The sequence below is a fragment of the Streptomyces sp. SUK 48 genome, from assembly GCF_009650765.1.
Lineage (GTDB): Bacteria > Actinomycetota > Actinomycetes > Streptomycetales > Streptomycetaceae > Streptomyces.
Genome location: NZ_CP045740.1, coordinates 5,756,405 through 5,981,113, shown reverse-complemented (window position 1 = coordinate 5,981,113; position 224,709 = coordinate 5,756,405). Strand labels below are relative to the sequence as shown.

Sequence of the window (224,709 nt, the reverse complement as noted above, 5' to 3'; positions counted from 1 at the left end):
GAGGTGCTCGCGCGGGCCGTCGTCACGGATGAACTGGCCGTAGCCCTTGCGGGCCAGCAGCTTGATCAGCAGCGGGGTGCCGACCAGGGTGAGGAAGAGGCCAATGACACCCGAGAACAGGATCTGGTTCATCATCGGGCGGCAACCTCACCCTCGGCACCGGTCTCCAGCAGCGCCGCGGCGACACCTTCGAGCCCCACCGAACGGGACGCCTTCACGAGGACGACGTCCCCCGGGCGCAACTCGCTGCGCAACAGGTCGATCGCCGCCTGTGCGTCGGACACGTGCACCGACTCCTCACCCCACGAACCCTCGTTATATGCGCCCAGTTGCAGCCAGGAGGCTTCGATCCCCCCGACGGCGACGAGCTTGCTGACGTTGAGCCGGACGGCGAGCCGTCCGACGGCGTCGTGCTCGGCGAGCGCCTCGTCCCCCAGCTCGGCCATCTTGCCGAGCACCGCCCACGTACGCCGCCCGTTGCCCATGGCCGCGAGTGCCCGGAGGGCGGCCCGCATGGACTCGGGGTTGGCGTTGTAGGCGTCGTTGACGATGGTCACGCCGTCCGGGCGCTCGGTGACCTCCATGCGCCAGCGGGAGAGGGAGCCCGCACCGGAGAGCGCGGTGGCGATCTCTTCCGCGGACATGCCCAGCTCATGGGCGACGGCGGCCGCGGCGAGCGCGTTCGACACGTGATGCTCACCGTACAGGCGCATGGTCACATCAGATGCACCGGAGGGTGTGTGAAGCCTGAAGGCGGGCTGTCCGGTGTCCGTGAGTCGTACATTCTCGGCACGTACGTCCGCTTCGGCCGACTCTCCGAAGAGAATCACCTTCGCCTTGGTACGCGGTGCCATGGCACGCACCAGCGGGTCGTCCGCGTTGAGCACGGCCGCGCCGTCCTCGGGCAGCCCCTCGATGATCTCGCCCTTGGCCTGGGCGATCTGCTCGCGGCCGCCGAACTCGCCGATGTGGGCGGAGCCGACGTTGAGGACGACACCGATCCGCGGCGGGGTGAGGCCGGTGAGGTAGCGGATGTGGCCGATGCCCCGGGCGCCCATCTCCAGGACCAGGAAACGGGTTTCCTCGGTCGCGGTGAGGGCGGTCAGCGGCAGCCCGATCTCGTTGTTGAACGAGCCCGGCGTGAACACCGTCGGCGCCTTGCCGCTCAGCACCTGGGCGATGAGGTCCTTGGTGCTGGTCTTGCCTGCCGAGCCGGTCAGGGCGACGAGGGTCGCGCCGAGCCGGGCGACGACGTGCCGGGCGAGGGCGCCGAGGGCGCTCTGGACGTCCTCGACCACGATCGCGGGCACCCCGACCGGGCGCGAGGCCAGCACGGCGACCGCGCCCGCCTCGACGACCTGCGGCGCGAAGTCGTGGCCGTCCACGCGCTCGCCGACGAACGCGGCGAACAGGCTGCCGGGCACCACCTCCCGGGAGTCCCGGACGACCGGTCCGGTGACCTGCACGGACGGATCCGGTATGTCGTGCGTCTGCCCGCCGACGACAGCTGCGATCTCGGCGAGGGAGAGGGCGATCACAAGTTCATCCCTGGGTCTTCTGGATAGCTTCGCGAAGCACCTGGCGGTCGTCGAAGGGACGGACCACACCGGCGATGTCCTGGCCCTGCTCGTGGCCCTTGCCCGCGACCAGCACGGTGTCGCCGGCCTGGGCGCGGCCCACGGCGGCGGCGATGGCGGCGGCCCGCTCCTCGAAGAGCAGCACCTCGCCGCGTTCGTGCGCGGGCACGGAGGCCGCGCCCTGGAGCATGGTCGCGAGGATCGCGAGCGGGTCCTCGGAGCGGGGGTTGTCCGACGTCAGTACGGCCGTGTCGGCGAGCCGGGCCGCGGCGGCGCCCATCGGGGCGCGCTTGGTCAGGTCGCGGTCGCCGCCGCAGCCCAGGACGATGTGCAGCCGGCCCTTGGTGACCTTGCGCAGCGCCTTGAGCACCGACTCGACCGCGTCGGTCTTGTGGGCGTAGTCCACGACCGCGAGGTAGGGCTGTCCGGCGTCGACACGCTCCAGGCGGCCGGGGACGCCCGGGACGGCGGCGATGCCGTCGGCGGCGGTCTGCGCGTCGAGCCCGGCCGCGGCGAGGGCGACCACGGCGGCGAGGGTGTTCGCCACGTTGAAGGGGCCGGCCAGCGGCGACCTGGCCTGCACCCGCTCGCCGTTCGGGCCGAGCACGGTGAACGTCGAGTCCAGCGGGCCGACCTGGACGTGCTCGGCGCGCCAGTCGGCGTCCGGGTGGCCCTCGGCGGAGAAGGTGACGACGGGGACGGTGGCCTCGTCGACGAGGCGGCGGCCGTACTCGTCGTCCACGTTGACGACGCCGAGTCTGCTGCGCTTCGGCGTGAAGAGCTGCGCCTTGGCCCGGAAGTAGTCCTCCATGCCGGAGTGGAACTCCATGTGTTCCGGGCTGAGGTTGGTGAAGACCGCGATGTCGAAGACGCAGCCGTCGACCCGGCCGAGGACCAGGGCGTGGCTGGAGACCTCCATGGCGACCGCCTCGGTGCCGCGTTCGCGCATGACGGCGAACAGGGCCTGGAGATCGGTGGCTTCGGGGGTGGTGCGCTCGGACTTGATGCGCTCGTCGCCGATGCGCATCTCGACGGTGCCGATCAGTCCGGTGGCCTTCACGGTCCGCAGGCCGCCCTCGACCAGGTAGGCCGTGGTGGTCTTGCCGGAGGTGCCGGTGATGCCGATCTGGAGCAGGTCGCGCCCCGGGTGGCCGTAGATGGTGGCGGCCAGTTCGCCCATCAGGGCCCGCGGGTCGGGCACCACCAGGACCGGCAGTCCGGTCGCGGCGGCACGCTCGGCGCCGGTCGGGTCGGTGAGCACGGCGGTCGCGCCGAGGCCGGCGGCCTGGGTGACGAAGTCGGCGCCGTGCAGGCGGGCGCCCGGCAGGGCGGCGTACAGGTCGCCGGGGCGGACGGCGCGCGAGTCGTGGGTGATCCCGGTGATCTCGGCGGTGGCGTCCGGGGCGGCGGCACCCAGCTGATCGGCCAGCTCCGCGAGGGGTGTGGCGGAGACGTGGACCGGTCGCGGCGGTCCCGGATATGTCACGGAAGCGCCCTTCTGGGTGGTTTGGGACTGATCAGCGTGTGGCACGGCGGTGAGCGTACCGGGCGTACCCGCCTCGGAGCGAAGCGAGGGCGCGGAGGGCCGGTGGTTCCCGGGTCCTGGGGTGATCGTTGTCACTGGCTGGATCCTGTGCTTTCGGTGCTGGTCAGGGCTTGTACTCGACCGGCAGGTTCGCGGCCGGCGCGCCGGTGGGCGGGACCTGGAGGGTCTTCAGGGCGAACTCCATGACCTTCTTGTAGATGGGCCCGCAGATCTGGCCGCCGAAGTAGCCGCCGGAGGTGGCGTTCTGGATGGCGCAGTAGACCGTGATGCGGGGCTTGTCCGCGGGGGCGAATCCGGCGAAGGACGAGGTGTAGCCGCGGTATCTGCCGGTGGCCGGATCCACTCGGTTGGCGGTGCCGGTCTTGCCGGCGACGTTGTAGCCGGGGATGCGCGCGGAGATGCCGGTGCCCTGTTCGTCGTCGACCACGGACTCCAGCATCTCGGCGACCGACTTGGCGGTCTTCGCGCTGACGACCCTGTTCTCCTCGGGCTTGGCCGCGGGGGTGAACCGCCCGTCCGGTCCCTTGGTGCCGCGGATCAGGCTCGGCTGGACCCGGACGCCGCCGTTGGCGATGGTCGAGTACACGGACGCGGCCTGGAGGGCGTTGATGGAGAAGCCCTGGCCGAAAGGGATCGTGTACTGCTGCGAGGTGGACCACTTCTGCGCGGGCGCCAGGATGCCCGGGGTCTCGCCCGGGAAGTGCAGCCCGGTGTAGCTGCCGATGCCGAACTTGCGCAGGTAGGAGTAGAGGACCTGGTTGGCCTGCGGCTGGGTCTTGCCGAGCTGGCCGGTGGCCAGGATGGTGCCGATGTTGCTGGACTTGGCGAGCACGCCGTTGAGCGTGAGGTCCCAGGTGGCGTGGTCGACGTCGTCCTGGAAGAGCCGGTCGCCGCGGTGCAGCCGGTTGGGTACGACGACATGGGTGAGCGGGGTCGCCGCGTTCTCCTGGAGGACGGCCGCCATGGACATCACCTTGGCGGTGGAGCCGGGCTCGTAGGCGTCCTGGACGGCCGCGTTGCCGAGGGCGTCCGGGTCCGCCTTGGAGAGGTCGTTGGGGTCAAACCCCGGCGCGTCGGCCATGGCGAGGATCTGGCCGGTGCGGGTGTCCTGGACGACGACGTAGCCGCGGTCGGCCTTGGACTTCTTCACCTGGTCGGTGATGGCGTTCTGGGCCGCCCACTGGATGTCCCGGTCGATGGTCAGCTCGACGTCGGAGCCGGGCACGGCGGGCGTCTCGGCGGAGCCCGCGGTGGGCACCTCGCGGCCGCCGGACTGGGCGTAGCGGATCTTGCCGTTCTTCCCGGCGAGCTGCTTCTCCAGCATCTGCTCGATGCCGCCGCCGCCCTTGCCTTCGGCGTTCACCCAGCCCAGTATCGCGGCGGCGAGGTCGCCGTTGGGGTACACGCGCTGGCTGCTGGGGTCGGCGAAGACACCGGCCAGGACGTTGGCGGAGCCGGCCTTCTGGGCGAGGGCCGACCTCAGGTCCTTGATCTGCTTCCAGACCTGGGGGGTCTGCCGGGTGGCGAGCCGCGTGTAGCGGGAGTTCTTGTCGGCGGGCCGCAGCTTCTTCACCAAGGCGGCCTGGTCCTGGCCGAGGATCGGCGCGAGGAGGGCGGCGGCCCGCTCGGGTCCGTCGGCGATCTTCAGCTGCTTGGCGCTGAACATCGTCGGGTCGGCCGTGATGTCGTAGGCGTCCTCGCTGACGGCGAGGGCCACGCCGTCGCGGTCGGTGATACCGCCCCGCTCGGCGGCCAGCGTATGGACGACGTACCGGTTGACCTCGGCCTTCGCGGCGTACGCGCTGGCCTCCACGGCCTGTACCTGGAGCAGTCGTACGACGAAGACGGCCAGCACCAGGCCGAGGGCGAGGCCCACCAGGCGCAGCCGGGGCCGGGGGCTGCCGAGCCGCAGTGGGCGCTGGGCGGGCACCCGGCCCGCGCCCGGGCGCCGGGCCGGGCGGGCGCCGGGCCCTGACTGCCGGCGTACGGCGCCCTGCGGCCGGGCCGGCTTCGCGGGGCGGGGCACGCGACGGCGCGGGGGTTCCCTGTCGGACACTTCCGTCACCTGCCGGGGGTCGGGGTGGGAGCGGACTGGGGGGTGGTGGCGGCCGGGGCCGCGGGGGTGGCACCGCCGGGCGGTACCGGGCTCTGCGCCCCGGCCGCCGGGGCGGGGGTGGCCGGGAGGCCGGGCGGCGGGGTGAGCTCCAGGGACTCGGGGGCGGGCGGGCCCTCGAACACGGCCGGTGCGGGGGAGGCGGCGCCGGGTACGCCCTTGACCGTGCCGTTCGGGTCGAGGAAGGCGGGGTCGCCGCCCGGGACCATGCCGAGTTCGTGGGCCCGGCGCTCCAGGGCGTCGGGAGACGAGTAGGCGTCGATGTCCCGCTGGAGGGCCTGTTCCTCGTCGGTGAGGTTCTGGGTCCGCTTCTGGAGGTCGGCGAGTTTGAACGAACCCTCGCTCAGAGCGGAGTTCAGCACCAGCAGCCCGATGAGGCCGCCGCCGAGGAGCAGGACGACGAGGAGGACGAACGGAGTGCGGGCGGCCTTGGCGCGGCCGGCCGGGAAGAGCCGGGCGAGCCGCGCGGCCCGCCCCTTCAGTTCGGGTTTCCTAGGCACCGCTCCCCCAGTGGGTTCCGGGGACCGGGGTCCCGGGGACCAGCCCACCCGTCCGGCTCACTCGGCGTCCTCCCTGATGCGCTCGGCGCCCCGCAGCCTGGCGGGGGCGGCCCGGCGGTTCTCGGCGATCTCTTCCTCGGTGGGAAGTTCGGCACCGCGGGTGAGCAGCTTGAGCCGCGGCTGGTAGCGCTCGGGCACCACCGGCAGTCCGGGCGGCGCGGTGTTGGCCGCACCCGCCGCGAACACCTGTTTGACCAGTCGGTCCTCCAGCGAGTGGTACGACAGCACGGCGACCCGCCCGCCGACGGCGAGGGCCTTCACCGCGGCCGGGATCGCCCGCTCCAGGACCGAGAGTTCGCCGTTGACCTCGATGCGCAGCGCCTGGAAGGTGCGCTTGGCCGGGTTGCCGCCGGTGCGCTTGGCGGCCTGCGGCAGCGCGTCGCGGATCAGTTCCACCAGCCGGGCGCTGTTGTCGAAGGGCTCCTTCTCGCGCTCGCGCACGATCGCCCCGACGATCCGCTTGGCCTGCTTCTCCTCGCCGTACGCGCGCAGGATGCGCACCAGTTCGCCCGCCGGGTAGGTGTTGAGGACCTCGGCGGCGCTCATCCCGGTCGTCTGGTCCATGCGCATGTCGAGCGGCGCGTCCTGGGCGTAGGCGAAGCCGCGGTCGGCCTCGTCCAGCTGCATGGAGGACACGCCGAGGTCGAACAGGACGCCCTGGACACGCGGGACGCCCAGCCGCCGAAGGACGTCGGGCAGTTCGTCGTAGACGGCGTGCACCAGGGTGGCCCGCTCGCCGAAGGGCGCGAGGCGCTCCCCCGACAGGCGCAGCGCCTCCTTGTCCCGGTCGAGGCCGATCAGGCGGGCCTCGGGGAACCGGGCCAGCAGCGCCTCGCTGTGCCCGCCCAGGCCCAGGGTGCAGTCGACGACCACCGCTCCCGGGCGCTCCAGGGCGGGTGCCAGCAGGTCCAGGCACCGCTGGAGCATCACCGGGACGTGTCGACTCTGGCTCAAGGGGGCCTCTCATTCCGGCGAGGCGCCGTGCGCACCGCGGGCCCCGCCAGCTCGTGAACAGGGGGGCGGCCGGCGCCGGAAGCGTCAGCCGACCGGGGAGCGGGAGGAGGCCGAGCCGTACGTACGCGCCGCGCACGCGGGGAGACGGATCCGGGCGGGTGCCGGGTCTCCGGGGGTTTCACCAGCAGGGAGAAGCACGCCTCCCGCTTCGCGTCACTTTAGTCCACGGTGTCGCACGGTCAATCAACCGGCCTGCGCGTCGCGCACCGCCTCCGCACGGACGCCGTCTTTCGAATGGATTCACCCTTCCGGCCCTGGTTTGCCGTCCGTATGGGGTAGCTCACAACAAGCCACGATGACGTTCTTTGTCCGCTCTCACACCAGGCCACGCCCACGGGTGACCAGTAACGTCATGAGTATGTCGACTTCCGCAGCAGTTCCCACTGGATCCGAAGGCGCCATAAGTGGCCGTGGCGCCGTGACCGACCGCCTGGTGAAGGCCAACCAGCGGTACGCCGCCGAGTTCACCGATCCGGGCATGGACGCCCGTCCCGTGCTCAAGGTCGCCGTCGTGGCGTGCATGGACGCCCGTCTCGACCTGCACGCCGCGCTCGGCCTGGAGCTGGGTGACTGTCACACCATCCGCAACGCGGGCGGCGTCGTCACCGACGACGTCATCCGCTCCCTGACCATCAGCCAGCGGGCGCTGGGCACCCGCAGCGTGGTGCTCATCCACCACACGGGCTGCGGCATGGAGACCATCACCGAGGAGTTCCGGCACGACCTGGAGATGGAGGTCGGCCAGCGCCCGGCGTGGGCGGTGGAGTCCTTCCGCGACGTCGACCAGGACGTACGGCAGTCGATGCAGCGGGTGCGCACCTCGCCGTTCCTGCTGAGCACCGAGGACGTGCGCGGCTTCGTCTTCGACGTGCGCACCGGCGCGCTGCGCGAGGTGGACCCGGCCTGACCGGCGCCCCGGTCGCCCGGGGCATTTTCCGTACCGGCTTCCGCCCCGACGCGACACCCGCCGAAACATACCGAAAGCCTGGTCGAAAGGGCCGTACGACCGACATCGTGCGGGCAGTTGTCCACAGGCGGTGACACGAATCGGTAACGGCAGCGAGAATGCGGTGTGCGACATCGCGCGGAACCATTTCCGCGTGGTGTCCGTGTTTCGGGGTGGGCCGGCCGTGATCAAGCGTGCCGGCCCGGGAAGAACGGGCCGAGGAGGGCCGGGTGACGACCTATGACGGTCGAGAGAACCTCAGCGATCTGAGCGCCACGGTGGAACGGGTGCGCGGCTCGGTGGAAGGCGTGATCGAGGGCAAGCCCGAGGTCGTGCGGATCGCGCTGACCGTGCTGCTCGCCGAGGGCCATCTGCTGATCGAGGACGTTCCCGGCGTGGGCAAGACGATGCTCGCCAAGGCGCTGGCGCGGTCCATCGACTGCTCGGTGCGGCGCATCCAGTTCACGCCCGACCTGCTGCCCTCGGACATCACCGGTGTCTCCATCTGGGACCAGCAGCGCCGCGACTTCGAGTTCAAGCCGGGCGCGGTCTTCGCGCAGATCGTGATCGGCGACGAGATCAACCGCGCCTCGCCCAAGACCCAGTCGGCGCTGCTGGAGTCCATGGAGGAGCGCCAGGTCACCATCGACGGACAGTCCTATGAACTGCCCAGTCCTTTCATGGTGGTGGCCACGCAGAACCCGGTCGAGATGGAGGGCACCTACCCGCTGCCCGAGGCCCAGCGCGACCGCTTCATGGCCCGGGTCTCCGTCGGCTACCCGAGCATGGCGGCCGAGCTCCAGATGCTGGACGTACACGGCGGGGCCAACCCGCTGGACGACCTCCAGCCGGTGGCGCACGCGCACGAGATCGTGAAGCTGATCGACGTGGTGCGCGGGGTGTACGTCGCCGAACCGGTGCGCCGGTACGCGGTGGAGCTGGTCGCCGCCACCCGCGTCCACCCCGACCTCAGACTCGGGGCCTCGCCGCGGGCCACGCTGCATCTGCTGCGCGCCGCGAAGGCGTCCGCCGCCCTGGCCGGCCGGGACTACGTGCTGCCGGACGACCTCCAGGAACTCGCCGTGGCCGTCCTCGCGCACCGGCTGCTGCCCACCGCCCAGGCCCAGCTCAACCGCCGCGGCGCGGAGCAGGTGGTGCAGGAGATCCTCCAGCGCACCCCGGTGCCCGCGGCCCCGGGCCCGCGCGGCGGACTCGACGGCATCGGCCGCGGCGTGCCCGCCTATCCCCAGCAGCCCCCGCGAGGTCTGTGATGAGCGCCGGGGGGACGGAGCGGGCGGCGGCCGAGCGCGCGGAGGCGGGCGGCGTCCGTACCGCGCTGGCCGGTCTGACCACCCGCGGCCGCTCCTTCCTGGCGGCCGGGATCGCCGCCGCGATCTGCGCCTACGTGCTCGGCCAGAGCGAACTGCTGCGCGTCGGCCTGCTGCTGGCCGCGCTGCCGCTGACCTGCGCGACCGTGCTCCACCACACCCGCTACCGGGTGTCCGGCACCCGTGCGCTGTCCCCCGCGCGCGTCCCGGCCGGCGGCGAGGCCCGGGTCCGGCTGCGGATGGAGAACATCTCCCGGCTGCCCACCGGGGTGCTGATGCTCCAGGACCGGGTGCCCTATGTGCTCGGGCCCCGGCCCCGGTTCGTGCTGGACCGGATGGAGCCGGGCGGCCGGCGCGAGGTGTCCTACCGGGTCCGCTCGGACCTGCGCGGCCGCTATCCGCTCGGCCCGCTCCAGCTGCGGCTCATCGACCCCTTCGGGATGTGCGAACTGACCCGCTCCTTCGCGGAGTCCGACACCCTCACCGTCATCCCCCGGGTGACCCCGCTGGCCCCGGCCCGGTTCGCCGGCGAGGCCAGGGGCTACGGCGACGGACACCGGCGCGCCCTGGCCCTGGCGGGCGAGGACGACGTCATCCCGCGCGGCTACCGGTACGGCGACGATCTGCGCCGCGTGCACTGGCGCTCCACCGCCCGCTACGGCGAGCTGATGGTGCGCCGCGAGGAACAGCCCCGGCGCGCCCGCTGCACCGTCCTGCTGGACACCCGCGCCGGCGCCTACGAGGGCGCGGGCCCCGACTCGGCCTTCGAGTGGGCCGTCTCCGGCGCCGCCTCCACGCTGGTGCACCTGCTCGAACGGGGCTTCTCGGTACGGCTGCTGACCGACACCGGCAGCGCGGTGCCCGGCGAGAGCGCCGACGGGTTCGCGGGCGGCGGCCAGGAGTCCGCGGACACGGCCGGACTGATCCTGGACACCCTCGCGGTGATCGACCACTCCGGCGGCGAGGACCTCTCCCGGGCCCACGACGCGCTGCGCGGCGGCGGCGAGGGCCTGCTGATCGCCTTCCTCGGCGACCTGGACGAGGAGCAGGCCACCACGGTCGCCGGGATGAGCCGGCGCGGCGGCGCCGTCGCCTTCGTCCTGGACCCGGCCGCCTGGACCCGCGACCCGTCCGGGCCCCCGCGCCCCGAGGAGCAGCACACGGACCGGCTGCACCTGCTGCGCGACGCGGGCTGGACGGTGGTGCGTGTACCGCGCGGCGCCGCCCTCGACGAGCTGTGGCGCCGGGCGGACCGTGAGCGCTCGGGCCTGGCCGCGGTGGCGGGGAGGTACGGACGTGAGCGGGCGGGCGCGCTTGGCGTTGTGCGCGGCGGCGGCCACCTTGATGGCCTCGTGCGCGCTGCTGCCGCTGGTGAACGGGCCGTCCTGGCTGCTGGAGCTGGTGCCGCTGGTGGCCGTGCAGAGCGGGGTGGGCGCGGCGGCGCGCCGGGTGCCGCTCGGCCGGCCGCTGACCGTGCTGGCGCAGGCGGTGGCCACGCTGCTCCTGCTCACCCTGGTCTTCGCCCGCGGGCACGCGATCGCCGGGGTGATCCCCGGCCCCGACACCTTCTCGTACCTCGCCGAACTGCTGCGGCAGGGCGGGCAGGACGTGAGCCACTACGCGATACCGGCACCGCTCACCGACGGCATCCGGCTGCTGCTGGTCGGCGGAGTGCTGCTGATCGGCCTGCTGGTGGACACCCTCGCGGTGACCTTCCGCAGTGCCGCGCCCGCCGGGCTGCCGCTGCTCGCGCTGTACTCGGTGGCCGCCGGGCTGTCCCAGGGCGGCCCGGACTGGCTGTGGTTCCTGGTGGCGGCGGGCGGCTATCTGATGCTGCTGCTCGCCGAGGGCCGGGACCGGCTCGCCCAGTGGGGCCGCGTCTTCGGCACCGCGTCCCGCGCCGAGGGCGGTCCCCCGGACGGGGGCACGGTCGCCCCGGTGCGCACCGGGCGGCGGATCGGCGCGGTCGCCCTCGGGGTGGCCCTGCTGGTACCGCTCGTGCTGCCCGCGATGCAGGGCGGACTGCTGGCGGCCGACGGCGCGGGCGTGGGCGCGGGCCCCGGCCGCGGCGGCACCATCTCCGCGGTCAACCCGCTGGTGTCGCTGCGCGACAGCCTGAACACCACCGACGACCGCACGGTGCTGTCCGTGCGCACCAGCAGCCCCGACATCTCGGACCTGTATCTGCGCATCGTCTCCCTGGACGAGTTCGACGGCACCACCTGGAAACCGGCGCAGCGGCACATCGTGGGCGTGCCGAGCACGTTCCCGGCGCCGTCCGGGCTGAGCCCCGACGTCCGGCGGGACACGCTGCGGACCACCGTCAAGGCGGCGGACTGGTACGCGCAGGACTGGCTGCCGATGCCCTATCCGCCGAGCAAGGTGCGGATCGGCGGCAGCTGGCGGTACGAACCGGTGGGCATGACCCTGGTGGGCGACCACGGGCAGACCACGCGCGGCACGACGTACCAGGTGACCAGCCTGGACGTGCGGCCGACGGCGGGGCAGCTGGCGACCGCGCCCGAACCGCCGGCCGCGCTGCGGCGTGCGTACACCGAGGTGCCGGGCACGCTGCCGAAGGTGGTGGCGCGGACCGCCCGGCAGGTCACCGCGGGCGCGAAGAACCACTACGAGGAGGCCGTACGGCTCCAGGACTGGTTCTCCACCGACGGCGGCTTCCAGTACGACACCCAGGTGGCGGTGGGCAGCGGCCCGGACGCCATAGCGAACTTCCTGGAGAAGAAGCAGGGGTTCTGCGTCCACTTCTCCTTCGCGATGGCGGCGATGGCCCGCACCCTGGGCATCCCGGCCCGGGTCGCGGTGGGCTTCGCGCCCGGCACCGCGCAGGCGGACGGTTCGGTGGCGGTGAGCCTGAAGGACGCGCACGCATGGCCCGAGCTGTACTTCCAGGGCGTGGGCTGGACCCGGTTCGAGCCGACGCCGACGCGGGGCGTGGTGCCGTCGTACACCCAGTCGGTGACGCCCGGGACCTCGCAGCCGGACCAGTCGCTGCCGGACAGGAACGGCTCCTCGAAGCCGTCGGCGGCCCCGTCGGCCGGTGCGCGCTGCGCGGGCGGTCCGGGGGCGTGCGACACGCCGTCGGCGGCGGCGGTCCCGGCCGGGGGCGGCAGCGGTCCGGGCCCGTGGTGGTTCGCGCTGACCGCGCTGGCCGTGCTGGTGGTGCTGGCCGTCCCGCTCTCACCGCTGCTGTGGCGGGCCCGGACGCGGTCGGTGCGGCTCGGCGGGCATGCCCGGACCGGTGAGGGGGCGGCGGCGCACACGCTGGCCGCGTGGCGGGAGCTGACCGACAGCGCCTGGGATCTAGGCATCCCGCCGGACGAGTCGCAGACCCCGCGGAGCGCGGCCGACCGGATCATCCGCCTGGGCCGTCTCGACGGTCCGGCCGGCGCCGCGGTCCACCGCGTCGCCGGCGCCCTGGAACGGGTCCTGTACGCCCCCCGGCCGCAGCCCGCCCCCGGGGTGGCCGAGGACGTGCGCCAGGCCACGGCGGCCCTCTACGGCAGGGCCCCCCGCACGGCCCGCCTGCGGGCCCGCCTCCTGCCCCGCTCGGCGGTCCGGCTGCTGTGGGCGGCCTCGGCCCGCTGGTCGACGCTCCGCGCCCGGGCGACGGCGGCCCGGCCGGTGATACGCCGCCCGCGTTCCTCGGAGCGCTAGCCAGACGCACACCCGCGCCTCGTGCCCCGCAAGGGGCGCGGGGAACCGCGCGAGCAGCCACCACGGCGAGTCGGCGCGGAGCCGGGGGTATAGCCCGAGGGGTGACCACCGGTACCGGTGGTCACCCCTCGGAAAAGCTTCAGACAGCCCGGCCGAACCAGCGGAGCGCTACCGCCCCTGTTCGTCCCGCCGTCTCTGCCATCGTTCCTCGATGCGATCCATCACGGACCGCTTGGCCCGCACCGGGCGCCGTACCGCGCCCGCGGGTTGTTCCCCCGGCTTGGGCGCCTTGCGCCAGCCCGTGACCGCGAGTACCGCGCAGCCGAGCATGACGAGAAAACCTACGACGCTGACCCAGATCAACTGGGCGACCATTCCGGCCATGAGGAGCGCGATACCGACGAGGAAGCCCGCGACCGCCTGGTAGACCCGCCGCCGGGTGTACGTACGCAGCCCGCTTCCCTCAAGCGCTGACGCGAACTTGGGATCTTCGGCGTACAGCGCTCGCTCCATTTGCTCGAGCATGCGCTGCTCGTGCTCCGAGAGCGGCACGGAGTCCTCCTCATCGTGCGGTCGCCGGGGCGACCCGGGGGGTCCCTTCAGGATAGGCAGGGAATCGCCCCCGTGAAACCCGCCCCTCTGCGCCAATTGACCAACCGGGGTCCCGTCATGGCCGTCCCGGCTCGCCGATGCTTCCATTCCCCGGCGGCCGACCCGTCATGCCGGGTGGTGTACCTCGATCATACGGCGCAAACCCCTCGATCGGGGGTCTTGTGCTGTACTCCATCCGCCGCCGATGCCCTGATCAGCGGCGGGTCGGCCGCGCGCTCAGACCTCGGTGGCGCCCGGCGTCTCGCCGAGCACGTGCAGCTGGGTGGCCACGGAGTGGAACGCGGGCAGCTCGGCCGCGGCCGCCTCCAGGCGCAGCAGCGCGTCCAGCGCGGCGGGCTCGGTGTCCACCAGGACGCCGGGCACCAGGTCGGCGAAGACCCGCACGCCGTGCACCGCGCCGACCCGCAGGCCCACACCCTCGACCAGCGCGGTCAGCTGCTCGGCGGTGAAGCGGCGCGGCATCGGGTCGCCGGGGCCCCAGCGGCCGTCGGGGTCCTGGAGGGCCTGCCGGGCGTCGGTGAAGTGGCCGGCGAGGGCGCGGGCGAGCACGGCGCCGCCGAGGCCCGCGGCCAGCACGCTGAGGACGCCCTCGGGGCGCAGGGCCGCGACCGCGTTGCGCATGCCCTCGGCCGGGTCGTCCATGTACTCCAGGACGCCGTGGCACAGCACCGCGTCGTAGCCGCCGCGCTCGACCACCTCGAACAGGCCGTGGGCGTCGCCCTGGACGCCCCTGACCCGGTCGGCGACGCCGGCCTCGGCGGCGCGGCGCTCCAGCGCGAACAGCGCGTTGGGGCTGGGGTCGACCACGGTCACCCGGTGGCCGGCCCGGGCGAGGGGCACCGCGAAGTTGCCGCTGCCGCCCCCGGTGTCGAGGACGTCCAGCGCGTCCCGTCCCGTCGCCTTGACCCGCCGGTCGAGAGCGTCCTGAAGGACCTCCGAGACCACGGCGGTACGCAGCGAGGCGCGGGTGCCGGAGCGGTCGGAGCGCAGCGAGGCCGTATGCGGCTGGTGAGGGGAGACGGGCGGGCGCATCGGGTCCGGCACGGCAGTTGGCTCCTCGGCAGGGCTGGACGTCTTTCCGGCGTCTCCACCCTATTGCCTTCGGCGCTCCACCTGGTCATCGCGGGGCCGCGCCCGGCGTCCGTCTCGCTCGGCGGACGCCGGGCGCACCACCCGTGGTCAGCCCGCATCCGATAGGTCACCGCGGACCCCGGGGCCGCCGGGTTCCCCGGTGTCCGGGCGGGGCCGGGGCAGGACCGGCTGGAGGACGAGCATCCGCTCCACGAGGCGCAGGAACATGGCCGCGTCCCGGACGAGGTCGTCGGCGTCCCGCCGGTTCGCGGCGCCCCGGATGCCGGCCTCGGCGCGGGCCCGGCGGGCGGCGCCGGAGGCGAAGAGGGCGCTCCACTCGGCCAGTTCGGGGGCGATCTCGGGCAGCACCTCCCAGGCGCTGCGGATCCGGGCGCGGCGGCGCGGGGAGGTCTCGGGGCGGCCGCGGGCGGCGAGCACGGCGGCGGCGGTGCGCAGGGCGGCGAGGTGGGCCGTGGCATAGCGTTCGTTCGGCGCTTCCAGGGCGGCGGCCTCGGTCAGTCCGGCGCGGGCCTGGGCGAGCAGGTCGAGGGCGGCGGGCGGGGCCGTGGACTGCCGGACCACGGGGTGCACATCGCTCGCGGGGCCGGTCGCCAAGGGGACGGCGCTGGTCAGTGAGGGGGCAGGGCCGAGGGCGCGGCGCCGGGGGGCGGCGGTCGCGGACGAGTGGGCCATGACGAACCTCCTGTCGTCTGGGTGACGGCACGAATGCCGTATGCCCCCATCGTGAGGTATGCCACTGACAATCCGATCTGACCTGGACTTTTGCTTCGGGCGAAGGTGGGGCATATTTTGTACTGACCAGTCAGTTCAAAATACCGAACCGCAGGGGGGCTTGTGGACGGCGCGCACGTCACGGCCGAGGGCCTCGGGCTCAAGGGACCACGGGGGTGGGCCTTTCGGGGCGTCACCCTCGACGCGGAACCCGGCTCGCTGATCGCGATCGAGGGACCGTCCGGCTCCGGCCGGACGTGTCTGCTGCTCGCACTCACCGGACGGATGAAGTCCACCGAGGGAGTAGCCACTGTCGGCGGATCCACACTTCCCCGGCACCTGGCGGCCGTGCGCCGCTTCGGCGCGCTCGCCAATGTGGCCGGGGTGACGGACCTGGAACCCGCCCTGACCGTCGGCGAGCACCTGCGCGAACGCGCCCTGCTCCAGCACCGGTTCGGCGACTCCCTGCGCGAGCTGCTGCACCCGCGGGCCGGGCGCTCGCACGAGGCGCGGCTGCGCGTGGACGAGGCGCTCGCCGCGGCCGGACTCGACCTGGAGTCGCTGCCCAAGGGCTCCCGGACGGCAGTACGCGACCTGGAACGGGTGCAGGAGCTGCGTCTGTCGGTCGCCCTGGCGCTCATCGGCCGGCCCCGGCTGCTGGGCGTGGACGACCTCGACACCAAGCTGTCGGAGGCCGAACGCGCCGAGGTGTGGGACCTGTTGGGGGCCCTGGCGCGCGCGGGCACGACGGTCCTGGCGGTGTGCCGTACCGCCCCCGAGGGCTGCGTCACCGTGTCCACGAGCCGGATCGACGAGGACGCCGCGGGCCGGCGGGCCGAGCGCCGCACCGAGGAGGACGCCGATGCGCTCGCCTAGGCTCGCCGCCCTCGAACTGCGGCGCTTCGGGCGCGGCAGGCTGCCGCGCGCCGCCCTCGTCGCCCTGCTCGTGCTGCCGCTGCTCTACGGCGGCCTGTACCTGTGGTCCTTCTGGAACCCGTACGGCCGCCTGGACCGCATCCCGGTGGCCCTGGTCAACGACGACAAGGGCGCCACCGCGGGCGGCAAGAAGATCACCGCGGGCGACGACCTCGAGTCCCGGCTGCGCGACAGCAAGACCTTCGACTGGCACGAGGTGAGCGACGCCGAGGCCCGCAAGGGCGTGGAGAACGGCACGTACTACCTGTCGCTCACCATGCCGAGCGACTTCAGCGAGCGCATCGCCTCCAGCTCCGGCGCCGACCCGGAGACCGGCGCCCTCCAGGTGCGCAGCAACGACGCGAACAACTACATCGTCGGGCAGATCTCCCGCACGGTCTTCAACGAGGTGCGCTCGGCGGCGTCCAGCAAGGCGTCGCGGTCCTTCCTGGACAAGATCTTCATCTCGTTCTCCGACATCCACGACAAGACGACCACGGCCGCCAAGGGTGCCGACAAGCTGAACTCCGGCCTGGGGAAGGCCGAGAAGGGGTCCAAGGACCTCGCCGACGGGCTCACGGACGCCAAGAGCGGCAGCGGGAAACTCGTCAAGGGCATCAAGAAGCTGGACACCGGCTCCGGCGACCTCCAGGAGGGCTCCCGGCAGGTCGCCGACGGCACCCAGGCGCTCGCCGACAAGGTCGACGGCGTCTACGCCGAGGCCGGTCCGTTCCTGAAGGACAACGAGAAGACCATCGGGGACACCGCGCGCCTGGTCGCCGACTCGGCCAAGACGGTCCAGGACAACCTCGACGTCCTGGTGAAACACGCGCCCCTGGCCGCGAAGGCCGCGCATCTGTCCGCCACCGCCCTCGCGGACATCTACAAGGAGCGCTGCGAGAGCGCCACCGTCCCCGATCCGGCCTGCCCGCAGCTGAAGAAGGCCGAGCAGGCCGCCGCGGAGGTGGCCGGTGTCGCGGACGACCTGAACACCCTGATCGCCGACCAGAACGGCGACCTCGCGACCATGCGGGACAACCTGGGCACCCTGCGCACGCAGGCGACCGCCCTCCAGAAGAGCGCGCCCCACCTGTACGAGGACGTCAGCGACGCCGTCAAGAAGATCGACAAGCTGAACGCCGGCGCGCAGAAGGTCGCCGACGGCGCCAAGAAGCTGCACACCGGCCTGGCCACCGCCAAGACCGGTGCCACCACCCTGGACGCGGGCATCGGCACCGCCAAGACCGGCGCCCAGACCCTCGACGGCGGCCTGTACAAGCTGTCCGACGGCTCCGAGAAGCTCGCCGGCGGGCTGCACGACGGCGCCAAGAAGATCCCCGACTACGACAAGCACGACCGCGACCAGCGCACCGGCGTCATGGCCGACCCGGTCCAGCTGGCCTCCCACGATCTGCACAAGGCGCCCAACTACGGCACCGGTTTCGCCCCGTACTTCATCCCGCTGTCCCTGTGGGTGGGCGCGATGGTGGCCTACATGCTGATCGCGCCGCTCAACCGGCGTGCCCTGGCGGCCGGTTCACCGCCGTGGCGGATCGCGTTCGCCGGCTGGCTTCCGGTGGTCGCGCTGGGCGTGCTCCAGGTGAGCGCGCTGATGGCCGTACTGCACTGGGCGATCGGGCTCCAGATGCTGCACGTGGCCGGCACGATCGGCTTCCTGTTCCTGGTCACCACGTGCTTCGCGGCGATCGTGCAGTGGCTCAACGCCCGCTTCGGCGCGGCCGGCCGGATCCTGGTCCTCGCCCTGCTGATGCTCCAGCTGACCTCGGCGGGCGGCACGTATCCGGTGCAGACCAGCCCGGGCTTCTTCAACGCCATCCACCCGTATCTGCCGATGAGTTACGTCGTGTCGGCGCTGCGCCGGCTGATCACCGGCGGCGGGCTGGGCCCGGTGTGGCAGGCGTGCGCGGTGCTGACCGCGTTCACCGTGGGCGCCCTCGCGCTGACCGCGCTCGCGGCCCGCAAGCGGCAGGTGTGGACGCTGGACCGGCTGCACCCGGAGCTGACCCTGTGAGCCCCGGACCGGCCCGGCCGGCCCGGGTACCTGTGAGAATCGGTGCCATGGAAAGCAGCAGCGCCAGGGCCGGCGGCAGCACGCGCCGGGAGGCGACCCGGCAGAGGCTCTACGAGGCGGCCGTCACGCTCATCGCCGAGCAGGGTTTCTCCGCGACCACCGTGGACGAGATCGCCGAGCGCGCGGGGGTCGCCAAGGGCACCGTCTACTACAACTTCGCGAGCAAGTCGGTCCTCTTCGAGGAGCTGCTGCGGCACGGGGTCGGCCTGCTCACCGCCTCTCTGCGGGAGGCCGCGGAACAGTCCGCGCACGAGGGCGGCAGCCGGGTGGACGCGCTGGACGCGATGGTCCGCGCCGGACTGGTCTTCATCGACCGCTACCCGGCCTTCACCCAGCTGTACGTGGCCGAGCTGTGGCGCACCAACCGGGCCTGGCAGTCCACGCTGATGGTGGTGCGCCAGGAGGCCGTGGCCGTGGTCGAGGGCGTGCTGCGCGAGGGAGTGGCGGGCGGCGAGTTCAGCGAGGAGATCGACGTCCAGCTGACGGCGGCGGCGCTGGTCGGCATGGTCCTGGTGGCCGCGCTCGACTGGAAGTCCTTCCAGCCGCAGCGCTCCCTGGACGATGTGCACGCGGCCCTGTCCCGGCTGCTCCAGGGCCGGGTCAGCGGCCGGGTCTGAGGCCACCGGGGCGGCGGCGCGCCGCCGGAAGGCGCCGGTCCCTTGGACCGGCGCCTTCGCGTTCCCCCGTACCCCTCCCCCGTGATCCCCCCTGATCCCCCGTAACCCCCGTACTCCCCCTGGGCCACGGCCAGGCGGCGGGCACCGTTCCGCCGCCCCGTGCCGGCGGTACCGGGCCGCGCCCCCTTGCCGAGCTCCACTCTTCCGTGCCGGCCCCGTCCGGCCCATCCGTGCGCCTACTCATCCGGCGGCCTAGGTACGGATACTCAGACCTGCGCGCACCTGCCCAGGACGGTCGCCCCCCGGCCTCGCTACCATCGCCTGCGTGTCCGTACTCCCGCTCGTCTTCACCAGTGGCTGGGCCAGCGGCATCAACGCCTACGCGGTGGTGCTCCTGCTCGGCCTGTTCGGCGTGACCGGGGTGAGCGACGACGTCCCCCAGGCCCTCCAGCGGCCCGAGGTGCTGATCATCGCGGGCGTGCTGTTCCTGTGCGAGGCGGCCGCCGACAAGGTGCCCTACGTCGACTCGGTGTGGGACTCCGTGCACACCGTGATCCGGCCCGCCGCGGGCGCCTGGGTGGGCGCGCTGCTCGCCGGGCACAGCGGCTCGTACTCGGAGGTGACGGCCGCGCTGATCGGCGGTTCGACGGCGCTGGCCAGCCACTCGGTCAAGGCCGGGACGCGGATGGCGGTCAACGCCTCGCCGGAGCCGTTCAGCAATATCGCGCTGAGCATCGGCGAGGACCTGGGCGTCGGCGCGCTGGTCTCCTTCGCGCTCTTCCATCCGCAGGCGGCGGCGGTCATCGCGGCGGTGCTGCTGGTCGCGGGGCTGGCCACGCTGTTCTTCCTGGTCTCCCGCATCCGGCGCTTCCTGCGCCGCCGCGCACAGCGCCGCGAGGAACGCCGGCTGGCCTCACGGGTGCCCTGAGCCGGTCCGCGGGTGTCCTGAGCCGGCCTCTCCGGCACCCCGAGTCGGCCTCACGGGTGCCCTGAGCTGCGCGGGGGCCCGCCCCGGGATCGCGTTGTCGGTGGTGGTCGCTAGAGTCGCGGACATGGCACGGATCGCGGTGATGGGCGCCGGTATGGGCGCGATGGCGGCGGCCGCCCGGCTGGCCGTCGCGGGCCACCGGGTGGTGGTGTACGAGCGCACGGACACCTACGGCGGCGGGGTGCGCCGGCTGACGCGGGACGGGTTCGGCTTCGACACCGGCCCGGGGCTGCTGACCCTGCCCGCCGTCTACCGCGATCTGTTCGTCAAGACCGGCAAGGAGCCGCTGGAGGACCGCGTCGAGCTGGTCCAGGTCGACCCGTCCGCGCGGCACCTCTTCGCGGACGGCACCGAGGCCGCCCTGCCGAACGCCTCCCGCGCGGGCGTCGTCGCGGCACTGGACGAAGCGCTGGGCGGCGGCGCGGGCGGCCGCTGGGGCGACTTCCTGGTGCGGGCCCGCGAGGCATGGGACCGCACCCGCCGGCCGCTGCTGGAGGAGCCCCTGTGGCCCGACTGGCAGGTACTGAGGGACAAGGAGCCGTATCCGGCGGTCCCGCACAAGCGGCTGCTGCGCACCCGGCGGGCGAGCACCCTGGCCGAGATCGGCGCCTGGGAGCTGCGCGACCCCCGGCTTACGGCACTGCTCGCCGGATACGCCCTGGCCTACGGCGTCGACCCGGCCGCCGCCCCCGCGAGCGCGGCCGTGCTGCCGTACATGGAGCACGCCTTCGGCACCTGGTATGTGCGCGGCGGCATCCGGGAGCTGGCACGCGCGGTGTACGAGCGGTGCCTGGCCCGGCGGGTGGAGTTCGTCTTCGGGGCCGAGATCAGCCGGGTGTTGCTCCAGGACGGCCGGGCGGCCGGGGTCGAGCTGGCCGACGGGACCGTGGCCGAGGCGGACTTCGTGGTCGGGGCGCAGCCCTGGCGGCTGGGCGGCCTGGTGGCGGGGACGCCGTACGGACCGGGGGCGGTCGCACCGGAGCCGGAGGACCGGTTCCCGGGGCGGATGGTGGTCTGCCTGGCCCTGCGCGGCGCCCGCGAGCCGGGAGCCGCGCACCGCACGGTGGTGCACTCGGCCGACAGCGAGGGCGAACTGGACCTGTTCCGGCACGGCACCCCGCCGGGGCTGCCGACGGTCCGCGTCGACCGCCCGGACGACCCCGCGCTGCGTCCCGACGACGCGCACGAGTCGATGGTGCTGACGGCGACGGTCCCGGCGGCGACGAGGTACGACTGGGGCGCGCCGGGTGTCGCCGACGCGTTCGCCGAGCGCATGATCACCGCGGCCGAGCGCGCGGTGCCGGAGCTGCGGGAGCGGATCCTGTGGCGCGAGCTGCGCACTCCCCTGGAAACCGCGCGGGAGACGGGCGCCACCGGAGGCGCGGTCCCGCCGCCCGCGCTGGCCGCCCCCCGGGGCGCGCTGCACCCGGCCAACGCCACGGGGACACCGGGCCTGTTCGCCGTGGGCGGCTGGTCCCACCCGGGCGGCGGGCTGCCGCACGCGGGCATGTCGGGCGCGCTGGTGTCCGGACTGATCGTGGAGGGACCGGACTTCAGGGGCTCGCAGTGACCCGGGCATGAGCCGGAACCGGCCCGGGGCCCGAGCCCGGGCAGCGACCCGGGCCGCACCCGGCGCCCGGGCCGCGCTGCGGCCGGCGTCCGCGGCTCAGTAGCGGTACTGCTGCTCGTCGTACCCGGCGCCCGGCTGCTGCTGGCCGTTGCCCTGCCCCTGCCCCTGCCCCTGCCCCTGCCCCTGGTGGGGATACGGCTGCTCCTGCGGGAGTTCGCCGTCATGGCCCTCGTCGGTGCGCTGCTGCGGCACCCACACCCCGCCGGCCGGGGTCTCCCCGTAACCGCCGGTGGCGTACGGGTCCTGGGGGTAACCCTGCTGGCCGCCGTACTGCTGGCCGTACCCGGGGTCGTAGCCGCCACCGTAGGACTGGCTGCCGATGTAGGGGTCGGAGTAGTTGGCGTAGCCCTGCTGGGGGCGGCCTCGTAGCCGTACCCCTGCTGCTGCCCGTAGCCGGAGTAGTCGTAGGACTGGTCCCGCTGGGGGGCGGTGTGGGTGGCGGTGTCGCCGTAGACGCCGTAGTTGCCGGTGTCCTCGGGCAGGGGCAGCGGCTCGTAGACGGAGCCGGGCTCGGCGGCCGGGGGGCGCGCGGGCGAGAAGACGTCGTCGCGGTCGTAGTCGTCGTACGCGTCCGGGGCGGAGCCGTCCTGGGCGTACGGGTCCTGACCGGGGGCCAGGTCGTCGTCCGGGCCGGCCGACGCGGGCGCGGGGGCCTGCGGCGCCGGGGTGTTGCGGCCGCGGCGGCGCTTGCTGCCGCCGGTCGGCGCGGCGTCCGCCTCGGGCCGCCGGACCGCCCAGCCGGCCGCGAAGCCGCGGCGGAAGGAGAGCGTGACGAGGGTCTGCCCGATGGCGAAGGCGATCGCGCCCCCGCCGATCACGAGGACGGACGGCATCATGACGCCGACCACCACCCCGAGGAAACCGGCGAAGGCGAGCAGCCGCCAGCGCAGGCGCGCCTTGTACTGCAGCAGCACCTCGCCGAGCAACCACAGCGCGACGCCGCCGAACGCGATGTAGAGGACCGTCCAGCCCATGTACGCCCCTCTCCCAATGGCCGTTACGCAGTGTGTCCCACCACCACGCGGCAGGTCTAGGCCCGCGGGGGGTGGTGCAGGCCCAGGTTCTCGTAGATCTCCAGGGTCGCCGTGGAGCTGTTGAGCGTGATGAAGTGCAGTCCGGGCACGCCTTCGGACAGCAGCCGCGCGCAGAACTCCGTGGCGAAGTCGATACCGATGGAGCGTACCGCCGCCGGATCGTCCTTCGCCGCGAGGATCCGCTCTTTCAGGACGTCAGGGAACCGGGCGTTGCTGAGCTTGGGCAGCCGCTCCAGCATCCGCACGCTGGTGACCGGCAGGATCTCCGGGATGACCGGGGTGTCGCAACCCGCCTCCACCACCCGGTCGCGCAGCCGCAGATAGGACTCGGGCTGGAAGAACATCTGGGTGATGGCGTAGTCGGCGCCCGCGCGGCACTTGTCCACGAAGTGGGCGACATCGGTGTCCCAGTCCGCGGAGCGCGGGTGCATCTCCGGGAAGGCGGCGACGCCCACGCAGAAGTCGCCCGACTCCTTGATGAGGCGCACCAGTTCGGCCGCGTAGGTCAGGCCCTTGGGATGGGCCACCCACGCGCCCATGGGGTCGCCGGGCGGGTCGCCGCGCACGGCGAGGATGTTGCGGATGCCGGCGTCGGCGTACTGGCCGATGATGTTGCGCAGTTCGGCGATGGAGTGGTCGACCGCGGTGAGGTGGGCGACCGGGGTGAGCGTGGTGTCGGCGACGATCTGCTGCGTCTCCTTGACGGTGCCCGCGCGGGTCGAACCGCCGGCGCCGTAGGTCACGGAGACGAAGTCGGGGGCGACCGCCTCGACCCTGCGCAGCGCGGTCCACAGGTTCCGCTCGCCCTTGGGGGTCTTCGGCGCCGAGAACTCGAAGGAGTACGTGGTCTTGCCGCCGGCGAGCATGTCACGCACGGTGCGCGCGCGATCAGTCCTGGTGGATGCGGTTCCGAGGGCCATACCCGCAGGTTAGCCAGGGGACGGCGGTCCCCCAACCGAACTCCGGAAATTTGCCCGAATTGTCGACTTACCGTCCACCCCTTGGGACGCGTCCGTGAGACGGGGCCCCTCAGGAACGCCGCAGCCGCCGGGCGAACTCGGCCGCGGCGGCGCCCGGGTCGTCGGCCTCGGTGAGCGCGCGCACCACGACCACCCGGGAGGCCCCGGCCGCCAGGACCTCGTCCAGGTTGCCGAGGTCGATGCCGCCGATGGCGAACCAGGGGCGCTCGGTGCCGAGCGCGGCCGTGTACCGGACCAGGTCGAGGCCCGGGGCGGGACGGCCGGGCTTGGTGGGGGTGGGCCAGCAGGGCCCGGTGCAGAAGTAGTCCACGCCCTCCTGGACGGCGGCCGCGGCGGCCTCGTCCTCGGCGTGGGTGGAACGGCCGATCAGCACGTCGTCGCCGAGGATCGCGCGGGCCGCGGGGACCGGCAGGTCGCCCTGGCCGAGGTGGAGCACATCGGCTCCGGCGGCGTGCGCGACATCGGCCCGGTCGTTGACCGCGAGCAGCCGGCCGTGCCGGGCGCACGCCTCGGCGAAGACCTCCAGGCAGGCCAGTTCCTCGGCGGCCTCCATGCCCTTGTCGCGCAGCTGCACGATGTCGACACCGCCGGCCAGTACCGCGTCCAGGAACTCGGGCAGGTCGCCTTGGCGCCTGCGGGCGTCCGTGCACAGGTACAGCCGGGCGTCGGCGAACTCGGCGCGGGCGGTGTCGGACATGCGTGGGCCCCCGGGGGTCGGTGTGGGTGCTGGGCGGGCGGTGGCGTACGGCGCGCGGGGCGTCGTACGCCACCCCCTCAGATGGTCGGGCTCAGACGGCGAGCGCCTGGGCGCGGCGCTTCACCTCCGTGCCGCGATTCTCGCTGAGGGCCTGCGCGGGCGTGCCGGGCAGGGTCGGGTCGGGGGTGAAGAGCCATTCGATCATCTCTTCGGCCGTGAAGCCGTCGTCCCGCAGGAGCGTCAGGGTCCCGGTCAGGCCCTTGACGATCTTGTCCCCGTCGATGAAGGCGGCGGGGACGTGCAGCGCGCGGTTCTCGCCTCGGCGTACGGCGATGATCTGGCCGTCCTTGACCAGCTGCCGCACACGCGTCACCTCGACGCCGAACTGTTCGGCGATGTCGGGGAGGGTGAGCCAGGCGGGGACGAGAGCGTCGATCTTCGTGTCAATCTCGGTCACGGGTACAGGGTAGGCGGTCGGCCGGGAGTGTGGCGTGATGCCGGTGGCCGAATGCCGCTCCGTCCTGGCCCTCGCGCGGTTCCCCGCACCTCTTCCGGGCCGCTAATCCGTGCTGGCGTCCTTCAAGGGGCGGGCCGGGTCCGCCAGTGCCTCCGGGTCCAGGGCACGGCCCGCCTCGATCAGCTTGCGGCCCTGGGCGAGATCGCGCGGCCGGCCCACGGCCAGCAGGGCGGCCAGGCGGCCCTCGCGCAGCCAGCACACCGTCCAGGCGGGGCCCGCGGGGTCGCCGCGCCAGACCAGCCGGTCGGCGGCGGCGTGGTGGCCGGCGTACTGGACGAAGCGGCCGAACTGCTCGGACCAGAAGTACGGCACCGGGTCGTAGACGGCGGTGGTCTCGCCGAGGATGCCGGCGGCGACGGTGCGCGGGCCCTGGAGGGCGTTGTCCCAGTGGTGCACGAGGAGGCGCTCGCCGTAGCGGGCCGACGGGAAGGACGCGCAGTCGCCGACGGCGTACACGTCGGGCGCGGAGGTGTGCAGCCGGGCGTCGGTGACGACCTCGCCCGCCGCGCCCAGCTCGATGCCGGAGCCGTCCAGCCAGCCGGTGGCGGGGCGGGCGCCGATGCCGACGACGACCGCGCCCGCGGGCAGCCGGGTGCCGTCGGCGAGCACCACCGCGCCGGGCTCGACGCGCTCCACCCGCGCGCCGGTGCGCAGTTCGGCGCCGCTGTCGGCGTACCAGCCGGCCATGGGGGCGGCGACCTCGGCGGGCAGCACCCCGGCGAGCGGCCGGTCGGCGGCCTCGACGACGGTCACCGCGCAGCCGGCCTCGCGGGCGGCCGTGGCGAACTCGGCGCCGATCCAGCCGGCGCCGGCGACCACGATGTCGTGCTGCCGGGCGAGCACCGGGCGCAGCCGTTCGGCGTCGTCCAGGGTGCGCAGCAGATGGACACCGGGGACGCCCTCGGTGCCGGGCAGGGTGACCGGTTCGGCGCCGGTGGCGAGCACCAGGACGTCGTACGGCACCGGGCCCGCCTCGGTGTCCAGTTCATGGTCGGCGGGGCGGGCGCCCAGGACCTCGCAGCCGAGCCTGAGGCAGACGCCGAGCGCGTCGAAGTCGAGGTCGAAGGCGGAGCCCTCGGCCTTGCCGAGCAGCACGGCCTTGGACAGCGGCGGCCGGTCGTAGGGCTGGTGCGGTTCGGCGCCGATGACGGTCACCTCGCCCGCGAAACCCCGCTCCCGCAGCGCGACCGCGGTCTGCACCCCGGCCATGCCCGCGCCGACGACGACCACGCGCCGGACCCCTGCCGTGCCCTCCTGGGCTGTCTGCTCGCTCACCCGGTCACCATAGACAGATGACGATCAGTCGGTCAGGGGGCGTGCGTCGTGACCTGTTCCACGACGCTGGTGCCGGAGCCGGGCCCCGACTCCCATTCCCAGCTCTCCTCCAGGCGCACCCGGCCGTCGGGCAACTCCACGACCGTGGACACGCAGTGGCCGCAGGCCGTGCTGCCGTCGGTGCGCAGCTGCACGTACCGGAAGTCCAGGCGGTCGCCCGCGCGGGTGCCGACCAGATGACCGCGGACGATGTCGCCGCCCCGGTACTCGGCCCAGATCGCGCCGTCCCGCTCGTGGTAGGCGAAGCGGGTGCGGGTGCCGACCTGACCTGCGCACTGGTCGGCGACGGGGGCGAGGAGCAGTCCGTCCAGTGACGGGGCCATGGCCAAGGGCTCCCTTACGGGTGGCGAGGGGGGCGGGCTAGGGTGGCCACCGTACAAGCACTCGCGGGAGCCCGGACGCACCGGGCTGAGAGGGAGGCTGGCGGCCTCCGACCGTACGAACCTGATCCGGGTCATGCCGGCGAAGGGAGGGGCTGGACGCCCATGTCCACACGTACGCCCGAAACCTCGGGCAGCTTCGACGTCCTGGTCGTCGGGGGCGGGATCATCGGGCTGGTGACGGCCTGGCGCGCGGCGCGCCGGGGGCTCGCGACGGCCCTGGTGGACCCGGCTCCGGGCGGCGGGGCCGCACAGGTCGCGGCCGGGATGCTGGCCGCGGTCACCGAACTGCACTACGGCGAGGAGACGCTGCTCGCCCTCAACCTGGAGTCGGCGCGCCGCTACCCCGGCTTCGTGGCCGAGCTGACCGAGGCGAGCGGCCGGGACCTCGGCTACCGGCGCTGCGGCACCCTCGCGGTCGCGCTGGACGCCGACGACCGCGCCCATCTGCGCGAACTGCACGCCCTCCAGCAGCGCTGCGGCCTGGAAGCGGAGTGGCTGTCGGGCCGGGAGTGCCGCCGTCTGGAGCCGATGCTGGCGCCCGGGGTGCGCGGCGGGCTGCGGGTCGACGGCGACCACCAGATCGATCCGCGCAGGCTGGCCGCGGCGCTGGTGACCGCGTGCGAGCGGGCCGGGGTGGTGTTCCACCGGGTGTGGGCGCGGCGGCTGGACGTCGTACGGGAGCGGGCCGTCGGGATCACCGCGGCGGACGGTACGGCGCTCACCGCCGGGCAGGTGGTGCTCGCGGGCGGCAGCCTCAGCGGGCGGCTCGCGGGGGTGCCCCCGGAGGTGGTGGTGCCGGTGCGGCCGGTGAAGGGGCAGGTGCTGCGGCTGACGGTGCCCGCGCGGTACGCGCCGTTCCTCAGCCGCACGGTGCGGGCCGTGGTCCGGGGCGGGCAGGTGTACCTGGTGCCCCGGGAGAACGGCGAGCTGGTCGTCGGCGCCACCAGCGAGGAGCTGGGCTGGGACACGACGGTCACCGCGGGCGGGGTGTACGAGCTGCTGCGCGACGCCCACGAGCTGGTGCCGGGCATCACCGAACTGCCGCTCACCGAGACCCGGGCCGGGCTGCGGCCCGGGTCCCCCGACAACGCGCCGCTGCTCGGGCCGTCCGGGCTCGACGGGCTGCTGCTGGCGACCGGGCACCACCGCAACGGGGTGCTGCTCACGCCGGTCACCGGGGATGTGATGGGGCAGTTGCTGGCGGGGGGCCCGCTGCCCGAGGAAGCCCGTCCGTTCACGCCGGAGCGCTTCGGCGCGCCGCGCGCCCAGCAGCTGGAGCAGACCGTATGAGCGCCGAGTCGTCCACCATCACCGTCTCCGTCAACGGGCAGCGCCGCGAGATCGCGCCGGGGACCGCGCTCGACGCCGTCGTACGGTCCCTCGTGCGGGCCCCCGCCGGGGTGGCGGCCGCCGTCAACGAGACGGTCGTACCGCGCACGCGGTGGGCCGGGACCGCGCTCGCCGAGGGCGACCGGGTCGAGGTGCTCACCGCGGTGCAGGGAGGCTGAGCCATGAGCGACGACCGGCTTGTCATCGGGGGTACGGCCTTCGGGTCGCGGTTGATCATGGGTACCGGCGGGGCGCCCAGCCTCGACGTGCTGGAGCGGGCGCTGGTGGCGTCCGGGACGGAGCTGACGACGGTCGCGATGCGGCGGGTCGATCCGTCCGTGCACGGCTCGGTGCTGTCCGTGCTGGAGAAGCTCGGCATCCGGGTGCTGCCGAACACGGCGGGGTGCTTCACCGCGGGGGAGGCCGTGCTCACGGCGCGGCTGGCGCGGGAGGCGCTCGGGACCTCGCTGGTGAAGCTGGAGGTCATCGCCGACGAGCGGACGCTGCTGCCGGACCCGGTGGAACTGCTGGAGGCGGCGGAGACGCTGGTGGACGACGGGTTCACGGTGCTGCCGTACACCAACGACGATCCCGTGCTCGCGCGGAAGCTGGAGGAGGTGGGGTGCGCGGCGGTGATGCCGCTGGGCTCGCCGATCGGATCGGGGCTCGGCATCCGCAACCCGCACAACTTCCAGCTGATCGTGGAGCGGGCCGGGGTGCCGGTGATCCTGGACGCGGGGGCCGGGACGGCGTCGGACGTGGCACTGGCGATGGAGCTGGGGTGTGCGGGGGTGATGCTGGCGTCGGCGGTGACGCGGGCGCGGGAGCCGGAGCTCATGGCGGAGGCGATGCGGTACGCCGTGACCGGGGGACGGCTGGCGCGGCTGGCGGGGCGGATCCCTCGCCGGTACTGGGCCGAGGCGTCGTCTCCCGCGGAGGGCCTGGCCGTGCTCGACCCCGAGCGTCCCGCCTTCTGAGCCCGCGTCCGCCCACCGCCTTCGTCTCCCACCCGCGCACCACCCGAAACCGTCGGCGGGGAGGCCGGACCTCCCCGTGGTGCGCCATCGCCGTCGGTGGCCCTCCGCGCGGCGGAATACGGCGTCCCCGCGTAAGAAGCGTCACAGGTCGGCTTCAGTGCCCAGGTGGGGACGGCGGAGGGGCGGGGGATGTCCGTGGGGGCTCGTAGACTCGGCCGTGTGGATATGACCCTTCAGGACGCCCTCGTCGGGCACGTGCTCGACGGTCGGTATCGCGTGGACGCGCGGATCGCGGCCGGCGGGATGGCGACGGTGTACCGGGCGCTGGACATGCGCCTGGACCGGGTGCTCGCGCTGAAGGTGATGCATCCCGCGCTGGCGGCCGACGGCGTCTTCGTGGAGCGGTTCATCCGCGAGGCGAAGTCCGCGGCCCGGCTCGACCATCCGAACGTGGTGCAGGTCTTCGACCAGGGCACCGACGGCTCGTATGTGTACATGGCGATGGAGTACGTCGCCGGGTGCACCCTGCGTGACGTGCTGCGCGAGCGCGGCGCGCTGCGGCCGCGGGCCGCGCTGGACATCCTGGAACCGGTGCTCGCCGCCCTCGGCGCCGCCCACCGGGCCGGTTTCGTGCACCGCGACATGAAGCCCGAGAACGTGCTGATAGGCGACGACGGACGGGTCAAGGTCGCCGATTTCGGCCTGGTCCGCTCCGTGGACACGGTGACCAGTACGACCGGCTCCGTGCTCGGCACCGTCGCCTACCTCGCCCCCGAGCAGATCGACCAGGGCAGCGCCGACCCCCGGGTCGACGTGTACGCCTGCGGTGTCGTGCTCTACGAGATGCTGACCGGCGCCAAGCCGCACTCCGGGGACTCCCCCGCGCAGGTGCTCTACCGGCACATCAACGAGGACGTGCCGCCGCCCTCCGCGCTGGCGCCGGACCTGGCCCCGCAGCTGGACGAGCTGGTCGCCTCGGCCACCGCCCGCGACCCCGAGGTGCGCCCGTACGACGCGGTGGCGCTGCTCGCCGAGGCCCGCGAGGCCCGCGCCGCGCTGGCCGAGGAGCAGCTGGACGCCGTACCGCCCCAGGCCAGGACGGTGGAGCACGAGAACGCGGAGAACCGTACGAGCGTGATCCCGCGCGCGCTCACCGTGCCCCGGCCGCTCCCCGTCGGCGAGGACGGCGACGACGGTGTCAGCCGCACCACCCGCTTCCAGGCCCCGCCCGCGGTGCCCCCGCGCCGGTCCCGGCGGCTCGTGCTCTCCATCGCCGTCGCCGTGCTCCTGGTGCTCGGCGCCGGCACCGGGTTCTGGTACATCAACTCCGGCCAGTTCACCAAGGTCCCGCCGCTGCTGACGAAGACCGAGGCGCAGGCCCGGCACCGGCTCCAGGACGCCGGACTGGACGTCGGCAAGGTGAGGCGGGCCTACGACGACACCGTCGAGCGCGGCACCGTGATCAGCACCGACCCGGCGCCCGGGGCGCGGATCCGGGACCATGACGCGGTGACGCTGACCGTCTCGCTCGGCCCCGAGACGGTCAAGGTGCCGGACCTGGCCGGCCTGCCGCTCGCCGAGGCCCGGAAGAAGCTCAAGGGCGCCGGTCTGGAGCCGGGCATGGTCACCCGGGAGTTCAGCGACGACATCGACGCGGGCGAAGTGATCTCCACGGCCCCCAGGACGGGCACCGAGCGGCACGCGGGCTCGGCGATCGCGCTGACCGTCAGCAAGGGCAGCCCGATCGACGTCCCGGACGTCACCGGCGACGACCCGGCCGACGCGCGGCAGGAGCTGACGGGCGCCGGACTCAAGGTGAAGATCGCGAGCGAGCAGGTCAACTCCGAGTACGACAAGGGCAAGGTGGCCCGGCAGAGCCCCGGCGACGGCAAGCAGGCCGCCTCGGGCGACACGGTGACGCTCACCCTGTCCAAGGGCCCGCAGATGATCGAGGTCCCGGACGTGACCGGCGACAGCGTGGACGACGCCCACCAGGCACTGGAGGACGCCGGATTCCAGGTCAGCGAGGACCGCGGCATCCTCGGGCTGTTCGGCGACACCGTGCGGAAGCAGTCCGTCGAGGGCGGGAAGACCGCGCCCAAGGGGTCCACGATCACGATCACCATCAGGTGAGGCCGTGCGGACGCCGGGGCCGGTGACCGGGTTCACCCCCGGCGCCGGTCCGGGCGCCCCCGCGGACATGACACCCTGAACAGGTGAGTTCCGTTTCCGCGTCCCGCTCCCTCCCCCGCAATCCCGTCGGCGGCCATGTGCCGGTGGCCGGCGGTCTGCACTCCGTGGGGCTGTCGTACGCCCGTGAGCTGAAGGCGGAGACCGTCCAGGTCTTCGTGGCCAACCCGCGCGGCTGGGCCACCCCCGCCGGGAACCCGAAGCAGGACGAGGCGTTCCGCGCGGCCTGCGCCGAGGAGTCGGTCCCGGCGTACGTGCACGCCCCCTACCTGATCAACTTCGGCTCGCACACCGAGGCGACCGTCGAGAAGTCGGTGGAGTCGCTGCGGCACTCGCTGCGCCGCGGCCGGGAGATCGGCGCGCTCGGCGTGGTGGTGCACACCGGCAGCGCGACCGGCGGACGGGCCCGCGAGGTGGCCCTGAAGCAGGTACGGGAGCACCTGCTGCCGCTGCTGGACGAGCTGACCCATGACGACGACCCGTTCCTGCTGCTGGAGTCCACCGCGGGCCAGGGCGCCTCGCTGTGCTCGCGGACCTGGGACTTCGGGCCGTACTTCGACGCGCTGGACGCCCACCCCAGGCTGGGCGTGTGCCTGGACACCTGCCACATCTTCGCCGCCGGGCACGATCTGACCGGCCCGGCCGGCATGAACCAGACGCTCGACCTGCTGGTGGAGACCGTCGGCGAGGGGCGGCTGAAGCTGATCCACGCCAACGACTCCAAGGACGTGGTCGGCGCGCACAAGGACCGGCACGAGAACATCGGCTCCGGCCACATCGGCGAGGAGCCCTTCCGCGCCCTGATGAACCACCCGGCGACCGCGGGCGTCCCGCTGGTCATCGAGACCCCCGGCGGCAAGGAGGGTCACGCGGCGGACGTGGCCCGGCTCAAGCGCCTCAGGGACGGCTGACGCGAGCCCCCGGGGCCGTCGGGCGGCGAGCCTCGGGGGCCGCCGCCCGGGTCCTCACAGCTCGGGCCCCTCCCCCGGCTCCTCCTGGTAGGAGTAGCGCTGTTCCTTCCAGGGATCGCCCACGTTGTGGTACCCGCGCTCCTCCCAGAACCCGCGCCGGTCGGCCGTCATGTACTCCACGCCCCGCACCCACTTGGGCCCCTTCCAGGCGTACAGATGGGGCACGATCAGCCGGACCGGGAAGCCGTGCTCGGCGGTCAGCAGCTCGCCGTCCTTGTGGGTGGCGAAGAGGGCGCGGTCGGAGAGGAAGTCGGCGAGGCGCAGGTTGGAGCTGAAGCCGTACTCCGCCCAGACCATCACATGGGTGACGTCCGGGGCCGGCGGGGCCAGGTCCACGATCGCGGCGGCCGGGACTCCGCCCCACTCCGCGCCGAGCATGCTGAACTTGGTCACACAGTGCAGATCGGCCACCACGGTGGCGTACGGCAGGGCCGTGAACTCCTCGTGGTTCCAGCCGTGCTTGTCGCCGTCGGCGGTGGCGCCGAAGACCCGGAAGTCCCAGCGCTCGGGCCGGAACTTGGGGACGGGTCCGTAGTGCGTGACCGGCCAGCCGCGCTGGAGTCGCTGCCCCGGCGGAAGCTCGGACCCTGCCGCTGCTCCAGACTCTCGCTCCACCGGATGACCCATGTAACCATCCTGACAGACCTCGGGCAGTGCCCTTGACCGCCCCTCCTCGAAACGGGCAAAGGCCACCAAACCTCAGCAGACTTACTAAGTACGCACTTACTGGACGATCTTCGCGTCCGGTGCAATCATGCGGCCCACACCTCCCCCGATTCCGTGCGGGAGACATCCGTGTGGAAGGAGCCGCTGCGATGCAGGGCGACCCCGACGTCATCGAACTGCTCAACGAGCAGCTGACCGCCGAGCTGACGGCGATCAACCAGTACTTCCTGCACTCCAAGATCCAGGACCACCGGGGGTGGGCCAAGCTCGCGGAGTACACCCGGCGCGAGTCCTTCGACGAGATGCGGCACGCGGAGATCCTGACCGACCGCATCCTGCTGCTCGACGGGCTGCCGAACTACCAGCGGCTCTCCCACATCGAGGTGGGGCAGACGGTGACCGAGATGTTCCGGGCCGACCGGCAGATCGAGGTCGAGGCGATCGACCGGCTGCGCCGGGGCGTGCAGGTCATGCGCGACAAGGACGACATCACGTCCGCGAACATCTTCGAGGCGATCCTGGCCGACGAGGAGCACCACATCGACTACCTGGACACCCAGCTGGAGCTGGTCGACAAGCTGGGCGAGGCGCTGTACATCTCGACCGTGATCGAGCAGAACCAGCCGGACCCCTCGGGACCGGGCACCGGCAGCTTCTAGCGGGGCCTCAGGCGGCGTCGTCCAGCCGGTCGAGCGTCGCCGGGGCGCGCTGTTCGATCAGCTCGCGGCGGGGGCAGGCACCCCGGCCGAGCAGGGCCTGGATGCGGCGTACACAGCGGCCGCAGTCCGTGCCGGCCTTGCACGCGGAGGCGATCTGGCGCGGGGTGGCGGCGCCGTCCTCCGCGTGCTGCTGGACCTGGGCCTCGGTGATGCCGAAGCAACTGCACACGTACACGCGGACTCACCTCCCGACGGGATCGCCGTAACTCTGCCATCCCGTTCCCGGTGAGGCAAACCTAACCTTACCCGCCGCTTCGCGACCGCAAAAGGGCGAGGGGCGCGGATCCCCTGTGATCCGCGCCCCAGCCCGCCTGCTGCGAAGGCATCGCCTACTGGTCCCGGTACATCTCCGCGACCAGGAAGGCCAGGTCGAGGGACTGGCTGCGGTTGAGCCGCGGGTCGCAGGCCGTCTCGTAGCGCTGGTGCAGGTCGTCCACGAAGATCTCGTCGCCGCCGCCCACGCACTCGGTGACGTCGTCGCCGGTCAGCTCCACATGGATGCCGCCCGGGTGGGTGCCGAGGCCCTTGTGCACCTCGAAGAAGCCCTTGACCTCGTCGAGCACGTCGTCGAAGCGGCGGGTCTTGTGCCCGGAGGCCGCCTCGAAGGTGTTGCCGTGCATCGGGTCGGTCACCCACGCCACCGTGGCGCCGGACGCCGTGACCTTCTCCACCAGCTCGGGCAGATGGTCGCGGATCTTGTCGGCGCCCATGCGGACGATGAAGGTCAGCCGGCCCGGCTCCCGCTCGGGGTCGAGGCGGTCGATGTACCTCAGCGCCTCCTCGGCCGTGGTGCTCGGGCCGAGCTTGATGCCGATCGGGTTGTTGATCTTCGAGGCGAACTCGATGTGCGCGTGGTCCAGCTGGCGGGTGCGCTCACCGATCCACACCATGTGCCCGGAGACGTCGTACAGCTTGCCGGTGCGGGAGTCGACCCGGGTCAGGGCGGACTCGTAGTCCAGCAGCAGCGCCTCGTGCGAGGAGAAGAACTCGACGGTCTTGAACTCCTCCGGGTCGGTGCCGCAGGCCCGCATGAAGTTCAGCGCGTTGTCGATCTCCCGGGCCAGCTGCTCGTAGCGCTGGCCGGAGGGGGAGGTCTTCACGAAGTCCTGGTTCCAGGCGTGCACCTGGCGCAGGTCGGCGTACCCGCCGGTGGTGAAGGCGCGCACCAGGTTCAGCGTGGACGCGGAGGCGTGGTACATCCGCTTGAGCCGCTCGGGGTCCGGGATGCGGGCGGCCTCGGTGAAGTCGAAGCCGTTGACGGAGTCGCCCCGGTAGGTCGGCAGCGTCACCCCGTCACGGGTCTCGGTCGGCTTGGAGCGGGGCTTGGAGTACTGGCCGGCGATGCGGCCGACCTTCACCACGGGCACGGAGGCCGCGTAGGTGAGGACGGCGCCCATCTGGAGCAGCGTCTTGAGCTTCTGCCGGATCTGGTCGGCGGACACGGCGTCGAACGCCTCGGCGCAGTCGCCGCCCTGGAGGAGGAACGCCTCTCCCTTGGCGACGGCCGCCATCCGGGCGCGCAGCTGGTCGCACTCGCCCGCGAAAACAAGCGGCGGATACGACTCGAGGTCCGCGATCACTGCGCGCAGAGCCTCGGTGTCGGGGTACTCGGGCTGCTGCGCCGCGGGCAGGTCTCGCCAGGTGTTGCCAGCGCTCGCGCTGGTCTTAGCGTTCACGGTCACCTCGTACACATTACGGGGTCCTGTCCGGTGTTCCACGAGTCGCCCGGAAAATGAGACGCGATGCCTGATGGGTGGACGGGCCGGGGTGAGGTAGGGTCTCTCGCATGTTCGCGCTTTCCGACCAGAACTGGTGGTGGACCGCTTCTCCGGCGGCCCACTGAATCGCGCGCACCCAGACTTCGCGAAGGCCGCCCGAGGGGCGGCCTTCGGTGTTTTCCGGGGTCGTTCCTCTCCTTTCCCTGATCGAGTAGGAGACCGACCCGTGGACCTCGAGGACCTGTTGTCCGACCCCCGCCCCTTCGCCCTGCTGCGCCGCCGGGTGCCCGGTCGCGCCGAGCACCCGGTGGAGGTGCTGATCGGTCCCGTCGCCGACCGGGACCGGCTCGCCGAGCTGCCGGACGAGGGGCTCGCCCTGGTGCCGTTCCGGCAGATCCGCGAGCGCGGCTTCGACGTCCGCGACGACGGCACCCCGCTCCTGGTGCTGACGCCCGAGGAGTCGTACGAGATCCCGCTGGACGAGGCGCTGCGCCGGCTCCCGGCGCACGAGGTGCGGGTCGAGGGCGGCGGCTTCGACGTCGGCGACGAGGAGTACGCCCGGATCGTCGGCCGGGTCCTCGAGGAGGAGATCGGCGGGGGCGAGGGCGCGAACTTCGTGATCCGGCGGACGTACGAGGGCGAGATCCCCGGGTTCGGCCGGGCGGACGCGCTGGCGCTGTTCCGGCGGCTGCTGGAGGGCGAGCGCGGGGCGTACTGGACGTTCGTGGTGCACACCGGGGACCGGACGCTGGTCGGGGCGAGTCCCGAGGTGCATGTGCGGATGTCGGGCGGCACGGTCGTGATGAACCCGATCAGCGGGACCTACCGCTATCCCGCCGAGGGGCCGACCCCGGAGCACCTCCTGGACTTCCTCGCCGACGGCAAGGAGATCGAGGAGCTGTCGATGGTGGTCGACGAGGAGCTGAAGATGATGTGCACCGTCGGCGACATGGGCGGGGTCGTCGTCGGGCCGCGGCTGAAGGAGATGGCGCATCTCGCGCACACCGAGTACGAGCTGCGCGGCAAGTCCTCGCTGGACGCCCGGGACGTGCTGCGGGAGACCATGTTCGCGGCGACGGTCACCGGCTCGCCGGTGCAGAACGCGTGCCGGGTGATCGAGCGGCACGAGGTCGGGGGGCGCGGGTACTACGCCGGTGCGCTGGCCCTGCTCGGGCGGGACGCGGGCGGCGCGCAGACCCTGGACTCGCCCATCCTGATCCGCACCGCCGACATCGGCGCGGACGGGCGGCTGCGGGTGCCGGTCGGGGCCACGCTGGTGCGCGGCTCGCGGCCGGCGGGCGAGGTCGCCGAGACCCACGCCAAGGCGGCGGGCGTGCTCGCGGCCCTCGGGGTGCGCCCCGGGCGGCCGCGCGCCGAGCGGGAGCTGCCCCGGCTGGCCGACGATCCCCGGGTGCGGGCCGCGCTGGACGGGCGGCGGGCCTTCCTCGCCCCGTTCTGGCTGCGGATGCAGCGGCCGACCGCCGAGCCGCGCGGGCACGCCTTGGTGGTCGACGGCGAGGACACCTTCACCGCGATGCTCGCCCATCTGCTGCGCGCGACGGGCCTGGAGGTGACGGTGCGGCGCTACGACGAGGCGGGGCTGCGGGCCGCGGTGCGCGCGCACGAGGGCCCGGTGGTGCTCGGCCCCGGCCCCGGGGACCCCTCGGACCTGGCCGATCCGAAGATGCGGTTCCTGCGGGAGCTGGCCCGGACCGTCCTGCGGGAGCACCGGCACGGAGTGCTGGGCGTGTGCCTGGGCCATGAACTGCTCGCGGCGGAGCTGGGGCTGGAGATCGTCCGCAAGGACATGCCGTACCAGGGGGCGCAGACGGAGATCGAACTGTTCGGGCGCCCCGAGACCGTCGGCTTCTACAACAGCTTCACCGCCCGCTGCGACGAGGACGCGGCACGGGAACTGGCGGCGCACGGGATCGAGGTGAGCCGGGCGGCGAACGGCGAGGTGCACGCCGTACGGGGGCCCGGGTTCGCCGGGGTGCAGTTCCACCCGGAGTCGGTGCTGACGCTCGACGGGGTGGCGATCGTCGGGGAGTTGACGGACCGGCTGCGCGGCGCGAGCGCGTTCTGAAGCGGCCGGCCGCAGGGCTGCGCTGCCGGCCGGAGGGCTGTGGGAGGGCTGTGGGCCGGGTGTCCGGCCCACAGCCCGGTGCGTCCGTCCGGCCTCAGCCGAAGAACACCCCGACCTCGTCGTACAGCTTCGGGTCGACCGTCTTCAGCTTGGCGGTCGCCTCGGCGAGGGGCACGCGCACGACGTCCGTGCCGCGCAGGGCGACCATCTTGCCGAAGTCGCCGTCGCGCACGCAGTCCACGGCGTGCAGCCCGAAGCGGGTGGCGAGCCAGCGGTCGAAGGCGCTGGGGGTGCCGCCGCGCTGGATGTGCCCGAGGACGGTGGTGCGGGCCTCGTTGCCGGTGCGCTTCTCGATCTCCTTGGCCAGCCACTCGCCGACCCCGGACAGCCGCACATGCCCGAAGGAGTCCAGCGTCTGGTCCTTGAGCACCATCTCGCCGTCCTTGGGCATCGCGCCCTCGGCGACCACCACGATCGGGGCGTACGACGCCTTGAAGCGCGAGGTGATCCAGGCGCACACCTGGTCGAGGTCGAAGCGCTGCTCGGGGATGAGGATGACGTTGGCGCCGCCGGCGAGGCCCGAGTGCAGGGCGATCCAGCCGGCGTGCCGTCCCATCACCTCGCAGACCAGCACCCGCATATGGGACTCGGCGGTGGTGTGCAGCCGGTCGATGGCCTCGGTCGCGATATTGACGGCGGTGTCGAAGCCGAAGGTGTAGTCGGTGGCGGACAGGTCGTTGTCGATGGTCTTGGGCACGCCGACGCACGGCACGCCGTACTCACCGGACAGCCGGGCGGCCACCCCGAGGGTGTCCTCGCCGCCGATCGCGATCAGCGCCTCGACCTCCTGCTTGGCGAGGTTGTCCTTGATCCGGCGGATGCCGCCCTCGATCTTGAGGGGGTTGGTCCTGGAGGAGCCGAGGATGGTGCCGCCGCGGGGCAGGATGCCGCGCACGGCGGGGATGTCGAGGCGGACGGAGCGCCCTTCGAGGGGGCCCCGCCAGCCGTCCCGGAAACCGACGAACTCGTAGTCGTAACTCTGCACGCCCTTGCGCACGATGCCCCGGATGACGGCGTTGAGCCCGGGGCAGTCGCCGCCTCCGGTCAGTACTCCGACCCGCATGGAAATGTCCCTTCACCCGCAGTGCCTGACGCTTTGTCACGCTAATGGTGATGCGCGTCACATCGGGAGAGGCGGTACGGGTGAATCGGGGGTATTTCCACGGAAGTCGGGGCACGCCCGCGGGAGCCGGGGCCGGTGCGGCGGGTGTGCCGGGTGCTACTCCTCGTCGAGGCCGCGCTCGATCGCGTACCTCACCAGCTCGACACGGTTGTGGAGTTGGAGCTTGCCGAGGGTGTTCTGGACGTGGTTCTGCACGGTGCGGTGGGAGATGACGAGGCGTTCGGCGATCTGCTTGTAGCTCAGGCCCTTGGCGACCAGCCGCAGCACCTCCGTCTCCCGCTCGGTCAGCCGGGGCGCGCCCGGGGCGTCGGTGTCGGGCGCGGGCACCGGTTCGGCGGCCAGGCGCCGGTACTCACCGAGGACCAGTCCGGCCAGGCCCGGGGTGAACACCGCGTCGCCGACGGCCGTACGGCGCACCGCGTCCAGCAGTTCGCCGGTGGAGGCGGACTTCAGCAGATAGCCGGTCGCGCCGGACTTCACCGCCTCCAGGACGTCGGCGTGCTCACCGCTCGCGGACAGCACCAGGACGCGCAACGCCGGGTTGTGCGCGACCAGTTCCTTGCACACCTGGACGCCGGGCTTGGCGGGCAGGTTGAGGTCCAGGACCAGCACGTCGGGGGCGGCGGCCTTGGCGCGGCGCACGGCCTGTTCGCCGTCGCCCGCGGTGGCGACCACCTCGAAGCCGGACTCGCCCAGGTCCCGGGCGACCGCGTCACGCCACATGGGGTGATCGTCCACCACCATGACCCTGACCGGGTCCTGCCGCTGTGTCATCGCCGCTCCGCCTTCTTCCCCCGCGCCGTCACGGCGCCCTTCGGTATCTTCAGTTCGACCTCGGTGCCCTGGCCGGGCACCGAGATCAGCTCGGCGCTGCCGCCGAGGTCGCGCAGTCGGCCCCGGATGGACTGGGCGACGCCGAGCCGGCCCTCGCCCTCGGCCTCGGCGAGCCGGCCCTCGGGGATGCCGGGGCCGTCGTCCCGGACGGTGACGAGGATGTCCGCCGGTTCGTCCTCGACCAGGATCCAGGCCCGCGCGGCGTCACCGGCGTGCCTGCGCACATTGTCCAGGGCGGCGCCGACGGCCGCGGCCAGCTCCCGGGCGGCGGCCGGCGGCAGCGGCACCGGGGCGCCGGGCTCGGCCAGGCTCACCCCGTCGCGGGCGAACGGCGCGAGGAGGGTGCGCAGATCGACCGGCCCGGCACCGTCCGGCCCTGCGCCGTACGGGTCTTCGCCGTACGCCGGGCCCGGCGTCGCCCCGACGGGTACGGCGGTGTCCTCGGCGGTCCGGGCGACCGGCAGCAGGCCGCCGGCGACCAGGGTGCGCAGGGCCACCTCCTGCTCCCCGGCCAGCCGGCCCAGTTCGGCCGCCTCGCCGCCGAGGGCGGTGCCGCGCCGCTTCACCATCGCCAGGATCTGGAGCACGCTGTCGTGGATGTCCCGGGCCAGCCGCTCCCGCTCCCGGGTCGCGGCCTGGATCTCCAGGGCGCGGGCGAGGGTGCGTTCGGAGGCGCGGGCCACCTCCACGACGTAGCCGATGCCGATGGAGGCCACCCAGACGAGGATCAGGCTGTGCAGGGTGTCCCGCGCGAGCTGGCCGCGCTCGACCAGGTTGGCGACGGCCACCGCCGTGGAGGCGACGGCGGCCCAGCGCCAGCCGCCCTTGACCGCGAAGGCGAGGACGGCGCCGCCGGTCCATATCGTCGGCAGGGTGGGGCCGCCCGCGATCCGCTGATGGCTGTCGGCGAAGGCGGTGAGCAGCACGCCGGCGAGGGCGATGGTCAGGTCGGCGGCGAGGAAGCCCCTGGTGCAGGTGGCCGCGCCGCGCACCCTCGGCAGGGTGGCGAGGGTCCAGACGGTGAGCACGGCGTCGTAGCCGATCGCGATCCACGGACGGGTGAACTGGTCGTACGAGGTGACGCACAGACCGAGCGCGTACAGCATGGTCAGCACGCGGTACCCGGCGAGCGCGCGCCACAGCGGCAGCTCCACCGACATCCTCAGCACGCGCTCGCGCCCGGCCATCCCCCGCCTCCCGTGAACCCCGCGAACCCCGTGAACCCGTGAACCCGTGCGGCTACTTGCTCTCCGCTTCCTCGGCCTTCTCGGCTGCCTTGGCCTTCTCGGCTTCCTTCTCCGCCTTGTCGGCCTCCTTGGCCGCCTTCGCCGCCTCCGCGATCTGCCGCTTTGCGGCGGTCGCGTACATGTCGACGTACTCCTGGCCGGAGAGCTTCATGATCTCGTACATGACCTCGTCGGTCAGCGCGCGCAGGACGAAGCGGTCGTGCTCCATGCCCTGGTAGCGGCTGAAGTCGAGGGGCTTGCCGATGCGGATGCCGGGCCGCATCAGCTTCGGCATCACCTGGCCGGGCGGCTGGATCTTCTCGGTGTCGATCATCGCCACCGGGATCACCGGGGCACCGGTCGCGAGCGCCACCCGGGCGAGGCCCCCGGGCTTGCCCCGGTAGAGCCGGCCGTCGGGCGAGCGGGTGCCCTCCGGGTAGATGCCGAACAGTTCGCCGCGCTCCAGCACCTCGATGCCGCTCTTGATCGCGGCCTCGCCGGCGCCGCGAGCGCCGGAGCGGTCCACCGGGAGCTGGCCGACGCCCTTGAAGAAGGCGGCGGTGAGCCGGCCCTTCACCCCGGGTGTGGTGAAGTACTCGGCCTTCGCGATGAAGGTGACCTTGCGGTCCAGCATCGTCGGCAGGAAGAACGAGTCGGAGAAGGACAGGTGGTTGCTGGCCAGGATGGCCGCCCCCTCGGCCGGAATGTTCTCCAGGCCCTCCACCCAGGGCCTGAAGGCGAGCTTCAGCGGCCCTCCGATGGCGACCTTCATCGTGCCGTACAACACCCGTGTGCCTCCCGTTTCCGTCGAACAGACCTTAACCCCCTGGACCGTCAAAGCACCCGACGGCCCTGGTCGGTGTCCGTGCGGTCGCGTACGGTGAAGCACATCCGCGTGTTCTCTCTTAACGCCCCGGCCGGACGGACGGCGGGGCCCTTCCCCAGGAACAGGAGCGTCGAAGGTGCCGGTTCTCCCTGGAGCCGAGCCGTACCGCCACTCCGGCGGCGAGGTGGGCGTCCTCTTCTGTCACGGCTTCACCGGCTCGCCGCAGTCGCTGCGTCCCTGGGCGGAGCACCACGCCGCGCACGGCCTGACGGTGTCGCTGCCCCTGCTGCCGGGACACGGCACGCGCTGGGAGGACATGCAGCTCACGGGCTGGCAGGACTGGTACGCGGAGGTGGACCGCGAGCTGCGGCTGCTCTCCGAGCGCTGTTCCCAGGTGTTCGTCGCGGGCCTGTCGATGGGCGGCGCCCTCGCGCTGCGGCTGGCGGCCCTGCACGGCGAGCGGATCAGCGGTGTGGTCGTCGTCAACCCGGCGAACAAGGTCCACGGCCTGTCCGCGTACGCCCTGCCCGTGGCCCGGCACCTGGTGCGGTCCACCCAGGGCATCGCCAGCGACATCGCCAAGGACGGCGTGGCCGAGACGGGTTACGACCGGGTGCCGCTGCACGCGGCGCACTCGCTGCGCCGGTTCCTGCGCCGGCTGGACGGCGAGCTGCCCCGGATCGACCAGCCGCTGCTCCTGCTGCGCAGCGCCCAGGACCATGTCGTACCGGCGGCCGACTCGGCCCGGGTGCTGGAGCGGATCTCGTCCGCCGATGTCCGGGAGATCGTGCTGGAACACAGCTACCACGTCGCGACGTTGGATGTGGACGCGGACCGGATCTTCGAGGAGAGCCTCGGTTTCATCGGCCGGCTCGCACCGATTCCGGGCAAGGAAGGGACGGCCGCAGTTGGCTGAGCACGACCCGGGTCCCGAGGGCCGCGAGGACCGGGAGGACCGGCAGGACCGGGAGCCGGAGGAGAGCGGGCTGCGTTTCGACGAGGACGCCGCCTGGCGGGCCATCGTGGCCGGGTACGGCGAGGAGCCGCCGGACCCGCCGGGCAGCAAGCCCTTCAAGCCGGTCGAGGACCTGGCGCTGCTGGAGAAGGACGCGCTGCTGGAGAAGCTGGAGAAGGACGCCGCGGCGCACGAGAGCGACGACGGCGAGAAGGGCGACGGCGAGAAGGGCGACGGCAAGAAGAAGGAAGAGCCGCGGCCCGCCCGGCCGCTGGGCAGCTCCATCTCCTTCGCGCCCGGCGTCGGCCCCCGCGACCACCGTGCGCCGCAGGCGTCCGAGGACGACTTCGACGAGGACGACGAGGGCCACTTCGTGCCGCCCGAGCCGCCGCCGCTGGACACCGGTGACGCCACGTCGAGGTTCGCCTGGCTCGGCGTGGTCGGCGGTCCAATCCTGCTGCTGGTGGCCGTGCTGCTCGGCTGGGACATGACCTGGTGGCTGACGACCCTCGGCATCGGCGGTTTCCTCGGCGGCTTCGCGACACTGGTGGCGCGGATGCGCACGGACGAGGACGACGACGACGATCCGGGCCGGGGGGCCGTGGTCTAGGGTCCTTCGTTCGGATCAGGCCGGATCAGGTCGCCGGGATCACGCCGGGCCGGACGGCTGGCCGGCCTGGCCCGGTTCGCTCCGCTGTGATGCGGCGGGGACGCGCAGGGCGGCCAGGACCGGGAGGTGGTCCGTGGCGGCGGCCAGGTCGGCGCCGGTGACGCCCGGCAGGTCCGCCGGGACCCCGCAGCCGAGCACCTCGATGCCCTTGGTGGCGAACACCGCGTCGATACGGCGCGCCGGAGCGGTGCGCGTCCAGGTCTCCTCGCCGCCCCAGGGGGCCACCGCACGGCCGTCCTGGAGAGCGCCGGCCAGCAGCCGGAAGGTGCGGCCCCCGGGCCCCTCGTTCAGATCGCCGCCCACGAGGGCGTGTTCCACGCCGAGGCCGTCGAGCCGGTCGAGGAGCAGCCCGCCCTGGGCGTACCGCTCGGCGCCGTCGAGGCTGAGATGGCAGCTGATCACCCCGAGCCGGGCACCGCCGAAGCGGACCACCGCGGTGGCGAGACCGCGCCGGTGCCGGCCGGGGGTGAGGGGCAGCAGGACGTCCTCGGTGCGCTCCACGGTGGCGCGCAGCGAGCACAGGATCGCGGGCCCCGCGCTGGTGCCGCCGCCGCTGAGGACGACGAGACCGCAGGCCCCGGCGAGCCGCGCGAGCTTCTTGCGCCAGCGGAAGAACCGGGGCGCCTCCTGGAGGAGGACCAGGTCGGGGGCGCAGGCGGTGATCACCCGGGCGAGGGCGTCGGTGTCGTCGCGCAGGGAGCGGATGTTGTAGCTCAGCACGCGGACGACGGCTGAACCATCGGGCTCTGTGTGGGAGTTGGGGAGCGGCGCCATGTGGATCAATGTACGCCCAGGAGGACAGGACGCGGGGGCGGGTGCCCGGCGGCCGGTCCGTGGTGACCGGCCGCGCCCCGAGGCGGGCACGGCCACCCCCGCTCACCCGTGGTCGCTACATGATCGGGTCGGGCTCGCGGGCCAGGTCAGCCGCGCCGACCATGCCCGCCTTGTTGCCGAGCTGCGCCGCGATCACATCGGCGACGGGCCGCCAGTTCCCGCCCACCAGCCACCGCTTGTACGACTTACGGATCGGGTCGAGGACCAGCTCGCCCTCGTCGGAGAGACCGCCGCCGACGATGAAGGCGGACGGGTCGAAGAGCGAGGCCAGGTCGGCGAGGCCGGCGCCGGCCCAGCGGGCCAGCTCGCGGTAGGAGTCGACGGCCACCGGGTCGCCCTGCCGGGCGGCCATGGAGATGTGCTTGCCCTCGATGCCGTCCGGGGTGCCGTCGCCGAGCGAGAGCAGCACCTCCGCGTTCTCGGGGGTGGCGTTGGCGCGCTGCTTGGCGTACCGGACCAGGGCGCGCCCGGAGGCGTACTGCTCCCAGCAGCCCTGCGAGCCGCAGCCGCACAGCAGGCCGTCCGGGACCATCCGGATGTGGCCGAACTCGGCGGCCACGCCAAAGTGGCCGCGGCGCAGCTTGTTGCCGATGATGATGCCGCCGCCGAGGCCGGTGCCGAGGGTGATGCAGATGACGTTGCGGTGGCCCTTGCCTGCGCCGAACTTGTACTCGCCCCAGGCGGCGGCGTTGGCGTCGTTCTCGACCACGACGGGCAGGCCGGTGCGGGCCTCGACCTTTTCCTTGAGCGGCTCGTTGCGCCAGTCGATGTTGGGCGCGAAGTAGACGGTGGAGCGCTGCCGGTTGACGTAACCGGCCGCACCGATGCCCACGCCGACGATCTCGTGCCCGGCACGCGCGCCCTCCACCGCGGAGGCGATGGCGTCCACGATGGCCTCGGGCGTGGTGGGGGTCGGCACCTTGAAGGTCGAGAGGATGTTGCCTTCCTCGTCGACCACGCCGGCCGCGATCTTTGTGCCGCCGATGTCGACGCCGATGGTGAGTCCCATGAATCCCTCAGTTCGGTCGAGCCCCGCTACGGCCAACCGTACCCGAGGCCCTTGCGGGCGAGGGCTTCAGTCCAGGTCGATGCGCTCCCCGGAGCCGGTCCCCTCGCCCCGGTCGCGGCCCTTGTCCCCCTTGCCGCCGTCGCCCTCGCGCTCCGTGCGCCACTCGTCCGCGACGTCGTCCGGGCGGCCGGTCCAGCGCCGCTCCTGGGACTGGACGGCGGAGCGGTAGGCGGCGAGCAGTTCGCTGCCGGCGGCGGCGAGGTGGTCGAAGACGCCGGGGTTGCGCTCCATGACGGGCTCGACGGCGGCCTTCGCCTGCTGGACGACCTGCTTGACCATCTGCTGGGCGGCGGGTCCGGCGAGGGCGCCGAGGGGTGACTGGGGGCCGGTCAGCCGGTCGGCCACCGAGTCCACGAGCTTCCTCAGTTCCTCGGCGGCGGAACCGGGGGGCGCGCCGTGGTCGGTGCGGCGGCGGGCCTTCTCGGCCTCCAGGTCCTCGCCGCAGGCCGTGGCCCAGGCGTCGGCGTCGCTCACCCGCGGCTCCTCGTGCGGTTCGGCGGGGCGCTCTTCGCTCATGGCGGACTCCTGACTGCGGTACGCCCTTACCTGTACGACGTTACCCGAACCGCTGTGCCCCGTTCACCGTGCGGCGGCGGGCCACAGGCCGGGGTCGGGGGCGAAGCGCACCCGCAGCTCGCCCTCGCGCAGCCCGGCGCCCGAGACGGTGCAGCGGCGCAGGGCGGAGGGCAGGGGCACGATCCGCCGGAAGGCGCTCGCGGTGATCACGAGTTCGTCGCCGCGCCGGATCAGGTCGAGCTCCTCCCGTATGGCGCCGGGCAGCGGGATGTGCCAGACCAGCACCCCGTCCTCGGCGATCCGGTCGGCGACGGTCCACTCGACGGGCCGGTCGGTGTCGTCGACGGCGGGAACGGCGAGGGCCGCGAGGTCGTCCGGACCGTGCGGGTCGCGGCCGAGGTGCGGCACGGGGTGCACGGCGAGCTCCCCCTCGCCCTCCCATTCCCGGAGCACCTTGCGCTGCTGGGCGGCCAGACCGGCGAGCCAGGTGTCGGGGGTGGTGTCGGGCAGGACCCGGTTGGCGACGAGCGCCTCGGTGCGCAGGCCGCGCAGGGCGAGGCCGAGGCGGGCGGTGCGCAGGGCGTCCACGGCGGCGGGGGCGGGCTCGGCGACCAGGCGTACGGCGGTGTCGCGGTCGGTGAGCACGGCCTCCACGGCGGCCAGCTCCACGTCCCAGCGCCCCGCCGTCTCGTACAGCCAGTCGGCGGGCATGGGGACACCGGCGAGCCGGCCGAGCACGGGGCGCAGGGCGCGGGCGGCCTGGCGCTCGGGGGGCAGCAGGCGGCGCAGGTAGCGGCGCAGTTCCTCGGGGAGGGCGAGCAGCGCGAGGGCTCCCGGGAGCGGCGGCAGGTCCACGACGAGGAGGTCGTACCGCTCGCAGAGCGCGGCGTCGCGCAGCGCGCGCAGGAACGTCAGCTCCTCGGCGCCGGGCAGCGGGGTGACCTCTTCGGCGTCCAGGCGGGAGGCGCCGAGCAGATCGAGGACGCCGGCGGCGCGCTGCTGGAACTCGGCGAGGTCCTGGCGGAAGCCGGCGGCGGCGTCGGGGCGCCAGGCGGTGAGCCGGGGCGCGATCTCCACGGGCCGGGCCCCGGTCGGCGTCCCCAGCACCGCGCCGGGGGTGTCCGCACGCTCCGCGCTCAGCAACAAGGTCCGGCCGCCCTCGCGGGCGGCGCGCAGCGCGGTGGCGGCGGCGACGGTCGTCCGCCCGCTGCCACCGGGCCCCGTGATCAGGATGGTCCGCATAGGTCCGAACGGTAACGGACGCTCCGCGGGGGGTGGCGCGGTACGGGGACCGGCGGCCCCTCCGGGCCCACCACCCCGGCCGACCGAGTCGGGCGGGCTGGTGGTCGAAGCGGCGCCGGCGGCGTCAGGGGGTCTCGACGCGCTTCTTCAGGCCCGCCAGGGCGCGGTCGATGATGACCTTCTCCGCCTTGCGCTTGATCATGCCGAGCATGGGGATCTTGACGTCGACGGTGAGCCGGTACGTGACCTCCGTGCCGCCCGGACCGGCCGGCGCCAGCAGGTAGGACCCGTCGAGCGAGCGCAGCATCTGGGACTTGACCAGCGTCCAGGAGACCTCGTTGTCGCCGGCCCAGGTGTACGCCAGCGTCTGGTCGTCCTTGATCGCACCGGCGTCCATGACGAGCCGTACCTCCTGGGCACGCCCCCGCTCGTCGGTCTTGAGGACCTCCGCCTCCTTCACCTCACCGGTCCAGTCCGGGTAGCGGGCGAAGTCGGCGATCACCGCCATGACGTCGGCCGGAGCCGCCTCGATCGTGATGCTCGAACTGGTGTGTTCCGCCATCGCCGTGGCTCCTCCAGATGCGGACCGAAGAGACTCTTGCCGTGCGCGGTCTGCGCACGTGTGTGCAGCGTGAAGGCTACCGCGCGCCCGCGTCGGCCCCGTCCTCGCCCCGTCACCACTCAAGGGCCCACGGCCGCCCGCTGCTCGCGAAGTGCCCCACGTTCACGCACTCCGTCGCCCCGATCCGCATCCTGCGCGCCAGCGGCTGGTGCACATGTCCGAAGAGCGAATACCGGGGCCGGGTACGCCGGATGGCGTCCAGCAGCGCCCGGCTCCCCCGCTCGAAGCGGCGCGCGACGGTGTCGTAGACCAGCTCCGGCACCTCCGGCGGGATGTGCGTGCACAGCACGTCGACCTCGCCGACCGCCTCGATCTTCGCGGCGTACTCCTCGTCGGAGATCTCGTACGGCGTCCGCATGGGCGTGCGCAGCCCCCCGCCGACGAAGCCGAACGTCCAGCCGCCGATCTCCACCCGCCGCGCGTCGAGGACGGTGGTGCCGGGACCGGCGTATTCCGGCCACAGCTGCGGCATGTCGACATTGCCGTAGGTGGCGTACGTCGGGGTGGGGAACGCCGCGAAGAGTTCGGCGTACTGCTTGCGCACCGCCTTCTCGATGGCGGTGAAGCGGTCGCCCTCGATCCCGCCCCACAGCTCGGCGCCGAACGCGCGGGCCTCCTCGAAGCGCCGGGCGGTGCGCAGCGCCACGATGCGGTCGGCGTTCTCCTCGCCGAACAGGTCGGGGAAGATGCCGCGCGAGTGGTCGGCGTAGTCGAGGAAGAGCACCAGGTCACCCAGGCAGATCAGGGCATCGGCACCCTCGCCGGCCCGCGCCAGGTCCCGGGCGTTGCCGTGCACATCGCTGACCACATGGACGCGGTGGCGGCTGCTTCGAGGGGGTGTGGGTGCCATGGCGATCAAGCGTAGGCGTGTGTGTCGCAGGTGAACAGTCCTGGTCGTGGCCTGCGGTTACTCGCCGGTCGGAGAGGCCGTGGACTACTGTGCGCGAAGGAAAGCCAACCTGTGTGACGCAGCGAACATCTGGCCGGGAACCCCTGTCGGGAACCGCATACCGACGGGTAACGTCCGGGCAGTCCAGTCGTGCTCTGGGTTTCAGCCACCGGTAGCCCCGAGCACCACCCGAGCCTTGGACCGCACCGTCGCAGCACACAACGTCGTGGCGCCGGCGCCCTATGAGGAGCAGCAGTCTTGCGCGAGTTCAGCCTTCCGGCCTTGTACGAGGTCCCTGCGGACGGAAACCTGACCGACATCGTCCGCAGAAACGCCGCGCAGCATCCCGACGTCGCCGTGATCGCCCGCAAGTCCGGCGGCATCTGGCAGGACGTGACGGCCCGGGAGTTCCTCGCCGAGGTGCACACCGCGGCCAAGGGGCTCATCGCCGCCGGGGTGCAGCCGGGCGACCGGGTGGGCCTGATGTCCCGGACGCGCTACGAGTGGACGCTCCTCGACTTCGCCATCTGGAGCGCGGGCGCGGTGACCGTGCCGGTGTACGAGACCAGCTCGCCCGAGCAGGTGCAGTGGATCCTCTCCGACTCGGGCGCGACCGCCTGCGTCGTGGAGCTGGACGCGCACGCGGCCGCCGTGGAGGCCGTCCGCGACACGCTGCCCGCGCTGAAGAACGTCTGGCAGATCGAGGCCGGCGCCATCGAGGAGCTGGAGCGGCTCGGCCAGGACGTGTCCGAGGAGACGGTGGACGAGCGTTCCTCGCTCGCCTGCGCCGACGACCCGGCCACCATCGTCTACACCAGTGGCACCACCGGCCGTCCCAAGGGCTGTGTGCTCACCCACCGCAGCTTCTTCGCGGAGTGCGGCAACATCGTGGAGCGGCTGCGCCCGCTGTTCCGTACCGGCGAGTGCTCGGTGCTGCTCTTCCTGCCGCTGGCCCATGTCTTCGGCCGCCTGGTGCAGATCGCGCCGATGATGGCGCCCATCAAACTGGGCTGCGTCCCGGACATCAAACACCTCACCGATGAACTGGCCGCGTTCCGGCCGACGTTGATCCTCGGTGTGCCGCGCGTCTTCGAGAAGGTCTACAACTCCGCGCGGGCCAAGGCGCAGGCGGACGGCAAGGGCGGCGTCTTCGACAAGGCGGCCGACACGGCGATCGCGTACAGCAAGGCCCAGGACACCCCGGGCGGGCCGTCGTTGGGGCTGAGGATCAAGCACAAGGTCTTCGACAAGCTGGTCTACGGCAAGCTGCGCGCGGTCCTCGGCGGGCGGGGCGAGTACGCCATCTCCGGGGGCGCCCCGCTGGGCGAACGCCTCGGCCACTTCTTCCGGGGCATCGGCTTCACGGTGCTGGAGGGGTACGGCCTCACCGAGTCCTGCGCGGCGACCGCGTTCAACCCGTGGGACCGGCAGAAGATCGGCACGGTGGGCCAGCCGCTGCCCGGCTCGGTGGTGCGGATAGCGGACGACGGCGAGGTGCTGCTGCACGGCGAGCACCTGTTCAAGGAGTACTGGAACAACCCGGCCGCGACGGCGGAGGCGCTGGCCGACGGGTGGTTCCACACCGGGGACATCGGCACCCTGGACGAGGACGGCTATCTGCGGATCACCGGCCGCAAGAAGGAGATCATCGTCACGGCGGGCGGCAAGAACGTGGCGCCCGCCGTGATCGAGGACCGTATCCGCGCGCACGCGCTGGTCGCGGAGTGCATGGTGGTCGGCGACGGGCGGCCGTTCGTCGGCGCGCTGATCACCCTGGACGACGAGTTCCTGGCGCGCTGGGCCGCCGAGCACGGCAAGCCGGCCGGTTCCACGGCGGCGTCCCTGCGCGACGACCCGGACCTGAACGCCGCGATCCAGGAGGCCGTGAACGACGGCAACGCGGCGGTGTCCAAGGCTGAGTCGGTGCGCAAGTTCCGCGTCCTCGCCGCCCAGTTCACGGAGGACTCGGGCCACCTCACCCCGTCGCTGAAGCTCAAGCGGAACGTGGTGGCGAAGGACTACGCGGACGACATCGAGGCGATCTACGCGAAGTAGGCCGCCTCGCGCCAAGCGGCTCACCCGGTACGGGAGTCGGCTTACCCGGTACGGGAGTCGACGGCCTGCCGGCTCGCGGCCGGCAGACGGTCAGAGCAGCTCCTTCAGCCGCTCCGCCAGCAGGTCCCAGCGCCACTTCTCCTCCACCCACCGGCGGCCCCGCTCCCCCATCCGGCGGCGCAGTTCGGGGTCGCCGAGCAGGGTGACGATGCGGTCGGCGGCGTCGAAGGGTTCGCCGCCGCGGACCACCCAGCCGGTCTCGCCGTCCAGGACCGCGTCCGGGGCGCCGCCCGAGTCGCCCGCGACGACCGGCAGACCGGTCGCGGACGCCTCCAGGTAGACGATGCCGAGGCCCTCCACGTCGAGCCCGCCGCGGCGGGTGCGGCAGGGCATGGCGAAGACGTCGCCCGCGCCGTAGTGGGCGGGCAGCTCGGACCAGGGGACGGCGCCGGTGAAGCGGACCGAGGCGTCGACGCCCGTCTCCCGGGCGAGGCGGCGCAGGTCCTGCTCGTAGGGGCCGCCGCCGACGATCAGCAGCACCGCGTCCGGCTCGGCGGCGAGAATCCGGGGCATGGCCCGGATCAGCGTGTCCTGGCCCTTGCGCGGCACCAGCCGGGAGACGCACACGACGACCGGGCGGTCGGCGAGGCCGAGCCGGGCGCGCACCTCGTCGCCGCCGGAGCCCGGGTGGAAGGTCTTCTCATCGACGCCGGGCGGCAGCTGCACCATCCGCCCGGCCGCCTCGGCGGTGAGCGCGCCGGCGATCCGGGAGCGGGTGTACTCGCCCAGGTAGGTGATCGTGTCCGTGCCCTCGCCGATCCGGCGCAGCAGCTGCCGGGCCGCGGGCAGCTGGGCCCAGCCGGCCTCGTGCCCGTGGGTGGTGGCCACCAGGCGCTCGGCACCGGCCCGGCGCAGCGCGGGGGCCATCAGGCCGAGCGGCGCCGCCGCCCCGAACCACACCGAGGTGCAGCCGTGCTCGCGCAGCAGCCCGGTGGCGCGCCGAGTCGCCCCGGGGGTGGGCAGCAGCATGGTCGTACGGTCACGTACGACGGTGAAGGGCTGCTCGGCGTCGAAGGCGGCCGCCGCCTCGACGCCCTCCCGGCTCCGCTTCCAGGTGGAGGCGTAGACGACCAGCCGGCCGGGGTCCAGGCGCAGCGCCATGTTGTGCAGGAACGCCTGGATGCCACCCGGGCGGGGCGGGAAGTCGTTGGTCACGATCAGGGTCTTGTGCATCGCCGCCGACCCTACCGAATCGGCCGTCCGGCGCCGGGCGACGACCGCCGCGTTGGCACGGTCCGGGGCGCTCGGGACATCATGGTCCCCCGGCACGGGACTCGAAACGGAATCGAACGGCAGGGGAACACGTGGAGACCAAGGACGCCCGGCGCTCGCCGGCGTACCTGCTCGCGACCTGGTGCGTCACCCGTGCGGTGCTGCTGCTCTTCGTCCTCGGGGTGTACGTCTTCCCCGGCCCGGACGTCACCACCGATGTGTCGGTGATCTACCGCAACTGGTACGAGGTGCTGCGCCAGGGCACGTTCCCGCTGGACGACGTCACCTGGCAGTACCCGCCGGCCGCCGCGCTGGCGATCCTGGCACCCGGCCTGCTGCCGTTCCTGTCCTACCCGCACGCCTTCTTCGTGCTGGCGTTCCTCGCCGACCTGGTGGTCCTGGCGCTGCTGCTGCGCTCGGCCCGGCGGCCCGGCCGCTCCCGGCGCGGGGCCTGGGTGTGGGTGGTGGGCGTACCGCTGCTCGGGCCGACGGTGTACGCGCGCTACGACGTGATGGTGACCGCGGTGGCCGTGGCCGCGCTGCTCGCGGGGGCCCGGCATCCCCGGGTGATGGGCGCGCTGACGGCGTTCGGGGCGCTGCTGAAGGTGTGGCCGGCGCTGCTGCTGGCGGGTGCGGTGCGGCGCCGCGCGTGGGGGTCGGCGGCGGTGACCGGGGCGGCGCTCGCGGCGGGGTTCGCCCTGTGGATGCCGGGCGCGTTCACCTTCCTGACCTTCCAGCGGGAGCGGGGTACGGAGGTGGAGTCGCTGGGCGCCCTGGTCTTCCATGTGGCCCGGCACTTCGGCTGGAGCGGGCAGGTGCTGCTGAACTACGGCTCGATCGAGTTCCTGGGCCCGTACGTGCCCGAGGTGAGCGCGGCGGCGCTGGCCCTGTCGGCGGGCGCGTTCGGCTGGCTGCTGCTGTGGCGTCTGAGGGCCCGCCGCTTCCCGCCGCACACCCTGACGGACGCGGCGCTGACCGCCGTCCTCCTGTTCACCACCACGAGCCGGGTGATCAGCCCCCAGTACCTGGTCTGGCTGATCGGCCTGGCCGCCGTCTGCCTCACCCACCGCGCCTCCCGGATGACCGTGCCCGCCCTCCTCGTCCTGGCGGCTTCCCTCCTGACCGTCCTGGAGTTCCCCGTCGGCTTCGTGCACGTGGTCACCAGCGACTGGTACGGCATCACCCTCCTGCTCCTGCGCAACGCCCTGCTGGCCACCGCCACCCTGCTCGCCGCCCACCGCCTGTGGCGCACGACCACCTCTCCGCCGACCACCCCCCTCCACCCCTTCCCCGCCCGTCAGGAGACCCCGGTCTCCCCCTGAGCCCGCGCGTCCTCAGCGCAGTTCCGTCCTGACGTAGCTCTGCCAGCGGGTGGTGAAGGCGGCCGGAGTCAGGCCGAGGACGTCGTGCAGGGCGGATGCGACGGCGCCGGGGCGGGTGGTGCGGGTGCCCACCGCGCGGTAGAAGGCGGCCAGGCGGGCCGGGCTCCACTGGGCGGCGATCATGCGGCAGGCCAGCCAGCCGCTCTCGTAGGCCCGGGCCAGCTCGGTGGGGTCGCTGGTGAAGCCGAAGTCCTTGTCGGTGGGGAGCGCGGCCGGCACCTGGCCGTCACCGACGGCGCGGGCCAGTTCCGGGGCCGCCTCGGCCGGGGTGCGGTCGGTGCCCAGGTAGCCGATCCAGTCGGCGTAGCCCTCGGAGAGCCAGAGGGGGGTGGCCGCGGTGGTGTGGGCGCGGGTCGCCACATGGGTGGTCTCGTGGGTGAGGACGACCTGTTTGCCCATCGCGCCGAGGACGGCGTACGCGTCCGGGTTGATCACCACCCGGTCGGCCGGCGTCTGCCCCGCGCCGCCCGCCTCCCCGGTGGTCACGGCGGCGATCCCCCGGTAGTTCGCGGCGGGCGAGCCGAGCAGACCCGCCATCCCCTGAAGGGACTTGGGCACCAGGACGACCACCCGGCGGGTCCAGTCCGTGCCCCACTCCCTGGACACCGCCGGGACCGCCTCGTCGGCCATCCGGGCGTACATGCGCAGATCGTCCGCCGACTGCCCGGTGCCGAGCACGAGACTGTGCGCCCCGGGTACGGCGGTCACCGTGCCCTGGTCCCACAGCTGCTGCCCGGACGTGCCGGCGGGCCGGTCGGCGCTGACGTACCAGGTGCCGGAGGCGGTGCGGGCCAGGGTGAGGGTGCGCCGGGTGTCGACGGGGGCCCGGTCGTACCCGGCGACCCTGTAGCTGAGCTCGGCGTCCGCGGTGGCCCCCGCCGCGGTGCGGCGCAGGGTGGTGATCCGGTACGCCCAGGAGGCCAGCGGCAGGGCGCGCAGCCTGGTGTACTCGGTGCCCGCGCCCGTCGCGCCGTACGCGCCCGCGTCATGCCGCAGCAGCGCCGCCGAGCGCAGGTCGAGGAGGTGCTGTACCTCGCTCTTCGCGGAGTCGGCCGCCGTCCGCCCGGCGCACCCGGTCAGGGACAGCAGCAGACACAGGGCCGCCGCCCCGACGCTTCTCACCCGCCTGCCACCGGCCATCACACGATCGTACGGCGCGCCGCGGGGGCGTCAGGGCCGGGTCACCGAGGAGATCGGCATCATCCCCACCGGGTCGTAGCGCACCGCGGCCCCCGGATGGGGCGCGTGGATGACCTGGCCGTGGCCGACGTACATGGCCACATGGCTGGCGTCGGAGCGGTAGACGATCAGGTCGCCGGGGCGGGCCTCGGAGAGCGGGACGCGCCGCCCGGCGAACCGCTGCTCCTGGGAGGTGCGGGGCAGCTGGATGCCGGCGTGCGCGTACGACCACTGCATCAGGCCCGAACAGTCGAAGCCGGAGGGCCCGTTGGCGCCCCACACATAAGGGCGGCCGAGCGCGGAGCGGGCGGCGGCCAGGGCCGCGGCGGCACGCGCGCCGGGGGCGCCGGCCAGGCCGGTCAGGTCGGGCAGGCCGAGCCGGTCGGGGCCGGCCGAGCGGGAGGACCGGTCGTAGGCGGCGCGGTCGGCCGCGGACAGCGAGTTCAGCAGCTGCCGGGCCCGGGCGAGCTTGGCCTCCACCGTCCGCTTGTGCGCGGCGACCGCCCGGCGGCTGCGGTCCAGCGCGTCGAGCTCGCCGGCCGCCTCCGCCCGCTCCTGCTCCAGCTCGCGCAGGGCGGAGCGCAACTCCCGCAGCCGGCCCGCTTCCTGGGCGCTGATCCGGTCCAGGGTGGCGGCCTTGTCGAGGTAGTCGTCCGGGTCGTCGGAGAACAGCAGCGCGACGGCCGGGTCGATGCCGCCCGAGCGGTACTGCGCCCCGGCCAGCGAACCCAGCTCCTCGCGCAGCGCGTTGACGTCCTGCTGGCGGCGGGCGACCCGGTCCTGCGTGTGGCGGACCTCGCGGCGCAGCGCGTCGGTGCGCTCCTGGGCCTGGTCGTACGCCTGGGTCGCCTGCTCGGCCTGGGTGTAGAGCCGGTCCACCTCGGCGCGGGCGTCACGATGCGGCGCGGCGTGCGCCGGTACCGCGCCGAGGGCCGCGGCGGCGGCCGACAGGGCGCACAGGGCTGCTGCACCCCGGTCGAATCCGGCCGGTGCGCGACGCTGACCGGACGGTGCAAGGCGGCGATGGGACCCCACGGGTTGCCGAACCCCTTCCACTGGCTGACACGGACGGCGTTCCCCGGCGCCTGGGGACGGGGAGGCCCCGGCGCCGGGGAAACGCGGCAGACAGTAGCCGTGTGGAAGGGGCGCGGCCAAAGACCGCGACGGCAACAAAGAGTGACGCCCCGCCGCTGACGCAGGTCAACGGCGGGGCGTGGAGTCAGTTTGCGTCCCGCGGATTCGCCCGATCGGGCGCCCTCCCCGGGTGCGTCGGAGGTTTAGACGCGGACGCCGAACTGGAAGGGCATGTCGGCCATCGCCTCGTAGCGCACGACGGCACCGGTGTGCGGGGCGTGCAGCACCTGGCCGTTGCCCGCGTACAGGCCGACGTGGTGGATGTCGCCGTAGAAGAACACCAGGTCGCCGACCTGGAGGTCGCTCTGGCTGTAGATCCGGGTGCCGATGTTGGCCTGCTCCTCGGAGGTGCGCGGGATGGAGACGCCGGCCTGCGCGTAGGCGTAGGAGGTCAGACCCGAGCAGTCGAAGGAGGAGGGGCCGGTGGCACCGTAGACGTACGGCTTGCCGATCTCGCCCTGGGCGGCGGCGAAGGCGGCACCGGCCCTGCCGGAGGCGGGCGGGGTGTCGCCGAGGTTCACCCGCTGGCTGGAGGAGCGGTCGGCACGCTGCTGCTGGGCGGCGAGGTCGGCCTTCTCCTTGGCGGTGAGGCTGTTGAGGATCTTCTGGGCCGCGGCGAGCTTGCCCTGGACTTCCTTCTTCTTGTTGCCCAGTTCGGTGCGGGTGTCCGCGAGGTCCTTGAGCTTCTCGGTGGCCTCGGAGCGCTCCTGGGCGAGCTCGCGCTGCTTGCTCTGGATCTTGCGCAGCGCGTCGACCTGCTGGCTGCTCAGCTGGTCGAGGGTGGACGCCTTGTCGAGGAAGTCGTCCGGGTTGGAGGAGAGGAAGAGCTGGACCGAGGGGTCGATACCGCCGGAGCGGTACTGGGCCGTGGCCAGCGAACCCAGGCCGTCGCGCAGCTTGTTGAGGTCTTCCTGACCCCGCGCGACGTTGTCCTGGATCGTGGAGATCTCCTTCTGGAGCTTCTGCTGCTTCTCCTTGGCGCCGTTGTACTTCTCGGTGGCCTGCTCGGCCTGCTCGTACAGCGTGTCGACCTTGGACTTGACCTGGTCCTTGCTGAGCTTCTCGCTCGGCGCGGCGTTCGCGGCGTTCGCGCTGAGCACGACGGCGGCGGCTGCTGCGGTGGTCAGCACGGTCACGCGTGCACGGCTCTGCTGCTTGGGTCGACGGTGGGACGCCACGGAGGACGAACTCCTTCTTGTGAGTGTTCACCCGTTCGGAGGTTCGAGCCCCGACCCTAGTGACCATGTTGTAATCATTCAAATCCTCACGGCAAAAATTCCCGCGCCGCAATGCATTCTTTGCACACAATCCACGAGCAGTGATGGCGGATTGACCGTACGTCGCGTGACGGGGCGGCCAATTCGGGCATTACCTACGCCGGTTGGGCCTTCAGGACAGTCGCTTCAGAAGTACCGCAGAGGCCACGGGACGGGCACCCGCGCGCGCCACGCCGTCGGCCACCTCCCGGTCGGTGGAGGCGACGATGACCGGCCGGCCCGGCGGCTCCGCGCGCACCAGCTGGCGGATCAGCTCATCCGCCGTGACACCCGGCTTGGAGAACAGCACCCGCACCCCGCGCGGCGGCGCGAGCAGCACCGGAGCGGCCAGCTCGGCGCCGTCGAAGACGCAGGTCACCTCGGCGCCGGTCTGCGCGGCGAGCGCGGACAACTGGCCCAGCAGCCGCAGCCGCTGCTTCTCCAGCGGCATCTGCGGATAGCCGGTCTTGGTCACGTTGTAGCCGTCGACGACCAGATGCGCCTGCGGCAGCGCGAGCAACTGGTCGAGGATCGCCGGGTCGTGCTCGGACAGGGCGCGCGCCGCGATGTCCTTGGGCGTCATCCGGCCCGGCTCCACCGCGTCGACGGTCTCGGCCGGGCGCACGGACACCGGCGGCAGCGCCAGCTCGCGGCGCAGGCCCTGGGTGGCGTCCAGCAGGGTGTCGAGCAGCAGCCGTACCCGCATGTCCTCCACGCTGCGCCCCTCGCGGGCGGCCTTGCGGGTGGCCTCCAGGGCCGCCTCCGCCTCGCCGAGCCGCGCCTTGAGCCGCCGGGACTCGCTCTCCGCGGCCGACGCCCGGGTGCCCGCCTCGGCGCGTACGGCGTCCATCTCGCCCTGCGCCTTGCGCAGCGCGGCCTCGCCCCGGCGCACATCGCTCTGCGCCGAGCGCAGCTTGCGGTGCAGCGACTCCAGGTCCCGCTTCGTCGACTCCAGCTCCGTGCGCAGCCGTTCGGTCTCGGTCCTGGTCTGCTCGCGGGCGCGGTCCAGTTCGGCGCGCAGCCGCTCCAGTTCGGCGCGGCTCTCCTCGTCGGCCCGCTCGGCGTCGGCGCGCTGGGCCTCCTCGCCGGCCGCGGTGACCAGCTTCACCCAGCCCGCGGGACGCAGCACATAGGCCGCCGCCGCCACATCGAGCGGGTCGACGGCCGCGGGCGCCGAGCCGGCCTCCAGGGCGCCGGCCAACTCCGGCTGCGCGTCCCGGAACTTCTCGCCGATCCGCTGCCGGAACAGCGTGTCGGTCTCCAGCGCCGCGGCCATCGCGTTCCCGGCGAACTTCGCGCGACGATTCGGGGCGAACCGGGCGTACTGCCGCAGCTGTGCGGGCAGTTCGGCCACGGTCAGCCTGCCGAAACACTCCGAGACGATCGCGACGACCCGGCGCCGCACCCCGTCGGGCAGCGGACGGTCAAGCACCTCGGCGGTGCCGTCGCCCGGCCCCCCGCCTTCGCTCTGAACCATCCGTCACACCCCACTACCTTGCCGAAGAAATGCCTCTTCGGGCCCCGGCCCCGTCAGGAGTCGGTGCCCGGCCTGTCCACGAGTTCCACCTGGTCCACCGCGTTGCACCAGCGGCAGCGCACCGATTCGATCGTCTCATCGACCACCTCGCGCTCCTCCACCGTCGGCTCGCCCGCGAGATCGAGGTGGACGTACTCCACGACCTTCGAGGAGCGCGTGACGTCGAAGCGGGTGAGGTTGCCGCACAGGGTGCAGCGCCATCGCGTCGTGGCGGTCGGCTGGGGAACCGTCATCGTGCCCTTCTCAGGTCGGTCGGACCGCGCCGGCGGGCCGACGCGTATGGCTCGTAACCCTACGGCCTGGCGGCCTCTCGCCGCCCGTCCATCCGAGGCGGCGAGGCGCTCTGTCAGCTTGCGTCCGGTTACGTCATGCTCTGTGTTCATGATCAGCGAGTGGAGCGCGGCGGCCGGCAGGACCTTCAGGGCACTGCGGGGCGCGTCGATGACGTACGGCCTGATCGCCCTGTGCTGTCTGATCTTCGCACTGGGACCGGCCTCCGGGATCGTCCCCGGGTACGGCACCGGGTATGTGCTCCAGGACGCGCAGCGGGTGTACTTCCGGACCTGGGGGGTGGTCCCGGCCGAGCTGTTCGCCGGACCCCTGACGCACGCGCTGACCCCGGTCACGGCGCTGTTCGTGCACGGCAACTGGGTGCATCTGCTCGGCAACATGCTCTTCCTCCTCGTCTTCGGCGTGCTGACCGAGGAGCGGATGGGCCGGGTGGAGTTCACCCTCTTCTACGTCGGCTGCGGCTATCTGGCCCTGCTGGGGTACGCCGTCGCCAACGACACCTCCGAGCAGTCGCTGGTGGGCGCCTCGGGGGCGATCTCGGCGGTGCTCGGGGCGTTTCTCTTCCTGTTCCCGCGAGCCCGGGTCACCAGTCTCCTGCCGTTCCTCTTCTTCCTGCCGCTGCGCTTTCCCGCGTGGGTCGTGCTGCCGTTCTGGGTGACGCTCCAGTGGCTGGCGGCGGGGCGCTCGGTGCAGGGGCCCGGGGTGGCGTATCTGGCGCACCTGGTGGGGTTCGGGGCGGGGTTCGTCTACGCGTGGGTGCGCTTCGGACGTGGGGATAGAGTGAAATGCGCACCTGAACCGGCCCCCGAGGGAGAGAACCAGCCGTGATCACCGCGATCGTCCTCATCAAGACCAGCGTGGACCGGATTCCCGAGATCGCCGGGCAGATCGCCTCGCTGGAGTCGGTGAGCGAGGTCTTCTCCGTCACCGGTACGTACGACCTGATCGCCATGGTGCGGGTGCGGGAGCACGAGGACCTGGCCGATGTGATCCCCGGCCGGATCAGCAAGATCCCCGGTGTCGAGGCGACGGACACGCATGTGGCGTTCCGGACGTACTCGCAGCACGACCTGGAGGCGGCGTTCGCGATCGGTCTGGACTCCTGACCGTCCGCCGAAGGCCGCCCCGCCGGCCGTCCGCCCCCGTCACGCCACCGGCACGCAGCGCCCCTCCTCCGTACGGTACGTCCACTTCGCACCCTCGGTCACCAGCTGCCGCACGGCCGTGACGAAGCGGTCCACATGCTCGTCCGGGGTGCCCGCGCCGAAGCTCGCGCGGATGGCGTTCAGGGACGGGGCGCCGCACTCCGCGGGGGTCTCGGGGGCGGTGCCCAGCAGGGTGCGCAGCAGCGGGTGGGCGCAGAAGAGGCCGTCGCGGACGCCGATGCCGTACTCGGCGGAGAGCGCGGCCGCGAAGTGGGAGCTGTTCCAGCCGTCCACCACGAAGGAGAGCACGCCGACCCGCGGGGCGTCGTCCCCGAACAGGGACAACACCCTGACCTGCGGGATCTCGGCGAGGCCCGCGCGCACCCGGTCGATCAGGTACTGCTCGCGGGCGACCAGCGCGTCCCAGCCGGCCTCGGTGAGGGCCTGGCAGGCGGAGGCGACGGCGTAGGCGCCGATGACGTTCGGGGAGCCCGCCTCGTGCCGGGCGGCGCTCTCGTGCCACTCCACCTCCACTCCCCCGTCCGCGCGCCGGGCGACCGTGCGGCTGGCGCCGCCGCCCGCGAGGTAGGGCTCGGCGTCCCGCAGCCAGTCCGCGCGCCCGGCCAGCACGCCCGCGCCGAACGGGGCGTACAGCTTGTGCCCGGAGAAGGCGACCCAGTCGACGTCCAGGCCGGCGAGGGAGACCGGGTGGTGCGGGGCCAGCTGGGCGGCGTCCAGGACGATCCGGGCACCGTGGGCGTGCGCGGCGGCGGCCAGCTCGCGCACCGGCCACAGCTCCCCGGTGACATTGGAGGCACCGGTGACACAGACGAGGGCCGGGCCGTACGGGTCCCGGTCGGCGAGGGCCCGCTCCAGCGTCTCGACGGCCCCCCGCGGGCTGCGCGGCGCGTCCAGGTAGGTGACCTGGTCGTCCCGCCAGGGCAGCAGCGAGGCGTGGTGCTCGGTCTCGAAGACGAAGACCTGGCAACCGGCCGGGACCGCCCGGGCCAGCAGGTTCAGCGAGTCCGTGGTCGAGCGGGTGAAGACCACCTGGTCGTCGGCGCGGCAGCCGAGGAACTCCGCGACCGTGCGGCGCGCCTTCTCGAACAGGTCGGTGGAGAACTGGGAGAGGTACCCGGCGCCCCGGTGGACGCTGCCGTAGTACGGCGCGTAGGCGGCGACGTCGTCCCAGACGCGCTGGAGGGCGGGGGCGCTGGCCGCGTAGTCGAGGGCCGCGTAGGCGATGGTGCCGCCGGTGACGAGCGGAACGGTGACATCACGTCCCAGAACGGGCAGCGGGGTGGAAATCGACGGGTCGACGGCAACGGTGGAGACGGACATGGGGGACTCCCGTGAGAACGCACGCCGAAGGAGGCGTACGGAAGAAAGGTGAAAGGGGTGCGCGGAGGCGGGGCTCGGCGGCCCTAACGCATTCGCTTGCTCACGGGAGGCTCCCTCGCGGTGACCAGGACCCCTGGCCCGGCGCCGTCAACAGCGCCCGAGGGGTCCGCGCTTGCCGTAGACCTCGCTGCCTACGACCTGGTCCTCACCCGGGGCACCCCGCCACGGACGGAGGGTTGCCGGACAGTCGGCCGGGGCCTCATGACTGTCACTCATGACCTGACAGGGAACGTACGCGAAAAGATCGATGCCCCGCAACCCGTGTCCGGATCGCGGGACGATCAACTATCGGGCGAGAGCGCTCAGGCGTTGCTGGCGGCCACCCAGCGCTCCAGGGTCCGCTTCGCCGCGCCCGAGTCGATGGACTCGGCCGCCCTCGCCATCCCCGCGCGCAGCTGCTCCGTGAGCGGGGCGTCGGCCGGCTCCAGGGCCACGAGGGCCGCCGCCGAGTTCAGCAGCACCGCGTCCCGTACGGCCCCCCGCTCGCCGTCCAGCACCCGGCGGGCCACCTCCGCGTTGTAGGCCGCGTCCGCGCCGCGCAGGGCCTCCACGGGGACCAGCTCGATGCCGACGTCCCGCGGGTCGAAGAGCTCCTCGGACACCTTGCCGTCGCGCACCACCCACACCCGGGAGGTGGCGGTGACGGTCAGCTCGTCCAGGCCGTCGTCGCCGCGGAAGACCAGCGCGGAGTTGCCGCGCTCGGCGAAGACCCCGGCCACCACGGGCGCCATCCGCGGATCGGCGACGCCCACCGCCTGGGCGCGCACCTTCGCCGGGTTGGTCAGCGGGCCGAGCACATTGAAGGTCGTACGGATGCCCAACTGGCCGCGAGCGGCGGCGACATGGCGCAGCGAGGGGTGGAACTTCACCGCGAAGCAGATGGTGATGCCGGCCTCCTCGGCGACCTCGGCGACCCGCTTCGGGGTCAGCTGGAGGTTGATGCCCAGCTTCTCCAGGACGTCGGAGGAGCCGGAGGCTGAGGAGGCGGCGCGGTTGCCGTGCTTGACGACCTTGGCGCCGGTGCCCGCGACCACGATCGAGGACATGGTGGAGATGTTCACCGTCTTGGCGCCGTCGCCGCCGGTGCCGACGATGTCCACGGCCGGGCCCGGCACCTCGATCACGTTCGCGTGCTCGTACATGGTGCGCACGAGACCGGAGATCTCCTCGACGGTCTCGCCCTTGGCGCGCAGCGCCACCATGAACCCGGCGATCTGGGCGTCGGTCGCCTCGCCCCGCATGATCAGGTCCATCGCCCAGGCGGTGTCGTCCGCGGACAGGTTCTGGCCGGTCAGCAGGCCGTTCAACAGGGCGGGCCAGGAGCGGGCCGCCGCGGTGTCGCCTCCAGCGGGGGTCACAGCGCTCATCAGCCGCTCCTAGGGAAAAGTCGTGCTCGGTGGTGCTCAGGCGTGCTCGGTGGTTCGGTGGTTCGGTGGGAGAACCCGTACCCACCTTATCGACCCCCCGGCACGGGGAAGGGCCCCGTCCGGCTCGCGGACGGGGCCCTTCTGTGGCGTGGCGACGCGGGGATCAGTGGTGGCCGTGGCCGCTCGTGATCTCCTTGTACTCCTCGGAGGTCGGCTTCGGGATCTGGTTGTCCTCGCCGTAGTAGGCGTTGGACAGCTTCGCCCGGAGCTTCTCGGACGCCGTCACCTTGCGCTCGACACCGTTCTCGTCGACCGCGGGGCCGATCTCGGCCGGCGCGTACTGCGTGTGCGTGGTGAGCGTGTGCAGCTGCTCCTGGCTGAGCGGCTCGTGCACCTCGATGAACTCACCGTGCGGCAGCCGCTTGATGATGCCGGTCTCGCGACCGTGCAGCACCTTGTCGCGGTCGCGGCGCTGGAGGCCGAGGCAGATCCGCTTGGTGGCGATGAACGCGATGACCGGACCGACGAAGAAGAAGATCCGCACGAACCAGGTCACGGCGTTGATCGACAGGTGGAAGTGGGTGGCCCACAGGTCGTTGCCACCACCGACCAGCGTGATCATGTACATCGTCACCCAGGCGACACCGAGACCCGTACGGGTCGGGGCGTTGCGCGGGCGGTCCAGGATGTGGTGCTCGCTCTTGTCGCCGGTGATCCAGGACTCGATGAACGGGTAGGCCGCCATCGCGCCCAGCACCACACCGAAGAGGACCAGCGGGATGAACACGCCCAGGACCAGGGTGTGGCCCCAGAAGTTGATCTCCCAGCCCGGCATGAAGCGGATCAGACCCTCGGCGAAGCCCATGTACCAGTCGGGCTGGGCGCCGGTGGAGACCTGGTCGACCCGGTAGGGGCCGATGGCCCAGATCGGGTTGATCTGCGCGACCGCGGCGATGGCCGCGATGACACCGAAGACCAGGAAGAAGAAGCCTCCGGCCTTGGCCATGTAGACCGGCAGCAGCGGCATGCCGACGACGTTGTTGTTGGTCTTGCCCGGACCCGCGAACTGCGTGTGCTTGTGGTAGAAGACCAGGATCAGGTGCGCCACCATCAGGCCGAGCATGATGCCCGGCAGCAGCAGGATGTGGATCGAGTAGAACCGGGCGACGAAGTCGTGGCCGGGGAACTGACCGCCGAAGAGGAAGTACGAGATGTACGTGCCGACGATCGGCATGGACAGGATCGCACCCTCGGTGAAGCGCACACCGGTGCCGGAGAGCAGGTCGTCCGGGAGCGAGTAACCGGTGAAACCGGTGAACATGCCGAGGACGAACAGCAGGAAGCCGAACAGCCAGTTGATCTCACGCGGCTTGCGGAACGCGCCGGTGAAGAACACGCGCATCATGTGCACGAACATGCCGGCGAGGAAGATCAGCGCGGCCCAGTGGTGGATCTGCCGGACGAGCAGACCACCGCGCACGTCGAAGGAGATGTGCAGGGTCGAGTTGAACGCCTCCGACATCATCTGCCCCTGGAGCGGGACATAGCTGCCGTGGTACACGACCTCGTTCATCGACGGGTGGAAGAACAGTGTCAGATAGACACCCGTCAGGATGATGATGAGGAAGCTGTACATGCACACTTCGCCCAGCATGAACGACCAGTGGTCGGGGAAGATCTTGCGCATGTTGGCCTTGGCCAGGGAGTAGATCCCGAGCCGGCCGTCGGCCCAGTCGGCGATGCGCTCGCCGGCCGGTGCCTTCCCGCGTGCGCGGGAGGTGTCGTTCGCTGCAGTACTCATCCGCGCTCCCAGAATGCAGGACCGACGGGCTCCTCGAAGTCGCCGAGCGCCTGGAGGTAACCCTCACTGTCCACACCGATGCGCAGCTGCGGCAGGGCGTGGCCGGCGGGGCCGAAGATCACTCGGGCGCCGTCGGAGAGGTCGAAGGTGGACTGGTGGCACGGGCACAGCACGTGGTGCGTCTGCTGCTCGTACAGCGAGATCGGGCACCCGACGTGGGTGCAGATCTTGGAGAACGCGACGACGCCCTCGTGCGACCAGTCGAGCTCGCGCTTGTCCTTGATGTTGTCCGGCTGGAGCCGGACGATCATCAGCGCGGCCTTGGCCATCTCGTTCTGGAACTCCTCGTCCGTCTCCTCCAGGCCGTCCGGCTTGGCGAAGGTGAGGGAGCCCACCGCGATGTCCTCGGGACGCAGCGGCTGGTTGGTGTTCATGTTGACCAGACGCTTGCCCTTGGCCCACAGGGTGTGCCGCAGCGAGGTGCCGGGCAGCGGGCCGAGGTCGCGCAGCAGCATGACGCCGGAGAGCGGCACCAGGGCCAGCGCGCCGAACATCGTGTTGCGGATCAGCTTGCGGCGGCCGAGCGCCGACTCCTTGGCGCCCTGGCGGAAGTCCGCGTGGACCTTCGCCCGGACCTCGGGAGTGGCCGCGATCGCGTGCCGCTCGTCGGCGACCTCGACGTCGGACATCAGGGTGCGGGCCCAGTGGACCGCGCCCGCGCCGATGCAGAACAGCGCCAGGCCCAGGGTCAGGCCCAGCGCGAAGTTAAGCGCGCTGATGTGCCCGATCGGGAACACGAAGATGCTCTTGTCGTGCGGGATCGTCACGTACGAGACGATGAAGCCGACGGTGGCCAGCATCGAGATCGTGAACAGCAGGGCGACCATACGCTCGGACCGCCTGGCGGCCCGCTCGTCGATGTCCTGGATGCGGTGCTCGTGGGGCGGCAGCCCCGGGTCGGTGAACGGGTTCTCCTCGTCCGCGACCGCTACCGCGCCATGCGCGTGGTCCTGCTCAGCGGGCAGGTTCTCTTCTGGAATGTCTTGGCTACTCATGACTTCTTGGCCTTTGCGGTCCGAGCGGCGACCCAGACGGCGACGGCGATCAGCACGCCGAGACCGAAGATCCAGGCGAACAGGCCCTCACTGACCGGCCCGAGGCCGCCCAGCTCCAGACCGCCCGGGTTCGTCGTCTCGCTGCTGTCGACCGCGTGCAGGTACGCGATGATGTCCTTCTTGTTCTGCGAGGACAGCGTGGTGTCCGGGAAGGACGGCATGTTCTGCGGGCCGGTCTGCATGGCCTCGTAGATGTGCTTCGGGTCGACGCCCTCCAACGTGGGGGCGAACTTGCCCTTGGTGAGGGCACCGCCCTTGCCGGTGAAGTTGTGGCACTGCGCGCAGTTGGTGCGGAACAGTTCGCCACCCTTGGCGATGTCCGCGCCGTCCGGACCGTACTGCTGCTTGGTCGGCACCACCGGACCGGCGCCCAGCGACGCGATGTACGCGGCGAGCTGGTCGATCTGGGGCTGGGTGTACACGGTCTTCTTGCGCGGGACCTGGGCGCCCTGCGAGGTCGCGGCCGGCATACGGCCGGTGCCGACCTGGAAGTCGACGGCCGCGGCGCCCACGCCGACCAGGCTCGGACCGTCGGAGGAGCCCTGCCCACCGGTGCCGTGGCAGCTGGCGCAGCCGACCTCGAAGAGCTTCTTACCCTCCTTGATGGTCAAGGACTGGGAGCCTGCGTCGGCCTGCGCCTTGCCCGCGGGCGCGAACGCGGTGTACAGCCCCCCCGTGGCCGCCAGCGCGAGGAGTAGGACGACGACCGCCGCCAGCGGATGGCGTCGTCGTGCGGAGAGCTTTTTCACGGATTACCCCGGTGTCAGGATCTTCTGCGTCGGTGCTTCTGGACTTAGCGGGAGCGGTCCCGGCTACTTGATCAAATAGATCGTGGCGAAGAGGCCGATCCAGACGACATCCACGAAGTGCCAGTAGTAGGACACGACGATGGCGGCCGTCGCCTGCTCGTGGGTGAACCTCTTGGCCATGTAGGTGCGGCCGAGGACCAGCAGGAAGGCGATGAGACCGCCCGTCACATGCAGGCCGTGGAAGCCGGTGGTCAGGTAGAACACCGAGCCGTACGGATCGGAGGAGAGCGAGAGGCCGTCCTCCTTCACCAGGCTCGTGTACTCGTAGATCTGACCGCCGATGAAGATCGCACCCATGATGAAGGTGAGGATGAACCAGCCACGGAGCTTCTTCACATCGCCCCGCTCGGCCGCGAACACGCCGAGCTGACAGGTGAGCGACGAGAGCACCAGGATCGTGGTGTTCGTCGCGGAGAAAGGCACATTGAGGCTTGAAGCCATGTGCTTCCAGTGAGCCGGTCCGGTCACCGACCGGAGGGTGAAGTACATCGCGAAGAGGGCCGCGAAGAACATCAGCTCGGAACTCAGCCAGATGATGGTTCCGACGCTGGTGAGGTTCGGCCGGTTGACCGACGGGTGCGCGTGCCCGGTTTCTACTGTCGTTGCTGTCGCCACGACCGACATTATGTCGGTCGCTTATCTCGCCCTCACTCCGGGGGGTGCCGTTCGGAGTGTTGCTGCCCTCCGAACCGGTGTTGACGTGGTGTTCATGGGAGTAACATCCGCCCAAACGGCCCCGTCCGTCCTGTCCGTACGACGCCGACGTCGACCCGGAGGAACAATGCAGCCGACCGCCACCGTGCTGGTCTACAGCGACGACTCCAACACCCGCGAGCAAGTACGGCTGGCCACCGGGCGGCGTCCCGCCCCGGATGTGCCGTACGTGGAGTTCCTGGAGTGCGCCACCCCCGCGGCCGTGCTGCGCGAACTGGACCGGGGGGGCATCGATGTGTGCGTGCTCGACGGCGAGGCCGTCCCGATGGGCGGCATGGGGGTGTGCCGGCAGATCAAGGACGAGGTGTTCCGCTGCCCGCCCGTGCTGCTGCTCATCGGCCGGCCCCAGGACGCCTGGCTGGCCACCTGGAGCCGTGCGGACGCCGCGGTGACCCTGCCGGTGGACCCGGTGGAGTTCGCCGCCTCGCTGGCCGCCCTGCTGCGTCAGCGGCGGCTCGTGAGCGCCTAGCGTGAGGGGGCGCGGGACCGTGCCGGCGCACGGCTCGCGCCCCGTCGAGACGCTGCTCACACGGCCGCTGGCTGGAGGCGGACGGTGTCCGCGGAGGACTGGCCGTTGGTCTGGGTGCCCGTCAGCGCGGAGCCCGTACGCCACTTCTTCCAGGCGATGTTCCAGTCGCCGAAGCCGTTGCCGAACGGCTCCATCGGCTGTCCCTTGGAGTTGACGACGCGGACGACGTCACCCTCGTGGACGGTGTCGAAGAACCACTTCGCGTTGGCGGTGCTCATGCCGGTGCAGCCGTGGCTGACGTTGGCGTAGCCCTGTGAGCCGACCGACCAGGGCGCCGCGTGCACATATTCACCGGACCAGGTGACGCGGGTGGCGTAGTACACCGGCAGGTCGTAGTTGTCCCGGCTGCCCTCGGCGATGCCGACGGTGGTACCGCGCATGCGTACGAAGTACTGCTTCTCCAGGACCACCTTGACGCCGTTGCGGGTCTCGAAGCCGGGCTTGCCGGTGGTGACCGGGATGGAATTGATCACGGCACCGTTCCTGAACACCGTCATCTCGTGCGTGGAGGCGTCCGTGAGGGCCTCGACGCGGTCGCCCGTGGTGAGCTTCACCGGGGCCGTCCTGCCGCCCCACAGCCGGTCGCCGATCTTCACGCCGTCCAGGTTGCTGTGCACCAGGATCTGGGCGTGGGCGGGCCAGTAGTCCTTGGGCCGGTAGTGCAGCTCCTTGCCGCTCACCCAGTACCAGGAGCCGGGCACGGCGGGCACGGAGTCCACCCGCAGACCGCGCTCCACCACGGCCCGCTGCGCGGGGTCCTTGACCTCCTCGCTGAGCTGGGCGGTGATGATCTGCCCGACGCCGTACTCGCCCGCCTTCGGCCCGAAGGCGACGCCCAGCTGCTTCTTGGCGGTCGGCTGGGTGGTGTCGAAGCTGAGGACCTTGCGGCCGGGTGCCCCGTCCCCGTCCTCGGTGCTCACCGTGACCGTGTAGTGGGCGCTCGCGGCCAGCGGGGAGGTGCTGTGCCAGCGACTGCCGTCGGCGGTGAGTTCGCCCGCCACAAAGCGTCCTGTGGAGTCCTGGGCGGTCACGTCGGTGATGCGGCCCTCGTCCTTGACGCTGACCTCCAGGGGCTTGTCCGGGTCGGCCCGCTTGCCCACCTCGGTGGGGGCGTTGAAGGAGATCAGGCCCGCTGCGTCATACGGCGTAGCGGCCAGGGGATCGCCGTCCGAACCGCAGGCGGTGATGCCCGCGCCCAGGGCGGTCACCAGCACGACACAGCTGACGACGGTACGGGTCCGCGGAATGTGGTTCATACGATCACGCTATGAGATGGAGACCCTACTGGCGCGGCACGTAACCCATACGAGGGAATGACACTCCGGCATCCGAGCGACGCCCGGTCGGGACCGGAAAAGGCCGGGAGCCCGGACCCTCCTGACGGAGGGTCCGGGCTCCCGGGGTGGTGCTCGGGTCGTGCTTACTGGGTGCGGTTCTCACCGTGGTAGTACTCGAACACCCAGCCGAACAGACCGATCACGATGAACGGCGCCGAGAAGTAGATCAGCCACCAGCCGACCGCGATGCTGAGGAAGGCGATCGCACCGCCGAAGCCCAGCATGAGCGGCTGCCAGCTGTGCGGGCTGAAGAAGCCCAGCTCGCCCGCGTCGTCCGCGACATCGGCCTCCTTGTCGTCCTGCGCACCGGCGTCCACCCGGCGGGCGGTGAAGCCCAGGTAGAAGCCGATCATGATCGACAGGCCGAAGGCCAGGAAGAGCGCCGTGGTACCGGCCGGCTCCTTCGACCACACGCCGTACACGACGGCCATGATCAGGATGAAGAAGCTCAGCCAGATGAACATCCGGCCCTGGATCTTCACTTGCCGGCCTCCTTGCTGTCCGCGACGGCAGGCGCGTGACCGGCGTACTCGAGCTGCTCGAGCGCGGCGATCTCGGGGTGGTGCAGGTCGAACGCCGGGGATTCACTGCGGATCCGCGGCAGGGTGGTGAAGTTGTGCCGCGGCGGCGGGCAGGAGGTCGCCCACTCCAGCGAACGGCCGTAGCCCCACGGGTCGTCCACGCCGACCGGCTTGCCGTACTTGGCCGTCTTCCAGATGTTGTAGAGGAACGGCAGGATCGACAGGCCGAGCACGAACGAACCGATGGTGGACACCGTGTTCAGCGCGGTGAAGCCGTCGGCGGCCAGGTAGTCGGCGTACCGGCGCGGCATCCCCTCGGCGCCCAGCCAGTGCTGGACGAGGAAGGTGGTGTGGAAGCCGATGAACAGCGTCCAGAAGGTGATCTTGCCGAGGCGCTCGTCCAGCATCTTGCCGGTGAACTTCGGCCACCAGAAGTGGAAGCCGGAGAACATCGCGAACACGACCGTACCGAAGACCACGTAGTGGAAGTGGGCCACCACGAAGTACGAGTCCGAGACGTGGAAGTCCATCGGGGGCGCCGCCAGGATGACACCGGTCAGACCACCGAACGTGAAGGTGATCAGGAAGCCGGTCGCCCAGAGCATCGGCGTCTCGAAGGACAGCGAGCCCTTCCACATGGTGCCGATCCAGTTGAAGAACTTCACACCGGTCGGTACCGCGATCAGGAAGGTCATGAAGGAGAAGAACGGCAGCAGCACACCGCCGGTGACGTACATGTGGTGCGCCCACACCGTCACGGACAGACCCGCGATGGAGATCGTCGCGGCGATCAGGCCCATGTAGCCGAACATCGGCTTACGGGAGAAGACCGGGATGACCTCGGAGATGATGCCGAAGAACGGCAGGGCGATGATGTACACCTCTGGATGGCCGAAGAACCAGAAGAGGTGTTGCCACAGCAACGCGCCGCCATTTGCCGCGTCGAAGACATGCGCACCGAATTTACGGTCCGCCTCCAGGGCGAACAGCGCGGCGGCCAGCACCGGGAAGGCCAGCAGGACCAGCACACCGGTCAGCAGCACGTTCCACACGAAGATCGGCATGCGGAACATCGTCATGCCCGGAGCGCGCATGCAGATGATCGTGGTGATGAAGTTGACCGAGCCGAGGATGGTGCCGAAGCCGGACATGGCCAGACCCATGATCCACATGTCGGCGCCGGCGCCCGGCGAGCGGACCGCGTCCGACAGCGGGGAGTAGGCGAACCAGCCGAAGTCGGCCGCGCCCTCGGGGGTGAGGAAGCCACCCACCGCGATCATCGAGCCGAACAGGTACAGCCAGTAGGCGAACATGTTCAGCCGCGGGAACGCCACGTCGGGCGCGCCGATCTGCAGCGGCATGATCCAGTTCGCGAAGCCCGCGAAGAGCGGCGTCGCGAACATCAGCAGCATGATCGTGCCGTGCATCGTGAACGCCTGGTTGAACTGCTCGTTCGTCATGATCTGCAGGCCCGGACGGGCCAGCTCGGCACGCATGAGCAGCGCCATGACGCCGCCGATCAGGAAGAACGCGAACGACGTGACGAGGTACATCGTCCCGATCGTCTTGTGGTCGGTGGTCGTCAGCCACTTCACCACGGAATTGCCGGGCTGCTTGCGCCGAACCGGCAGCTCGTCCACGTACGAGCCTTCAGCGGCCGCGGCACCCTGGGGTTCGTTGAGGATGCTCACAGGTTGTTCGTCTCCCGGTTCTTCTCGTGGCTCGTCTGCGCGATGCCGGCGGGAATGTAACCGGTCTGCCCCTTCTTGGCGAGGTCCTTGAGGTGCTGCTCGTACGCCGCCGGGGAGACGACCTTCACGTTGAACAGCATCCGGGAGTGGTCGACGCCGCAGAGCTCGGCGCACTTGCCGAGGAAGGTGCCCTCCTTGTTGGGGGTCACCTGGAAGGCGTTGGTGTGGCCCGGGATGACGTCCTGCTTCATGAGGAACGGCACCACCCAGAAGGAGTGGATGACGTCACGCGAGGTCAGGACGAAGCGGACCGTCTTGCCCTTGGGGAGCCAGAGCGTCGGACCAGGGTTGCCGGTCTGCGGGTTGCGCGTGCCCGGGGTGCCGACGTCGTAGACGCCGCCGGCGTTCGCCGGGAAGGCGGTCTTGAACCGGTCGGGGATCGCGGACAGGTTGGTGTCCGTCTTCGCGTCACCCGAGACACCGGGGACGTTCTCGATGTAGTTGAAGCCCCAGCTCCACTGGAAGCCGACCACGTTGACCGTGAGGTCGGGCTTCTTGTCGAGGCTCATGAGCTTCGTCTCGTCCCGGGCCGTGAAGTAGAACAGCACCGAGATGATGATGATCGGGACCACCGTGTACAGGGCCTCGATCGGCATGTTGTACCGGGTCTGCGGAGGTACCTCGACCTTGGTGCGGCTGCGCCGGTGGAACATGGCGCTCCACAGGATCAGGCCCCACACCAGCACGCCGACGGCGAGCGCGGCAGCCCAGGAGCCCTGCCACAGGGAGAGGATCCGCGGAGCCTCTTCCGTGGTCGGGGTGGGCATGCCAAGGCGGGGGAAGTCCTTGTATGTGCAACCGGTTGCGGTCGCCAGGACCAGGCCCGCGGTCAATGCCTGCAGCAGCTTCCGCCGCATCGGGCGCCGCGGCGAGCGGTCGGAGCCGTTGGGACTCACGTAGCGCCTTCCCGAGAGTCTCGCCCGCGCGGTCGGCTGCGGCCTTCTCGCTGGTCGGTCGCCGCCCTGCGTCGGGCAGGGGTTTGGATGTTTATGCGGACCAAACCCTAGCCGACGCCCTCCGGGGGTTCGCGGGGAGGGGGGCATACGCGTCGCGCCTCACTCAGTTGGGGTGTGGATGGGTGCCCAATAGCTCGGGTTGTGGGGGTTTGGGGGGCGGGTGCGGATGCGTGGCCGGGTCCCGCGCCACGCGGCGGAACCGCCGGCTGCACAGCCCGCGCCCCACAGGTCCGCACAGGTCACCGGCGTTCTACCGTGGAGTCGTGGCCTACTTCGACGCGGCTTCCGCCGCCCCTCTCCATCCCGTCGCCCGTCAGGCGCTGTTGGCTTCCCTGGACGACGGCTGGGCCGATCCCGCGCGGCTGTACCGGGAGGGGCGCAAGGCACGGATGCTGCTGGACGCGGCGCGGGAGGCGGCGGCCGAGGCGGTGGGGTGCCGGGCGGACGAGCTGGTCTTCACCCCGTCGGGGACGCGGGCCGTACATACGGGTGTCGCGGGGGCGTTGGCCGGAAGGCGGCGGGTGGGACGCCACCTGATCGTGTCAGCGGTCGAACACTCTTCTGTCCTCCATTCGGCGGAGGTGTGCGAGGCGGAGGGCGGCTCGGTGACCCGGGTGCCGGTGCACCGGACGGGCGCCGTGTCCCCCTCGGGCTACGCGGCCGCGCTGCGCGGCGACACCGCCCTCGCCGTGCTCCAGTCGGCCAACCACGAGGTGGGCACCGCCCAGCCGGTGGCCGAGGTCGCCGAGGTCTGCCAGGCGGCCGGGGTGCCGCTGCTGGTGGACGCCGCGCAGTCGCTGGGCTGGGGGCCCGTCGAGGGCGGCTGGTCGCTGCTCGCGGCCAGCGCGCACAAGTGGGGCGGCCCTTCGGGGGTCGGGCTGCTCGTGGTGCGCAAGGGCGTGCGGTTCGCCGCCCAGGGTCCGGCGGACGAACGGGAGTCGGGGCGCGCGCCGGGGTTCGAGAACATCCCGGCCGTCGTGGCGGCGGTCGCGTCGCTGCGCGCGGTACGGGCCGAGGCGGCCCAGGAGGCGGTACGGCTGCGGGAGCTGACGGAGCGCATCCGGGCCCGGGTGCCCCTGCTGGTGCCCGAGGTGGAGGTGGTGGGCGACCCGGAGCGGCGGCTGCCGGGGATCGTCACCTTCTCGTGTCTCTATGTCGACGGGGAGACACTGCTGCACGAGCTGGACCGCGAGGGCTTCGCCGTCTCCTCCGGGTCCTCCTGCACCAGCGGCACCCTGACCCCGAGCCATGTCCTGAAGGCCATGGGCGTGCTCAGCGAGGGCAACGTCCGGGTGTCGCTGCCGCCGGGCACGGCCCGGGAGGACGTGGAGCGCTTCCTGGCCGTGCTGCCGGGGGTCGTCGCCGGGGTACGGGACAAGCTGGGCGCCCCCGCGGCGGCCGCCGGCCCGGCGACCGGGCCGGCCGTCCTCGTCGTGGACGCCCTCGGCAAGCGCTGCCCCGTCCCGGTCATCGAGCTGGCCAAGGTGTTCCCCGGCGTCCCCGTGGGCGGCACCGTCCGCGTCCTGTCGGACGACGAGGCGGCCCGCCTGGACATCCCGGCGTGGTGCGAGATGCGGGGACAGGAGTACGTGGGCGAGGAACCGGCGGACGGCGGAACGGCGTACCTGGTCCGCCGGCTCGGCTGACCGGCGCCCTCGGCGCAGGCACTGCCGTCGGCGCAGGTGCCGCCCCCGGCGCAAAGCGCGGCCCTCGGCACGGATGCTGCCGTCAGCGCAGGTACTGACGGACCTCCTCGCCCGCCTCGTCGCCGTACGCCTTCACGAACCGCTCCATGAAGTGGCCGCGGCGCAGCTGGTACTCCTGCGTGCCCACGGTCTCGATGACCAGCGTCGCGAGCATGCAGCCCACCTGCGCCGCCCGCTCCAGCGAGACGCCCCAGGCCAGGCCGGACAGGAAGCCCGCGCGGAAGGCGTCGCCGACACCCGTGGGGTCGGCCTTGCGCTCCTCCTCCGCGCAGCCGACCTCGATCGGGTCCGCGCCGGCCCGCTCGATGCGCACACCGCGCGAGCCGAGCGTGGTCACCCGGTGGCCGACCTTGGCGAGGATCTCCTCGTCGGTGAGGCCGGTCTTGGTCTGGATGAGGCCCTTCTCGTACTCGTTCGAGAAGAGGTAGGTGGCGCCCTCCAGCAGGATCCGGATCTCCTCGCCCTCCATGCGGGCGATCTGCTGCGAGAAGTCGGCGGCGAACGGGATCGAGCGGGACCGGCACTCCTCCGTGTGGCGGAGCATCGCCTCGGGGTCGTCGGCGCCGATCAGCACCAGGTCGAGGCCGCCCACCCGGTCGGCGACCGTCTTGAGCTCGATCAGCCGGGCCTCGCTCATCGCGCCCGTGTAGAAGGAGCCGATCTGGTTGTGGTCGGCGTCGGTGGTGCATACGAAGCGCGCGGTGTGCAGGGTGTCGGAGATGCGGACCGACTCGGTGTCGACGCCGTGCCGGTCGAGCCACGCCCGGTACTCGTCGAAGTCGAAGCCTGCCGCGCCGGCCAGGATCGGCCGGGTGCCGAGCTGGCCCATGCCGAACGCGATGTTCGCGGCGACACCGCCGCGGCGCACGTCGAGGTTGTCGACGAGGAAGGAGAGCGAAACCGTGTGCAGCTGGTCCGCGACGAGCTGGTCGGCGAACCGGCCGGGGAAGGTCATGAGGTGGTCGGTGGCGATGGAGCCGGTGACTGCGATGCGCACGACGGGGATTCTCCTGCGGAATAAGAAGGTGCGCGCGATAGCGCTCGTGGGAAGGGCGGCGGTGGGAGACGGGAGGCTGCGTTGACAGTTCACGCTACCCGGTCAGGGGCGGGCGCTGTAGTTGACGAAACTACCCGATAGTAGATCTTTCTTCGCGGCCTCGACCGTGCCTACGGTTCCCTCATGACGAACCTCAAGGGCTCCTCGTCCGCCGCGTCCGGCACCCCCGTCTCCCCCGCCCCCGGTGATCTGGAGGGCGGCCTCGACACCCTGCGCGGCGACTGCGCGCGGATGGCCCAGCGCTGGCCGGCGCCCGCGCGCACCGCGTCCCGCCCGGTACCGCCGTCCCGCATCCGCAGGGTCTCGGTGTCGAAGCGCTCGGTGCGGCTGCTGGAGGGCATGTCCGAGTACGGCGACTGACCCCCGCTCACCCGTACGGCGTAGGCCCGGGAACCTCCCGCCCACCTCCCTCGTCCCATGGTCGTCCCCCCACGCGGGGCACGCGTGACACGGACCGGCGAGGAGCGATGCGGTGAACACGGAGCGACCTGAGAACCCGTCGGGGGAAGTCCCCGAGGCACCGGACGAGCGGGAGATCCCCGCGGGGCGTTCCCGACGGCGCTCGCGTGCCGTCGTCCTCTCCGCCCTGGCCGCCGTCCTGCTGGTCGGCGGCGGTGGCGCGTACGTCGCGGCGAGCGACGGCCCGGGCGGTCGTACGACCCCCGCCGCGGCGGACTCCACCACTCCCCCGCCGCTCGCCCTGGACGCGGGACCGGACCCCTACGGCGCCCGTTACGTGGCGCAGGGCGCGCTGCCGAAGGGGCCCGGCGCGGCGGCGGTGTACGGGGCGGGGGCGGAGGTCCGCGAGGACCAGGTGGTCCGGCTGGCGAAGGCGCTCGGGGTGAGCGGGACGCCGGTGGCCGAGGCGCACGGCTGGCGGATCGGCGGCAAGGACGGTTCGGGACCGACCCTCCAGGTGAACCGGGACGCGCCGGGCAACTGGACCTTCAGCCGGTACGCGCCGGGGACCGACGACTGCGGGAAGGGCCCCCTGTGCGCGCCCGGTCCGGTGGGTCCGACCGGGGCGCCGGTGAGTGCGGCGGCGGCCGAGAAGGCGGCGGCGCCCGTGCTGCGGGCGGCCGGTCTGGACGGCGCGCGGACCGATGCGGGACAGCTCATGGGCAAGCAGCGGGTGGTGACCGCCGACCCGGTGGTGGGCGGGCTGCCCACCACCGGCTGGTCGACCGGGCTGACGGTCGGCGGCCAGGGTGAGGTGGTCGGCGGGCACGGGCTGCTGTCGACGCCGGTGAAGGGGGCGACGTACCCCGTCCTGGACGCGGAGAAGACCCTCGCGCTGATGAACGCGGCACCGAAGGGCGACCACCGGATGGGGCCCGGCGGCTGTGCGAGCCCGGCGCGGTTCGCGACGCGTCTGGAGGGGCCGTGCGGGCAGGCGTCCCCGACGTCCTCCGGGACGGTCGCCGTGGACAAGGCGGTGTTCGGCCTGACCGCGCACACGGTCGGCGGCCGGCCGGCCCTGGTGCCGTCCTGGCTGTTCACGACGCGGGACTCGGGGACGGTGTCGTACCCGGCGATCGACCCCCGCTATCTGACTTCCTCGTCCCCTTCTTCGCCCTCGTCGCCCTCGGCGTCGCCCACGAGCCCCGGGAACGCGGTCAAGATCACCGGCTACACGGCCGACGACCGGAAGCTCACCGTGAGCTTCTTCGGCGGGCTGTGCGCCGACTACACGGCGGCGGCCCGGGAGAGCGCCACCCGGGTGACGGTCACGGTCACCGAACACCGGCAGGAGGGCAAGGTCTGCCCGATGATCGCCAAGGAGTTCACGCGGACCGTGCGGCTGAAGGCGCCGGTGGACGGCCGGACGGTGGTCGGCGCGGACGGCGCGCGGCTCCCGCAGGCGAAACCGGGCGCGGCGCGGCCGTAGCCCCCGCCCGGCAAAGGCTCGCTCCCGTACGGCAGGCGCTCGCCTGCCGGTGATCCGTTCGAGCGGTTGTCCAACAGCCCTTCCTTCGCCCTCTGCGACCGCATCGATGTGCCGGTTAACGTGACATTTCAGCGGTTTTCCGACGGGCGAGCAACGGAAGGGCCCGGCATGTCCAACCACTTCACCGGCCTCAGTCTTGGACCACCACTCGGCGACCAGCGCCTGGATCTGTGCGACCTGTACGCCTTCGCGGCACCCGCCGATCCGAGCAGGACCGTGCTCATCCTGAACGCCAACCCGAACGCGGACGCCCTGCATCCCGACGCCGTGTACCGCCTGAACATCGACAACGACGGCGACTATCTGACCGACGTCGCCTTCAGCTGGGTGTTCGGCCCGCCGGCGGCGGACGGCTCGCAGACCTACAGCGTCTTCATGGCGACCGGCGCGGAGGCCCGGCGGTCCGAGGCGGTCGGCACGAAGCTCGTCGCGGATGCCGCGGTCTCCTTCGGCCCGGGGGCCAATGTGGTCACCTTCGGCGAGTACCAGGTGGCCGCGGGCAGCCGCAGCGATGCCTTCTTCTTCGACTTCGACGGGATCAAGAACCTGTTCGACACCAGCGGCAAACGGAATTTCACCGCGCCGCACCTGGGCGGCGAGTCCCCCTGGACGGGGGTCGATTCCAACGCCTCGGCCAATGTCTTCTCCATGGCCGTCGAACTGCCGACGGCGGAACTCGCCGCCCAGTCCGACCTGCACATCTGGGGCCGGTGCAGCGTCCTGCGCGAGGGCGAACTCGTCCACGCGGACCGGGCAGGACACCCGTCGATCAGCAGCTTCTTCAACACCGACGACACGAAGGAGGAGTACAACGCGAGCGAGCCGGCGAACGACCGGGCCAGATGGACGGACCAGTTCGTCCATCTGCTGGGCCACACCGGCGGCTACTCGCGCGAGGAGGCGATCGCCGCGCTCGACGAGCACGGCATCCTGCCGGACGTACTGCACTTCGACCCGTCCAGGCCCGCGGTGTACCCGAACGGCCGGACGTTCACGGAGGACGTCATCGACATCCGCGTCGCGTTCCTCACCAAGAACGAGGCGCCGCCCACCGGTCTGTCGCCGCACACCGACACCCTGGACCGGTTCCCCTACCTCGGCGACCCGCACCCGGCTTCCTGAGGGAGTCCCGAGCGGGTACGACGGAGGCGGCGAGCCCCCTTCACGGGGGCCGCCGCCTCTGTCGTCAGCCGATCTTCACACCCGATGGCGATCGCTCAGCCGGATGATTCAGCTGAAGGAGTCACCGCAGGCGCAGGAGCCGGTCGCGTTCGGGTTGTCGATCGTGAAGCCCTGCTTCTCGATCGTGTCCACGAAGTCGACGGTGGCGCCGCCCAGGTAGGGGGCGCTCATGCGGTCGGTGACGACCTTGACCCCGCCGAAGTCCTTCTCCACGTCGCCGTCGAGGGCACGCTCGTCGAAGAACAGCTGGTACCGCAGGCCCGAGCAGCCGCCGGGCTGAACGGCGACGCGCAGCGCGAGGTCGTCACGGCCTTCCTGGTCGAGCAGGGCCTTGACCTTGGCCGCGGCGGCGTCGGTCAGGATGATGCCGTCGCTGACGGTTGTGGTCTCGTCCGATACGGACATCTACATCTCTCCCGGGTTGTACGGAGACTGCTTGCCGACGAGTGCAACCGGCGCTTCCGCGGATTCATTCCGGGCCGGGCGTCACGTGGTCGCGATTTTGCCTTCTGCCCCTTCATGCTCGCATACGCGGGCGAAGGCGCACAGCGGCCCGCGGGGGGATCGGGGGTGGACGGCCCGGGATTCACGTCACATGAACACGAGGGCCATCGTCAAACTGACGTGAAGCGTTTATGATAGATAGCGTCAGATAGACGAAAAATAGAAAGGGTGCGTGTCGTGACCACCGCCCAGACCCCGGAGCTCGACGTCCAGCCGACTCCGCTCGCCCTGTTGCTGCTCGGCCGCGAGGCCGACCCGAAGAGCGAGCGCGGTGTCGAGTGCCCCGGCGATCTGCCCTCGCCGTCCGATCCGGACCTGGTCGAGCGCGCCCGCGCCGCCAAGGAGAAGCTCGGCGACAAGGTGTTTGTGCTCGGTCACCACTACCAGCGTGACGAGGTGATCCAGTTCGCCGACGTCACGGGCGACTCCTTCAAGCTGGCCCGGGACGCGGCCGCGCGTCCGGAGGCCGAGTACATCGTCTTCTGCGGTGTGCACTTCATGGCCGAGTCGGCGGACATCCTCACCTCCGCCGACCAGAAGGTCGTCCTGCCGGACCTCGCGGCCGGCTGCTCCATGGCCGACATGGCGACGGCCGAGCAGGTCGCGGAGTGCTGGGACGTGCTGACCGAGGCCGGGATATCCGAGCAGGTCGTGCCGGTGTCGTACATGAACTCCTCGGCCGACATCAAGGCGTTCACCGGCAAGCACGGCGGCACCATCTGCACGTCCTCCAACGCCGAGCGGGCGCTGGACTGGGCGTTCGAGCAGGGCGAGAAGGTGCTCTTCCTGCCCGACCAGCACCTCGGCCGCAACACCGCCGTGCGGGACATGGGGATGTCCCTGGAGGACTGCGTCGTCTACAACCCGCACAAGCCGAACGGCGGCCTGACCGCGGACGAGCTGCGCGCCGCGAAGATGATCCTGTGGCGCGGCCACTGCTCGGTCCACGGCCGCTTCAGCCTGGAGTCGGTCGAGGACGTGCGCGCCCGTATCCCCGGGGTGAACGTCCTGGTCCACCCGGAGTGCAAGCACGAGGTCGTGGCCGCGGCGGACTACGTCGGCTCGACCGAGTACATCATCAAGGCCCTGGAGGCGGCCCCCGCCGGCTCGAAGTGGGCGATCGGCACGGAACTGAACCTGGTCCGCCGCCTCGCCAACCGCTTCGCCCCCGAGGGCAAGGAGATCGTCTTCCTCGACCGCACGGTCTGCTTCTGCTCCACCATGAACCGCATCGACCTCCCCCACCTGGTCTGGACCCTGGAATCCCTCGCCGAGGGCAACCTGGTCAACCACATCCAGGTCGACGAGGAGACGGAGAAGTTCGCGAAACTGGCCCTGGAGCGGATGCTGGCCCTGCCGTAGCCTCCGGCGCGCTGCCGTCACCACCCGCGGTACACACGAAGAGGGGCACCCCCGGATCTCCGGGGGTGCCCCTCTTCGTGTGGGACCGGTGTCAGACCTGGGCCAGGTCCGGCTTCGCCGGGGCGGGCGGCTGCCGTTTGGCCGACTTCTTCTTCGCGCGGCGTTCCTTGCGGAGCTCCAGCATGGCGTAGAGGGTCGGGACCAGCAGGAGGGTCAGCAGGGTGGAGGTGATCAGGCCGCCGATCACCACGACCGCGAGCGGCTGGGCGATGAAGCCGCCCTCGCCCGTTATGCCCAGGGCCATCGGCAGCAGGGCGAAGATCGTGGCCAGGGCGGTCATGAGGATGGGGCGCAGACGGTGGCGGCCCCCCTCGATCACGGCTTCGACCACGCCGTAACCCTGGGCCCGGTACTGGTTGATCAGGTCGATCAACACGATCGCGTTGGTCACCACGATGCCGATCAGCATCAGCATGCCGATCATGGCGGGGACGCCCATCGGGGTGCCCGTGATGATCAGCAGGCCGAGGGCGCCGGTCGCCGCGAACGGGATGGAGACCAGCAGGATCAGCGGCTGGGCCAGCGAGCGGAACGTCGCGACCAGCAGCATGAAGACGATCGCGATCGCGGCCAGCATGGCGAGGCCGAGGTTCTTGAAGGCGTCGTTCTGGTCGGAGGTGACACCGCCGATCTGGGCCTCGGCGCCCGCGGGCAGCTTCAGGGCCTTGATCTTCGACTGGAGCTGGGTGCTGACCGCGCCCGTGTTGTCACCGGTCGGCTTGGCCGTGATCGTCGCGGCGCGCTGGCCGTCGATCCGGGTCAGCGAGACCGGCCCGTCCACCAGCTTCACCGTGGCGATGTCGCCGAGCTCGACCGGGCCGAGGCGCAGCTTCTTCAGCTGGGCGACGGTCGTCGCGGGCTCGGCCGACTTGATGACGACATCGCGCTCGGTGTCGTCGAGGGTCGCCTTCGCCGTCGTCGTACCGCGCACCGCCTGCGCCACCGCCGCGCCGAGCTTCTGGTTGTCGAAACCGGCCGCGGCCGCCTTGGCGTTGGCCGTCACCGAGATCCGCGGCACGCTGGTGGACAGGTCGCTGGTGACGTCGGTGACGCCGTCCAGCCCGGCCACGGTGGAGCGGACCTGCTCGGCCGCCGTACGCAGGGCCTGCGGGTCGGCGGACTTCACCACGACGCTGAGGTTCTGGCTGCCGAAGCCGCCACCGGCCGACACCGTGGTCGTACCGATGCCCTTGAGGTCCTTCAGGCCGCTCTCCAGGTGCTGCTGCACGCTGTCGTACGACTTCGAGTCCTTCAGCATCACCTGGTAGGACGCCTGGTTGGTGTCCGTGCCGCCGCCGAAGGCCGCCATGAAGCCGGAGGAGCCCACGGTGACCTGGTAGTCCTTGACGCCGTCGGTGGCGGCGAGGAGCTTCTCGACCTTCTTTGCCTGCGCGTCGGTCGCGGCCAGGCTGGTGCCGGGCCTCAGCTCCTGCTTGATCGTGATGACCTCCTGCTCGCCCTGGTCGAAGAAGTTGGTCTTGAGCAGTCCGGACATGCCGAACGTGACGACCAGGACGACGATCGCGATCAGCACGCTGGTGAGGCGGCGGCGCGTCGCGAAGCGCAGCACGGGGACGTAGGCGCGCTGGAGGCGGCTGTTCGCCTCCTTCTCCTCGGCCTTGCGGCGGGCCTCCGCCGCGTCCTCGGGGGTGCCCTTGGGGGCGCGCAGGAACCAGAAGGACAGCACGGGGACGACGGTCAGCGAGACCAGCAGGGAGGCCAGCAGGGCCGCCGTGACGGTGATGCTGAAGGAGCCGAACAGCGCGCCCACCATGCCGCCGACCAGGCCGATCGGCAGGAACACCGCGACCGTGGTGAGGGTGGAGGAGGTGACCGCGCCGGCCACCTCGCGCACCGCCTCGATGATCGCCGAGCGGCGCTCCTCGCCGTAGCCGAGGTGCCGCTTGATGTTCTCCAGGACCACGATCGAGTCGTCCACGACCCGGCCGATGGCGATGGTCAGCGCGCCGAGCGTGAGCATGTTCAGGGACAGGCCGTCGGTCCACAGCACGATCAGCGCGAGCACGACGGACAGCGGGATGGACACCGCGGTGACCAGCGTCGAGCGCAGCGACGCGAGGAAGAGCAGGATGACCAGGACCGCGAAGAGCAGGCCGAGCGCGCCCTCGGTGGTCAGGCCCTTGATGGACTTGGAGACGGCCGGGCCCTGGTCGCTGACGACCGTCAGCTTGGCGTCTGCGCCGAGCTGTTCGCGCAGCCCGGGCAGCTTGTCCTTGACCGCGTCGGAGATGGTGACGGCGCTGCCGTCGTGGTCCATGGTCACGTTGACGGCGAGGCTGGGCCGGCCGTCGGTGCGGGTGAGGGAGTCGGCCGGGGCGGGCTGCTCCTTGACCGTGGCCACATCACCGAGCCGTACGGCCTTGTGGGCGCCCGCGCCGCTGACGGTGAGGTCCTTGATCTGCTCCAGCGTGGTGAAGCCGCCGCCGACCTGGACGGTGCGGTTGGCGCCGTTCTCGTCGAAGGAGCCGGCCGGGACGCTCGCGCCGCCGGCCTGGAGCGCCTGGGCGAGAGCGGCGGGGGTGAGGCCGTCCCGGGCCAGCTCGGCGTTGTCGGGCGTGACATTCACCTGGAGGTCGCGGACGCCGGTGACCTGGACGCGGCCGACGCCGTCGATGTCCTTCAGGGCCGGTACGACCGTCTTGTCCAACTGGTCGGCGAGCGCCTGCTGGTCCTTGCCGGAGGTGGCGGCGAGCACGACGGTCGGCATGTCGTCGGTGGAGCCGGAGATGACCTGCGGGTCGACCTCGGAGGGCAGCTGGTTGCGGGCCCGGTTCACGGCCTGCTGCACATCGGCGACGATCTGCTTGGTGTCGTTGCCGTAGTCGAAGGACGCCATGATCACGGCGTTGCCCTCGCCCGCGGTGGAGGTGACCGAGGTGACCCCATCGACGCCCTGAAGGCCGTCCTCGATGGGCTCGACCACCTGCTTCTCGACCGCGTCGGGCGCGGCGCCCTGGTACGGCGCGATCACCGAGACCATGGGCAGGTCGATGGTGGGCAGCAGCTGCTGCTTGATCTGGGGTATCGCGATCGCGCCGAAGACCAGGGCGACGATCGAGATCAGGCCGATGAGGGCCCGTTGGGACAGGCTGAATCTGGACAGCCAGGACATGGGTGAGGGTCTCTCTTCCGTGAGCGGCAGAAGCGCTCCCGGTCACCGAGGAGACAGGGGACACCAGGGACCCCAAAGGTGCGCGGGAAGCGGCGACGGACGCCCAGGAGCGTCCACACCCCACCACCTTCGGCCATCCGGGAGGCCCGGCCGTAGGCCGCAGGTCCCGTTTCCTTACCCGCCTCCTACTCCGCGCGCAGTACACGCGGGTGGAGATGTACGGAGGTACGCGGGTGGAGATCAGTCCACCCGCGGCCGGACGAGCCCGGACTCGTACGCGATCACCACGAGCTGGGCGCGGTCGCGCGCGCCGAGCTTGGCCATGGCCCGGTTGACGTGCGTCTTCACCGTCAGCGGGCTGACCGCGAGGCGTTCGGCGATTTCGTCGTTGGAGTGGCCGCCGGCCACCTGGACGAGCACCTCGCGCTCGCGTCCGGTCAGCGCGCCGAGGCGTTCGGCGTGCACGGGGGAGCGGCCGTCGTCGCCGTCGCCCTGGGCGAGGAAGCGGGCGATCAGGCCCTTGGTGGCGGCCGGGGAGAGCAGGGCGTCACCGCCCGCGGCGATCCGGATGGCGTTGAGGAGTTCCTCGGGTTCGCTGCCCTTGCCGAGGAAGCCGGAGGCGCCGGCGCGCAGCGACTGCACGACGTAGTCGTCCACCTCGAAGGTGGTCAGGATGACCACGTGTACCTGGTCGAGTTCGGCGTCCTCGCTGATCAGGCGGGTGGCGGCGAGGCCGTCGGTGCCGGGCATGCGGATGTCCATGAGGACGACGTCGGGGCGGCGCTCCTTGGCCAGCAGAACCGCCTGCGCGCCGTCGGACGCCTCCCCCACCACGTCCATGTCGGGCTCGGAGTCGACCAGCACCCGGAACGCGCTGCGCAGCAGGGCCTGGTCGTCGGCGAGCAGGACACGGATCGTCATACGGGCTCCCCCGGTGCCGTCGTACGGCCCTCGATGCGGGTGTCGGTGGTGCTGACCGGCAGGATCGCATGGACGCGGAAACCGCCGCCGTAGCGGGGGCCGGTGGTGAGGGTGCCGCCGAGGGCGCCGACGCGTTCGCGCATGCCGAGGAGGCCGTGGCCGCCGCCCTTCCCGTGGTCGGAGTCGGGGATGTTCTCGGGGTCGTGCTCGGGGTGGGAGCCGGGGGCGGGGGCCGCGCCGGTGCCGTCGTCCACGACCGTGACCTCGATGTTCCGTCCGACGCGTACGACGCTCACCTCGGCCCGCGCGCCCGCGCCCGCGTGCTTGCGGACGTTGGTCAGGGCCTCCTGGACGATCCGGTACGCGGCGAGGTCCACGGCCGCGGGGAGGCGGGTGTCCTGGTCGGTGCGGGCGACCGCCACCGGCAGGCCCGCGCTGCGGAAGGTGCCGGCCAGCTCCTCCAGGAGGCTGAGGCCGGGGGCGGGTTCGGTGGGCGCCTCCGGGTCGCCGGACTGGCGGAGCAGGCCGACGGTGGCGCGCAGCTCGTTGAGCGCGCTGCGGCTGGCCTCGCGGACATGGGCGAGGGCCTCCTTGGCCTGGTCGGGGCGCTTGTCCATGACGTGGGCCGCGACACCGGCCTGCACATTGACCAGGGCGATGTGGTGCGCGACGACATCGTGCAGGTCGCGGGCGATGCGCAGGCGCTCCTCGGCGACCCGGCGGCGGGCCTCCTCCTCCCGGGTGCGTTCGGCGCGTTCGGCGCGTTCCCGGATGGCCTGGACGACGGCCCGGCGGCTGCGGACCGCGTCGCCCGCGGTGGCGCCGATGCCGGTCCAGGCGAGGACGCCCAGGTTCTCCTGCGCGTACCAGGGCAGGGGTCCGGCGAGCATCGCGGCGGCGGTCAGCACGGTCATGGTGAGCAGGCCGACGCGGAAGGTGGTGGTGCGGTCGGTGGTGGCGGCGACCGTGTACAGGGCGACGACGGCGGACATCGTGACGGGCGCGCGGGGGTCGCCGGTGACGCACTCCACCACGGAGAGGGTGCCGGTGAGGGCGAGGACGGTGCGGGGGACGCGGCGACGGAAGACCAGGGCGAGGGCGGCCAGCAGCATCAGCAGCAGGCTCAGGGGAGCGGGGATGTGGGTGCCCCAGGTGACGCCCTGCCCGTCCTTGGGAGTGGCGAGGGAACCGGCGACCATGCAGGCGAGAACGGCCGCGGCGAGGCCCGCGTCGAGCGCGAGGGGGTGGGCCTTGAGCTCGCAGCGGGCGCGTTCGAGAGTGGTCACACGAGGAACAGTACGGTCCGGGCACCGGCGGACGGCGGCGTTCACGGAACGAGGCCGGCCGGGGGTGCGCGGGCGCTCAGTCCGGGATCAGGCCGTCCTCGTCGAGCATGGTGCGGACCTCGGCCAGGGACGCGTCCGGGCCCGGGAGGATCAGGTCGGAGGGTTCCAGTTCGTCGTCGGCGAGGGAGGTGCCGAGCCGGCGGACCGCGTCGAGGAGGGCGGCGAGGGTGCGCCGGAAGCCCTCCTCGTCGCCGCTCTCCGTCTCGGCCAGCAGCTCGTCGTCGAGCTTGTTCAGCTCGGCGAAGTGGGAGTCGTCCAGCCTGACCTGGCCCTCCCCCATGATCCGTACGATCACGTCGGCCTCCTCGGCTCGTCTCCCGGCTGCGGACCGGCTGGTGCGCGCTACTGCTTGTCGAAGCGCGGGGTGTCCTGCGGCTGCTGCTGGGCCTGCGGCCGGCCCTGACCGGCGCCGCCCTCGATGGCCTGCTGCTGGGTGCCGCCGGCCAGTTCGGCCTTCATCCGCTGAAGTTCCAGCTCTACATCACTACCACCGGAGAGCCGGTCCAGCTCGGCCGCGATGTCGTCCTTGGCCATGCCGGACGGGTCGTCCAGGGCACCGGAGGCGAGCAGCTCGTCGATGGCGCCGGCCCGGGCCTGGAGCTGCTGCGTCTTGTCCTCGGCGCGCTGGATCGCGAGGCCGACGTCGCCCATCTCCTCGGAGATGCCGGAGAACGCCTCGCCGATCCGGGTCTGGGCCTGGGCGGCGGTGTAGGTGGCCTTGATGGTCTCCTTCTTGGTGCGGAAGGCGTCCACCTTGGCCTGGAGGCGCTGGGCCGCCAGGGTGAGCTTCTCCTCCTCGCCCTGGAGGGTGGCGTGCTGGGTCTCCAGGTCGGTCACCTGCTGCTGGAGCGCGGCGCGCCGGGACAGCGCCTCGCGGGCGAGGTCCTCGCGGCCGAGCGCGAGCGCCTTGCGGCCCTGGTCCTCCAGCTTCCCGGACTGCTGCTGGAGCTGGTTGAGCTGGAGCTCCAGGCGCTTGCGGCTGGTCGCCACGTCGGCGACCCCGCGACGCACCTTCTGGAGCAGCTCCAGCTGCTTCTGGTACGAGTAATCGAGGGTCTCGCGCGGGTCCTCGGCCCGGTCAAGGGCCTTGTTCGCTTTCGCGCGGAAGATCATCCCCATACGCTTCATGACACCGCTCATGGGCTTCGCGCGCCCCCTTCTGACGGACTCCAGCTCACCGATCCTGCGACAAGACCCACAGTACGGGCCTTGCCTCCATTACCGCACTGTCCGGGGCGTGATGCGCTCATCCCCAAGAACGACTGCGGACAGTACCGCTCCGGCGCAGGGAGGAGACGGTCCCCCGACCCGGACCTCACCCGAAGCCCGCTCGAACCCGCCGGAACGCCCCCTCTGCGTCGTACAGACGCACGGTGTTGCCGGATCGTTCCCGGCCGGGCTGGGGTCCATGCCCCGGATGCCCTTACCCTTGGTCTTTGTGTTCCGTAGCCGTGCCAAGGAAGAGAAGTCCCAGGCCGACCAGCCGGTGAACTTCTCCAAGCAGCCCCGTGACCCGCAGGCCCCCAAGGGCAGGCCCACGCCCAAGCGCAGTGAGGCCCAGTCCCAGCGCCGCAGCGTCGCCAACACGCCGACGACGCGCAAGGACGCCTCCAAGCGTCAGCGCGAGGAGCGCCGCGAGGCGCTCCAGAAGCAGCGCGCGGCGCTGGCCGGCGGCGACGAGCGGTACCTGCCGGCCCGCGACAAGGGCCCCGTCCGCAGGTTCGCCCGTGACTGGGTGGACTCGCGGTTCAACGTGGCGGAGTTCTTCCTGCCGCTCGCCATCGTGATCCTCGTGCTCAGCGTGGTGCGGGTGCCCTCGATCCAGAACATCGCGCTGCTGCTGTGGGCCGTGGTGATCGTCCTGATCGTGGTGGACGCCGCCGTCAGCGGTCTCCGTCTGAAGAAGCGCCTCAAGGAGCGCTTCCCGGACGGCAACACGCGCGGCGCGGTGGCCTACGCCCTGATGCGTTCGCTCCAGATGCGCCGGCTCCGGCTGCCGAAGCCGCAGGTCAAGCGCGGAGAGCGGCCCTGAGCGCAGACGCTTTCACCGGGGGTGCGGCGCACTCCTGGCTGGACAAAGTGGGCGGGCTCCGGGATGTCGTACGCCAGGAACTGGTGGCGCGGCAGCTGGACGAGCAGATAGCCGGGCGGTTCCCGGTCGGGCGCCGACTGCGGGTGCTCGACGTGGGGATCGGGCAGGGCACCCAGGCCCTGCGCCTGGCCCGCCTCGGCCATCAGGTGACCGGGGTCGAGCAGGACCCGGTGATGGTCGCGGCGGCGCGCGAGGCGCTGGCCCGGGAGCCGGAGGGCATCCGGGAGCGGGTGCGGCTGGTGCAGGGCGACGGCCGGGACACCGGGGTGCACTTCCTGCCGGGCAGCTTCGACCTGGTGCTCTGCCACGGTGTGCTGATGTACGTCGCCGAGCCCGATCCGCTGGTGGCGGGCCTGGCGCGGATGCTGGCGCCGGGCGGACTGCTCTCGCTGCTGGTGCGCAACGGCGACGCGCTCGCCATGCGGCCCGGTCTCGCCGGTGACCCGGCGGGCGCGCTGGCCGCCTTCGACACCACCTCGTACACCAACCGCCTCGGCCTGAACGTGCGGGCCGACCGGCTGGCCGAGCTGACCGCGACCCTCGCGGGCATCGCCGCCCCGCTGCACGCCTGGTACGGCGTGCGGGTCTTCTCCGACCTGGCGGCGGACGACGCGCCGCCGCCGCACGACCTTCCGGCGCTGCTCGCCGCCGAGGAGCGGGCGGGCCGCACGGACCCCTACCGGGGCGTCGCGGCGCTGCTGCATCTGTGCGGGGTACGGGGCTGAATCCCCCCGGGGTCGTACCGGCCGCGTCCCGCGGGGTCGTACCGGCTGCGCGGAGTACGGGGCCGAGCCCGATCGGGGCAATACGGCGGGCCCGCTGACCGGCGCGCGGCCAGACTCGGTGCATGGACGCTTCCGCTTCCCGTACCCCGGCCCTGTGCCGCATCTTCCTCGCCGTCGTCCTGCTGTGCTGCGCGGCGCTCGCGACGGGCTGCGAGGGCCCCGGCGTCCCGAGCGCGCGGCGGCCCGGTGCGGCGACGGCGAGCCCGGTGACCGTGCCGATGGCGGCGGGCGATCTCCAGAGCGCCTACCAGCGGGTGATCAGGCAGGCGCTGCCCTCGGTCGTGCAGATCGAGGCGAGCCGCGATCTGGGCTCCGGGATCGTGTTCGACGACCGGGGGCACATCGTCACCAACGCGCATGTCGTCGGCGACGAGAAGACCTTCCGGGTGACCACGGCGGGCAACGAGGAGCCGCTCACCGCGAGTCTGGTCTCCTCCTACCCCCAGCAGGATCTCGCCGTGATCAAGCTGGACCGGGTGCCGGACGGGCTGAAGCCCGCGGTGTTCGGGGACTCCGAGAAGGTGGAGGTCGGCCAGATCGTGCTGGCCATGGGCTCGCCGCTCGGGCTGTCGTCCAGCGTGACCCAGGGGATCGTCTCGGCGACCGGACGGACCGTCAGCGAGGGCAGCAGCGGCGGGGGCACCGGCGCCACCATCGCCAACATGGTGCAGACCTCGGCGGCCATCAACCCGGGCAACAGCGGCGGCGCGCTGGTCAACCTCGACGGGCAGGTCGTCGGCATCCCGACGCTGGCCGCGGCCGATCCCAACCTGGGCAACGCGGCGGCCGGGATCGGCTTCGCCATCCCCGCGTCGATGGCGCGGACCATCGCCGGTCAGATCGTGCGCGAGGGCCGGGTCGTGGACTCGGGCCGGGCCGCGCTCGGCATCACCGGGCGGACCGTGGTGGACGACCGCCTCCAGCCGGCCGGGGTCGCCATCGCGACCGTACACAGCGGGGGCCCCGCGGCGCGGGCCGGGCTGCGCACCGGCGACATCGTCACCAAGGTCGGCAGCCAGTCCATCACCACCATCACCTCGCTCCAGGAGGCCCTGGCGGCGGACAGGCCGGGCCAGCGGACGACGGTCACGTACCAGCGCGACGGGGCGGAGCGGACGGCGCAGGTGACGCTGGGCGAGCAGTGAGGGCGGGGGCGAGGGGGGTGAGGAGGGGTACGGCCTTCCGGGTGCCGGTGTCCGGGCATCCGGGGGCGCCCGGGGCGCCGGGGGTGCGCCCCCTCCTCACCGCGGTGTCAGGAGGCGTCGGCGTGCAGGCTCATCGGGCCGTAGATCTCGGTGGTCTCCTCGAACAGCCGTACCTGGTCCGCGCCGCCCTCCATCAGGTCCCGCCAGTGCTCCCCGACCCAGGACTCGGCGTCCCCCTGGGTGGTGAACTCCTCGGGCTGGACCGCGGGCTGGACCTCCGTCCCGTCGGCCTTCTCGAACCGCCACGTCCATGCCGTCATATGGGCCTCCTAGTGATCCGACACCTGCTGGAAGAGTAGACGGAAGCGCACTACCCGCTCGGACAGGCGAAAATCGTCCCGTGGAAGTGACTCTGCTCGGTACCGGTGCCCCCGCCGGCCTGCCCCGCCCCGACTGCCCCTGTGCCGCCTGCGCGACGGCGCTGGGCCCGCACGCGCGGGCGGCCACCGCGCTGCTGGTGGACGGCGTGCTGCTGCTCGACCTCACCCCCGGCGCGGCCTTCGCGGCGGCGCGGGCCGGGCACTCGCTGGGCGGGGTGCGCCAGGTGCTGCTGTCCCACCCGCACGACGGGCCCCCGGTGGAGGTCCCGGCCGGGGTGCCGCATCCGGTACGGGTGCCGGACGGGCGGGAGCTGACGCTGCTGACGGGGCATCGGGTGCGGGCGGTGGCGATGGACGCGGGCGGCACGGGGTACGCGGTGACCGGTCCGGACGGCCAGCGGCTGCTGTACCTGCCGCCGGGCGGGGCGCCTGCGGGTCTGGAGACGGCGTCGGCGGAGTCGTACGACATGGTCCTCGCCGATGTCGTCGGCCGGCCGGACGCGCTGGCCCGGCTGCGGGCGGTCGGCTCGGTGGGGCCGACGACGGATGTGCTCGCGGTCCATCTCGGCCACGATGTGCCGCCGGGCGGTGAACTGCGCCGCCGGCTCGCGGCGGCGGGGGCGCGGGCGGTGCCCGACGGTACGACGCTGGTGGTCGGCGCGTACGAGGACGTGCCCGATGTGCCCCGGCGCACGCTGGTGCTCGGCGGGGCGCGTTCCGGCAAGTCGGTCGAGGCGGAGCGGCGGCTGGAGTCCTTCCCCGACGTGCTGTACGTCGCGACCGGCGGGACGCGGGGCGGGGACACCGAGTGGGCGGCGCGGGTGGCGGCGCACCGGGAGCGGCGGCCGGGGTCGTGGCGTACGTCCGAGACGACGGATCTGCTGCCGGTGCTCGCGGCGGACGGCCCGCCGGTGCTGATCGACTGTCTGTCGCTGTGGCTGACGGACGTGATGGACGAGGTGGGGGCGTGGGACGACGCGGAGTGGGCGGGCGGGGGCGAGAAGGCGCTGCGGGAGCGGGTGCGGGAGCTGGCGGAGGCGGTGCGGTGCGCGCGGCGGACGGTGGTGGCCGTGTCGAACGAGGTGGGCTCGGGGATCGTGCCCGCGACGGCGTCCGGGCGGCGGTACCGGGACGAACTGGGGCGGCTGAACGCAGCGTTCGCGTCGGAGTGCGAGCAGGTGCTGCTGGTCGTGGCGGGGCAGGCGATGGTGCTGCGGGGGTGAGCCGGGCGGCCCCGTGAGGACGTCGGGCGGTAGCGGCCGCTATCCGGCGGCCTTGCGGGCCACGAGCCGGTGGTGGTGGAGGTACGGAATCCGCAGGACGCCGGGCAGGATCGCACAGGAGGGGATCTCCACGTCGGCCGGTGTCCAGGTCCCGCCGAGGACGAGATGGCCGCCGGGGCGCAGGACCGTCAGCGCGCAGTGGAGTTCGGCCGGGTCGGCGGGCGGCCCGAAGAGGCTCACCACGTCGTAGCGGGCGCGCAGGCGGGGCGCCACGTCGCTCAGCCGGCCCCGGTACGCCTCCTCGACCCGCTCCTCGGCCAGCGCCCGCTCCACCCGGTCCGTCGGGTCGACGCCGTCGAAGCTCGTGTACGGGAAGAAGCGCTTCGCCGCCTGGGGGAAGTGGCCGTATCCGGTGCCCACGTCCAGCCAGCTCTCCGGTTCGGGGAGCGACGACAGCGCGCGGGCGGTGAGGCGGTGCCGCATCCGGGCCAAGTGGTGTGCGTAGAAGCTGCGTTGGAGGAGGGGCTCCGGTGTGCGGGGCGAGGTCGGCATGGACGGCGGCTCCCTGTGCGACATTTCGCTGCAAAACGGAACGTATGGGATGCCGATCCTGGACGCAATGACATCGCCGGGTCGTGGTGGCGATGTGGCGCGGAGCCGTTCGCCCGCTGGCGGTACTGTTCGGCGAATGAGCAGGATTGATCTGGACGAGTTCACCGATCTGATCGAGCGCCCGGACGGAGGCATGCGCCGTGACGCCGAGACCCGGCGAGAGCGCCAGATCGTGCCGCCCGGGGCGCTGGGGCGCCTGGACGAGCTGGGCGAGTGGCTGGCCGCCGCGCAGAGCGCCGTACCGGTACGGACCGTCGAACGGCCGCGGCTGATCCTCTTCGCCGGCGACCACGGCATCGCCGGACTGGACGTCTCGGTGCGGCCCGCGGGCGGCGCGCGGGAGCTGGTGCGGGACGTGCTGGAGGGCGTGAGCCCCGCCGCGGTGCTGGCGCGCCGGCTCCAGGTGCCGGTCCGGGTCGTGGACGTGGCCCTGGACTGCGACCCGGCCGACCTCCCCGAGGACGTCGTACGGCACCGGGTGCGGCGTGGCAGCGGCCGTATCGACATCGAGGACGCGCTCACCGAGGAGGAGGCGGACGCCGCGCTGCGGGCCGGTATCGCCGTGGCCGACGAGGAGGCCGACTCCGGTACGGACCTGGTGGTGCTCGGCGACATCAGCGTGGGCGGCACCACCGCGGCCGCGGTGCTGATCGCGGCGCTGTGCGGGACCGACGCGTCGGTGGTGACCGGGCGGGGCGGTGTCGCGATCGACGACCTCGCCTGGATGCGCAAGTGCGCGGCGATCCGGGACGCGCTGCGCCGGGCGCGGCCGGTGCTCGGCGACCAGACGCGGCTGCTGGCCGCGGTCGGCGGGGCGGACCTCGCGGCGATGACCGGGTTCCTGCTCCAGTGCGCGGTGCGCAAGCTGCCGGTGATCCTGGACGGCGTGGTGAGCGCGGCGTGCGCGCTGGTCGCGCAGCGGGTCGCGTTCCGGGCGCCGGACTGGTGGCTGGCGGCGCACGACAGCGGGGAGCCGGGGCAGGCGAAGGCGCTGGACCGGATGGCCCTGGAGCCGCTGCTCCAGCAGGGCGTGAAGGTCGGCGAGGGCGCGGGCGCGCTGCTGGCGCTCCCCCTGGTGCAGGCCGCGGCGGCGCTGGCCGCGGAGATGCCGGAGCGGGAGCCGGAGCCCGAGCCCGAGCCGGAGACCGAGAAGGAGCCGGAGCCGGGGCTGGAGTCGTAGCCGGAGCCGGCGCGAAAGCCGGAGCCGGGGCCGGAGTCGGGACCGGGACCGGAGTCGGAGCCGGGGCCGGAGTCGGGACCGGGACCGGAGTCGGAGCCGGGGCCGGAGTCGGGACCGGGACCGGAGTCGGAGCCGGGGCCGGAGTCGGGACCGGGACCGGAGTCGGAGCCGGGGCCGGAGTCGGAGCCGGGGCCGGAGCCGGGACCGGGGCCGGAGCCGGGACCGGGGTTGGAGCCGGGGCCGGAGTCGCGATCGGGACCGGAGCCGGAGCCGGGGCCGGAGCTGGAGCCGGGGCCGGAGCCGGAGCCGGGGCCGGAGCTGGAGCCGGGGCCGGAGCTGGAGCCGGGGCCGGAGCTGGAGCCGGGGCCGGAGTCGGCATAGACGGGTGGCGGCCGGTTCGGCACCGCCGGGCCGCGCCGTCCCGGCCGAGCGCCGTCGCGGCCGAGCGCCGTCGCGGCGGGATGACACTCCTGCGCCACCGTGCCGGTGAGACCCGCGCGGGCCCTGGCTCGATAAGAGCGGTCCGTCAAGGTGGCGCCCATATGATCCGTTCCCATGGGAGATGCCCGGATTGCCACCGCGCCGCGCGCGGGGCGGAGCGGTCGGTCGAAGCGGAGCGGTCGGACGAGGCCGGGCGGCGGTCGGGCGGGGTGGCCCCCAAGGCCGCGGCCTTCGCCGTCTGGTACCTGCGGGTCGTCGCGTTCATCAACTTCCTCACCGCGGTGTGGGTCTCGCTGTACCAGGACGTGCGCCGGCACAACCAGGACGACTTCTTCACGCCGTACCTGCTGACCGCCGGCTTCGCCTCCGGTGTGTTCACCGCGTTCCTGGCGGTCACGATGCGCCGCCGCAAGCGCGCGGCCTGGATTCTCAACCTCGTGCTCAGCGGCGTCTTCCTCGCGCTGTTCGCGTTCGCCATGGCGTTCCCGGAGATCCACCGGTACGCGCAGAACTGGGTGTCGCTGGTACTGACGGCCGTGTTCGTCGCGGCGCTGCTGGTGGGGCGGCGGGAGTTCTACGCGAAGGGCGACCGCGCCAACCCCCGGCTCGCCGCCACCGTCGCCGTCGGCGGCGGGCTGGCCGCCAGCCTGCTGGCCGGGCTGCTGGTGACGGTCACCAACCACGCGCCGGACGCGGCCCGTTCGACGTTCTGGGAACGCTGGCACTACGGCACCCTGCGCCTGGTCTCGGTCTCCGCCGACGAGCGCCACTTCCCCGGCATCGCCCCTCCCACCTGGGCCAACGTGGTCGTCAACGTGCTCAGCACGGCCCTGGTCCTCGCCGTGTTCTACGCCGCCTTCCGCTCCCGGCGCGCCGTCGACCCGCTCACCGCCGACGACGAGGAACGGCTGCGGGCGCTGCTGGAGCGGCACGGCGAGCGGGACTCCCTCGGCTACTTCGCGCTGCGCCGGGAGAAGAGCGTGGTGTGGTCGCCGACCGGCAAGGCGGCCGTCGCCTATCGCGTGGTCGGCGGGGTGAGCCTCGCCTCCGGGGACCCGCTCGGCGACCCCGAGGCATGGCCGGGCGCGATCGTGCCGTGGCTGGCCGAGGCGCGGGCGCACGGCTGGATCCCGGCGGTGATGGGGGCGGGCGAGGAAGCCGGCACCGTCTACCACCGGCACGGCCTGGACGCCCTGGAGCTCGGCGACGAGGCGCTCGTGGAGGTCGCCGACTTCACCTTGGAGGGGCGGGCGATGCGCACCGTGCGGCAGGCGTACAACCGGGTGCGGCGGGCCGGGTACGAGGTGCGCGTGCGGCGCCACGAGGACATCCCGGCGGCCGAGATGGCGGTGCTCGTCGAGCGCGCGGACGACTGGCGGGACGGGGCGACCGAGCGCGGGTTCAGCATGGCGCTGGGGCGGCTCGGGGACCCGGCGGACGGCCGGTGCGTGATGCTGGAGTGCAGGGACGCCGAGGGACGGCCGCGCGCGCTGCTGTCCTTCGTGCCGTGGGGCCCGGGCGGGCTGTCGCTGGACCTGATGCGGCGGGACCGCGCCTGCGAGAACGGGCTGATGGAGTTCATGGTCATCGAACTGCTGCGGCGCGCCGGGGAGATCGGGGTCACACAGGTCTCGCTCAACTTCGCGATGTTCCGCTCGGTCTTCGAACGTGGTGCGCGGCTCGGCGCCGGACCGGTGCTGCGGCTGTGGCGCTCGCTGCTCAGCTTCTTCTCCCGCTGGTGGCAGATCGAGTCGCTGTACCGCGCCAACGCCAAGTACCGGCCCATCTGGGAGCCGCGGTTCCTGCTCTTCGAGAAGAGCGCGGACCTGCCGCGCATCGGCCTCGCCTCGGCCCGCGCGGAGGGCTTCCTGGAGGCGCCGGGACTGCCCAAGTGGGCGCACCGGGGACGGCTCGGGGCGCGCCGATGACCGTACCGGGGTAGGGATTTACGCATGGGATCGCTCGTCCGCTGGGCCCGCGCCGAGTGGGGACCGCTGTACGGCACCGTGCGCGGACCCCTGCTGGGACCGCGCCGGTGGGCGATGCCGATGACCGCGCTGCCGATGACCGCCGCGGCGGTGCTGCTGACCGCGCTGCTCCAGTTCGCGCAGAACCGGCCCTGGGGCTTCCGGCTGGTGCAGAGCCTCGGCGCGGTCCGGGCCGAGGACCCCCTGTGGCTGGGCCTGCTGCGCACCCCCCTGTCCCTGTTCGTGCCCGCGCTCGACCTGCCGGTGTGGGGGCGCTGGCGCAGATCCTGCTCGTGTTCGGGATCGCCGAGCTGTGCCTGGGCTGGTGGCGCACGCTCCTCATCGCGTATCTCGCCACCCTCGCCGGGACGCTGTACGCGCGCCTCGGCATCACCCTCGGCGCGCACGCCCCCTTCGGGCTGCCCTGGACGGACGCGCAGGTGGTGGACACCGGCCCGTCGGCCGCCGTGGTGGGCCTCGCGGTGTTCGTGGCCTGGCGGCACGGCGCGTACGCCACCACGGGCGCGGTGACCGTGGCGATGGTCGCGGAGGTGCTGCTGAAGGAGAACCTGGCGGGCAAGGAGCATCTGGCCGCGCTGATGGCGGTGGGCTCGCTGTGCCTGGCGGTGGCGGTACGGCACCGCCCGTACCCGCTGCTTCAGCGGCGGCCGTCGGGCAGCCGGGCCGGGTCGGGCCTGCCGCCGATCCAGTCCTGAACGGCGCGGCTGCGCGGGGTCCAGCGGCGGTCGTGGCGGTAGGCGCGCAGGGTGGCCCGGGCGCGGGCGCGGGGGCGGCGGCCGTAGAAGCGGCGGGCCCAGAAGGAGTCGGGGCGGGCCAGGCGGAGCGCGCCGACCAGCGCGACCAGCGGCACGATCGCGCCGAACACCGCGGTGCGGGTCTTGCCCTTGCTCAGGGCGACCAGGGAGAGCGCGAAGTTGGCCGCGATGTTGGCGATGACGGTGCCGCGGTCGGCGACTTCCTCCTGGGTCAGGTCGTTGACGCCGAACGGCACGAACCCCGCGAGCAGCAGTCCCACCAGGGCGGCGGTGAGCACGACGGCCTCGACGCTCTGGCGGCCCTCCTCGGTCCAGTAGACGTCCTGCAGATGCAGGATCAGCGCGAACTCGTCCAGGACCAGGCCCGCGCCGATCCCGAAGACCACCGCGGCCAGCGCCCCGCCGGTGCCGTGCCGGTCGCTGGCGACCGCGCCGAAGCCGCCGACGACGGTGAGCACCACCCCGGGGACCACATGGTGGATGTGCAGGCCGCCCGCGCTGACATTGCGGAACGGGCCCCGGCCGGCCCGGATCAGACGGGTGATCACCCGGGTGACGACGAACGTCAGCACGAACGCGGTGAGGGCGAGCAGCAGCGGAAGCTTGCCCGGCTCGACGATGTTCCGCACCCACCAGTGCCCCATGTGCGCACTTTATCCCCGGAGCCCGGCCGACGGCGGGCCCGCGGCCGCCGGGTAGCCTGCGCCGATGCGCACGTCCTCGCCCCTCGACGGTCTCCGGTTCGCCTTCGGCACGCTCACCGTGCTGCCCGTACGGGTGCACCGCTGGGACCGGGGGGCCGCGCGCGGGGGCATGCTCGCCGCCGTCCTGGTGGGCCTGGTCGCGGGCGCCCTCTCGGTCGCCCTGGCGCTGCTTCTGCTCCTGCTGGGCGCGGGCCCGCCGCTCGCCGCCGTCGGCTCGGTCGCCGTACCCGCCGTCCTCACCCGGGGGCTGCATCTGGACGGGCTCGCCGACACCGCCGACGGGCTGGGCAGCGGCAAGCCGGCCGAGGAGGCGCTGAGCGTCATGAAGCGGTCGGACATCGGCCCGTTCGGGGTGCTCACCCTGGTCCTGGCGCTGCTGGCCCAGGTGGCGGTGCTGGCGCAGTCGTACGACGACTCGTGGGCGCGCGGCGCCGCGGCGGCGGTGATCTCCGCGGTGACCGCCCGGCTCGCGCTCACCCTGGCCGCCCGCGGCGGGGTGCCGGCCGCGCGGCCCGAGGGGCTCGGGGCGGCCGTCGCCGGGGTGGTACCGGTGCCGGGCGCGCTCGCGCTCACCGTGCTGTGCGCCGCGGGCGCGGCCGCCTGGGGCCTGGAGTCCGGCCCGTACGGCGCCCTGCGCGCTGCGGCCGCCGTGCTGTTCGCGCTCGCCGTCGCCGAACTCCTGCTGCGCCGCTGTGTGCGCCGCTTCGGCGGGGTGACCGGGGACGTGTTCGGCGCGCTCGCGGAGACGGCCGCGACGGCGTCCCTCGTGGTGCTGGCCTTCGGACCCTGACGGAGCGTGTCGCAACTCCCTCGCGCGAGGGGGTATTTGAATACGAAAAGCAAGGCCACAGGGCCTGCCCCGACGGGTGGTGGGGGCCGCCGCGCCGCGTACGGGTGAACACCGGGGGCATGAGCGCGGGGTGGCACGCGCGTAGTCTCGTCCCGGGTGTCCGCCCGAACGGCGGTAACCCCGGTTGCCACCTGCCCCCAGACCTGGACCTAGGGTCGGCTGTCGGGCCCGGTCGACCCACCCCAAGCAACTTCACACCGGAAGCGAGAATTCACCACCGTGACTGCTCTGACTCTCAGCACCGCCGCGGCGCCCGGCCTGCGGGCCGACGCGATCGTGATCGGTGTCGCCAAGGGCGCCAAGGGACCCGTCGTCGCGCCGGGCGCCGAGGCCGTGGACAAGGCGTACGACGGCCTGGCCGGCGTCCTGGAGACCCTCGGCGCCTCGGGCGCGGAGGGCGAGCTGACGAAGCTGCCCGCCCCGGCGGGCTTCAAGGCCCCGCTCGTGGTGGCGGTGGGCCTGGGCGCGGAGCCGGACCCGAAGGACGCGGAGGCCGGCTTCGACGCCGAGGCGCTGCGCAAGGCCGCGGGTACGGCGGCGCGCGCGCTCGCCGGCGTCAAGAAGGCCGCGTTCGCGCTGCCCGTGGACGGCCCCGGCGCCCTGGAGGCGATCGGCGAGGGCGTGCTCCTCGGCGCGTACACCTTCGACTCCTACAAGGAGAGCAACCGCAAGGCGAAGGGCGCCCGCGCGAAGAAGGGCAAGGCCCCGCTGGGCGAGGGCGTGCTGCTCGGCGCCAAGCCGCGCGACGCCGCCCACAAGGGCGCCCTGGCCCGCGCCCTCGCGGTCGGCGAGGAGCTGAACCGCGCCCGCGACCTGGTCAACCTCCCGCCGAACGACCTCACCCCGGAGAGCTTCGCGGGCATCGTGCAGGGCGCGGCCAAGGAGCACGGCCTCAAGGTGCAGGTGCTCGACGAGAAGGCGCTGACCAAGGGCGGCTACGGCGGCATCCTCGGCGTCGGCGGCGGCTCGGCCGCGACCCCGCGCCTGGTCAAGATCGCGTACACGCACCCGAAGGCCGAGCGGAGCCTCGCCTTCGTCGGCAAGGGCATCACCTACGACTCGGGCGGCATCTCGCTGAAGCCGGCCGGTCACAACGAGACGATGAAGTGCGACATGGCGGGCGCGGCGGCGGTCTTCGCGGCCGTCGTCGCGGCGGCCCGGCTCGGCCTCCAGGCGAACGTCACCGGCTGGCTGGCGCTGGCCGAGAACATGCCGTCCGGTTCGGCGGTGCGCCCGGGTGACGTGCTGCGCATGTACAGCGGCAAGACGGTGGAGGTGCTCAACACCGACGCCGAGGGCCGGCTGGTGCTCGGCGACGCGCTGTGGGCCGCGTCGCTGGAGGAGCCGGACGCGATCGTGGACGTCGCGACGCTGACCGGCGCGATGATGGTGGCGCTGGGCAGCCGGACGATGGGTGTCCTCGCCAACGACGACGCGTTCCGCACCGCGGTGTACGAGGCGGCGGAGGAGACCGGCGAGCCGGCGTGGCCGATGCCGATGCCGGAGCACCTGACCAAGGGCCTGGAGTCCCAGGTCGCCGACATGACCAACGTGGGCGAGCGCTGGGGCGGCGGGCTGCTGGCCGGCCTCTTCCTGCGCGAGTTCGTGGGCGAGGGCATCAGCTGGGCGCACCTCGACATCGCGGGACCGGCCTTCAACGAGGGCGGGCCCTTCGGGTACACGCCGAAGGGCGGCACCGGCACCGCGGTGCGCACGCTGGTGCGCCTCGTGGAGCTGACCGCCGCGGGCGAGCTGGGCTGACCCAAGGGAGAGCCCGGCCGCTCCCGTTAGCGGGGCGGCCACCGGGGGCGTGGGGGCCGCGTGCGCGGTCCCCACGCCCCTTCGGGCCGGCTGCCGCCGGACTTCGTGGCAGGTGAGACCCGACAAATGCGCGCGCCCACACGGCGGAGCCGCACACCGGACGGGGCCCCGCACCCCTTCGGGGCGCTGGAGTGGGACGTCTCACACACCAGCCCGGCGTCTCGTCCGCCTCCAACAAGTGCAAAGATGGAGCCCGGCAGGACAGGGCCCCCACCGAAGGGCCGAAGCATCAAGCGGCCGGACACCAGCCGCCCGCCGGTCATCGGAGATCGGCGCAAGGCGCACATGCATGGAGGACGTGACGTGGCGAACGACGCCAGCACCGTTTTCGACCTAGTGATCCTCGGCGGTGGCAGCGGTGGTTACGCCGCGGCCCTGCGCGGGGCGCAGCTGGGCCTGGACGTCGCCCTGATCGAGAAGGACAAGGTCGGCGGCACCTGCCTGCACCGGGGTTGCATCCCCACCAAGGCCCTGCTGCACGCGGGCGAGATCGCCGACCAGGCCCGCGAGAGCGAGCAGTTCGGCGTCAAGGCCACCTTCGAGGGCATCGACGTCCCGGCCGTGCACAAGTACAAGGACGGCGTGATCGCCGGCCTGTACAAGGGCCTCCAGGGTCTGATCGCGTCCCGCAAGGTGACGTACATCGAGGGCGAGGGCCGGCTGTCCTCCCCCACCTCCGTCGATGTGAACGGTCAGCGTGTCCAGGGCCGTCACGTCCTGCTGGCGACCGGCTCCGTGCCGAAGTCGCTGCCGGGCCTGGAGATCGACGGCAACCGGATCATCTCCTCCGACCACGCCCTCGTCCTGGACCGCGTGCCCAAGTCCGCGATCATCCTCGGCGGCGGTGTCATCGGCGTCGAGTTCGCCTCCGCGTGGAAGTCCTTCGGCTCCGACGTGACCGTGATCGAGGGCCTCAAGCACCTCGTGCCGGTCGAGGACGAGAACTCCTCGAAGCTGCTGGAGCGCGCGTTCCGCAAGCGCGGGATCAAGTTCAGCCTCGGCACCTTCTTCCAGAAGGCCGAGTACACCCAGGACGGTGTCAAGGTCACCCTCGCCGACGGCAAGGAGTTCGAGGCCGAGGTCCTCCTCGTCGCCGTCGGCCGCGGCCCGGTCTCCCAGGGCCTCGGCTACGAGGAGCAGGGTGTCGCCATGGACCGTGGCTACGTCCTGGTCGACGAGTACATGCGCACCAACGTCCCGACCATCTCCGCCGTCGGCGACCTGGTCCCGACCCTCCAGCTCGCGCACGTCGGCTTCGCCGAGGGCATCCTGGTGGCGGAGCGCCTGGCCGGTCTGAAGACCGTCCCGATCGACTACGACGGTGTCCCGCGGGTGACGTACTGCCACCCCGAGGTCGCCTCCGTCGGCATCACCGAGGCCAAGGCCAAGGAGATCTACGGCGCGGACAAGGTCGTCGCTCTGAAGTACAACCTGGCGGGCAACGGCAAGAGCAAGATCCTGAACACCTCGGGCGAGATCAAGCTCGTCCAGGTGAAGGACGGTGCCGTGGTCGGCGTCCACATGGTCGGCGACCGCATGGGCGAGCAGGTCGGCGAGGCCCAGCTGATCTACAACTGGGAGGCGCTGCCGGCCGAGGTGGCCCAGCTCATCCACGCCCACCCGACGCAGAACGAGGCGATGGGCGAGGCGCACCTGGCCCTGGCCGGCAAGCCGCTGCACTCCCACGACTGAGCCCTCGGTCACGGGCGCGACGACACAGACTTCCGCAATTCGTAAGGAGCAACCGAAACCATGGCGGTTTCCGTAACCCTTCCGGCGCTCGGTGAGAGCGTCACCGAGGGCACCGTCACCCGCTGGCTGAAGGCCGAGGGTGAACGCGTCGAGGCCGACGAGCCGCTGCTCGAGGTCTCGACCGACAAGGTCGACACCGAGATCCCCTCGCCCGTCTCCGGCGTGCTGGCGTCCATCAAGGTCGCCGAGGACGAGACCGTCGAGGTCGGTGCCGAGCTGGCCCTGATCGACGACGGCAGCGGCGCCCCCGCCGAGGCCCCGGCCCCGGCCGCCGCCGAGGCCCCCGCCGAGGCTCCGGCCCCGGCCGCCGAGCCCGCCCAGGCGCCGGCCGCCGAGGCCCCCGCCGCGCCGGCTCCGGCCGCCGAGGACGCCGCCCCCGCCGGTGGCGCCCAGGGCACCGACGTGGTCCTGCCCGCGCTCGGTGAGTCCGTCACCGAGGGCACCGTCACCCGCTGGCTGAAGTCGGTCGGCGACTCCGTCGAGGCCGACGAGCCGCTGCTCGAGGTCTCCACGGACAAGGTCGACACCGAGATCCCCGCGCCCACCTCCGGTGTGCTGCTGGAGATCGTGGTCGGCGAGGACGAGACCGCCGAGGTCGGCGCCAAGCTCGCCGTCATCGGCGCCCCGGGTGCCGCCCCGGCCGCCGCTCCGGCTCCGGCCGCCCCGGCCCCGGCCGCCGCCCCGGCCCCGGCCGCCGAGCCCACCCCGGCTCCCGCCCCGGCCGCCCCGGCTCAGGCTCCGGCCGCCCCCGCGGCCCCGGCTCAGGCCGCTCCGGCTGCGGCTCCGGCCGCCCCGGCGCAGCCCGCCGCCCCGGCTCCGGCTCAGGCGCCCGCTCAGGCTCCGGCGCCCGCTCAGGCTCAGGCTCCGGTCACCCCGGCCACCGCGCCGACCTCCCCGACCGCCACCCAGGCGACGGACGAGGGCGCGTACGTGACCCCGCTGGTGCGCAAGCTCGCCGCCGAGAACAGCGTCGACCTGGCCACCGTCAAGGGCACCGGCGTCGGCGGCCGTATCCGCAAGCAGGACGTCATCTCCGCCGCCGAGGCCGCGAAGGCGCCCGCCGCCGCTCCGGCTCCGGCCGCCGCGACCGCCCCGGCGGCCAAGAAGGCCCCGGCGCTGGAGGTCTCCCCGCTGCGCGGCCAGACCGTCAAGATGACCCGCATCCGCAAGGTCATCGGCGACAACATGGTCAAGGCGCTGCACGAGCAGGCCCAGCTGTCGTCGGTCGTCGAGGTCGACGTGACGCGTCTGATGCGGCTGCGCGGCCAGGCGAAGGACTCCTTCGCGGCCCGTGAGGGCGTCAAGCTCTCCCCGATGCCGTTCTTCGTCAAGGCCGCCGCGCAGGCGCTGAAGGCCCACCCGGTCATCAACGCCAAGATCAACGAGGCCGAGGGCACGATCACCTACTTCGACACCGAGAACGTCGGTATCGCGGTGGACTCCGAGAAGGGCCTGATGACCCCGGTCATCAAGCGCGCCGGCGACCTCAACATCGCGGGCATCGCCAAGGCCACGGCGGAGCTGGCCGGCAAGGTCCGCGCCAACAAGATCACCCCGGACGAGCTGTCCGGCGGGACCTTCACCATCTCCAACACCGGTTCGCGCGGTGCCCTGTTCGACACGATCATCGTGCCGCCGGGCCAGGTCGCGATCCTCGGCATCGGTGCCACGGTCAAGCGTCCGGCCGTCATCGAGACCGAGGAGGGCACGGTCATCGGCGTCCGCGACATGACCTACCTGACCCTCTCCTACGACCACCGCCTGGTCGACGGCGCCGACGCGGCCCGTTACCTGACGGCGGTCAAGGCGATCCTGGAGGCCGGCGAGTTCGAGGTCGAGCTCGGCCTCTGACCCCCGATCGAGGCTTTTGCCCTGATCAAGCGGTACGACACCCCGTCCGGAACGTTCCGGGCGGGGTGTTCGCGTTTGTCGTCATGCCTCCCGTGTAAGCCTCGTCTCACCTGCATCGAAGCGCCCCCCGCGCACGCTCCCGCCGAGCGAAGCCGCCGTATTGTCTAGATGTCAGCCCCCGGGAGGAGCCCTCATGACCGCGCCCGTAGTCCACTCGCTGCGCGAACAGATCCGCGAGCACATCGTGGAGGGAATCGTCAGCGGGCGCTGGCAGCCGGGTGAGCGCATCGTGGAGCGCCGTATCGCCACCGAGCTGGAGGTCAGTCAGACCCCGGTGCGCGAGGCGCTGCGGGAGCTGGAGACGCTGCGGCTGATCGAGTCCGCGCCGAACAAGGGCGTCCGGGTCCGCAATCTCACCGCGGCCGACCTGGAGGAGAGCTACCCGGTCAGGGCCGGCCTGGAGGCCATCGCCGCCGAGCTGGCCGCCGACCGCCTCTCCACCGACTGCTCGGCCCTGGAACCCCATGTGCTGGCCCTGTACGAGGCCGACCGCGCCGCCGACGGCACCGCGCAGGTGCGGCACACCGTGGGCTTCCACCGCGAGCTCGTGCGCGCCGCCGACAACTCGGTGCTGCTGCACACCTGGGAGGGGCTCGGCATCGAGGTCTTCACCGCGCTGTCGATCCGCTGGCTGGGCACGGTGCAGCAGTCGTACGCCGAGGAGCACGAGGAACTGGTGCAGGCGTTCAAGCGCCGGGACCCGCGGATCGCGGAGCTCGTGAAGGCGCACGTCCTCGGCTGCGCCCCCCGCGCCTGACCGGCCGCTGCCTGACGCCGCACTGGCCCCGTACTGACACGGGCTGACATCCGGCTGACGCTCGCACCCCCGAGCGCACCCCCGCTCACCTGCGAATTCCCTGATCAAAGTCGGCACCGGGTGCCCAGTTCCAAGGCACCGGGTGCCGACTTTCTTGGAATCAAGAGGTTTTCCCGCTCAACCCTTTGATCGATCATCGATCAGGGAGTTACAGTCACCGACGGACTTCCACCCGAGGTCCTCTGCCCTGTCCTGCCAAAGACCAAGGGCACCCCCGAACCCTTACCGATGAGGGAACCCCCTTCGACTGAGGAAGGCGGCGACATGACCGACCCCCACGCCATCCAGCAGAGCGAGCTCGACCAGCTCCCGGACCGCGACCCTGAGGAGACCGCCGAGTGGCGGGCCTCCCTGGACGCCGTGGCCAGGGAGGCAGGCCCGCATCGCGCCGCGTACCTGATGCGGCGCACGCTGGAGCGCGCCGAGGCGGGCGGCATCGCGCTGCCGAAGCTGCTGGAGACGGACTACGTCAACACCATCCCCACCTCCGCGGAGCCGGGCCTGCCCGGCGACCCGGAGATGGAGGCCCGGATCACCGCCTGGAACCGCTGGAACGCGGCCGCGATGGTCACCCGGGGCAGCAAGCACGGCGTGGGCGGCCACATCGCCACCTTCGCCTCCGCGGCCTGGCTCTACGAGACCGGCTTCAACCACTTCTTCAAGGGCAAGGACACCGGGGAGGCCGCCGGGTCCGGCGACCAGCTGTACATCCAGGGCCACGCCTCCCCCGGCATCTACGCCCGCGCCTTCCTGGACGGCCGCCTGAGCGAGGCGCAGCTGGACAACTTCCGCCAGGAGGCGGGCGGCGACGGTCTGCCGTCGTACCCGCACCCGCGCCGGCTGCCCTGGCTGTGGGAGTTCCCGACCGTCTCCATGGGCCTCGGCCCGCTGTCGGCGATCTACCAGGCGCGCTTCAACCGCTACCTGACCAACCGCGGCATCAAGGACGTCTCGGCCTCGCACGTATGGGCGTTCCTCGGCGACGGCGAGATGGACGAGCCCGAGTCGACGGCGGCCCTCGCGCTCGCCTCCCGCGAGGGTCTCGACAACCTGACCTTCGTCATCAACTGCAACCTCCAGCGCCTGGACGGCCCGGTCCGCGCCAACTTCAAGATCGTGCAGGAGCTGGAGGCCCAGTTCCGGGGCGCCGGCTGGAACGTCGTGAAGACGCTGTGGGGCACCGCCTGGGACGAGCTGTTCGCGCTCGACACCACGGGCGCGCTGGTCCGCCGGCTGCGCCAGGTGCCGGACGCGCAGGTGCAGACGTACCAGACCCGCGACGCCGCCTACATCCGCCAGGACTTCTTCGGCGCCGACCCGGCGCTCGCGGAGATGGCGAAGCTGCTCTCGGACGACAAGATCCTCGAGTGCTTCCACCTCTCCCGCGGCGGTCACGAGGCGCGCAAGGTCTACGCCGCGTACAAGGCTGCCGTCGAGCACAAGGGCGCGCCGACCGTGATCCTGGCCCAGACGGTCAAGGGCCACACCCTGGGCGACGGCTTCGCGTCGAAGAACGCCAACCACCAGATGAAGAAGCTGACGGTGGACGAGTTCAAGACGATGCGGGACCTGCTCGGCCTGCCGATCAAGGACAGCGACTTCGCCGACGGCGTGGTGCCCTACGGCCACCCGGGCGCCGACTCCCCCGAGGTCCGCTACCTCCAGGAGCGCCGCGCGGCCCTCGGCGGCCCGGCCCCGGCCCGCCGTACGCACGCGCTCGCCCCGCTGCCCGCCCCGGCGGAGAAGGCGTTCGCCTCCTTCGACAAGGGCTCCGGCTCGCAGAACGTGGCGACCACGATGGCCTTCGTACGCCTCGTCAAGGACCTGGTCCGCGACAAGGAGACGGGCAAGCGCTGGGTGCCGATCGTCCCGGACGAGGCGCGCACCTTCGGTATGGAGTCGCTCTTCCCGTCGCTCGGGATCTACTCCCCCAAGGGCCAGACGTACGAGCCGGTCGACCGCGACCAGCTGATGTACTACAAGGAGGCCAAGAACGGCCAGATCCTCAACGAGGGGATCACCGAGGCCGGTTCGATGGCCGACTTCATCGCCGCGTCCACCGCGTACGCGACGCACGGCGAGGCGATGATCCCGTTCTACATCTTCTACTCGATGTTCGGCTGGCAGCGCACCGCCGACCAGATGTGGCAGCTCGGCGACCAGCTCGGCCGCGGCTTCCTCGTCGGCGCGACGGCCGGCCGTACGACGCTGACGGGCGAGGGCCTCCAGCACGCCGACGGCCACTCGCCGGTGATCGCCGCGACCAACCCGGCCGCGCTGTCGTACGACCCCGCGTTCGCCTACGAGGTCGCGGTGATCGTCCGCGAGGGCCTGCGCCGGATGTACGGCGAGGCCCGGCCGGGCGAGGACCAGAACGTCTTCTACTACCTCACCGTCTACAACGAGCCGCTGCCGCAGCCCGCGAAGCCCGGTGTCCCCGGGATCGACGAGGGCATCGTCAAGGGCCTGTACCGCTTCAACACCGCGGAGTCCGCGGGCGTGACCGTCCCGGCCAACGCCCCGCGCATCCAGCTGCTGGGTTCCGGTACGGCGATCCACTGGACGCTTCAGGCGCAGCGCCTGCTGGCCGAGGAGTGGGGGGTCGCGGCCGACGTCTGGTCGGCGACGTCCTGGACCGAGCTGCGCCGCGACGCGCTGGACGCCGACGCGGCCCTGCTGCGCGGCGAGGAGCGGGTGCCGTACGTCCGCCGGGCGCTCCAGGGCGCCGAGGGCCCGGTCCTCGCGGTCTCCGACTACATGCGTCAGGTCCCGGACCAGATCGCGCAGTGGGTCGACCAGGACTGGTCCTCCCTCGGCACCGACGGCTTCGGCATCTCGGACACCCGTCCGGCCGCCCGCCGCCACTTCGGTGTGGACGCCGAGTCCATCGTGGTCGCCGCCCTCGCCCAGCTCGCCCGGCGCGGCGAGGTCAAGGCCACGGCGGTCAAGGAGGCCCGGGAGAAGTACGGGCTGTGATCGCCGCGCGGTGACGCGCGAGGTGACGTGAGAAGGGGTACGGCGAGGAGCCGTACCCCTTTCTCTGTTCAGTGCCGCTTCTCTGTCGGTGCCGCCCGGCATCATGGGGCCATGCGTGCGGCCCGGCTCATCAAGATGGTCCTGCTCCTCCAGTCGCGGGCGGCGATGACCGCCGGTGAGCTGGCGCGGGAGCTGGAGGTCTCGGAGCGGACGGTGAACCGGGACGCGCGGGCGCTGTCGGAAGCGGGGGTGCCGGTGTACGCGGACCGGGGGCGGGCCGGCGGATACCGGCTGGTCGGCGGGTACCGGACGCGGCTGACGGGGCTGGCGCGCGACGAGGCGGAGGCGCTGTTCCTCAGCGGGGTGCCGGGGGCGCTGCGCGAGATGGGCCTCGCGGACGCGGCGTCGGCGGCCCGGCTGAAGGTGGCGGCGGCGCTCCTGCCCTCCCTCCAGGACGCGCCCCGGGCCGCGGCCCGGCGCTTCCACCTGGACGCGCCGGGCTGGTTCAAGGCGCCCGGGACGCCCGCGCTGCTGCCCGCGCTGGCCGAGGCGGTGTGGGACGACCGCTGTGTCACGGCCCGCTACCGGCGCGGGGACGGCGAGGTGGCGCGGCTGCTGGAGCCGTACGGACTCGTGCTGAAGGCGGGCGCCTGGTACCTGTGCGCCCGGGTGCCGGACCCGGGGGCCTTCCGCACCTACCGCGTCGACCGGTTCACCTCCGTCGAGGCCCGGGAGACCCGTTTCGAGCGGGACGAGGACTTCGACCTGCCCGCCCACTGGTCCGCCCAGGCCGAGCGGTTCGCGCGCTCGCTGCTGCGCGCCGAGGCCGTCGTACGGCTCTCCCCGGCGGGGGTGCGCGGGCTGCCGGACGCCGTCGGTGTCCCGGCCGCCCGGGAGGGGCTGGCCGGTGCCGGGGAGCCGGACGGGGCGGGCTGGGTGACGGTGACGCTGCCGGTGGAGTCGGAGGAGGTCGCGCACGCCCAGCTGACCGGGCTCGGCCCCGAGGCGGAGGTGCTGGCGCCGGGCAGCCTGCGGGCGCGGTTCGCGCGGGACGCGGCGCGGCTCGCGGCACTCTACAAAGCGGCGTGACGCGGCCGCCGTACTCCCGCGTGCGCCCCACCGGCGCAGGCCCGATGCTGGAGCGGTGATGGACGAGACGGAGTTCTGGGAGCTGGTCGACGGCACGCGCGAGGCCGCCGGGGGCGATCCCGAGGACCAGGCCGAGCTGCTGGTGGAACGGCTCACCCGACTGGACCCCGAGCGGGTCCTGGACTTCGCCCGTCATTTCGAGGCCCGCTACAACCGCGCCTACCGCTGGGACCTGTGGGGCGCCGCCTGGGTGCTCCTGGACGGGGCCAGCGACGACGCGTTCGACTTCTTCCGGTGCTGGCTGATCGGCCAGGGCCGGGAGGTGTTCGAGGGCGCCCTGCACGACCCGGACGCGCTGGCCGGGCTGCTGGGCGACTTCGACGAGGAGGTCGACGGCGACGCCGAGGAGCTGGGGTACGCGGCCGACGAGGCGTACGAGCAGCTCACCGGCACGGTGGCGGCCGACCTCGGCATCCCGCCCGCGCCCGCGGAACCGGTGGGCGGCCCGGTCGACCTGGAGAACGAGGCGCTGCTCGCCGAGCTCTACCCGAGGCTCTGGGCGCGCTTCAGGGGCTGAGGGGCGGATGTGGTGGGGGTGTGGGACCCGGGGGACGTGGGTGTCGCGGGCGTACGCGAGGGTGTGGCGGGCGTACGCGAGGGTGCGCGCGGGGCGCGCGGTGTCGGCGCGCCGGGCGCCCGGCCCTGGAGGCGCGCCGCCGTCTCCCTGATCTCCGGCAGCCGGGCGGTGAGGGCGGCGCCCGGGCAGTTGGTCATGAAGCCGTCGTTGTGACCGGCGACGGCGGGCAGCGTGACAGTGGTGCCCGCGCGGAAGCGGCTGTGCCCGTTGCTGGAGACCAGCCGCACCCGGGCGCGCGGATCGATGTCGGCCGGCCCCAGCTTCCAGGCGGCGACGGCCGCGATGGCGTCCGTCATGGCGCGCGGCACCGGTACGCCCGCGGTGAAGGTGCCGATCGCGGCGATCCCGGCGGTGCGGTGGTTGAAGCCCTGCGCGTGGGCGCCGGTGACGGCCCGGTCGGCGCCGCCCGCCCGGCCCTCGTAGATCGTGCCGCAGCGGTCGACGAGGAAGTTGTAGCCGATGTCGTCCCACCGCCGGACGCCGGTCTGCCCGGCGTAGAGCCGGCGGATGACCTCGGGGGTGTCCGCGCACCGGTAGGCGTTGGACGAGTCGGTGTGGTGCACGAAGACGGCGATCACCTTGTCGTCGTAGCGCGGCGGCGGCTGGCTGTGCCCGGCGGGGGTGCCGGCCAGCCAGGCGGAGCGCGGCACGATCAGGGGCCGGCCGGCGAGGTGGGTGCTCCTGGTCCCGGGCGCGGCGGAGCGCAGGCCGAGCGCGGCGGGCCGCTCCGTGCCGCGCGCGTACAGGGCGAGCGCGAGGACGGCCATCAGACCGGGCAGGGAGCCCAGCAGCACCAGCAGCGGGCCGGGGAGCCGGCCCCGGCGCGGGCCGCGGATTCCCCTGGCTCTTCGGACGACGGACATGGCCCCACTCTCGGACCGGTCGCCCCTGCCCGCGATGTGCGCTGTGCCACCTGGCGGAACCAACGTCCCGGTCCGGGACGTTTCTGCGGTTACGGGCACACGTGGCCGGTTCGCCGTCGGCACCCGATCATGTACCTGTGACCCTTCAGCGGGCCCGACCCGCCCGAGTGAGGGGTCCGAAGAGAAAGGCGGCTCCGTGGACCTGCTCGACCTGCTCCTGGTGCTGGTGATCCTCCTGTACGCCGCGTCCGGTTACCGGCGCGGCCTGGTGGCCGGGTGTGTCTCGCTGGCCGGGTTCGTCGGCGGCGCGGTCGTCGGCGTATGGGCGCTGCCGTGGGTGACCGGCCAGGTGGCGCGGGGTACGGCGACGGCGACGGTGCTCGCGGTGCTGACCGTGCTGGTGCCCGCCGCGGTGGGTCATGAGCTGGCGGGCCGGCTCGCGCTGCGGCTGCGCGGCGGCCTGGACAAGGGCCCGCTGCGGGTGGTGGACGGCGTCGGGGGCGCGGCGGCCAACGCGGTCGCGGTGCTGATCGTGTCCTGGGTGGCGGCGAGCGTGCTCAGCGCGGCCCCCTCCCCCGCGCTGACCACGGCGATCCGGGACTCCTCGCTGCTCGGCGCCGTCCAGCGGACGATGCCGGAGACGACGCCCGCGTGGTTCTCCCGGGCCACCTCGGCGCTCACCGACGCGGGGTTCCCGCAGGTCTTCAACCCGTTCGAGAACGAGTCGACGGCCCAGGTGCCCCGCCCCACCGGGGACAGCGTCACGGCGGCCGCGGCGACCGCCGCCAAGACGAGCACGGTCAAGATCGAGGGGGTCTCGGGCAGCGAGGGCCGGGAGGGCAGCGGGTTCGTGTTCGCGCCGGGGCGGGTGATGACCAACGCGCATGTGGTGGCGGGCATCGCCCGGCCGAGCGTGCGGGTGGGCGGGGTCGGCCCGGTGTACCCGGCGCGGGTGGTGCTCTTCGACCCCGACCGGGATGTGGCGGTGCTGTACGTGCCGGGGCTGAGCGCGCCGGTGCTGCGCTTCGACACCGCCGCCTCGCGCGGGGACTCGGCGGTGGTGGCGGGCTATCCGCAGGACGGCAGCCTGAACCTCCAGGCGGCGACCGTGGGGAACCTGGTGCGGGCGACCGGGCAGAACATCTACAGCGACGGCGCGGTCACCCGGGAGATCTACTCGATCCGCTCCACGGTCCGGCCGGGCAACTCCGGCGGGCCGCTGCTGACGGCGGACGGCCGGGTGTTCGGGGTGGTGTTCGCCCGCTCCACCTCGGACGCCGAGACGGGGTACGTGCTGACGGCGTCCGAGGTGGCGGCGGACGCCCAGCGGGGGGCCACGGCGACGGCGGCGGTGGACACGGGCGCGCTGGTGGGCTGAGCGTGGCCGCCCGGTCCGGCTGGTCCGCCCGTCCGCCTGGTCCGCCTACAGGGCGCGGCCCATGGAGATGTCGTCGACGTAGGTGCCGTCGAGCAGGAACTCGTCCGGGCTGACGCCCTCCACGGTGAAGCCCTCGGCCTCGTAGAGCTTCCTGGCCGGGGTGTTGTGGCCGAGCACGCGCAGGTTCAGCCGGCGGGCGCCGCGCGCGCGGGCCTCGGCCACGGCGGCCCGGATCAGCGCCCGCCCCAGGCCCCGGCCGCGGACCTCCTCGGCGACCACGAAGCCCTGGATGGTGAGGATGTGCGCGTGGGCGGGCAGCGGGATCATCTGGGCCAGGCGCACGTAGCCGACGAGATGCCCGTCCAGCTCGGCGACGAGGAAGTCGCCGGGGTGGTGGCGCTCGTCGAAGAGCGGCGGGTACGGCGGCTCGGGGCGGGGCGTCACCGCGTGCAGGGTGGACCAGGTGGTCCGGTCGAGGCGGGCGAGGGGCTCCTCGTCCGCGGGCGTGGCAAGGCGTATGTGCGGCTCGGGCATGGGGGTCACCCTAAGTGGGCGTCCCCCGGGCGGCCTACGGGGTTTCCCGGCCCGTGCCCCGGACGCCCCCGGGGTTCCGGGTCCGCGCCCCGGGCGGCCTCGGGGGCTCCCTGTCCGCGCTCCGGGCGCGCGCGGGCGCTTCGTGGTGGCGCGCAAGGGCATCGTGCGGCGCGCGGAACGGATGTGACCATATGCGACCTCCATGCGACCGTGCCCTGCCCATGCGCGACTCCTTATGACCGATCCCGGCGCTGATACTCGACCCGAACTCGGGTATTCCTGAAGCCGGTTGGGGCACAACGTCTCCACCGACCGCTCAGCGCAACCACAGGAGGGGCCTCGTGCTTGAGCCCGCGAACCAGGTGGACGTCGTCATCGTGGGAGCCGGCATCGCCGGACTCTCGGCGGCCCACCGGCTCACCAGCGCAGGAGTGACGACCGCAGTCCTGGAAGCCGCCTCGTGCGTCGGCGGCCGCATGGCGACGGAGAAGGTCGACGGTTTCCGGCTCGACCGGATCGGACAGCTGCTGTCCACGGCGTATCCCGAGCTCCGGCTGACGCCGGGGCTGGACTCCCTGGCCCTGCGCTCCTTCGCGCCGGGCGTGCTGCTGCACCGCGACGGGCGCACCCACCGGGCGGGCGCGCCGGCGAACGGAGGAAGCGCGAGGGGCGCACTCCATGCGGTGCGCGCCCTGGCAAGCGCCCCCAGAGGGGTGACGGCGCCGCCCGGACGGGGCGGTGGCGCGCCGGTGGGCGGCGCGATGGACCAGGCGCGGCTGGGCGCCGCGCTGAACCGGATCGCCGCGATGCCGGTCGAACGGCTGCTCGCCCGCCCGGAGCTGCCCGCCGCGCAGGCCCTCGCGGCCCGGGGGATACCGGCCCGCACGGTCGAGGGCTTCCTGCGCCCGCTGCTCGCCGCGCTGCTGTGCGACCCGGACCTGACGACGTCCAGCCGGTGCGCGGACCTGGCGCTGCGGGCGTTCGCGAGCGGGCGGCTGTGTGTGCCGGAGGGCGGCGCGGACATGATGCCCGAGGTGATGGCGCGGGCGCTGCCGCCGGGGACCGTGCACACCGGGGTGCGGGTGACGTCGGTGTCCACGACGTCCGTGACCACGGCCGAGCACGGGGAGATCCGCTGCCGTGCGGTGCTGCTGGCCACCGACGCGCGCGCGGCGGCGGAGCTGCTGCCGGGACTCAGGGTGCCGGAGTTCCACCCGGTGACGGTGGTCCACCACACGACGGACGAACCGGCGGCGGCGTTCTCCACGGGCGCCTCGCTGCTGCTGGACGCGGACCGGGGCGGCCCGGTGGCGCACACGTCGGTGCTCAGCAACGTGGACCCGAGCCGGGCGCCGGGCGGCCGGGTGCTGATCTCCTCGACGGTGCTCGGCACCCCGCCCGAGGGCGTGGACACCGCGGTCCGCATCCACCTCTCCCGCCTCTACGGCATGTCCACGCGCCGCTGGGAGACGTTGGCCGTGCACCACTCCCCGCAGGCCGTCCCGGTCATGCGCGCCCCGCACGACCTCCGCCGCCCGGTGCGCCTGCTCGCCGGCCTCTACGTCTGCGGCGACCACCGCGGCACCAGCACCCTCCAGGGCGCCCTCCACTCCGCCCACCGCGCCGTCCGCTCCCTCCTCGCGGACCTGGGCACCACGGGCTCCCTGCACGCGGCCGACCCGGCCCCGACCATGCCGAAGGCCGCCTGACGCCGGCCTGCCCGCCGGGCCACCACGACAGCGTGGCCCGGCGGTGCCGGTCCCGTTCCCCGCCACGTCGGCCGGTGGCGGCCTCAGTTCAGGGCCGCCACCTTCTCGTGGTACGTCCGCGCCGGGGCCGCGTCCTTGTAGGGCTCCAGGCGGCGTTCGAAGTCGCGGATGTATTCGACGGCGCGGGCGCTGCGCATGTCCGCGGCCTGGGCCGCGGCCTCCGTGGCCAGCGCGCACGCCTGGTCGAGTTCGCCGAGGCCGAGGCGGGCCGTGGCGAGGACGACCCGGCAGAAGAGCCGGCTGCGGGCGTACGCGGGGGCGCGCAACTGGAGCGAGCGCTCCGCGTGTTGCGCGGCCGCCCGGAACTGCTGGAGGTCCCGGTAGCAGTGCCCCAGCTCGTCCGCGAGCTGGGCCTCGTCGAAGAACCGCGCCCAGTACGGCACTTCGTCCCCCGGCCGGGCCGCCTCCAGCGCCCGCTCGGCCCGCACCAGCGCCGCCGTGCACGCCCGCACCTCCCCCAGCACTCCGTGCGCCCGCGCCTCCGCCGCGTGCAGCAGCGACTGCACGGCCGGTGGTCCCCCGGTGCCGATCCCCTGCTGGGCGACCCGCGCGAGCTGCACCGCCTCCCTGCCGTGCCCGAGGTACACCGCCTGCCTGCTCATCGTGACCAGCACGAAGGAGCCGTACGGCCGGTCCCCCGCCGCCTGCGCGAGCCGCAGCGCCTGCACGAAGTACCGCTGGGCCAGCCCGTGCGCGGCGATGTCGTACGACGTCCAGCCCGCGAGCCGGGTCAGGTCCGCGGCGGCCGAGAACAGCCGGCGCCCGGTGGGCTCGTCGTAGCTCCCGCGCAGCATCGGCTCGCACTCGTGCTCCAGGTAGCGCACCAGCGCCTGGCGGGCGTGGCCGCCGCCGAACCGGTCGTCCAGGGTGCGGAACAGCTCCCCCACCGAGCGCAGCGCGGCGATGTCGCCCCCGACGACCCGGTGCCCGGGGATGCGCTCCAGGGGCCCGCTCGCCCGGGGCCGCCCGACCGGTGTCCGCAGCACGCCGGGCCGCCCCTGCGCGGGCACCCGGGGCGCCGGCTCCCGGGCCACCCGGTCGTCGGGCTTGCCGATCAGCCAGTCCCGGCTGGGCACGACGAGCCCCGCCGGGGTGAACGCGATCTTGCGCAGCTCGGCATGGCTGCCGGAGTCCTTGCGCCACAGCCCGCTGACGATGTCCACGGCCTCCTCCGGGGTGGCCGCGAACTCCAGCCCGGCGTACACCGGCGCACACGCGTCCAGGCCGAGATCCTGGGCGGAGAGCCGGCGCCCGAGCCGGCGGGTGAACACCTCGGCGATCAGCGCGGGTGTGGTGCCTCTCGGCTGCTGGCCGCGCAGCCAGCGGGTGACGGATGTCTTGTCGTATCTGAGGTCCAGCCCGTGTTCCAGGCCGAGCTGGTCGACGCGCCGGGCCAGACCCGCGTTGGAGAACCCCGCCTCTGCGATGAGCGCGGCGAGCTGGCGGTTGGGGGTGCGCTGCGCGGGTCGGTCCGTCATCTGTGGTGCGGTCTCCTGCCTCCGGGCGTCGTGACGTGCCGGGATTGCCTGTGAGCAGCCCTTTTGGCCTCATGAACGGCGCGAATGTAGCGGAGAGTGAGCACCCGCTCGGATACTTCAGCTTTCATTCATCCGATCGTGTGAGGAACGCCCTCAGGGCTGACGTCCCACGGACGGACGTACAGTGGCGTGGGCGCGTTACGTGCCTGACATCGCTAGGGAGGCGCTTGCCGTGAGTGAATTGCGGTTCGTCCGAATGGGGTTCGGCGCGGAGGCCGTCGACTACCAGGAGGCATGGGACGAGCAGCGCCGGGTGCACGCCGCCCGGTTCGCCGACGAGATCCCGGACACGCTGCTGCTCCTGGAGCACCCCCCGGTCTACACGGCGGGCCGGCGCACGGAGGACAGCGAGCGCCCGCTGGACGGCACCCCGGTGATCGACGTGGACCGCGGCGGCAAGATCACCTGGCACGGCCCGGGCCAGCTGGTGGGCTACCCGATCCAGAAGCTCCCGCGCCCGGTGGACGTGGTGGCGCATGTACGACGCCTCGAAGAGGCCCTGATCCGCACCTGCGCGGAGTTCGGCCTGGAGACCACCCGCGTCGAGGGGCGCAGCGGCGTCTGGGTGCTGGGCGACCCCGTCGAGCAGCGGCCCGCGATCGGCGGCCTCTCCCTCGACTTCGACCCCCGGCTGACCGACGACGAGTTCGATCCCCGGCTCGACGGTCCCGAGTACGCCCCCTCCAACGCCGGCCAGCGCCGCGAGGACCGCAAGATCGCCCAGATCGGCATCCGGGTCGCCAAGGGCGTCACCATGCACGGCTTCTCGTTCAACGTCTGCCCCGACATGAAGTGGTTCGACCGCATCATCCCCTGCGGCATCCGCGACGCGGGCGTGGCCTCCCTGGCGAGCGAGCTGGGCCGGGACATCACGGTGGAGGAGGTCGTACCGGTGGCCGAGAAGCATCTCGGGGAGGTCCTGGAGAACGCCGACCTGAGGCCCCGGGCGATCGAGAAGGCGTCGGCCTGAGAATCCCCCGGACGGGAATGCGCCCTGCGGTCATGAGGTTGGTCTCGTCGCCAGGGCGTGCAGAACACGGGCGTACCCTGGGGGACGCCGAAGAATCAAAGCTGAGGGAGCCGGTCGTGTCCGCAGTCGCACCCGACGGACGCAAATTGCTGCGCCTGGAGGTCCGCAACAGCCAGACCCCCATCGAGCGCAAGCCCGAGTGGATCAAGACCCGGGCGAAAATGGGCCCCGAGTACACCAAGATGCAGAACCTCGTGAAGAGCGAGGGCCTGCACACGGTCTGCCAGGAAGCCGGCTGCCCGAACATCTACGAGTGCTGGGAGGACCGCGAGGCGACCTTCCTCATCGGCGGCGACCAGTGCACCCGCCGCTGCGACTTCTGCCAGATCGACACGGGCAAGCCCGAGGCCCTGGACCGCGACGAGCCCCGCCGGGTGGGCGAGTCCGTGGTCACGATGGACCTCAACTACGCCACCATCACCGGCGTCGCCCGCGACGACCTGGCGGACGGCGGCGCCTGGCTGTACGCCGAGACCGTGCGCCAGATCCACCAGCAGACCGCGGAGCGCGCGGACGGCCGTACGAAGGTCGAACTGCTCGCCCCGGACTTCAACGCGGTCCCCGAGCAGCTGGCCGAGGTCTTCGAGTCCCGCCCCGAGGTCTTCGCGCACAACGTCGAGACGGTGCCCCGGATCTTCAAGCGGATCCGCCCCGGCTTCCGCTACGAGCGGTCCCTGAAGGTCATCACGGACGCCCGCGACTTCGGCCTGGTCACCAAGTCCAACCTGATCCTCGGCATGGGCGAGACCCGCGAGGAGGTCAGCGAGGCGCTCCGGCAGCTGCACGAGGCCGGCTGCGAGCTGATCACCATCACGCAGTACCTGCGCCCCTCCGTGCGCCACCACCCCGTCGAGCGCTGGGTGAAGCCGCAGGAGTTCGTGGAGCTGAAGGAGGAGGCCGAGGAGCTCGGCTTCTCCGGTGTGATGTCCGGCCCGCTGGTGCGCTCCTCGTACCGCGCCGGCCGCCTGTACCGGATGGCGATCGAGAAGCGCGGGAGCTACGTCGCCGGCCAGGCGGTGTGAGCCCCGTACCCCCGCCTGTGTGTGAATTCGCGCACAAGTGATTACCAGCCGGTAACGGCCGGTTCGGCGCGGTCCTGACCGTCCTCCCTGATGAGGACGCCCGTCAGGGCCGCGTCAGCGTTTACGGGCCCCGTATCAAGGTTTCATTGGCGTTTGACCGCTCGGACACGCCCTGGTAACACCGATCAGTGACCCTCGAATCACACCCCGTACACCACCCGCTCGCAGGGGGTATCCCGACCATGCAGGCCACGCCGGTACGCGCCACCGCCATCCCCTCCCTCACCGACGCCCTCCGCGCCGTCGAGTCGCTGCTCATGAGCGGCGGCCAGCGCACCGCCCGCCGCAACGCCTGGACCTCGGTCCTGGAGGACCGCCGCCGGGCCAGGGACCGGGTGGAGGCGCAGCGCTTCTACGAGCGGTCCGCGGACGGCTCGTAGCACCGTCCGCGCACGGTCCGCGGCGCCGCCGCCGCCCGCGGGCACTGCCGTCGTCCGCGCTCCCGGGGCCACGTAGACTTCGTGCCATGGCGAGGAAGGAAACCGCGGCGGACGCCGCGAATGCCGGGCGACTGAAGCAGATCGCCCTCACATACAAGATGACCCGCAAGGTCGACACCAAGATCGGCCTTGTGCTCGCGGCGGTCGGCCTCGGCACGCTCGCGGTGTTCCTCGTGATCGGCTTCTTGCTGGGCCACCCGGTGTACCTGGGCATCTTCGGCCTGCTGGTCGGCCTGCTGGGGGCGGCGGTGGTCTTCGGCCGCCGGGCCGAGCGGGCCGCCTTCGGTCAGATGGAGGGCCAGCCGGGCGCGGCGGCGGCGGTGCTGGACAACGTCGGCCGGGGCTGGACCACCACCCCCGCGGTGGCGATGAACCGCAGCCAGGACGTGGTGCACCGCGCGGTCGGCAAGGCCGGCATCGTGCTGGTCGCCGAGGGCAACCCGAACCGGGTGAAGAGCCTGCTGGCCGCCGAGAAGAAGAAGATGAACCGCATCGTCGCCGATGTGCCGGTGCACGACATCATCGTGGGCACCGGCGAGGGCCAGGTCGAGCTGAAGAAGCTGCGGACCACCATGCTGAAGCTCCCCCGGGTGCTGACCGGCCCCCAGGTGACCACCACCAACGACCGGCTGCGCGCGCTCGGCGACCTGATGAGCAACATGCCGGTGCCGAAGGGTCCGATGCCCAAGGGCATGCGGATGCCGAAGGGCGGCAAGAGCGGCCGCTAGGCCCGCGACGCGGCACGCTCGCGGTACGACTCGTAGTACGACGATGGGGGCGCCCGGTGTGACACCGGGCGCCCCCATCGTCGTACCGCTCGCCCCCCTGAGGGCTCAGACCCGGACCTCGACCGTCTTCGCCAGCCGGTCGTGCAGGCCGCGGCCGTCCCGGTCCCAGACCAGGGCGGGGATGGCGAGGCACAGCAGGACGGTGCGCACCAGGGAGCGCAGCGGATTGACGGTGCCGGTCTCCAGGGCCACGACCCGGATGCCGAAGAGGCGCTTGCCCGGGGTGAAGCCGATGGTGCCGACCAGCAGGGCGCTCATGACGAAGAAGACGCCGAGCGCCCAGTTGCCGGTGCCCTGGTCGTAGCCATGCGTGATCAGGCTGTATGCGATCAGCAGGCACAGCGCCCAGTCGACCGCGATGGCCCCGAGCCGCCTGCCCGGCCGGGCCAGAGAGTTGGGGCCCTCCTCGGGAAGACCCAGCTGTTCACCCCGGTAACCGAAGTCCGCGCCGGCGTCTTCCATGGCCGCGCGAGGGCCGGAGAGCCACGATCCGATTGCCTGCCTGTTGTCCACCCGACCACGGTACTGCGTCCCCATATGCCCGGGGGACGCCGGGGTGTCCCGGGGCTACGGTTGAGGAGGACCCGGTTAACTTCTGCGAAACAATCGGGTCACGCCGGAGAAATCACCCGTCCCTAGGGTCATGACGAGCGTGTGCCACCGCACTGGCCGCACGAACGATCTACCACCCCGGCGAGGACGGTCGGGAGTAGGAGGAGCTGGATGTTCCAGAACGCCGACGAGGCCAAGAAGTTCATCGCGGACGAGGACGTCAAGTTCATCGACGTCCGGTTCTGCGACCTGCCGGGCATCATGCAGCACTTCACCGTGCCCGCCGAGGCGTTCGACCCGGACGAGGAGCTGGCCTTCGACGGATCCTCGATCCGCGGTTTCCAGGCCATCCACGAGTCCGACATGGCGCTGCGGGCCGACCTGTCCACGGCGCGGGTCGACTCGTTCCGCCGGGACAAGACGCTCAACATCAACTTCTTCATCCACGACCCGATCACGGGCGAGCAGTACTCCCGTGACCCGCGCAACGTGGCCCGCAAGGCGGAGGCGTACCTCGCCTCGACCGGCATCGCGGACACCGCGTTCTTCGGTCCCGAGGCCGAGTTCTACGTGTTCGACTCGGTGCGCTTCCAGACCAGCGCGAACGAGTCCTTCTACCACATCGACTCCGAGGCGGGCGCCTGGAACACCGGTGCGGTGGAGAACAACCGCGGCTACAAGGTCCGCTACAAGGGCGGCTACTTCCCGGTCGCGCCGGTGGACCACTTCGCCGACCTGCGCGCCGAGATCTCCCTGGAGCTGGAGAAGTCCGGCCTGAAGGTGGAGCGCCAGCACCACGAGGTGGGCACGGCCGGCCAGGCGGAGATCAACTACAAGTTCAACACGCTGCTCGCCGCCGCCGACGACCTCCAGCTCTTCAAGTACATCGTGAAGAACGTGGCCTGGCGCAACGGCAAGACCGCGACCTTCATGCCGAAGCCGATCTTCGGTGACAACGGCTCGGGCATGCACGTGCACCAGTCGCTGTGGAGCAACGGCGACCCGCTGTTCTACGACGAGGCCGGGTACGCGGGCCTGTCCGACACCGCCCGCTACTACATCGGCGGCATCCTCAAGCACGCCCCGTCGCTGCTGGCCTTCACCAACCCGACGGTGAACTCGTACCACCGCCTGGTGCCGGGCTTCGAGGCGCCGATCAACCTGGTGTACTCGCAGCGCAACCGCTCCGCCGCGATGCGTATCCCGATCACCGGTTCCAACCCGAAGGCCAAGCGCGTCGAGTTCCGCGCGCCCGACTCCTCCGGCAACCCGTACCTCGCCTTCTCGGCCCTGCTCCTCGCGGGCCTGGACGGCATCAAGAACAAGATCGAGCCGGCCGAGCCGATCGACAAGGACCTCTACGAGCTGGCTCCCGAGGAGCACGCGAACGTCGCCCAGGTCCCGACCTCCCTCGGCGCCGTCCTCGACCGCCTGGAGTCCGACCACGAGTTCCTCCTCCAGGGCGACGTCTTCACGTCCGACCTGATCGAGACCTGGATCGACCTCAAGCGCACCCAGGAAATCGCCCCCCTCCAGCTGCGCCCGCACCCGCACGAGTTCGAGCTGTACTTCGACGTGTGATCCACCCCCCACCGGGCCCGCCGCACGAGGGGCCCGGTGGCCCGCGCACGCACCGGGGCCGCCTCCTTCGCGGGAGGCGGCCCCGGACGTATGTCACGACCTGGACGCGTCAGGGCACCACGACGACCACCACGGGGGAGTTGTAGCCGTAGCCGAAGCCGTTGTTGAAGCCGTAGAAGCCGCCGCGGTTGAAGCCGCGGTTGAAGTTGTTGAAGCCGAAGCAGTTACGGCCGTAGCAGCCACGGTTGGTGGAGACGTGGGTCTGGGTGGACGCCGACGCGGTGCTCGCGGCGGCCACGGTGGCCCCGCCCGCCAGCAGAACGCCGACGGCGGACACCGCGGCGAGACGCCTCGCGCGCTGTGCATTCATCGAACTGCCCTCCTTCCATTCCCCCGGGCCGTTTCGGGCACCGGAAGATGGCCGCACCCGCGCGGTCGGCGGGACGCGGTCGTGGGTGATGCCGCCTGGATTCAGGAAGCAGGGCTGACGTTCCCCTGGTCGACGGGGATGGCGCACGTCCGGCGCACCCTGCGGCGCGGCTCTGCTGAAAATGCTAGCGGCCGGACCAGCACCCGGCATCCGGACACGAAACGGGCGTAAACGGGCTGCTCAGAGCCCCTGCGCAACCTTTCGCACCGCTCAGGCTTCCTACTTCCGGGGGCCCCACGGGATCATGCCCCGCAGCTGTCCGGACGAGAGAGGTTGAACGGGGAATGTCTGAACAGGACGACTGGGAGCGGGAGTTCGATCATGGCTGGGCGGACTCCGCCCCGCACAAGGAGCCTTCCGCCCGCGCCCGGATGCTCGCCGCCCGCTGGAAGGAGAACCCGCCGGACTCGGCCCGCTTCCGCGGCGACCCGGAGCACACGGGGTCGCGCCGCTCGTCCTGGGTGTCGACCGCGGTGGTCCTCGGCTGCGTGGCCGCGGTGATCGTGCTGCTCGGCTACGCGCGCCTGCGGAACGGTTACTGATCCGTCACGGTGGGTCATGCCGTCAGGAGTGAGGAAAACAGTAAGGCGGCCGAGCGGGGCCTGTCGGCCCCCTCGCCATACCGGGCCGCAGGTGCACACTGGACAGCGGGACGAAGGTGCCCGACTGCGGGGTGATGCAAGATGCAGAGCCGCTTGAGGAGCGACCGGCGGCTGACCGTGCGGATGACGGTCACGATGTTCCTGCTCGGACTGCTGTACGTGGCCTTCATCGCCGCGCTGCTCGTACTGCTGAAGTCCTGGCTGCTGGTCGTGGTCCTGATGGGCGCGATGTTCGTGGCCCAGTTCTGGTTCTCCGACCGGATCGCGATGTTCGCCATGCACGGGCGGGTCGTGGAGCGCGAGGAGTATCCGGAGCTGCACGCGGTGGTGGACCGGCTGTGCGCGATGGCGGACATGCCGAAACCGACGGTCGCCGTGTCCGAGATGGACATGCCGAACGCGTTCGCGACGGGCCGCAACCCCGATCACGCCGTGGTCTGCGTGACCACCGGGCTGCTGCGCCGGCTGGAGCCCGGCGAGCTGGAGGGCGTGCTGGCGCACGAGCTGTCGCACGTGGCGCACAAGGACGTCGCCGTGATCACCATCGCCTCCTTCCTCGGCGTGGTCGCGGGCCTGCTGGTGCGCTTCGCCTTCTACTCGCAGATCTTCGGCGGGGGCCGCAGGGACCAGAACACCGCCGTCGTCTTCGCGGGCGTGATGGGCGTCTCGGCGGCCGTGTACGCGATCAGCTTCCTGCTGATCCGGACGCTGTCGCGGTACCGGGAGCTGGCCGCCGACCGCGCCGCCGCGCAGCTGACCGGGCGGCCCTCGGCGCTGGCCTCGGCGCTCACCAAGGTCACCGGGGACATCGCCCGCATCCCGACCAAGGATCTGCGCACGGCCCAGGCGTTCAACGCCTTCTACTTCACCCCGGCGACCGGCAAGGAGCCGGGCATCGAGCGGTTCTTCTCCACCCACCCGACACTCCAGCAGCGGCTGGACCAGCTGGGCCGGATCTCGGCGGAGCTGGGTGACACGACCGTACCGCCGGAGGCCGACCGGGCATGAGCCGACCGGAATCCGGTACCTCACCACAGAAGGCGGGCTGAGCGTTGGGGTTGCTGGACATCCTGCTGGGGCGCACCAAGCCCGTCGCCCCCGACCTCGACCGGCTCTTCGCGCTGCCCTCGGCCGCCATCACGCTCCAGGCCGCGATGGGGTTCGCCCCGACCGGCCGGGGCGCGGTGTGCTTCGCGACCGTGGAGGGCGCGGCCTTCGAGCAGACCCACCGGGAGGTGCGGGAGCTGCTGGACGCGGACGCGGAGCGCGCCGGGTCGCCGGTGGAGCTGAGCCGGGACGACTACGGCTACTCGTGGCTGGTCTCCCGCCGCTCCCCCGACCAGCTGCCGCAGCTGGTCAACGATCTGCACGCGGTGAACAGCTCGCTGGAGATCAACGGCTTCGGCCCGCAGCTGCTGTGCTCGCTGGCCGGCTTCGCCGACGATTCGGGGCGCGCTCTCGCGCTCGTGTACCTGTACAAACGGGGGACCTTCTATCCCTTCGCCCCGCTGCCCGGGGGCGGCGAGCGCCGGGACAACGCGCTGGAGCTCCAGGCGCGGTCCGTGCTCGCCGGTGATCTGCGGATCGAGCAGGATCTGTCCCGCTGGTTCCCGGTGTGGGGCGCCCCCGGTCTGTGAATCCCGGGGGCGGGGGCCGGGGCGCCAGGGCCCACGGACCGGGACCCGCACGGGCCGCGCCGTCCGCGGCGCCGGGCGCCCCGCCCAGGGGGTCGCCCGGCGCGGCGGGGATCAGCGGCTGTAACGCATGAACGCCCGCACCATGTGGCACGTGGTGCCGGACGGCGGGCGCATGCCGATCGTCTCGGCGGTGCCCCGGATGGTGTCGTCGCGCGCCTGGTCCGGCAGGTAGACGCCGGAGTCGAGCAGGGCGATGGCCAGGCGCATGGCCTTCAGGCGGCGGTTGTGCGAGACGTACCACTCCCGGGGCCGCCCGGCCGGCAGGGGCCGCTTGGCGGCGGGCTCGTACGGCGAGTCGAAGGGCACGGGGTGCTGGGCGGTGGACTGGGTCGGCGACGGCTTCGGCTTGAGAGCGGCAGCGGGCACGGGCATCCTCCAGACGCGATCAGGGCACCGGCCGGCGAGCCCGGCGGCACCCTCGAACACTGCTTCTATTCTACGGCGGACCACTGACAAAAGGCCCTGGCCACAAGGGCTTTCGGGGCTCCCGGGGCAGGGGTGGCGAACGGGTTCTCGCGTACCGTGGGGGCATGGAGATCTGGATCAATCCGGCCTGTTCGAAGTGCCGCAGCGCGATCAGCCTGCTCGACGCCGAGGGGGTCGGGTACACCGTGCGGCGCTATCTGGAGGACGTGCCGAGCGCGGACGAGATCAGGGCCGTACTCGGGCGCCTCGGCCTGGAGCCGTGGGACATCACCCGGACCCAGGAGCCGGCCGCCGCGGAACTGGGGCTCAAGGACTGGGCGCGGGACGAGGACTCCCGGGAGCGCTGGATCCGGGCGCTGTCCGAGCACCCGAAGCTGATCCAGCGGCCCATCATCACGGCGGACGACGGCACGGCGCTGGTGGCCCGGACGGAGGAGACGGTACGGGAGGCGATCGCGCACGGGACGAAGTCCGGGTGACGGGGGTGCGCCGGGGCGGGTGAGCGGCCCGCGTCGACGTCCGGGTGAGGGGACGTGAGGGGCCGCCGCGCGGGGCCCGGTGCCGCCGTCGCCGGTCTCCGGACGGCTCGGGCCGATTGCCGAGGGCGGTGCGCCGGGCGCCTCTCAATGGCGGAACGTGCCGCACCGGGCGGTTCGGTCGGCGGGGAATCCGATCTCCCCATCCCTATTCTGTGGACGGATCAGCGGGGGGTGAAACGGGCCGGAAAGGCCCCCTCACCGGGAGATCACGCGCATGAGCGACCAGAAGAACACGGATGAATTCCCCCGGCGCCGATTCGTCGCGCTCTCGGGCACCGTCGGCGGCGCGGCACTGTTGGCCGGCGCCGGAGTCATGACGGGGACGACCGCCACCGCGGACACGGCGCACGGCGGGCCCGCGCCCACCCCGTCGTGCTCGACCACCCCGCCGCCCGGCGGGGCGAATCCCTGTCCGCCCGCCCAGCTCCAGCCCCTGTGCGGCATGCCCAGCGACAACGACCTGCTGTGGAACGACGTCAAGTACTGCACGCAGGGCATCACCCCGCCGCCCCCGCAGGGCAAGCCCGACTGCCTGAAGGTGACCCCGAACTACGTCGTGCTGCACGGGAGTCCGGAGAACACGCACAACTATCTCCTCCTCCCCTCGTGCCGGATCACGGGCATCGAATGCCCGTTCATCCACATGGACTCGGCGGCGAACTACTGGCACGAAGCCTGGGAGAACGCGCGGCACGGGGGAAGCGTGCCGGTGCAGTACGCGAACATCGGCCTGGGAATCAATTCGCAGCACGCGCGCCGCTATCAGCAGCTGCACATCCACATGGCCGGGATCAGGCCGAGCACCCAGCGGCGGCTCCAGGAACTGGAGGCCCAGGGCCGTATGGCCACCCAGCCCTCCCAGTGGGCCGCGCCCGCCAGCCAGGCGCCCGTCTCGGGGCCCGCGGGCTCGGGGGACCGCGTCTACCGCATCCTCAGGCTCCAGGACCTCCAGCAGAACCTGTTCACGCTGCTGTACCGGAACGTGGTGGTCCCCAACTCGCTGAACATGGCGGACCAGACCCTCATCGTGGTCCCGAAGATGACGGCCGCCGGGGTCTTCGCCGGTTCCTTCTACGTCCTCAACAGCGACACGTCCCTCCACGACGGCACCAGCACCTGCGACTACCTGCTGGTGTACGGCTGACGGGGCGCCGGGGTCGCGGCCGGCCGGTTTCACCCGGCCGGCCGGGTCCCGTAGGTGATCCGGGGCACAGAACCTCCAGGTAACACGGGGTTCACATAAGGGCAATGGTCGGGAAACGGCCTGTTGACAAGCTTCCGCGCAGATCGACAGACGGCGCGCGGCGCCGCACCGGCACCCGCAAGTGCGCCCGAACCACCCCGAAGGATGTGTCCCCCCGTGACCTTCAAGGCCGAGTACATCTGGATCGACGGCACCGCGCCGACGGCCAAGCTCCGTTCCAAGACGAAGATCATCACGGGTGCCCCGGCCGGTCTCGACACGCTGCCGCTGTGGGGCTTCGACGGCTCCTCCACCAACCAGGCCGAGGGGCACGCCTCGGACCGCGTGCTCAAGCCGGTCTTCACCTGCCCGGACCCGATCCGCGGCGGCGACGACGTGCTGGTGCTGTGCGAGGTCCTGAACACGGACATGACGCCGCACGCCTCCAACACCCGCGCCGAACTGGCCGAGGCCTCCGCCCGGTTCGCCGCGCAGGAGCCGGTCTTCGGCATCGAGCAGGAGTACACCTTCTTCGACGGCACCCGCCCGCTGGGCTTCCCCGAGGGCGGCTACCCGGCCCCCCAGGGCGGCTACTACTGCGGTGTCGGCGCCGACGAGATCTTCGGCCGCGACGTCGTCGAGGCGCACCTCGACAACTGCCTGAAGGCCGGCCTCGGCATCTCCGGCATCAACGCCGAGGTCATGCCGGGCCAGTGGGAGTTCCAGGTCGGCCCGCTCGCCCCGCTGGAGGTCTCCGACCAGCTGTGGGTGGCCCGCTGGCTGCTGTACCGCACCGCCGAGGACTTCAAGATCTCCGCGACCCTCGACCCCAAGCCGGTCAAGGGCGACTGGAACGGCGCGGGCGCGCACACCAACTTCTCCACCAAGGCGATGCGCGAGGGCTACGACGCGATCATCACCGCGTGCGAGGCGCTCGGCGAGGGCTCCAAGCCGCTGGACCACGTCAAGAACTACGGCGCCGGCATCGACGAGCGGCTGACCGGTCTGCACGAGACCGCCCCCTGGGACGAGTTCACCTACGGCGTCTCCGACCGCGGTGCCTCGGTGCGCATCCCGTGGCAGGTCGAGGTGGACGGCAAGGGCTACATCGAGGACCGCCGCCCGAACGCCAACGTCGACCCCTACCTGGTGACCCGCCTGATGGTGGACACCTGCTGCACGGCGCTGGAGAAGGCCGGCCAGGTCTGATCCGCCCGAGGACCCTGACAGGGGCGCTCGCCGTTCGCGGCGGGCGCCCCTGCCGTATGCCCGGGCGCGCCCCGGAGAGGCGGCCGGGGCCGACGCCGGCCGGCCCTGACCGGCCCAGCTCGCCCCTGGCTGGTCCCGACCGGCCCCGACCGGCCCCGGACAACCCTCGCCTGTCCGCATGCTGAGACAATGATTCAGCCGTCTCCTCACCTACAACCCGCTGATCAGGGGCTTGACTACGGCTCTCGCGACTCTCGCAACGCAGACTTCACGCCAATGACACGTCCAACCTGTGAGAGGACTCTCGTGCCCGGCGCGCGCCTCTGCTTCAATGGGCGCATGGCCAGCTTCCAGAAGATCACCGCGACGGGTCGCCACGACCTCGAGCCCTTCTGGCCCTCCCGCCAGCATCACGACTTCGACCGGGTGTGTTGTCGCGCGATCTGCGCGCGGGCCCTGTGAAGCCGTAACCCCGGCCTTCGGCCAGCGCGGAACGACGTACGTCCCGGCGCGCCCCGACCACGAATCGCGGCCGCCGTCCCTCCCGACGAACCTCTCGCGCGAAAGAGCTGACCTCTCATGGCGACCACTCGTTCCGTCTCCCCCGTCTCCGCTGTCTCCCCGGCCCCCTCCGCGGTCTCCCCGAACGTCCCCGCCCGGCACCGGCTGCGCGCCGTCGACCGGGACGAGGTGGTCGACGTCGCGGACTTCCTGCCGCCGGGCGCCACCTGGCTGCCCGCGCCGCAGCACACCCTGCCCGTCCTGCCCGGCCACCCGCCGATGGTCGGCTATCTGGTGCTGGTCCCCGCCGACCAGCAGCCGCCGTTCCTGCCGGTCGCGGTGCCCGACCAGCCGGGACAGGCAGGACCGGCAGGACCGGCGGGACTCGCCGGCGAGAGGGGACTGGCGGGACAGCGGGGACAGGCCGGGTTCGCGCAGCAGGCCGTGCCGGCCGGCCAGAGCATCCAGGCGGACCGCGCCGGACGGGCGGCCGCGACGGGCCTCGCCGCTCCCGAACCGCTGGTGCGGATCGACTCCGGGCGCCGTACGGCCTTCATCGAGGGCCGCGAACTCGACCTGACCTACCTGGAGTTCGAGCTGCTCGCGCACCTGGTGGCCCATCCGCACCGGGTGCACACCCGCGACCAGCTGGTCACCACGGTGTGGGGGTACGGCCATGTCGGCGACGGCCGCACGGTCGACGTCCACATCGCGCGGCTGCGCCGCAAGCTGGGCGCCGAGCACCGCCGGACCATCCAGACCGTGCGCCGGGTCGGCTACAAGTACATTCCGCCGACCGGGCGTTGACCCTCCGGGTTCCGCCCTCGGCTGAGTCCCGTGACCTCGCGCCCCCGGCCGGGCAGGCTGCCCGGCATGAGACTTCTGGTGCTGGGCGGAACGGAGTTCGTGGGGCGGGCGGTGGCCGAGGCGGCCCTCGGGCGCGGCTGGGAGGTGACCGTCTTCAACCGGGGACACCGTCAACCCCCGCCCGGAGCAGACCTGTTGCGCGGCGACCGCACCGCGCCGGGGGGTCTGGACGCGCTCGCCGAGGGCGACTGGGACGCGGTGGTGGACACCTGGTCGGCGGCGCCCCGCGCGGTGCGGGAGACGGCGCGGCTGCTGCGGGGCCGCGCCGGGCGGTACGCGTACGTCTCCAGCTGCTCGGTGTACGCCTGGCCCTGGCCCGCCGGGGACAGGGCGGACGCGCCGCTGGTCGAGGGCGCGGCGGCGGACGCGGAGCAGCGCGAGTACGCCCTGGACAAGCGGGGCGGTGAGCTGGCCGCGCTGGAGTCGTTCGGCGTGGACGGCTCGCTGCTGGTGCGGGCGGGGCTGATCCTCGGGCCGTACGAGAACGTGGGCCGGCTGCCCTGGTGGCTGACCCGGATCGCCCGCGGGGGTCCCGTCCTCGCGCCCGGCCCGCGCGACCTGCCGCTCCAGTACATCGACGCCCGCGACCTCGCGAATTGGCTACTGGGCGCTCTGGAGCGGGCGTTGAGCGGCCCGTACGACCTGGTGAGCCCGCCGGGGCACACCACCATGGGCGCGTTCCTCGACGCGTGCCTCGCGGCGACCGGCGCGGACGCCGAGCTGTGCTGGGCCGACCCGCGGGCGGTGCTGGACGCCGGGATCGAGCCGTGGACCGAGCTGCCGGTGTGGGTGCCGCCGGGCGGCGAGCTGCACGACGCCGTCCACCGGTCCGATGTGTCCCGGGCGCTCGCCACCGGCCTGACGTGCCGCCCGGTGACGGAGACCGTCGCGGACACCTGGCGCTGGCTGGCCTCGATCGGCGGCACCCCGCCCCGGCGGCCCGACCGCCACGCCCCGGGACTCGCCCCGGAGGTGGAGGCGCGGGTACTGGCCGCCCTGCGCGACGGCGCACCCGGCACCGCGTCCGAAGGCGGCGGCGCGACCGGCGCCGCTCCCGAGGCCGATGGTGTACCTGGCACCACCCCCGAGAGGGGGTCTCGGGCCAGTGACCCCCGGCGGCGGGTCGGCGAGACTCCCCGTATGAACAGCGACGACATGCGCGACGCGGCCCGCCGCTCCCTGCTGGCCGCCGTACGGGGGCTGACGCTGGCCCTGATCACGATGCCCTTCGGCATAGCGTTCCTGGTGCTGACCCTGGTGTCCCTGGCCTTCGTCCCGCTCGGTATCGGGCTGCTCACCACCCCCCTCGTGCTGACGGGGGTCAGGGCGCTGGCGGACGTGCGCCGGAGGCTGGCGGCCGAGTGGTGCGGGGTGCGGATCCGGGCGGTGTACCGGCCGGTCCCGCGCGGCGCCAATCCGTGGACGCGCACCTTCACCATGCTGGGCGACCCGCAGACCTGGCGGGACGTGCGCTGGCTGCCGGTGGACTTCACGGCCGGTTTCGTCAGCGCGCTGCTCCCGGCCGTGCTGCTGTTCTACCCCGTCGAGGGGCTGATGCTGCCCTTCGGGCTGTGGCGGGCGTACACCCATGGCGGGGAGACCTACTGGTACGCGTTCGTCCCGGTCACCGGGGAGGCCACCGCCGTCGGCGCGGCCCTGCTCGCCCTGGTGATCGCGCGCGTCGCCCTGCGGATCGTCCCGAACCTGCTGACCGCGCACTTCCGGCTCGTCCGGGCGGTGCTCGACAACAGCGAGGGCGAACTCGTGGAGCGGGTGCGGGTGCTGACCGAGACGCGGCGGGACGCGGTGGACACCTCCGCCGCCGAACTGCGCCGCATCGAACGGGACCTGCACGACGGCGCGCAGGCCCGGCTCGTCGCCATGGGCATGGACCTCGGCACCATCGAGATGCTGCTCGACAAGGACCCGGAGCAGGCCCGGCGGCTGCTCGCGCAGGCCCGGCGCAACTCCGTGGACGCCCTGGAGGAGCTGCGCGACCTGGTCCGGGGCATCCATCCGCCGGTGCTCGCCGAGCGCGGACTCGGCGACGCCGTACGGGCGTTGGCGCTACGGCTGCCGCTGCCCGCCGAGGTCGCGGTGGAGCTGCCGGGCCGCGCCGACGCGCCGGTGGAGTCGGCCGCCTACTTCGCGGTCGGCGAGGTGCTCACGAACGCGGCCAAGCACGCGGGCGCCGACCGGATCTGGGTGGATCTGCACCACACCGACGGCCGGCTGCGGATCACGGTCACCGACAACGGCAGGGGCGGCGCCGCGGTCGGCACCGGCTCCGGGCTCGCCGGGATCGAGAAGCGGCTCGGTACATTCGACGGCGTCCTGGCCGTCAGCTCTCCCGTCGGCGGCCCCACCATGGTGACCATGGAGATCCCGTGCGTGTTGTCCTAGCCGAAGACCTCTTCCTGCTGCGCGACGGACTGGTGCGGCTGCTGGAGGCGTACGGCTTGGAGATCGCGGCGGCCGTCGAGTCGGGGCCCGAACTGACGCGGGCGCTGGCCGAGTCGGCGCCGGACGTGGCAGTGGTGGACGTACGGCTGCCGCCCACGCACACCGACGAGGGCCTGCAGTGCGCGCTGGCCGCCCGGCGGGCCCGGCCGGGGCTGCCGGTGCTGGTGCTCTCCCAGCACGTGGAGCAGCTGTACGCGCGGGAGCTGCTCGCGGACGGGGACGGCGGGATCGGGTATCTGCTCAAGGACCGGGTGTTCGACGCGGAGCAGTTCGTGGACGCCGTACGGCGGGTCGCGGCGGGAGGCACGGCGATGGATCCCCAGGTCATCCAGCAGCTGCTGGCGCGGAGTTCGGCCGACGACCGGCCGCTCGCGCGGCTCACCCCGCGCGAGCGGGAGGTGCTGGAGCTGATGGCGCAGGGCCGGTCGAACGCGGGGATCGCGGCCCAACTGGTGGTCACCGAGCGGGCGGTGGCCAAGCACACCTCCAACATCTTCGGCAAGCTGGGCCTGGAGGTGTCGGACGACGACAACCGGCGGGTGCTCGCGGTGCTGGCGTACCTCGACGGCGGGCCCCGCTGAGCACCGGCTCGCAGGTCCCGCTGAGCGCCGGCTCGCAGGTCCCGCCGACACCGGCGCACGGCCCCCGCTGGGCTCCGGCTCAATTCCGGTGACCGCGGGGGCCCGGGTGTGCGAGGGTGACGCGGTGAACCAGGACTGGGAAGACCGTGTGGACGCCGCTTGGGCCGCCTTCGCCCGCGACGAGTATCCGGAGGAGCGGGCGGCGGAGTTCCGCGCCCTGATCGACGGGCTCGTCGCCGAACTGCCCGGGGACAGCCCGCGGGGCCCCTTCGAGCGGGCCTGTGCCTTCGACTCGACCGGGCACTCGGACCGGGCCGTGCCGCTGTACCGGGAGGCGCTGGCGCGCGGCCTCGACGGCTACCGGGGCCGGCGGACCCGGATCCAGCTGGCGAGTTCCCTGCGCAACACCGGGCAGCCGGAGGAGGGCGTCAAGCTCCTCACCCCCGAACTGGACGGGCCGAGCGACGAGTTGGACGACGCGGTGCGCGCCTGTCTCGCGCTGTGCCTCTCCAGCCTCGGCCGCGACCGCGAGGGCCTGTCCCTGGTGATCGAGGCGCTCGCCGCCCATCTGCCGCGCTACCAGCGGTCGATGGCCAACTACGCGCGCGCCCTGGTCGGTCCCGGGGCCTGAACAGGCCGCTCCGTGGGCATGTACGCGACGCTTGACGGTGACCAACCAAGGGCTCGCTCGTTCTCCCGGACGTGCAGTCACAGGATGTAGCCCACCGTCACGCACCCGCCTCCGCACCGGCCGACGTCGAGCGGGCCGAGGCCACACTCGTCGAGCACTACCCACGGCTGGTCCGGCTCGCCCATCTGGTGCTGCCGCCGGGCCTCGGCCGCGGGCGCCGGGTGCTGACCGCACACGCCCTCACCCAGCGCGCCCTGCCCCGGGGCCGCAAGCAGGCCGACCTGATCCCGGCCCAGCCCTCGGGCCGCATCCAGGGCCGCCGGGACACCGCGGACCCGGCGGGACGGGAGAGCGACCCCGGCTACGTCTATCTGCGGGAGCGCGTCCTGCGCGCCGCCCTCGCCGCCGCCCGCCCGCACCGGGGCCTGCCCCCGCTGCTCCCCCGCGTCTGGGGTCTGCGGCTGCTGCCGCGCTCGGGCGGTGCCGACGAACTCGCCCTGGACCAGCGGCTGTCGAAGCTGTCCGCGCCGGCCCGCGCCGCCTATGTGCTGCGCGGCCTGGACCGGCTGCCCGACCAGGAGATCCGCGAGATCCTGGACGCGGCCGGGGTGGACGACCCGGGCGGCGCCCTCGCCATGGCGAACAGCGTGCCCGCCCAGCCGGGACTGCTCTCCTCCCCCGAGTTCGACCCCTGCACTCTCCAGGCCCGGCCCACCGATCTGCTGCGCCGCCGCCAGCACACCCGGGCCGCCCTCGGCGCCGCGGCCGCCCTCGTGGTGTGCGGGGCGCTGCTCGCGCTGCCGCACTCCGGCTGGGGTCCGGACGGCGCCGCCGCCCCCGTCTACGCCGAGAACCCGGCCGCCCAGGCCGCCCTCGACCCGGGCAGGCTGACCCGGGTCGCCCCCGCCGCCTGGCGCACCGCGGCCCGTACCGACTTCTCGGCCTGGCCCGCGCGCGGCCCGCTCACCGGCGACAAGGACCTGCTGCGCCGCGCCCTCGCGGTCTGGGCCCGCCCCGGGCAGAACGTCCGGGTCTCGGCCACCCCCGGCACCATGACCGGCGGCCCCGCCGGCCCGCCCCAACTGCTGTACGCGGGGCGGGTCGACGCCGCCCGGGTGGTGATCCTCTACGACGGTCTGCGCATCGCGCGCTACGCCGAGCCGGCCGACGGCACCCAGGGCGCCGCCCTGGACTTCGCCCGGGTGGACGGCGCGACCGGCGCCGAGGCGAGCGCCGTGGTCCTCGGCCGCGCCGACGGCAATGTGCAGTACCTGCTGGCCCCCTGGGTGAAGAAGGCGGCCACCCGCGATCTGCTGAAGCCCGCCGCGGCGCCCACGCCGCTCACGGTGACCGGCGGCGTCACCGCCCCGCTGACCAGCCCCGCCCTGGCGACCGGCAACTGCACCTCCTGGACCGTGCTCCAGGTCTCCGGCGGCGCGGGCACCCAGCTCGCCACCGACCTCGGCGAGCTGGTCCCGGCCCGTCTCACCGCGGGCCGCCCCGGCGCGGCCGGCGAGGCGTCCGGGTCCGAAGGGCTCCGGGCGTGGGCGCCGTTCGCCTGTTCGCTGGCCACCGAGCGCTCCTCGGGGGTGCGCAGCGTCAACGCCTGGGACTACGCGGAGCAGCCGCTGCCCGACGGCAGCGGGGCCGGGCAGTGGGCCTGCACCCGCGCCGAGACCTGGCGCGGTGACGGCAGCGCGGCGCTGGCCCAGTTCCGGACCCCCGGCTCCCGCTACGGAGCCGTCACGGCGAAGGGCACCGACACCGCGGCCTGCGGTCCGCGCGATCCGCATGTGCTGGCCGGGGTGCTGTGGAAGTCCCGGGGCGGACACTGGTATCTGCTGGCCGCGGGCTCCCCGGACACGGTGGCGATCCACGCGAGCGGCGGGATCACCGCCTCGGCGCCGGGCTCGCTGCTGATCTCCAAGGCCGCCAAAGGGGCGCAGGCCCAGCTGAAGGGCACACTGGCGGGCGGCAATGCGATCGAGGGACTGCACTAGACAGGGGCCGTGGGGCGGGCGCTGCTGACATCGCCGTAAACAACCCCTGCCGTAACCCTTCTCAGAGCGTCTACCCGTCAGTACATTGACGCCATGTCTAATACGCAGGCCCGGCCGGTGGAGTCCGAGCGCATCGCGCTCAAGGCTCGCAACGTGTCCTTCTCGTGGGAGGACACGCCGCTGCACTGGGTGCCCGGGGACCCGTTCACCACGCACACCATCAATGTGCTGCATCTGCTGCTGCCGGCCGGCGAGCGCTGGTTCGTAGAGGTGTACAGGCAGGCGCTGCCGCTGATCAAGGACGACCGGCTGCGCGAGGACGTCATCGGGTTCATCGGGCAGGAGGCCATGCACTCCCAGTCCCATGACGAGGTGCTGCCGCATCTGCGCGAGCAGGGCCTGGACCCGACGCCGTACACCGCGCAGGTCGACTGGTTCTTCGAGAAGCTGCTCGGCGACCGCACCCTGCCGCCGGGCCGGGCCCGCCGCTGGTGGCTGCTCGAACGGGTGGCGCTCATCGCGGCCATCGAGCACTACACCGCCTTCCTCGGCGACTGGGTGCTCGGCGCGGCCGAGCTGGACCGGCGCGGCGCCGACCCCACCATGCTGGACCTGCTGCGCTGGCACGGCGCGGAGGAGGTCGAGCACCGCTCGGTCGCCTTCGACCTGTTCACGCATCTGGACGGCAGCTACCGGCGCCGGGCCCGCACCTGGGCGAGCGCGTTCTCCGCCCTGCTCTTCCTGTGGCAGCGCGGGGTCCGCTTCTTCATGGCGAACGACCCGACGCTGACCGGCCCCCAGGCGGCCAAGGCGTCCTTCAAGGACTTCTACGACCGGGGCCGCGCGGGCGTGCTGCCCGGCACCGGTGCCATGCTGCGTTCCATCCCGCGCTACCTCGGCCGGGACTACCACCCCTCGCACGAGTTCTCCACCGCCCAGGCCGTCGCCTATCTGGCCGCCTCCCCGGCCGCGCTCGCCGCCGAGCAGGCGGAGCGCTCCCTGAAGGGTGCCGCCTGATGCCCAAGCCGCTCACGGTCGCCCTGCTCGCGGGCGCCGCCCTGCTCACCCGGAGCGCGCTGCGCCGCCGCGTCCAGGTCTCGCCGCTGTGGCCGATGCCCGCGCTTCAGACGCCGGTCTCCGGCCGGCCGCGCTCCCGGGCCCTGCGGCTGCTGCTCACCGCGCACGAGACGATCGCCGAGGGTGTCGTACAACTGCGCCTGGAGGGCACTGAGTTGCCACGCTGGACGCCGGGCGCGCATCTGGATCTGGTGCTGCCCTCGGGGCTGGTGCGGCAGTACTCGCTGTGCGGGGACCCCGAGGACACCTCCGTGTACACGGTCGCCACCCGGCTGGTCGAGGACGGGCGGGGCGGTTCCCGGGAGGTGCACGAGCAGCTGGCCGAGGGGATGGAGCTGGAGGTGCGCGGGCCGCGCAACCGGTTCCCGCTCGCCGAGGCCGAGTCGTACGTCTTCGTGGCCGGCGGGATCGGCATCACCCCGGTGCTGCCGATGCTGCGCGCGCTGCCGGCGGGGGCGGCGTGGCGGCTGCTGTACTGCGGGCGGACCCGGGCCTCGATGCCCTTCCTGGCGGAGGTGCGGGAGCTGGCCGGGGACCGGCTGACGCTGGTGGCGGAGGACGAGGACGGGCGGCCCGACCTGGACGCCCTGTTCGCGGGGGCGGACCCGGGCACGGCGGTGTACTGCTGCGGTCCCGAGGGGCTGATGGAGGCGGTCGCCCAGCGGGTGCCGGAGGGGGCCGTACTGCATCTGGAGCGGTTCGCGCCGCGCGTCCCGGCGGACGGGAACACCGCGTTCGAGGTGGAACTGCGGCGCAGCGGGCGCACGGTGAGCGTGCCGGCCGACTCCACGGTGCTGGCCGCCGTGCGCCGGGAGCTGCCGGGCACCGTCTACTCCTGTGAGCAGGGATTCTGCGGGACCTGCCAGCAGCGGGTCCTGGAGGGTGAGGTGGAGCACCGGGACGAGCTGCTGACGGACGCGGAGCGCCATGACTCGATGCTGATCTGTGTGTCGCGGGCCCGAAGCGAACGCCTTGTGCTCGATCTGTGACGCAGTGAGGTGAACACCGGTCCGGGTCCGAACCGTTGGCGGCCGGATCCGCTCGGTAAGGTGTTCGTATGACTACCGGGGTGCGCCGCAGGATGGGTGTCGAGGAGCGGCGGCAGCAGCTGATCAGCGTCGCTCTCGACCTGTTCAGCCGCCGCTCGCCCGACGAGGTCTCCATCGACGACATAGCGGCGGCCGCGGGCATCTCGCGGCCGCTGGTGTACCACTACTTCCCGGGCAAACTCAGCCTGTACGAGGCCGCCTTGCGGCGGGCCTCCCAGGAGCTGAAGGCCCGCTTCACCGAGCCGCACGAGGGGCCGCTGGGCGAGCGGCTGCTGCATGTGATGCAGCGCTTCTTCTCCCATGTGGACGAGTACGGCCCCGGTTTCTCGGCCCTGATGCGCGGCGGCCCGGCGGTGTCCGCGGCAGGGTCCCGGGAGAAGGAGCACGTCTCGGCCACCAACGCGCTGATCGACGACGTACGGCAGGCCGCGTACGAGCAGATGCTCTCCCACCTCGGGATCGCCGAGGCGCCCGCGCGTCTGGAGCTGGTCATCCGCTCCTGGATCTCGCTCGCCGAGTCCACCGCGCTGATCTGGCTGCACGGCCGCCGCATCCCCCGCGAGGAGCTGGAGCTCCAGCTGGTGCACGACTTCGCCGCGCTGGTCGCGGTGAGCGCGACCCGGGACGACGCCATGGCGGACGTGCTGCGCGCCATGCTCAAGGACGAGCCGGCCGACGGCCCCTTCGCGGAGCTCGTCGGCCGGCTCACCTCGCTGGCTTCCTAGAGCGGGCTAGGGTCTTTCGTTTGGATCAGGCCGGATCAGGGCCCGCGAGCCCGGCATGATCCAAACGAGAGGCCCTAGGACCGGGTGAAGACCGCCACGGTCCTGGCCGGCACGGTGAAGGTGCCGGTGGCCGCCGTGTAGCCGGAGGTCTTCACCACCGGGTCCGCGCCGGACGCCTGTGCCGGGTGCAGCCGGTAGTCGGTCCCGGCCAGCGCGGCGACCGTCTGCTTCTGCGCCTGCGGGGTGGCGTTGAAGACGACGACCAGGTCACCGAGGGTCATGGTGATCACGCCGGGGGTCTCGTCCTTGCCGGACAGCGGGAAGGACAGCTCGCTCTGCACCCGGCCCGCCGTGTCGAGCGAGAACGCCTTCTCTGTCGTACGGATCTTCAGCAGGTCCTGGTAGGCGGCCGAACTGCCCTCGATCTGCGGGCAGCCGACCTTGACGGAGGTCAGCAGCGGTCCGGCGTACGACCACTTGTCCTGGTTGTCGGCCGCCATGGGCAGGCCCCGGCCGAAGCCGTTGCCGTCGGCGCAGTTCCAGTGGATGCCGTTGAACCAGTCGCCGCTGTCGAAGGAGTTGCGGTCCAGCGACTTCGAGCGCAGCAGATCGGTGCCCGCCTGCGACAGGGACGGGCCCTGCGAGAGGGTGGCCGTGGCCATCGCCAGGACCTGCATCCGGGCCCGGTCGGCTGCCGGGGTGTCCCCCGGCAGCTTGTAGGCGAGGGCGTCGAACAGGGACTCGTTGTCGTGCGCGTCCACATAGGCGAGGGCGTCGCCGGGTGCGGCCGCGTATCCGGCGGGCGCGCCGTTGTAGTCGATCCTGGCGCCGGTGACCTCCTTGCCGTCGGTGTCCGTGAAGCGGTACGCGGCGAGGTTGCCGGTCAGCCCGACCTTGATCAGGTCCTGGTAGTGCAGCAGCCGGGCCTTCTGCTCGGCCGGCGTGCCGTTCGCGGCGGAGCCGTTGGGGTCGGTGTACAGGCCGGAGGCGAAGCCCTGGACGCCGGGGTCGGAGTCGAAGGGGCTGCCGCCGCGCACCGCGTCGCGGGCCCGGTCGGAGAAGGTGGCGATGCCGGTGCCCGCCATGTTCCGCTGCGTGGCCTGCACGAAGCGGGCGTTGTCGGCGACCTCGCCGAAGTTCCAGCCCTCGCCGTACAGGATGATCTTCCTTCCGTCGACGCCGTCCTTCTTCAGGGTGAGTGCGTCGAGGGCCTTCCTGACCGCGAGGATGTTGGCCTTGGGGTGGTGGCCCATGAGGTCGAAGCGGAACCCGTCGACCTTGTACTCCTTGGCCCAGGTGACGATCGAGTCCACGACCAGCTTGCCCATCATCGCGTTCTCGGGCGCGGTGTTGGAGCAGCAGGTGGAGTTCGCCACCGAGCCGTCGGCGAGCAGCCGCTGGTAGTAGCCGGGCACGATCTTGTCCAGGACGGAGGTGTCCGCCTGGCCGCTGGCCGAGGTGTGGTTGTAGACCACGTCCATCACGACCCGCAGGCCGTCCTGGTTGATCCCCTGCACCATCTGCCGGAACTGCCGGGTGCGCGCGGTGCCGTCCGGGTCGGTGGCGTAGGAGCCCTCGGGGACGGTGAAGTGGTACGGGTCGTAGCCCCAGTTGTAGGCGTCTTTCGCGGCGCTCTTCGCCACGCACGCCTGCTGCTGGTCGGAGTCGGCCGGGTAGCCGGCGAGATCGCAGCCGGGGCTCTGCTGGTCGGCCTTCTTCTCGGGCACGGTGGCGAAGTCGAAGACGGGCAGCAGATGCACGTACGACGTCCCGGACTTCGCCAGCGCCTTCAGGTGCCGGGAGCCGTCGCTGCCCTGGTCGGTGAAGGCGAGGTAGGTGCCCCGGTCCTTCGCCGGGACGGTCTTGTCCGCGACCGAGAAGTCCCGGACGTGCAGCTCCTGGATCTGCGCGTCGCGCAGCGGTACGGCCTTGGGCTTGCGCAGGGTGGACCAGCCGCTCGGGGCGAGGGACCTGTCGTCCAGGTCGGCCACGACGCTGCGCTCGGAGTCCGCGGTGAGGGCGACCGAGTAGGGGTCGGTGACCTTGTTGGTGACCAGCCGGCGGACGCTGGGCGCCCATACCGTGACCACGTACCGGTAGCTCTCGCCCTTCCAGGACGCGGGCCCGGTGACCGACCAGACGCCGGTGGTGTCGTCGCGGTGCATGGGCCTGACGGCGCCGCCGATCTCCAGGGCGACGCTCTGGGCGGTCGGCGCCCACACGGAGAGGGTGGGCCTGCCGCCGTGGAAGACCGGGCCCAGGTGCGCCTTGGCGGCGGCCGGGTAGAGGTCGTCCAGGACGCCCGCGGTCTGGACGCCGGTCGCGGCGAGCACGGCGCCGTTGGCGGCGCGCTGGGAGGCGATCAGCTGACCGGTGAGCGCCTCGCGCACCCGGCCGCGGTCCCGCGGGTCCACGGACCAGGCCGTGTCGTCCTTCAGATAGGGGAACCTGGCCTTCTGGGCGTCCGTGAGGGTGGTCTTCCCCAGTCGCAGCCAGCGCTCGTCGTCGCTGGTCAGGGCCCCGTCCTTGGCGGTGATGGAGCCGTCGTGGGAGTAGACCAGCTGGGTGGAGGCGGCGCCGTCGGCGCCGTCCCAGGCGACGGTGTCCCGGTCGATCCAGACCGCCTTGGAAGTGGTCAGGTCGAGGGCGGCGGCGCTGCCCGCGGGCTGCGGCAGCAGGTGCTTGTCCTGGCCGTTCAACAGCCACACCTCGTAGCCGTCGGCGGTGAGGTCGAGCGACTGGTCGGTGGCGAGGTCCTTCTCGTCGCCGTGGTGGATGATGTAGCTGAGGCTGGTGGCACCCGCGGCGAGCGGGACCTCGAAGACGGCGCCATAGGCATCAGTCTTCACCGGCTTCAGCGGGGCCGACCAGTCGGTGGGGTGCGCGGCGCCCGTCCAGACGTGCAGGCCCCAGCCGTCGTAGTCGCCGTCGGCGCGGTGGTAGTGGATGACCGCCTTGGTGGTGTCCGGCGCGGGGTACGACGACGGCCGCTGGGTCTGGACGTCGGCCTTGCCCTGCTGGACCCAGACCTCACCGGCCTTGGTGACGTCGATGCTCCGGTCGGAGTCGGTGTCCTTGTTCCCGTTCTTGTCCACGACCAGGAAGCCGACGTTCGAGGCGCCCGGCTTGACCTTGACGTAGGCGAAGGCGCCCCAGGCGTCCCGGCCGGTGAAGGGGTGCCCGGCCGGCCAGGTGGTGGACTCGCCGTCGGCGATGTCGCCCCAGGCGTACAGGCCCCAGTCGCCGTAGTCGCCGTCGGCGCGCTGGTAGTGGACGATCACGTAGTCGCGCGAGGAGGCGGTGGGCGGGGCGGGCGCGGGTACGGCGCCGGTGGTGCTCTGCGCCGTGGCGCTCGCGGTGTGCCCGGCGCTGTCGGTCACGACGGCCTTGTAGCGCAGCGCGGTACCGGCCGGGACCTCGGCCCCGAGGGTCTGGGTGACCTGGTAGGGCGCGTGGTCGGCGGAGCCGAGGATCTGCCACTTCGCGTCGCCGACCTGGGCGGCGAAGACCACCCGGTTCAGCTGCCCGCCGTCGACCTGTGCGCCCAGGGTCACGGTGCCGGTGGCGCCGGCGGCCGGGGCGTTCAGGGTGAGCGCGGGCTTGGCGGCCGGCGTGTCGAGGGGGCCGGACGCCTTGTAGACGACGGCGGACTCGGCGGGGACGGTGACGGTGACCTTGCGCCCGCCGTCGGAGGTCACGCTGCCCGTCGCTCCGTGGACACCCCGGTACGGCATCCCGGCCGAAGCGGTCGCGAACGTCGCCGACTTGGTCTCGCCCGCGTTGTTGAACGCGACGATGTACTCCTGGCCGCTCCTGGCGTCGGTGCGGGTGAAGGCGTAGATCCCGGCGCCGTCGGCCGCGTACCGCTCGCTCTGCACGCCGTCGGTCAGGGCCGGGTTGGCCTTGCGCAGGGCGGCGAGGTCGGCGATCTGCCGGTACAGCGGCGCCTTCGTGTCGTACGAGTCACTGGCGTGCGTGCGGTCGGTGCCGATCTCGTCGTCGGCGAGGTAGGCGGGCACCTTGGAGGCGAACATGGTCTGGCGGGCCGCCTTGTCGCCGCCGTTCCCGGTGAAGCCCTGTTCGTCGCCGTAGTAGACGACCGGGTTGCCGCGGCTGAGGAACATCACCTCGTTCGCCAGCTCGTCCTTCTTCAGGAGTTCGGCGTCCGAGGCGTGCGGGTTGTCCTGCTTCAGGAAGTACCCGATGCGGCCCATGTCGTGGTTGCCGAGGAAGGTGACCTGCTCGTAGGCGTTGGACCGGCCGGTCGTGTACTTGTAGTCGTCGCCGAGGACGCCCGCCAGCTTGGCGGCGCTCGCGCCCTGGGAGGCGTAGCCGCGGGCCGCGCCCTGGAAGGGGAAGTCGAGGGTGGCGTCGAGGCGGCCCCGGGTGACGTACGGGGCGGTCACCGAGGTGTCGGTGTCGTACGTCTCGCCGAACAGGAAGAAGTTCTTCCGGCCGTGCGCCGCCGCGTACGTGTCGAGTGCGGTGGCCCACTGGGTCCAGAAGTCCAGGTCGACGTTCTTGGCGGTGTCGATGCGGAACCCGTCGACGGCGAAGTCCTTCACCCACCGCTCGTAGATGCGCTCCATGCCGTGCACGACCTCGGGACGCTCGGTCCACAGGTCGTCCAGGCCGTCGAAGTCGCCGTAGGTGCCGGACTCGCCCGCGAAGGTGGAGTCGCCCCGGTTGTGGTACATCGTCGGGTCGTTGAGCCAGGCCGGGACCTTGCTCCGGCTGGTGACCTCCGGGGTGTACGGGAAGGAGGCGTCGGAGACGGCCGGGAACCCCTTGCCGCCGGCCGCGTAGTCGGCGTCGTCGAAGGGCCTGCCGTCCTTGGTGAGGTACGGGTAGGCGCCCTTGGAGCGGTAGTCGGAGGAGTTCTCCTTGTCCGTCACCACGTCGGCGGTGTGGTTGGTGATGACGTCGAAGAAGACCTTCATGCCCTTGGCGTGCGCCGTGGAGATGAGGTTTCTCAGGTCCTGGTTGGTGCCGAAGTGCGGGTCGACCTGGGTGAAGTCGGTGATCCAGTAACCGTGGTAGCCCGCCGAGGCGTTGCTGCCCGTGCCCTGTACGGGGATGTTCTTGAAGATCGGCGCGAGCCACAGGGCGGTGGTGCCGAGGCCCTTGATGTAGTCCAGCTTCCGGGTGACGCCCTTGAGGTCGCCGCCCTGGAAGAAGCCCGCGTCGGTGGGGTCGTAGCCGGTCGTCATCCGCGAACCGGTGAGCCCGCCCTTGTCGTTGGCCTTGTCGCCGTCGGCGAACCGGTCCGGCATGACGAAGTAGAACTGCTCGTGGGTGTCGCCGTGCCGGGCCGGCTGGGCCGCGAGGGCCGAGTCCGACGGGGGCGGGGGCGGGGCGGCGGCCTGCGCGGCGGGCGCGGCCAGTGGCTGCACGAGTGCGGCCGTGAGCGCGGCGACGGCGAGGGCTGCGGCTCTCCCGCGGTGGGTGGTGCGACGCCGTGCGGGCGTCGGCCATCTCGGTATCACAGGCATGAACTCCTTGCGATGGCGGCTCTGATGGGTCCGACCCCACGCCGCGGCTGGGCCTCGATGCCGGGCGCCCGCGCGACCGTACCCCTCCCGAAAGGGTTGCAGCAAGAGTCCTGAAAGCATCGGAAAGGAATTTCAACCACCGCGGCCCGCACCGCCATGGGGGTGCGGTGCGGGCCGACTCCCCGTTCAGCAGGAGGACTTGCCGGCGTAGATCGCCAGCGCGGTGTTCGGGGCGACCGAGGCCGTGAACCAGCCGGTGCCGTTGACCGTCACCGTGGTGTTGTTCTGCACGTTGCAGTAGGTGCCGGCGGGCAGCGAGGTCTGGAAGGAGCGGCTGGCCGTCGCGCCCTCGTGGTTGATGACCACATAGCCCTTGCTGCCGCGGCCGAAGGCGATCAGGTTGTCGCCGTCGTCCCACCAGTTGGAGACCGCCTGGCCGCGGGTGGTGTTGCGGAAGGCGACCATGGACTTGATCTCCGGCCAGGCGTGCTGGCACTTCCAGCCGTCCTGCCAGCAGGCGTTGACCTGGCCGTTGTCGGGCGGGCCCGCGTCCGCGTCGCTCCACTCGTAGCCGGAGTTGATGTCCGGGGAGCCGTAGGGCCAGGCCAGCATGAAGACGTTGGCCAGCGTGTAGTTGGCGCCGTCCTTGTAGTTCAGGGTGGCGCCGTTGCGCTCGGTGTCGTGGTTGTCCACGAAGACACCGGCCACGCTGCTGGGCATATAGCCCCAGCCCTCGCCGAAGTTGTTCAGGTAGGCGAGCTTCTCGCTGTTGAAGACGCGCTTGAGGTCGTAGCCGTAGCGGAACTCCTGGACGTCCCCGTTGCCCGTGTACTCGGTGGGCTGGACGGCCTCGCCCGCGCCGTAGATGACCTCCTGCTTCCAGTAGACGCCCGGGTTGGTCAGCCGGCTCTTGATGTTCGCCAGGTCACCGGCGGCGATGTGCTTGGCCGCGTCGATGCGGAAGCCGTCGGCGCCGAGCGAGAGCAGGTCGTTCAGGTACCCGGCGATCGTGGCGCGCACGTGCTCCGCGCCGGTGTCCAGGTCGGCCAGGCCGACGAGTTCGCAGTTCTGGACGTTCGAGCGGTCCTGGTAGTTGTCGATCGACGTCCGGCAGGTGTGGAAGTCGGAGTCCGCGTACACGCCCGGGTAGTTGTACTTGGTGTACTGCGTGCCGCCGGTGCCGGTGCCGCTGCCGGAGGTCATGTGGTTGATGACGGTGTCCACCACGACCTTCACCCCGGCCGCGTGGCAGGTGGAGATCATGTTCTTGAAGGTGGTCCGGTCGCCGAGCCGGCCCGCGATCTTGTACGACACGGGCTGGTACGAGGTCCACCACTGGGAGCCCTGTATGTGCTCCTCGGGCGGCGACACCTGCACGTATCCGTAGCCGGCGGGGCCCAGCGTGCTGGTGCACTCGCGGGCCACCGAGGCGTAGTTCCACTCGAACAGGACGGCGGTGACGTCCTTGGTGCCGGGCGGGGAGGCGTGCGCGGTCGTCGGGTTCATGACAAGGGCGGCGGCCGCGAGGGCGACCGCCCCGGAGAGCATCTTGCGTACCATGTGGGGTTCCTTCGTCGCTGAAGGTACTTTCTGCAAAGTTTCAGAAACCTTGCGGTGACGCAGATGTTAAAGGCCCGCTGCCGGAAAAGGCAGCGGGCCGTAGAGAAGTTGATGCAAGAAATTTCACACGGGGTGTCAGACCGCCGCGGTCCACCACACCGTGGTGTCGGCGGGCACCTTCGCCTCGCCACCGGTCTCGGCCACCTCACCGCTCGCCAGCAGCACCCGGCCGTACGCCGGGGTCGTCACCGACTCGCCCGTGGTGTTGGCGACGCACACGAACTCGCCCCGGCGGAAGGCCAGGACGCCCTCCGGGGCGCGCAGCCACTCCAGCGTGTCCCCGGCGCCCAGGTCGGGCTGGGCGCGGCGGGCGGCGAGGGCGGCGCGGTACAGCTCCAGGGTGGAGCCCACCGTCCCGGTCTGCGCCTCGACGCTCAGCTCGCCCCAGCTCGCCGGCTGCGGGAGCCAGCTGCCGCCGTCGCCGAAGCCGTACGACGCGCCCGTGCGGGTCCACGGGATCGGCACCCGGCAGCCGTCGCGGAAGCCGTCCTGGCCCGCGCCGCGGAAGTACGCCGGGTCCTGGCGCACCTCGTCGGGCAGGTCCACGACGTCCGGCAGGCCCAGTTCCTCGCCCTGGTAGAGGTAGGCCGAGCCGGGCAGCGCCAGCATCAGCAGGGTCGCGGCGCGGGCCCGGCGCAGGCCGAGTCCGCGGTCGCCGGCCGTGCGGATCTGGGTGCCGAGGCCCGCCGGGTTGGCGAAGCGGGTGGCGTGCCGGGTGACGTCGTGGTTGGACAGCACCCAGGTGGCGGGGGCGCCGACCGGGCGCATCGCCTCCAGCGTGGAGTCGATGACCGCCCGCAGTTCGGCCGCGTCCCAGGCCGTCGACAGGTACTGGAAGTTGAACGCCTGGTGCAGCTCGTCCGGACGGACGTAGTTGGCGGTGCGCTCGACGGTCGGGGTCCATGCCTCGGCGACGAAGATCCGCCCACCCGTCTCCCGCCGCCGCCCTTCTGACGACGGCCCTTCGGGCTCCATTTTATTGGCGTACTCGTCGAGGATCGTGCGCCACTGCCGGTAGATGGCGTGCACGCCGTCCTGGTCGAAGAACGGCATGACATCGTTGCCCAGCAGCTTCAGCTGCTCGGCGGAGCCGAGGTCGGGCAGGCCCTCGGCCTTGACCAGGCCGTGCGCCACGTCGATGCGGAAGCCGTCCACGCCCATGTCCAGCCAGAAGCGCAGGATGGAGCGGAACTCGTCGCCGACCGCCGGGTGTTCCCAGTTGAGGTCGGGCTGCTCGGGGGCGAAGAGGTGCAGGTACCACTCCCCCGGCGTCCCGTCGGGCTCGGTGACCCGGGTCCAGGCCGGGCCGCCGAAGATGGACTCCCAGTCGTTGGGCGGGAGTTCGCCGTCCGCGCCCTTGCCGGGGCGGAAGTGGTAGCGCTCCCGCAGCGGGGAGCCGGGGCCCTCGGCGAGGGCGCGCTTGAACCACTCGTGCTGGTCGGAGGAGTGGTTGGGCACCAGGTCCACGATGATGCGCAGGCCGAGCCCGTGGGCCTCGCGGATCAGCGCGTCGGCGTCCAGCAGGGTGCCGAACATCGGGTCGACCGCGCGGTAGTCGGCGACGTCGTAGCCGGCGTCGGCCTGCGGGGAGGCGTAGAAGGGGCTGAGCCACACCGCGTCGACGCCGAGGTCGCGCAGGTACGGCAGGTGGGAGCGTACGCCCTCCAGGTCGCCCATGCCGTCGCCGTTGCTGTCGGCGAAGCTGCGCGGGTAGACCTGGTAGATGACCGCCTCCCGCCACCAGTCGCGGCGGTGGCCGGCGACGGTGGCGGTGGCGGAGTCGGTGGCCGGGGCGGCAGTGTGCTGCTGGCTCATGGCTTCCTTGGTGGTGACGGAGTTCGGGAGGGGGCACCGCCCGGCTCGAGCGAAGCCGGGAGTCGGGGAGGACGCGTGGGGACACGGCGTCGCGTGGGGGACGCGGGCCGTGCGGCCGCGAGGCGGGCCGGGGGAACGGATGCGAGGCGGCCGCGGTGTCAGCGGGGGCTGGGGGAGGACACCGCGGCCGCCTACCCGCGCGTCAGGCACGCGGGAGCCTCGTCGCGCCGAGGGCGTCAGCCCTTGGTGCCGCCGGAGGTGAGACCGGTGACCAGGTTCTTCTGCACGAGGTAGAAGAACACCGACACGGGTATCGCGATCAGCACCGCGGTGGCGGCCATGTAGTTCCACTCGGCGTCGTGCTCGCTGACGAAGGTCTGCAGGCCGACGGAGAAGGTGTACTTGGAGTCGTCCAGCATGAAGGTGGTCGCGAAGGCCACCTCGGCGACCGCGGTGATGAAGTTGTAGAACGCGGCGACGGCCAGGCCCGGCCGGGCCAGCGGCAGGATCAGCCGGAAGAAGGTGCCGAACGGCGTGAGCCCGTCCACCCGGCCCGCCTCGTCGATCTCGATCGGGATCGTGTCGAAGTAGCCCTTGAGCAGCCAGGCGCTGTACGGCACCGCGGTGGTGCAGTTGACGAGGATCAGCGCCCAGTAGGAGTTGATGAGGCCCAGGTCGCTGAAGATCTGGTACATCGGCACGATCAGGACGGCGATCGGGAACGCCTGGGTGAGCAGCAGGACCCACATCAGCTGCTTGTGCCCGGGAAAGCGCATGCGGGAGACGGCGTAGCCGGTGGTCGCGGCGAGCAGCACCCCGACGACGGTGGTGCCGAGGGCCACGATCATCGTGGACTTGAACCAGCTGAAGAACTCCGTGTGCTGGAGCACGAAGCTGTAGTTGGCGAAGCTCATCTTCCCGGCGATGCCGCCCGGGTGCAGATAGTCGTTCTTGTCCGGACCGAGCGAGAGGTAGACCAGCCAGGCCACCGGGGCCAGCGCGATGAGGCTCGCGACCATGAGGCCGGCGTGCAGCAGGACGGTGCCGAGGGGCCCGCGCTCGCCCGGCCGGCGGCCGCGCCCGGCGGGCTTCGCGGCGGGGGCCGGTGCGCCGGCCCGCTTCTCGAGGGTGGTGGTGCTCATGGCGGCGGCTCCTGCGGCGTCAGACGGCGAGCTGGTCATTGCGCTTCAGCCAGCGGAAGTAGAAGGAGGTGAAGACGGTGACGATCGACAGCAGCAGCACGCCGTAGGCGGCGGACTGCGCGAAGTCGCGCGGCTGCTGGCCGAAGCCCAGGTAGTAGGCCCAGGTGACGAGGATCTGGGCGTCCGGGGCGCTGGTCGGGCCGAACAGCAGGAAAATGATGGCGAACTGGTTGAAGGTCCAGATGACGCCGAGCAGGACGACGGTGGAGCTGACCGAGCGCAGCCCGGGCAGGGTGACGTGCCTGAAGCGCTGCCAGGAGGTGGCGCCGTCCATCTTCGCCGCCTCGTACAGGGTGGTGTCGATGGACTGAAGGCCGCCGAGCAGCGAGAGCATCATGAACGGCACACCGCACCAGGTGTTGACCATGATGGCGGCGAAGCGCTGCCAGAAGGTGTCCTCCAGCCACTGCGGCTGCGGCAGGTGCAGCGCGTGCAGGATCTGGTTGATCGCGCCGGAGTCGGCGAGCATGATCCGCCAGGAGAAGACGGTGACGAAGGTGGGCACGGCCCACGGCAGGACGAGCAGCACCCGGTAGACGGTGCGGCCGCGCAGCTTCTGGTTGAGCATCATCGCGAGGCCGAGGCCGAAGGTGTAGTGCAGGGTGACGCACGCGACCGTCCAGACGACCGTCCAGATCACATGGGACCAGAAACGGTCGTACGACAGCGGGCCGAACAGGATGTTCTTGTAGTTGTCCAGACCGACGAACTTGTAGGTCGCGGCGATGTGGTTGACGCCGATGGTGCGCGCCGAGTTGAGGCTGTTGGCGTCGGTCAGCGTGATGTAGAAGCCGCGCACCAGCGGGTAGCCGACCAGCACGGCGAGCACGATGACCACCGGGGCGATCATCGCGTAGGCGTACCAGTATTTCTGAAGACTGCTCTTGATGCGCTGCCCCAGCCCTGGCCGAGGCGCGCGGTCACCGCGGCTCTTGCCGGTCGCGCGGTCGATGGCGACTGTCATGGTTCGACACCTTCAAGTGGTTCAAGGATGGCCGGGCACAGGGCGGTGGCCGCCGGCTGCCTCCTCGTGGGTGAGGCAGCCGGCGGCCATCCGGGCTTACTTGCCGAAGTCGGGGACCAGCTTGCCGATGGCGGCACCGGCGTTGCTCAGGCCCTGGTCCAGCGACTCCTTGCCACTGGCGATCTTCGGCAGCTCGGTGTCGAGCGGCGCCCACAGCGAGCCGTACTCGGGCAGCGCCGGGCGGGGCTGGGCGGCGGACAGCACGCGCTGGAAGCCGGCGGTGCCCGGGTCGGCCGTCACCTTGGCGGTGTAGGCGTCCGTACGCGTCGGCAGGGTGGCGTTCCCCAGCGCGATGGTCTCCTGGGAGGAGGCCGACGTCATGAAGTTGACGAACGTCAGGGCCGCCGCCTGGTGCGCCTTGTCGGAGCCGGCGTAGACCGCGAGGTTGTGGCCGCCGGTCGGGGCCTCCGCCTTGCCGGTGGAGCCGGCCGGGACGACCGCGACGCCCAGGTTGGTCTTGTCCTTGAAGGCGCTGCCCTTGTAGATGTTCGTGTTCTCCCAGGGGCCCTGGATGATCGCCGCGACCTTGCCGCCGGAGAACGCGTCCATGATGTGGGCGTAGGCGTCGGCGGTGATGTCGGCCTTGTGCAGACCCTTGCCGGAGAACAGGCTCAGCCAGGTGGCGTACGCCTTCTTGGCGGCCGGCGTGTCGACGGTGACCTTCTTGGCGGCGACGTCGACGGTGTCGGTGCCCTCGCCGTAGAGGAACGGCTGGCCGTAGTAGCCCGCGGTGGAGCCCCAGTAGCCGTCCTGGCCGGTCTTGTCCTTGATCTTGGCCGCGTCGGACTTCAGCTCGTCCCAGGTCTTGGGCGGCGTGGTGATGCCGGCCTTCTTGAACAGGGCCTTGTTGTAGACCAGGGCCAGGGTGTCGGTGACCAGCGGCACGCCGTAGGTCTTGCCCTGGTACTGCGCCTGCTTGATCAGGTTCGGCTCGAACTTGGCCTTGTCGGCGAGGGCCTCGGTGCCGTCCAGCGGCAGGAAATAGCCCTTCTTGGCGAAGGCGGGGGTCCAGCCGACCTCGGAGCGCAGCACGTCCGGGGCGCCGGAGGCACCCGCGGCGGTGTCGAACTTGTTCTGCGCCTGGTCGAAGGGGACGTTGACGTACTTGACCTTGATGTTCTTGTTCGCAGCTTCGAACTTCTGAACAAGGGTCTTGTAGGTCGGTGCCTCATTCGTGGCGTTGGAGGTGTCCCACCAGGTGATGGTCACCGGCCCGTCCGACTTGCTGTCGCTGCTCCCGCCGCCGCAGGCCGTCGCCGCGAGGGCGAGGGACGCCACCAGCGCGGAGGCCGCTATGCCACGCCGCATGAGTTCTCCTTGAGGGTTATGCCCGTGTGATGCCGACTGCGCCGATGGAGGAGGCTGCCGGGCGTCAGGGAACGTAACAGCGATGTAAGCGTTGCGAAAGACCTTGCAGAAAAAAAGTGCAAGGGAACACGATGGTTACCCTGTCGTTACCGCTCAGCGGACCGTAGGAAGTTGTGCAAGACTCTGCAAGCTCTTGCCACCGGCGAACACAGACGAACTCGAGGGAGCGCAATGAGGCAGCAACCCGCAGGGGGTCGTACGACCGCGCGCACCCGGCGCCCGGGCGGTGTGCAAGGCGAGAGACGACCGGTACAGTCCAGTGGCGTGACCACACGGCTTGCCGACATCGCAGCGCAGGCGGGGGTGAGCGAAGCGACCGTCAGCCGGGTCCTCAACGGGAAGCCGGGCGTCGCCGCCACCACCCGCCAGTCCGTGCTCGCCGCCCTCGACGTGCTCGGCTACGAACGGCCGGTACGGCTGCGGCAGCGCAGCGAGGGTCTGGTCGGGCTCATCACGCCGGAGCTGGAGAACCCGATATTCCCTGCCCTCGCGCAGGTCATCGGCCAGGCGCTGACCCGCCAGGGCTACACCCCGGTGCTCGCCACCCAGACCCCGGGCGGCTCCACCGAGGACGAGCTGACCGAGTTGCTGGTGGACCGCGGGGTCGCGGGCATCATCTACGTCTCCGGACTGCACGCCGACACCACCGCCGACATGCAGCGCTATGAGCGGCTGCGGGCGCAGGGCGTGCCGTTCGTGCTGGTGGACGGGTTCTCGCCGCGGGTGCAGGCGCCGTTCATCTCCCCCGACGACCGCGCCGCGATGACGCTCGCGGTGACCCACCTCGTCTCGCTCGGCCACACCCGGATCGGGCTCGCGCTCGGCCCGAAGCGGTTCGTGCCCGTGCAGCGCAAGATCGAGGGCTTCCTGCGGGCGATGCAGGACCAGTTGGGGCTCGGCGCCGAGATGGTGGAGACCGAGCTGGTGCAGCACTCGCTGTACACCCTGGAGGGCGGCCAGGCGGCCGCGACGGCGCTGATCGAGCGGGACTGCACCGCGGTGGTCTGCGCCAGCGACATGATGGCCCTCGGCGCCATACGGGCCGCCCGGCAGCGGGGCCTGGAGGTGCCGCGGGACGTGTCCGTGGTCGGCTTCGACGACTCCCCGCTGATCGCCTTCACCGACCCGCCGCTCACCACGGTCCGCAAGCCGGTCCCGGCGATGGGACAGGCGGCGGTGCGCACGCTCCTGGAGGAGATCGGCGGTACGCCCGCGCCGCACAGCGAGTTCGTGTTCATGCCGGAACTGGTGGTGCGCGGGTCCACGGCCTCGGCGCCGCATCTGCTGCGCGCGCAGTAGCGCGGCGCCGCCAGAACATGCGGGGCGGGCCCGGCTCCGGGATGATCGGGCACTGAGGCCGTTTTCTGGCAGACTTGATGGCTATGAGTGACTCGACCGTGACGCAGTGGGAAGGTCGCGAAGAGGCGGCCGGTCCCCGGACCGACACGGGCAGGGACCGCGGCGGCGCGCGGGGTCTGCTGGGCCGGCTGCGGCGGCCGCGCAGACCCCGGCTCTGGTTCGAGATCCTTCTGATCGCGGTGAGTTACTGGCTGTACTCGCTGATCCGCAACGCGGTGCCCGAGCAGAAGGGCGAGGCGCTGCGCAACGCGGACTGGATCTGGCGGGCGGAGCAGACGCTGGGCATCGATGTCGAACGGTCCGTCAACCACGCGGTCAATTCCGTGTCTTGGCTGATCATCGGCATGAACTACTACTACGCCACACTGCACTTCGTCATGACGGTCGGGGTCCTGGTGTGGCTGTACCGCCGGCACCCGGGCCGGTACGCGGCCGCGCGCCTCGCGCTCTTCGCCACCACCGGGGGCGCGTTGGCCGGCTACTACCTGTTCCCGCTCGCCCCGCCCCGCCTGATGCGGGGCGGGCTCTTCGTGGACACGGTGATGGTGCACCACACCTGGGGCTCGATGGCCTCCGGGGACCTCAAGCACATGTCCAACCAGTACGCGGCGATGCCGTCCATGCACATCGGCTGGTCGCTGTGGTGCGGGCTGACGATCTTCGCGCTGGCGTCGGTGCCGTGGGTGCGGGTGCTGGGGCTGCTGTACCCGGTGGCGACGCTGGTCGTCATCGTCTCCACGGCCAACCATTTCTGGCTGGACGCGGTGGGGGGCGTGCTCTGCCTCTCCTTCGGGTTCGGGGTGGCGCGGGTCTGGTACGGGGCGGGGCCGTACGGGTCGCCCCGGGGAGCGCGCGAGGGTGCGGGCCCCCGGCCCGGTTACGCCTCGTCGTCGTAGAAGAGTTCCTCCATGACCGTGCGCGCCTTGCGCGTCGTACGGCCGTACGCGTCCAGCATGTCGCCGACGTGGCCCTCGCCGTAGCCCAGGTAGCGGCCCACCGCGGCCAGCTCGCGGGGCTGGGTCGGGAAGGTGTCGCCCGCCCGGCCGCGCACCAGCATCACCGCGTTGCGGACCCGGGTGGCCAGCACCCACGCCTCGTCCAGCGTCGCCGTCTCCTCCTCGCCCAGCAGGCCCGCCTCCCGCGCGGCCGCCAGCGCGGCCCGGGTACGGGTCGTGCGCAGCCCCGGGATCTCGTGGGCGTGCCGCAGTTGGAGCAGCTGCACCGTCCACTCCACGTCCGAGAGGCCGCCGGGGCCCAGCTTGGTGTGCAGCCGGGGGTCCGCGCCGCGGGGCAGCCGCTCCGACTCCATGCGGGCCTTCAGCCGGCGGATCTCGCGCACGGAGTCCTCGGTCAGGCCGCGCGCCGGGTAGCGCAGCGGGTCGATCAGCTCCACGAAGCGGCGGCCCAGACCGGCATCGCCCGCGAACGGCTCCGCGCGCAGCAGCGCCTGCGACTCCCACACCAGTGACCAGCGGCGGTAGTACGCCCCGTACGACTTCAGCGTGCGCACCAGCGGGCCCGACTTGCCCTCCGGGCGTAGATCGGCGTCGATCAGCAGCGGGGGGTCGGCGCTGGGCAGCTGGAGCAGCCGGCGCATCTCGGCGACGACCTTGTTCGCGGCGGCGGTGGCCTCCTGCTCGGCCACGCCGTCCTGCGGTTCGTGTACGAACAGGACGTCCGCGTCGGAGCCGTAGCCCAGTTCATGGCCGCCGAACCGGCCCATGCCGATGATCGCGAACCGGGTGGGCAGCGTGTCGCCCCAGCCGGCCCGCACCACGGCGCGCAGCGTGCCCGCGAGGGTGGCGGCGGTGAGGTCGGAGACGGCGCCGCCGACGAGGTCGACCAGGGCGCCCTGGTCGGCCTGGACGGGGGTGGCCTCGGTGCCGTAGGAGGCGACGATGTCGGCGGCGGCGGTGCGGAAGAGTTCGCGGCGGCGGACGCCGCGGGCGGCGGTGACGCCCTGCTCGGCGTTCTCCGCCCGGCCGACGGCGGCCAGGATCTCCTGTTCGAGCGCGGTACGGCCGCGGGGGGTCAGGCCGCTCGCCGCGCCGTCGCCGTCGCCGAGGAGGGCGACGGCCTCGGGGGCGCGCATCAGGAGGTCGGGCGCGAGGCGGCCCGCCGACAGCACGCGGGCCAGGTTCTCGGCGGCGGCGCCCTCGTCGCGGAGCAGGCGCAGGTACCAGGGGGTCTTGCCGAGCGCGTCGGAGACCTTGCGGAAGTTCAGCAGGCCGGCGTCCGGGTCGGCGGAGTCGGCGAACCAGCCCAGCAGGACGGGGAGCAGGGTGCGCTGGATCGCGGCCTTGCGGGTGACGCCCGAGGCCAGGGCCTCCAGGTGGCGCAGGGCGGCCGCGGGGTCGGCGTAGCCGAGGGCGACCAGGCGTTCGCGGGCGGCTTCCGGCTTGAGGCGGGCCTCGCCGGGGGCGAGCTGGGCGACGGCGTCCAGGAGCGGGCGGTAGAACAGCTTCTCGTGCAGCCGTCGTACGACGCCGGCGTGCCGCTTCCACTCGCGGTTCAGCTCGGTGACCGGGTCGGTGCGCAGGCCGAGGGAGCGGCCGAGGCGGCGCAGGTCCTCCTCGGCGGTGGGCACGAGGTGGGTGCGGCGCAGGCGGTACAGCTGGATGCGGTGTTCCATCGCGCGCAGGAAGCGGTACGCCTCGTCCAGGCGGGCGGCGTCCTCGCGGCCCACGTAGCCGCCGGCGGCGAGGGCGGCGAGGGCGTCCAGGGTGGAGCCGCTGCGCAGGGAGGGGTCGGTGCGGCCGTGCACCAACTGGAGGAGCTGTACGGCGAATTCGACGTCCCGCAGGCCGCCGGGGCCCAGCTTCAGTTCGCGGTCCACTTCGGCCGCGGGGATGTTGTCGACCACGCGCCGGCGCATCTTCTGCACGTCCGCGACGAAGTTGTCGCGGTCGGCGGCCTGCCAGACGAGGGGGTGCAGCGCGGCCAGGTACTCCTGGCCGAGGTTCTCGTCGCCGGCGACCGGGCGGGCCTTGAGGAGGGCCTGGAACTCCCAGGTCTTCGCCCAGCGTTGGTAGTAGGCGACGTGGGAGGAGAGGGTGCGGACGAGGGGGCCGTTGCGGCCCTCGGGGCGGAGGTTGGCGTCGACCGGCCAGATGGAGCCCTCGACGGTGGTCTCGGAGCAGATCCGCATCAGGTGGGAGGCGAGGCTGGTGGCCGCGCGGAGGGCCTTGGTCTCGTCGGTGCCGTCGGTGGCCTCCGCCACGAAGATCACGTCCACGTCGGAGACGTAGTTCAGTTCGTGGCCGCCGCACTTGCCCATGCCGATCACCGAGAGGCGGCAGGCGGCGGTGTCCTCGGGGGCGGCGGCCTGGGCGAGGGCGAGGGCGGCGCGCAGGGTGGCGGTGGCGAGGTCGGCGAGTTCGGCGGCGGTCTCGGCGACGTCGGTGGTGCCGCAGACGTCGCGGGCGGCGATGGACAGGAGGCAGCGGCGGTAGGCGACGCGGAGGGCGACGGGGTCGGTGGCGTCTTCCAGGCCGCGTTCGAACTCGGTGACGCCGGGGTGGAGGTCCTGGGGTTCGTACGTGACCAGGGCCTGCCAGTCGGTGGGGTGGCGGGCGAGGTGGTCGGCGAGGGCGGCGGAGGCGCCGAGGACGCCCAGGAGGCGGTCGCGCAGGGGTTTGGCCGCGATGAGGGTGTCGAGGAGTTCGCGGTGGGAGTTCGGGGCGGGCTGGGCTTCCAGGAGGCGGACGAGGCCGTGCAGGGCGAGGTCGGGGTCGGCGGTGGCGCCCAGGGCTTCGAGGAGGAAGGGGTCGTCGCGGACCGGGGAGAGTTCGGGGGTGTCGAGGAGGCGTTCGGCGGCGGTGGCGTCGGTGAAGCCGTGTCGGAGCAGGCGCGTGAAGGTGCTGCTTCTGCGGCCCGGCGTCATTGGTGGGGCTCCCCTCGGGGTCAGCTCTGGTCCTGGGGGGAGCGTAGTCGCCTGCGGCGGGGTGTGCCGGGTCGGGTGGCTGTGGCTGGCTCGCCGTCGTGGTGCGGGTGCCTGCGGTGGCCCCTTCGACGCGGTCGCCGGATGCCTGCGGCGGCCCCTTCAACACCGTCGCCGGATGCCTGCGGCCTCGCCGTCGCCGGGCGCCTGCGGCTGCCCCGCCGTCGTGCGGCTGCCTCGCTGTCGTGCGGCTGCCTGCGGCGGCCCCTTCAACGCCGTCGTGGTCGCACGCCTGCGGCCTCGCCGTCGACGGGCGCCGCGGCTGCCTCGCCGTCGTGCGGATGCCCGCGGCGGCCCCTTCAACACCGTCGTGGTCGCACGCCTGCGGCCTCGCCGTCGTGCGGATGCCCGCGGCGGCCCCATCAACACCGTCGTGGTCGCCCGCCTGCGGCCTCGCCGTCGCCGGGCGCCGCGGCTGCCTCGCTGTCGTGCGGATGCCTGCGGCGGCCCCTTCAACGCCGTCGTGGCTCGGGTCGCGCCTGAGGGGAGGCGGTGACTCGGTGCCCCGGCGGGTGGTGTCCGTCCTCGGTCCGGCGTGCTGGAGGTTCAGAGGTGTGACGGGTTCTCGCCGGCCGCTGCGGGCGGACACCACCCGCCGTGTCACCTTCCCGCCGTGCGCGGGCGCGGCGGCGTCGTGGCGAGGAGGGTCGTCTGCATCGTCTCCGCCGCTTTCGCGGCGGCGTCGCCGCAGCAGTTGTTGAAGAGGAGGTGGACCTCGTCGGTGCGGGTGGCCAGGTGGTGGATCGAGGGGAGCCATTCCGACAGTTCCTGGGGGTGTAGGCGTGGCGGAAGCGGTCCTCCTTGGTGCCGGTTCCCCAGTGGGGGCTGCGGCCGTGGAAGCGGATCAGGGAGAGGTGGGGGGTGGTGACGAGGGGGGTCGGGGGGAGGGTGGGGGCGTCCACGGACACGGCGGTGGCGTCGAGGTCGGTGAGGAAGGGGAGGGTGCGGGTGCTGTGCCACCAGGCGGGGTTGCGGAACTCCACGGCGAAGGGCCAGTCGCGGGCGCGTTCGCGGGCCGCGCGGATGAAGGTCTCGGCGGCGGGGCCGGGGGTGAGGGACGGCGGGTACTGGAAGAGGAGGGTGCCGAGGCGGCCGGCGCGGCGCAGGGGGTCCAGGGCGGCGGCGTAGCGGGTCCAGAGTTCGGTCAGGAGGGCGTCGTCGCGGGGGTGTCCGCGCAGGTCCTCGGGGAGGGCGGAGGGGCGGGTGGGGTGGCCGGTGAGGAGGGAGTGTGCCTTGACGTCGAAGCGGAAGCCGTCCGGGGTGCGCTCCGCCCAGTGGGTGGTGGTGCGGGGGGTGGGCAGGGCGTAGTAGGGGGAGTCGGCCTCGACCAGAGGGAAGCGGGTGGCGTAGTGGCGCAGGCGGCCCTCGGTGTCGCGGTGGCCGGGCGGGTACCAGCCGCTGGCGAGGAGGGCGCGGTCGGTCCAGCCGCAGGTGCCGATGAGGATGTTCGCCATGGGGGTGGGGGTACCCCGTGGCGCGTCGGGTACGGGTGCGGCCGACTCAGGTGCGCTGGGTCGGGAACTCGCCTACGCCGCGCAGGAGTTCGAAGAGTTCCGTGGAGGAGGCGGCCACTGCCGTGCCGCCCGCGTCGGTGATCTCATCGCGTAGGGAGAGGGCGCGGGCGGTGGCGTAGATGAAGACCGGGGTCGGGTCGTCATGGGCGCGCAGTTCGCGGATCAGGTCGAGGCCGGCGGTGCGGTTGGTGCGGGTGCGTTCCCTGCGGCTCATGTCCGAGATGACGGCGTCGAAGGGGTGGCGGGGGCGGGCCAGGGCGCGCAGGGCCTCGTCGGTGGAGCCGGCCAGGACGACGTCGACGCCCAGGGCGCGGAGTTGGGCCACCTCGGTGGCGTTGTTCTCGGGGCGGTCGTCCACCCAGAGCACGGAGTCCAGGATGCGCGTGGCCGCCGGTGCGTGCACGGAGGCCAGGCGGCCCTGGAGGTCGGCCGTGGTGCGGATCAGGCTCTCCGAGACCTCCTGCACCGACAGTTCGGCCTCGCCCACCTTGATCGTGAATCCCCGGGAGCGGACTATCTCCTTGATCAGGGGAAACAGCCGCCAGAGCACGACGCCCGTCATCAGCGGCCAGGCCAAGCCGGTCAGGGCCTTGATCAGCTCCGTCGCGTCCTTCACCAAGCTCCCCCCGAGATCGAATAGGCGTGCGCCTGATTCTGGCAGGGGAAGGCTGGGGGGGCGGTGGTTTTCGGTCGGGGGGCCGGTCGCCTCGGCAAGGGGGAGATGCGTGTGGGGCTGAACTACGGCTATGACATGTGCCTGCGTCCTCGTGACGTCGCCGGGGCGCTGGGCAAGCTGGTGGAGCCGGCGCCGCCGAAGCATCGTGTGCCGCTGCTGGAGGTCACGCTGCCCGGTGGTGACCGGCCCACCCTCCCGTTCACGTCGAACGAGTACGTGGTGTCACAAGCGCACGGCCGGCCGGCCGAGGGCGGCGACGTCGGCGATGAGCCGCATGTTCGCGCGGTCGGTCCGGCCTGTTCGACACCGGGGAAGGCGGTCCCGAGGAGGTGTGCCGGCTCAGCGGAGGGAAGGTGCGGGAGATCGTCTCCGGACTCCGCTTTCCGGATCTGCGGGCCCTGGCGGCGACGTGGCCCGATCCGGATGAGTGAGCACCGGTGGGGCCGACGGCGGGTCGTGTCCGTCGGCCCCGGGGCGTCGCCGTGGCTCAGGGCCCGTCCGCCGGTTACAGCACCGGCAGGTTCTTCCGCAGCTCGAACGCGGTGACCTCGCTGCGGTACTCCTCCCATTCCTGGCGCTTGTTGCGCAGGAAGAAGTCGAAGACGTGCTCGCCCAGGGTCTCGGCGACCAGGTCGCTGCGTTCCATCAGGGAGAGGGCCTCGCCCAGGTTCTGCGGGAGGGGTTCGATGCCCATCGCGCGGCGTTCGGCGTCCGAGAGGGCCCAGACGTCGTCCTCGGCGCCCGGCGGGAGCTCGTAGCCCTCCTCGATGCCCTTCAGGCCCGCGGCGAGGAGGACGGCGTAGGCCAGGTAGGGGTTGGCGCCGGTGTCCAGGGAGCGGACCTCGACGCGGGCCGAGCCGGTCTTGCCGGGCTTGTACATCGGGACGCGGACCAGGGCGCTGCGGTTGTTGTGGCCCCAGCAGATGTAGGAGGGGGCCTCGCCGCCCGCGCCCGCCGTGCGCTCGGAGCCGCCCCAGATGCGCTTGTAGGAGTTGACCCACTGGTTGGTGACGGCGGCGGCCTCCGCGGCGTGCTTGAGCAGGCCCGCGATGAAGGAGCGGCCCACCTTGGAGAGCTGGTACTCCGCGCCGGACTCGTAGAACGCGTTGCGGTCGCCCTCGAAGAGGGAGAGGTGGGTGTGCATACCGCTGCCCGGGTGCTCGGAGAAGGGCTTCGGCATGAACGTGGCCTGGACGCCCTGTTCGAGCGCGACCTGCTTCATGACCAGGCGGAAGGTCATGATGTTGTCGGCCGTCGAGAGGGCGTCGGCGTAGCGCAGGTCGATCTCCTGCTGGCCCGGGGCGCCCTCGTGGTGGGAGAACTCCACCGAGATGCCCATCGACTCCAGCATCGTGATCGCCTGACGGCGGAAGTCCATGCCCACGCTGGTCGGCGTGTGGTCGAAGTAGCCGGAGTTGTCGGCCGGCGTCGGGCGGCTGCCGTCCAGCGGGCGGTCCTTCAGCAGGAAGAACTCGATCTCCGGGTGGGTGTAGAAGGTGAAGCCCAGGTCGGAGGTGCGGGCCAGCGCGCGCTTGAGGACGTAGCGCGGGTCGGCGAAGGACGGGGAGCCGTCCGGCATCAGGATGTCGCAGAACATCCGGGCCGTGCCCGGGGTCTCCGCGCGCCACGGCAGCATCTGGAAGGTGGACGGGTCCGGCTTGGCGATCATGTCGGACTCGTAGACCCGGGCGAAGCCCTCGATGGCGGAGCCGTCGAAGCCGATGCCCTCGTCGAACGCCTGCTCAAGCTCGGCGGGGCCACGGCGACGGACTTGAGGAAGCCCAGCACGTCCGTGAACCACAGGCGTACGAACCGGATGTCGCGCTCCTCCAAGGTACGGAGCACGAACTCCTGCTGCTTGTCCATCTTCCGATTCCCCATCCTTGCTGGTCAGGAGCATCCCACCACAACAGCGTTTCATCCGTGTTGCGGACCTTGATCGCCCCGACGTCCACCGTCTGAACGCCTCTCCTACGGCAGGTGTACTGCCCTGCCGCCCATCTTGCCTGTCGGCGGCGGCATCCGTAACGGCCGGGCGGGGTGGGGACGTGAGGCAGGACACCCCTCTTAAATTTGCATCTCAGATGCAAGTTTAAATAGCGTTCGATCAGCCGAGACCGCAAGGAGCCCGCGATGTTGTCCGAGAAGTCCGCCACCACCGTCCGCGCCACCCTCCCCGCCGTGGGGGCCGCCATCGAGCAGATCACCGAGCGCTTCTACGCCCGGCTCTTCGACGCCCACCCCGAGCTGCTGCGGGACCTGTTCAACCGCGGCAATCAGGCGTCCGGCGCCCAGAAGTCGGCCCTCGCGGGCTCCATCGCCGCCTTCGCCGGGTACCTGGTCGAGCACCCGGACCAGCGGCCGGACGCGATGCTGGGCCGGATCGCCCACAAGCACGCCTCGCTGGGCGTCGCACCGGAGCAGTACCCGGTGGTGCACGAGCACCTCTTCGCCGCCATCGCGGAGATCCTCGGCGAGGCCGCCACCCCCGAGGTCGCCGCCGCCTGGAGCGAGGTCTACTGGCTGATGGCCAACGCCCTGATCGCCGTCGAGAAGCGGCTGTACGAGGAGAGCGGCAGCCGGGAGTTCCGGGACTGGGAGGTCGTGGGGCGGGAGGAGGAGACCGAGGACGTCGTGTCCTTCCGGGTGCGGCCCCTCGACGGGTCCCCCGTCCGGGGCTTTCGCGCGGGGCAGTACGTCTCCGTGGGGGTGAAGCTGGCCGACGGGGCGCGGCAGATACGGCAGTACAGCCTGTCCGGGGCGCCGGGCGAGGACGTGCGGCGGTTCAGCGTCAAGCGGGTGCACGGGGGCACGACGCCGGAGGGGGAGGTGTCCAACCAGCTGCACGCCCACGTACGGGTGGGTGACGTGCTCCAGCTGTCGGAGCCGTACGGCGATCTGGTGCTGGACGGCGGCGCCGGGCGGCCCCTGCTGCTCGCCTCCGCGGGCATCGGGGTGACCCCGATGGTCGCCATGCTGGCCTCGCTCGCGGCTAACGGGTACGACGCGCCGGTCACCGTCCTGCACGGCGACCGCTCCCCCGCGGACCACGCCCTGCGCGTCGACCACCGGGCGTACGCGGACAAGCTCGCGGACTCGGCCGTCGCGTTCTTCTACGAGCGGGACGCCGGGCCCGGGGACCGCACCGGCCTGGTCGACCTCTCCGGGACCGGCATCGCGCCCGGTACCCGCGCCTACCTCTGCGGGCCGCTGCCGTTCATGCGCGCCGTACGCGGTCAGCTGATCGAGAGGGGCGTGGACCCGGCCGACATCCACTACGAGGTCTTCGGGCCCGATCTGTGGCTCGCCGCCCGGTGAGGTGACGAGCGGTGCGCGGGGCCGTCCGGCGGGAGAGCCGGGCGGCCCTCCGCGCGTGCGGGAGAGCCGCTCAGGAGAGCGGGGTCCCGGCAGGGCGCAGCGAGATGCCCAGCAGGACCGGGCCCGTGGGGTCCTTGACGATCTGGTCCAGGGTGATCGGGTCCAGGGACGCGTAGAACGCCTCCTGGGCCCGGCGCAGGGCGCCGCGCAGCCGGCAGTCCGAGCGCAGCGGGCAGGGGGTGGCGCCCTCGCACTCCACCACCTCGTCGTCGCCCTCGAAGGTGCGCACGACCGCGCCGACGGAGGCGGTACGGCCCCGTCCGGTCAGCGCCAGTCCGCCGCCGCGACCGCGGCGGGCGTCCACCAGGCCCAGGTGCTGGAGCTCGGCGACGACCTTCGCGGCATGCGTGTAGGGCACGCCCATGTCCTCGGCGACCTTGCGGGTCGCGGGCATGTCGTCGGTGGATACGGCGAGGCGCATCAGGATGCGCAGGGCGAGGTCGGTGGAACGCAGCAGCCTCATGGCGCGAGCGTAAATAATACGCATCCCGGGTGCAAATTCAACCCTTTTGCCGTGCTCGCTCTACGGCGGCCCGCCACTCCCCCATTACGATCAGCGGGCTCCACCCCTGTCCGTTCTCTCCCCCCAGAAGGACATCGCCTCATGGGTTCCGCCAACAACAGCAGCAGCGCGGCGCGCAAGGCGCGCATCGAGGAGATGCGGCGCGCGGAGCGTTCGCGCGAGCGCCGGAAGCGGACGCTCGTCATCGCCGCGTCCGTGGTCGTCGTCACCGGCCTCGTGGTGGGCGGTGTCGTCCTCGTGGACTCGAGGTCCGGCACGAAGGACTCGGCCGCGAGCGGCGCCAACGGCAAGGACGCCGGCAAGGGCACCGGCGATGTGAACAGCAAGAGCTCCGGGGACTCCGGGCAGTTCACGACCGCCAAGGACGGCGTGCGCACCTGGAAGGGCACGCTGTCGCGGACCCATGTGACGACCCCGGTGTCGTATCCGATGCATCCGCCGGTGGGCGGCAACCACAACCCGGTGTGGGCGGACTGCAACGGCGACGTCTACACGCAGCAGTTGCACGACGAGAACGCGGTGCACTCGCTGGAGCACGGCGCGGTGTGGGTGACGTACACCCCCAAGGCGGCGAAGGCCGACGTCGAGGCGCTCGCGGCGAAGGTGAAGAAGACGCCGTACTCGCTGATGAGTCCGTACGAGAACCAGGCCGCGCCGCTGATCCTGTCGGCGTGGGGTCACCAGGTGGCCGTGAAGAGCGCGAGCGATCCCGAAGTGAACAAGTTCTTCGCGGACTTCGTGCAGGGGCCGCAGACGCCGGAGCCAGGTGCCTCGTGCACCGGTGGGGTGATGAAGTGAGCCGGCGCGCCATCGGCTGGGCGGCGGGGGCCGCGGCGGGGGTGCTCGTCGCGGCCGGTGCCGTCACGTACGCGGTCGCCGACTCGGATTCCGGTTCCGGCTCCGGTGACGCGAAGGCGGCGCAGAAGACGCCGAGCGCGGACTCGGCGGACGCGGGCTTCGCGCGGGACATGGCGGTGCACCATCAGCAGGCCGTCGAGATGTCGTACATCGTCCGCGACCACACGAAGGACGAGGACGTACGGCGGCTCGCCTACGACATCGCGCAGACACAGGCCAACCAGCGCGGGATGCTGCTGGGTTGGCTGGATCTGTGGGGGCTGCCGAAGGTCTCCGCGGACCCGCCGATGACCTGGATGGGCATGGGCGGCATGGTCACCGCCAAGGACGGCTCGCTGATGCCCGGTATGGCCACCAACACGCAGATGAGGAAGCTCGCGACCCTGAACGGCAAGCAGGCCGAGGTCTTCTACCTCCAGCTGATGACGAACCATCACAAGGGCGGCATCCACATGGCCGAGGGCTGTGTGGCCAAGTGCACGGTGGGCGTGGAGAAACGGCTGGCCCAGGGCATGGTGGACGCGCAGCAGTCGGAGCTCCAGGTGATGGCCCAGATGCTCAAGGAGCGCGGAGCCGAACCGCTCTCCTGAGAAGGGAACAAGTCCCTTCGTAACACAGCCGTAAGGAAAAACCACCCAAATGCCCCTAGGTGACGGTTACTTGAGCTTCTCTTTCCGTCCCATTTACCTGGCATGAACGGTTCATCGGTCAGAGTTGCCCCCATCGTGTGATCCATTCGCCGGCTGTTCACCACCGCCGCCGGCCGGCGCGGAGCCGCGTGTACCTACCTACTACGTGCATGCGCAACGCATCGCAGGGGGTTCTATGAGATCCAATAGCGCCAAGACGCGTGCCGTGAGCATGGCAGCCGCGCTGCCCATGATCGCCGGTGCGCTGGCGCTGGGCATACCCGCGGCCCACGCCGCGGACAGCCCCGCCCGCAATGCTCTGAAGGGCACCAAGCCGCTCTGGGCCACGGCCAAGGCGGACAAGGGCGCCACCAACAACGGTGCCCAGGTCAAGGCCCGGGTGTACCTGGCCGGCCAGGACGCGGCGGGCCTCGCGGCCTACGCCAAGGCCGTGGCCGACCCCAGCTCGCCGTCCTACGGCAAGTACCTGTCGGCCAAGCAGGCCCAGGCCCGCTTCGGCGCCACCAAGGCCCAGGTCGCCGCCGTCAAGTCCTGGCTGACGACGGCCGGTCTGAAGGTCACCGAGGTCACGCAGCACTACGTCGCCGTCTCCGGTGACGTCGCCTCCGCCGAGAAGGCGTTCGGCACCCAGCTGCACAACTACGCCAAGGGTGCGAAGACCTACCGCGCCCCGGCGCAGGCGGCCTCCGTCCCGGCGGGCCTGAAGGGCACGGTGCTGACCGTCACCGGTCTGGACAGCGCCCCGCACAAGGCCGACCACGACGACACGCTGCCGCCCCCGGACGCGGTGTTCAAGAACGCCGGTCCGTTCTCGTCGTACTACGGCTCGAAGACCGCGAGCACGCTGCCGGACGCGTACGGCTCCAAGCTGCCCTACGCCGTCAAGGGTTACACCGGCAAGCAGCTGCGCTCGGTCTACGGCGCCGGCAAGTACACCGGCAAGGGTGTCCGCGTCGCCATCACCGACGCCTACGCCTCGCCGACCATCGCCTACGACGCCGGCACGTACGCGCTGAAGAACGGCGACAAGGCGTGGAAGACCGGTCAGCTGCACCAGTCGCTGCCGGCCAACTTCACCCGGACCGGCGAGTGCAAGGCGGCGGGCTGGTACGGCGAGGAGACCCTCGACGTCGAGGCCGTGCACGCGGTCGCGCCGGACGCCGACGTCACCTACGTCGGTGCGGCGTCCTGCTACGACGACGACCTGCTCGACTCGCTGAGCAAGGTGGTCGACAACCACCTGGCCGACATCGTCTCCAACTCGTGGGGCGACGTCGAGGCCAACCAGACGCCGGACCTCGCGGCCGCCTACGACCAGGTCTTCCAGCTGGGCGCGGTGCAGGGCATCGGCTTCTACTTCTCCTCCGGTGACGACGGCGACCAGGTCGCCAACACCGGCACCAAGCAGGTCGACACCCCGGCCAACTCCGCCTGGGTGACCGCCGTCGGCGGCACCTCCCTCGCGGTCGGCAAGGGTGACAAGTACCTGTGGGAGACCGGCTGGGGCACCGAGAAGTCCGCCCTGTCGGCCGACGGCAAGAGCTGGGCCAACTTCCCCGGCGCCTTCACCTCGGGCGCGGGCGGCGGCACCAGCAGCACGGTCGCCGAGCCGTACTACCAGAAGGGCGTCGTCCCGGACTCGCTCGCCAAGGCGCACAACGCCTCCGGCAACCGCGTCGTCCCGGACATCGCGGCCATCGCCGACCCGAACACCGGGTTCCTGGTGGGCCAGACGCAGACCTTCCCCGACGGGTCGCAGCAGTACAGCGAGTACCGCATCGGCGGCACCTCGCTGGCCGCGCCGACCATCGCGGCGGTCCAGGCCCTCGCCCAGCAGGCGGGCGGCGGCAAGGCGATCGGTTTCGCCAACCCGTCGATCTACGCGAAGTTCGGCAAGAAGGGCGTCTTCCACGACGTCACGGACAACCCCACGGGCCACGGCCTGGGTGTCGTCCGCGTCGACTACGCCAACGGCCTCGACGCCACCGGCGGCCTGCTCTACTCCGTCCGCAGCCTGGGCAAGGACAGCTCCCTGTCCGCGACCAAGGGCTACGACGACGTGACGGGCGTGGGCTCCCCGGCGGACGGCTATGTCGCGTCGTACGCCAAGAACGACAGCAAGAAGCACTGAACGCTCCGCTGAGCTGAGCTGAACGAGCTTCGAAGAAGGGGACGTGGGGCCGGCATCGGCCACGCGTCCCCTTCGCGTTTCCGGGAAAGAGCCGGGGTCAGTTCCCGCGGCGCCGGTCGAGCAGGCGGAAGACGAGGAAGGACGCGGCGAGCAGGACGATGCCGGTCAGGAGGAAGGGCAGGGGGGCGAATTCGTCCGTGCAGGAGGTTTCCGTCGCCGTCGACCGGCATACGGTTCCCGGGCCGCCCCGGTTGGAGTACGCGAGGTAGAAGAGCGGCAGGGCTACGCCCGCGAGGGCGCCGATGGCGGTGGTCCGGTGTCCCTTGCGGAGCAGGAGGGCGGCGGCCACCGCAGCCGCAGCGAGCAGGATCACGCCCACCGACAGCAGCGCGGCCAGCCCCAGCGCGGCACCCGCGCCGACCGCGGTCCAGGCCAGGAACCAGCCCCAGGGCGCGCCGCGCTCTCCGACGGCTTCGGCGGTTCTGTCACGGTTGTCCCGCATGGTGCCTCCCGGTACGACGAGGCCGAGCCGGCCCCCGTGTTCAGCAGGCTCAGCACACCGTGAATCTTCCCAAGTCGGCATCTGTGCAGGCAGGTCGGGGGCCGTGACAGTGGTCACGAGGCGTTCGGCCGCCGGGCGGGGGCAGGGAGCGGGGGGACGGGCGCGCGGAGGACCGGCCCGCCGGTGATCGGCGCCCGGGCCCACGCGGACCGGTGGCCCCTCGCGGTGCGGGCGGACCCCTGGGAACCCTTACACCTAGGCTGCACCACCATGACCACTCCACCGCAGGACAGCATCCGACCGTTCCGCGTCGCGGTCCCGGACGACGAGCTGGAGGATCTGAGGCGCCGCCTGGACGACACCCGCTGGCCGGACGAACTGCCGGGCGCCGGCTGGGAGTACGGAGTACCGGGCGGCTATCTGCGGGAACTCGCGCACTACTGGCGGCACGGGTACGACTGGCGGGCGGCGGAGGCCCGGCTGAACCGGTGGCCGCAGTTCACGACCACGATCGACGGCGCCCACCTCCACTTCGCGCACCTCCGCTCCCCGGAGCCGGACGCCACCCCGCTGATCATCACGCACGGCTGGCCCGGTTCCATCGCCGAGTTCGCGCGAATCACCGGCCCGCTCACCGACCCCCGGGCGCACGGCGCGGACCCGGCGGACGCCTTCCACCTGGTCCTGCCGAGCATCCCCGGCTTCGGCCTCTCCGGGCCCACCCGTGAGAAGGGCTGGGAGTACCGCAGGGTCGCGGCCGCGTTCGCCGAGCTGATGTCCCGTCTGGGATACGGCCGTTACGGCGCCCAGGGCGGCGACTGGGGCGCGGCGATCTCCCGCGAGCTGGGCCGTATCCGCCCGGACCAGGTCATCGGCGTGCACCTGAACCTGCTTCCCGGCGCGGGCGCCACGGCCGAGCCGACGCCGGCGGAACTCGCCGCGCTCACCCCGGCGGAACGGGAGCGCACCCGCGCGTCCTGGGAGCGGATGCGGGCCTGGAGCCGCGAGCGGCAGGGCTACGCGGACATCCAGTCGACCCGCCCGCACACCCTCGCCTACGGGCTCTCCGACTCCCCCGTCGGCCAACTTGCCTGGATCGCGGAGAAGTTCAAGGAGTGGACGGACTCCGCCGACCGCCCGGAGGATGCCGTCGACCGCGATCACCTGCTGACGAACGTGATGCTGTACTGGCTGACCAACACCTCCGCCTCCTCCGCGCGCCTCTACTACGAGCGCGCCCATGCCGCCTCCTGGGGCCGGCCGCCGGAGCCGTCCCGGACCCCGACCGCGTTCGCCTCCTTCCCCCGGGAGAACTTCATCGCGCTGCGCCATGTCGCCGAGCGCACCGACAACATCGTCCGCTGGACGGAGTTCGACCGGGGCGGCCACTTCGCGGCGATGGAGCAGCCGGATCTGCTCGTCGGCGACATCCGGGCGTTCTTCCGGGACCTGCGCACCGTGCGCCCCGGCTCCTCGTCCTGAGGACGGACAGCTCAGTAAGTTCCCCACCTGGAAAGGTAGTTGCATGACCGAGACCGAGATCGTGATCGCGCAGACGACCGTCGACGACGAGGAGCGCGCCGACGCCCTCGCCCGGGGCGCGGTGGAGCACCGCCTGGCGGCCTGCGCCCACATCGACCCGCCGTTCACCGCGGTGTACCGATGGCAGGGGGCGGTCGAGACGGCGCGGGAGTGGCGGATCTCCTACAAGACGACCACCGGCCGGCTGCCGGAGCTGACGGCCTGGGTCGCCGAGCACCACGGCTACGACGTCCCGGAGTGGATCACGCTGCCCGTGACCGGGGGTTCCGGGGCCTATCTGGCCTGGGTGACCGAGGAGACCACACCGCACCCGGCCGGATGACGCGTCACGCCTCAGGCCCCGGACGGGTCCCGGCCCTGGATTCGCGCGGCGCTGACGCGCAGCTCGGCGAGGACGGTCCGTACGGCTTTGCGGGCGGTGCGCTCGGGCCGGTGGAGTACGTCGATACGGCGCCGGGCGTGCACGCCGCTCAGTGGTCTGAGGACGATGCCGGGGTGCGCGCGGGCGGTCCAGCGGGGCATCAGCGCGACGCCGCCGCCCGCGGCCACGACCTCGGCGACCACGGTGAACTCGTTGATCCGGTGGACGATGTCGAGCCGCCGGTCGGCGAAGGCGGCGATGGCCTCGATGGTGGCCATCAGCGGGAAGCCGTCGTGGACCGTGATCCACGGCTGGTCGGCCACGTCCCGGGGCGCGAGCCGCGGCTCGGCGGCCAGCGGATGGCCCACCGGCAGGGCCACGTCGAGGGGCTCGCGCAGCAGCGTGGCCGAGGCGACGGCGCGCGGCCAGGGCGGGGCGTGGTCGAGGCGGTGGGCGAGTACCAGGTCGTGGTCACGGGTGAGCGCGGGGAAGCGGTCCTGGGCGACGTCCTCGTCGGCGAGCGCGAGGCGGGGGTGGTCCGGGCCGGTGAGGCCGCGCAGCAGGAGCGGGAAGAACGCCGAGGCGGCGCTGTGGAACGCGGCCACGGACACGACGCCGGCGGGCTCTTCGGCAAAGTCGGCGACGGCGTGCCGGGCCCGGGCCAGGGCGGACTCGACCTCGACGGCGGCCGCGGCCAGGGCGTGTCCGGCGTCGGTCAGTACGACGCGACGGCCGGCGCGTTCGGTGAGCGGGACGGGGATCGAGCGCTGGAGCAGCCGCAGCTGCTGCGAGATCGCGGAGGGCGTCACATGCAGCGCCTCGGCGACGGCGCTGACGCTGCCCAGGTCGCCGAGTTCGCGGAGGACCCGCAGCTGCCGTTCGTCCACGTCGACAGTGTAGAACTGCTACACCCTCGTTGTAGAAGTTGGTTCTGTGCTTCAACGAGCTGGGGGTGCAGCGTGGGGGCATGAACGTCACCCGCCGTACCGATGCGGTACTTCTGCTGGTCGCGCTGGTCTGGGGTTCCAGCTATCTCGCGGCCAAGACGGCCACCACCGCGCTGCCGGTCATGGCGGTGCTGTTCGCCCGGTACGCGCTCTCCGCGCTGGCGTGCGGAGCCCTGGTCGCCTTCCGGTCCCGTCGCTCCTGGACCCGGGGGGAGATTCGCGTCGGGTCGGTGCTGGGGGTCACGCAGGCGGCCGTACTCGTCCTGGAGACGTACGGGGTGGCGCACACCAGCGCCGCGAACGCCGGGCTGATCATCAGCCTGACGATCGTGCTGACGCCGCTGCTGGACCGGGGCGGCGGTCGCCGGCTCCCCGGGACGTTCTTCCTCGCCGCGGGCCTGTGTGTGGCGGCCGTCGGGCTCCTCACCGCCGGCAACGGGCTGCACGCCCCACGGCTCGGCGACATGCTGATGCTGGCCGCGGCCGTGGTCCGGGCGGCTCATGTCACGCTCGTCGGACGCCTGACGGCCGGTCGCCGTAGCGACCCCCTGCACCTGACGACCGTCCAGACCGCCCTCGGCTCCGCCCTGCTCCTCCCCGCCGCCGCCCCCTCCCTTCCCGCCCTGCCGCACAACGGCGCCGCCACCTGGGCCCAGCTCGGCTATCTCGCCCTGTTCTGCAGCGTGTTCGCCTTCCTCGCCCAGACCTGGGCGGTCCAGGGCACCTCCGCCACCCGGGCCAGCCTGCTCCTGGGCACGGAACCGATCTGGGCCGTCGCCATCGGGGTCGCCCTCGGCGGCGAGCGGTGCACGCTGTGGGCGACGCTGGGGGCGGGGCTCATGGTGGCGGGGACGTACTGGGGGCAGAGCATCGAGCGACGGCATCGCGGGGCGAGCATGGCGGGAGAGCGGGAAGCGTGCCCGGCGATGACAACTACCGGAGCCTGATCGCTCCCATGGCCGGTCAGCGCAGATACGTCTGCTGCCGTTCGATCGAGGTCATGTCGAGCGCGGCCTCGGCGAGGGTCCGGGCCGAGGGTGTCCTGAGCGCCGCGAGGCTGCTGTCGATCCAGGGCTGCACGTCGGCGCAGCCCTGCTCGCGGTACCCGACGGCCTGAAGGAGGCATTCGAGCTTGTCGGCATCGTGCGCGCAGGTCACTTCGGGGGAGTCGCCGTTCTCGTACTCCTCCACGATCCGCTGGGCCCCGGCCTGGACCGCCGGGTGCGCGGCGGAAACCTGGTCGGCGGTGACCTTCTCGTTGCCGGTGGCTTCGAGGTAGCGGCGGCCGATGTGCGGGATGTCGCCGACGCGGGTCTCCTGCGTGTCGTGCCACAGCCCGAGGAGGGCCGTCCTGGCGGGGTCGGCGCCCTCCATCATGGCGAGCACGGAGCCGATGAGCGCGGCCCGGAACGAGTGCTCCGCGATGGTCTCCGGATCCTTGACCCCCGCGATCCACCAACCGGATCTCCTGGCCCGCTTCAGCATCCCCATCTCCAGCAGGAAGCCTGCCGTACCCTTCGCCTGCTCCTGCTCCGCGTCCGCCATGTGTCGTGTCCTACGGCGTGTCAGGTGCGGTCGGAGCGTAAGACGTAGTGCACCGCGTCGAGTTCCCGCCGTGCCCGCGGAGAGATTGTCGTGATCGAGGAGTTGGGCGGTGTGCGGGAGGAGGAGGGGGCCTGGACGGTCCGCCAAGGCGGCCCGCTCCCTCTGTGGGACACGATCGAGCGGACCCTCATCGCCTGGCAGGACGCCGGAGCCCCGGACATCACCGAGGTGCGGCTGCACCTCACGCAGGAGGCCCACACCTACTGGATCGAGGGGCACCCGGAGCTGTGCCGGCAGCACCGGGTGCTGTGACATCCGGGGACCGGACGCCTTCACCGCCGGTCCTGCGGCCGCGGGCGGTGGTCGCGCCGACCACCCGCGGCCGCGCGGGTGGGATCAGCGGATGTGGACCGTGGCCACGCCGGAGGTGTGCAGGTGCACGGGGTGGTGGTCGTGCTTGTTCTTCAGGCCGTAGAGGACGGCGCGGAGTTGCAGGTCGCCGCGGTGGGCGGCCGAGCCGTGGGTGGTGATACGGGCGTCACCCTTGGCCGGGGTGGTGCAGTTCTCCTGGTGCCAGGTCTGCTTGCCGGTGCGCTCCTCCAGGCACAGCTGGTGCAGGTAGCCGGCGATGTCGTCGTCGCCGTCCGCCTTGATGGTGAACGTCTTGCCGACGTGCGCCGTGCGCGGCACCGTGACCGCCGCGTCCCCCTTGGCGAACGCCGGTACGGCGGCCAGCGTCACCGAGGCGAGCCCCAGTGCGCCGATCACGACCGCGCGAACGCCTCGCGCCTTCTTCGTCCCGTTCATATGCTTTCCTCCCCCGGGTCCCCCTGGTCTGGAGAGACCCGTTTCCTTCCGAAAGCGCCGGATTGCGCCTCGCTGGTTCTTGAGATGGACGGGGAGCGGGGTCGGGTTGGGTCCCGTACGACGGCTTTACGAAATCATGCCGAATCCCCGGCGGCGGGGAGAGCCGGATTCAGATGGCGGGGAGACCCAGGGAACGGAGCGTGCCCGGAGGTACGTCGGCGCCCGCGAGGGCGTCGGCCAGGCGCAGGGCGCGGTCGGCGACGAGGAGGTCGCAGGGTGTCTCGGGTACGTCGTCACCGACGCGGGCCAGCCATTCGGTGATCCCGCGCCAGGAGTAGAACTCCGTGCCACCGGTGCCGGGTTCAGGGTCCGGGAACCCGGCGGATTCCTTGCGCTGCCGGGCCGGCTCCCGCCCGCAGCGCTGCGTGGCCTCCTCCAGGGTCACGATGTCGTCGTACCGCTCCGCTTCGGCACGGCGGGGGTCCCTTTCGGCGCCGGTCAGGGGATCGGGATGGCGGCGTGGTCGCCCGGGGCGCACCACCAGACGGGGTGGTCCGACGACAGTCCGGGATGGGTGCCGGTGCGGTGGGCCGGGCAGAGGGGCCAGACCCTGCGGTGGCGGTCGGCCAGGTAGGTCTGGAGGGCCTCGGCCACCTCCACGTAGACCTCCGGGGGTTCGGCGGACCAGATCGCCGAACCCCCGAAAGAGAGCATGCCGACGGGGAAGTCGGCGGACGGCTCCTCGGGGCAGAAGTCCCCGGGCACGTCGATGCCGGTGTCGGCGCGTGCCGCTGCGGACACCTGGGTGAACGCCCTGGTGATGTCCTCCAGCCTGCGCTCGAACGCCAGCACCGCGAAGCGCTTCGCCGGGATCTCGCCGTTCGCCTCGAATGCCGCCCGTATCCAGGGAGGCGGGGCTTCGGGGTCGGGGTAGTCCAGCTCGCGGTGCAGGTCGGACAGCCAGGTACGGAAGGCTTCCTCGTAGTCCACTACTGCGGCTTGAGCGACGCGACGAAGGGGGTCCAGGCGGTGGCCGTGAGGAGAAGGGCGGGGCCGTCGGGGAGCTTGGAGTCGCGGACCGGGATGAGGCCGGGGATGTTGTCGGCGACTTCGACGCAGTCGCCGCTGCCGGCCTCGGAGTAGCTCGGCCTGCGCCAGAGGGCGTCACGCAAGTGGGCGGGGGTGCTTGCCATTTCGGTAGTCCTCAGCTGCTTGCTCGATCAGTCTCAGGGACGTCTCGGGGTCCAGTGCGGCGGCCCTCAGGCGGCCGTATGCCTTTGAGTATTGCCTCACGAGTCCTGGCTCGTCGATCAACTGCCCGTGGTACATCCCCTCGGTGTACATGACCGGAGGGGCATCGTTGAACGTCAGGAATCTGGACATGCCCATCATGAAGGGGTGGGTGCCCGATTTCTGGGGCACGAGCTGCGGGAACGCCCGGCGCTTGCGCATCACCTCCGCCACATGGGCCAGCTGCTCGGCCATCTCGTCGGGCGGCAGGAAGGGCTGCCGGAGCACGGACTCGTGCAGCACCACCCAGCTCTCCGGCGAGTCCTTGTCCTCGAAGAGCCAGGCCCGGGCCCGCCGGGCGGCCACCCTGGCCGCCAGCACTTCCTCGGACTCCCTCGGGAACGCGGCGAGGACCAAGGCCCGCACGTACGGCTCCAGTTGAAGCGGTCCCGGGATCAGCAGCGGCTCCCACTCCTCGATCTCCACCGCCTGCTTCTCCAGTTCGAGCACATCCACGAAGTACTCGGCGTGACCGCCCTTGCCCGCCTTCTGCACGTCCTTGCAGTTCCGCTCGAAGAAGCCGTCCGTCCCCAGCTTCCGGTCCGCGTGCCGGGCCAGAGCGAGGGGCATCCTCCGCCCACCGCGCTCGATGTCGCTGAGGTAGGACTTGCCGTAGTAACTGCCTTCGAGGAACGCCTCCAGTGACAGCCCAGCCGTCTCCCGCTTGTACCGCAGCTCCTTGCCGTAGAAGCAGGGCACGCTCAACGAGCCGTCGATCTCCTTGCGCCGAACCACACGCCCACCGCCGCATCCCATTCCGCTGATCGCGTTGTGAACGCGAAACGGCTTCCACCGTAGCGATCACCACGACACTCTGTGAGGCGTTTGTCACACAACGCACCGAAGGCTGGCTACCCCATGTCCGACCACTCCCCCACCACCCCCTACGACGTCACCCTCTGCGTGGAAGAGCTCCGCGCCGCTCTCGCCCTGCACGACATCAAGCTGCCCTCCCTGGCCGTCCATCTGCCGAGCTTCGCGGGGAAGTACGGGCACACGCAGGGGCTCGTCACGCTGGGGAACTGCAACATGGCCACCGCGCGGGCGCTCGCCGCCGTGCTGAAGAAGACGGCGGGCGGGGAATGAGGGCCGCCGTCGAACTGCGCCTGACGGCGACACCGAAGGCCGTGCCGGAGCTGCGGCAGCGGCTCCGTGGGTACGACTACGACGTCCGCCTGTGCGCGACAGAGCTGCTGACGAACGTCGTCGAGCACGTCGGCGACGCAACCCCCGTGTGCGTGCGCATCGTTGACCTGAGCGGTCCCACCCGTACCCGTATCGAGGTGACCGACCCGGACCCGCGCGCAATGCCCACCGTTCTGTCGGCGGCCGGAACGGCGGAGTGCGGGCGCGGGCTCGTTCTCGTGTCCGCGCTAGCGGAGCGGTGGGGGGTGGAGCGCGGGCCCGGGGGTAAGACGGTCTGGTGCGAGGTGGTCCGGGGGCGGGAGGCGGCCGGTCTCGGCGATGTCGCGGTGCCGGCGGGCCTCGCCCGGTCCTGGCCCGGGGTCATCGGTGATGCGTGATGAGCGAGCCGACGACGAAGGCGGCCAGCAGGACCAGACCGGCCAGCGCCCCGAGGACCGCGGAGCGGTCGGAGCGGGCCCGGTGGTCGTGGTCCAGTTCCGCGTTGTCCCGGTCCCGCAGGCGCCGGTGGAGTTCCGTCGCCGTCGGGTCGGCGGCCGCCTCGCGCTCGCCCCGCCGGACCAGGCGGGCGAGGTCGCGGTCCGTGGGCTTCCAGGTCATCGCGCACCTCGTGGTCGGCGGGGTGGCCGCATCGTCGCACGAGGTCGCCCCGCTCACGGGGATCAGCGGTGCAACGCCTCCGAGCCCTCCGGCAGGTGCGAGGTGACGACCCGGCCCACCGAGGGGACCGTACGGCGGCGGTCCACCGTGTACGCCGCGAACGCCACGCCCACCCCCAGCACCGCGAGTGCCGCGCCGGCGAGCGCCGGGGACGTCGTACCGTAGCCCGCCGCCAGGGCGATGCCGCCGACCCAGGCGCCACCCGCGTTGGCCAGGTTGAAGGCGGCCTGGTTGGCGGAGGAGGCCAGGGAGGGGGCCGCCGACGCCTTTTCCATCACCATCAGCTGGAGGGGGGAGCCGGTGACGAACGCGGCCATGCCCAGCAGCATGACCGCCAGCGCGGCGCTCCATTCCGCCCGCATCAGCAGGGGGAACAGGGCCAGGACGACGGCGAGGGAGATCAGGCCGCCGAACAGGGTGCCGCGCAGGGAGTGGTCCGCCAGGCGGCCGCCCAGCAGGTTTCCGGCGGTCGCGCCGACGCCGAACAGGGCCAGCAGGAGGGTGACGCTCGTCTCCGCGTAGCCCGCCGCGTCCGTCAGCATCGGCGTCACGTAGCTGTACGCCGCGAACAGGGCGCCGAAACCCGCCACCGTCGTACCGAGCGCCAGCCACACCGGCAGGGAGCGCAGCGCGGCCAGCTCGCCGGCGAGGCCCGTCGAGGAGGCGTGGGTGTGGTCGTGCGGGATCAGCAGGGCCAGGGAGGCGATGGCCGCGAGGCCGATCGCGCTCACGCCGAGGAAGGTGGCCCGCCAGCCCAGGTGCTGGCCCATCAGGGTGGCCGCCGGGACGCCCGCGATGTTGGCGACCGTCAGGCCGAGGAACATCAGGGAGACCGAGCGCGCCTTGCGCTCCGGCGGGACCATGCCGGTCGCCACCACCGCGCCCACCCCGAAGAACGCCCCGTGCGGCAGCCCGCTGAGGAAGCGCGCGGCGAGCAGGGAGCCGTTGCCGGGGGCGAACGCGGACAGGGCGTTGCCCACGACGAACAGGACCATGAGGGCGATCAGGACCGTACGGCGGGACATCCGGGCGGTGACGGCGGCCAGCAGCGGGGCGCCGATGACGACGCCCAGCGCGTACGCCGAGACCAGGTGCCCGGCCGAGGGTATGGAGATGTGCAGGTCGGACGCGACGTCGGGGAGCAGCCCCATCATCACGAATTCGGTGGTTCCGATTCCAAAGGCGCCGACGGCCAGCGCGAGCAGGGCCAGGGGCATGGAGAAGCCTGTGCCTTTCGGGAGCGTAGGGAGAGCGTCGTACCGGGGACGCGGCGTTATCGAGCACGCGTCGTACCGGGGACTGCCGTACCGGGGACGTGTCAAAGTTCAGGTACGGAACAAAGTCTCCCAGGCTCGCTATTCCGGCGGGTTACGAGGGCGTGTCCAGGTTCACACGGGCCGCCACCGGGAGGTGGTCGCTGCCCGTGCGCGGCAGGGTCCAGCTGCTCTCCGGCTCGACGCCCTTGACCATGATCTGGTCGATCCGCGCCATCGGGAACGCCGCCGGCCAGCTGAAGCCGAAGCCGCTGCCCGCCGCGCCCTGGGTGGAGCGCAGCTGGGAGGTGACGCCGTTGAGCGAGCGGTCGTTCATCGTGCCGTTGAGGTCGCCGAGGAGGATGACCCGGCTCAGGGTCTCGTCGGCCACGGCCTCGCCGAGCGCGTCGGCGCTGGTGTCCCGCTGCCGGGCGGTGAAGCCCGCCTTCAGCTTCACCCGCACCGAGGGCATGTGGGCGACGTACACCGCGACGGGCCCCTCGGGGGTGGCGATGGTCGCGCGCATCGCCCGCTTCCAGCCGAGCTTGATGTCCACGGCCCGTTCGCCGGTCATCGGGTACTTGCTCCACAGCCCGACGGTGCCCTCGACCGCGTGGTACTTGTACGTCGAGGAGAGCGCCTGCTCGTAGACCGACACCTTGGAGCCGGGGATCTCCTCCAGCGCGAGGATGTCGGCGCCGGAGCCGGCCACCGCGCGGGCGGTGCCGACCGGGTCGGGGTTGTCGGCGTTGACGTTGTGCGTGGCCACCATCAGCTGGCCGCCGCCGCCCGACTTGTCGGTGAGCAGTCCGCCGAAGAGGTTGAGCCAGACGATCGCCGGCAGGAGTACGGCGATGAGCGTGATCGCCGACTTGCGCCACAGGCCGAGCAGCAGCAGGACCGGGACGAACACGCCCAGCCAGGGCAGGAACGTCTCGGTGAGGCTGCCGAGGTTGCCCACGGTGTTGGGCACGTGCGCGTGCAGCAGCATCACCAGCGCGAGCAGCAGGGCGAGCGCGGCGAGGACGGCGCCCCGGCGCCAGATGCCGGGGTCGTTGCGCCAGGGGGCGAGCATCTGGTGCAGCAGGCGCCGGAGCCGGGATCCCGGTCGCTCGGGCCCCGACCCGCCGTCCGCCGTCTCCGTCATGTATGCCTGCTGCGCCATGCCGTCTGCCTCACTGCCCGCCGTGCACACCGTTCGCCCCCCATGTTCCGACCCTAGGGGATGACCGGCTCCGATCTCGCCGTCCCATGACGGCCGTACGGAAGACGATGACGAACGGGTGGCGCGGGGAGTTCCGGTCACCGGGGCGATGTGCGTGCTCTGTGACAAAACATGCACATCAACGCTACGAGACTGTGGAGCTGACGGGCCGTAGCCCTTCCAGGGTGATGTCCACGACGCGCTCCGCCAGGTCCTCGGGCAGGGCACCGTCGGGACGCATGACGGTGCGGACCAGCAGGGCGCCGACGAACATGTCGTTGGCGAGGTCGAGGTCGATGTCGGGGCGCAGTTCGCCGTCGCGCTGGCCGCGCCGCAGCACGTCGAGCATGAGGACGCGCCGGGGGGCGACGACGCCCGCGTGGTACGCGGCCCAGATGCGGGGGCTGGACTTCATCTGCACGTACACGTTGTGCAGGATCGCCGACGAGCGGCTGACCAGGCCGCGTTGGCGCAGGGACTCCAGGATGACGATCAGGTCGTCGCGCATGGAGGTGCCGGGGAGTTCGGGGTCGGGCGGTTCGGCGGTGCGCAGGACGTCGACGAACAGCTCTTCCTTGCCGCTCCAGCGGCGGTAGATGGTGGCCTTGCCGACCCCGGCGGTGCGGGCGATGCGCTCGATGGAGAGTTCGGCGAGCGGTACGCCGTCCTCCAGGAGCTGCATCACGCCCTCCAGGATGGCCTGTTCCGCGGCCTCGCTGCGGGGGCGGCCCCGAGCGGGTCCGGCCGGGCAGGACCGGTTGTCGGCAAAGCTCACGTCGATCCGTCCTCTCACTGTGCTGCGGGAATTCTCCCGCAACCGCCTCCTCCCCCCGTGGAGCCGCCGTCGAGCCGTTCATGGAGCGGGCCCGGTGTGCCGTCCGTCCGGTCGGCGCACCGGGCCGGGTGCGGGGCCGGCGCCCCGCTCCCCCGCCTCACTCCATGGCGGCGACCAGCTCCTGCTCCTCGTCCTCCTGCTCGCCCGCCCGCACCTTGCCCGGCAGGTACAGGGCGGTGATCACGGCGCCGATCAGCGCCACGCCCGCGCCCCAGAAGGCGGTCACGTGCATGGCGTGCAGGAAGGCGTCGTCGGCCGGGCCGACCAGGAGCCTGCCCTGCGGACCGAGCTTCTGGGCGATGCCGAGGGTGGCCTCGATGGAGTCGCCGGCCTGGTGGCGCAGCCCGGCGGGCAGCGCGGCGAGCTTGTCCTCGATGCCGTTGCGGTAGGCGGTGGCGAGCACCGAGCCGAGGACGGCGATGCCGAGGGCGCCGCCGACCTGGCGGAAGGTGTTGCTCAGCGCGGAGGCGGAGCCGGCCTTCTCGCGGGGCAGCGCCTGCATGATGACGACGGAGGTCGGCGTCATGATGTGCGCCATGCCGGTGCCCATCAGGAAGAAGACGACCTCCAGCAGCCAGATCGGCGTGTCGGCGTCGAAGGTGGCGAAGGCCGCCAGGGTGCCGGCGATCACCACCAGGCCGGCGGTCGTGGTGGCCTTGTTGCCGAACCGCTGGACCACCAGGCGGGCACGCGGCGCGAAGATCATCTGCGCGGCGGCCAGCGGCAGCATCAGCAGGCCGGACTGGAGCGGCGAGTAGCCCCGCACGCTCTGGGTGTAGAAGACCGAGAAGAAGGTGACGCCCATCAGCGCGAAGAAGACCAGCGCGATGGCGGCCATGGCGCTGGAGAACACCTTGTTCTTGAAGTAGCTCACGTCCAGCGACGGGTGGTCGCTGCGCTTCTCGAACACCACGAACGCGGCGAGCACGACGACGCCCGCGCCGATGGTGGCGAGCACGGTCGGGTCGGTGAAGTCGGCCAGCTGGCCGCCCTTGATGATGCCGTAGACCAGCAGGACGAGGCCGACGACGGACAGGACGACGCCGATCGGGTCCAGCCGGCCCGGGCGCGGGTCGCGGGAGTCGGGGACGAGCCAGACCATCAGCACCAGCGCGATGATCACGATCGGCACGTTGATGAAGAAGACCGAGCCCCACCAGAAGTGGTCGAGGAGGGCGCCGCCGGTGATCGGGCCGATGGCGATGGCGAGGCCGACGCCGCCGGCCCAGATGCCGATGGCCTTCGGCTGCTCCTCGCGCTCGAAGACGTTCATCAGGACGGCCAGCGTGGCCGGCATGACGAACGCGGCACCGAGGGCCATCAGCGCGCGGTAGGCGATCAGCTGGCCCGGGGAGCCGGATTCGGCGGCGAGGGCGGAGCCGATGCCGAAGACGGCGATGCCGCCCAGCAGCACCTTCTTGCGGCCGACGCGGTCACCGATCAGACCGGAGGTGAACAGCAGGCCCGCGAAGACGAGGGTGTACGCGTTGATCGCCCACTCGATCTGGCTCTGAGTGGCGCCCAGGCCGACGGGGGCCGGGGTGGAGATGGTCTTGATGGCGACGTTCAGGATCGAGTTGTCGAGCACCACGATGAGCAGGCTCAGCATCAACACGCCGAGGATCGCCCAACGGCGGCGGTGCACCGCCTCCGGTATGCGGGAGGCAGGGACGGAAGTTGTCATGTGTTCGAGCGTAGGGGGATTCCGATACGGAACCGTCTCGTATCGGAATCTCTTTACCGAGAACTTACCCGTTCGGGGGCTTGACGTTGCCCGAAGTGGAGCGGTGGGTTCGGCGCCTCCCGAGGATCACCGGGGCCCCTCTGGCCCTGGTTGGCACGAGGTGCCACCATGGAGGGGATCCGGGGACGCCGTCAGGGCGCCTCGAGATGACTTGAAGGAGCCGTTGCCATGACGCAGCTTTCGGCTGCCCAGAACCAGTCCTCCGACGGCAGCAAGGCGCTGTACGGGGGCAAGGGCACGCGCCGCATCACGGTCCGCGACATCGCCCTCGCCAAGGAACGCGGCGAGAAGTGGCCCATGCTCACCGCCTACGACGCGATGACCGCGTCCGTCTTCGACGAGGCGGGCATCCCGGTCCTGCTGGTCGGCGACTCGGCGGGCAACTGCCACCTCGGCTACGACACCACGGTGCCGGTCACCCTCGACGAGATGACGATGCTCTCCTCGGCGGTCGTACGGGGCACCAGCCGCGCGCTGATCGTCGCCGACCTGCCCTTCGGCACGTACCAGGAGGGCGCGACGCAGGCGCTGCGCTCGGCCACCCGGCTGGTGAAGGAGGCCGGGGTCGGCGCGGTCAAGCTGGAGGGCGGCCAGCGCTCGCACGAACAGATCCGGCTGCTGGTGGAGGCCGGCATCCCGGTCATGGCCCACATCGGGCTGACCCCGCAGTCCGTCAACGCGATGGGCTACCGGGTACAGGGGCGCGGCGAGGAGGCGGCCGCGCGGATGCTCCAGGACGCCAAGGCCGTGCAGGACGCGGGCGCCTTCGCCGTCGTCCTCGAACTGGTCCCGGCCGAGCTGGCCGCCGAGGTGACGGGCCTGCTCCAGATCCCCACGGTCGGCATCGGGGCGGGTCCCGACACCGACGCGCAGGTCCTGGTCTGGACGGACATGCTGGGCCTGACCTCCGGGCGCGTCCCCAAGTTCGTGAAGAAGTACGCCGACCTGCGCGAGGTGATGGGCTCGGCGGCGAAGTCCTTCGCCGAGGACGTGGTCACCAGCGCGTTCCCGGCGGCGGAGCACTCCGTCCACTGACCTCGGACCACCACGGCACCACCGGCAGCCCCGCCGATCTTCCCCCGTCGGCGGGGCTGCCCCCTCTCCCGGCCGTACGTCAGCCGCTCTCCGCGACCGCGACCCGGCCCGAGTCCAGGGACGTCCGGTTGCGGGCCGGGGTGCCGAGGGTGCGGGCGACGGCGAGGAGGCCGTCGTCGGAGGTGACGCGCAGGCCGTACTCCGTGAGCAGGGCGGCCATCTGCCGCGGTGTCCACAGGGAGAGCCAGGGTTCGCCGGCGGTGGCGGAGCTGCCGAGGAGGCGGGCCAGCAGCCGGCCGGCGGTGGCCTTCGGGGACGGCGTCTGGTAGTTGACGACCAGGGTGCTGCCGGGAGCCGTCCGGGCGGTGAGGGCCCTCAGGGTGGCGCGGACCTGGTCGCGGGTCAGATAGGGGACGACGCCCTCCCACAGCCAGGTCGTCGGCGCCGCGGGGTCGTGGCCGGCGGCGTCCAGGGCCGCGCCGAGACCGTCGGCGGCGAAGTCGACCGGGGTGAACCGTACGGAACGGGCGAGGGCCACCGGCGCGGGCTCGGCCGCGCCGAGGCGGGCGCGCTTGTCCCGCTGGGAGGCGGGGTGGTCGACCTCCCAGACATCCGTCCGGGCCAGCTCCGCCAGCCGCCAGGCGCGGGTGTCCAGACCCGCGCCGAGGATCACCAGCTGACCGGCCGGGCGGGCGCGCAGCGCCTCGTCGATCGCGACCGTGCGCGCCCCCACCACCTCGGCGCACGCCCGCACACTCTCGTACGCCGTGCGCGCCTGCCAGCCCCGCGGCGGGGTGCCCGCGCGCACCTCGTCCACCCGTACGCGCTCCTCGGCGCGCAGCAGCCGCACCGCCACCGGATCGGCGAACCGGCCCACCGCCGTCCTGCCGTCGGCGGCCGCCCGCCCCTGGCAGACCAGCACGGCCGTACGGCTCGCCGCGCGCTCGTTCTGGCTCATGGGGCCGATTCAACACCACCCGCCGACATGCGCGGAGGGGCTGTCGGCACCCTGTCGGGGCGCTGTCGGTGGTTTGTCGGTGGGGCCTGGCACTGTCAAGGGCATGACGCGAATCGATGAGAACCCCGGCGGCGGACGCAACGCCGTGACTGTGCGGGGGCTGGTCAAGCACTACGGCGAGACCAAGGCGCTGGACGGCGTCGACCTGGACGTGCGCGAAGGCACCGTGATGGGCGTGCTCGGGCCGAACGGCGCCGGCAAGACCACGCTGGTGCGCATCCTGTCGACCCTGATCACCCCGGACGCCGGGCAGGCGACGGTGGCCGGGTACGACGTGGTGCGGCAGCCCCGGCAGCTGCGGAAGGTGATCGGGCTGACCGGCCAGTACGCCTCCGTGGACGAGAAGCTCCCGGGCTGGGAGAACCTGTACATGATCGGCCGGCTGCTGGACCTGTCCCGCAAGGACGCCCGCACCCGCGCGGACGAGTTGCTGGAGCGGTTCTCCCTGACGGAGGCCGCGAAGCGCCCCGCGAGCACGTACTCCGGCGGTATGCGCCGCCGGCTGGACCTCGCCGCCTCGATGATTGGCCGCCCGGCCGTGCTCTACCTGGACGAGCCGACGACCGGCCTCGACCCGCGTACCCGCAACGAGGTGTGGGACGAGGTCCAGGCGATGGTGGGCGAGGGCGTGACCGTGCTGCTCACCACCCAGTACATGGAGGAGGCCGAGCAGCTCGCCTCGGAGCTGACCGTGGTGGACCGCGGCAAGGTGATCGCGACCGGCGGCATCGAGGAGCTGAAGGCCCGGGTCGGCGGCCGTACCCTGCGGGTGCGCCCGGCGGACCCGCTGGAGCTGCGCCCGCTCGCCTCGATGCTGGACGAGCTGGGCATCACCGGGCTCGCGGCCACCACCGTGGACGGCGAGACCGGCACCCTCCTCGTGCCGATCCTCAGCGACGAGCAGCTGACCGCCGTGGTCGGCGCGGTCACCGCGCGCGGTATCACCCTCTCCTCCGTCACCACCGAACTCCCCAGCCTGGACGAGGTGTTCCTCTCCCTCACCGGCCACCGTGCCGGTGACACCGAGGACGCCAAGCCCGCCGACGCCCGCCAGGAGGTCGCCGTATGAGCGCCGTCACCACCGCCGCCACCGCGGCCACCACCACCGCCGACGACGTCCGGATCCCGCTGCGCGGGCACCTGCGGCACACCGGCGCGCTGATCCGGCGCAACCTGCTGTGGATCCGGCAGGACCCGGAGTCCATGTTCGACGCGCTGCTGATGCCGATCGTCTTCACGCTGCTGTTCGTGTACGTCTTCGGCGGCTCGATCGGGCAGGCGCTCGGCGGCGGCCAGGAGAAGTACGTCCAGTACGTCATCCCCGGCATGCTCGCGATGATGAGCATGACCCTGTCCCAGGGTGTCGGCACCGGCTTCAGCCAGGACTTCAACAGCGGTGTGATGGACCGGTTCCGGTCGCTGCCGATCGGGCGCGGCTCGGTGCTGTTCGCGAAGATCGCGGTGGAACTGGGCCGGATGCTGTTCGCGACCGCCATCCTGATGGTCGTCGCCGTGCTGGTCGGCTTCCACATCGCCAACTGGCCCGGGCTGTTCGCCACGGTGGGTCTGTCGGCGCTGTTCGCCTCCTCGATCATGTGGGTGTTCCTCACCCTCGGCGTGATCCTGAAGAGCGCGCAGTCCGTGCAGGGCGTGGGCTTCCTGGTGCTGTTCCCGCTCCAGTTCGGCTCCTCGATCTTCGCGCCGACCGCGTCGATGCCGGGCTGGCTCCAGGCGTTCACCGACTACAACCCGCTGTCCACGCTCGCGGACGCGGCCCGGGGTCTGATGATCGGCGGCCCGGTGGCGCACGACCTGTGGGTGACCGTGGGCTGGTCGGTGGTGATCACCGCGGTGATGGCGCCGGTCGCGATCCACAAGTTCCGTACGAAGAGCTGACGCCGGCGCCGGGCCGGTGTCCGTGAAGGACCGGCGCGCACGCCGTACGTCACACCAGGGCGGTGGCCTCCACGAGGGAGAGGCCACCGCCTTCGGCGTACGCCCTGTCGTACGCCTTCTCGTCCAGCACCTCGCGGATCCGGGCCTCGGTGATGCCGCGGCCCCGGCGCTCCACGCCGGAGGAGACATGGCCCACGGGCAGCATACGGTCGGCGGCGGCCAGCACTCGGGCGGCGTCGGCGGCGCGGGCGCCGGAGTCGATGCGGGCGAGCGCCATGGCGCCCACGGTGAGCGCGGTGGAGGGCAGTTGGGGGACGACGGCCTCGGCGAGCGGGTCGGAGGTGTGCCCGAGCGCGGTGCGGGTCTTGTCCAGCGCCTCCTCGTACAGGCCGTCCATCGCGTCCACCCATGCCTCCTGGCAGAGGAGCAGCGCGTCGAAGACGACGAAGTTCGCGATCCTGAACTCCTCGCGCAGCAGCCGGAGTTGCTCCCGGGCCTCGGGGATACGGTCGACCAGGCCCAGCCAGCAGGCCAGGAAGAGCCGGGCGGCGGGCATCGCCTCGCTGTGCGCGGCGTCCTGGCTCGCGACGACCTCCCACAGCAGCCGTTCGCCCTCCTCCAGCTCGCCCGACTCCATGAGCACGCTGCCGAGGCGGGCGCCGAGCACGGCGGTCTGGGCGCGGGCGCCGAGGCGCTCGGCGTGCTCGATGGCGGCGCGGTAGTCGGCGGCGGCCGCGCTGTACAGGCCCTTGCGCTCATGGGACTCGCCGCGGGCGGACAGCGCCTCGGCGGTGCCCCAGTCGTCGCCGAGGCGGCGGAAGATGGCGAGCGCCTCGTCGGCGTCGCGGGTGGCGTCACCGGCCCAGGCGGTGCGGTTGGCCAGGAAGTTGGCGCGCATCTGGAGGGCGCCGGCCAGCTCCCACTCGAAGCCGGGGGTGTTGCGGCAGGTCTCCACGTTGGCGTCGGCGATCGTCCGTATCCGCTCCGCCCCGCCGGTGAGCATCACCGCGAAGAACCACACCATGCCGGGCGACCGGCAGGTCTGCGGCATCCCCGCCTCGTAGACCTGGGCCACGGCGCGCAGCTTGGCCTGCGCCGCGGGGGTCTGCCAGGCGTCCAGCTCGGTGTCCATGCAGGACAGATGGGTGAGGTGGACGCCGCGCCGGGCCTCCAGGAGGACTTCGCCGGTGTAGGGCGGCGGGGCGTCGTTGCAGCGCTGCCAGACCGGTTCGGCGCGGCGCAGCGGCTCGGCGAACGGGTCCGGGCCGAGCGCCATGACCTCACGGCACCAGGCGCGGGTCTCCAGGCGCTGGTCCCGCATCTGCCAGAACCACACCAGGGACAGCACCAGGCACAGCCCCTCCTGCTCGTCGCGCGCGGCGACGGCGTGCCGGAGGGCGGTGCGCACGTTCTCGTACTCCGCCTGGAAGCGTTCGATGGCGGCGCGCTGTCCGGGGCCGCGCAGCAACGCGTCGGTGGTGCGGGCGAGTTCGCGGTAGTACGTCAGATGGGCGCGCTCGGCCTCGGCGCGGTGGCCGGCCTGGACGAGCCGCTCGATGGCGTACTCGGCGACGGTCTCCAGGAGCCGGTAGCGCATGGTGCCGTCGGCCGCGGGGGCGGCCACCACCAGGGACTTGTCGACCAGGGAGCCGAGGGCGTCCAGGGCGACGGGTCCGCACACGGCCTCGGCGGCGGCCAGGTCGCAGCCGCCCGCGAAGACGGACAGCCGGGCGAGCACATCGCGTTCGTCGGCGTCCAGCAGGTCCCAGGACCAGTCCACGACGGCGCGCAGGGTCTGCTGGCGGGGCAGCACGGTGCGGCTGCCGGAGGTGAGCAGCCGGAACCGGTCGTCGAGACGGTCGGCGATCTGCCGGGGGGTCAGCATCCGCAGCCGGGCGGCGGCCAGTTCGATGGCGAGGGGCAGTCCGTCCAGGCGGCGGCAGATCTCGGCGCACGCCTCGGGGTCGTCCGCGACGCGGAACCCGGGCCGCGCCGCCGCGCCGCGCTCGGCGAACAGCCGCAGCGCGACGGGTTCGGGCAGCGGCTCCACCGGGCGCACCAACTCGCCGGGCACGCCGAGGGGTTCGCGGCTGGTGGCGAGGACGGTCAGTTCGGGGCAGCGGGCCAGCAGCCGTTCGGCGAGGTGGGCGGCGGCCTCGATGACGTGCTCGCAGTTGTCGAGGACGAGCAGCATCCGGCGCCGGGCGCAGTGCTCCACCAGCCGGTCCAGCGGGTCGTGTCCGTCGACCACCGCGCGCATGCTCTCGGCGCCGGCGCCGTGCAGCACGGTCTCGCGGGCGCCGATCGCGGTGAGCACGGCCTGGGGTACGGCGTCGGGGTCGTCCACGGGCGCGAGTTCGGCGAGCCACACGCCGTCGCGCACCACGTGCCGTACCGCCTCGGCGGCCTCCTGGGAGAGCCGGGTCTTGCCCGCGCCGCCGGGCCCGAGCAGGGTGACGAGGCGGGCGGTCCCCAGATCGGCGGCCAGGGCCGCGAGGTCGGCTTCGCGGCCGACGAAGGAGGTGAGGCGGGCGGGGAGGTTGCCCTGGGCGGGCCCGTCGGGGGCCTGGGAAAGGTCGGTGGCCTGGAACCGGTCGGGGGCCTGGGAAGGGTCGGTAGCCTGGGAACGGCCGGAGGGGTGGAGCGCGTCGGACGGGTGGGACCCGTCGGACGCGTGGGTTCGGGCGGACCCGTGGAACCCGTCGGACGCGTGGGAGCGGGCGTCGGGGGTATGCCGGTCGGGGTGGACTCCCTGGACGACATCGCCGAGCCTGCTGCCCCGGGCGCCGTCGCCGGGTCTGCCGTCCCGGTCCCGGCCGCCCCGCGCCGCGCCGAAGCCGCGCCCGGACCCGCCGTCCGCACCCGCGCCCGCACCCGTCCCCGAACCCAGCAACTCCGCGTGCAGAGCCCGCAGTTCGGCGCCCGGGTCGGAGCCGAGCCGGTCGGCGAGGAGCCGTCGTACGTCCTCGTAGCCGGCGAGGGCCTGGGCCGGGCGGCCGAGGTCGCGCAGGGCGCGCAGCCGCAGCGCCTGGAGGGGTTCGTCCAGCGGGTGCAGGTCGCACAGGGCGGTCAGTTCGGGCAGGGCGCTCTCGGCCTGCCCGAGGGCGAGGGCGGCGGTGTGCCGGGCGCGCCGCGCGTCCAGCCGCCGGGTCTCCCAGCGGGCGGCCTCGGCGGTGCGGTCGGGCAGGTCGGCGAGGGCCTGGCCGTGCCACAGCGCGAGGGCGTCGTCCAGCAGGCCGGCGGCCTTGGCGGGGTCGCCGTCGGCGAGGGCGGCGAGGCCGTCGCCGGTCAGCCGGTCGAAACGGGTGAGGTCGATGTCGTCGGCGGAAGCGGCGAGCCGGTACCCGCCGTCGGCGGAGGCCACGGCGTCGGCGCCGAGCGCGCGCCGCAGCCGGCCCACGAGCGCCTGGAGCGCGCCGGCGGCGTCGGCGGGCGGTTCCCCGCCCCACACCTCGTCCACCAGCACGCCCACGGGCACGGTCCGCCCGGCCCGCAGCGCCAGCACGCTGAGCAGCGCGCGCAGCCGCGCTCCGCCGACGGGGACGGCCGTACCGTCGGGGCGGAGCGCCTGGGTGGGACCGAGAAGGCGATAGCGCACGGGGTCCATTGTCTCCGGGGGCTCGGGAAGCGGTCAGGGGGTGGTCGCCGGACGCGGCGGGCGCGCCCGGCGAGGTCCGGGGTGACGAGGACGCCCACGGTACGACGGATCGCCCGCGGGCCGTCCGCGGCGCCGAGGTCCCCGGCCTTCGGCCACCTCGGGCGGCCGTCGGCCAACTCCATTGTCCCGGACCCGGCCACAGGCCCGGGGCGGCGCCCCGCGGCTCCCCCGCCGCCGGTCCGCGGAGGGCACACTCTTCCGGGGCATTCACCCACTCTCCAGGAACCGGACGGCGCGTGCGAGACGTTTTCCGCGTGTCGGCCGGAACCGTCCCGCCGGTCCGATCCGTCCGCCCAGCCCAGGAGCCGCTCATGACCACCGCCACCACCCGGCATCCCGGCGACCGCAGGATCAGCCCGGTGTTCCTCGGCATCCTGGCCGTCGCGGCGGTGGCCGGCTGGGCCACCTGGACCGGGTTCGCGGCGCGGCCGGGCATCGCGGTGTTCCTGTTCGTGACCGCCGCCTGGGTCGTCTCCCTGTGCCTGCACGAGTACGCGCACGCGCGCACCGCCCTGCACAGCGGCGACATCACGATCGGCGCCAAGGGCTATCTCACGCTGAACCCGCTGAAGTACACGCACGCGCTGCTGAGCATCGCGCTGCCGGTGCTGTTCGTGATCATGGGCGGGATCGGCCTGCCCGGCGGCGCGGTGTTCATCGAGCGCGGCCGCATCCGGGGCCGCGGGCGGCTGAGCCTGATCTCGGCGGCGGGCCCGCTGACGAACGCGTTGTTCGCGCTGGTGTGCACGGCGCCGTTCTGGCTGCACGCGCTCGACGGGGTGCCGATGGTGTTCCGCTTCGCGCTGGCGTTCCTCGCGCTGCTCCAGGTGACGGCGGCGCTGCTGAACCTGCTGCCGGTGCCCGGGCTCGACGGGTACGGAGTGCTGGAGCCCTGGCTGCCGGACGGGGTGAAGCGGCAGGTGGAGGCGTTCCCGATGTTCGGGCTGCTGATCGTGTTCGCGCTGCTGTGGATTCCGTCGCTGAACATCGCGTTCTTCGGCCTGATCCACGACATCCTGCGCGGGCTCGGGGTGGACCCGGCCTACTCGGACTGCGGGTACTGGCTCTACCGGTTCTGGAACGGGACGCCGGAGGTGTGCCTGGCCGGCCAGTGACGGCCGCGCGGCGCGGTCAGCCGGTGACCGGTCCGTCCTGCGGGACGGCCCGGTCCCGCTCGGCGGCGCGGGCGCGCTTGACGTAGTACCAGGTCATGTTGGACGCGAGGCCCGCCAGCAGCACCCAGACGATCCCCAGCCAGCTGCCCTGCGCGAAGGAGACGACGGCCGCGGCCAGCGCGAGGACGCAGACGACGAGGGTGTAGAGGGCGATGCGGGGCATGGCGGGTGGCTCCTGTCGGGGGACACTGCTACGGCGAACAGTGTCCCCCATCGCCATGGCCGGCTCACAGGAAGGTCGGCCCGCTCTCGCGGGACGAACGGCTCATACGTCGGTGAGCCGGAGCCCCGCATGCGCCTTGTAGCGGCGGTTGACCGAGATCAGGTTGGCGACCAGCGACTCGACCTGGTGGGCGTTGCGCAGCCGCCCCGCGAAGATGCCGCGCATGCCGGGGATACGCCCGGCGAGCGCCTGCACGATCTCCACGTCGGCGCGCTCCTCGCCGAGCACCATGACGTCGGTGTCGATCTGCTCGATCTCCGGGTCCTGGAGCAGGACGGCCGACAGATGGTGGAAGGCGGCGGCGACCCGGGAGTCCGGCAGCAGGGCGGCGGCCTGCTCGGCGGCGCTGCCCTCCTCGGGCTTGAGGGCGTAGGCGCCCTGCTTGTCGAAGCCGAGCGGGTTGACGCAGTCCACGACGAGCTTGCCGGCCAGGTCGGCGGCGAGCGACTTCAGGGTGTCGCCGTGCCCGTCCCACGGGACGGCGACGATCACGATGTCGCTGCGGCGCGCGGCCTCGGCGTTGTCGGCGCCCTCGACGCCGTGGCCGAGTTCGTCCGCGGCGGCCCGGGCCCGGTCGGCGGACCGGGAGCCGATGATCACCTTCTGCCCGGCCCTGGCGAGCCGGTAGGCCAGTCCCTTGCCCTGCGGTCCGGTGCCGCCGAGCACGCCGACGACGTGCCCGGAGACGTCGGGCAGGTCCCAGGGATCCTTGGCGGGGGCCTTCTGTGCGCTGTCGGTAGAGGTCATGGGGCGACTCTACGTCGCCGGGTGCGCACGGTGACCGGGAAAGCACGAGTGCGGCCGGCAGGCGTGCGGGCGGGATCGCGAGGCGTGCGGGCGTGGCCGGCGACGGGCGCGGCGGAGAAAAGCAGTTGCCCCGGCGCCCTGTTCGTCCGGAGCATGCCCAGGTGACTTCCGCGCTGCTTCCCGATCTCGCTCCCTGGCGGGCCTCCGCCGACTTCCGACGTCTGTGGAAGTCGGGGCTGATCAGCGGCTTCGGCAGTTTCCTGACCCTGGTCGCGCTGCCCGTGCAGCTGAAGGACCTCACGGGGTCCACGGCGGCCGTCGGGGCGATCGGCGCGGTGGAGCTGCTGCCGCTGATCGTGTGCGGGCTGTACGGCGGCGCGCTGGCCGACGCGCTGGACAAGCGGGGCCTGATCCTGTGGACGGAGGCCGGCCAAGGGCTGCTCAGCGCGGCGCTGCTGCTCAACGCGCTGCTGCCGAGCCCCGCGATCTGGCCGCTGTACGTCGTCGCCGCGCTCTCCTCCGCGCTCGGCGCGGTGCAGCGCCCGGCCCTGGACTCGCTGTGGCCGAGGATCGTCGCCCATGACGACATGGCCGCCGCGGGCTCGCTGAACTCGCTGCGCTGGACCGTGGGCGGCGTCGCGGGCCCGGCGCTCGCGGGCGTGGTGGTGGCGTACGCGGGCCTGGGCTGGGCGTACGCCGCCGATGCGCTGACCTTCGCCGTCTCGCTGGCGTACATCCTGCCGATCGCGGCCTCCCCCGCCGCCCACGAGGCCGCGAAGCCCTCGCTGCGGGCGATCGCGGAGGGCGCCCGGTACGCGTGGAGCCGCAAGGAACTCCTCGGCACCTATGTCGTGGACCTCGCGGCGATGTCGCTGGCGATGCCGCTCGCGGTGCTGCCGTTCCTCGCCGACGAACTGCACGCGGACTGGGCGCTCGGGCTGATGTACGCGAGCATCCCGGCGGGCGCCCTGCTGGTGAGCCTGACCAGCGGCTGGGCCTCGCGGGTGCAGCGGCACGGCCTGATGGTGGTGCTGGCGGCGGCCGGCTGGGGCCTGTCGATGGCCGCGGTGGGGCTGACGCGCGAGGTCTGGCTGGTGCTGCTCCTGCTCGCCGTCGGCGGCGGGTTCGACATGGTCAGCGGTGTCTTCCGGTCGGCCATGTGGAACCAGACGATCCCCGACGAGCTGCGCGGCCGGCTCGCCGGGATCGAATTGCTGTCCTACTCGGTGGGCCCGCAGCTGGGCCAGGTCCGCGCGGGCGGCCTCGCCGCGTGGACGGGCCTGCGCACGTCCGTCGCGTGCGGCGGTCTGGCCTGCGCGGGCGCGGTGGGCCTGCTCGCGCTGTGCCTGCCGGGCCTCATGACGTACGACGCGCGGACGAACACGCACGCGGTACGGATGCGGGAGCGCCGCGCCGAGGCCGCCCCCGCGAAGGCGTGATCACTCCTCCCCGGCGCCCCCGGAACCCGGCTTGGAGGCGTCGTGCCAGCGCGGGTCGTTCTCCCACTCCAGATTGCGCTCGGCCGCCGACTCCATCGCGTGCTGGGCCTCTTGCGGGGAGGCGTACGGCCCGAACCGGTCCTTGCCCGGACAGTCCGGCCCCTCCTCGACCTTCTTGTGCTCCAGGCAGTAGTACCACTCACCCGGCTTGCCCACGGTTCGCTTCTTGAACAGGGCCATGGACTGCTCCTCTCACCGACCAACGTCATGTTCCCCCATGTCCGCTGGATAGACTCGCCGACATGTCTGGCCAGTCGCTGCTCGTACCGGGGGAACAGTCCCCCATTCGCTCCGTCCCGGGGAACATCCGTCGCCCCGAGTACGTCGGCAAGCCCGCGCCGACGCCGTACACCGGGCCCGAGGTGCAGACCCCGGAGACCGTCGAGGCCATGCGGGTCGCCGGGCGGATCGCCGCCCGGGCGATGGAGGAGGCCGCGAAGATCATCGCGCCCGGGGTCACCACGGACCAGCTGGACCAGGTGGCCCACGCCTACATGTGCGACCACGGCGCCTACCCGTCCACGCTCGGCTACCGCGGCTTCCCCAAGTCCCTGTGCACCTCGGTCAACGAGGTCATCTGCCACGGCATCCCGGACTCGACGGTCCTGCGGGACGGCGACATCGTCAATCTGGACGTGACCGCGTACATCGGCGGGGTGCACGGCGACAACAACGCCACGTACCTGGTCGGGGACGTGGACGAGGAGTCGCGGCTGCTGGTGGAGCGCACCCGCGAGGCCCTCAGCCGGGCGATCAAGGCGGTCAAGCCGGGCCGGCAGATCAACATCATCGGCCGGGTCATCGAGTCGTACGCCAAGCGGTTCGGCTACGGCGTGGTGCGGGACTTCACCGGGCACGGCATCAACACGTCGTTCCACTCCGGCCTGATCATCCCGCACTACGACAGCCCGCACGCCACCACGGTGATGCAGCCCGGCATGACCTTCACCATCGAGCCGATGCTGACGCTGGGCACCCACGAGTACGACATGTGGGAGGACGGCTGGACGGTCGTGACGAAGGACCGCAGGCGCACCGCGCAGTTCGAGCACACGCTGGTGGTCACGGACGACGGCGCGGACATCCTGACCCTGCCCTGAGCACGCCGGCACCGGCTTCGGCACCGAGCGAACCCGCCCCTGCGAGGGCGGGTTTTCTCTTGTACAGTTTTACCGACACACTGTCGGGAACGTTGCCGACACGGGGTCGGTAAAGCTCTTGACTTAGGTAAGCCTTACCTTAGAGGATGTGGGTCATGGACTCCTTCTCGTGCCTCATCCGCACCGCGTCCCACGAGCAGCACACGGAGGCGGAAACCTCGACGTTCATGAGCGATCTGCTCGGCGGCCGGCTCGGCGTGGACGCCTACGCCCGCTACACCGAACAGCTGTGGTTCGTCTACGAGGCACTGGAGAGCGCGGCCGAGCGGCTGGCCGGGGACCCGGTGGCCGGTCCGTTCGTCCGGCCGGAACTGCTCCGACTGGCCGCCCTCGAACAGGACCTGGCGCATCTGCGGGGCCCGGACTGGCGGGCGGGACTGAACGCCCTGCCCGCGACCCGGGCGTACGCCGACCGGGTGCGCGAGTGCGCCGAGGAGTGGCCCGGCGGCTATGTCGCCCACCACTACACCCGCTACCTCGGCGACCTGTCGGGCGGCCAGATCATCCGCGACCGGGCGGAGAAGACCTGGGGCTTCGCCAGGAAGGGCGCCGGGGTGCGCTTCTACGTCTTCGAGGAGATCTCCAACCCGGCCGCGTTCAAGCGCGAGTACCGGGAACTGCTGGACGGGATAAGGGCGGACGACCTGGAGAAGCAGCGCGTCACGGCCGAGTGCAAGCGGGCGTTCGCCCTGAACACGGACGTCTTCCGGGCCCTGGGCGAGGAGTTCCCGCTCTCGGCGTGAGCGCCCGGCCGGCCCCCGGTCAGCGGCCGCCCGGTCCGCTCCCGGCGGCGAGTTCCCGCAGCTCCGCGATGTCCTCGGCGTCCAGGCCCAGTTCGGCCGCCGGGGCGAGCAGCGCGGCGATCTCGCCGGACCGGCCCCGGTCCGCGAGGTACTGGGCGTAGGAGACGAAGGCGACCTCGTCCCGGTGCTCCATCGCGTCCCGGTAGCGGCGGTCGGCCGCCTCCCACTGCTCCAGCTCCTCGTGCAGGAGGGCGAGGTTCAGATAGGCGTTGATCTCCCCGTCCTCCTCGGCGGCGGCCTCGTAGTGGGCGATGGCCTCCCGGGGGGAGCCGGTGTCGGCCAGGTACAGCGCGTAGGGGAAGTGGGACTCGGGAATCCGCTCGGCGACGGCCTCCCGCAGGTGGACGCCGGCCGCCTCGGTGTCGCCGAGGGCGTGCTCGGCCTCGCCGAGGACGGGCAGCACCGAGCGGTATCCGTTCGCCAGCGCCTGCCGCAGCCAGGGCAGGGCCTCCTCGTACCTCTCCTCGTCGACCAGGAGCCGGCCGAGGTTGCCGGCCGCCATGTCGTCGCCCTGGCGGATCGCCCGGCGCAGCAGGTCGGCGGCCTCGTCGAGGCGGTCGTCGTCCTCGCTGAGGAAGGCGCCGTAGTCGTTGAGCGCCTGGGGGTCGTCGTCGGTCAGCGCCTGCCGGTAGTACGTCTCGGCGCGTTCCCGGTCGCCGAGTTCGTCGGCGAGGACCGAGGCGATCCGCAGGGTGACGTCACGGCCGCGGTCCGCCGCCTTCCGGAGGGCCATCAACGCCTCCTCGGGCCGGTCGAGTTCGACGAGCAGGGCGGACATGGCCTCGTAGGCCCCGGCGTTGCCGCCGGTGGCCGCGGTCTCCATGATCTCCAGCGCGGTGCCGGTGTCCCCCCATGCGAGGACGAGGTCGTCGATCCGGTCCGCGACCTCGTCGTCCGGACGGTTCCACACCTGGAGGTAGAGGGAGAGGGCCGCGGCCGGATCGCCTGCCGCGAGACGCTGTTCCGCCTGGGATACAAGATTGATTTCTGCCATGCGGACATCCTCTCGAACCGGCGTACGGGGTGGCGCCACCGCCCTGCGCCGGAACGCGCACCCTCGTCCGGGAACCGGGCCGGCGTCAGCGCTCCAGGAGGACCCGGCCGCCCAGTTCCACCCAGCCCGCCGGCTGCGGCGCGGTGAGCAGCTGGGAGCCCCTGCCCTGGGTGATGTTGAGGGCGCGGTCGAGATGGCCGGTGAGCTGGAGCGCGGCGGCGCCGGTGGCCTCGTCCTCCTCGACGCCGTCGCCGCGGCCGGGGAAGCCCCGGGCCCGGACCCGGCCCGCGGCCTCGTCCTCCCAGGCCCAGGCGTACCGCCACTCGCCCGGCGGGGGCACGGGGAGCGCGTCGACCTCGGCAGGGGTGGCGTACCGGCGCAGGGTGCGCGGCGCGGCCCACTCCGGGCGGGCCTCGATCCAGCAGAACTCGCCGTCCTGCCGGGCGCCCACCGTGCCCGCCGGGACGACGAGTTCGGGCACGTCCAGCAGCCAGGCGGCGCCGACGCACGGGTGTCCGGCGAACCGCAGCCGCGTGGAGGGCGTGTAGATGTCGATGACGCCGCGCTCGGGGTCGTCCACGAACACGGTCTCGCTGAAGCCGAGTTTCGCGGCGAGCGCCTGCCGGTCGGCGCGCCCGGGCAGCGTGGAGCCGTCGCGGACGACGCCGAGCTCGTTGCCGTAGCCGCCGTGCGGTGCGCAGAAGACGCGCAGTACGTCGTAGTCGGTCACCGGGGAATTGAAACACCGTGCGCCGCGAGCGCGTCCCAGGCGGGGGCGCCGCCGGGGAGGGACCGGGTGGGGTGCCGGGGGTCTCGGCGGCAGCGCGTGCCCGGCCCGCTCCCCCGCCGCGAAACACCCGAGGGTACGGGACGGCCCGGTCCTGAGCGTCCAGGACCGGGCCGCCGGTCTGATGGGCCCGTGGGCTCATGCCTCCCTATGGCCTCGGTGTCACGCCTCGGCGCCCGCCGGGCGGCGCCTGCGGACCGCGACCAGCACGCCCGCGCCCGCCGCGACGGCGACCCCGGCCGCCGCGCCCAGGGCGCCGACCGGGGCGTCGGAGCCGGTGGAGGCCAGGCTGCCGCCGGCCACCCCACCGCCGCCGACGGTGGAGCCCATGGCCGCCGCACCGCCCGCACCGGAGCCGCCCGCCGTACCGGAGCCGCCCGCCGTGCCCGTGCCGCCGGTGCCCCCGGTCGTGCCCGTGCCGCCGGTGCCGGACGGGAGGGTGGCGGCATCGGTCAGGGCCACGGACAGGGCGACCGGGTCGAGGGCGGTGCCCTTGGTGTAGTAGCCGCTGAACGCCTTGGCGCCGGCGTCGGTGAGCGTGGCGGTGACGCCGTTGACGGTGATGACGTCGTTCTTCGCGGTGAGGCCGGTGGACTTGGCCTTCAGGTCGGCCAGCACCACGTCCTCGGACCTCTTGCCGAGGCTGGTGACATCGGCGGTCAGTGTGCCGGTGCCGTGGTTCAGCCTGGCGTGCAGATCGCTGAGGGTGAGGTCGAGGCCGTACGTGCCGTTGCTCTCATGGCCCCTGAAGTTGACCGCGCCCTTGAAGGCGGCGGAGAGGGTGCCGGCCTTGGTGTCGTAGCTGCCGGTGGCGCCGGGGAAGGTGAACACCCCGTTGCCGGACGCCTGCTTGGCGCCGCCCGAGGTGGTGATCCTCCCCTGGGCCGGGCCGCTGACGACGTAGGTGCGGAAGGTCTCCTTGACGCCCCAGCCGAGGATGCCGTCGGCTATGGCGCCCTTGGCGGGAGCCGTGGAGGGCTTCGGGGCCGGGCTCTTGGAGGGGGACCCGGTGGGCTTCGGGGTCGTGGTCCTCGTCGGCTGCGGGGACGGGCTCGTGGTCTTCGTGGGCTCGGGGGACGGACTCGTGGTCTTCGTCGGTTCCGGCTTTGGGGTCTGCTTCGGGGCGGCCACGGTCAGCGGGTCGCCGGCCGCGCCCGCGTAGGAGGAGCTGCCGAGGAAGGCGCCCGCCTCGGTGGTGAGCGTGGTCGCGAGGCCGCTCATGTCCGGGCCGGTCGGCGCGGCGACCTTGGCGAGCGGCACGTCCTGCTGCTTGGCGCCGCCGTCGGAGACCAGGTCGGCGGTGAGGGCGCCGGTGGCGCTGTCGTACTGGACGTCGGAGATCTCCCGGGTGAACCCGTGCAGCGTGGACTTGATGGTGAGGGTGCCCTGGAAGGCCAGGTGCACGGTGTGCTTGGCGCTGTCGTAGGTCCCCTTGCCGTCGGTGAAGGTGAAGGCGCCGTTGCCCGCGGCCTGGGAGGCGCCGCCGGTGGCGGTGAAGGTGCCCTGGGCGAAGCCGGTGACGTAGGAGCGGTACGACTGCTTGATGCCCCAGGTCAGCTGGTAGCCGGTGAGGGGGACGTCGGCGGCCGAGGCGGCGGTCGCGGTGAGGGTGCCGCAGCCGAGGGTGACGGCGACGGCGGCGGCGAGGGCGAGTCGTCTGGGAGCGATGGCGGGCATGGGTGGTTTCCGTCTCCTTGGAAAGGGGGTGGGCGGGGGTCAGTTGCCGTCGGCGGCGCGGCGGGCGCGGTGCCTGCGCAGGGCGTGGACACCGGCCGCGGCGAGCAGCAGCGCGCCGGCCGCGGCGCCGAGGGCGAGGGGCAGGACGGGGGTGCCGTCGTCGGCGGTGGCGGCCTTCGTACGGGCCGGGGCCGCGGCGGCGGGCGCGGGCGAGGACGGGGTGGCGGTGATGTGGCCCGGGTCGGGCAGGGCGGGCAGCTCGGCGTCGTCGGTGAGGGCGACGGCGAGGGACACGGGGTCCATCGCGGTGCCCGGCTGGTACATCCCGCCGAACGCCCTGGCGCCCTCGGCGGTGAGCTTGGTCGGGGCCTCCGTCAGTTCGGCGAGGCCCTTGACGGGGGTGAGGTCCTTGGCGGTGAAGGTCACCAGCGGGACCTTCTTGCGGGTGGCGTCCGCGGTGGTGACATCGGCGTAGAGGGTGCCCTCGCCGTCGTGGACGGCGACCTGGACCGCGCCGAACCGCAGGTCGAGTCCGTGCTCGCCGGTGAAGCGGATCGCGCCCCGGAAGCGGGCGGTCAACCCGCCCTTGGCGTACGTTCCCCGGCCCCCCGTGAACCGGAAGAGGGCACCGCCGTCGCGGGCGCCGTCGCTGAGCTTCCACGCGCCCTGGGCGATGTCGCCGCTGACGTACTCGCGGAAGGTGCGGCGCACGCCCCAGTCGACGGCGCCGTCCACGAGGGCGCCTGGCGCGGCGGGCTTCCGGTGCCCGGCGCTCCTGGACGGGCCCGGCGAGGGCGAACCGGCGGGCTCGACGTCGACCGCGAGGCTCACCGGGTCCAGCGCGGTCCCGGCCGTGTAGTACCCGGCGAAGGACGTGGCGCCCTGCGCGGTGAGCGTGGCGGGCACCCCGCTCAGGACGACCTGACCGCCCGCGCCCCGCATGTCGATGCCGCGCAGCGAGAGGGAGGCGAAGGGCACCTGTGTGGACGCCGTGACCGCCCCGGTGCCCTTCGCCTTGCCGGTGACGTCCAGATACAGGGTGCCGGTGGTACCGGAGATCCGGACGGTGGGACGGCTGAGGGTGAGGTCGAGCTGGTAGCCGCCGCTCGCCCGGTGGCCGACGAAGCGGACCCCGCCGGCGAAGGAGGCGCCGAGTCTCCCGGTGTCGCCGTCGTACGAGCCGGTCGCCGAGGGGAAGCGGAACTGGCTGCTGCCCACGGTTCCGGCGCCCCCGGTCAGGGAGTAACCGCCGTTGGCGATGGGCCCGGTGACGTAGCTCTGGAAGGAGGATTTCACCCCCCAGTCGAGCCGTCCCCCTTGCACGGTACGGCTCGCGGCGTGCGCGGTACCGGCCGGGAGCAGCAGGGCTCCCAGGACGGCCGTGCACACCACGGTGACCAGGGCACGAAGGCGCGCGGGCATGGGAATCCTCCGGAAACGACGGCCGGTAGCGAACTAAGGTAAGGCTAACCTAAACTCCCCTCGGGGGATCAAGAAGCCGACCGAAGGGAACGGGACGAGGCCGTGAGACGGTTCCGCACACAACTGGCGGGGGCACTGGTGTCCTTGGCCGTACTCCTCACAGGCGCCACCGGATGCGGGGGCTCCCCGAAGGCCGCCGCGCAGGCCCCGGCAAGCGCCGCGGCCGACCGGGTGGAGCCGCTGAAGGACACCCCCGTACCGCGGCTGCCGGTCACCGTCGCCTCGGCCGACGGGCGCGAGGTGACCGTGCGCGAGGCGCGGCGGATCGTGCCGCTGTCCGGCAGCCTCAGCGAGATCGTGTTCACCCTCGGACTGGGCGGGCGGGTCGTGGCGCGGGACATCACCGCCACCTTCCGGCAGGCGGCGAGGCTCCCGGTCGTCACCCGCAACCACGACGTCTCCGCGGAGAGCGTGCTGTCCCTGAAGCCCGATCTGGTCATCGCCGAGACGACGTCCGGGCCCGCCGAGGCCGTCGGCCAGATCCGCGCGGCCGGTGTCCCGGTGCTCGTCGTCGCCCCGGCCAAGGGCCTGGCCGACGTGAGCCCGCGCATCGAGACCGTGGCCCGCGCCCTGGGCGTCCCGGGCGCGGGCAAGGAGCTGGCCCGGCGCTCGGAGGCGCGGATCGCCGCCGTGCGCAAGGAGATTCCGGCGCACAGGGACCGGCCCCGGGTCGCGTTCCTCTATCTGCGCGGCTCGGCCTCCGTCTATCTCATCGGCGGCAAGGGCTCGGGCGCGACCTCGCTGCTCGAAGCCGCCGGAGCGGTGGACGCCGGGGCCGCGTCCGGGCTCACCAAGGACTTCACCGCCATCACCGCCGAAGCCCTCGCCCAGGCCGCGCCGGACGCGATCCTGGTCATGACCGAGGGACTTCGGTCCGTGGGCGGCGTCGACGGACTGGTGAAGATCCCGGGGGTCGCCGAGACGCCGGCCGGGATGCACCGCAGGGTCGTCTCGGTCGAGGACGGGGTGCTGCTGAACTACGGGCCGCGCACCGACCAGGTGCTGTCCTCCGTGGTGCGCCAGCTCTACGGGGGCGGGGACAAGTGACCGTGCTCGACAAACCGGCCGAGCGGACCGCGCCCGCCCCGGCCCCCGCCCGGCGCCCCGGCACCTGGCTGGTGACCGCCGCCCTGGTCCTCGCCCTGCTGGTCCTGGTGCCGGTCGCCGCGGGCCTCGGCGCCTACCCGATCCCGGTCGCCGACGTCCTCGGCTCGGTGCTGCACCGGGCGCACCTCGGCGGTGCGGGACTGGACCGGGTGGCCGAGTCGGTGCTGTGGAACGTGCGGTTCCCGAGGATCGCGCTGGCGCTGCTGGTCGGCGCCTCGCTGGGCTGCGCGGGGGCGCTGATGCAGGGCGTGTTCGGCAATCCGCTCGCCGAACCGGGCGTCATCGGCGTCTCCTCGGGAGCGGCGGTGGGCGCGGTCGCCGCGATCGCGTTCGGCCTCGGCTTCCTCGGGATGTGGACCGTGCCGGTGCTCGCGTTCGTCTCCGGCCTCGGCACGGTGCTGCTCGTCTACGCCATGTCCCGCGCGGGCGGCCGTACCGAGGTGGTGACGCTGATCCTCACCGGGATCGCGGTGAACGCCTTCGGGGGCGCGCTGATCGGGCTGTTCCTCTTCTTCGCGGACACCGCCGCCGTGAACCAGATCGCCTTCTGGCAGCTCGGCTCGCTGTCCCAGGCGACCTGGCCGAAGGTGCTCGCGGTGCTGCCCTGCGCGCTGCTCGGCCTCGGCCTCGCCCCGCTGTACGCGCGCCGCCTCGATCTGCTGGCGCTGGGCGAACGCCCGGCCCGGCACCTGGGCGTGGACGTGGAGCGGCTGCGCCTCGTCCTCGTCCTGGTGATCGCGCTGCTGACGGCGGCGGCGGTCAGCGTCGCGGGCATCATCGGCTTCGTCGGCCTGGTCGTCCCGCATCTGCTGCGGATGCTGGCGGGTCCCGGCCACCGCTTCCTGGTGCCGGGCAGCGCCCTGCTCGGCGCGCTGGTGCTGCTCGCCGCCGATCTGGTCGCGCGCACCGTCGCCGCCCCGGCCGAGCTGCCCCTCGGCGTGCTGACCGCGCTGATCGGCAGCCCGTTCTTCTTCCTGCTGCTGCGCAGGACCCGGCGCAGGCAAGGGGGTTGGGCATGAGTGCCCTGTTCGACCGGGCCCGGACACGGCTGCGCCGCCTTCCCGCGCCGCCCGCTCCCGCCGCCCCCGGTGAGGTGCTCGCGGAGACCGAGGCCCTTCGGGTACGGCTGGGCGCCCGGCCGGTGCTCGACGGGGTCGGGGTGAGCGCCCGGGCCGGCGAGGTGCTCGCGCTCGTCGGGCCCAACGGGGCCGGGAAGTCGACCCTGTTGGGCGCGCTCGCGGGGGACGTCCCGGCCGCCGGAGGTGTCGTACGCCTGCACGGCCGGCCCGTCGACGCGTGGACGGCGGCCGAACTCGCGCTGCGCCGGGCGGTGTTGCCGCAGTCGGCGGCGCTCGCCTTCCCGTTCACCGTGGCGGAGGTCGTCCGGATGGGCCGGGCGCCGCACGCGGCCTCGCCCGCCGAGGACGATCTCGCCGTGGCGCAGGCGATGGCGGCGACCGAGGTGACCGGCTTCGCCGGGCGGCCGTTCGGCGCGCTCAGCGGCGGCGAACGGGCCCGGGTCGCGCTGGCCCGGGTGCTGGCCCAGCGCGCCCCGCTGCTGCTGCTCGACGAGCCGACCGCCGCGCTCGACCTGCGGCATCAGGAGGCGGTGCTGCGGCTGTGCCGGGAGCGGGCGCGGGCCGGTGACGCGGTGGTGGTGGTGCTGCACGATCTGGCGCTCGCGGCGGCCTACGCGCACCGGGTGGTGGTGCTGCGCGGCGGGCGGGTCACCGCCGACGGGCCACCGGCCGAGGTGTTCACCGAGGCACTGCTGTCCGAGGTGTACGAGCACCCGGTGGAGGTGTTCGCCCATCCCCGCCACGCCGGCGGCGTCGTCGTCGGTCCGAGGCGGACGCCCTGAGAGCCGGATCACGTCGCCCGAGGGTAGGAGGAGGGTAAGGCTCAGGTAAGTTAGGGCAGCCTCACCACACTGGATCGCCAGGGAGTCCGCATGCGTGCCGTCCGTCCGACCGTCATCGCCGCCGTCACCGCGGCCGCACTGACCGCCCTTTCGGCCTGCACCGCCAAGAGCGAGGCCAAGGACGGCGACGCCATCCAGGTCACCGCCGCGGACTCGGCCTGCGACACCTCCGCCGCCTCGGTCCCGGCCGGCCAGGTCACCCTGAAGATAGAGAACAAGGGCTCCCGGGCCACCGAGGTGGAGATCCTCTTCCCGGACGACCGGATCGTCTCGGAGAAGGAGAACATCGGCCCGGGCACCAAGTACACGCTGACCGCCGAGGTGAAGGCGGGGTCGTACGAGATAGCCTGCCGCCCCGGCATGAAGGGCCACGGCGTCCGGCAGAAGCTCACCGTCACCGGTGGCTCGGCGTCGGCGAAGCGGGACCCGAAGCTGGACCAGGCGGTCGCCGGGTACCGGCAGTACGCGCAGGACCAGGCCGACGCCACCGTGCCGCTCGCCCAGAAGTTCGCCGACGCGATCAAGGCGGGCGACCTCGACGCAGCCAAGAAGGCGTACGCCCCCTCGCGCCTGGGCTGGGAGCGCACCGAGCCGGTCGCGGAGTCCTTCGGTGACATCGACCCGAAGACCGACACCCGCGCCGACGGCCTGGAGAAGGGCCAGAAGTGGACCGGCTGGCACCGGCTCGAGAAGGCCCTGTGGGCCGACAAGAAGATCGGCGCCGAGGAGAAGACCCTCGCCCTTCAGCTGGTGAGCGACCTCAAGGACTGGCAGCACCGGGTCGGCCAGGCCGAGATCACCCCGACCTCCATGGCCAACGGCGCCAAGGAGCTGCTGGACGAGGTCGCCACCGGCAAGGTCACCGGCGAGGAGGACCGCTACTCGCACACCGACCTCGCCGACTTCAAGGGCAACGTCGAGGGCGCGCAGAAGTCGTACGAGCTGCTGAAGCCGGTCGCCGTGAAGAACGACCCGAAGCTCGTCAAGGAGCTGGACAAGCAGTTCGCCGCGCTGGACAAGGTGCTGGACGGCTACCGCTCGGACACGTCCTCGTACGACTTCGTCTCCTACGACAAGGTCACCGAGACCCAGCGCAAGGAGCTGTCGGACGCGGTGAACGCGCTCGCCGAGCCGCTGTCGAAGCTCGCCGCCGCGGTCGTGAAGTAAGCAGGGTCCGGGCAGATGACGGAAGTTGAGCAGAGCCGTCCCTCGCGCCGCGCGCTGATCGGCTGGGGCGGGGCCGGGATCGCGCTCGGGGCCGTGGCGGCCGGGGGCGCGGTGGCGCTGACGAACGCGGGCTCCGGTGCGGCGGACGCGGCCGGGGCCGAGGGCGCGGTGGAGTTCCACGGCGCCCACCAGGCGGGCATCGCGACGCCCGTGCAGGACCGGCTGCACTTCGCCGCGTTCGACGTGAAGACCGACGACCGCGAGGAGTTCGTCCAGCTGCTGAAGGACTGGACGGCCGCGGCCCGGCGGATGACCGCGGGCAGGGCCGTCGGCGAGGGCGCCTACGGCGGGCTCCCCGAGGCCCCGCCGGACGACACCGGCGAGGCGCTGGGCCTCACCCCGTGCCGGCTGACCCTGACCATCGGCTTCGGCCCCTCCCTCTTCGACCGGTTCGGGCTGCGCGGCAAGCGGCCCGAAGCCCTCGTCGACCTGCCCGAGTTCCCCGGGGACAACCTGGAGAAGACCCGCACCGGCGGCGATCTGTGCGTCCAGGCGTGCGCGGACGACCCCCAGGTCGCCGTGCACGCGATCCGCAACCTCGCCCGCATCGGCTTCGGCAAGGTCGCCGTGCGCTGGTCCCAGCTCGGCTTCGGCAAGACCTCCTCCACCACACCGGATGCGCAGACCCCGCGCAACCTGTTCGGCTTCAAGGACGGCACCCGCAACATCGCGGGCACCGAGACCGACCGGCTGGAGAAGCACGTGTGGGTCGGCGACGGTGACGGACCGCACTGGATGAGCGGCGGCTCGTACCTGGTCGCCCGGCGCATCCGGATGAACATCGAGACCTGGGACCGTACCTCGCTCCAGGAGCAGGAGGACGTGTTCGGGCGGGACAAGCGCGAGGGCGCGCCGGTGGGCAGGGCGGGCGAGCACGACGCGCCGTTCCTGAAGGCGATGAAGCCCACCGCGCACGTGCGGCTCGCGCACCCGGACGCGAACTCCGGGATCACCATCCTGCGCCGCGGCTACTCCTTCACCGACGGCACCGACGGCCTCGGCCGGCTGGACGCGGGCCTGTTCTTCCTGGCCTACCAGCGCGATGTGCGCCGGGGCTTCATCCCGCTCCAGCGGAGGCTGTCGGCGCACGACGCGCTCAACGAGTACATCCAGCACGTGGGTTCCGCGGTCTTCGCCGTCCCGCCGGGCGTGCGGGACGCCGCCGACTGGTGGGGCCGTTCACTGTTCTCGAAGGAGGCGTAGCCCGTGTTCTCCAACTACCTGATCGGCCTGCGGGAGGGTCTGGAGGCGTCGCTCGTCGTCTGCATCCTGATCGCGTACCTGGTCAAGACCGGCCGCCGGGACGCCCTGCGGCCCATCTGGACCGGCATCGCCGTCGCGATCGCGCTGGCCCTCGGCTTCGGCTGCGCCCTCGAGTTCGGCTCCCAGGAGATGACGTTCCAGGCGCAGGAGGCGCTCGGCGGCTCGCTGTCGATCCTCGCGGTGGGCCTGGTGACCTGGATGGTGTTCTGGATGCGGCGCACCGCCCGGCACCTGCGGTCGGAGCTGCACGGCAAGCTGGACGCGGCCCTCGCGATGGGCACCGGCGCGCTGGTCGCCACGGCGTTCCTCGCGGTCGGCCGGGAGGGCCTGGAGACCGCCCTGTTCGTGTGGGCCTCGGTGCACGCGGCCGGGGACGGCACCCCGCGCCCGCTGATCGGCGTCGCCCTCGGCCTCGCCACGGCGGTGGTGCTGGGCTGGCTCTTCTACCGGGGCGCGCTGCGCATCAACCTGGCGAAGTTCTTCACCTGGACCGGCGGCATGCTGGTCGTGGTCGCGGCGGGCGTGCTGGCGTACGGCTTCCACGACCTCCAGGAGGCCGGCTGGATTCCCGGCCTCACCCACCTGGCCTTCGACATCAGCGACACCGTGGAGCCGGACAGCTGGTACGGCACGCTCCTGAAGGGCGTGTTCAACTTCCAGCCGGACCCGACGGTCGTCCAGGTCACGGTCTGGGCGCTGTACTTGGTCCCGGTGCTCACGGTGTTCCTCGCCCCGGTAGGGTTCGCCTCCGGGAAGGGGAAGGTGAAGGAACCCGATGACCAGGGAACGCAGCCCTCGACGGCTTCGCCGGCGTGACCGGAACGCACTGACAGCGGCCACGCTGACCGCCTTGGCTTTCACGGCGAGCGGCTGCGTGGTGGTGCACGGGGAGCGCGAGGTGCTGCCCGGCGCCACCCGGGCCGGGGCCGCGAAGGCGGTGGCCGCTTTCACCGACGCGTACAACAAGGCCGACCAGGCGTACGACAGTTCGCTCGACGCGCCCTATGTCACCGGGCCGCTCGCCGACATCGACGCCGCCCGGCTGAGGGCGGGGCACGTCAACAGCCCGTCCGGCAACGCCGGTCACGTGCCGCTGAAACTGTCGGACGTGAAGATCACGATCCCGAAGAAGGCGGGCTGGCCCCGCTGGTTCCTCGCCGACGCGCGGGGCAACAAGGGCGGGAACTACCGCTGGTTGCTGGTGTTCACCCGGGCGGATCTGGGCGAGCGGTGGCGGGTGGCGTATCTGACGCTGGCGGCGCCGGGTGCCGTGCCGGAGTTCGCCAAGGACAAGGACGGCTGGGCCGAGGCGGTCCCGGCGTCCTCGGCGCGACTGGCGGTGGCGCCCGAGGATGTGAGCCGCTCGTACGCCGACTACCTGAAAAAGGGCGGCAGGACGTTCGCCGACGGGCCGAACACGAGCGAGTTGCGCGCCTATCGCCGGACGCAGGCCCGCAAGCCGGGTCTGGTGCGCCAGTACATCGACCAGCCGCTGACCCGGGGCGACCACGCCCCGCTGGCGCTGCGCACGGCGGACGGCGGTGCGCTGGTCTTCTTCAGCACGCACCACTACGAGAAGGAGACCGCCGCCGCGAACACCTCGGTGCCTTCGCCCGGCAAGGCCGTACAGGCCCTGACGACGGGCGAGATCCACCAGTCCCTCACCCTGGAGTCGGTGGCCGGGCAGGCCGCGCTGGACCCGGCGGGCCGGGGGCCGGTGTCGATCGTGGCGAAGGTGACCGGGGTGACGGGGGCGAAGGGCGAGTAGCCCCTCGGGGCCGCCCCCCAGGGGTCAGTGGCGCAGCGGCCAGGGCCGGTCCAGGTCGGCGGCGGGCTCCCCGGCGGCGTGCCGGGCGCAGGCGTCGGTGAGGGACTCCAGCAGGGTCAGGGGCTCGGGCAGCGGATGCTCCGGGCCGCGCAGCCAGCGGACCTGTCGGCCGTCGTCGCCGGGCAGGCGGGCCGGGGGGACGAGGACGTAGGAGCCCCGGCAGTGCCAGCGCAGTCCGGGGTGCTCGGCCATCGTCTCGGGGTGGCAGTCCAGCTCGCAGGGCCACCACTCGTCCTCGTCCTCGGGGGTGCCCCGGGTGAGGGTGAAGAACAGCATCCGGCCGTCGTCGCTCTCGGCGACCGGCCCCACCTCGACGCCCTGGGCGAGCAGCCGCTCCAGCGCCGCCCGCCCGGCCTCCAGGGGCACGTCCAGGACGTCGTGGACCATGCCGGTCGCGGTGACGAAGTTGGCCTGCGGCTGGTCGCGGGCCCAGCGCTCGATCTGCGGGCGGTCGATCGTGGACTGCGTCTGCCAGGCGAACGACACGGGGTGCCGGGCCGGGGTGGGACAGCCCACCCGGTCGCAGGAACACCGGTAGCCGGGCGCCGGATACGCGGCGGGCGCGAGCGGCAGTCCCGCCTCCGCGGCGGCGAGCAGCAGGGCCTCACGGCCGCCGTCGTCGGCGACGTCCTCCTTGGGGCGGCGGCCACGCAGCCACTGGGAGAGTTTGCCCTGGCGGCCGCTGCGGCCGCCGAACGTCGCGCTCATCAATCCCCTCGCCTCGCTGGTGTGCGGACAGCATGCCTCATGGTCCCACCTTCGTGCGCTTCGGGGGGCGGCAGGTGGATACGGGGGGAAATCGGACGAGACGCGGCGAGACGTACCTCACATCGACGGTTCCGGTGGCCAGGCGGCGCCCCAGTCCGTGTCGCGGGCCGCCTTGTACAGGTCGCCGTGGCGTTTGGTGACCGTCGTACGGCGCAGCTGCTCGTCCGCCTCGCACAGGTCCAGCAGGACCTGCCCCTTGCGGATCTGGGGGCGGCGTACGACGCGGGCGGGGGCGGGCTCGGCGGGCAGCCGGGTGGCGGCGACGTAGGAGAACTTCTCGTCCTCGTAGGCCAGGGAGCCGCCCTTGACCCTGCGGTGCAGGGAGGAGCGGGGGACGCGGGCGGAGAAGTGGCACCAGTCGGTGCCGGGGACGATCGGGCAGGCGGCGCTGTGCGGGCAGGGCGCGGCGACCCGGAACCCGGCGCGGATCAGCCGGTCGCGGGCCTCGATGACCCGGGCGTACCCGGCGGGCGTCCCGGCCTCCACGATCAGCACGCTCCCCGCGGCGGCCGCGGCGGCGTCGACGAGCGCGGTGCGGTCGGACTCGGCCAGCTCGTTGAGGACGTACGACACCGTGAGCAGGTCGGCGGGCGGCAGGTCGAGCGCGGAGCCGATGCGGGCGCGCTGCCAGCGGGCGCCGGCCAGGTCCGGGTTGGCGGCGGCCAGGTCCCGGCCGAGGGCGAGCGCGGGCTCGGCCCAGTCGAGGACGGTCACCGGGCGGGCGCCGGCCCAGGTGTCGCTGACCGCCCAGGTCGCGGCGCCGGTACCGCCGCCGACGTCCACATGGCTGCCGGGGACCCACCCGGGAACGGCGTCGGCGAACGCCCCCAGCGCCGCGCGCACGGCCTCGAAGGTGGCCGGCATCCGGTACGCGGCGTAGGCGGCCACATCGGCGCGGTCGCGGAGGATCGGCGCGTGGGTCGGGGTGTCGCCGCGATAGGTGGCGATGAGCCGTTCGACGGCGCCGGCGGCCTGACTGGGCGGCAGTCCGTCGAGCATCTCGGCGAGGCTCCGGCGGAGGATGTCGGCCGGTGGTACGGGGGCGGTCACCTGGAGATTCTATGGCGCACGGCGAACACGCCGGACCGGCCGACCCTCGTCTCCCGGACCGGCATCACCCGGCACCTGGACCGGCATCCCCCGTCTCCCGGACCGGCCTCGCCCGCGCCCCTCACCCCACCGCCCGCGCCGACCACGTCCCGATCGTCGTCCCCGGCGGGCGCGGGCTCCACGTGCGGGTGGCCCCGGTGAGCGGGGGGAGCCGGCATGCGGGCCGGATCCGGCGAGCGAGCGGACCCGTCGTGCGGGCCGGCCGGGCGGGCCCGGTCGGCCCTCCGGCGCGGCGGGCGGGCCGTCGGGACGTGCGGCCGGACCCGGTCGACGGCCCGGACCCGTCCACGGCCGGACCCGGTGGACGACCGGGCGGCATGCGACCGAGCCCGAGAAGCCGGCCGGCCCCGCGCACCATCCCGCCGGTCCCTCACACCACCGCCCGCGCCAGCCATGTCGCGAGGGCCGCCCTCGGTGCGCTGTCCGCCGGGCGGCGGCGGGGGTGCACCGTGTTGGCCAGCAGGACCAGGAACGTGTCCGTCGCCCGGTCGAGGACCAGGGACGTGCCGGTGAAGCCGGTGTGGCCCGCGGCGCCGCGGCCGCAGAGGGCGCCCATGAACCAGGGCTGGTCGAGGGCGAAGCCGAGGCCGGGCCGGGCGAGGAGGAGGTCGGTGAACTCGGGGGCGAGGATGCGCGCCGGGCCGTAGGAGCCGCCGGCGAGCAGGGCGCGGCAGAAGACGGCGAGGTCGCGGCCGGTGGAGAAGAGCCCGGCGTGCCCCGCGATACCGCCGAGCGCCCAGGCGTTCTCGTCGTGCACGACGCCCCGCAGCATCCCCCGGTCGGCCTTGGCCCACGGCCGCCACTGGTCCTCGGTGGCCGCCGCCCCCGGGCAGGGCCCGAACCCGGTCGCGGTCATGCCGAGCGGCCGGGTGATGCCGTTGCGCACGAGGACGTCGAGGCTGCGGCCGGTGACGCGCTCCAGGACGAACTGGAGCAGCAGCATGTTCAGGTCCGAGTACCGGTAGCCGCCGGGCGGGGCCGACGGCGCCTCGGTGCGCAGCATCGTCAGCCGGGCGGTGCGGTCCGGGCAGTCGTACAGCGGGAGTTCGGGGCGCAGCCCGGAGGTGTGGGTGAGCAGCTGCCGTACCGTGACCCGGTGCTGGGACAGGGTCCGGAACTCCGGCAGGTAGTGGCCCACCTGGGCGTCCATGGCCACGGTGCCGCGCTCGATCTGCTGCACCGCCGCGACCGAGGTGAACAGCTTGGTCAGGGACGCCAGGTCGAAGGGGGTGTGGACGGTGGCCGGCACCCGGTCCTCGGGGCGCAGCTCGACGCCGGTGTCGGTGCGGGGGTCGTAGGAGGAGTAGCGCACGGCCCAGCCCGCCGCCTCGGCCACGGCGATCACGGGCCCGCGCCCGGCCACCACGACCGCGCCGGCCGCCCAGGGGCGCGGTCCGGCGGTGAGGGCGCGCACCTCGCCGGCCAGGTGCCCGAGCGCCTCGGGGTCCAGCCCGGCCCGCTGCGGGGTGTCGGCGCGCAGTCTCGGTGCGCTCAGCTCTCGTCTCCTTCCGACCCCGCACGCGCGTTCTCCCGCGTGTTCCAGGGACGGCACAGTCCCACGAAGCAGGCCCCCGCGACCAGTGCGGCCGCCAGTTGGACGACGGCCATCGGGACGGCGGTGTGCTCACCGGCGATCCCGACGAGCGGCGAGGCGACCGCGCCGACGAGGAAGGAGGAGGTGCCGAGCAGCGCGGACGCGGACCCGGCGGCGTGCTTGGTGCGCAGCAGGGCGAGGGTCTGGGCGTTGGGCATGGTCAGGCCCATCGCGGACATCAGGACGAACAGCGCGGCGGCGATGGGCGCGAGGCCCACCTCGCCGAAGACGCCGCTGGACATCAGCAGCAGCGCGGTCGCCGCGAGCGTGATCACCGCGAGCCCGGCGGCCAGCACCTTGTCCAGGCTGACCCGGCCGACCAGCACCTTGCCGTTGATCTGCCCGGCCACCACCAGACCGACCGAGTTGAGGCCGAACAGCAGGCTGAAGGTCTGCGGCGAGGCGCCGTAGATCTCCTGGATCACGAAGGGCGAGGCCGATATGTAGGCGAACAGCGCGGCGAAGGCGAAGCCGCCGGCCAGCATGTAGCCGGTGAAGGGCAGATCCGCGAGGAGCGTCCGCATCGAACGCAGCGCGTGCCCCACTCCCCCGCCGTGGCGCTCGGCGGGCGGCAGCGTCTCGGGCAGCCGCAGCCAGACCAGCGCGCCGAGCAGCGCCCCGATCACGGTGAGCACCAGGAACACCCCGCGCCAGTCGGTCACCCGCAGGATCTGCCCGCCGATCAGCGGCGCCACGACCGGCGCGACCCCGGAGATCAGCATCAGGGTGGAGAAGAAGCGGGCCATGGCGACACCGTCGTAGAGATCGCGTACGACGGCCCGCGCGATGACGATGCCGGCCGCGCCCGCGAGACCCTGGACCAGCCGGAAGGCGACCAGGGTCTCCACGTTCGGGGCGAGGGCGCACAGGGCGGTCGCCACGAGGTTCACGGCGAGGCCGGTCAGCAGCGGGCGGCGCCGGCCCCAGCGGTCGCTCATCGGGCCGACGACCAGCTGCCCGAGGGCCATGCCCAGCAGGCACGCGGTGAGGGTGAGCTGGACGGTGGCGGCGGGCGCGTGCAGGGACCGGGTGACCTCCGGCAGCGACGGGAGGTACATGTCCATGGCGAGCGGGGGCGTCGCGGTGAGGCCGCCGAGGACGAAGGTGACGAGGAGGCCGGTGCGGCGGGCGGCCGGGGACGCGGTGGTGTTCTCCGTACGGTCGTCGTCCTGGTCCGTCCGCGGTGCAGGTGCCGCCGCGTGCTCGGGCATGGGTTCCCTCCCTGGGTCGGGGCGTCCGGGCCGGGACGCCCTGCTTGAAACTTCCACTTCAGCGCGGCTCCCATGTTCCCAGCTCGGACAAAGTGCCGAGGAACATATGAGCGACGACCGGGCCGCCTACGCTCCGTGCCATGACTGACACCCAATCGAAGATCGCGGTGGTGACCGGCGCCGGTTCCGGGATCGGCCGGGCGGTCGCCGTGGAGCTGCTGCGCGGCGGCTGGTCGGTGGCGCTGGCCGGACGGCACGTCGAGACGCTGGAGGAGACGGCCGCGCTCGCACCCGGGGCGCCCTCGATCGCCGTGCGCACCGATGTGGCGGTGCCCGAGGACGTGGCGGCGCTGTTGGCGGCGACCGTGGACCGGTTCGGCCGGCTGGATCTGCTGTTCAACAACGCGGGCACGTTCGGACCCGGCGGGGTCCCGGTCGAGGAACTCCCCTACGACGCCTGGCGGCACGTGGTGGACACCAACCTGAACGGGGCGTTCCTGTGCGCGCAGGCGGCGTACCGGACGATGAAGGAGCAGCGCCCGCAGGGCGGCCGGATCATCAACAACGGCTCCATCTCCGCACACGCGCCCCGCCCGCACTCGGTCGCCTACACCGCGACCAAGCACGCGCTGACCGGTCTCACCAAGTCCCTCTCCCTGGACGGGCGTCCGTACCGGATCGCGGTCGGGCAGATCGACATCGGCAACGCGGCGACCGAGATGACCCGGCGGATGAGCAGCGGCGTGCTCCAGGCGAACGGCGAGACGGTGCCCGAGCCGATGATGGACGTGGCCGAAGTGGCGCGCACCGTACGGCACATGGCGGAGCTGCCGCTGGAGACGAATGTGCAGTTCGTGACGGTGCTGGCGACGGCGATGCCGTACATCGGGCGGGGCTGATCACCAACTCCCGCCAGCCATACGCACATACGTGCGCGCGGAATTCCAACGCCCCGGGTATTGCGGCCGGTTGAGGCCCTGTGCTCAACTCTTCTCCACAAGAGCTTCACACTTGGGCAGTCGCATTCCGAGACCATCGCGAGGGGGGGGATGCGGCGGTCGTCCCATCGCACCGGCCATCCCACCGGCGGCGGGACGACCGTCGCACGACGTCAGCGCCGGTGCGGTCCGGGGTCAGTGCCGGTGCGGCCCGACCGTCAGCGCCGGTGCCGGCCGCCGCCCGGCTGCTCCGTGGGGGCCGGGGGCTCCTGGGGGTCCGGCTCCGCCGCGCGGGGCGCGGGGGGCCGGTGGGTACCGGCCGCGTCCCGGGTCGCGTTGGCCCGGCGGCGGCGCCACAGCAGAAAACCGCCGGCCGCCGCGAGCAGCGCCGCGGTGCCCGCCGCACCCTCCGCGAGGCGCTCCGCGGAGGGGCCCTTGCCCGGTGCGCCCGACGCGCCCGCCGCCTGCCCGTGCCCGGGCACCGCCGTCGCGGGCGCGCCGCCCTCGCTGAGCGGCTTCACCAGCGCGCCCACCGGCCGGGCCGTACGGCCGTGGGTGAAGCCCCAGTCCAGGAGGGCGGCGGTCTGCTCGTAGACGGCGTTGCTGCCGGTGGCCGGGTGCATGACCGTGACCAGCAGGGTGCGGCCGTCACGGGTGGCGGCCCCGGTGAAGGTGTTGCCCGCGTGGCTGGTGTAACCGTTCTTCACGCCGATCAGGCCGTCGTACGTCTTCAGACCCCACGCCCCGCTGAGCAGGCGGTCGGTGTTCTGGATCTGGAAGGTCTTCTTGCCGCCCGCCGGGAAGTTCGCGATACGGGTGCCGCAGTAGCCCCGGAAGTCGGGGTTCGCCAGCCCGTGCCGGGCGAAGAGCGTGAGGTCGTACGCCGAGGACAGCTGGCCGGGGTGGTCGAAGCCGTCGGGGCTGACCACATGGGTGTCGAGGGCCTGGAGGTCCCGCGCCCTGGCCTGCATCTCGGCGACGGTCCTGGCGATGCCGCCGTTCATGTGCGCGAGGACGTGCACGGCGTCGTTGCCGGAGCGCAGGAAGACGCCCTGCCAGAGCTGCTCGACGGTGTAGGTGATGCCCGCCTTGACCCCGACGAGGCTGGAGCCGGCCGGGACGTCGGCGATGTCGGAGTCCTTGACCGTGTACTTCTCGGTGCGGTCGAACTTGTTCAGCACGGTGTCCGCGAACAGCATCTTCAGCGTGGACGCGGGCGCGAGGCGCTGGTGGGCGTTGAAGGAGGCGAGCACCTCGCCGGTCGTCGCGTCGGCGACCAGCCAGGCGCGGGCGGTGAGCAGCTTCACGGGCACCGCCGCGGCGCCGTCCGCCTGGAGACCGCGGCGGGCCAGCCGCTCACCGCCGATGGCGGTGGCCGGGGACGCGGCCAGGGCCGGGGCGGCGGCCAGGGGAAGGGCCGCGGCGGACATGGGAAGGGCGGCGGCCGTCAGCCCGAGGACGGCACGCCGGCTGAGCCGGGATGATTCGCGCACCCCGGGACGGTACACCGCGCCGAGCAGCGGATTCGGCACCCAAGGGTGGTGACGGCCAGGGAATTTGCCACGTTATGAAAATCTGACCGGATAACGTGACGCAGCCAACGTGAGCAGCTTCACGCCTGACCGGTCTCGAAGCGGGAGATCAGTCCGTCCTCGTCGACGGTGAAGCTCCACCTGGTGTTCATCTCGCCCCAGGTGTCGTTCCGGTAGCGGGCGACAAGGGCACGGCCGCCGCGGGACTCGTTGTCGACGTCCAGATGGCCGTGGGACGAGAAGATCTCCCGGTCGATCCAGTCGGCGAGATCGCGGTCGGAGCCGTCGTCGGACATGGTCGCGTCGGGCGCGAGCAGCGCCAGGAAGCCCTCGCGATCATGGGAGTTGACGGCGTTGACGAAGGCCCGGACGGCCGGATCGCTGAGTTTGGCTGGCTGAATCGTCATGGCGTCAGGCTCACACCGGCGTCGTGACCCCGCCACTGGAGCACGCGACGGGACGCGTCCGATGGTGTGACCGGTGTGTCGGTGGTAACACGGGAGGGGTTTTGTCACCTGGGCTTGGGAGTCGCCATGAGCTGTTACGACCGACGTGATCTGGGCCTGCTGCTGCTCCGGCTGGGCACGGGCGGGGTGCTGGCGGCGCACGGCACGCAGAAGCTGTTCGGCTGGTTCGGCGGCCACGGCCTGGAGGGCACCGGCCAGTTCATGGAGTCCGTCGGCTACGCACCCGGGAAGGCGAGCGCCATGGCGGCGGGCCTCGCGGAGACCGGCGGCGGCACCCTGCTCGCCCTGGGCCTGGCCACCCCGGCGGCGGGCGCGGCGGCCGCGGGGGCGATGGCGGGCGCGGCGGCGGTGCACGCCCCGAACGGCTTCTTCGCCCAGGCGGGCGGCTACGAGTACGCGGCGACCCTGGGCCTGGCCGCAGTGGGCCTCGCGATCAGCGGTCCGGGCCGGCTCTCCCTGGACCACGCCCTCGGCCACGTCTTCAACCGCGGCTGGATGGTGCCGGCCGCCCTCGCGGCGACGGCGGCGGGTACGGCGGCGGTGGTGGGGGCGCGGACGAGGCGGGTGCGGGCGAAAGCGGAGGGGAAGCAGGAGGCGCTGTTCGAGGAGGTCGAGGAGTCCTAGTCGGGGAGTCCTGGTCGGGGAGTCCCATTCGAGGCGTCCCATTCGAGGCGTCCCGGGAGGGGTGTATCCCGGGTGGATCTCCACGGTCCACGACGTGCCGGGTGACCCCGCGTGGGAGGCTGCCCGCATGACCGACCAGGACGCGACCGCCCCGCTCCCCCTCTGGCCCGCCATCGACGAGCTGTTCTCCCGTCTGGAGGCGACCCGGACGGGCCAACCCGGCCGGGAGGACCTGCTGTTGCGCATCCTCAAGCTGTCGGAGGAGACCGGCGAGGTCGCGGAGGCGGTGATCGGCGCGACCGGCCAGAACCCGCGCAAGGGCGTCACCCACACCTGGGACGACGTCCAGGCGGAGCTGTGCGACGTCGTCATCACCGCCCTGGTGGCCCTGCGGACCCTGACCCCGGAGGCGGGGGAGGTGTTCGAACGGCATCTGCGGCGGGTGCGGGACCGGCCACTGCGGCCCTCGGCGCGGGCGGGCCGCCCGGCTCAGCCCTCGCCGGCCGGCACGGCGAGCTGCCCGGCGACGACCGCCAGCCAGCCGCTGGGCGAGTAGGGCGCGGGAGGGTCGACCTCCATGCCGAGTTCCGCGACGGCGAGGGCGAGGTCGGACTCGTCCAGGTCCAGCGCGAGCAGTTCCTGCACCTCTCCGACGAGGCGGGCCACGAGCTGCCGGTCGGTGGAGTCGCGGTAGTCCTCGACGGCGGCGTGCTGGCCGACGAACTCGTCCGGCATGTCCTGGGAGAACCAGCCCCCGAGGAACTGACCGAGCTCCGAGAAGCGGGCGTGCCACTCCCAGCGGGTGGCGGGGACCGCGGGCGGCGGCACCTCCCCCGTCTCGACGCTGTGCCTGATGTGGTCGGCGAGGCAGCGCAGCCAGGACTGGATCTCGCCCTGGGGCAGGCCGACATCGGGGATGGCGTAGAACTCGCCGAGCCGCAGCCGGAGCCGTCCCGGCGGGTTGTCGGCGTACTCCCGCACCTGCCGCTCGGCGGCGGCGAGGGCCCACGGCCGGGTGTGCCAGGTGTGCCGGAGGTAGGCGGTCAGGGCCGGGCCTGGCTGTTCCGGGGTGTCGTCCGCCGGTTGCCCGAGGTAGGCGCGCATGACCTGGTCGAGCTCGCCGTAGCGGCGGTCGTGTTCGAGGGGGCTCAGGGGCACGGTGGTCAGCCTCTACGGGTGTACGGGTCTACGGGTCTAGAGATAGATCGGGAACGTGGAGTGCACGGTGAAGCCGTGCGGGCGGGCGGGGTCCCGCCGGAGGACCACCCGGGCGGCCCGCACCTCGACGGGTTCGCGGCCGGCCAGCATCATCGCCTGCAACAACACCCGCCCGACCGGCTCCTCCCGCGCGGGCCAGGCCGCCTCGATGCTCAGCCGCGCCCGCGTGGACTGCGCGAGCCAGCGGTGGATGAGCTGCTCGTTGGCGGTGACGACCTGCTGGGTGGCCCATTGGGCGGTGTCGCGGTCGGGGTAGGTGGCGGATCGGGTGCGCATGATGGGTCTCAGTCCTCGAAGAAGGCCCAGAAGACTCCGACCTCGGCGTCGGAAACGACGACGAGACCGCAGTCCGTGGTGAACTCGGACAGGCAGTTCCACTCGGTTTCAGGATTCATGAGGTCGGCGCTCGGATCATCCCGGGCCTCGGCCGCATTCGTATAGCATCTGGCGTCCCGGCCGAAGCGGGAAAGAATGTCACGGGCACAGCCGATAAGCCGCTCTTCACGGTGTGCGAAATCCGGAATATTGGCCGACTGGTAGTACTCCCCTTGCAGTGCGACCAGCAACTGCGTGGCGGAATGCCTCCCCACCGGGTACAGGAGTCGGTCGAATTCTTCGAGGCGGAGATCGGCGAACGGCTTCTCGTCGGTCATCGCGGTGGTGCTGCTCGGCGGGGGGACGATCAGAGTGTTCCAGCCACGCGGGTCCTTGGCCTCGAGCATCATGACCGCCCGCACATCGCGGCGCCAGTCGTCCTGTGTCCGCGGACCCACCGCCGCGAAGGCGAAAGTCCCCCCGAACAATTCCAGCAGGCCGGCCTGCCAGGCGGCGGAATCGAGCACCCTGTCCCCTCTCATGGCTACGGCTGAACCGTGTCGCTGGGCATCGAGGTGAGCACGACATACGGAGGATGGCCACCCGGGCGTGGTCTCAGCGTCACGTTGACCATATGTGAGTCATGGGCGGAGGAGTCACCGCGAGTCCACGTCCTGCCCACGGCGTCGGGGAAGGCGAGGCCCAGGGTCCGGGTGGACCGCCGCGGATCCGGATTTCCCGCCAGCCAGCGGGAGACCTTCTGCTGGTTGGCCGGGTCGTCGAGAACCTCCTGGGTGTAACGCTGCGCCGAGCCCAGGTCGGTGAAGGTCGAGGCGGCGATCGGCGCGACCGTGCCGTCCGCGCGGACCCGCGCCTGATCACGGAGCCGCTGTTCCAGCTGGGCGTCCGTCTTGCCCACGTGTTTGTCGATGACGTGCGAGCCCGAGACGCCTTCCTGGTTCGCGAGATCGACGGGGTAGCGGTGGTGGGACTCGTCGTCGCCGGGGACCGTGTAGAGCGGATCCCCCTTGAATTCCGTCAGGGCGCGCGCGCCGAACGCCTCGGCCCTCGCCGTTTCGGCGTTGAAGCTCGGCGCGCTCGTGAAAGCCTCGTCCAGCGCCGCCATCAGGTCCTCGATACGCCGTGCCTGGCGGTTGACCCGGTTGTCGTAGGCGGTGACGGCGTCGTTCATCGCGCCCTCGTCGATGTCCAGGACGATACCGATCGAGATGTCCGTCACCACGCCCTTGCCCATGTGCCACAACCCCTTGAGCACACTGGTGGGATGGCTGATCTCCATCTTCTCCGGGTCCAGCTGCCGGATGCTGTCCTTCACGGCCTGGGTGTAGATCCGGTGCAGGTCGCTGCGCACGTCCTGCGCCGCCAGGGCCACGTTGTACACCGCGTCGACCATGGTGTCGCAGGTGTCGAACAGGACGGCGAAGACGGGGTGGCTGGTCCCTCTCTTGCGCGCGCCGTCGTTCGACCAGTCGTAGCCGTCCCGCGTCTGGCCCCAGGCGGACGTGCCCCACAGCGTGCTGCAGAACGCCCGCATCGCGTCGTACCACTCCTGGTTGGACTGGTCGGTGATGCCGCTGATGTAGCCGGTCAGCATCCCCTCCACCATGCCGAGCGTGCCCTGCGGCATGCGCCACGCCTCGGAGATCGAGTACAGCCGCAGGTGGTTGGGGAGCGGGAGGATCTCCGCCGCCTTGCCCCACCGGCACTCGTGCTCCAGCAGGGGCCGCATGACGGTGAGGACCACGCCCTCCAGCCCCTCCAGGATCTCCTGTGCGAGGCTCTGGCCGGCGTCGATGTCACCCCACTTGAAATCGGTGACGGGCCCGTACGCGGGCGGTGTGTCGATCACCCGCGGGGCGGGGCGTTGCGCCGGAGGACCGCTCGGCGCGGGGTGCGTGGCGTGGTCGGCCGCCGCGTAGTTGTTGGCGGTGCTGTTGAAGCCGACCGCCGCACCGCCCACGCTCACCACGGACTTGGCCCAGACGTCGAGGAACCGGTTGGCGACCTTCACGTAGGACGTGGTGAAGCCCTTCATCGCCGAGCCCTTGCCACCACCGTCCGGATACCGCGCCAGCTCGGTGAGGAACGCCTTGATGCCCTGGTCGAGGGGGCTCTGCTCGCCCGCGACGTTGGTGGACACCTGGTGGAGGACCGAGGGCGTCACATCGATCGTCCCCTGGCCGGGCTGTGCCGGGGTGCCCATCAGGCCGCTCCCCAGCCGCGCAGCACCGCCCGGTGCGCCGCCGCGTAGTTGGCGTGCCCGGTGGTGACGTACGCGTGCAGCCACTTCTGGGCCGCCTGCAAGTCCTGTGCGGAGCGGTCCCATTCGTCCAGCTTCTCGACGAAGATCTCGCGGGCCTCGCCCTTCCAGGACAGCACGACCGGTTCGACGCGGTCGTACAGGTCGCCCAGTTCGCCGTTGAGCTTCTTGAGGATGTCCTCCAGCTCCAGGGCGAGTTCATGGAGCGTGGCGAACGAGACGGTGATGTGGTCGTCCTCGGCACCGGTCGGCATGTTTTCCCCCTTGTTGTCGGTCACGCCGCCATGCGGCGGTGTCAGAAGCCGTCCAGGCTGCTGTGCGGGCGCGTCGCGGCGTCGTCCGCCGCGGTGTTCGGCGTGGACAGCTTGTCGACCTCGCTGTCGATGTCCACATGGATGCGCCGCATCTGCTCCAGCACGTGCAGGTCATCGCTGCTGAAGCCGTCCCGGCTCAGCCGCACCGCCTGTTCCAGGCCCTTCATCACTTCCCGGATGCGCACGGCGTCCTCGGCCGCGGCGCGGTGGAAGTCCCGGTACGCCGTCGCCGCGGGCCCCCGCCAGCCGGCCTCGACCCGGTCGACCAACTCGTCCATGCGGCGGACCTGTTGGTCGAGATGGCCCTGCATGTGGTCGAGGTCGTTCGCCAGCTTGGTGAGGTCCTCGGACGACACACGCAGATCGGCACCTTGCTGGTGCCCCTGCCCCGTCCCTCGCGTGCCCATGTCGTATCTCCCCCCGGTCACCGGCGGTACGAGCGGCCCGCCGACGGGGTCAGTCTACGGCGGCCCCCTCGTCAGGCCCGCTGCCCGTCGGGGCCCCGGTCCGTACCGCGTACTCCGCCCACACCGTCTTGCCCGGCCCCTCGGCCCGCGGGTGCCAGCCCCAGCGCCCGCCCGTCAGCCGGGAGACGAGGAGCAGCCCCCGGCCGGCCTCCTCGACCCCGGCGCCGTCGGGCGCGACCGGCCGTTCGGGCAGGCGTTCGCCCCGGGTGTCGGTGACCTCGACGCGGACGGTCCCGGACAGGGGCACGAAATGGAGCCCGAAATGGAAGTCCCGGCCGGGTACGCGTCCGTGCCGTACGGCGTTCGCGGCCAGTTCGGCGACGATCAGCACGATGTCGTCGTGCGGCCCGGTGTCGTACGGGATGCCCCAGACGTCCAGCCGTACGGCGGCCAGCCTGCGGGCGAGGCGGGCACCGCGCGGGGTGGAGGTGAAACGCATCCGGAAGATCGTGAGTTGTGGAGTGCCAGCGGTGCTGGCGGGTTTCGTCGTCACGCCGATTACGGTGCCGTCGGTGGCGTAGCGTGACGAGTGGTGACGCACTGACGCCCGCCGGTTGTACGTGCGTTGAGTCCACGAGTACGAGGCGTGCGGCGTGACGGCGTTCCCCTGCGGGGCGTTGGCCGGGGGAGGTGGTGGAGATGGCAGAACATGCGGATACGGCCGCGGAATCCGGGGTGGTGCCGGAGGGCGCCGGTACGGGTGTCGTCGCGGCCTTCGGGCGGACCCTGAAGACGCTGCGGCTCCGAGCGGGGCTGGACCGGGCGGAGTGCGGACGGCGGATCGGCTACTCGGCGTCCACGGTCGCCTCGTTCGAGCAGGGGCGGAGAATCCCGTCCCCGAAGACGATCGACAAGGCGGACGAGGCGCTGGGCGCCGGCGGGCTGCTGAGCGTGTGGAAGGAGGAGGTGGAGAGGGCTCAGTATCCGCTCTTCTTCCAGGGCATGGCCCAGCTGGAGAAGGAGGCCATGGAGCTGCTCATGTACGACACGCACGTCGTCAATGGCCTGCTTCAGACCGAGGAGTACATGCGGGGCCTCCTCTCCATGCGCCGGCCGCCGCTGGACCAGGAGACGATCGAGCAGCGGGTAGCCGTACGACTGGCTCGGCAGGAAATCTTCGACCGGCGCCCTGCACCACTGTTGAGCTTCGTGATGGACGAGGCAGTGTTGCGACATCGGTACGGCGGCAACGTCGTACTGCGGGGACAGCTGGAGCATCTGTTCCTGGTCGGCCAGAAGCGCAACGTCGAGATCCAGGTCATGCCAATCGAGTCCGAGGACAACGCGGGTGTGAACGGGCCGTTCACGGTCGCCACTCGCAAGGACGGCAAGAAGTTCGTCTACGCCGAGGACCACTCGACCAGCAGTCTGGAAACCGACCCGGAGCAGACGGTTCTCGCAGCGGCCCGCTATGGGATCATCCGATCACAGGCTCTCAGTCCGCGAGGGTCCTTGGATTTCATCGAAGGGTTGTTGGGATCGCTATGAACAACGCTGAGTCCTCGACCGACGCACTCGGCCTCGCCTGGTTCAAGAGCAGCTACAGCGGAACCGAGGGCGGCCAGTGCGTAGAAGTCGCGGCTGATACGGCCACCGTGCACATCCGGGACTCCAAGGCCACTACCGGACCCCGACTCACCGTGTCGCGCAAGGCATGGGCCGGGTTCGTCGGGCTGGCCTCGGGGACGAGCTATGAGCAACACTGAGCCCTCGACCGTCACATCCGACCTCGCCTGGTTCAAGAGCAGCTACAGCGGAGCCGAAGGCGGCCAGTGCGTAGAAGTCGCGGCTGGTACGGCCGCCGTGCACATCCGGGACTCCAAGGCCATCACCGGACCCCGACTCACCGTGTCGCGCAACGCGTGGGCGGGATTCGTCGGGCTGGCCTCGGGAGGCGAGCTATGAACAACGCTGAGTCCTCGACCGACGCACTCGGCCTCGCCTGGTTCAAGAGCAGCTACAGCGGAGCCGAAGGCGGCCAGTGCGTAGAAGTCGCGGCTGGTACGGCAGTTGTGCACATCCGGGACTCCAAGGCCATCACCGGACCCCGACTCACCGTGTCGCGCAAGGCATGGGCGGGGTTCGTCGGGCTGGCCTCGTCGGAGTGGTGACGTAAGCGGCGGACGGGGTCAGTCGTCCTCGAAACGCCAGAGCACCAGGACGTGTTCGACCGACACTCCGATGAGGCAGACGTCGACGGTGAGGCCCGCGAGGGTGTCGGCGTGGAACGACGAGGCCAGGAAGTCGGCCCCGTCGCCGTCCTCCGCGTGGCCGTGGTTGGTGAAGAAGCGCGCGTCGTCCCCCACGGCCCCGAGGACTTCCCGCAGACAGATGTCCCGTTCCGCGTTCGGTACGCGAAGGGACGGGTGGGGGCCGTGCAGCAGGGATCCGGCCGAGATCAGCCCGGCCAGCTCCAGGGCCTGGGCGGCGAACACCTCCCGGAGGCTGTCCCGCAATTCCCCGGAATCGACCTGCCGTAGTACGGGATCTACCTGGATCGTGTTCATCACCGTGTCGTGCCAGTCCGACTCCCCGCGGGCGGCGAGCGCGGCGAAGGACCGGCCCGTCTCGAACCGTCCTCGCGCGCAGGCGGGCAGGACCGCCCGGCCTTGCGTCACAGCTCCTCCTCATACGCGCTCATGCTTGGACATCGAGGTCATCGAGGTCATCGGCGGTGTCACAGAGCGGCGCCCTGATGAGGGCGCCCGCGTCGGGGTCCTGGTCCACGTTCCCGTACCAGCCGGAGGCCCAGGGTCCATAGTGTTCGGCCAGGGCGCGGGCCACCGAACGGGACGGCCCCGGCCCTCGTGGGCCGCCTGTTTGCGCATCCGGCGCGGAAACCACCGCGCGTATCACGGCACGTGCCCGCTCGGGATCGAACGGGTGCGTGGCCGGATCCATGTCCGCCCACCTCATCGGCTCGGGCCCGGCTCTCCGCCCCGGGGCGTCCAGAGTGGTGAGTGGGCTTCCTTGAGGTGCTCGACGCAGCGCCGGGCGAGCAGCGGGAAGAAGCCGAGGAAGTCCTCGCTGCCCGAGCCACCGCCCATCGCCTCGCAGAAGAACGCGTCCATCTGCTCCTCGGTGTGGAAAAGAGCGAGGGCCTGGGAACACTCCGACACGACACCCGGCAGCTGCCACGGGCACCGCGGATGGGTCTCCGCGAGGAACAGGCTGATCCCCTCCTCGGCCGTGGAGTCCTGCATGTCGTCACTGATCGCCACGCCGTCCTGGCCCCAGTAGATCGGCAGGATCTGGGAGAACCGCGGGAACCGCAGAAGCAGTTCATCCGTACCCAGCGGGACATCTTCGGAGGACCGCCAATCACCGCTCTCCAGGTGTCCGGCGATCTCCCGGAGAACCTGGGGCGTGCGGCCTTCGGACTCCGCGCGAGGAATCCGGCCCAGCGCCTCGTCCTCGGGACGAGCCTCGAACAGGTCGGCGGCCACGCGCAGTTCGGCGGCGATCTCCCGCAGATTGCGCCCGCCGTCCGCTTCGGCGGTCCGCATGCCACGGATGCGGGGGAACAGCCGCCTCCGCCATCGAGCGGGGTCGTCGGGAATCCTCGCGTCCCATCCGTCGTACGGGGCCAGGAGCACGCGGGCACCCTCAAGGCTCCGGTAATCCACGGATACCGAATCCGCCACGCGACCATCCTCATTCCAGGACCCGCTCGGTCCACCGAGAAACGATCGCCAACGCAAAGCGGCAGACGAGCCGGGCCGTACGCCGGGTTCTGTGTCTCCGGGGTCCTCGCGGGCCCCGGAGCGACGGCCATCCATCTAGGGCCAACGTTGCCGTTGGCCTCGTGCGGTCTACCCGCGGACTCGGGCGGGCAGCCCTCGAACGTCCGCGCAGAGCGCTTTTCACGGCGCTCCTTTTGACCTTGCTCCGGGTGGGGTTTACCTAGCTGCCCAGGTCGCCCTGGGCACTGGTGGTCTCTTACACCACCGTTTCACCCTTACCGAGGACCGAGGTCCCCGGCGGTCTGTTTTCTGTGGCACTGTCCCGCGGGTCACCCCGGGTGGCCGTTAGCCATCACCCTGCCCTGTGGAGCCCGGACGTTCCTCGGGAAGCCCCCTAAGGGGACTCCACGCGGCCGTCCGCCCGGCTCGTCTGCCGTGCCGACCATGGTACCGGTCGTGTGCGCCGCCGCGGACCGGCCGCCGTCGCCAGCACCGAGCCCGCCAGGATGAACGCGAAGGCGAGCAGCACGGTGAGGGTGAGCGGCTCGTGCAGGAAGGCCGCGCCCGCGGCGACCGCCACGGCCGGGTTCACGTAGGTGATGACCGTGGCGCGGGTGGGGCCCGCCTCCCTGATCAGTTCCAGGAACGCCACGAAGGCGAGGGCCGTGCAGATCACGCCCAGGGCGGCGAGCGCGGCCAGCGCCTGGGGCGAGGGGAGGGCGGTCGGGTGGGTGAGGGCGGCGGCCGGGGCGTAGACCAGGGCGGCCAGGGTCAGGCAGGGGGCCGTCAGGTGCAGGGAGGGGACGTCCCCCAGGTGCCGGGCGGCTATCAGGGGCGCCGTGGCGTAGCCGACGACGGTGAGCAGGACCTCGGCGAGGGAGCGGGCGTCGCCCCCGGTGAGGTGGGGCAGGGCCAGGACCGTGACCCCGGCGAGGCCCAGGGTGAGTCCGGCCAGCCGCCGGGGGCTGAAGTGCTCCGTCGTACCGAGGAAGCGCGCCGCGATCAGGCCCACGATCGGCACCCCCGCGATCAGCAGGCCGGACGTCGAACTGGACAGATGCCGCTCGGCGTCGGTGAGGGTGAACCAGGGGACGACGATCTCCAGGACCGCGAAGGCCAGCATGGGGCGCCAGTGGGTGCGGATCGTGCGGGGCAGGCCGCCCTGGCGCAGCGCGAACGGCAGCAGCAGGACCGCGCCCAGCGCGCAGCGGGTGAACACCAGGACGGGCGGCGACACCTCGGCCACCGCCACCTTGATCAGCAGATAGGGGATGCCCCAGACGACTCCCATCAGGGAGAACAGGAACCAGCCGCGTGCAGTCATGCGGCGAGTCTCGGCCACTTCCTCAGCGGGCGTCTTGAACGCTGTTGCGGTACACCGCCGGGGTCACCCCGAGCACCCTGCGGAACCAGCGGGTCAGATGCGCCTGGTCCGCGAAGCCGACCAGCCCCGCCACCTCGGCCGGCCGCAGCCCCGCCTCCAGCAGCACCCGCGCCCTGCCCACCCGGTACTGGGCGAGCCAGGCGTACGGCGGTATGCCCGTCGCCGTACGGAAGGCCCGCAGCAGCTGGTACCGGGAGAGGCCCAGGTCGGCGGCGAGCGAGGCGAGCGCCGGCGGGGCGGTCAGTTCGTCGGCGAGCCGGTCGCGGACCGTCCGCGCGATGCCGGCCGCGCCGGGCACCCGGTCGTCCGCCGGCCGGGCGCAGGAGTGCCGCCGGGCGAGCGCGGTGAGCAGCCAGGGCAGCCGGGACTCGGCCTCCAACGGGTCCGGGCAGGCGCTGAGTTCGGCGTGCGCGCGGGCCAGCGCCAGGGCCAGCTCGGGGTCGTCCAGCAGGGGTTCGGAGAAGTGCGGGGCGCCCCCGGCGGTGCCCTCCCCCAGCAGGGACGGCTCGGCGTACAGCGCGCGGTAGGCGTATCCGTCGGTGGCGTTGCCGGGTCCGCCGGTGTGCACCTCACCGGGGTCCAGTACGACGATCGTGCCGGCGCCGGTGCGGATGTGGCCGCCCCGGTAGTCGATCACCTCGTACCCGCCGACGCAGACGCCGATCGTGTACTCGTCGTGGGCGTGCGGGGCGTAGGTGTGCCGCTGGAAGCTCGCGGTGAGCAGGTCGAGGGGTGGTCCCCCGCGGCCGAGTCTGGCCCGTCGCCACTGGGCCTGTTCGGGCCCGGGTGTGCTCACTGCTCCGGTCATGGACGCCCCCTCGTCGTAGGGCGGTCACGCCGCCCGCCGTGGGAACACCCGGCGGGTCCCGTTCCTTCCGCGTCGGCGGCGGCCAGCCGGGCGACCGCACCAAGGGCGCGGGGGCCCGGGCGCCACCCCGTACGCTGGCGCCCTGAGCGCAAGAGAAGGAGTACGTGTTGCTGGTCCTGCTGCCGCCCTCGGAAGGTAAGGCCGACCCGGGCAAGGGCGCCCCGCTGCGGCTGGAGTCGCTGTCCCTGCCGGGGCTGACCGGCGCGCGCGAGGCCGTGCTCGGGGAGCTGGTCGAGCTGTGCGCGGGCGACGAGGAGAAGGCGCGCGAGGTGCTGGGGCTCAGCGAGGGGCTGCGCGGCGAGGTCGCCAAGAACGCGGCCCTGCGCACGGCCGGCGCGCGCCCCGCCGGGGAGATCTACACCGGTGTCCTGTACGACGCCCTGGACCTGGCCTCCCTGGACGCGGCAGCGAAGCGGCGGGCGGCGCGTTCGCTGCTGGTCTTCTCCGGGCTGTGGGGCGCGGTGCGGGTGACCGACCGGATTCCCTCCTACCGCTGCTCGATGGGGATCAAGCTGCCGGGCCTCGGCGCTCTGGCCGGGCACTGGCGGGCACCGATGGCCGAGGTGCTGCCGGAGGCGGCCGGGGACGGACTGGTGCTGGACCTGCGCTCGGCGGCGTACGCGGCGGCGTGGAAGCCGAAGGGCGAGGTGGCGGGGCGTACGGCGACGGTACGGGTGCTGCACGCGCCGACCCGCAAGGTCGTCAGCCACTTCAACAAGGCGACGAAGGGCCGGATCGTCCGCTCCCTGCTCTCGACCGGCCTCGCGCCGCGCGACCCCGCCGAACTGGTGGTGGCGCTGCGGGAGTTGGGGTACGAGGTGGAGGCGCAGGCCCCGGGCAAGGCGGGGAAGCCGTGGGGGCTGGACGTGCTGGTGGAGGAGATCCACTAGGGGGCGTTGCACTCTGCGCAACAGTGATTGCGGGGAGTGTGGCAGGTCGACACGATGAGGGCATGATCCCGCCCGAGCCCGAGCCTGAGCCCGTGCCCGAGACCGAGCCCGTGCCCCAGCCGGTGCCGATGCCGCTGCCGTCGTCGCCGCCGCCCTCGCCGTCGCCGGGCGGCTCCGTGCTCGATCTCGCGGCCGTCGTGCCGGTGGTCGTGCTCCCGGACGCCTCCGCCGCCGTGCCGCTCGCGCGGGCGCTCGTGGGCGGCGGGTTGCCGGTGGTCGAGGTGACGCTTCGTACGCCTGCCGCGCTGGAGGCGATCCGGGCGATCGCCGAGCAGGTGCCCGAGGCCGTGGTCGGGGCGGGGACGGTGATCACGCCGGGGCAGGTGGCGGCGGCCGTCGGGGCCGGGGCGCGGTTCCTCGTCAGCCCCGGGTGGACGGAGGGGCTGCTGGCGGCGATGCGGGGGTGCGGGGTGCCGTTCCTGCCGGGGGTGTCGACCGCTTCGGAGGTCGTGGCGCTGCTGGAGCGCGGGGTGCGGGAGATGAAGTTCTTCCCGGCGCAGGCGGCGGGCGGTACGGCGTATCTGCGGTCGCTGGCCGGGCCGTTGCCGCAGGCGCGGTTCTGTCCGACCGGCGGGATCGGGCCCGGGAACGCGGCGGAGTATCTGGCCCTGCCCAACGTCGGTTGTGTGGGCGGGAGTTGGATGGTGCCGGCGGACGCGGTGGCGGCCGGGGACTGGGCGCGGATCGAGGCGCTGGCGCGGGTGGCGGCCGGGCTGCGCGGGCCGGCGTCAGCGCAGGTGTGAGGTGTCGTTGAAGAGGCGGACGCTCGCGTTGCCGTCGGCGTAGTACGCCACCGCGGAGAGCGAGGCGGCCGAGAGTTCCATGCGGAACAGGGACTCGGGCGGGGCGCCGAGGGCGAGGCGGACGAGCGTCTTGATCGGCGTCACATGGGTGACGAGCAGGACGGTGCGGCCCGCGTGCGCGGTGACCAGTTCGTCCCTGGTGACGGCGATGCGGGCGGCGACCTCGGCGAAGCTCTCGCCGCCGCCGGTGGGACGGGCGGCGGGGTCGGCGAGCCAGGCGTTCAGGTCGTCCGGGTGGCGGTCGCGGACCTCGCCGAAGGTCAGGCCCTCCCAGGCGCCGAAGTCCGTTTCGCGCAGGCCGTCCTCGACGACGACGTCCAGGCCCAGGCGGGCGGCGACGATCTCGGCGGTCTCGCGGGTGCGGGCGAGGGGGGAGGCGAGGACGGCCTGGACGGTGCCGCGTCCCGCCAGGGCGTCGGCCACCCGACGGGCCTGTTCGCGCCCCGCGTCGGAGAGGGACGGGTCGGTGCCGCCGCTGCCCGAGAAGCGCTTCTGGGGGTCAGCGGGGTCTCGCCGTGGCGGAGGAGGACGAGGGTGGCGGGGGTGCCGAGGTCGGGGGCGGCGGACCAGCCCCGAGCGGTGGGCTGCTGCCGGCCCGCGCTGTCGGGGTGCCGTTCCCCCGGGGCTTCGGGGCGCTGCTCGCCGAGAGGTGCCGCCGCGCCGGCCTCCAGCTCCGCCGTCGACTCCCCCGGGCTCCACCGCTCCCCCCGCGCCCCCGCGTCCATCGCCTCGTTGGCCAGGCGGTCGGCGTGCTTGTTCTCGGCGCGCGGAATCCACTCGTACGTCACCCGGTCCGGAGGGAACACCCCCCGGGCCTGGGTCGCCAGGGGCTTCATCGAGGGGTGTTTGATCTTCCAGCGGCCCGACATCTGCTCGATGACCAGCTTGGAGTCCATGCGGACATGGACCGTGGCGGCGGGGTCCAGGGTGTGGGCGGCGCGCAGGCCGGCCAGCAGGCCCCGGTACTCGGCGACGTTGTTCGTGGCGACGCCGATGTACTCGGCCGCCTCCAGCAGGGTCTGGCCCGTCGCCGCGTCGCAGACCACCGCGCCGTAGCCGGCGGGCCCCGGGTTGCCCCGGGAACCGCCGTCCGCCTCGACGATGAACTCCCGCACGCCGTAAGCCCCTTACAGCCCGGACTCGGCCGTACGCACCAGGATCCGGCGGCAGTTCTCGCAGCGCACCACGGTGTCGGGGGCGGCCGAGCGGACCTCGTTCAGCTCGGTGATGGCCAGCTCCTGGCGGCAGCCCTGGCAGGTGCGGGCGTACAGCTTGGCCGCGCCGATGCCGCCCTGCTGCTCGCGCAGCTTGTCGTACAGCTTGAGCAGGTCCGCCGGGACGGAGCCCGCCACGACCTCGCGCTCCTTGGTGACGGACGCGGCCTCGCGGTCGATCTCCTCGAACGCGGCGTCCCGGCGGCCGGTCGCGTCGTCGATCTTCGACTGGACGGAGGCGGCGCGCTCGGTCAGCTCGCTCACCCGCTCCTGCGCGGACTCGCGGCGCTCCATGACCTCCAGGACGACGTCCTCCAGGTCGCCCTGCCGCTTGGCGAGCGAGGCGATCTCGCGCTGGAGGTTGGCCAGGTCCTTCGGCGAGCCGACCGCGCCGGAGTCCAGGCGCTGCTGGTCGCGGGTGGCGCGCTGGCGGACCTGGTCGACGTCCTGCTCGGCCTTGGTCTGCTCGCGGGCGGTGTCGCTCTCCTCGGTCTGCGCGGCCACGAGCAGGTCGCGCAGCTGGGTGAGGTCCTTGTTCAGCGTCTCGATCTCGGCGTGCTCGGGCAGCGACCTGCGCTTGTGCGCGAGCTGCTGGAGACGGACGTCGAGGGCCTGGACGTCGAGGAGTCGGATCTGGTCGGCGGGCGCGGCGTTCAGTTGGGGGCTCCCATTAACTAGTGGTGGCGGAGGACGCCGCGTGGGCGGTCCAGGGGTCGGTGACCGTCGTGGAGACATGG

General features: G+C 72.4%; 207 protein-coding genes, 1 other RNA gene, 7 pseudogenes and 2 riboswitches (2 of these 217 only partly in view). Of the genes and pseudogenes, 102 read left to right on the top strand and 113 right to left on the bottom strand.

All coding sequences use genetic code 11. The annotated features are described in order from the left end of the window. The 6 genes from mraY to rsmH all read right to left on the bottom strand — a co-directional run. Window positions 1-135 carry the start of a phospho-N-acetylmuramoyl-pentapeptide-transferase gene (mraY, locus tag GHR20_RS26410; protein ID WP_085564303.1) on the bottom strand. Its footprint begins 939 nt before the window's first position, so only the first 135 of its 1,074 coding nucleotides appear in the window; it begins with the start codon at window positions 133-135; the stop codon falls past the left edge of the window. Beyond that, window positions 132-1,538: a UDP-N-acetylmuramoyl-tripeptide--D-alanyl-D-alanine ligase gene (gene murF, locus GHR20_RS26405; RefSeq protein ID WP_148027373.1), complete on the bottom strand. Its 1,407-nt coding sequence runs from the start codon at window positions 1,536-1,538 to the stop codon at window positions 132-134. The genes mraY and murF overlap by 4 nt, the downstream gene beginning before the upstream one ends. A gap of 4 nt (window positions 1,539-1,542) precedes the next feature. Further along, complete coding sequence (locus tag GHR20_RS26400; RefSeq protein ID WP_148027374.1) at window positions 1,543-3,063, bottom strand: UDP-N-acetylmuramoyl-L-alanyl-D-glutamate--2,6-diaminopimelate ligase; 1,521 nt, start codon at window positions 3,061-3,063, stop codon at window positions 1,543-1,545. A gap of 163 nt (window positions 3,064-3,226) precedes the next feature. Beyond that, complete coding sequence (locus tag GHR20_RS26395) at window positions 3,227-5,179, bottom strand: penicillin-binding protein 2 (RefSeq protein WP_275549792.1); 1,953 nt, start codon at window positions 5,177-5,179, stop codon at window positions 3,227-3,229. A 5-nt stretch (window positions 5,180-5,184) separates the two neighbouring features. Next, a complete protein-coding gene (locus tag GHR20_RS26390) occupies window positions 5,185-5,736 on the bottom strand; it encodes a septum formation initiator family protein (RefSeq protein ID WP_153814570.1) in 552 nt (183 codons plus the stop codon). A 57-nt stretch (window positions 5,737-5,793) separates the two neighbouring features. Further along, the gene (rsmH, locus tag GHR20_RS26385; protein WP_111582392.1) at window positions 5,794-6,750 is read right to left on the bottom strand and encodes a 16S rRNA (cytosine(1402)-N(4))-methyltransferase RsmH; all 957 of its coding nucleotides are present in this window, start codon (window positions 6,748-6,750) and stop codon (window positions 5,794-5,796) included. A 418-nt stretch (window positions 6,751-7,168) separates the two neighbouring features. On the opposite strand from rsmH, the gene GHR20_RS26380 reads away from it, so the two are divergent. From GHR20_RS26380 to GHR20_RS26365, 4 genes and pseudogenes are all read left to right on the top strand, one after another. Continuing rightward, window positions 7,169-7,717, top strand: a complete 549-nt coding sequence (locus GHR20_RS26380) for a carbonic anhydrase (protein WP_111582391.1) — start codon at window positions 7,169-7,171, stop codon at window positions 7,715-7,717. A 269-nt stretch (window positions 7,718-7,986) separates the two neighbouring features. Then, complete coding sequence (locus GHR20_RS26375; protein WP_153814569.1) at window positions 7,987-9,027, top strand: MoxR family ATPase; 1,041 nt, start codon at window positions 7,987-7,989, stop codon at window positions 9,025-9,027. Then, window positions 9,027-10,370: pseudogene (locus tag GHR20_RS26370) on the top strand (DUF58 domain-containing protein); the annotation flags it as partial. The gene GHR20_RS26375 and the pseudogene GHR20_RS26370, both read left to right, overlap by 1 nt. Before the next feature lie 10 nt (window positions 10,371-10,380). Continuing rightward, window positions 10,381-12,759 (top strand): transglutaminaseTgpA domain-containing protein, encoded by a 2,379-nt coding sequence (locus GHR20_RS26365; RefSeq protein ID WP_153814568.1) that lies wholly within the window; start codon window positions 10,381-10,383, stop codon window positions 12,757-12,759. A 168-nt stretch (window positions 12,760-12,927) separates the two neighbouring features. On the opposite strand, the gene GHR20_RS26360 is transcribed toward GHR20_RS26365, so the two are convergent. The 3 genes from GHR20_RS26360 to GHR20_RS26350 form a co-directional block, all read right to left on the bottom strand. Beyond that, window positions 12,928-13,311, bottom strand: a complete 384-nt coding sequence (locus GHR20_RS26360) for a DUF3040 domain-containing protein (RefSeq protein ID WP_111582387.1) — start codon at window positions 13,309-13,311, stop codon at window positions 12,928-12,930. Between the two features lie 276 nt (window positions 13,312-13,587). Next, a complete protein-coding gene (locus GHR20_RS26355; RefSeq protein ID WP_187279377.1) occupies window positions 13,588-14,415 on the bottom strand; it encodes a methyltransferase in 828 nt (275 codons plus the stop codon). A gap of 135 nt (window positions 14,416-14,550) precedes the next feature. Next, complete coding sequence (locus GHR20_RS26350) at window positions 14,551-15,135, bottom strand: SAV_6107 family HEPN domain-containing protein (RefSeq protein WP_153814567.1); 585 nt, start codon at window positions 15,133-15,135, stop codon at window positions 14,551-14,553. A 162-nt stretch (window positions 15,136-15,297) separates the two neighbouring features. Between GHR20_RS26350 and GHR20_RS26345 the strand changes: the two genes are divergently transcribed. The 5 genes from GHR20_RS26345 to GHR20_RS26325 all read left to right on the top strand — a co-directional run bounded on the left by GHR20_RS26345 (window position 15,298) and on the right by GHR20_RS26325 (window position 21,356). Next, window positions 15,298-16,050, top strand: a complete 753-nt coding sequence (locus GHR20_RS26345; protein ID WP_111582385.1) for an ATP-binding cassette domain-containing protein — start codon at window positions 15,298-15,300, stop codon at window positions 16,048-16,050. Further along, the gene (locus GHR20_RS26340; RefSeq protein ID WP_153814566.1) at window positions 16,037-18,121 is read left to right on the top strand and encodes a YhgE/Pip domain-containing protein; all 2,085 of its coding nucleotides are present in this window, start codon (window positions 16,037-16,039) and stop codon (window positions 18,119-18,121) included. The genes GHR20_RS26345 and GHR20_RS26340 overlap by 14 nt, the downstream gene beginning before the upstream one ends. Before the next feature lie 47 nt (window positions 18,122-18,168). Beyond that, entirely contained in the window at window positions 18,169-18,798 is a 630-nt protein-coding gene (locus GHR20_RS26335; RefSeq protein ID WP_148027380.1) for a TetR/AcrR family transcriptional regulator, read from the top strand. 325 nt (window positions 18,799-19,123) lie between these two features. Beyond that, window positions 19,124-19,726, top strand: coding sequence for a DUF4126 domain-containing protein (locus tag GHR20_RS26330; protein WP_153814565.1), 603 nt, complete (start codon window positions 19,124-19,126; stop codon window positions 19,724-19,726). Between the two features lie 124 nt (window positions 19,727-19,850). Further along, window positions 19,851-21,356 (top strand): NAD(P)/FAD-dependent oxidoreductase, encoded by a 1,506-nt coding sequence (locus GHR20_RS26325; RefSeq protein ID WP_194858996.1) that lies wholly within the window; start codon window positions 19,851-19,853, stop codon window positions 21,354-21,356. A 96-nt stretch (window positions 21,357-21,452) separates the two neighbouring features. Here GHR20_RS26325 and GHR20_RS26320 read toward each other — a convergent pair. From GHR20_RS26320 to GHR20_RS26295, 6 genes and pseudogenes are all read right to left on the bottom strand, one after another. Beyond that, a pseudogene (locus GHR20_RS26320) lies at window positions 21,453-22,390 on the bottom strand (hypothetical protein). Between the two features lie 56 nt (window positions 22,391-22,446). Next, the gene (metF, locus tag GHR20_RS26315) at window positions 22,447-23,370 is read right to left on the bottom strand and encodes a methylenetetrahydrofolate reductase [NAD(P)H] (protein WP_111582380.1); all 924 of its coding nucleotides are present in this window, start codon (window positions 23,368-23,370) and stop codon (window positions 22,447-22,449) included. 109 nt (window positions 23,371-23,479) lie between these two features. Further along, complete coding sequence (gene thiE / locus GHR20_RS26310; protein ID WP_153814564.1) at window positions 23,480-24,127, bottom strand: thiamine phosphate synthase; 648 nt, start codon at window positions 24,125-24,127, stop codon at window positions 23,480-23,482. 91 nt (window positions 24,128-24,218) lie between these two features. Next, complete coding sequence (locus GHR20_RS26305) at window positions 24,219-24,584, bottom strand: Rv2175c family DNA-binding protein (RefSeq protein ID WP_111582378.1); 366 nt, start codon at window positions 24,582-24,584, stop codon at window positions 24,219-24,221. A gap of 102 nt (window positions 24,585-24,686) precedes the next feature. Continuing rightward, the gene (locus tag GHR20_RS26300) at window positions 24,687-25,919 is read right to left on the bottom strand and encodes an FAD-dependent oxidoreductase (protein ID WP_153814563.1); all 1,233 of its coding nucleotides are present in this window, start codon (window positions 25,917-25,919) and stop codon (window positions 24,687-24,689) included. A 32-nt stretch (window positions 25,920-25,951) separates the two neighbouring features. Continuing rightward, window positions 25,952-26,302 carry a hypothetical protein gene (locus GHR20_RS26295; protein ID WP_111582376.1) on the bottom strand — a complete coding sequence of 117 codons (351 nt, stop codon included), beginning with the start codon at window positions 26,300-26,302 and terminating at the stop codon, window positions 25,952-25,954. Window positions 26,303-26,355: 53 nt separating this feature from the next. Continuing rightward, a riboswitch (TPP riboswitch) is annotated at window positions 26,356-26,467 on the top strand. On the opposite strand from GHR20_RS26295, the gene thiO reads away from it, so the two are divergent. From thiO to GHR20_RS26270, 5 genes are all read left to right on the top strand, one after another. Then, complete coding sequence (thiO, locus tag GHR20_RS26290; protein ID WP_153814562.1) at window positions 26,465-27,652, top strand: glycine oxidase ThiO; 1,188 nt, start codon at window positions 26,465-26,467, stop codon at window positions 27,650-27,652. It overlaps the preceding riboswitch by 3 nt. Further along, on the top strand, window positions 27,649-27,870 hold the full coding sequence (gene thiS, locus GHR20_RS26285; protein ID WP_181516101.1) for a sulfur carrier protein ThiS: 222 nt from the start codon (window positions 27,649-27,651) through the stop codon (window positions 27,868-27,870). Before thiO ends, thiS begins: the two co-directional genes overlap by 4 nt. Before the next feature lie 3 nt (window positions 27,871-27,873). Further along, window positions 27,874-28,668 carry a thiazole synthase gene (locus GHR20_RS26280; protein WP_153814561.1) on the top strand — a complete coding sequence of 265 codons (795 nt, stop codon included), beginning with the start codon at window positions 27,874-27,876 and terminating at the stop codon, window positions 28,666-28,668. Window positions 28,669-28,857: 189 nt separating this feature from the next. After that, complete coding sequence (pknB, locus tag GHR20_RS26275) at window positions 28,858-30,801, top strand: Stk1 family PASTA domain-containing Ser/Thr kinase (RefSeq protein WP_153814560.1); 1,944 nt, start codon at window positions 28,858-28,860, stop codon at window positions 30,799-30,801. 83 nt (window positions 30,802-30,884) lie between these two features. After that, window positions 30,885-31,769 carry a deoxyribonuclease IV gene (locus GHR20_RS26270; protein ID WP_111582372.1) on the top strand — a complete coding sequence of 295 codons (885 nt, stop codon included), beginning with the start codon at window positions 30,885-30,887 and terminating at the stop codon, window positions 31,767-31,769. A gap of 54 nt (window positions 31,770-31,823) precedes the next feature. On the opposite strand, the gene GHR20_RS26265 is transcribed toward GHR20_RS26270, so the two are convergent. Continuing rightward, the gene (locus GHR20_RS26265) at window positions 31,824-32,456 is read right to left on the bottom strand and encodes a sulfite oxidase-like oxidoreductase (RefSeq protein WP_111582371.1); all 633 of its coding nucleotides are present in this window, start codon (window positions 32,454-32,456) and stop codon (window positions 31,824-31,826) included. Window positions 32,457-32,644: 188 nt separating this feature from the next. On the opposite strand from GHR20_RS26265, the gene bfr reads away from it, so the two are divergent. Continuing rightward, entirely contained in the window at window positions 32,645-33,154 is a 510-nt protein-coding gene (gene bfr, locus GHR20_RS26260) for a bacterioferritin (RefSeq protein WP_111582370.1), read from the top strand. Window positions 33,155-33,161: 7 nt separating this feature from the next. On the opposite strand, the gene GHR20_RS26255 is transcribed toward bfr, so the two are convergent. Further along, a complete protein-coding gene (locus GHR20_RS26255) occupies window positions 33,162-33,389 on the bottom strand; it encodes a (2Fe-2S)-binding protein (RefSeq protein ID WP_085564331.1) in 228 nt (75 codons plus the stop codon). Window positions 33,390-33,543: 154 nt separating this feature from the next. Then, window positions 33,544-34,896, bottom strand: coding sequence for a 3-deoxy-7-phosphoheptulonate synthase class II (locus GHR20_RS26250; RefSeq protein WP_111582572.1), 1,353 nt, complete (start codon window positions 34,894-34,896; stop codon window positions 33,544-33,546). Between the two features lie 262 nt (window positions 34,897-35,158). Between GHR20_RS26250 and GHR20_RS26240 the strand changes: the two genes are divergently transcribed. Continuing rightward, window positions 35,159-37,018 (top strand): anthranilate synthase family protein, encoded by a 1,860-nt coding sequence (locus tag GHR20_RS26240; RefSeq protein ID WP_153814559.1) that lies wholly within the window; start codon window positions 35,159-35,161, stop codon window positions 37,016-37,018. A 94-nt stretch (window positions 37,019-37,112) separates the two neighbouring features. On the opposite strand, the gene GHR20_RS26235 is transcribed toward GHR20_RS26240, so the two are convergent. From GHR20_RS26235 to GHR20_RS26220, 4 genes are all read right to left on the bottom strand, one after another. Beyond that, entirely contained in the window at window positions 37,113-38,141 is a 1,029-nt protein-coding gene (locus GHR20_RS26235; RefSeq protein ID WP_111582368.1) for a 6-phosphofructokinase, read from the bottom strand. Between the two features lie 156 nt (window positions 38,142-38,297). After that, window positions 38,298-38,975 (bottom strand): response regulator transcription factor, encoded by a 678-nt coding sequence (locus GHR20_RS26230; RefSeq protein WP_111582367.1) that lies wholly within the window; start codon window positions 38,973-38,975, stop codon window positions 38,298-38,300. Beyond that, window positions 38,972-40,222, bottom strand: coding sequence for a DUF5931 domain-containing protein (locus GHR20_RS26225; RefSeq protein WP_153814558.1), 1,251 nt, complete (start codon window positions 40,220-40,222; stop codon window positions 38,972-38,974). Before GHR20_RS26225 ends, GHR20_RS26230 begins: the two co-directional genes overlap by 4 nt. Before the next feature lie 52 nt (window positions 40,223-40,274). Next, window positions 40,275-41,045, bottom strand: coding sequence for a lysophospholipid acyltransferase family protein (locus GHR20_RS26220; protein ID WP_111582570.1), 771 nt, complete (start codon window positions 41,043-41,045; stop codon window positions 40,275-40,277). A gap of 178 nt (window positions 41,046-41,223) precedes the next feature. Between GHR20_RS26220 and GHR20_RS26215 the strand changes: the two genes are divergently transcribed. Together GHR20_RS26215 and GHR20_RS26210 are read left to right on the top strand one after the other, a co-directional pair. Continuing rightward, a complete protein-coding gene (locus GHR20_RS26215; RefSeq protein ID WP_111582365.1) occupies window positions 41,224-42,003 on the top strand; it encodes an alpha/beta fold hydrolase in 780 nt (259 codons plus the stop codon). Next, window positions 41,996-42,652 (top strand): hypothetical protein, encoded by a 657-nt coding sequence (locus GHR20_RS26210; protein ID WP_153814557.1) that lies wholly within the window; start codon window positions 41,996-41,998, stop codon window positions 42,650-42,652. The genes GHR20_RS26215 and GHR20_RS26210 overlap by 8 nt, the downstream gene beginning before the upstream one ends. Window positions 42,653-42,691: 39 nt before the next feature. On the opposite strand, the gene GHR20_RS26205 is transcribed toward GHR20_RS26210, so the two are convergent. The 6 genes from GHR20_RS26205 to GHR20_RS26180 all read right to left on the bottom strand — a co-directional run bounded on the left by GHR20_RS26205 (window position 42,692) and on the right by GHR20_RS26180 (window position 47,845). Next, window positions 42,692-43,486, bottom strand: coding sequence for an endonuclease/exonuclease/phosphatase family protein (locus GHR20_RS26205; RefSeq protein ID WP_148027395.1), 795 nt, complete (start codon window positions 43,484-43,486; stop codon window positions 42,692-42,694). 115 nt (window positions 43,487-43,601) lie between these two features. Then, the gene (locus GHR20_RS26200) at window positions 43,602-44,555 is read right to left on the bottom strand and encodes an ROK family glucokinase (RefSeq protein ID WP_037653011.1); all 954 of its coding nucleotides are present in this window, start codon (window positions 44,553-44,555) and stop codon (window positions 43,602-43,604) included. Window positions 44,556-44,621: 66 nt separating this feature from the next. After that, window positions 44,622-45,131: a DUF5304 domain-containing protein gene (locus GHR20_RS26195; protein WP_111582362.1), complete on the bottom strand. Its 510-nt coding sequence runs from the start codon at window positions 45,129-45,131 to the stop codon at window positions 44,622-44,624. A gap of 63 nt (window positions 45,132-45,194) precedes the next feature. Beyond that, the gene (locus tag GHR20_RS26190; protein ID WP_153814556.1) at window positions 45,195-46,373 is read right to left on the bottom strand and encodes an ArsA-related P-loop ATPase; all 1,179 of its coding nucleotides are present in this window, start codon (window positions 46,371-46,373) and stop codon (window positions 45,195-45,197) included. A 124-nt stretch (window positions 46,374-46,497) separates the two neighbouring features. After that, the gene (locus GHR20_RS26185; protein WP_111582360.1) at window positions 46,498-46,935 is read right to left on the bottom strand and encodes an SRPBCC family protein; all 438 of its coding nucleotides are present in this window, start codon (window positions 46,933-46,935) and stop codon (window positions 46,498-46,500) included. A gap of 112 nt (window positions 46,936-47,047) precedes the next feature. Further along, window positions 47,048-47,845: a metallophosphoesterase gene (locus tag GHR20_RS26180; RefSeq protein ID WP_153814555.1), complete on the bottom strand. Its 798-nt coding sequence runs from the start codon at window positions 47,843-47,845 to the stop codon at window positions 47,048-47,050. A 297-nt stretch (window positions 47,846-48,142) separates the two neighbouring features. Between GHR20_RS26180 and GHR20_RS26175 the strand changes: the two genes are divergently transcribed. Further along, window positions 48,143-49,939, top strand: coding sequence for an AMP-dependent synthetase/ligase (locus tag GHR20_RS26175; RefSeq protein WP_153814554.1), 1,797 nt, complete (start codon window positions 48,143-48,145; stop codon window positions 49,937-49,939). 90 nt (window positions 49,940-50,029) lie between these two features. Here GHR20_RS26175 and GHR20_RS26170 read toward each other — a convergent pair whose 3' ends face one another. Continuing rightward, the gene (locus tag GHR20_RS26170) at window positions 50,030-51,172 is read right to left on the bottom strand and encodes a glycosyltransferase family 4 protein (protein ID WP_153814553.1); all 1,143 of its coding nucleotides are present in this window, start codon (window positions 51,170-51,172) and stop codon (window positions 50,030-50,032) included. A gap of 131 nt (window positions 51,173-51,303) precedes the next feature. Between GHR20_RS26170 and GHR20_RS26165 the strand changes: the two genes are divergently transcribed. Next, window positions 51,304-52,533 (top strand): glycosyltransferase 87 family protein, encoded by a 1,230-nt coding sequence (locus GHR20_RS26165; protein ID WP_153814552.1) that lies wholly within the window; start codon window positions 51,304-51,306, stop codon window positions 52,531-52,533. A 12-nt stretch (window positions 52,534-52,545) separates the two neighbouring features. Here GHR20_RS26165 and GHR20_RS26160 read toward each other — a convergent pair whose 3' ends face one another. From GHR20_RS26160 to GHR20_RS26140, 5 genes are all read right to left on the bottom strand, one after another. Beyond that, window positions 52,546-53,733 carry a hypothetical protein gene (locus GHR20_RS26160; RefSeq protein WP_153814551.1) on the bottom strand — a complete coding sequence of 396 codons (1,188 nt, stop codon included), beginning with the start codon at window positions 53,731-53,733 and terminating at the stop codon, window positions 52,546-52,548. Window positions 53,734-53,763: 30 nt separating this feature from the next. Beyond that, the gene (locus GHR20_RS26155) at window positions 53,764-54,807 is read right to left on the bottom strand and encodes a C40 family peptidase (RefSeq protein ID WP_194858995.1); all 1,044 of its coding nucleotides are present in this window, start codon (window positions 54,805-54,807) and stop codon (window positions 53,764-53,766) included. 242 nt (window positions 54,808-55,049) lie between these two features. Further along, entirely contained in the window at window positions 55,050-56,084 is a 1,035-nt protein-coding gene (locus GHR20_RS26150; protein WP_111582355.1) for a C40 family peptidase, read from the bottom strand. Window positions 56,085-56,295: 211 nt separating this feature from the next. Continuing rightward, window positions 56,296-57,639: an NYN domain-containing protein gene (locus GHR20_RS26145; RefSeq protein WP_153814550.1), complete on the bottom strand. Its 1,344-nt coding sequence runs from the start codon at window positions 57,637-57,639 to the stop codon at window positions 56,296-56,298. 53 nt (window positions 57,640-57,692) lie between these two features. Beyond that, the gene (locus GHR20_RS26140; RefSeq protein ID WP_111582353.1) at window positions 57,693-57,932 is read right to left on the bottom strand and encodes a hypothetical protein; all 240 of its coding nucleotides are present in this window, start codon (window positions 57,930-57,932) and stop codon (window positions 57,693-57,695) included. Between the two features lie 148 nt (window positions 57,933-58,080). Between GHR20_RS26140 and GHR20_RS26135 the strand changes: the two genes are divergently transcribed. After that, window positions 58,081-58,818 (top strand): rhomboid family intramembrane serine protease, encoded by a 738-nt coding sequence (locus GHR20_RS26135; protein WP_194858994.1) that lies wholly within the window; start codon window positions 58,081-58,083, stop codon window positions 58,816-58,818. After that, the gene (locus GHR20_RS26130; protein WP_111582352.1) at window positions 58,815-59,096 is read left to right on the top strand and encodes an Lrp/AsnC ligand binding domain-containing protein; all 282 of its coding nucleotides are present in this window, start codon (window positions 58,815-58,817) and stop codon (window positions 59,094-59,096) included. Before GHR20_RS26135 ends, GHR20_RS26130 begins: the two co-directional genes overlap by 4 nt. A 39-nt stretch (window positions 59,097-59,135) precedes the next feature. On the opposite strand, the gene GHR20_RS26125 is transcribed toward GHR20_RS26130, so the two are convergent. The 6 genes from GHR20_RS26125 to GHR20_RS26100 form a co-directional block, all read right to left on the bottom strand. Then, window positions 59,136-60,476 (bottom strand): aminotransferase class V-fold PLP-dependent enzyme, encoded by a 1,341-nt coding sequence (locus GHR20_RS26125; protein WP_153814549.1) that lies wholly within the window; start codon window positions 60,474-60,476, stop codon window positions 59,136-59,138. 163 nt (window positions 60,477-60,639) lie between these two features. Continuing rightward, window positions 60,640-60,756, bottom strand: a riboswitch (SAM riboswitch). A gap of 82 nt (window positions 60,757-60,838) precedes the next feature. Beyond that, a complete protein-coding gene (gene trpD, locus GHR20_RS26120; RefSeq protein WP_148027402.1) occupies window positions 60,839-61,903 on the bottom strand; it encodes an anthranilate phosphoribosyltransferase in 1,065 nt (354 codons plus the stop codon). Between the two features lie 163 nt (window positions 61,904-62,066). Continuing rightward, on the bottom strand, window positions 62,067-63,704 hold the full coding sequence (locus GHR20_RS26115; protein WP_111582349.1) for a cytochrome bc complex cytochrome b subunit: 1,638 nt from the start codon (window positions 63,702-63,704) through the stop codon (window positions 62,067-62,069). Next, window positions 63,701-64,759 (bottom strand): Rieske 2Fe-2S domain-containing protein, encoded by a 1,059-nt coding sequence (locus tag GHR20_RS26110; protein ID WP_153814548.1) that lies wholly within the window; start codon window positions 64,757-64,759, stop codon window positions 63,701-63,703. The genes GHR20_RS26115 and GHR20_RS26110 overlap by 4 nt, the downstream gene beginning before the upstream one ends. Beyond that, window positions 64,756-65,568 carry a c-type cytochrome gene (locus GHR20_RS26105; RefSeq protein ID WP_111582347.1) on the bottom strand — a complete coding sequence of 271 codons (813 nt, stop codon included), beginning with the start codon at window positions 65,566-65,568 and terminating at the stop codon, window positions 64,756-64,758. Before GHR20_RS26105 ends, GHR20_RS26110 begins: the two co-directional genes overlap by 4 nt. Window positions 65,569-65,631: 63 nt before the next feature. Further along, entirely contained in the window at window positions 65,632-66,252 is a 621-nt protein-coding gene (locus tag GHR20_RS26100; RefSeq protein WP_111582346.1) for a heme-copper oxidase subunit III, read from the bottom strand. 157 nt (window positions 66,253-66,409) lie between these two features. Here GHR20_RS26100 and GHR20_RS26095 point away from each other — a divergent pair, with 157 nt between their 5' ends. Continuing rightward, window positions 66,410-66,811, top strand: coding sequence for a response regulator (locus GHR20_RS26095; RefSeq protein WP_111582345.1), 402 nt, complete (start codon window positions 66,410-66,412; stop codon window positions 66,809-66,811). Between the two features lie 56 nt (window positions 66,812-66,867). On the opposite strand, the gene GHR20_RS26090 is transcribed toward GHR20_RS26095, so the two are convergent. The 4 genes from GHR20_RS26090 to coxB all read right to left on the bottom strand — a co-directional run bounded on the left by GHR20_RS26090 (window position 66,868) and on the right by coxB (window position 71,376). Further along, window positions 66,868-68,127, bottom strand: a complete 1,260-nt coding sequence (locus tag GHR20_RS26090) for an Ig-like domain-containing protein (protein ID WP_153814547.1) — start codon at window positions 68,125-68,127, stop codon at window positions 66,868-66,870. A gap of 164 nt (window positions 68,128-68,291) precedes the next feature. Then, the gene (locus GHR20_RS26085; RefSeq protein ID WP_046421283.1) at window positions 68,292-68,690 is read right to left on the bottom strand and encodes a cytochrome c oxidase subunit 4; all 399 of its coding nucleotides are present in this window, start codon (window positions 68,688-68,690) and stop codon (window positions 68,292-68,294) included. Beyond that, complete coding sequence (gene ctaD, locus GHR20_RS26080; protein ID WP_111582343.1) at window positions 68,687-70,420, bottom strand: cytochrome c oxidase subunit I; 1,734 nt, start codon at window positions 70,418-70,420, stop codon at window positions 68,687-68,689. Before ctaD ends, GHR20_RS26085 begins: the two co-directional genes overlap by 4 nt. Next, window positions 70,417-71,376, bottom strand: coding sequence for a cytochrome c oxidase subunit II (coxB, locus tag GHR20_RS26075; RefSeq protein WP_111582342.1), 960 nt, complete (start codon window positions 71,374-71,376; stop codon window positions 70,417-70,419). Before coxB ends, ctaD begins: the two co-directional genes overlap by 4 nt. 323 nt (window positions 71,377-71,699) lie before the next feature. Between coxB and GHR20_RS26070 the strand changes: the two genes are divergently transcribed. Then, on the top strand, window positions 71,700-73,082 hold the full coding sequence (locus tag GHR20_RS26070; RefSeq protein ID WP_153814546.1) for a cysteine desulfurase/sulfurtransferase TusA family protein: 1,383 nt from the start codon (window positions 71,700-71,702) through the stop codon (window positions 73,080-73,082). Window positions 73,083-73,164: 82 nt separating this feature from the next. On the opposite strand, the gene GHR20_RS26065 is transcribed toward GHR20_RS26070, so the two are convergent. Continuing rightward, window positions 73,165-74,139, bottom strand: a complete 975-nt coding sequence (locus GHR20_RS26065) for a carbohydrate kinase family protein (RefSeq protein WP_111582340.1) — start codon at window positions 74,137-74,139, stop codon at window positions 73,165-73,167. Between the two features lie 183 nt (window positions 74,140-74,322). Between GHR20_RS26065 and GHR20_RS26060 the strand changes: the two genes are divergently transcribed. From GHR20_RS26060 to GHR20_RS26050, 3 genes are all read left to right on the top strand, one after another. Next, entirely contained in the window at window positions 74,323-74,559 is a 237-nt protein-coding gene (locus tag GHR20_RS26060) for a hypothetical protein (protein WP_153814545.1), read from the top strand. A gap of 112 nt (window positions 74,560-74,671) precedes the next feature. Then, entirely contained in the window at window positions 74,672-76,087 is a 1,416-nt protein-coding gene (locus GHR20_RS26055; RefSeq protein WP_243878136.1) for a hypothetical protein, read from the top strand. 168 nt (window positions 76,088-76,255) lie between these two features. After that, window positions 76,256-77,269 (top strand): DUF4331 family protein, encoded by a 1,014-nt coding sequence (locus GHR20_RS26050; RefSeq protein WP_153814544.1) that lies wholly within the window; start codon window positions 76,256-76,258, stop codon window positions 77,267-77,269. A gap of 108 nt (window positions 77,270-77,377) precedes the next feature. Here the strand turns inward: GHR20_RS26050 and GHR20_RS26045 are convergent, their stop codons facing one another. Further along, a complete protein-coding gene (locus tag GHR20_RS26045; RefSeq protein ID WP_037652949.1) occupies window positions 77,378-77,734 on the bottom strand; it encodes an iron-sulfur cluster assembly accessory protein in 357 nt (118 codons plus the stop codon). 276 nt (window positions 77,735-78,010) lie between these two features. Here GHR20_RS26045 and nadA point away from each other — a divergent pair, with 276 nt between their 5' ends. Further along, complete coding sequence (nadA, locus tag GHR20_RS26035; protein ID WP_153814542.1) at window positions 78,011-79,195, top strand: quinolinate synthase NadA; 1,185 nt, start codon at window positions 78,011-78,013, stop codon at window positions 79,193-79,195. 91 nt (window positions 79,196-79,286) lie between these two features. Here nadA and GHR20_RS26030 read toward each other — a convergent pair whose 3' ends face one another. The 5 genes from GHR20_RS26030 to GHR20_RS26010 all read right to left on the bottom strand — a co-directional run bounded on the left by GHR20_RS26030 (window position 79,287) and on the right by GHR20_RS26010 (window position 85,795). Continuing rightward, window positions 79,287-82,388, bottom strand: coding sequence for an efflux RND transporter permease subunit (locus GHR20_RS26030; RefSeq protein ID WP_153814541.1), 3,102 nt, complete (start codon window positions 82,386-82,388; stop codon window positions 79,287-79,289). Window positions 82,389-82,628: 240 nt separating this feature from the next. Then, a complete protein-coding gene (locus GHR20_RS26025; RefSeq protein ID WP_111582336.1) occupies window positions 82,629-83,309 on the bottom strand; it encodes a response regulator transcription factor in 681 nt (226 codons plus the stop codon). Then, window positions 83,306-84,595, bottom strand: a complete 1,290-nt coding sequence (locus tag GHR20_RS26020; RefSeq protein WP_153814540.1) for a histidine kinase — start codon at window positions 84,593-84,595, stop codon at window positions 83,306-83,308. Before GHR20_RS26020 ends, GHR20_RS26025 begins: the two co-directional genes overlap by 4 nt. A 76-nt stretch (window positions 84,596-84,671) precedes the next feature. After that, complete coding sequence (locus GHR20_RS26015; protein ID WP_111582334.1) at window positions 84,672-84,950, bottom strand: hypothetical protein; 279 nt, start codon at window positions 84,948-84,950, stop codon at window positions 84,672-84,674. A 47-nt stretch (window positions 84,951-84,997) separates the two neighbouring features. Continuing rightward, window positions 84,998-85,795: a PspA/IM30 family protein gene (locus GHR20_RS26010; RefSeq protein WP_111582333.1), complete on the bottom strand. Its 798-nt coding sequence runs from the start codon at window positions 85,793-85,795 to the stop codon at window positions 84,998-85,000. A 268-nt stretch (window positions 85,796-86,063) separates the two neighbouring features. Between GHR20_RS26010 and GHR20_RS26005 the strand changes: the two genes are divergently transcribed. From GHR20_RS26005 to GHR20_RS25995, 3 genes are all read left to right on the top strand, one after another. After that, entirely contained in the window at window positions 86,064-86,687 is a 624-nt protein-coding gene (locus GHR20_RS26005; RefSeq protein ID WP_111582332.1) for a DUF3043 domain-containing protein, read from the top strand. 83 nt (window positions 86,688-86,770) lie between these two features. Continuing rightward, window positions 86,771-87,472, top strand: coding sequence for a methyltransferase domain-containing protein (locus GHR20_RS26000; protein ID WP_111582564.1), 702 nt, complete (start codon window positions 86,771-86,773; stop codon window positions 87,470-87,472). Window positions 87,473-87,594: 122 nt separating this feature from the next. Continuing rightward, window positions 87,595-88,677, top strand: coding sequence for a trypsin-like peptidase domain-containing protein (locus GHR20_RS25995; RefSeq protein WP_111582331.1), 1,083 nt, complete (start codon window positions 87,595-87,597; stop codon window positions 88,675-88,677). Between the two features lie 107 nt (window positions 88,678-88,784). Here GHR20_RS25995 and GHR20_RS25990 read toward each other — a convergent pair whose 3' ends face one another. Then, window positions 88,785-88,997: a hypothetical protein gene (locus GHR20_RS25990; protein ID WP_111582330.1), complete on the bottom strand. Its 213-nt coding sequence runs from the start codon at window positions 88,995-88,997 to the stop codon at window positions 88,785-88,787. Window positions 88,998-89,077: 80 nt separating this feature from the next. On the opposite strand from GHR20_RS25990, the gene GHR20_RS25985 reads away from it, so the two are divergent. Continuing rightward, window positions 89,078-90,280: a bifunctional adenosylcobinamide kinase/adenosylcobinamide-phosphate guanylyltransferase gene (locus tag GHR20_RS25985; protein ID WP_111582329.1), complete on the top strand. Its 1,203-nt coding sequence runs from the start codon at window positions 89,078-89,080 to the stop codon at window positions 90,278-90,280. A 39-nt stretch (window positions 90,281-90,319) separates the two neighbouring features. On the opposite strand, the gene GHR20_RS38400 is transcribed toward GHR20_RS25985, so the two are convergent. Beyond that, complete coding sequence (locus GHR20_RS38400) at window positions 90,320-90,832, bottom strand: methyltransferase domain-containing protein (RefSeq protein WP_343336022.1); 513 nt, start codon at window positions 90,830-90,832, stop codon at window positions 90,320-90,322. Window positions 90,833-90,968: 136 nt separating this feature from the next. Here GHR20_RS38400 and cobT point away from each other — a divergent pair, with 136 nt between their 5' ends. From cobT to GHR20_RS36900, 3 genes and pseudogenes are all read left to right on the top strand, one after another. Next, a complete protein-coding gene (cobT, locus tag GHR20_RS25975) occupies window positions 90,969-92,072 on the top strand; it encodes a nicotinate-nucleotide--dimethylbenzimidazole phosphoribosyltransferase (protein WP_153814538.1) in 1,104 nt (367 codons plus the stop codon). Window positions 92,073-92,614: 542 nt separating this feature from the next. Further along, entirely contained in the window at window positions 92,615-94,441 is a 1,827-nt protein-coding gene (locus GHR20_RS25970) for a phosphatidylglycerol lysyltransferase domain-containing protein (protein WP_243878135.1), read from the top strand. Window positions 94,442-94,465: 24 nt separating this feature from the next. After that, a pseudogene (locus GHR20_RS36900) lies at window positions 94,466-95,196 on the top strand (hypothetical protein). On the opposite strand, the gene GHR20_RS25960 reads toward GHR20_RS36900, so the two are convergent. Next, window positions 95,139-95,900, bottom strand: a complete 762-nt coding sequence (locus GHR20_RS25960; RefSeq protein ID WP_153814536.1) for a hypothetical protein — start codon at window positions 95,898-95,900, stop codon at window positions 95,139-95,141. The pseudogene GHR20_RS36900 and the gene GHR20_RS25960 sit on opposite strands and share 58 nt — an antisense overlap. 64 nt (window positions 95,901-95,964) lie before the next feature. On the opposite strand from GHR20_RS25960, the gene GHR20_RS25955 reads away from it, so the two are divergent. The 8 genes from GHR20_RS25955 (at window position 95,965) to GHR20_RS25920 (ending at window position 107,753) form a co-directional block, all read left to right on the top strand. After that, window positions 95,965-96,750 carry an adenosylcobinamide-GDP ribazoletransferase gene (locus GHR20_RS25955; RefSeq protein ID WP_148027412.1) on the top strand — a complete coding sequence of 262 codons (786 nt, stop codon included), beginning with the start codon at window positions 95,965-95,967 and terminating at the stop codon, window positions 96,748-96,750. Between the two features lie 279 nt (window positions 96,751-97,029). Further along, window positions 97,030-98,571, top strand: coding sequence for a leucyl aminopeptidase (locus GHR20_RS25950; RefSeq protein ID WP_153814535.1), 1,542 nt, complete (start codon window positions 97,030-97,032; stop codon window positions 98,569-98,571). Between the two features lie 363 nt (window positions 98,572-98,934). Next, the gene (lpdA, locus tag GHR20_RS25945; protein WP_111582322.1) at window positions 98,935-100,323 is read left to right on the top strand and encodes a dihydrolipoyl dehydrogenase; all 1,389 of its coding nucleotides are present in this window, start codon (window positions 98,935-98,937) and stop codon (window positions 100,321-100,323) included. A gap of 60 nt (window positions 100,324-100,383) precedes the next feature. Further along, window positions 100,384-102,234: a 2-oxoglutarate dehydrogenase, E2 component, dihydrolipoamide succinyltransferase gene (gene sucB, locus GHR20_RS25940; RefSeq protein WP_153814534.1), complete on the top strand. Its 1,851-nt coding sequence runs from the start codon at window positions 100,384-100,386 to the stop codon at window positions 102,232-102,234. A gap of 193 nt (window positions 102,235-102,427) precedes the next feature. Continuing rightward, window positions 102,428-103,051, top strand: coding sequence for a GntR family transcriptional regulator (locus tag GHR20_RS25935; RefSeq protein WP_046421248.1), 624 nt, complete (start codon window positions 102,428-102,430; stop codon window positions 103,049-103,051). A 324-nt stretch (window positions 103,052-103,375) separates the two neighbouring features. Continuing rightward, a complete protein-coding gene (aceE, locus tag GHR20_RS25930) occupies window positions 103,376-106,087 on the top strand; it encodes a pyruvate dehydrogenase (acetyl-transferring), homodimeric type (RefSeq protein WP_153814533.1) in 2,712 nt (903 codons plus the stop codon). Between the two features lie 111 nt (window positions 106,088-106,198). Continuing rightward, the gene (locus GHR20_RS25925) at window positions 106,199-107,176 is read left to right on the top strand and encodes a WYL domain-containing protein (protein ID WP_153814532.1); all 978 of its coding nucleotides are present in this window, start codon (window positions 106,199-106,201) and stop codon (window positions 107,174-107,176) included. 58 nt (window positions 107,177-107,234) lie between these two features. Continuing rightward, window positions 107,235-107,753, top strand: a complete 519-nt coding sequence (locus GHR20_RS25920) for a DUF4240 domain-containing protein (RefSeq protein ID WP_161215117.1) — start codon at window positions 107,235-107,237, stop codon at window positions 107,751-107,753. Here GHR20_RS25920 and GHR20_RS25915 read toward each other — a convergent pair. Continuing rightward, window positions 107,720-108,580: a peptidoglycan recognition protein gene (locus GHR20_RS25915; RefSeq protein ID WP_243878405.1), complete on the bottom strand. Its 861-nt coding sequence runs from the start codon at window positions 108,578-108,580 to the stop codon at window positions 107,720-107,722. The genes GHR20_RS25920 and GHR20_RS25915 overlap by 34 nt on opposite strands. A 292-nt stretch (window positions 108,581-108,872) precedes the next feature. Here GHR20_RS25915 and GHR20_RS25910 point away from each other — a divergent pair, with 292 nt between their 5' ends. Then, the gene (locus GHR20_RS25910) at window positions 108,873-110,054 is read left to right on the top strand and encodes a MarP family serine protease (protein ID WP_153814530.1); all 1,182 of its coding nucleotides are present in this window, start codon (window positions 108,873-108,875) and stop codon (window positions 110,052-110,054) included. A gap of 45 nt (window positions 110,055-110,099) precedes the next feature. On the opposite strand, the gene GHR20_RS25905 is transcribed toward GHR20_RS25910, so the two are convergent. After that, the gene (locus tag GHR20_RS25905; protein WP_194858993.1) at window positions 110,100-110,588 is read right to left on the bottom strand and encodes a GNAT family N-acetyltransferase; all 489 of its coding nucleotides are present in this window, start codon (window positions 110,586-110,588) and stop codon (window positions 110,100-110,102) included. A 341-nt stretch (window positions 110,589-110,929) separates the two neighbouring features. Here GHR20_RS25905 and GHR20_RS25900 point away from each other — a divergent pair, with 341 nt between their 5' ends. Then, a complete protein-coding gene (locus tag GHR20_RS25900; RefSeq protein ID WP_153814528.1) occupies window positions 110,930-112,297 on the top strand; it encodes an NAD(P)/FAD-dependent oxidoreductase in 1,368 nt (455 codons plus the stop codon). Between the two features lie 83 nt (window positions 112,298-112,380). Here GHR20_RS25900 and GHR20_RS25895 read toward each other — a convergent pair whose 3' ends face one another. Further along, window positions 112,381-113,835 (bottom strand): regulator, encoded by a 1,455-nt coding sequence (locus GHR20_RS25895; RefSeq protein WP_153814527.1) that lies wholly within the window; start codon window positions 113,833-113,835, stop codon window positions 112,381-112,383. A 232-nt stretch (window positions 113,836-114,067) separates the two neighbouring features. Here GHR20_RS25895 and lipB point away from each other — a divergent pair, with 232 nt between their 5' ends. The 4 genes from lipB (at window position 114,068) to GHR20_RS25875 (ending at window position 117,175) form a co-directional block, all read left to right on the top strand. Beyond that, complete coding sequence (lipB, locus tag GHR20_RS25890) at window positions 114,068-114,865, top strand: lipoyl(octanoyl) transferase LipB (protein ID WP_153814526.1); 798 nt, start codon at window positions 114,068-114,070, stop codon at window positions 114,863-114,865. Window positions 114,866-114,981: 116 nt separating this feature from the next. Beyond that, window positions 114,982-115,947 carry a lipoyl synthase gene (gene lipA / locus GHR20_RS25885; RefSeq protein ID WP_111582311.1) on the top strand — a complete coding sequence of 322 codons (966 nt, stop codon included), beginning with the start codon at window positions 114,982-114,984 and terminating at the stop codon, window positions 115,945-115,947. Window positions 115,948-116,189: 242 nt separating this feature from the next. Beyond that, complete coding sequence (locus tag GHR20_RS25880; RefSeq protein WP_111582310.1) at window positions 116,190-116,387, top strand: hypothetical protein; 198 nt, start codon at window positions 116,190-116,192, stop codon at window positions 116,385-116,387. Window positions 116,388-116,473: 86 nt separating this feature from the next. Then, window positions 116,474-117,175 carry a DUF4191 domain-containing protein gene (locus GHR20_RS25875; RefSeq protein WP_085564385.1) on the top strand — a complete coding sequence of 234 codons (702 nt, stop codon included), beginning with the start codon at window positions 116,474-116,476 and terminating at the stop codon, window positions 117,173-117,175. Between the two features lie 105 nt (window positions 117,176-117,280). Here the strand turns inward: GHR20_RS25875 and GHR20_RS25870 are convergent, their stop codons facing one another. Next, window positions 117,281-117,748: an RDD family protein gene (locus GHR20_RS25870; RefSeq protein ID WP_085564386.1), complete on the bottom strand. Its 468-nt coding sequence runs from the start codon at window positions 117,746-117,748 to the stop codon at window positions 117,281-117,283. Between the two features lie 210 nt (window positions 117,749-117,958). Between GHR20_RS25870 and glnA the strand changes: the two genes are divergently transcribed. After that, on the top strand, window positions 117,959-119,368 hold the full coding sequence (glnA, locus tag GHR20_RS25865) for a type I glutamate--ammonia ligase (RefSeq protein WP_111582309.1): 1,410 nt from the start codon (window positions 117,959-117,961) through the stop codon (window positions 119,366-119,368). A 109-nt stretch (window positions 119,369-119,477) separates the two neighbouring features. On the opposite strand, the gene GHR20_RS25860 is transcribed toward glnA, so the two are convergent. Further along, window positions 119,478-119,738: a hypothetical protein gene (locus GHR20_RS25860; protein WP_148027422.1), complete on the bottom strand. Its 261-nt coding sequence runs from the start codon at window positions 119,736-119,738 to the stop codon at window positions 119,478-119,480. 344 nt (window positions 119,739-120,082) lie between these two features. Between GHR20_RS25860 and GHR20_RS25855 the strand changes: the two genes are divergently transcribed. The 3 genes from GHR20_RS25855 (at window position 120,083) to GHR20_RS25845 (ending at window position 122,037) form a co-directional block, all read left to right on the top strand. Beyond that, window positions 120,083-120,340: a hypothetical protein gene (locus tag GHR20_RS25855; protein WP_153814525.1), complete on the top strand. Its 258-nt coding sequence runs from the start codon at window positions 120,083-120,085 to the stop codon at window positions 120,338-120,340. 141 nt (window positions 120,341-120,481) lie between these two features. Next, window positions 120,482-121,408: a zinc metalloprotease HtpX gene (htpX, locus tag GHR20_RS25850; RefSeq protein WP_111582306.1), complete on the top strand. Its 927-nt coding sequence runs from the start codon at window positions 120,482-120,484 to the stop codon at window positions 121,406-121,408. Window positions 121,409-121,452: 44 nt separating this feature from the next. Beyond that, on the top strand, window positions 121,453-122,037 hold the full coding sequence (locus tag GHR20_RS25845; RefSeq protein WP_153814524.1) for a hypothetical protein: 585 nt from the start codon (window positions 121,453-121,455) through the stop codon (window positions 122,035-122,037). Window positions 122,038-122,148: 111 nt separating this feature from the next. Here the strand turns inward: GHR20_RS25845 and GHR20_RS25840 are convergent, their stop codons facing one another. Continuing rightward, window positions 122,149-122,463 (bottom strand): hypothetical protein, encoded by a 315-nt coding sequence (locus tag GHR20_RS25840; protein WP_153814523.1) that lies wholly within the window; start codon window positions 122,461-122,463, stop codon window positions 122,149-122,151. 164 nt (window positions 122,464-122,627) lie between these two features. Here GHR20_RS25840 and GHR20_RS25835 point away from each other — a divergent pair, with 164 nt between their 5' ends. From GHR20_RS25835 to GHR20_RS25780, 13 genes and pseudogenes are all read left to right on the top strand, one after another. Further along, a complete protein-coding gene (locus GHR20_RS25835; protein WP_153814522.1) occupies window positions 122,628-123,002 on the top strand; it encodes an arsenate reductase family protein in 375 nt (124 codons plus the stop codon). A gap of 274 nt (window positions 123,003-123,276) precedes the next feature. Next, window positions 123,277-124,206, top strand: a complete 930-nt coding sequence (locus tag GHR20_RS25830) for a CDP-diacylglycerol diphosphatase (RefSeq protein WP_243878134.1) — start codon at window positions 123,277-123,279, stop codon at window positions 124,204-124,206. Between the two features lie 216 nt (window positions 124,207-124,422). After that, window positions 124,423-125,454, top strand: a complete 1,032-nt coding sequence (glnII, locus tag GHR20_RS25825; protein ID WP_153814521.1) for a glutamine synthetase — start codon at window positions 124,423-124,425, stop codon at window positions 125,452-125,454. Window positions 125,455-125,793: 339 nt separating this feature from the next. After that, window positions 125,794-125,916: a hypothetical protein gene (locus tag GHR20_RS37715; RefSeq protein WP_258399314.1), complete on the top strand. Its 123-nt coding sequence runs from the start codon at window positions 125,794-125,796 to the stop codon at window positions 125,914-125,916. 117 nt (window positions 125,917-126,033) lie between these two features. After that, on the top strand, window positions 126,034-126,762 hold the full coding sequence (locus GHR20_RS25820) for a winged helix-turn-helix domain-containing protein (protein WP_153814520.1): 729 nt from the start codon (window positions 126,034-126,036) through the stop codon (window positions 126,760-126,762). A gap of 66 nt (window positions 126,763-126,828) precedes the next feature. Beyond that, a pseudogene (locus tag GHR20_RS25815) lies at window positions 126,829-127,821 on the top strand (NAD-dependent epimerase/dehydratase family protein); the annotation flags it as partial. 141 nt (window positions 127,822-127,962) lie between these two features. Then, window positions 127,963-129,225 carry a sensor histidine kinase gene (locus GHR20_RS25810; RefSeq protein ID WP_153816139.1) on the top strand — a complete coding sequence of 421 codons (1,263 nt, stop codon included), beginning with the start codon at window positions 127,963-127,965 and terminating at the stop codon, window positions 129,223-129,225. Continuing rightward, a complete protein-coding gene (locus tag GHR20_RS25805) occupies window positions 129,210-129,866 on the top strand; it encodes a response regulator transcription factor (RefSeq protein WP_111582299.1) in 657 nt (218 codons plus the stop codon). The genes GHR20_RS25810 and GHR20_RS25805 overlap by 16 nt, the downstream gene beginning before the upstream one ends. Before the next feature lie 106 nt (window positions 129,867-129,972). Continuing rightward, window positions 129,973-130,497 (top strand): tetratricopeptide repeat protein, encoded by a 525-nt coding sequence (locus GHR20_RS25800; protein ID WP_111582298.1) that lies wholly within the window; start codon window positions 129,973-129,975, stop codon window positions 130,495-130,497. A 71-nt stretch (window positions 130,498-130,568) separates the two neighbouring features. Further along, window positions 130,569-132,497 (top strand): hypothetical protein, encoded by a 1,929-nt coding sequence (locus GHR20_RS25795; protein ID WP_153814519.1) that lies wholly within the window; start codon window positions 130,569-130,571, stop codon window positions 132,495-132,497. A 93-nt stretch (window positions 132,498-132,590) separates the two neighbouring features. After that, window positions 132,591-133,514, top strand: a complete 924-nt coding sequence (locus GHR20_RS25790; RefSeq protein WP_194858992.1) for a metal-dependent hydrolase — start codon at window positions 132,591-132,593, stop codon at window positions 133,512-133,514. After that, window positions 133,514-134,563 carry a PDR/VanB family oxidoreductase gene (locus GHR20_RS25785; RefSeq protein WP_153814518.1) on the top strand — a complete coding sequence of 350 codons (1,050 nt, stop codon included), beginning with the start codon at window positions 133,514-133,516 and terminating at the stop codon, window positions 134,561-134,563. The genes GHR20_RS25790 and GHR20_RS25785 overlap by 1 nt, the downstream gene beginning before the upstream one ends. A 68-nt stretch (window positions 134,564-134,631) precedes the next feature. After that, window positions 134,632-135,348: a TetR/AcrR family transcriptional regulator gene (locus tag GHR20_RS25780; RefSeq protein WP_194858991.1), complete on the top strand. Its 717-nt coding sequence runs from the start codon at window positions 134,632-134,634 to the stop codon at window positions 135,346-135,348. 74 nt (window positions 135,349-135,422) lie between these two features. Here the strand turns inward: GHR20_RS25780 and pulA are convergent, their stop codons facing one another. The 6 genes from pulA to GHR20_RS25750 all read right to left on the bottom strand — a co-directional run bounded on the left by pulA (window position 135,423) and on the right by GHR20_RS25750 (window position 147,809). Then, complete coding sequence (gene pulA / locus GHR20_RS25775; protein WP_243878133.1) at window positions 135,423-140,840, bottom strand: pullulanase-type alpha-1,6-glucosidase; 5,418 nt, start codon at window positions 140,838-140,840, stop codon at window positions 135,423-135,425. Window positions 140,841-141,026: 186 nt separating this feature from the next. Further along, on the bottom strand, window positions 141,027-142,400 hold the full coding sequence (locus tag GHR20_RS25770; RefSeq protein ID WP_194858990.1) for an alpha-amylase family protein: 1,374 nt from the start codon (window positions 142,398-142,400) through the stop codon (window positions 141,027-141,029). Window positions 142,401-142,535: 135 nt separating this feature from the next. Then, the gene (locus GHR20_RS25765) at window positions 142,536-144,275 is read right to left on the bottom strand and encodes a glycoside hydrolase family 13 protein (RefSeq protein WP_153814517.1); all 1,740 of its coding nucleotides are present in this window, start codon (window positions 144,273-144,275) and stop codon (window positions 142,536-142,538) included. Window positions 144,276-144,511: 236 nt separating this feature from the next. Next, on the bottom strand, window positions 144,512-145,417 hold the full coding sequence (locus GHR20_RS25760; protein ID WP_111582291.1) for an ABC transporter permease subunit: 906 nt from the start codon (window positions 145,415-145,417) through the stop codon (window positions 144,512-144,514). 19 nt (window positions 145,418-145,436) lie between these two features. Beyond that, window positions 145,437-146,441 (bottom strand): sugar ABC transporter permease, encoded by a 1,005-nt coding sequence (locus GHR20_RS25755; RefSeq protein WP_111582290.1) that lies wholly within the window; start codon window positions 146,439-146,441, stop codon window positions 145,437-145,439. A 96-nt stretch (window positions 146,442-146,537) separates the two neighbouring features. Further along, entirely contained in the window at window positions 146,538-147,809 is a 1,272-nt protein-coding gene (locus tag GHR20_RS25750; RefSeq protein WP_153814516.1) for an extracellular solute-binding protein, read from the bottom strand. A gap of 324 nt (window positions 147,810-148,133) precedes the next feature. Between GHR20_RS25750 and GHR20_RS25745 the strand changes: the two genes are divergently transcribed. Together GHR20_RS25745 and GHR20_RS25740 are read left to right on the top strand one after the other, a co-directional pair. Next, window positions 148,134-149,168, top strand: a complete 1,035-nt coding sequence (locus GHR20_RS25745) for a LacI family DNA-binding transcriptional regulator (RefSeq protein ID WP_111582288.1) — start codon at window positions 148,134-148,136, stop codon at window positions 149,166-149,168. An 83-nt stretch (window positions 149,169-149,251) separates the two neighbouring features. Next, entirely contained in the window at window positions 149,252-150,124 is an 873-nt protein-coding gene (locus GHR20_RS25740) for a phosphatase PAP2 family protein (RefSeq protein ID WP_153814515.1), read from the top strand. Here the strand turns inward: GHR20_RS25740 and GHR20_RS25735 are convergent. From GHR20_RS25735 to GHR20_RS25720, 4 genes and pseudogenes are all read right to left on the bottom strand, one after another. Beyond that, window positions 150,106-153,111 carry a bifunctional [glutamine synthetase] adenylyltransferase/[glutamine synthetase]-adenylyl-L-tyrosine phosphorylase gene (locus GHR20_RS25735; RefSeq protein ID WP_153814514.1) on the bottom strand — a complete coding sequence of 1,002 codons (3,006 nt, stop codon included), beginning with the start codon at window positions 153,109-153,111 and terminating at the stop codon, window positions 150,106-150,108. The two genes, GHR20_RS25740 and GHR20_RS25735, sit on opposite strands and share 19 nt — an antisense overlap. Window positions 153,112-153,768: 657 nt before the next feature. Beyond that, a pseudogene (locus GHR20_RS25730) lies at window positions 153,769-154,622 on the bottom strand (DUF72 domain-containing protein). Between the two features lie 46 nt (window positions 154,623-154,668). Next, window positions 154,669-155,298 carry a response regulator gene (locus GHR20_RS25725; RefSeq protein ID WP_194858989.1) on the bottom strand — a complete coding sequence of 210 codons (630 nt, stop codon included), beginning with the start codon at window positions 155,296-155,298 and terminating at the stop codon, window positions 154,669-154,671. Between the two features lie 565 nt (window positions 155,299-155,863). Next, window positions 155,864-157,224: pseudogene (locus GHR20_RS25720) on the bottom strand (glutamine synthetase family protein). Between the two features lie 267 nt (window positions 157,225-157,491). Between GHR20_RS25720 and GHR20_RS25715 the strand changes: the two are divergent. Next, window positions 157,492-158,676, top strand: a complete 1,185-nt coding sequence (locus tag GHR20_RS25715) for a globin domain-containing protein (RefSeq protein ID WP_153814512.1) — start codon at window positions 157,492-157,494, stop codon at window positions 158,674-158,676. Window positions 158,677-158,746: 70 nt separating this feature from the next. Here the strand turns inward: GHR20_RS25715 and GHR20_RS25710 are convergent, their stop codons facing one another. After that, on the bottom strand, window positions 158,747-159,199 hold the full coding sequence (locus GHR20_RS25710) for an Rrf2 family transcriptional regulator (RefSeq protein ID WP_153814511.1): 453 nt from the start codon (window positions 159,197-159,199) through the stop codon (window positions 158,747-158,749). A 141-nt stretch (window positions 159,200-159,340) separates the two neighbouring features. Here GHR20_RS25710 and GHR20_RS25705 point away from each other — a divergent pair, with 141 nt between their 5' ends. The 3 genes from GHR20_RS25705 to GHR20_RS25695 all read left to right on the top strand — a co-directional run bounded on the left by GHR20_RS25705 (window position 159,341) and on the right by GHR20_RS25695 (window position 162,898). Beyond that, the gene (locus GHR20_RS25705; RefSeq protein ID WP_153814510.1) at window positions 159,341-160,057 is read left to right on the top strand and encodes a DUF3105 domain-containing protein; all 717 of its coding nucleotides are present in this window, start codon (window positions 159,341-159,343) and stop codon (window positions 160,055-160,057) included. Beyond that, a complete protein-coding gene (locus GHR20_RS25700) occupies window positions 160,054-160,707 on the top strand; it encodes a DUF305 domain-containing protein (protein ID WP_111582278.1) in 654 nt (217 codons plus the stop codon). Before GHR20_RS25705 ends, GHR20_RS25700 begins: the two co-directional genes overlap by 4 nt. Window positions 160,708-160,978: 271 nt before the next feature. Continuing rightward, the gene (locus GHR20_RS25695; protein WP_237537126.1) at window positions 160,979-162,898 is read left to right on the top strand and encodes a S53 family peptidase; all 1,920 of its coding nucleotides are present in this window, start codon (window positions 160,979-160,981) and stop codon (window positions 162,896-162,898) included. Between the two features lie 97 nt (window positions 162,899-162,995). Here GHR20_RS25695 and GHR20_RS25690 read toward each other — a convergent pair whose 3' ends face one another. Then, on the bottom strand, window positions 162,996-163,400 hold the full coding sequence (locus GHR20_RS25690) for a hypothetical protein (RefSeq protein ID WP_153814509.1): 405 nt from the start codon (window positions 163,398-163,400) through the stop codon (window positions 162,996-162,998). Window positions 163,401-163,670: 270 nt separating this feature from the next. Here GHR20_RS25690 and GHR20_RS25685 point away from each other — a divergent pair, with 270 nt between their 5' ends. Together GHR20_RS25685 and cutA are read left to right on the top strand one after the other, a co-directional pair. Continuing rightward, window positions 163,671-164,882: an epoxide hydrolase family protein gene (locus tag GHR20_RS25685; RefSeq protein WP_153814508.1), complete on the top strand. Its 1,212-nt coding sequence runs from the start codon at window positions 163,671-163,673 to the stop codon at window positions 164,880-164,882. A 43-nt stretch (window positions 164,883-164,925) separates the two neighbouring features. Further along, window positions 164,926-165,264: a divalent-cation tolerance protein CutA gene (gene cutA / locus GHR20_RS25680; RefSeq protein ID WP_153814507.1), complete on the top strand. Its 339-nt coding sequence runs from the start codon at window positions 164,926-164,928 to the stop codon at window positions 165,262-165,264. 11 nt (window positions 165,265-165,275) lie between these two features. On the opposite strand, the gene GHR20_RS25675 is transcribed toward cutA, so the two are convergent. After that, window positions 165,276-166,190, bottom strand: coding sequence for a LysR substrate-binding domain-containing protein (locus GHR20_RS25675; protein WP_153814506.1), 915 nt, complete (start codon window positions 166,188-166,190; stop codon window positions 165,276-165,278). A gap of 80 nt (window positions 166,191-166,270) precedes the next feature. On the opposite strand from GHR20_RS25675, the gene GHR20_RS25670 reads away from it, so the two are divergent. Next, a complete protein-coding gene (locus GHR20_RS25670) occupies window positions 166,271-167,197 on the top strand; it encodes a DMT family transporter (RefSeq protein WP_153814505.1) in 927 nt (308 codons plus the stop codon). 16 nt (window positions 167,198-167,213) lie between these two features. Here the strand turns inward: GHR20_RS25670 and GHR20_RS25665 are convergent, their stop codons facing one another. After that, window positions 167,214-167,795 (bottom strand): HD domain-containing protein, encoded by a 582-nt coding sequence (locus GHR20_RS25665; protein WP_153814504.1) that lies wholly within the window; start codon window positions 167,793-167,795, stop codon window positions 167,214-167,216. A gap of 90 nt (window positions 167,796-167,885) precedes the next feature. On the opposite strand from GHR20_RS25665, the gene GHR20_RS25660 reads away from it, so the two are divergent. Then, window positions 167,886-168,107 (top strand): hypothetical protein, encoded by a 222-nt coding sequence (locus GHR20_RS25660; protein ID WP_194858988.1) that lies wholly within the window; start codon window positions 167,886-167,888, stop codon window positions 168,105-168,107. Between the two features lie 84 nt (window positions 168,108-168,191). On the opposite strand, the gene GHR20_RS25655 is transcribed toward GHR20_RS25660, so the two are convergent. The 5 genes from GHR20_RS25655 to GHR20_RS25635 all read right to left on the bottom strand — a co-directional run bounded on the left by GHR20_RS25655 (window position 168,192) and on the right by GHR20_RS25635 (window position 170,627). Then, the gene (locus GHR20_RS25655) at window positions 168,192-168,602 is read right to left on the bottom strand and encodes a hypothetical protein (RefSeq protein ID WP_111582271.1); all 411 of its coding nucleotides are present in this window, start codon (window positions 168,600-168,602) and stop codon (window positions 168,192-168,194) included. Between the two features lie 169 nt (window positions 168,603-168,771). After that, window positions 168,772-169,047, bottom strand: a complete 276-nt coding sequence (locus tag GHR20_RS25650) for a hypothetical protein (RefSeq protein ID WP_153814503.1) — start codon at window positions 169,045-169,047, stop codon at window positions 168,772-168,774. A 53-nt stretch (window positions 169,048-169,100) separates the two neighbouring features. Beyond that, window positions 169,101-169,592, bottom strand: coding sequence for a hypothetical protein (locus GHR20_RS25645; RefSeq protein WP_153814502.1), 492 nt, complete (start codon window positions 169,590-169,592; stop codon window positions 169,101-169,103). Next, window positions 169,592-169,795, bottom strand: a complete 204-nt coding sequence (locus GHR20_RS25640) for a DUF397 domain-containing protein (protein ID WP_153814501.1) — start codon at window positions 169,793-169,795, stop codon at window positions 169,592-169,594. Before GHR20_RS25640 ends, GHR20_RS25645 begins: the two co-directional genes overlap by 1 nt. Beyond that, a complete protein-coding gene (locus GHR20_RS25635; protein ID WP_194858987.1) occupies window positions 169,767-170,627 on the bottom strand; it encodes a helix-turn-helix transcriptional regulator in 861 nt (286 codons plus the stop codon). The genes GHR20_RS25640 and GHR20_RS25635 overlap by 29 nt, the downstream gene beginning before the upstream one ends. A gap of 123 nt (window positions 170,628-170,750) precedes the next feature. On the opposite strand from GHR20_RS25635, the gene GHR20_RS25630 reads away from it, so the two are divergent. Then, entirely contained in the window at window positions 170,751-170,978 is a 228-nt protein-coding gene (locus tag GHR20_RS25630) for a hypothetical protein (protein WP_148023963.1), read from the top strand. Next, window positions 170,975-171,415 (top strand): ATP-binding protein, encoded by a 441-nt coding sequence (locus tag GHR20_RS25625; RefSeq protein ID WP_153814500.1) that lies wholly within the window; start codon window positions 170,975-170,977, stop codon window positions 171,413-171,415. The genes GHR20_RS25630 and GHR20_RS25625 overlap by 4 nt, the downstream gene beginning before the upstream one ends. Here GHR20_RS25625 and GHR20_RS25620 read toward each other — a convergent pair. The 5 genes from GHR20_RS25620 to GHR20_RS25600 all read right to left on the bottom strand — a co-directional run bounded on the left by GHR20_RS25620 (window position 171,399) and on the right by GHR20_RS25600 (window position 176,671). Beyond that, on the bottom strand, window positions 171,399-171,635 hold the full coding sequence (locus GHR20_RS25620) for a hypothetical protein (RefSeq protein WP_148023965.1): 237 nt from the start codon (window positions 171,633-171,635) through the stop codon (window positions 171,399-171,401). The two genes, GHR20_RS25625 and GHR20_RS25620, sit on opposite strands and share 17 nt — an antisense overlap. 62 nt (window positions 171,636-171,697) lie before the next feature. Next, window positions 171,698-172,912 (bottom strand): MFS transporter, encoded by a 1,215-nt coding sequence (locus tag GHR20_RS25615; protein ID WP_153814499.1) that lies wholly within the window; start codon window positions 172,910-172,912, stop codon window positions 171,698-171,700. A gap of 151 nt (window positions 172,913-173,063) precedes the next feature. Further along, window positions 173,064-174,113, bottom strand: coding sequence for an endonuclease/exonuclease/phosphatase family protein (locus GHR20_RS25610; RefSeq protein ID WP_153814498.1), 1,050 nt, complete (start codon window positions 174,111-174,113; stop codon window positions 173,064-173,066). A 184-nt stretch (window positions 174,114-174,297) separates the two neighbouring features. Further along, window positions 174,298-174,927 (bottom strand): TetR/AcrR family transcriptional regulator, encoded by a 630-nt coding sequence (locus tag GHR20_RS25605; RefSeq protein ID WP_194858986.1) that lies wholly within the window; start codon window positions 174,925-174,927, stop codon window positions 174,298-174,300. A gap of 157 nt (window positions 174,928-175,084) precedes the next feature. After that, window positions 175,085-176,671, bottom strand: coding sequence for an MFS transporter (locus GHR20_RS25600; RefSeq protein ID WP_194858985.1), 1,587 nt, complete (start codon window positions 176,669-176,671; stop codon window positions 175,085-175,087). A 228-nt stretch (window positions 176,672-176,899) separates the two neighbouring features. Here GHR20_RS25600 and panB point away from each other — a divergent pair, with 228 nt between their 5' ends. Beyond that, on the top strand, window positions 176,900-177,766 hold the full coding sequence (panB, locus tag GHR20_RS25595) for a 3-methyl-2-oxobutanoate hydroxymethyltransferase (RefSeq protein ID WP_153814497.1): 867 nt from the start codon (window positions 176,900-176,902) through the stop codon (window positions 177,764-177,766). Between the two features lie 79 nt (window positions 177,767-177,845). Here panB and GHR20_RS25590 read toward each other — a convergent pair whose 3' ends face one another. Next, entirely contained in the window at window positions 177,846-178,724 is an 879-nt protein-coding gene (locus GHR20_RS25590; protein ID WP_153814496.1) for a class I SAM-dependent methyltransferase, read from the bottom strand. 103 nt (window positions 178,725-178,827) lie between these two features. Between GHR20_RS25590 and GHR20_RS25585 the strand changes: the two genes are divergently transcribed. Both GHR20_RS25585 and GHR20_RS25580 read left to right on the top strand, forming a co-directional pair. Then, window positions 178,828-179,853, top strand: coding sequence for an ATP-binding cassette domain-containing protein (locus GHR20_RS25585; protein WP_148023969.1), 1,026 nt, complete (start codon window positions 178,828-178,830; stop codon window positions 179,851-179,853). After that, window positions 179,850-180,680 carry an ABC transporter permease gene (locus GHR20_RS25580; protein WP_153814495.1) on the top strand — a complete coding sequence of 277 codons (831 nt, stop codon included), beginning with the start codon at window positions 179,850-179,852 and terminating at the stop codon, window positions 180,678-180,680. Before GHR20_RS25585 ends, GHR20_RS25580 begins: the two co-directional genes overlap by 4 nt. A gap of 49 nt (window positions 180,681-180,729) precedes the next feature. On the opposite strand, the gene GHR20_RS25575 is transcribed toward GHR20_RS25580, so the two are convergent. Further along, window positions 180,730-184,287, bottom strand: coding sequence for a BTAD domain-containing putative transcriptional regulator (locus GHR20_RS25575; protein WP_153814494.1), 3,558 nt, complete (start codon window positions 184,285-184,287; stop codon window positions 180,730-180,732). A 362-nt stretch (window positions 184,288-184,649) separates the two neighbouring features. Between GHR20_RS25575 and GHR20_RS25570 the strand changes: the two genes are divergently transcribed. Beyond that, window positions 184,650-185,453, top strand: a complete 804-nt coding sequence (locus GHR20_RS25570; protein WP_153814493.1) for a site-2 protease family protein — start codon at window positions 184,650-184,652, stop codon at window positions 185,451-185,453. 16 nt (window positions 185,454-185,469) lie between these two features. Here GHR20_RS25570 and GHR20_RS25565 read toward each other — a convergent pair whose 3' ends face one another. After that, window positions 185,470-185,676, bottom strand: a complete 207-nt coding sequence (locus tag GHR20_RS25565; protein ID WP_153814492.1) for a hypothetical protein — start codon at window positions 185,674-185,676, stop codon at window positions 185,470-185,472. A 102-nt stretch (window positions 185,677-185,778) separates the two neighbouring features. Beyond that, complete coding sequence (gene npdG, locus GHR20_RS25560) at window positions 185,779-186,483, bottom strand: NADPH-dependent F420 reductase (RefSeq protein WP_111582256.1); 705 nt, start codon at window positions 186,481-186,483, stop codon at window positions 185,779-185,781. Between the two features lie 161 nt (window positions 186,484-186,644). Here npdG and GHR20_RS25555 point away from each other — a divergent pair, with 161 nt between their 5' ends. Next, entirely contained in the window at window positions 186,645-187,922 is a 1,278-nt protein-coding gene (locus tag GHR20_RS25555; RefSeq protein WP_153814491.1) for an MFS transporter, read from the top strand. Here the strand turns inward: GHR20_RS25555 and GHR20_RS25550 are convergent, their stop codons facing one another. After that, the gene (locus GHR20_RS25550) at window positions 187,923-188,162 is read right to left on the bottom strand and encodes a hypothetical protein (RefSeq protein ID WP_111582254.1); all 240 of its coding nucleotides are present in this window, start codon (window positions 188,160-188,162) and stop codon (window positions 187,923-187,925) included. 62 nt (window positions 188,163-188,224) lie between these two features. On the opposite strand from GHR20_RS25550, the gene map reads away from it, so the two are divergent. Together map and GHR20_RS25540 are read left to right on the top strand one after the other, a co-directional pair. Further along, window positions 188,225-189,082, top strand: coding sequence for a type I methionyl aminopeptidase (gene map, locus GHR20_RS25545; RefSeq protein WP_148023974.1), 858 nt, complete (start codon window positions 188,225-188,227; stop codon window positions 189,080-189,082). Between the two features lie 155 nt (window positions 189,083-189,237). Next, window positions 189,238-189,885, top strand: coding sequence for a biliverdin-producing heme oxygenase (locus tag GHR20_RS25540; protein ID WP_111582252.1), 648 nt, complete (start codon window positions 189,238-189,240; stop codon window positions 189,883-189,885). A gap of 19 nt (window positions 189,886-189,904) precedes the next feature. Here GHR20_RS25540 and GHR20_RS25535 read toward each other — a convergent pair whose 3' ends face one another. The 4 genes from GHR20_RS25535 to GHR20_RS25520 all read right to left on the bottom strand — a co-directional run bounded on the left by GHR20_RS25535 (window position 189,905) and on the right by GHR20_RS25520 (window position 194,825). Next, on the bottom strand, window positions 189,905-190,939 hold the full coding sequence (locus GHR20_RS25535; protein ID WP_153814490.1) for a tetratricopeptide repeat protein: 1,035 nt from the start codon (window positions 190,937-190,939) through the stop codon (window positions 189,905-189,907). A gap of 85 nt (window positions 190,940-191,024) precedes the next feature. Beyond that, window positions 191,025-191,669, bottom strand: coding sequence for a PhzF family phenazine biosynthesis protein (locus tag GHR20_RS25530; RefSeq protein WP_153814489.1), 645 nt, complete (start codon window positions 191,667-191,669; stop codon window positions 191,025-191,027). Window positions 191,670-191,888: 219 nt separating this feature from the next. Beyond that, window positions 191,889-193,403 carry an HtaA domain-containing protein gene (locus GHR20_RS25525; RefSeq protein WP_153814488.1) on the bottom strand — a complete coding sequence of 505 codons (1,515 nt, stop codon included), beginning with the start codon at window positions 193,401-193,403 and terminating at the stop codon, window positions 191,889-191,891. 39 nt (window positions 193,404-193,442) lie between these two features. Next, on the bottom strand, window positions 193,443-194,825 hold the full coding sequence (locus GHR20_RS25520; protein ID WP_153814487.1) for an HtaA domain-containing protein: 1,383 nt from the start codon (window positions 194,823-194,825) through the stop codon (window positions 193,443-193,445). Window positions 194,826-194,927: 102 nt separating this feature from the next. Here GHR20_RS25520 and GHR20_RS25515 point away from each other — a divergent pair, with 102 nt between their 5' ends. The 7 genes from GHR20_RS25515 to GHR20_RS25485 all read left to right on the top strand — a co-directional run bounded on the left by GHR20_RS25515 (window position 194,928) and on the right by GHR20_RS25485 (window position 202,171). Further along, window positions 194,928-195,932: an ABC transporter substrate-binding protein gene (locus tag GHR20_RS25515; RefSeq protein WP_153814486.1), complete on the top strand. Its 1,005-nt coding sequence runs from the start codon at window positions 194,928-194,930 to the stop codon at window positions 195,930-195,932. Further along, a complete protein-coding gene (locus tag GHR20_RS25510; RefSeq protein WP_153814485.1) occupies window positions 195,929-197,011 on the top strand; it encodes an iron ABC transporter permease in 1,083 nt (360 codons plus the stop codon). The genes GHR20_RS25515 and GHR20_RS25510 overlap by 4 nt, the downstream gene beginning before the upstream one ends. Next, complete coding sequence (locus GHR20_RS25505) at window positions 197,008-197,853, top strand: heme ABC transporter ATP-binding protein (protein ID WP_153814484.1); 846 nt, start codon at window positions 197,008-197,010, stop codon at window positions 197,851-197,853. Before GHR20_RS25510 ends, GHR20_RS25505 begins: the two co-directional genes overlap by 4 nt. Window positions 197,854-197,943: 90 nt before the next feature. Then, a complete protein-coding gene (efeO, locus tag GHR20_RS25500; RefSeq protein ID WP_153814483.1) occupies window positions 197,944-199,080 on the top strand; it encodes an iron uptake system protein EfeO in 1,137 nt (378 codons plus the stop codon). 15 nt (window positions 199,081-199,095) lie between these two features. Continuing rightward, a complete protein-coding gene (gene efeB, locus GHR20_RS25495) occupies window positions 199,096-200,343 on the top strand; it encodes an iron uptake transporter deferrochelatase/peroxidase subunit (RefSeq protein ID WP_153814482.1) in 1,248 nt (415 codons plus the stop codon). Between the two features lie 3 nt (window positions 200,344-200,346). After that, complete coding sequence (efeU, locus tag GHR20_RS25490; RefSeq protein ID WP_111582243.1) at window positions 200,347-201,219, top strand: iron uptake transporter permease EfeU; 873 nt, start codon at window positions 200,347-200,349, stop codon at window positions 201,217-201,219. Next, entirely contained in the window at window positions 201,179-202,171 is a 993-nt protein-coding gene (locus GHR20_RS25485) for a hypothetical protein (protein ID WP_153814481.1), read from the top strand. The genes efeU and GHR20_RS25485 overlap by 41 nt, the downstream gene beginning before the upstream one ends. Before the next feature lie 24 nt (window positions 202,172-202,195). On the opposite strand, the gene GHR20_RS25480 is transcribed toward GHR20_RS25485, so the two are convergent. The 4 genes from GHR20_RS25480 to GHR20_RS25465 all read right to left on the bottom strand — a co-directional run bounded on the left by GHR20_RS25480 (window position 202,196) and on the right by GHR20_RS25465 (window position 206,914). After that, on the bottom strand, window positions 202,196-202,939 hold the full coding sequence (locus tag GHR20_RS25480) for a bifunctional DNA primase/polymerase (RefSeq protein ID WP_153814480.1): 744 nt from the start codon (window positions 202,937-202,939) through the stop codon (window positions 202,196-202,198). A gap of 117 nt (window positions 202,940-203,056) precedes the next feature. Continuing rightward, window positions 203,057-204,049: a small ribosomal subunit Rsm22 family protein gene (locus GHR20_RS25475; protein WP_243878132.1), complete on the bottom strand. Its 993-nt coding sequence runs from the start codon at window positions 204,047-204,049 to the stop codon at window positions 203,057-203,059. A gap of 430 nt (window positions 204,050-204,479) precedes the next feature. Further along, the gene (locus GHR20_RS25470; RefSeq protein WP_153814479.1) at window positions 204,480-205,661 is read right to left on the bottom strand and encodes a serine hydrolase domain-containing protein; all 1,182 of its coding nucleotides are present in this window, start codon (window positions 205,659-205,661) and stop codon (window positions 204,480-204,482) included. Continuing rightward, complete coding sequence (locus tag GHR20_RS25465) at window positions 205,601-206,914, bottom strand: multidrug effflux MFS transporter (protein WP_153814478.1); 1,314 nt, start codon at window positions 206,912-206,914, stop codon at window positions 205,601-205,603. The genes GHR20_RS25470 and GHR20_RS25465 overlap by 61 nt, the downstream gene beginning before the upstream one ends. A gap of 140 nt (window positions 206,915-207,054) precedes the next feature. Here GHR20_RS25465 and GHR20_RS25460 point away from each other — a divergent pair, with 140 nt between their 5' ends. Then, on the top strand, window positions 207,055-207,813 hold the full coding sequence (locus GHR20_RS25460; RefSeq protein WP_153814477.1) for an SDR family oxidoreductase: 759 nt from the start codon (window positions 207,055-207,057) through the stop codon (window positions 207,811-207,813). Window positions 207,814-208,070: 257 nt separating this feature from the next. Here GHR20_RS25460 and GHR20_RS25455 read toward each other — a convergent pair whose 3' ends face one another. Together GHR20_RS25455 and GHR20_RS25450 are read right to left on the bottom strand one after the other, a co-directional pair. Then, window positions 208,071-209,345, bottom strand: coding sequence for a serine hydrolase (locus GHR20_RS25455; protein ID WP_243878131.1), 1,275 nt, complete (start codon window positions 209,343-209,345; stop codon window positions 208,071-208,073). A 119-nt stretch (window positions 209,346-209,464) separates the two neighbouring features. Then, window positions 209,465-209,791, bottom strand: coding sequence for a nuclear transport factor 2 family protein (locus GHR20_RS25450; protein WP_148023988.1), 327 nt, complete (start codon window positions 209,789-209,791; stop codon window positions 209,465-209,467). Between the two features lie 126 nt (window positions 209,792-209,917). On the opposite strand from GHR20_RS25450, the gene GHR20_RS25445 reads away from it, so the two are divergent. Both GHR20_RS25445 and GHR20_RS25440 read left to right on the top strand, forming a co-directional pair. Next, window positions 209,918-210,475 carry a DoxX family protein gene (locus tag GHR20_RS25445; protein WP_148023989.1) on the top strand — a complete coding sequence of 186 codons (558 nt, stop codon included), beginning with the start codon at window positions 209,918-209,920 and terminating at the stop codon, window positions 210,473-210,475. Window positions 210,476-210,602: 127 nt separating this feature from the next. After that, a complete protein-coding gene (locus GHR20_RS25440; protein ID WP_243878130.1) occupies window positions 210,603-211,031 on the top strand; it encodes a MazG-like family protein in 429 nt (142 codons plus the stop codon). Here the strand turns inward: GHR20_RS25440 and GHR20_RS25435 are convergent. Genes GHR20_RS25435 through GHR20_RS25405 form a run of 7 tightly spaced genes read right to left on the bottom strand, consistent with a single transcriptional unit; the run spans window position 210,965 to window position 215,509 of the window. Beyond that, window positions 210,965-211,633, bottom strand: a complete 669-nt coding sequence (locus GHR20_RS25435) for a contact-dependent growth inhibition system immunity protein (RefSeq protein ID WP_153814476.1) — start codon at window positions 211,631-211,633, stop codon at window positions 210,965-210,967. The genes GHR20_RS25440 and GHR20_RS25435 overlap by 67 nt on opposite strands. 36 nt (window positions 211,634-211,669) lie before the next feature. Beyond that, the gene (locus tag GHR20_RS25430) at window positions 211,670-211,969 is read right to left on the bottom strand and encodes an RNase A-like domain-containing protein (RefSeq protein WP_085564464.1); all 300 of its coding nucleotides are present in this window, start codon (window positions 211,967-211,969) and stop codon (window positions 211,670-211,672) included. Between the two features lie 8 nt (window positions 211,970-211,977). Further along, a complete protein-coding gene (locus GHR20_RS25425; protein WP_153814475.1) occupies window positions 211,978-212,535 on the bottom strand; it encodes a hypothetical protein in 558 nt (185 codons plus the stop codon). Between the two features lie 17 nt (window positions 212,536-212,552). Then, complete coding sequence (locus GHR20_RS25420; protein WP_153814474.1) at window positions 212,553-214,232, bottom strand: RNase A-like domain-containing protein; 1,680 nt, start codon at window positions 214,230-214,232, stop codon at window positions 212,553-212,555. Next, window positions 214,232-214,543: a WXG100 family type VII secretion target gene (locus GHR20_RS25415; RefSeq protein WP_111582554.1), complete on the bottom strand. Its 312-nt coding sequence runs from the start codon at window positions 214,541-214,543 to the stop codon at window positions 214,232-214,234. The genes GHR20_RS25420 and GHR20_RS25415 overlap by 1 nt, the downstream gene beginning before the upstream one ends. 41 nt (window positions 214,544-214,584) lie before the next feature. Next, window positions 214,585-215,010 carry a WXG100 family type VII secretion target gene (locus tag GHR20_RS25410; RefSeq protein WP_153814473.1) on the bottom strand — a complete coding sequence of 142 codons (426 nt, stop codon included), beginning with the start codon at window positions 215,008-215,010 and terminating at the stop codon, window positions 214,585-214,587. 49 nt (window positions 215,011-215,059) lie between these two features. After that, window positions 215,060-215,509 (bottom strand): ATP-binding protein, encoded by a 450-nt coding sequence (locus tag GHR20_RS25405; RefSeq protein ID WP_194858984.1) that lies wholly within the window; start codon window positions 215,507-215,509, stop codon window positions 215,060-215,062. Between the two features lie 200 nt (window positions 215,510-215,709). On the opposite strand from GHR20_RS25405, the gene GHR20_RS25400 reads away from it, so the two are divergent. The 4 genes from GHR20_RS25400 to GHR20_RS25385 are packed head-to-tail and all read left to right on the top strand — an operon-like array spanning window position 215,710 to window position 217,181. Further along, a complete protein-coding gene (locus tag GHR20_RS25400; protein ID WP_153814471.1) occupies window positions 215,710-216,558 on the top strand; it encodes a helix-turn-helix transcriptional regulator in 849 nt (282 codons plus the stop codon). Beyond that, the gene (locus tag GHR20_RS25395; RefSeq protein ID WP_153814470.1) at window positions 216,555-216,776 is read left to right on the top strand and encodes a DUF397 domain-containing protein; all 222 of its coding nucleotides are present in this window, start codon (window positions 216,555-216,557) and stop codon (window positions 216,774-216,776) included. The genes GHR20_RS25400 and GHR20_RS25395 overlap by 4 nt, the downstream gene beginning before the upstream one ends. After that, window positions 216,763-216,975: a DUF397 domain-containing protein gene (locus GHR20_RS25390; protein ID WP_153814469.1), complete on the top strand. Its 213-nt coding sequence runs from the start codon at window positions 216,763-216,765 to the stop codon at window positions 216,973-216,975. Before GHR20_RS25395 ends, GHR20_RS25390 begins: the two co-directional genes overlap by 14 nt. Further along, window positions 216,972-217,181 (top strand): DUF397 domain-containing protein, encoded by a 210-nt coding sequence (locus GHR20_RS25385; protein WP_153814468.1) that lies wholly within the window; start codon window positions 216,972-216,974, stop codon window positions 217,179-217,181. The genes GHR20_RS25390 and GHR20_RS25385 overlap by 4 nt, the downstream gene beginning before the upstream one ends. A gap of 18 nt (window positions 217,182-217,199) precedes the next feature. Here GHR20_RS25385 and GHR20_RS25380 read toward each other — a convergent pair whose 3' ends face one another. The 3 genes from GHR20_RS25380 to rnpB form a co-directional block, all read right to left on the bottom strand. Further along, window positions 217,200-217,688, bottom strand: coding sequence for a hypothetical protein (locus tag GHR20_RS25380; protein WP_153814467.1), 489 nt, complete (start codon window positions 217,686-217,688; stop codon window positions 217,200-217,202). Window positions 217,689-217,982: 294 nt separating this feature from the next. After that, window positions 217,983-218,576, bottom strand: a complete 594-nt coding sequence (locus tag GHR20_RS25375; RefSeq protein ID WP_153814466.1) for a hypothetical protein — start codon at window positions 218,574-218,576, stop codon at window positions 217,983-217,985. A 200-nt stretch (window positions 218,577-218,776) separates the two neighbouring features. After that, window positions 218,777-219,182, bottom strand: an RNA gene (gene rnpB, locus GHR20_RS25370) — RNase P RNA component class A. 512 nt (window positions 219,183-219,694) lie between these two features. Between rnpB and GHR20_RS25360 the strand changes: the two genes are divergently transcribed. After that, window positions 219,695-220,021, top strand: coding sequence for a hypothetical protein (locus GHR20_RS25360; RefSeq protein ID WP_146609765.1), 327 nt, complete (start codon window positions 219,695-219,697; stop codon window positions 220,019-220,021). Window positions 220,022-220,099: 78 nt separating this feature from the next. Here the strand turns inward: GHR20_RS25360 and GHR20_RS25355 are convergent, their stop codons facing one another. Further along, a complete protein-coding gene (locus GHR20_RS25355) occupies window positions 220,100-220,945 on the bottom strand; it encodes an AraC family transcriptional regulator (RefSeq protein ID WP_153814465.1) in 846 nt (281 codons plus the stop codon). Between the two features lie 167 nt (window positions 220,946-221,112). Between GHR20_RS25355 and yaaA the strand changes: the two genes are divergently transcribed. Continuing rightward, complete coding sequence (yaaA, locus tag GHR20_RS25350) at window positions 221,113-221,895, top strand: peroxide stress protein YaaA (protein WP_153816129.1); 783 nt, start codon at window positions 221,113-221,115, stop codon at window positions 221,893-221,895. Window positions 221,896-222,023: 128 nt separating this feature from the next. After that, window positions 222,024-222,698, top strand: a complete 675-nt coding sequence (eda, locus tag GHR20_RS25345) for a bifunctional 4-hydroxy-2-oxoglutarate aldolase/2-dehydro-3-deoxy-phosphogluconate aldolase (protein ID WP_148024047.1) — start codon at window positions 222,024-222,026, stop codon at window positions 222,696-222,698. Here eda and GHR20_RS25340 read toward each other — a convergent pair. The 3 genes and pseudogenes from GHR20_RS25340 to GHR20_RS25330 form a co-directional block, all read right to left on the bottom strand. After that, a pseudogene (locus GHR20_RS25340) lies at window positions 222,684-223,873 on the bottom strand (bifunctional RNase H/acid phosphatase). The gene eda and the pseudogene GHR20_RS25340 overlap by 15 nt on opposite strands. A gap of 12 nt (window positions 223,874-223,885) precedes the next feature. After that, window positions 223,886-224,629, bottom strand: a complete 744-nt coding sequence (locus GHR20_RS25335; RefSeq protein WP_153816128.1) for a C4-type zinc ribbon domain-containing protein — start codon at window positions 224,627-224,629, stop codon at window positions 223,886-223,888. 13 nt (window positions 224,630-224,642) lie between these two features. Beyond that, a protein-coding gene (locus tag GHR20_RS25330; RefSeq protein ID WP_153814464.1) for a Nif3-like dinuclear metal center hexameric protein crosses the window boundary here: on the bottom strand, window positions 224,643-224,709 show its end. Its footprint extends 773 nt past the window's final position; 67 of the gene's 840 nt are visible here — the last part of the coding sequence; its start codon lies beyond the right edge, outside the window; it ends in the stop codon at window positions 224,643-224,645.

What these genes read in the sequence shown, in the direction of transcription:
- GHR20_RS26205 (WP_148027395.1), bottom strand. Translation starts at nt 43,486, where the DNA reads ATGGCGCCGCTCCCCAACTCCCACACAGAGCCCGATGGTTCAGCCGTC.
- GHR20_RS25690 (WP_153814509.1), bottom strand. Translation starts at nt 163,400, where the DNA reads ATGCGGGACAACCGTGACAGAACCGCCGAAGCCGTCGGAGAGCGCGGC.
- GHR20_RS25755 (WP_111582290.1), bottom strand. Translation starts at nt 146,441, where the DNA reads ATGACAGTCGCCATCGACCGCGCGACCGGCAAGAGCCGCGGTGACCGC.
- GHR20_RS25390 (WP_153814469.1), top strand. Translation starts at nt 216,763, where the DNA reads ATGAGCAACACTGAGCCCTCGACCGTCACATCCGACCTCGCCTGGTTC.
- panB (WP_153814497.1), top strand. Translation starts at nt 176,900, where the DNA reads ATGACGCAGCTTTCGGCTGCCCAGAACCAGTCCTCCGACGGCAGCAAG.
- GHR20_RS25460 (WP_153814477.1), top strand. Translation starts at nt 207,055, where the DNA reads ATGACTGACACCCAATCGAAGATCGCGGTGGTGACCGGCGCCGGTTCC.
- GHR20_RS25445 (WP_148023989.1), top strand. Translation starts at nt 209,918, where the DNA reads ATGAGCTGTTACGACCGACGTGATCTGGGCCTGCTGCTGCTCCGGCTG.
- GHR20_RS26380 (WP_111582391.1), top strand. Translation starts at nt 7,169, where the DNA reads ATGTCGACTTCCGCAGCAGTTCCCACTGGATCCGAAGGCGCCATAAGT.
- metF (WP_111582380.1), bottom strand. Translation starts at nt 23,370, where the DNA reads ATGGCCCTCGGAACCGCATCCACCAGGACTGATCGCGCGCGCACCGTG.
- GHR20_RS25610 (WP_153814498.1), bottom strand. Translation starts at nt 174,113, where the DNA reads ATGGCGCAGCAGGCATACATGACGGAGACGGCGGACGGCGGGTCGGGG.
- GHR20_RS25640 (WP_153814501.1), bottom strand. Translation starts at nt 169,795, where the DNA reads ATGGCAAGCACCCCCGCCCACTTGCGTGACGCCCTCTGGCGCAGGCCG.
- GHR20_RS25375 (WP_153814466.1), bottom strand. Translation starts at nt 218,576, where the DNA reads ATGCGGACCGCCGAAGCGGACGGCGGGCGCAATCTGCGGGAGATCGCC.
- GHR20_RS25735 (WP_153814514.1), bottom strand. Translation starts at nt 153,111, where the DNA reads ATGACGCCGGGCCGCAGAAGCAGCACCTTCACGCGCCTGCTCCGACAC.
- GHR20_RS25405 (WP_194858984.1), bottom strand. Translation starts at nt 215,509, where the DNA reads ATGCGTTTCACCTCCACCCCGCGCGGTGCCCGCCTCGCCCGCAGGCTG.
- bfr (WP_111582370.1), top strand. Translation starts at nt 32,645, where the DNA reads ATGCAGGGCGACCCCGACGTCATCGAACTGCTCAACGAGCAGCTGACC.
- npdG (WP_111582256.1), bottom strand. Translation starts at nt 186,483, where the DNA reads ATGACCTCTACCGACAGCGCACAGAAGGCCCCCGCCAAGGATCCCTGG.
- htpX (WP_111582306.1), top strand. Translation starts at nt 120,482, where the DNA reads ATGCAGAGCCGCTTGAGGAGCGACCGGCGGCTGACCGTGCGGATGACG.
- GHR20_RS25770 (WP_194858990.1), bottom strand. Translation starts at nt 142,400, where the DNA reads ATGGTACGCAAGATGCTCTCCGGGGCGGTCGCCCTCGCGGCCGCCGCC.
- GHR20_RS26125 (WP_153814549.1), bottom strand. Translation starts at nt 60,476, where the DNA reads ATGTCCGTCTCCACCGTTGCCGTCGACCCGTCGATTTCCACCCCGCTG.
- GHR20_RS25685 (WP_153814508.1), top strand. Translation starts at nt 163,671, where the DNA reads ATGACCACTCCACCGCAGGACAGCATCCGACCGTTCCGCGTCGCGGTC.
- GHR20_RS25990 (WP_111582330.1), bottom strand. Translation starts at nt 88,997, where the DNA reads ATGACGGCATGGACGTGGCGGTTCGAGAAGGCCGACGGGACGGAGGTC.
- GHR20_RS25780 (WP_194858991.1), top strand. Translation starts at nt 134,632, where the DNA reads ATGACTACCGGGGTGCGCCGCAGGATGGGTGTCGAGGAGCGGCGGCAG.
- GHR20_RS25905 (WP_194858993.1), bottom strand. Translation starts at nt 110,588, where the DNA reads ATGCCCGAGCCGCACATACGCCTTGCCACGCCCGCGGACGAGGAGCCC.
- GHR20_RS25505 (WP_153814484.1), top strand. Translation starts at nt 197,008, where the DNA reads ATGAGTGCCCTGTTCGACCGGGCCCGGACACGGCTGCGCCGCCTTCCC.
- GHR20_RS25440 (WP_243878130.1), top strand. Translation starts at nt 210,603, where the DNA reads ATGACCGACCAGGACGCGACCGCCCCGCTCCCCCTCTGGCCCGCCATC.
- GHR20_RS25385 (WP_153814468.1), top strand. Translation starts at nt 216,972, where the DNA reads ATGAACAACGCTGAGTCCTCGACCGACGCACTCGGCCTCGCCTGGTTC.
- GHR20_RS26265 (WP_111582371.1), bottom strand. Translation starts at nt 32,456, where the DNA reads ATGGGTCATCCGGTGGAGCGAGAGTCTGGAGCAGCGGCAGGGTCCGAG.
- map (WP_148023974.1), top strand. Translation starts at nt 188,225, where the DNA reads ATGTCTGGCCAGTCGCTGCTCGTACCGGGGGAACAGTCCCCCATTCGC.
- GHR20_RS25415 (WP_111582554.1), bottom strand. Translation starts at nt 214,543, where the DNA reads ATGCCGACCGGTGCCGAGGACGACCACATCACCGTCTCGTTCGCCACG.
- GHR20_RS26325 (WP_194858996.1), top strand. Translation starts at nt 19,851, where the DNA reads ATGGCACGGATCGCGGTGATGGGCGCCGGTATGGGCGCGATGGCGGCG.
- thiS (WP_181516101.1), top strand. Translation starts at nt 27,649, where the DNA reads ATGAGCGCCGAGTCGTCCACCATCACCGTCTCCGTCAACGGGCAGCGC.
- GHR20_RS25915 (WP_243878405.1), bottom strand. Translation starts at nt 108,580, where the DNA reads ATGGCCGTCCTCGCGCTCGCCCTGTACGCGCGCGGCACGGAGCGGCCC.
- GHR20_RS26230 (WP_111582367.1), bottom strand. Translation starts at nt 38,975, where the DNA reads ATGACACAGCGGCAGGACCCGGTCAGGGTCATGGTGGTGGACGATCAC.
- GHR20_RS25395 (WP_153814470.1), top strand. Translation starts at nt 216,555, where the DNA reads ATGAACAACGCTGAGTCCTCGACCGACGCACTCGGCCTCGCCTGGTTC.
- GHR20_RS25785 (WP_153814518.1), top strand. Translation starts at nt 133,514, where the DNA reads ATGCCCAAGCCGCTCACGGTCGCCCTGCTCGCGGGCGCCGCCCTGCTC.
- thiO (WP_153814562.1), top strand. Translation starts at nt 26,465, where the DNA reads ATGTCCACACGTACGCCCGAAACCTCGGGCAGCTTCGACGTCCTGGTC.
- GHR20_RS25570 (WP_153814493.1), top strand. Translation starts at nt 184,650, where the DNA reads ATGACCACCGCCACCACCCGGCATCCCGGCGACCGCAGGATCAGCCCG.
- GHR20_RS26005 (WP_111582332.1), top strand. Translation starts at nt 86,064, where the DNA reads ATGCCCCGGATGCCCTTACCCTTGGTCTTTGTGTTCCGTAGCCGTGCC.
- GHR20_RS26200 (WP_037653011.1), bottom strand. Translation starts at nt 44,555, where the DNA reads ATGGGACTCACCATCGGCGTCGACATCGGCGGCACAAAGATCGCGGCC.
- GHR20_RS26335 (WP_148027380.1), top strand. Translation starts at nt 18,169, where the DNA reads ATGGAAAGCAGCAGCGCCAGGGCCGGCGGCAGCACGCGCCGGGAGGCG.
- GHR20_RS26115 (WP_111582349.1), bottom strand. Translation starts at nt 63,704, where the DNA reads ATGAGTACTGCAGCGAACGACACCTCCCGCGCACGCGGGAAGGCACCG.
- GHR20_RS25565 (WP_153814492.1), bottom strand. Translation starts at nt 185,676, where the DNA reads ATGCCCCGCATCGCCCTCTACACCCTCGTCGTCTGCGTCCTCGCGCTG.
- GHR20_RS26140 (WP_111582353.1), bottom strand. Translation starts at nt 57,932, where the DNA reads ATGACGGTTCCCCAGCCGACCGCCACGACGCGATGGCGCTGCACCCTG.
- GHR20_RS25715 (WP_153814512.1), top strand. Translation starts at nt 157,492, where the DNA reads ATGTTGTCCGAGAAGTCCGCCACCACCGTCCGCGCCACCCTCCCCGCC.
- GHR20_RS25820 (WP_153814520.1), top strand. Translation starts at nt 126,034, where the DNA reads ATGGCGACCACTCGTTCCGTCTCCCCCGTCTCCGCTGTCTCCCCGGCC.
- GHR20_RS25835 (WP_153814522.1), top strand. Translation starts at nt 122,628, where the DNA reads ATGGAGATCTGGATCAATCCGGCCTGTTCGAAGTGCCGCAGCGCGATC.
- aceE (WP_153814533.1), top strand. Translation starts at nt 103,376, where the DNA reads ATGACCGACCCCCACGCCATCCAGCAGAGCGAGCTCGACCAGCTCCCG.
- GHR20_RS25420 (WP_153814474.1), bottom strand. Translation starts at nt 214,232, where the DNA reads ATGGGCACCCCGGCACAGCCCGGCCAGGGGACGATCGATGTGACGCCC.
- trpD (WP_148027402.1), bottom strand. Translation starts at nt 61,903, where the DNA reads ATGAGCGCTGTGACCCCCGCTGGAGGCGACACCGCGGCGGCCCGCTCC.
- GHR20_RS25695 (WP_237537126.1), top strand. Translation starts at nt 160,979, where the DNA reads ATGGCAGCCGCGCTGCCCATGATCGCCGGTGCGCTGGCGCTGGGCATA.
- GHR20_RS25575 (WP_153814494.1), bottom strand. Translation starts at nt 184,287, where the DNA reads ATGGACCCCGTGCGCTATCGCCTTCTCGGTCCCACCCAGGCGCTCCGC.
- thiE (WP_153814564.1), bottom strand. Translation starts at nt 24,127, where the DNA reads ATGTCCGACACCGCCCGCGCCGAGTTCGCCGACGCCCGGCTGTACCTG.
- GHR20_RS26030 (WP_153814541.1), bottom strand. Translation starts at nt 82,388, where the DNA reads ATGTCCTGGCTGTCCAGATTCAGCCTGTCCCAACGGGCCCTCATCGGC.
- GHR20_RS25920 (WP_161215117.1), top strand. Translation starts at nt 107,235, where the DNA reads ATGGACGAGACGGAGTTCTGGGAGCTGGTCGACGGCACGCGCGAGGCC.
- GHR20_RS25925 (WP_153814532.1), top strand. Translation starts at nt 106,199, where the DNA reads ATGCGTGCGGCCCGGCTCATCAAGATGGTCCTGCTCCTCCAGTCGCGG.
- GHR20_RS25955 (WP_148027412.1), top strand. Translation starts at nt 95,965, where the DNA reads ATGCGCACGTCCTCGCCCCTCGACGGTCTCCGGTTCGCCTTCGGCACG.
- GHR20_RS25620 (WP_148023965.1), bottom strand. Translation starts at nt 171,635, where the DNA reads ATGACCTGGAAGCCCACGGACCGCGACCTCGCCCGCCTGGTCCGGCGG.
- eda (WP_148024047.1), top strand. Translation starts at nt 222,024, where the DNA reads ATGCCGCTGCCGTCGTCGCCGCCGCCCTCGCCGTCGCCGGGCGGCTCC.
- GHR20_RS26050 (WP_153814544.1), top strand. Translation starts at nt 76,256, where the DNA reads ATGTCCAACCACTTCACCGGCCTCAGTCTTGGACCACCACTCGGCGAC.
- cobT (WP_153814538.1), top strand. Translation starts at nt 90,969, where the DNA reads ATGAGCAGGATTGATCTGGACGAGTTCACCGATCTGATCGAGCGCCCG.
- GHR20_RS25480 (WP_153814480.1), bottom strand. Translation starts at nt 202,939, where the DNA reads ATGAGCGCGACGTTCGGCGGCCGCAGCGGCCGCCAGGGCAAACTCTCC.
- GHR20_RS25655 (WP_111582271.1), bottom strand. Translation starts at nt 168,602, where the DNA reads ATGAACGGGACGAAGAAGGCGCGAGGCGTTCGCGCGGTCGTGATCGGC.
- GHR20_RS25790 (WP_194858992.1), top strand. Translation starts at nt 132,591, where the DNA reads ATGTCTAATACGCAGGCCCGGCCGGTGGAGTCCGAGCGCATCGCGCTC.
- GHR20_RS25630 (WP_148023963.1), top strand. Translation starts at nt 170,751, where the DNA reads ATGTCCGACCACTCCCCCACCACCCCCTACGACGTCACCCTCTGCGTG.
- GHR20_RS26110 (WP_153814548.1), bottom strand. Translation starts at nt 64,759, where the DNA reads ATGAGTAGCCAAGACATTCCAGAAGAGAACCTGCCCGCTGAGCAGGAC.
- GHR20_RS26160 (WP_153814551.1), bottom strand. Translation starts at nt 53,733, where the DNA reads ATGGCCGGTGGCAGGCGGGTGAGAAGCGTCGGGGCGGCGGCCCTGTGT.
- GHR20_RS25875 (WP_085564385.1), top strand. Translation starts at nt 116,474, where the DNA reads ATGGCGAGGAAGGAAACCGCGGCGGACGCCGCGAATGCCGGGCGACTG.
- GHR20_RS25590 (WP_153814496.1), bottom strand. Translation starts at nt 178,724, where the DNA reads ATGAGCCAGAACGAGCGCGCGGCGAGCCGTACGGCCGTGCTGGTCTGC.
- GHR20_RS25995 (WP_111582331.1), top strand. Translation starts at nt 87,595, where the DNA reads ATGGACGCTTCCGCTTCCCGTACCCCGGCCCTGTGCCGCATCTTCCTC.
- GHR20_RS26095 (WP_111582345.1), top strand. Translation starts at nt 66,410, where the DNA reads ATGCAGCCGACCGCCACCGTGCTGGTCTACAGCGACGACTCCAACACC.
- glnA (WP_111582309.1), top strand. Translation starts at nt 117,959, where the DNA reads ATGTTCCAGAACGCCGACGAGGCCAAGAAGTTCATCGCGGACGAGGAC.
- GHR20_RS37715 (WP_258399314.1), top strand. Translation starts at nt 125,794, where the DNA reads ATGGCCAGCTTCCAGAAGATCACCGCGACGGGTCGCCACGACCTCGAG.
- GHR20_RS26185 (WP_111582360.1), bottom strand. Translation starts at nt 46,935, where the DNA reads ATGGCGGAACACACCAGTTCGAGCATCACGATCGAGGCGGCTCCGGCC.
- GHR20_RS25615 (WP_153814499.1), bottom strand. Translation starts at nt 172,912, where the DNA reads ATGCCCCTGGCCCTGCTCGCGCTGGCCGTCGGCGCCTTTGGAATCGGA.
- GHR20_RS25550 (WP_111582254.1), bottom strand. Translation starts at nt 188,162, where the DNA reads ATGGCCCTGTTCAAGAAGCGAACCGTGGGCAAGCCGGGTGAGTGGTAC.
- GHR20_RS26225 (WP_153814558.1), bottom strand. Translation starts at nt 40,222, where the DNA reads ATGGCCGGGCGCGAGCGCGTGCTGAGGATGTCGGTGGAGCTGCCGCTG.
- GHR20_RS26025 (WP_111582336.1), bottom strand. Translation starts at nt 83,309, where the DNA reads ATGACGATCCGTGTCCTGCTCGCCGACGACCAGGCCCTGCTGCGCAGC.
- GHR20_RS25665 (WP_153814504.1), bottom strand. Translation starts at nt 167,795, where the DNA reads ATGGCGGACGCGGAGCAGGAGCAGGCGAAGGGTACGGCAGGCTTCCTG.
- GHR20_RS26135 (WP_194858994.1), top strand. Translation starts at nt 58,081, where the DNA reads ATGATCAGCGAGTGGAGCGCGGCGGCCGGCAGGACCTTCAGGGCACTG.
- GHR20_RS26195 (WP_111582362.1), bottom strand. Translation starts at nt 45,131, where the DNA reads ATGAGCGAAGAGCGCCCCGCCGAACCGCACGAGGAGCCGCGGGTGAGC.
- GHR20_RS25760 (WP_111582291.1), bottom strand. Translation starts at nt 145,417, where the DNA reads ATGAGCACCACCACCCTCGAGAAGCGGGCCGGCGCACCGGCCCCCGCC.
- GHR20_RS25485 (WP_153814481.1), top strand. Translation starts at nt 201,179, where the DNA reads ATGACCAGGGAACGCAGCCCTCGACGGCTTCGCCGGCGTGACCGGAAC.
- GHR20_RS26060 (WP_153814545.1), top strand. Translation starts at nt 74,323, where the DNA reads ATGACGAACCTCAAGGGCTCCTCGTCCGCCGCGTCCGGCACCCCCGTC.
- GHR20_RS25740 (WP_153814515.1), top strand. Translation starts at nt 149,252, where the DNA reads ATGAGTGACTCGACCGTGACGCAGTGGGAAGGTCGCGAAGAGGCGGCC.
- GHR20_RS25585 (WP_148023969.1), top strand. Translation starts at nt 178,828, where the DNA reads ATGACGCGAATCGATGAGAACCCCGGCGGCGGACGCAACGCCGTGACT.
- GHR20_RS26045 (WP_037652949.1), bottom strand. Translation starts at nt 77,734, where the DNA reads ATGTCCGTATCGGACGAGACCACAACCGTCAGCGACGGCATCATCCTG.
- efeB (WP_153814482.1), top strand. Translation starts at nt 199,096, where the DNA reads ATGACGGAAGTTGAGCAGAGCCGTCCCTCGCGCCGCGCGCTGATCGGC.
- sucB (WP_153814534.1), top strand. Translation starts at nt 100,384, where the DNA reads ATGGCGGTTTCCGTAACCCTTCCGGCGCTCGGTGAGAGCGTCACCGAG.
- pulA (WP_243878133.1), bottom strand. Translation starts at nt 140,840, where the DNA reads ATGCCTGTGATACCGAGATGGCCGACGCCCGCACGGCGTCGCACCACC.
- GHR20_RS25855 (WP_153814525.1), top strand. Translation starts at nt 120,083, where the DNA reads ATGTCTGAACAGGACGACTGGGAGCGGGAGTTCGATCATGGCTGGGCG.
- GHR20_RS25880 (WP_111582310.1), top strand. Translation starts at nt 116,190, where the DNA reads ATGCAGGCCACGCCGGTACGCGCCACCGCCATCCCCTCCCTCACCGAC.
- GHR20_RS25970 (WP_243878135.1), top strand. Translation starts at nt 92,615, where the DNA reads ATGATCCGTTCCCATGGGAGATGCCCGGATTGCCACCGCGCCGCGCGC.
- GHR20_RS26190 (WP_153814556.1), bottom strand. Translation starts at nt 46,373, where the DNA reads ATGCGGACCATCCTGATCACGGGGCCCGGTGGCAGCGGGCGGACGACC.
- GHR20_RS25935 (WP_046421248.1), top strand. Translation starts at nt 102,428, where the DNA reads ATGACCGCGCCCGTAGTCCACTCGCTGCGCGAACAGATCCGCGAGCAC.
- GHR20_RS25535 (WP_153814490.1), bottom strand. Translation starts at nt 190,939, where the DNA reads ATGGCAGAAATCAATCTTGTATCCCAGGCGGAACAGCGTCTCGCGGCA.
- GHR20_RS25430 (WP_085564464.1), bottom strand. Translation starts at nt 211,969, where the DNA reads ATGCGCACCCGATCCGCCACCTACCCCGACCGCGACACCGCCCAATGG.
- pknB (WP_153814560.1), top strand. Translation starts at nt 28,858, where the DNA reads ATGTCCGTGGGGGCTCGTAGACTCGGCCGTGTGGATATGACCCTTCAG.
- GHR20_RS25830 (WP_243878134.1), top strand. Translation starts at nt 123,277, where the DNA reads ATGAGCGACCAGAAGAACACGGATGAATTCCCCCGGCGCCGATTCGTC.
- GHR20_RS26295 (WP_111582376.1), bottom strand. Translation starts at nt 26,302, where the DNA reads ATGGCCCCGTCACTGGACGGACTGCTCCTCGCCCCCGTCGCCGACCAG.
- GHR20_RS26340 (WP_153814566.1), top strand. Translation starts at nt 16,037, where the DNA reads ATGCGCTCGCCTAGGCTCGCCGCCCTCGAACTGCGGCGCTTCGGGCGC.
- GHR20_RS26090 (WP_153814547.1), bottom strand. Translation starts at nt 68,127, where the DNA reads ATGAACCACATTCCGCGGACCCGTACCGTCGTCAGCTGTGTCGTGCTG.
- GHR20_RS25750 (WP_153814516.1), bottom strand. Translation starts at nt 147,809, where the DNA reads ATGCGGCGTGGCATAGCGGCCTCCGCGCTGGTGGCGTCCCTCGCCCTC.
- GHR20_RS25705 (WP_153814510.1), top strand. Translation starts at nt 159,341, where the DNA reads ATGGGTTCCGCCAACAACAGCAGCAGCGCGGCGCGCAAGGCGCGCATC.
- GHR20_RS25410 (WP_153814473.1), bottom strand. Translation starts at nt 215,010, where the DNA reads ATGGGCACGCGAGGGACGGGGCAGGGGCACCAGCAAGGTGCCGATCTG.
- GHR20_RS26100 (WP_111582346.1), bottom strand. Translation starts at nt 66,252, where the DNA reads ATGTCGGTCGTGGCGACAGCAACGACAGTAGAAACCGGGCACGCGCAC.
- GHR20_RS25465 (WP_153814478.1), bottom strand. Translation starts at nt 206,914, where the DNA reads ATGCCCGAGCACGCGGCGGCACCTGCACCGCGGACGGACCAGGACGAC.
- GHR20_RS26235 (WP_111582368.1), bottom strand. Translation starts at nt 38,141, where the DNA reads ATGCGGGTCGGAGTACTGACCGGAGGCGGCGACTGCCCCGGGCTCAAC.
- GHR20_RS25710 (WP_153814511.1), bottom strand. Translation starts at nt 159,199, where the DNA reads ATGAGGCTGCTGCGTTCCACCGACCTCGCCCTGCGCATCCTGATGCGC.
- GHR20_RS38400 (WP_343336022.1), bottom strand. Translation starts at nt 90,832, where the DNA reads ATGCCGACCTCGCCCCGCACACCGGAGCCCCTCCTCCAACGCAGCTTC.
- GHR20_RS26280 (WP_153814561.1), top strand. Translation starts at nt 27,874, where the DNA reads ATGAGCGACGACCGGCTTGTCATCGGGGGTACGGCCTTCGGGTCGCGG.
- GHR20_RS25670 (WP_153814505.1), top strand. Translation starts at nt 166,271, where the DNA reads ATGAACGTCACCCGCCGTACCGATGCGGTACTTCTGCTGGTCGCGCTG.
- GHR20_RS26170 (WP_153814553.1), bottom strand. Translation starts at nt 51,172, where the DNA reads ATGCACAAGACCCTGATCGTGACCAACGACTTCCCGCCCCGCCCGGGT.
- GHR20_RS25520 (WP_153814487.1), bottom strand. Translation starts at nt 194,825, where the DNA reads ATGCCCGCGCGCCTTCGTGCCCTGGTCACCGTGGTGTGCACGGCCGTC.
- GHR20_RS25355 (WP_153814465.1), bottom strand. Translation starts at nt 220,945, where the DNA reads ATGACCGGAGCAGTGAGCACACCCGGGCCCGAACAGGCCCAGTGGCGA.
- GHR20_RS25810 (WP_153816139.1), top strand. Translation starts at nt 127,963, where the DNA reads ATGAACAGCGACGACATGCGCGACGCGGCCCGCCGCTCCCTGCTGGCC.
- GHR20_RS25895 (WP_153814527.1), bottom strand. Translation starts at nt 113,835, where the DNA reads ATGACGGACCGACCCGCGCAGCGCACCCCCAACCGCCAGCTCGCCGCG.
- GHR20_RS25625 (WP_153814500.1), top strand. Translation starts at nt 170,975, where the DNA reads ATGAGGGCCGCCGTCGAACTGCGCCTGACGGCGACACCGAAGGCCGTG.
- GHR20_RS26145 (WP_153814550.1), bottom strand. Translation starts at nt 57,639, where the DNA reads ATGGTTCAGAGCGAAGGCGGGGGGCCGGGCGACGGCACCGCCGAGGTG.
- GHR20_RS25860 (WP_148027422.1), bottom strand. Translation starts at nt 119,738, where the DNA reads ATGAATGCACAGCGCGCGAGGCGTCTCGCCGCGGTGTCCGCCGTCGGC.
- GHR20_RS25600 (WP_194858985.1), bottom strand. Translation starts at nt 176,671, where the DNA reads ATGACAACTTCCGTCCCTGCCTCCCGCATACCGGAGGCGGTGCACCGC.
- GHR20_RS26350 (WP_153814567.1), bottom strand. Translation starts at nt 15,135, where the DNA reads ATGGCCCACTCGTCCGCGACCGCCGCCCCCCGGCGCCGCGCCCTCGGC.
- GHR20_RS25450 (WP_148023988.1), bottom strand. Translation starts at nt 209,791, where the DNA reads ATGACGATTCAGCCAGCCAAACTCAGCGATCCGGCCGTCCGGGCCTTC.
- GHR20_RS25540 (WP_111582252.1), top strand. Translation starts at nt 189,238, where the DNA reads ATGGACTCCTTCTCGTGCCTCATCCGCACCGCGTCCCACGAGCAGCAC.
- GHR20_RS25400 (WP_153814471.1), top strand. Translation starts at nt 215,710, where the DNA reads ATGGCAGAACATGCGGATACGGCCGCGGAATCCGGGGTGGTGCCGGAG.
- efeO (WP_153814483.1), top strand. Translation starts at nt 197,944, where the DNA reads ATGCGTGCCGTCCGTCCGACCGTCATCGCCGCCGTCACCGCGGCCGCA.
- GHR20_RS25960 (WP_153814536.1), bottom strand. Translation starts at nt 95,900, where the DNA reads ATGGGGCACTGGTGGGTGCGGAACATCGTCGAGCCGGGCAAGCTTCCG.
- GHR20_RS25580 (WP_153814495.1), top strand. Translation starts at nt 179,850, where the DNA reads ATGAGCGCCGTCACCACCGCCGCCACCGCGGCCACCACCACCGCCGAC.
- GHR20_RS26010 (WP_111582333.1), bottom strand. Translation starts at nt 85,795, where the DNA reads ATGAGCGGTGTCATGAAGCGTATGGGGATGATCTTCCGCGCGAAAGCG.
- GHR20_RS25765 (WP_153814517.1), bottom strand. Translation starts at nt 144,275, where the DNA reads ATGAGCCAGCAGCACACTGCCGCCCCGGCCACCGACTCCGCCACCGCC.
- GHR20_RS25525 (WP_153814488.1), bottom strand. Translation starts at nt 193,403, where the DNA reads ATGCCCGCCATCGCTCCCAGACGACTCGCCCTCGCCGCCGCCGTCGCC.
- GHR20_RS26180 (WP_153814555.1), bottom strand. Translation starts at nt 47,845, where the DNA reads ATGGCACCCACACCCCCTCGAAGCAGCCGCCACCGCGTCCATGTGGTC.
- cutA (WP_153814507.1), top strand. Translation starts at nt 164,926, where the DNA reads ATGACCGAGACCGAGATCGTGATCGCGCAGACGACCGTCGACGACGAG.